A 175597-nucleotide genomic window follows, 5' to 3' on the forward strand; every position below is an offset into this window, starting at 1 on the left:
CTGTTCTAAATCCTTCACCACCCTCCAGATAAGCCTGGACGGCGGTGAGCTTGAATTGATCTGAATACTTGCTCATGTGAACACCCCAAGAAATTGGATTGGTGTCCAACTTCATGGGGGCAGTCCAATGACCGCACCAACTTACAAAATCTGAGCGAGATTATTTCCCCCAGGATTCAATGGGTCTGCCAGATGCCGTTGTTACGCTCGCAATCGGTGCGGGCCTGGCCCAGGCTGGGGGTGTCGTAATAATAGGTGATCACCCGCGCATCCTTGGGCAAAGCCGGCTTGTCGCCACCGATGGATTTGGGATTGGCCAGCGTTTCCTGGGTCAAAGGCGCAATGCAGCTGCCAACGCTGCCATCGGCACAGCGCGCTACCTTGCTCTTTTCGCTATTGAGCATGTCCTTGCTCTCGTTGCTGCACGACCAGTTGATGGCTTCGGCGGGCAGGTTGCTGTAGCTGTAGCAGGTGTGCCGCTCCACCGGCGTTACCGCGTCGCTGGACGAGCGGGTCAGCACGTCGCAGCCTTCGGCCAAGGCCTGGCCACCGGCCAGGCTGGCAACCATCAATATCAAGACATGTACACGCATTTGCCACCTCCAGGGCCAACGGCCCTTGTCAGGTCTGGGCGGGCTTGTCGCCCTGGCGCATGGCCTTGGCGCGCTTTTCCAGGATCAGGTAGGTCACCACTGCCAGCAGCAGCGGTATCAGGTAGTACAGCGTGCGGTAGCCGAGCAGGGCAGCCACCAGCGTGCCTTGGGCCATCTGCCCGTGCAGTAGGGCCAGGAACACCGCCTCAAGCACGCCAAGCCCCGCTGGGATATGCGCAACCACGCCTGCCACGCAGCTGATCAGCAGGATGCCGAGAATCGACGGGTAGAACGCTTCACCCGGCAGCAACCAAAAGATCAGCAGCGCCATCAGCGCCCAGTTGCTGGCGCCCAGCGCCACCTGGCACAGGGCCAGGCGCAGCGACGGGAGCGTCACCTCGTGTTCGCGCCAGCGCCAGGTGCGCTTGCTGGCAAAACCGCAGGCCAGCAGGTAACCCCCTGCTATAGCCAACAGTAGCAGGCCGATCAGGCGCAGGCCTGTAGCGCCCACCGCCCAGTTGCTGGGCAGCTCGACCAGGCCCAGGGCGAATACTGTGCCGGCCAGCAGCATGTAGCCCATCCAGTTGGTCAACAGGCCCAAGGTGAGGATACGTGTAATGGTCGCGGTATCCAGGCCCAGTCGGCCATAAAGCCGGTAGCGCAACGCAACGCCGCCTACCCAGGTAGTGAAGTTGAGGTTGAAGGCGTAGCACACGAAAGCAACTGGCAGCACCTGCCGGGCGGGCAGGTGGTGACCGGTGTAAGCCCGTGCCAGTAGGTCGTAGCTGGCAAATGTCAGGTAGCTGCACAGCGCAAGCGCCAGGCCGATGGCCAGGGTGCCAGGCTTGTAGGCCAGCAATGACTGGCGCACTTCGTTCCAGTCCAGGTTGCGTGCCAAGACGAACAGCAGCACAGGTATGAGAATCAGGAACGCCAGCGTGAACAGGCGTTTGCCCCAGGTTTGCCAGCCTTTGCGCGCCATCACGTATTGCCCTCGTGCAGGTCGCCCTGGGCTTCGACTTCCGGCTGCACCGAGCGCAGGCGCTGGCGGTGCGCGGGGAACCAGCCAGCAATGCGCGGAAAATTCCGGATGACGTGGAAACACACGAAAATCAGCGGTGCCCGCCACCAGTAACCTCGAATCATGCGCTCCAGGGTCACCGGCTTGCATTGCTCGCTGGCCAGGGCCTGCAGGTGCTGGTTCAGTTGCTGGTTGAAGGCGCGGTCACGGATGAACAGGTTGGCCTCCAGGTTGAACGACAGGCTCAGCGGGTCGAGGTTACTGGAGCCCACGGTGGCCCACTCGTCGTCCACCAGTGCAACCTTGCCGTGCAGGGGCCGCTGGCAGTACTCGTGAATCATCACGCCGTCGCGCAGCAGGTAGTTGTACAGCAGCCGTGAAAGTGCGCGGACCCAGCGCATGTCGGGCTGGCCCTGCAAGATCAACCGCACCTCCACGCCACGCCGGGCCGCGTTGCGCAGCTCACGCATCAGCCGGTAGCCCGGGAAGAAGTACGCATTGGCAACCACGATGCGTTGCTTGGCGCCACGAAATGCCTGGAGGTAGTGGTTTTCTATATCGGTACTGCGCAGCCCGTTGTCGCGTTCGACCAGCACGGCGGTGCTGGCCCCGGCAGGTTGGGTAACCGGGCGTACCGCGCTGGGTGGCTGCAGCACCGGCGACATCAGGCGCTTGCTGGCGGCATGCACCTGCGCCACCACCGGGCCGGTGACCTCCACGGCATAGTCCTGCTTGGCCATGGCGCCAAAATCGCCCAGATGGTCGGCGCTGTAGTTGATGCCGCCGATGAAGGCCCGCTCACCATCGACTACCACGATCTTGCGGTGCAGGCGCCGGAACAGGTTGGTGCGCATGCCCACCAGTCGGGGCTGTGGGTCGAATGCGTGGAAGCTCACGCCCGCATCGGTCATGGCCGAAATAAAACCGGCGGGCAGGTCGGCAGTACCGTACCCATCCACCGCCACTTCAACCCGCACACCGCGCCGGGCAGCGTCGATCAGCACCTGTTGCAATTGCTGGCCGACCTTGTCGTCAAAGATGATGAAGGTCTCCAGCAGTATTTCTTCGCGCGCCTGGGCCATGGCCTCGAATACGCGGGGGTAGTATTGCTCACCATTGATCAGCAACTGCACGCTGTTGCCGTCCACCCAAGGTCGATTCACAGGTTGATCTCCGCAGCCAGTGGGGCGTGGTCGGACAGGTGCGACCACGGGTAATTCGACAACACCTTCGCAGTGCTGGGCATGGCGTTGCGCAAATAGATGCGGTCCAGGCGCAGCAGTGGCAGGCGCGCGGGGAAACTGCGCGCCGGGGTGCCGAAGTGCTCGCCGAAAACCTCTATCAGGTGTTCGCACAGCACAGCATCCGCTTTCAGCCGCCAGTCGTTGAAATCGCCGGCGATAATTACCGGTGCTTTCGGCGGCAGGCTGGCCAGCAGGTCGAGCATCAGCTTTACCTGGCGCTGCCGGTGGGCTTCGCGCAGCCCCAGGTGCACGCACACCGCATGCACCTGGTCATGGCCCGGCACGTCCAGCTGGCAGTGCAGCAGGCCGCGCTGCTCATTGCCTTGGACTGACACATCCAGGTTGTTGAAGTGACTGATGGGGAATTTCGACAGCAGCGCGTTGCCGTGGTCGCCATGCGGGTACACCGCATTGCGGCCGTAGGCGAATTGCGGCCACATGCTGTCGGCGAGAAATTCATACTGCGGCGTTTCTGGCCAGGCCGGGTGGCGCAGGGCGTGCTGCTGGTGGCTGCCGTGCACCTCCTGGAGAAACACCAGGTCGGCGCCAGTGGCACGCACGGCCTCGCGCAACTCGGGCAGGATGAAGCGCCGGTTGAAGAAGGTGAAGCCCTTGTGCACGTTCAGTGTCAGCACGTTGAGCCGGCGTACCGCAGTGACCTTGTCGATGATGCATCGTGGGGCGGGCAGGGTCTTGTTCACAAGGCCACCTCCGGCAGTACGCCCGGTTCGGTCATCAGTTCATGGTCCAGCGACAGCTTCTGCAGCAGGCGGCGCGCATCGTAGGGGGCGTGAACTTTCTGGTCGTTGTCGAAATAGCAATAGACATCGCGCGTCGCCCGGCGTGGCGGGGAGCCCTGGACGATCAATTGCGCATCATCGACCTGGCTACCCTGGCTCCAGCGCTGGATGCGCTGCTTCCAGCGCCTGAGTGCGTTTGCGGTATACCCGCTGCTGTAGAGCTCGACATCGCCATGCAGGCGCATGTACACAAAGTCGGCGGTAACGTCTTCTACGTAGGGCCATTTACCTGCGCTGTCGGCAACCACCAAAGCGACCCGATGCTTGCGCAACAGCTTGATGAAGGCCTCACACAGGAAGCTCTCATTACGGATCTCCACAGCATGGCGCAAGCGTGCATTGCCTCGAATGTTCAGGCTGCCGTTGCCTTGCATGCGAGCCGCGCAGTGTTCGGCACATTCACGAGCCGCCTTGTGATTACGCGGCAGCAGTTCGAGAAAACGGGCAAACCGCTCTTCATCGAACTTCATGTTGGGCGGAAACTGCCAAAGGATCGGGCCGAGCTTTTTGCCTAGCAAAAGTGGCCCAGAGGCGAAAAAGTTGGCCACCGGCTCTTCGATCTCCTTCAGCCGCCGTACATGCGTGATATAGCGCGGCCCCTTGACCGCAAACACGAAGTCGTCCGGCGTCTCGTCACGCCAGCCCTGATAACGTTCGGGGGTTTGCAGGCTGTAGAACGAGCCATTTATCTCGATGCTGTTAAGCGCCCGCGAAGCGAATGCCAGTTCGTCATCCTGCCTCAGGCCCTTGGGGTAGAAGTCCTTGCGCCAGGGGCCATAGCGCCACCCGGAGATACCGATGCGGATATCGCTCACGCTGCCGTCCTCATGCCGGTTCTAGTTCGGTCGCTCTAAGGTGCGACTGGAAAAGACCGGTCAGGGTTCATCACGCTTGACCAACGGGTAAGACTCAGGCCGAGTTGAACTTTGCGGCGCCTTGCGTTTCCACCGCATACCCGCTTTGTGGAAGGGTGCGAGCATGAAATCCGACGGTTTTGCCCCCTGGCTGGCCAATCGGGCCGCCCGCCCGCTGAGCGTGGATGACGATGCGCAGCAGACCAAGGAATGACCTGCCACCCCTGGAGGCAAGCATGGCCAGACATATCATCCACTTCACCGGGCCGATCAACTCTTCGACCTGTGGCAACCTGATCAACACCTGTTCGCGGGCGCTGCAACAGGGCGCCGAGATCCTGCAACTGAACATCGCCACCATGGGCGGCGAGTGCAGTTATGGCTTTACCCTGTACAACTTCCTGCGGGCATTGCCGGTCGAGGTGCATACCCACAACCTGGGCACGGTGGAGTCCATGGGTAATATCCTGTTCCTGGCCGGGGAACGGCGCACGGCGTGCAGTTTCAGCAAGTTCCTGTTTCACCCGTTTCACTGGACCCTGCACGGGTCAGTGGACCATTCGCGCATGGCAGAGTATGCGATGAGCCTGGATTATGATTTGCGGTTATATGCGCAGATCGTTGCCGAACGAACCCAGGGGGCGACGGAAGTGCTGGATGTGCCGCGGTACCTGATGGCCTACCCGCGGATTCTGGGGCCACATGAGGCGCTGGATAGCGGGATGATTCATGCCATCGACGAGATGCCGATCGAGGCGCAGTCAGTTCAGTGGAGCGTGCATGCCTAGGGTTTGCCTTTGCCGGCCTCTTCGCAGCTGCGAAAACGCCCGCAAGGGATCACCAGGCTCACCGAACTGACGCGGCGGTGGCCCTGTCGCAGGCCAACAGCGAGCGGATCAGCATTTTGATCTCGCCCTTGAGCCCAGGCGCCTGGTCCAGGTGGGCAAAGCGGCAATCGGCAATTTCATGCCGCGCCTTGGGCTGGGGCGCGTCGGCAAACTCTGCTTCGAACACGTAATGCATACGCTCGGGGGCCTCGTGGCGCATCAACAAGGTTAGCGACTCGGCGCGCAACCCGGTCTCTTCCAGCAACTCACGCTCCGCAGCCTGCACAGGCGTCTCGCCAGGCTCGATCTTGCCACCGGGTAGGGTCCAGGCGCCGTTGGATTTTCTCACCCATAACCATTTATGAGTTTGCTTGCCATGCCGGCAGATGATGGTGGCGCGATCCTTGTTCAGCTTCATTCAGGCTCCTTGACGATGAGCTTATTGCATGAAGATTCGGCCGTTGGCGGCAATAAACGTTGCGTTTAACCCGACGAACGGTCAAGGCACCTTACCTGTCACTACCGCCTTGGGCCCGCCACGCAAACATTTTGCCGGCGTAAGTTTCGTGCCGCTGGTCAGTTGCCGGTAAACGCATTGAGCAGAGCCGGGCAACGGCGGCTCGGAAACTAGGCATGGCACAGATTGATGCCACTAGCCAATCCATCGCAAGGAGAACCCACATGGCGCAGGATCAAGAGCGGACAAGCCAGCGCGGCGGTACCAAGGAAACCAACCCGGGTAACTTCGCCAATGACCGGGAAAGGGCTTCGCGTGCGGGTCACAAGGGGGGCCAGGCGTCTGGCGGCAATTTCGCCAACGACCGACAGCGTGCCTCGGAAGCCGGCCGCAAGGGTGGCCAGAACAGCCACGGCGGGGGCCGCACCCCGTGAGTGAATTCACTCACTGAATGCCCAGTACCCACCAAGTACCCGGCAGCGATTTCGGGTTTGCCGACCCGGAATCGCGCCATGACTTGCCAGGAGAAACGAGCATGCGCGCATTGACCTACCACGGCGCAGGGGATGTCCGCGTCGACAACGTTGCCGAGCCCGACCTGCAGGAAGACGACGACATGGGCATCGTCGAAGAGGTGGGCAGCGCGGTAACCGCTGTGCGCCCGGGTGGCCGGGTGGTGATCCCGTTTGTCATCGCCTGCGGTGACTGCTTTTTCTGCCAGCACGACCTGTTTGCCGCCTGCGAAACGACCAACACGTGGCGCGGCGCGCTGCTGAACAAGAAGGCCATCCCGTCTGGCGCAGCGCTGTTCGGCTACAGCCACCTGTATGGCGGCATACCTGGCGGGCAGGCTGACTATGTGCGGGTGCCCAAGGGCAATGTGGGGCCGTTCAAGGTACCGGGGCACCTGGCCGACGATCAGGTGCTGTTTCTTTCGGACATTCTGCCCACAGCCTGGCAGGCAGTGCTCAATGCCGAGGTTAGCAAAGGCTCGTCACTGGCAATCTATGGCGCAGGCCCGGTCGGGCTGCTGTCTGCCGCCTGCGCACGCATGCTGGGGGTGGAGCAGATCTTCATGGTCGATGAATGCGGCTACCGCCTGGACTATGCCCACCAGCCTATGGGGTGATTCCGGTCAATTTTGCCCATGACGACGACCCGGCCGATACCCACGCTACTAAAATGCCGTAGCACGCTGGAATGGCCGCTTGTGCCAATTGTTCGACAAAATTTTGAATCTTCTGGCCATGGCCCGATCAATCAGGTTGTCATCCATGGAGAAGAGGAGGCCCCCTGCGATGCCTAGCCCACAGCTTTACATCATCGATTACCAACTGCATGGCCAACCGCGCAGTTTCATCATTCGCCTGGAACGCCTGGATAATGCCGAAGCCTGGCATTGGGCAAGTTGCGATGCGGGCATCGGCATCATTCCCAAATTCGGGCGTGAGAAGATCAAGAAGATCAGCCGGCCAATGGCTGAGCGCTACGGGATTACCGGCGTGAGCTGGCGGATTTCGGGGAGCAAGCCGAGCCAGTCGGTGGGAGACCCGGCGGCGATGGTGTAATACCACCTCAGCCGGGCATACAACCATGCTGCAGCGTGCTGACCAGCTGCAGCATGGTGGGTCGATAAACCCTTTGTCAGGCGCCGGACTCGGGGTCACTGGCCGGGACGCCGGGGCGATTGTCCTCGTCGTCGGTCACATTGGGGTCGGCATCCGGGTCATCCGCTTGGTCGTTGCGGCGATCCGGTTCAAGCTCCGGCCAGTCATCCTGCACATTGCCGCCACCCATCCGCAGTAAGTAATCCATCGTGCAATCCTCGTCTCTGATCCTCATGGGTTAAGAGCGACAGATCTATGACAGAAGTCCTTTGAATGCCGGCAGTCGCTGACCAACGGTGGTCTAGCGTTGTGTAACTTTTGCGGGCCTCTTCGCGGGTGAACCCGCTCCCACAGGGACAGCACAACCTTTGAAATGTGTGAGGTTCCTGTAGGAGGGGGTTACCCGCGAGCGGCCCGCAAGGTCAACAGGTCACTCCGGCTGTTTCAACACCAGGGTCAGGATGTCATAGCTGGCCACCAGCTCACCCAGCTGGTTGGTCACCTCCACATCCCACGCCACCACCCCCTGCGGCTGGCCCAGCGGGCTGGTCTTGCCCTGGTCGATCTTGCGCTTGCAGGTCAGGCGCGCCTGGATGGTATCGCCGATGCCCACCGGGTTGATGAAGCGCAGCGTATCCAGGCCATAGTTGGCCAGCACCGGCCCGGCACCGGGCGACACGAACAGCCCGGCTGCAGCCGACAGCACGAAGTAACCGTGGGCGATGCGTTTACCGAACTGCGATTGCTTGGCCGCGATTTCGTCAAAGTGCATGTAGAAATGGTCGCCCGACAGGCAGCCGAAGTTCACCAGGTCGGCTTCGGTCACGGTGCGGCGGTGGGTGAGCAGCGATTCACCGATGCGCAACTGCTCGAAGTAGCGGCGGAACGGGTGCACTTCGCTCTCGATCACTTCGCCACCGCGCACGTATTCGCCGGTAACCGCCGTGAGCATGCTCGGCGAGCCTTGTACGGCAGCGCGTTGCAGGTAATGCTTGACCGCGCGCAAGCCACCCAGCTCTTCACCGCCGCCGGCGCGGCCCGGACCGCCGTGCTTGAGCTGTGGCAGCGGCGAGCCGTGGCCGGTGGATTCCTTGGCGGCTTCACTGTCGAGTACCAGCAGGCGGCCATGCCAGGCCGCCGCCACCGGAATGGCCTTGGCGGCGATGCTGCGGTCGGCGGTGACCAAGGTCGCCACCAGGCTGCCTTTGCCCCGTGCGGCCAGTACCAAGGCTTCGTCGAGGTCGTCGTAGGCCATCAGCGTGCTGACCGGGCCGAACGCTTCGATATCGTGGGCGCCGCCTTCGGCATGCGGGTCGCGGGCCTGCAGCAGGGTCGGGGCAAAGAATGCGCCCTCGGCCACACCATCGCCCCGCGGGGCGAAGCCATCGCTGGCGCCGAACAGCTGATCACAGCTTTGCAGCAGGCTGCGCACCCGCTCGGCCACGTCGTGCTGCTGGTCGTGGGAGGCCAGGGCGCCCATGCGTACGCCTTCCAGCGACGGGTCACCCACTACCACCTTGCTCAAACGCTCGCGCAAGCGCGTGGCAACGGCGTCGATGTGTTTGGCCGGCACGATGGCGCGGCGGATGGCGGTGCACTTCTGCCCGGCTTTGGTGGTCATTTCACGCACCACCTCCTTGATGTACAGGTCGAACTCTTCGCTGTCCGGGGTGACGTCCGGGCCGAGGATGGCGCAGTTCAGCGAGTCGGCTTCGGCGGTGAACGGTACCGAATTACGTATCAGGTTGGGCGTGACGCGCAATTTGGCGGCGGTATCGGCGGAACCGGTGAAGGTCACCACGTCCTGGCCTTGCAGGCGGTCGAGCAAGTCGCCGGTGCTGCCGATCACCAGTTGCAGGCTGCCCTCTGGCAGTAGGCCGGAGGCGTTCATCAGGCGTACGACGGCTTCGGTCAGGTAGCTGGTGGAAGTGGCCGGCTTGACGATGCACGGCATGCCCGCCAGGAAGGTCGGGGCGAACTTCTCCAGCATGCCCCAGATGGGGAAGTTGAAGGCGTTGATGTGCACCGCCACCCCTGCGCGCGGCACCAGGATGTGGCTGCCGGCAAAGTGACCTTGCTTGCCCAGCGCGATGGCCGGGCCCTCGTGCACCAGGTTGCCCGACGGCAGCTCGCGGCTGCCGATGCCGGCGTAGGCGAACAACGTGGCGTTGCCGCCTTCGATGTCGATCCAGCTGTCGGCACGGGTGGCGCCACTGTGGTGCGACAAGGCATACAATTGTTCCTTGCGCTCCGCCAGGTACAGGGCCAGCGCTTTCAGGCGTGCAGCGCGTTGCTGGAAGTCCATGGCCATCAGGCTGGCGAGGCCGCGAGCACGGGCGAAGTCGACGGCTTCGGCGAAGTCCGGGCGCTCTTCGTGGCTGTAGGCCAGTACGTGGCCGTCGAGGGCGCTGCGCAGGGCCTGGGCGCCGTGCTGGCCAAGCCAGCGGCCAGCGATAAAGCTTTGCAGAGTAGGGGCGGCAGACATGCTGTTCTCCATGCTGTTCAAATGTAGGGGGGCGCTGTTACCACAGCGCCAGGGTGTAGCCGATGATCAGGCGGTTTTCGTCCACGGCGTTGGTCAGCCCATTGCCGGAACGGAACGTGACGTTGCGCCAGCGCAGGCTGACGTCCTTCAACGGGCCGCTCTGGATGACGTAGGTGATGTCGGTGTCGCGTTCGCGCTCGCGGCCATTGCTGACAGTGGCGGTTTCGGCGTGACGGCCGTCGGTGTAGCGCGTCATGAAACTCAGGCCGGGGATGCCCATGGCGACAAAGTCGTAGTCATAGCGCACTTGCCAGGAGTCCAGCCCGGCACGGGTGAAGGTGTTGTAGGTCACCAGGTTGACGGTGAACGGGTCGCCGCCGTTGACGAACGGGAAGGCACTGTCGCCCGACATCTGTTGCCAGGTGGCGGTGAACTTGTGCGCCCGCACGCCGAGGGTGAACATGGCGTTGAAGTTGCGGTTATCAATGTTGCCAGCACGCTCGGCGCCGTCGTTGCGGCTGTCGAAGTAGCGCAGGTCGCTGCGCAGGCTCACGCCTTCACTCAAGGGGCGGGTATCGATCAGACCGACGAACTGCTGGCGGTAGATGTCCTCGAGCTTGGCGTAGTAGTAGCTGACGCTGGTTTGCGGGGTGATGGCGTAGCTGCCACCGCCAAAGTCCAGGTGGTCACTGCTGGCAGCGCCATAGCCGATGTCGTCGCGGCCCGAGGAGTCGCGCAGGTTGGCCTTGGTCAGGCGGCCGGCGTTGACGGTAAGGCCATCGAGATCCTGGCTGGTCAGCAGGCCGCCCTGGAAGGTGGACGCCAGCAGGCGGGTGTCGTTGTATACCACCACCGGCAGGATAGGCTGCAGCGTGCCCAGGCGCAGGGTGCTTTTGGACACGCGGATTTTGCCGGTCAGGCCCAGTTCGCTGTAATCATCAACCGGTTCGTGGCTGTTCGGGCCGAAGGGCAGCAGCCCGGTATTGCGGCGGTCGCGGCTGGAGTCGAGCTGGATACCCAACTGGCCCATGGCGTCGACGCCAAAACCGACCGGGCCCTCGGTGAAGCCCGATTCCAGCTTGGCGGTGAAGCCCTGGCCCCATTCCTCTGCCTTGGCCTGCGGGGCGTTGCTCTGGCGAAAGTCGCGGTTGATGTAGTGGTTGCGCAGCTCCAGGCGTGCGTGGCTGTCGCCGATGAAATCGGCCATCGCCGGCACTGGCAACGCAAGTGTGGCCAGGCAGGCAGCTGACATGAAGTGTGTGCGGTTCATTGTTGTTGTTTTACCCGACATGGTTGTTCGTCCTTGAGGTCAGTGCTTGCTGGCGCCGGCAGCGCCGATACCGGTCATGGAGCGGATGAACTGGGCCAGGTAGCGGCCTCGCTCTTCACTGGCACGTTCGGAGCTGTCGGTAACCGAGAACACCCACGCACTGAGGAATGCCAGGCTCATGGAGAACAACGCCGGGTTGCTGTACGGGAACAGCGCTTTCTCGTGATGCAGCACGTTGACCCACACTGCCGGGCCCAGTACCACCAGCAGCACCGCCGACGCCAGGCCGGCCATGCTGCCGCACACCGCGCCGCGGGTGGTCAGGCCTTTCCAGAACATCGAAAGGAGCAGTACCGGGAAGTTGACCGAGGCAGCCACCGCCAGCACCAGGCCGGAGAGGAAGGCGATGTTCTGCGACTCGAACATCAGGCCGAGCATTACCGCCAGCAGGCCGATCAGCAGGGTGGCGATACGCGATACGCGCATTTCCTCCTGCTCGGTGGCCTTGCCTTGGCGGAACACGCAGGCATACAGGTCGTGGGACACCGCCGAAGCGCCGGAGAGCGCCAGGCCGGCGACCACGGCCAGAATGGTGGCGAAGGCCACGGCAGAGATGAAGCCAAGGAACAAGTTGCCACCGACAGCCTGGGCCAGGTGCACGGCGATCATGTTGCCGCCGCCAATGATTGCACCGGTCGCGTCGCGGTAGGACGGCTCGGTGCCGACCATCACGATGGCACCAAAGCCGACAATGATCAGCAGCAGGTAGAAGTAACCGATGAAACCGGTGGCGTAGAACACGCTCTTGCGTGCTTCCTTGGCATCACTGACGGTAAAGAAGCGCATCAGGATATGCGGCAGGCCGGCAGTGCCGAACATCATGCCCAAGCCGAGGGAAATGGCATCCACCGGGTTGGATAGCAGGCCGCCCGGGGCCATGATGGCCTGGCCCTTGGCATGCACGGCCACGGCGCTGGCGAACATGGCCTCGGTGCTGAAACCAAAGTGCTTGAGCACCATGAACGCCATGAAGCTGGTGCCCGACAGCAGCATCACCGCCTTGATGATCTGCACCCACGTGGTGGCGAGCATGCCGCCGAAGGTCACGTAGGCAACCATCAGTACGCCGACCAGCATCACGGCGTACAGGTAGCTGATGCCGAACAGCAGCTCGATCAGCTTGCCGGCACCGACCATCTGCGCCACCAGGTACATCAGTGCCACGACCAGGGTGCCGAACGCCGAAGTCAGGCGCACCGGGGTTTGTGCCAGGCGGTAACTGACTACATCGGCAAAGGTGTACTTGCCCAGGTTGCGCAGGCGTTCGGCGATCAAAAACAGAATGATCGGCCAGCCGGCCAGCACGCCCAGGGCATACAACAGGCCGTCATAGCCGTTCATGAACATCATCGCGGAAATGCCCAGGAAGGAGGCGGCGCTGATCATGTCGCCGGCAATCGCCAGGCCGTTCTGCATGCCGGTCAGGCCCCCACCGGCGGTATAGAAGTCGCTGGCCGAACGGGTGCGCAAGGCCGCCCAGCGGGTGACCAGCAGGGTGAAGCAGACGAACACCATGAACATCGAGATGGCGGTCCAGTTCATTGTGCGCACTCCTGCTTGACCTTTTCGTTGAGCGGGTCGAGCACATTGTTGGCGCGGTGCACGTAGATGCCGGTCAGGGCAAAGGACAGCAACACCATCAGCACGCCCACCAGCATGCCGACGGTAGTCACACCGCCGCTGAGGGACTGGCCAAGCGTGCTGGGAGAGAACGCCACCAACAGGACGAAGCCGTAGTAGATCACCAGCATGGCCAGGGTCAGGCTGCCGTTGAGGCGGCGTTTACGCCGCACCAGGTGTTGGAAATCGGGGTGGTTGGCGATGCTTTCTATGCGTTCGGGTGTCATGGCAAGCGATCTCTTGGTTTTGTAATTGTTTTGTTGAGGTCACGCGGGTGTTGCGGTATTGCAAAGGGCCTCTTCGCGGGCATGCCCGCTCCCACAGGGAGGATGTTGTCCTCAGCCTTTGTGCGGTGCCTGTGGGAGCGGGCGCGCCCGCGAAGCAGGCGGGGCGGTCTTAAAGCTGGTCGAAGTCGAGCACCACCTTGTCGCTCACCGGGTAGGTCTGGCACGACAGCACATACCCGGCTGCCACTTCGTAGTCTTCCAAGGCATGGTTGCTGTCCATTTCCACTTCCCCCTCGATCACCCGGCATTTGCAGGTCGAGCACACGCCGGCCTTGCACGAGTAGGGCAGTTCCGCACCGATGGCATTGCCAGCGTCCAGCACGTTCTGGGTGTTGCGTGGCAAGTCGAAGGTGAGGGCACGGCCGTCGCTGATCACGGTGATGTGGCTGAGCGCGGAATCCACCTGACGCGCGGCCTCACGGGCTTCGCGGCGGGTTTCGCTGCCGGCGGCGGCGAACAGCTCGAAATGAATGCGCTCCTTGCCCAGGCCATTGGCCTGCAGGCTGTCACGCACGGTTTCGGTCATCGCCTGGGGGCCGCAGATGAAGGCGGCGTCCAGGCCTGGCACATCCAGCCAACGGGAGAACAGCTGGCCGCACTTGTCCGCATCGATGCGACCGTTGTACAGGTCGACATCCTGCTGCTCGCGGCTGAACACGAAAATCAGGTTCAGCCGGTCGAGGTAGCGGTTTTTCAGGTCTTCGAGCTTGTCGCGGAACAGCGCGCCAGAGCTGGAGCGGTTGCCGTACAGCAAGGTGAAGCGGCTGTGCGGCTCACTGTCCAGGGTGGTGCCAATAATCGACAGGATTGGGGTAATGCCGCTACCAGCGGCCACGCCCAGGTAATTGCCCTGGCGGGCAGCGTCCAGCGGCACGAAGAAGCTGCCCGCTGGCGGCATCACCTCCAGTTGCTGGCCGGCCTTGAGCACTTCATTGGCAAACGCCGAGAAACGCCCGCCTGGCACGCGCTTGACTGCCACGCGCAGCTCGCCGTCCTGCACGGCGCTGCAGATAGAGTAAGAGCGGCGGACCTCTTCGTTGTCCAGTTGCGTACGCATGACCAGATACTGGCCCTGGGTAAAGCGGAACTGCGCCTGCAGGTGCTCGGGCACGTCGAAGGCAATCGAAACCGCATCACGGGTTTCGTTGCGCACTTGCTTGATGGTCAGGCTGTGAAACTGGCTCATGGCGTTCTCCACGGCTCAAATGCATTTGAAATAGTCGAACGGCTCCAGGCACTCGCGGCAGCGGTACAGCGCCTTGCAAGCGGTAGAACCGAACTGGCTGAGCAATTCGGTATGGGCGCTGCCGCACTGCGGGCAGCACACCTGGGGCGCTTCACCAAGCAGGCTGCGCTTGCTGGCGCTGCCTTGCGGCGGGGCGATGCCGTAGAGGCGCAGGCGCTCGCGGCCCAGCGCGCTGATCCAGTCGGTGCTCCAGGCCGGGGTCAAGCGGCGCTCAAGATCCGGTGCGGGGAAACCCGCCTGCTCCAGCGCCTGGCGGATATCACCCTCGATCACCTCGGTTGCCGGGCAGCCGGAGTAGGTCGGCGTCACCACCAGGTGCAGGTGGCCGGCGCGCCAGTCGAGGTCGCGGACTATTCCCAGGTCGACCACGCTGACAACAGGCACTTCCGGGTCCATGACCTGGGCCAGGACCTCCCAGGCCCGGGCCAGGTCGTCGCCGCGTGGCGGCCGCGCGCCACGGTCGCCGGCGATCAGCTCACCAGGTTGCATCGGGGTAAGCCCTTGGCAGGAACTGCATCTCGGCCAGCAGCAGCCCCAGGTGCTCGGTGTGCAGGCCTTTGCGACTGTCCAGGTAGAAGTGGCTGGCAGCCTTGGGCAGCGGCAGCTCGACCGACGCGAAAGTCTCGCTCACCTGTTTGAGCCACGCAGCACCCACGGTGGCAGGGTCGGCGGCAATATCCGCTTCGGCCAACAGCACCTCGTTGTCGCTAGCGGCCGTCAGTTCGACGGTGAAGCGCCACAGTGCCGCAATGGCGGCGAGCATGCGTTGGCGGCTTTCTTCTGTACCGCCCCCCATGCGCTGCACCCACTCGCTGGAACGGCGCAGGTGGTAGGTGACTTCCTTGAGTGCCTTGGCGGCGATACCGGCGATACGCTCGTCGCGGGACCCGACCAAGCCCTGTAGCACGGCGAAGTGCCAGGCGTCGTAGAGGAACTGCTTGGTCATGGTCACGGCGAAATCACCGTTGGGTTGCTCGACCAGCAGCAGGTTGCGGTAGGCGCGCTCGTCTCGGCGAAAGGCCAGGGCGTCGGCGTCGCGACCGTCGTCAAGCAGTTCGGCTGCGTATTCCAGCCAGTTGCGCGCCTGGCCGACCAGGTCGAGGCCAACGTTCATCAGGGCAAGCTCTTCTTCGATGGCAGGGGCATGGCCGCACCATTCGCAGAGGCGCTGGCCTTGGACCAGGGCACTGTCGCCGAGCAGCAGCAGGTAAGGGATCAGGGCTTCGTTGTGCATGGCCAACCTCACATGTGTCCGACTTCATCGGGCAGCTCGTAGAAGCTGGCATGGCGGTAGACCTTGTCGTCCGAAGGAGCGAACAGCGGGTCTTTCTCGTCGGGGGAGGAGGCGGTGATAAGCGCCGAAGGCACCACCCACAGGCTGACGCCCTCGCTGCGGCGGGTGTACAGCTCGCGGGCATTTTCGATGGCCATGGCGGCGTCGGCGGCGTGCACGCTGCCGACATGCTTGTGGTTAAGGCCGTGCTTGCTGCGCACGAACACTTCGTAGAGGGTCCAGACAGACATTTTTCGATCTCCGCATCAATCGCCGCTCAGGCGGCGTTCTTGTTCTGTTGCTTGCGCGCGTAGGCCACGGCGGCCTCGCGTACCCAGGCGCCGTCCTCGATGGCCTTGCGGCGGGTGGCGACACGTTCCTGGTTGCACGGGCCGTTGCCCTTGATCACCTCGTAAAACTCGTCCCACTGGATTTCGCCGAAGTCGTAGTGACCGCGCTCGGCGTTCCACTTCAGTTCAGGGTCGGGGGCCGTGCAGCCGAGCAGTTCGAGCTGCGGCACGGTCTGGTCGATGAAACGCTGGCGCAGTTCGTCGTTGGTCTGGCGCTTGATCTTCCAGGCCATGGACTGGGCGCTGTTTGGGGAGTGTTCGTCGCTGGGGCCGAACATCATCAGCGATGGCCACCACAGGCGATTGATCGCGTCCTGGACCATGTCGCGCTGGGCCTGGGTGCCGTGACGCATCATGGTCAGGAGAATTTCGTAGCCCTGGCGCTGGTGGAAGCTCTCTTCCTTGCAGATACGGATCATCGCGCGGGAGTAGGGGCCGTACGAGGTGCGCTGCAGGACCACCTGGTTGACGATTGCGGCGCCATCCACCAGCCAGCCCACTGCGCCCATGTCGGCCCAGCTGAGGGTGGGGTAGTTGAAGATGCTCGAGTACTTGGCCTTGCCGCTATGCAGCTTGGCGATTTCTTCGTCGCGGTCGGCGCCCAGGGTTTCCATGGCGCTGTACAGGTACAGGCCGTGGCCGGCTTCATCCTGGATCTTGGCCATCAGTTGCAGCTTGCGCTTGAGGCTAGGGGCACGGGTGACCCAGTTGCCTTCGGGCAGCATGCCGACGATTTCCGAATGGGCGTGCTGGGAAATCTGCCGGATCAAGGTCTGGCGGTAGGCCTCGGGCATCCAGTTCTTGGCTTCGATCTTGATTTCGGCGTCGATCTTTTCCTGGAAGTTGCGTTCCTCGGGGGACATTTCCTCCAGCGACTTGACGCGCTTGACTCCGGTTTCCACTAGCTGTGCGTACATGTGCGGCGACTCCTGCTAAGGCATGAGTCATTTGTAAGCGATACAAAACATAACGTCAAACTGTTTTATGTGTATCAAATAAGATTTGTGTATCGCTTTTCGGCCTCTTCGCGGGTAAACCCGCTCCCACAGGGGTTGTGGGCACCTGTAAGCGCGTATAAAACGCAAAAAAAAGCCCCGGACAATGCCGGGGCCGACAAGGCAGCCGAATGAATCAGCTGGCCAACCGTTTGTCGTACACGTGGCACGCCTTGCCCTCTGAACGCTTGAGCGTGCCGCAAGGCTGCAGGTGCACCTGGGTACTGATGCCGATGTAAGTCTTGATCTGCTTGCTCAGCTCCCCGATGACCAGCTTGCGCTGGCCTTCATCGAGGTGCTGGCACTCTGCACGCAATTCAACATGCACCTCGACACTGTCCAGGTTGCCATTGCGATACAGGTGAATCTCATACATTTCTGAAAGCTGTTTTATTTTTAGCACCTGCTCCTCGATCTGGGTCGGGAACACGTTGACGCCGCGAATGATCAGCATGTCGTCGCTGCGCCCGGTGATCTTGCCGATCCGCCGCATCGGCCTGGCGGTACCGGGCAGCAGGCGGGTGAGGTCGCGGGTGCGGTAGCGCACCATCGGCAGCGCCTCTTTGCTTAGCGAGGTGAACACCAGTTCGCCCAGCTGGCCGTCTGGCAAAACCTGGCCGGTGACTGGGTCGATGATCTCGGGGTAGAAGTGGTCTTCCCAGATGGTCGGGCCGTCCTTGGTCTCGATGCACTCCATTGCCACGCCGGGGCCCATGATTTCCGAGAGCCCGTAGATGTCGAGGGCATCGATACCCAGGCGCTGCTCGATCGAGCGGCGCAGCTCATCGGTCCAGGGCTCGGCACCGAAAATGCCCAGGCGCAGCTTGAGGTCATGCGGGTCGATGCCCTGGCGCTCAATCTCGTCGGCCAGGTTGAGCATGTAGGACGGCGTTACCATGATGATGTCGGGCTGGAAGTCGCGGATCAGTTGGACCTGCTTCTCGGTCTGGCCACCGGACATCGGGATTACCGTGCAGCCCAGGCGCTCGGCGCCGTAATGCGCGCCAAGCCCCCCGGTGAACAGGCCGTAGCCGTAGGAAACATGCACCTTGTCACCTTTGCGCCCGCCAGCAGCGCGGATCGAACGGGCGACCACATTGGCCCAGGTATGAATGTCGTTCTGCGTATAGCCGACCACCGTGGGCTTGCCGGTGGTACCACTGGAAGCATGCAGGCGTACCACTTCCTCCTGAGGGACGGCAAACATGCCGTAGGGGTAGTTGTCGCGCAGGTCGTTCTTGCCGGTGAAGGGGAACTTCGCCAGGTCTTCCAGGCACTTGAGGTCATCGGGGTGGGCGCCGCATTCGGCAAAGCGCTGGCGGTACAACGGCACATTGTCGTAGGCGTGCTTCAGGCTCCAGCGCAGGCGCTCCAGCTGGTGCTGGCGCAGGGCGTCGACGCTGGCGGTTTCCATCGGGTCCAACAGGGCACGGTCGGCATCATGGTACATGTTCATGGCTTCACTCGAATTGTTCTTGTACGCCGCGCAGCGCCGGTTGCGGGCCGCGCGGTGAGTGTCATGAGCGCAGCATATACGGCTGCGTTCGGTTCGGTAACAGGCTGACGGTCTGATCCGCTCAGAGGCGCTCGATGACCATGGCGATACCCTGGCCAACGCCAATGCACATGGTGCACAGGGCATAGCGGCCGGCGGTATCTTCCAGTTCGTGCAGCGCGGTGGTCACCAGGCGTGCACCGCTCATGCCCAGCGGATGGCCGAGGGCGATGGCCCCGCCGTTGCGGTTGACGCGGGGGTCGTCGTCGGCCAGGCCCAGTTCGCGCAACACTGCCAAGCCCTGGGCGGCGAAGGCTTCGTTGAGCTCGATGACGTCCAGGTCGGCCAGCGACAAACCCGTCAGTTCAAGAACCTTGCGGGTTGCCGGCACCGGGCCGATGCCCATCAGCCGCGGCTCGACCCCGGCCACCGCCATGCCGACGATACGGCCGCGGGCTTTCAAACCATGGCGACGGGCAGCAGCGCTGCTGGCCAGCAGCAAGGCGCAGGCGCCGTCGTTGACACCGGAGGCATTGCCGGCGGTGACGCTACCGCCCTCACGGAATGGCGTGCCGAGGCGGGCCAGCTGTTCCAGCGTCGTGTCACCGCGCGGATGTTCATCGTGTTCGACCAGTTTGGGCGGGCCTTTGCGTTGCGGGATCTCGACCGGCACGATTTCTTGCGCCAGGCGGCCCCGGGCCTGGGCAGCGGCCGCCTTGTGCTGGCTGCGCAGCGCGAAGGCATCCTGGTCGGCGCGAGAGATGGCAAACTGTTCCGCGACGTTTTCAGCTGTTTCCGGCATCGAATCGGTGCCGTAGGCAGCCTTCATCAGCGGATTGACAAAGCGCCAACCGATGGTGGTATCGAACAAGTCGGCTGCGCGGCCGAAGGCCTGCTCCGACTTGCCCATGACGAACGGCGCGCGTGACATCGACTCCACGCCGCCGGCCAGCATGAGCCCGGCTTCGCCGCAACGCAGGGCGCGCGCAGCGTTGCCGATGGCGTCCAGGCCGGAACCGCACAGGCGGTTGATCGTGGTCCCCGGGACTTCGAGTGGCAGCCCGGCCAGCAGGCTGGCCATGTGGGCCACGTTGCGGTTGTCTTCGCCAGCCTGGTTGGCACAGCCAAGGATGACGTCATCAACGGTCCGCCAGTCAAGCTCCGGGTGGCGCTGGATCAAAGCCTTGAGCGGGATGGCCGCCAGGTCATCGGCCCGCACGCTACTCAACGCCCCGGCATAGCGGCCAATGGGGGTGCGCACGGCGTCGATGATCAGGGCGTCGGCGAGGGTGTGTTCAGTCATCTTGCGTCTCCTGCGCCAGCACGGTGCCGCGCACTTTGTAGGATTTGCCATGGAACATCGCCACCAGCTCACCGCGCTGGTTGTGGATGCGCACGTCGTACAGGCCGGTGCGGCCTTTGCGGCTGACCTCGCTGGCGTCTGCGGTGAGCACGTCATCGCGCAGCGCCGGGGCCAGGTAGTCGATGCTGCAGCCCAGTGCCACGGTGGCCTGGTCGTAGCTATTACAAGCGAAGGCAAAAGCCGAATCGGCCAGGGCGAACAGGAAACCGCCATGGCAGGTGCCATGACCCTGGATCATGTCGGCGCGTACCGGCATGCGCAGGCTTGCCCGGCCCGGGCCGGCATCCAGCAGGCTGATGCCCAGGCCCTGAGTGGCCGGGTCGCGGGCATACATGGCATCGGCACAGGCTTGTGCCAGTTCGAGTTCAGTCATACAGGGTGCCTCCTTTGGCCTCACAACGACGTAACAGCAGAGAAGGGCGATAGCGGCTCTCGCCGTAGCTGCGCTGCAGGTTGTCGAGCACGCGCAAGGTGTGGGCAATGCCGATGCTCGTAGCCCAGGCCAGCGGGCCACAGGGGTAATTGACACCGGCGCGCATGGCCAGGTCGATGTCAGCGGCGCTGCCGACGCCCTGCAACACGGCATCGGCGGCCTCGTTGGCGAGCATTGCCACGGTGCGCAGCACTACCAGGCCGGGCAGGTCGGCGACCGCAGTCACCTTGAGGCCAGCCCGCTGCAGCAGGGCCACCGCCTGGTCGCGAGCGGTTTCGGTGGTATCGGCCGACCAGCTGATGGCAATACGCGAGGCGGTGCTGTAGTCCAGCGCAAGATCGAGCAGCACCAGGTTGCGCAGGCCATCTTCACGGGCGCGCTGGCTGGCGAGGCGGCCATCGGACAGTGCCAGGGTGGCATCACCGACCTGGATCACGCCGCTGCCGGCGCGCTGAGTGACGGCAATCCCATTACGGCGCAGGCGTTCGGCCAGTGGCTGCAGCACACCCAGATGCCCCTCGATAACACAGGCTTCGGCGCTGGCGGGGCTGTGCAGTTCGGCCGGCGCTGGGCGCTGCGTGCCTTCGGCGTAGCTATAGAAGCCTTGGCCACTCTTGCGGCCGAGGCGGCCGGCATCCACCAGCTCTTTTTGCAGCAGTGAAGGCTGGAAGCGGAAATCCCCATAGAATGCGTCGAACACCGAGCATGTAACGGCGTAGTTGACGTCGTGGCCGATCAGGTCGGTAAGCTCGAACGCCCCCATGCGGAAACCACCCGCATCACGGAGCAGCGCATCGAGGCTGGCGCAATCGGCGGCTCCTTCCTGCAGCATGCGCAAGCTTTCGGCGTAAAAAGGCCGCGCCACACGGTTGACAATAAAGCCCGGTGTCGAACGCGTGCGCACCGGCTGTTTGCCCCAGGCCTGGGCGGTATCGTAGATACACGCGGCCACGGCCGGTTCGGTTGCCAGGCCCGACACCACCTCGACCAGCGCCATCAGCGGTGCCGGGTTGAAGAAGTGCATGCCAACCACTTGCTGCGGGCGTACAAGGCCGGCAGCAAGGCTGGTGATGGACAGCGACGAAGTGTTGCTGGCAATGATGCAATCAGCCGTGCACAGGGCTTCGAGCTGACTGAACAGCGCCTGCTTGACCTGCAGGTTCTCGACGATGGCTTCGATCACCAGGCCGGCATCAGCCAATGCTTCGAGCGTGTCGACCGGGCACAGCCGAAGGCTGATCATTTCGCGCTCTACGGCCTGTAGCTTGCCTTTTTCCACGAGCCGGGCGAGTTGCCGTTCAATACCGGCCACTGCCTGGGCGGCAGCCCCCGGGCGGTTGTCGTAGAGCTTCACCGGGTGACCGGCCTGCGCCGCGACCTGGGCGATGCCGGCCCCCATGGCGCCGGCACCGATCACCGCTACTTGCACGTTGCTTGCGAGTGCGGCCATGTTCAGCGCCCCTTGAAAGCGGGTGTGCGCTTGTTCATGAAGGCGCTCACGCCTTCACGGTAGTCTTCGCTGCGCCCGGCCAGGCGTTGCAGGTCGCGCTCAAGTTCCAGCTGTTCATCGAAGCCGTTGTCGAAACTGGCATTGAGGCTGCGCTTGATCAGGGCCAGTCCGTAGGTGGGCTGGGTGGCGAGCTGGCGGGCGAGGGTGAGGGCTTCGTCACGCAGTGCAGCATCGTCTACCACGCGATGGATCAGCCCCCATTGCTGGGCTTGTTCGGCGCCAAGGCGCTCGCCCAGCATGGCCAGTGCTTTAGCCCGCGCCATGCCGACCAGGCGCGGCAGCAACCAGGTACCTCCAGAGTCCGGCACCAGGCCGATTTTGCAAAATGCCTGAATGAAGCTGGCCGATCGGGCGGCCAGCACCAGGTCGCAGGCCAGCGGGATATTGGCACCGGCGCCGGCGGCCACACCGTTTACCGCACAGATCACCGGCAGCGGCAGGTCGCGCAGGGTGCGCACCAACGGGTTGTAGAACTTGTCGATCGATTCGCCCAGGTCTGGCACCTCGGCGCCTGGGGCGACGTTACGGTCGGACAGGTCCTGGCCGGCGCAAAAGCCGCGGCCCTCAGCCGTCAGCAGCAATACCCGCGCCTCACTGCTCTGGCGAACCTGCTTGAGTGCTTCGCGCACTTCCAGATGCATGGCGGTGTTGAAGCTGTTCAGCTGCTCGGGGCGATTCAAAGAGAGGAGGGCGACGCCGTCCTCGATGGAAAACAGGATGTGCTGGAAAGTCATGACAGACTCGCTCCGTCGGTCGAGGGGTAGGTGATCAGCGGCCTTGGAAGCGGGCCTGGCGCTTTTCCTGGAAGGCGCGAATGCCTTCGTCGCGGTCTGCCGTGCCGGCCAGCAGGGTGAATGCATGGCGTTCGAAGCGCAGGCCACTGGCCAGGTCGGTATCACCGGCCTTGAGCAGCGCCTCTTTTGCCAGGCGCACTGCCAGCGGCGCCTTGGCGGCGATGCTGCGGGCGATCTGCATGGCGCGTTCTACGGTGAATTCGGGCTGGGTTATTTCGCTGACCAGGCCGGCCTGCTGGGCGTGACGGGCAGTGATGACTTCGCCCGTCAGCACCATCTGCATGGCCAGCGGCTTGCCGACGGCACGCAACAGGCGCTGGGTACCGCCGGCACCGGGGATGATGCCTAGGTTGATCTCCGGCTGGCCGAAGCGGGCGTCGGTACCGGCGATGACGATGTCGGCACACATCACCAATTCGCAACCGCCACCCAGGGCGTAGCCGTTGACTGCAGCAATCAGCGGCTTGGCAAAGGCGCCGATGCGTTGCCAGTGGGCTACTCGAGGGTCGTTGAGGATGCCGACCAGGTCGCGCTCGGCCATTTCGCGGATGTCAGCGCCTGCGGCGAATGCCTTGCGGCTGCCGGTGACCACCACAGCGCCGGTCTGGTCATCCTGGGCGGCTGCATCCAGCGCAGTGGCCAGTTCTGCCAGTAACTCGGTGCACAGGGCGTTCAGTGCCTCGGGCCGTTGCAGGGTAATGAGCTGAACGCCGTGTTCCGGCGCCTGCACATCGAGATATCGCGGCATGTCGGGTTCCTCTGGCTGCACGCACGGCACATCGTGGGGCCGGCATTTCTTGGAATTGTTTGCAGGGGCGTGACGCTGGATCACGACCAGGTGAGGTCAGTATATGCATTACGCGATACACAAAATCAATAGTGAAGTGTTTTGACGTATCTCTTATTAGAGACCTGGCGCTACATCCCGAGAACGATTTGTGACGATTAAAGCTGCTTTTGGCCTGATTTTGCTGGCTACCTGTGCGGTTCAGCTTCGAATCTATGCCGAGGGGAATGTGATACACGGGAAGATAGATTGACGGCGCTTATTTTTGTGATACAAGATCGATTGCCATTTCAAATCATTTCCGGAGCTTTCATGCCTTGCTATCGACTGGACGGCCTGACGCCTGTGGTTCACCCGACTGCCTACGTGCACCCAAGTGCAGTACTGATCGGTGACGTCATCGTCGGCCCTCGTTGCTACATAGGCCCCCTGGCATCGCTCAGGGGCGATTTCGGCCGCATTGTGCTGGAGGAGGGCGCCAACCTGCAGGACACCTGCGTGATGCACGGATTTCCGGGTGGCGACACGGTAGTAGAACGCAACGGGCATGTCGGGCATGGCGCGGTGTTGCACGGCTGCAAAGTGGGGGAGGACGCATTGATCGGCATGAACGCAGTGGTGATGGATGGCGCCCATATCGCGCCACGCTGCATCGTCGCGGCGACCGCGTTCGTCAAAGCCGGCTTCGCATGCGAAGCGCAAAGCCTGGTGATGGGGTCGCCGGCCCAGGTCAAACGGCCCTTGAGCGAACAGGAGTTGGCCTGGAAGCAGCGCGGTACCGCGGAGTATCAGCACCTGGCGCAGCGCTGCATGAACAGCATGGTCGAATGCCCGCCATTGGCCGAAGCCGAACCGGGGCGGCCGCGCATGGAAGACACCGGTGTCAGACCCAAAGGCCAGGCAACGGCATGAGCCTGGTAGCGTCACGCAATGGTCAGGCGGCCCGCCGCACAGGTATAGTCGGTGCTTTATCCGCGCACAGTTCGCCCATGAGCAATCTTGCCCCACTGAACAACCTGATCACTCGCTTTCAGGAGCAGACGCCAATCCGCGCCAGCTCCCTGATCATCACCTTGTACGGCGATGCCATCGAACCCCACGGCGGGACCGTCTGGCTGGGTAGCCTGATCAACCTGCTGGAGCCGATGGGTATCAACGAGCGGTTGATCCGCACGTCGATCTTTCGCCTGACCAAGGAAGGCTGGCTGACCGCCGAAAAAGTCGGCCGGCGCAGCTATTACAGCCTCACCGGCACGGGCCGGCGCCGTTTCGAAAAAGCCTTCAAGCGCGTTTACAGTGCGAGCCTGCCAGCCTGGGACGGCGCCTGGACGCTGGTGTTGCTGTCGCAGCTGGAGGCCAGCAAGCGCAAGGCCGTGCGCGAAGAACTGGAGTGGCAGGGCTACGGCGCCATCGCCCCGAACGTACTCGGCTGCCCGCGCGCTGATCGTGCCGACCTGGCGACCACCTTGCGCGAGCTGGACGCCACTGACGAAAGCATCGTCTTCGAAACCCACACCCAGGAAGTACTGGCCTCCAAGGCCATGCGCGCCCAGGTGCGGGAGAGCTGGCGGATCGAGGAACTGGGCGAGCACTACAGCGAATTCATCCGCTTGTTCCGGCCGCTGTGGCAGGCGCTCAAGGAGCAGAAGGAGCTCGATGCCCAGGACTGCTTCCTGGCGCGGACCTTGTTGATCCACGAGTACCGCCGGCTGCTGCTGCGTGACCCGCAGTTGCCGGATGAGCTGCTGCCTGGGGACTGGGAAGGCAGGGCTGCTCGCCAGTTGTGCCGTAACCTCTATCGGCTGGTGTGGGACAAGGCGGAAGCGTGGCTGGGGACCGCGCTGGAGACGGCGGATGGGCCACTGCCGGATGTCAACGAGAGCTTCTACAAGCGGTTTGGTGGTTTGGGCTGAAGCCGGCGATATCAAAACACGTCGGCAAAGCCGCCATTACCCCGGCGAGTAGACAAACCGCTTGGCGAGAAACCCGTACAGCAGATAACCAAAGGCAAGCACCAGCAACCCACCAAACAATGCTTCCATGCCGCACGCATACAAGGCATACAACGAATAGCCCACTGCAATCAGCAGCACGATCAAATTGCGCGAGTACACTGCCGGTGACACTTGCGCCTTGTACATGATCACCAATAGCCCGGTCAGCGCTGTCACATAGGGGATCAGGTTGGTCACAGCAGCAAGGTTCACCAGTTTGCTGAACTGTGCACTGGCATTGGGTGAAATGGTCGACACGGCCATTGCAGTCTGCAACAGGCCGCAGACGATCATGCCAATGACCGGCGCCCCAAACCTGTTGAGCTTGCCAAACAGCTTGAGAAAAAGGTTCTGGTCGGCGGTCATCTTGGCGGTCTGAGCCAGGGTGAACTGCCAGCCTAACAGTGAGCCAATACAGGCCATGACTGCCAAGGCCATGACAATATTACCCACCAGCGGGCTGAACATCTTCGCGTAGACCAAGGCGAACGGCGCTGACGCGCTGGCCAGCTCCGGGTTGGGGATGATGCCCTGGATGACCGTGGTCGAGAGCACGTAGACCACGGCCGCCCCCAGGGTGCCGAACAGGCACGCCAGCGGCACATCGCGCTTGGGGTTCTCGACCGCATCAGACGCCTGGGCTGCCGACTCCATGCCGAGAAAGGCCCACAGGGTCAGCGGTATGGCCTTGCCAATGGCTTCGGAAAGCGGCAACGCGTTGGGGTTCCAGGCAGCCTGGAGCAGGTCGGGGTTGAACCAGAACCAGCCGATGATGCTCAATCCCGCAACGGGAATGATCACACCCCAGACCGTGATCGCGCCGATCTTTCCCGTGATGTGCGCGCCGCCAAAGTTGGCGACGATGGTCAGCCAGATCAGCCCCACGGTGCCGGCGAAGAGCGGCAGGGCACCGGTACCCAGCCAGGGCACGAATGCAGTCATGTAACCCACTGCGGAGATCGCCACCGCCACGTTGGCGATCGCCAGTGAAAGAAAATACAGGTAGGAGCAGAGAAAGAAGCCTGATTTGGCGTGAGCTTCTTCGGTATAGGCCGACAAGCCGCCAGAGCGCGTGCAGAAGATCCCGCACTGGGCAAAACAGTAGGCAATGGCCATCGAACCGATCGCGGTAAAGGCCCATGACAACAGTGACACCGCGCCCAGTTGCGCCATGTTGGTCGGCAGCATGATGATGCCCGACCCCATCATGTTGACCGTCACCAGCGTGGTAAGCCCCATCAGGCTCATCTTCTTGCTTGAATCCGTCATCGCAAACTCCCTTTCAAGGCTTGCTGGCTGCGGGTGTTCTGGCTTGGCAGGGCCGCACACCTCGCGCGCCCTTGGCCAGAAGCATGAACACCAAGGTGGCCGCCGCCTAATAGCCGGCGGCACTGCGCAGAAAGCGCACGCTGTATGCCTGGCGTGTTTCCTTGACCACCAGGCGCAGGTTCTCTGCTGCCAGCGTAGTCGGGTTTCTCGCCTGCCCGCATCGCGCCCACGGGTAACCACCAAGTAACAACCCATACATAAGGTTAACCCTAACGATCTTTATTCGACTTAAGGTTTATCGTTGTGAGTTTTATGTTGATCGTAATAAATCTTAAAGCGTGCTATGGTTTGCCTTATAGCAATTAATATTAATGCTGGTGGTCTTTATGGATGACTTTTTTCCCGTCGCCTGCGCCGATACCCTCAGTAAAATAGGGCTTCTGGTCAAGGCAAAGCGTTTGTCGCTCGGTTTACGCCAAACAGACCTCACGGTAGCAATCGGCGTCTCCGCGCATAACCTTCGCAAGATCGAAGGCGGCTCCGCGCGCGTGGACCTGCGTTCCTTCATGCTGGTGTTATGGCGCCTGGGTATCAGCGACACGGTCTTCGCCTCGCTGGAAGGCATTGAAAAAACCTCCCAGATCACCCGTTTCAGTGAGGACGACGACGCCCACCAGCGCCTCGCATCCCGCCGCGTGCGGCTGGCAAAACCCAAGCCCGAGGAATTTTGATGTCCCGTGCCTACATCTATATGGAGCACCCCGAGACGGCTGAGGTCATCACCCTTGGCCGGCTGACCCTAAAAGGCAAGGTCGGTGAGTTCCTCTATGCGCCTGACCATGTGGCGCGAGGTGGCTGGGTTCCCGACCCGATCAATTACCCCCTGCGTGCCGAGCCCTATACGGGGATCGCCAAGAATCGCGGCATACCCGGCTTCATCAATGACGCCATGCCTGATGGCTGGGGTGAGCGGCTGCTGCATCGGGCGTACGGCCAGGAACTGGGCACCCTCGATTTCTTGCTCAAGTCACCGAACAACGACCGCGTCGGCAACCTGATGGCCGGCGGCGCAACCACCCCCGCACCTGGCCTGGGCGATGGTGCGGTACCCACCTTGAAAGGCCTGGCGAAATTCGTCGCCGCGTGCGAAGCGGTGTACGACGGCCAGCTCGACGCCGAGTCGGTGGCAACCCTCAACGTACGCCAGCAGCGTTCCGCCCTGGGCGGCGCGCGCCCAAAACGTACGCTGCAGGACAACGGTATGCTGATTCTGGCCAAGCCCCGTGATCGCTACGACCACTACGACCTGCCCTCGATCGAATATGCCTGCATGACCTTTGCAGCAGGGCAGGGCTTGAACGTGGCAAAAACCGCGCTGCATGCCGAAAACCCTTCAACCTTGCTGATCGAGCGCTTCGACCGCACGCCGATTGCGCAGGGCGCCCGGCGCATTCCCATGCTCAGCGCATTGACCCTGCTGGACTCGGAATGGAACGGCGCACACCATCGGGATTGGCGCTACGCCGCGGTAGCCGATGAAATGCGCCGGCGGGGTGTGCCCGACGCTGATCTGCAGGAGCTGTTCAAGCGCATGTGCTACAACGCCCTGGTGGGGAACTCTGACGACCATCCACGCAACCATGCGGTGATCTGGGTGGCCGGCGGGTGGCGTCTGTCACCGATGTACGACGTACTGCCGATGCTCGAAGAAGGGCCGGCCCAAACCTTGGCCATGGCTGTTGGCCGTGAAGGCCGCCAGATCAGCCGCGCAAACCTGCTCAGTCACCACGCTCACTTCGCCCTGACGCGGGAGCAGGCCGAGCAGCTACTGGAAGAAGTGGCGGGGTGGGAGCAGGCGTTGAAGGCGCATTACCAGCAGTTGCTTGCGGGGGAAGATTTGCGCATGGCGTGTGAGGCGGCGAGTGCGGTGCGGATGCTCAGCTGAGCGAGCGTCTTTCGCTTTTAAATGACATGTATTCCCATTTATACTTGCATCTCATTTCCTCTCTGTTCAACGCTATCGTGCAGGCAGATCCTCCAAAGCCATCATTGCTCGCCACCCTGATCGGTCATTACGACGACTTGGTCGACCATGTGCGCCGGCGCTTCGGTGAACGGGTCTTCGCGCGTGAAGTCGTTCATGACCTTTGCGTGCAGTTGCTGGAAGATGACGAGCGAGAAGGGGTACGGCAGCCCTTGGCGCTATTACGCAAGATCGCCCATGACAATGCGGTTTCGCATTGTCGTCGCGAGCGCCGGCGGGGCAACGTGATCATTACACTGGCCGAGCTCCCTGAAGTAGCCTGCAGTGCAGCACCACAGGAGCGCCAGGTCGATGCCGCGAAGACACTGGACAAGTTGGTTGCCGCCATTTCCCGATTGCCTCCTCGCTGCCAGGCAGTATTCATCATGCACAAGTTGCACCAGATACCGCAGGCCGAGGTCGCAGAGCGCCTGGGCATTTCCCTGAAAACGGTAGAAAAGCATTTGCGCCTTGGTATGATCGCTTGCCGTGAATATCTGCAAAGCGAGGGGGCACCGTGAGCCGTCTACGCGATAAAGACGATGCCGCAGTCGATGATGCGCTGGCCACGTGTCGCGAGGACTTGAAGCTGCGTTTCCCGCTACCCAGCCCGCCACCTGCCAGAAAGCCTCGCAAAAGCACCAAGGCAGTCTCGTTGCTGGTGTTGGCCCTGGTGGCAGGTGCTGTGTGGCAGAACCCTGCGTACCGCAACGAGCACTATGTCACCCAGGTCGGGCAACGCCAGTCGGTGCAGTTGGCCGATGGCAGCCAGATCAAGCTGGACGGTGGCAGCGAGGTGCGCGTGAGCTGGCATTTGCGTAGTCGGAACATTGAGTTGGTACGGGGCCAGGCACTGTTCGCCGTTTCGCCAATGCTGTATCGGCCGTTTCTGGTCGATGCAGGGACCGCCGCTATACGTGTGGTCGGCACCCGATTCAACGTCAATAGATACTCGGATGATGTCCGGGTGACTGTTGCGCAAGGCCAGGTGGAAGTCAAAGGGCGCGCATTGGACCGTACCTCGCAGCTGCTGGCCGGGCAGCAGTTGCTCGTCCACAACGGCATCCCCGCTGACGTGGTCAAGAGCAGTGTCGAAGACGCGATTGCATGGCAGCAAAGCCGATGGGTGTTCGAAGGCACACCACTGGTTGAGGTCGTTGCCGCACTGCAACGTTACTACGCCCAGCCGGTCGAGCTGGTGGGGCCTGAAGTAGGGCGCTTGCCGGTTTCAGGAGTTTTCAACAGCGACCAAGCCGAAACCTTGCTGGCGCTGCTGCCTGAAATTCTTCCGGTAAAGGTCACCAGGGAAGGCGCAAACCTGCGCATTCACCCCAAAGGGGCAAAAAATAATTCGCCAACGAGGTAGGGTTGCGACCGCTGGGAGGCGGCTATCACTCTGTACCCCATCTCTTGGAGAATAAAAGTGAGTCAGCTCTTCCTGCGTGCACCTTGGCACGTATCGGTCTTGACCAGCACCCTGATGGTCAGCCAATGGTCGCACGCACAAGCGTCGGTGGTGGTTGAATTCAATGTTCCCGCATCAACACTGGAGCGCTCGTTGAATGCCGTGGCTCGCCAGGCGGGCACCCAGGTGCTGTTTTCCAGTGAACTGACTGCGGGTAAGCAGGCGCCGGCGCTGCAAGGGCGTTACACACTGGAGCAGGCGCTGGAGCATGTGCTTGAGCACAGCGGGCTGGTCGGCAAGGCGCGTGACGAGCGTACCTTCATTGTTGTGCCGCCAAGCGATGCCATGATGGGCAGCGGGCTGACCTCAACCAGCAGTACGGTGGAGCTGGCCAACGTGGAGATCACGTCCTCTCGGCTTTCCAGCAACGTGGTAGCGCAGGCTCGCCAGGTAAATGTCATCGAGCGAGAGCAACTGAAGCAACTGCGGCAAGGCTCTGATGGTTTGGCGACGTTACTGGCCAAGAGTATCCCGGGGATGGCCGATTCAAGCCGAACCATCACCGATTATGGGCAAACCCTGCGTGGCCGTACGATGCTGGTCCTGGTCGATGGCGTGCCCCTCAACACCAACCGTGACTCCTCGCGTAACCTGGCCAACATCGACCCGGCATTGATCGAGCGCATCGAGGTGATTCGCGGCAGCAGTGCTATCTACGGGGCCGGTGCAACGGGCGGGATCATCTCTATCACCACGCGGCCAGCCGGCGGTGAAGCAATGGCCGAAACTACGTTGACCGGCGTGTCGCCCTTGAGCCAGATGGACAGCGATGGCCTGGGAGGGCAGTTACAGCACCATGTTGCCGGCTCACAAGGGGCCTTGGATTACGCGCTTGATTTCGGTGCACGCCATATCGGCGCCTCTTACGACGCCAAAGGGCATCGTATTGCGCCCGAGCCGAGCCAAGGCGACCTGTTTGATTCCAACACTTACAACATTGGCGGCAAGTTCGGCTGGCGCATTGATGAGCAGCAGCGCGTTCAGCTTTCGCTGAGCCACTACAACGCCGAGCAGGACAGTGACTATACCGCCGACCCCTCGGTCAGCCGGTTGCCGCCGGGTTCAGCCCCTGCGCAACCGTTGTCCGGGTTGTCACTCGACGAGCAAAACCAGATCAAGAACACATTGGTGAATCTTCAGTATGCCCACACAGAGGTGCTAGGAGGCACACTCGACGCCCAGCTTTACTATCGCGACTATTTCACCCGCTTCACACCATTCGATGCGCGAGGCGTGGCCACACGCGGGCGCAATGTCGATCAAGTCATGCAAAACAGTGAAGTCTTTGGTAGCCGCATCACGCTGCGAACCCCGTTAGGCGGCTCGGATACCGAGTTGTTATGGGGTGGCGACTTCAACCAGGAGCGCAGTGACATGCCCATCGATATCTTCGACCCGCGGGAATTCGATGCGAGCGGTGGGGCGGTGTTCAACAAGATCGGCAAGTTGACGTACATGCCAGACCTGACGTCCCGCAGCGTAGGCGCATTTGCACAGTTGCAGCACCGCTTCACCGAGCAGTGGTCAATGGAGGGCGGCGTGCGTTATGAATATGCCACTGCTAAATACGGGGACTTCGTGCCGCTGTCCGAATCGACTGCAGCGAGCCCAGCCACGGTGGAAGGCGGCAAGGTGCATTACGATGCGCTGCTCTCCAATATCAGCCTGACTTACTCGCCGGTCAGCGGACAGGCGATATATGCCGCCTTCAGCCAAGGCTTCCAACTGCCCGACATTGGCGTGCAACTGCGTAATGCGCGGCGGGGCTTCGAGGTCGGATCTTCCAATCTGGAACCGGTCAAGACCAACAACTACGAACTTGGCTGGCGCGGCGACCTGGGCGAGCAGACCCTGGCATCGCTGGCCATTTTCTATACCACTTCCAAATTGGGGGATGTGCAAAGCTTCAACAATGGCCTGATCCTCACGCGCACCCAGGAACGGATCTACGGTGTTGAGGGCAGTGCCGACTGGCTGACCCGCGACGAGCATTGGGGGGCAGGGGGGAGCTTCACCTGGATGAAAGGGCGCGAGCAACCGGACGGAGGCGATTGGCAAGACATGACGGGCTACCGTATTCCACCGCTGAAGCTGACGGCTTATCTTCAATACAAACCTGACGAAGACTGGACCCACCGCGTGCAGGCGACTTACTTTGGCGCAGAGGACTACCGCCTCAATGGCGTAGAGAGTTTTGGCAGACGCAGGGTGGAGGGTTACACCACGGTGGACGTCATCAGCCAGTACCAACTGAGTGAAGGGGATCAGATCAGCGTAGGCGTACAGAACCTGTTCAATCGGTACTATTATCCGCTCTATAGCCAACTGATGCGGAACAGCAACAACACCAGCCACTTACCAGCGCCCGGTGCCGTAATCACAGCGAGTTATACCCACCGATGGTGATCGTGCAGGCCATGTTCAGCACGGCTTGAATATAACTAAACTAAATAGTCAGAGATAGGATCTATTCCGTGTACTAAGTGCCCAAGCTTAGTAACCATCGGACTTCAGCCGCTACAGATGGTTAGTATATGTACTAACCATCTGTACTGTGCTTGAAGATACGCTCGCTATCACCAGCGGCATGGCAAGACTACCAAACCAAGTCGTGCCTTCAGGATCTGCGTACTCGCCAGGCGCCCCAAGCCAGGCCAACGGCAGCGGCGATCACCGACGCCGACAACACGCCCAGCTTTGCCGCGCCCAGGGTGGCCGGTTCCACGAAGGCCAGGTTGGCAATGAAGATCGACATGGTGAAGCCGATACCGGCCAGTAGGCCGATCAAGGTGATGCTGCTCCAGTTGACCCCGGCCGGCAGCGAGCACCAGCCCAGGTTCACCATCAACCAGCTGACGCCCACGATGCCCAGTGGCTTGCCGAGCACCAGAGCCAGCGCGACAGCGATCATTACCCACTGCTGCGCCTGCGTACCGAGGTCGATCCCCGCCAGGCTGACGCCGGCATTGGCCAGCGCGAACACCGGCATGATCCCGTAGGCGACCCAAGGATGCAGCGCGCCTTGAACGCGGACCACCGGCGGCACCAGCTCGCGCTGGGCCAGCCGCAAGCTCTTGAGGGGGCTGATCAGTTCGCTGGCGTCGCGCTCTGGCGCCTTGGCACGTCCCAACAGTTCCTGGGTGAACCGGGTTACTGCATCGAGTGGGCGCTCACGCATGGGCATGGCGGCTACGGGCGTCATCAGCCCCAGCACCACGCCGGCCAAGGTAGGGTGCGCGCCGGTCATCAGCACGCCGACCCAGGTAACGGCCCCTGGAATGACATAAGCGTAAGCTGACCCCACGCCGATCCGCTGCAGTCCTACCACCATCAGTAGCCCGATGGCGGCAACGCCGAAGCCGCTGTAATCGAGGCCTCCGGAGTAGAAGAACGCAATGATGAGTACGGCGATGATGTCGTCGATGATCGCCAGTGCCAGCAGGAACACCCGTACGTTGGACGGAATGGACTTGCCCAGCAGCGCCAGTACGCCGACTGCGAATGCGATGTCGGTCGCCGTAGGCACCGCCCAGCCCTGTTGCTCATTGGGCGCATGACCGAAGCCCAGGTACACCAGCGCAGGCACTACCACACCACCAATGGCCGCCGCCATCGGCAAGGAAGCTTGGCGCAGACTGGAGAGGGCGCCCTCGTGAATTTCCCGGCGGATCTCCATGCCAACCACCAGGAAGAAAATGGTCATGAGCCCGTCGTTGATCCAGAAGTGCAGCGATTGGGAAAATTGCAGTGAGCCCACGCCGAACATGATGGGGGTGTGCCACAGGGCTTCGTAGCTTGACGCGGCAGATGAATTGGCCCAGATCAGGGCGCAGGTGGCGGCGACCAGCAGCACTACGCCGCTGACGGCTTCGATGTGCAGGAAACGCTCTAAATTGGCGAAGGCGCGCTCGGCAATTTGCTGGGCGCGGGGCACTTGGGTTTTTTGCATGGGCGCAAGAACTCCCGCATGGCGGCCCGACCTGCGTTGTTCTTTTAACCTGCTTTACTGCCCCAAGCAGCTAGCACCCGCGCAGAAGTCTATCGTAATCCTGGCGAGCATTGGGTGGTAAAACCTTGCCAAGTGTTTCAAAAACCGCTGACAACGTATTGATATGTAGAATTTTCTGGAACTGGTGCTACGGATTTACACTCTTCAGAGCTACTGGGCGTAATCCGTTCGCCTTACCGTGTTACCCGTCAGGCGAGGAGAAATGCTGCAATGTCTGCAGAGCCGAAACGCAGTAGTACCTTGAACCCGCCCGTCTTTTATACAAGCGCGATTCTGATATTTTTACTGGTGTTGTATGCCACGGCGTTCGAGGAACACGCCCAGGCACTGTTCGAGAGCGTCCAGCAATGGATCATTACCAATGCCAGCTGGTTTTACATTCTGGCCGTGGCGCTGGTGCTGATCAGCGTGGTGTTTCTGGCCGTCAGCCGTTACGGCGATATCAAGCTGGGCCCGGACCACAGCGAACCGGATTACCCCAACAAGAGCTGGTTCGCCATGTTGTTCTCGGCGGGCATGGGCATTGGCCTGATGTTCTTTGGCGTCGCCGAACCGGTGATGCACTTTACCGCACCCCCGGTGGGTGACCCTGGAACAGTGGCTGCTGCCCGCGAAGCCATGAACATCACGTTTTTTCATTGGGGGCTGCACGCCTGGGCGATCTATGCCATGGTCGCGTTGATTCTGGCGTATTTCAGTTTCCGCAACGGCTTGCCGCTGACGCTGAGATCGGCGCTCTATCCGTTGATAGGTGAGCGGATCTACGGGCCGATCGGGCATGCCGTCGATATCTTCGCCATCCTCGGTACGGTTTTCGGTGTTGCCACTTCCCTGGGCTACGGCGTCCTGCAGATCAACAGTGGTTTCCATCATGTGTTCGGGCTGCCGATCAATACGACGGTGCAGGTGATCCTGATTACCGTGACCTGCGCTCTGGCTACCCTGTCGGTCGCCAGTGGCCTGGATAAGGGCATCCGCATTCTCTCCGAACTCAACCTGGGCCTTGCAGTAGTGCTGATGTTGTTTGTGCTGATCCTGGGCCCCACTGTGTTCCTGCTTCAGGCCTACGTGCAGAATACCGGCGCCTACCTGTCGGACATCGTCTCCAAGACGTTCAACCTCTTCGCCTACGAGCCCACAGACTGGATTGGTGGCTGGACGCTGCTGTATTGGGGGTGGTGGTTATCCTGGTCGCCCTTTGTGGGCTTGTTCATCGCCCGAATCTCTCGTGGGCGCACCATTCGCCAGTTCGTCTGCGGCGTGCTGTTCGTGCCCGCCGGTTTCACCCTGTTGTGGATGACGGTGTTCGGCGACTCAGCCATCCACATGATCCTCAATGAGGGTGTACAGGATCTGGCGACGGTGGTCGGGAAGGACAGCTCGCTCGCGTTGTTTGCCTTCCTCGAACACTTCCCGTGGTCGACTGTCGTGTCGTTGATCGCGGTGTTGATGGTGGTGGTGTTCTTTGTCACTTCGGCTGACTCTGGTGCGTTGGTCGTGGATATGCTGGCGTCTTCGGGCCAAGGTCATTCGCCACTATGGCAGCGGATTTTCTGGTCGGTGAGCATTGGCGCGGTGGCCATCGCGCTGTTGCTGGCAAACGGGCTCAAGGCGTTGCAAACCGCCACGATTGCCAGCGCTCTGCCGTTCGCGATGATTTTGCTGATCGCCATCTGGGGCTTGTTCAAGGCGCTCGGCCTGGATGCGACACGCCGGGGCTTGCGCAATCAGGCACTGCCTGGCCCGCGCCATGATCGCCATTCCCATGGCGGCTGGCAGCGTCGGCTGCGAAACATCGCCATGATGCCGCGCCGGGCGCATGTGTCGCGATTCATTGCCGAAGTGGTCAAGCCGGCCTGTGAGGAAGTGGCTCAGGAGCTGCGCAAGCAAGGTTACGATGTAACCGTGGAAGAACGCGAAGATGGCCGCGTAGCACTGGAGCTGTCTCATGCGGGCGAAGGGCGATTCAAGTATGAAGTGCGCCCACGCGCGTTCAACACCCCCAGCTTCGTCATGCGCGATACCGAAGACGGCAGTGATGCGCGCAAGTACTTCCGTGCCGAGGTATACCTGCGCGAGGGGGGGCAGGATTACGACATCATGGGCTGGAGCCGAAATGACGTGATCGGCGACATCCTGGATCAGTATGAGCGGCATCTGCACTATTTACATGTGGTGAGTTGAACCAGCAGCCGTAGTCGCTTTGGCGACTCGCGGCTTGTTCAGGTAGTCGCCCTGAAATCAGGTCGTCCGCTCAGCGTTCGGCTTGCTGTTGCCCTCCTGCCAGCAAGCTGTCCCGGCTCTGTTGTTCAACCGTGCGCTCAATGTCGCGTGCCAGCGTTTTCACATCGTGCTGGGCGATTTCCTTGGGCATCACGGCGAAGCCGATCGAGTTGTATAGCCTTCCCCAGGCCGCCTGGGCATCTGAATAGGCGGCCTCACGTTGGTAGCGCGACAACAGCATTCGGCCCTCCGCGCGAATCAGCTCCAGTTCACTCCCCAGCGCGGCGTTGCGTGAGGACTGCGCGTAGTTGAGCAGGCTTTGGTCCACGCGCAGGCTTTCGTCGGCAAACGCCACTTCCTGTCGCGCCAGCTGGTAGCGCAGCACACCGACCCGCACTTGTGTCAGGATTGCCATCGACAGTGCGGTGCGACGCATGTCGTCAGTCTTTTCCTGGCTTTGTTGCGCCGCAGAGATGTCCGGGTACTGCAGCAGCCGCAGCAGGTTCATGGAGACATTGATGCCGGTCTGGTTCCAGTCGCTGTTGTACAGGTACTTGTTGGAGTCGTACTCGTACCCGAAGTTGAAACTCACATTTGGCCACAGCTGTGCCTTGGCGATTTTCAGGTCATTCATGCTGACTCGCTTGCGGTACCACTCTTCCATGATTTCCGGGCGGTGCTCCAGCGACAGGCGCTCCAACTGTTCGACGTTGCCGGTCAACAGTGGCAGCGGCTGTTCGCTGTTATCGGCCAGTACCATGCGGGTGTTGGGCGGCAGGGACATCAGCGCGGCCAGCTCGGCACGGGCAAATTCCAGGTCCTGGCGGCGCACGGTGAGCATGTACACCGAATCGAGCAGGGCGCGCTGGTAGGCGAGGATGTCCTGGCGCGGCAGCAGGCCTTTGCCTTCGGCTTCACGGGCTGAGGTCAGGGCGCGGTGGGTGCGCATCAGCAGGCCGTCCACCTCGGGCAGCAGGCGCTGTGCGCCAAGGGCACGCCAGTAGGCATTGCGTACGTCCTGCAGCACGTTCTGCGCGACCTTTTCGCGGCGCTCTTCGGCCATCAGCATCTGGTCATTCTTCTGCTGGGTACGGAAGTAGGCGACACCGAAGTCCAGCAGGCTCCAGGACAGGCCGAGGCTGTACAGGGTGCGATAGCGTTCTTCCGAGGTGGACGGGCGCAAGCTTACCTGGCGGTCTTCGATACCGATCGAGGTGCCGCCGGAGTCGTTATTGCGCCCGGCATAACCGGCAGAGGCCACCAGCCGCGGCAGCATCTCGTGGCTGGACACGTCACGCAGGTCGGAGGCCAGCGCGCTTTCCAGCAGCTTCAGGCGGTAGTCGAGGTTGTACTTGAGGGCTCGCGCCGAGGCTTCATAAAAGGTGATCGGCCCGTTGACCGGCTCCTGCTCCTTGTACATTCGCGCTTGGTCTTCGATTACCCGCTGACGCATTTCGTCTTCGGTGTAAGGCTTGGGCTCGAAGGCCGAACAGGCACTGAGCAGCACACTGACGGCAGTGAAGGTGCTCAGGCTTTTCAATGTCGAAACTGGCATAGGCAGTCCTTGTTCAATCCGTGAATGATCGGCTCATGGGGCGCTGCTGCCGCGGCGCTGGGCGGCTTCACGCAGTTGCGCACGGAAGCCGCGGGCAGGCTGTGGCGGTTTCTCTGGCTGCGCCACCATGTCGGTGTGCGCGGTGGCCCACAGGGAAGGGTCGGGCAGCAGGCCATCTGCGGTCAGGCTGACAACCCCATGGCGGCCGTCGACCCAGTTCTGGTCCTCGGCGCTGGCTTGGCGGCTTTGCGCTACCGCGCCAGCGACGAACTGCCCGTTGACCTGGCCAAGCTGGCTGCCCAGCGACTGGCTTTCGACCTCGGGCGTGGCGAACAGGCGCACATCGCTGCCATCGGTGCCCCAGGCCGACAGCGTCAGGCTCTGGTTGATGCGCTCGACCACCGGTGCGACGAAGATGGCCGGGCTGACGTCTGGCAGTGGCAGGTTACCCAGGGTGTCGCGGCCATCGCGCCCGAGATACGGCCCAGGGGGGATGTACGGGGTGGAAATGTCCAGGGCAATGACCAGCTGGGCCTGGTCGGTGGCCCCGGCCAGGTCGCTGATGGTGTAGGTGAACGTGTCCCTGAGCACCTGGCCAAGGCCCGCCGCCGCCAGCACGTCACGGTTGCTCAGGTCGATGGTATAGGTGTAACTGCCGTCGGCGTTGAGTACCAGGGTGCCGTACTGGCCGGCGATGGGCTGGCCGATCACGCCGGGTGTGCCAGAGCCGGTTTCCTGGCCGGTGCGGATGGCCGTTACGGTCAGGGCGTCACCCCCGTCGACATCAGTGTCGTTGGGCAGCACATTACCGCTTGTGTGCGGTGCCGGGACCTGGTCGCTGGCACTGTTGCTGTCGTCACGGGCCACCGGGTTGTCGTTGGCCCCTTGCACCGTGACGGTGAGGCGGGCGTCGGCGGTGATGCCGTCGGTGTCGCGCATGCGGTAAGTGAACACTTCTCTGAGCGACTCGCCCGCGGTGCGCATGGCCTGCACGGTCGGGTTGCCGTTGTCGACGATGTACTGATAATTGCCGTCGGCAGTGATCAGCAGCGTACCGTACAGGCCCTGCAGTGCCTGGCCGGCCGTGGCCGTCTGGCCATTCTCGGCGGTGTACTGCAGCACAGTTTTCGTTTCGCCGTACTGCACACCATCGACATCGGTGTCGTTGTCCAGCACGTTACCGCGCGGGTCGACGCCGGCCGTGTCATTGTTCACACCGCCGGCCTCCACGGCAGTGGCCGTGTCGTCATTGGCCACGGGGTAGTCGTTACGGCCGTCGACGGTGATGGTCAACAGGCCATTGGTGGTACCGCCCCAGAAGTCGGCCAGCAGGTAGGTGAAGTTGTCGACCAGGGTCTGGCCGCTGCTGCGCAGTTGCTGTACCGCCTGCAGGCTATTGTCCAGCACGTAGCTCCAGCTGCCGTCGCCATTGAGGGTGAGGTCGCCATACTGGCCACGCAGGGTCTGCCCGACCACGGTGGCGTCGGCTGGCAGCGGGCCGTCACCGCTCCAGAAGGCCAATACCTCAAGGGTTTCCGGGAACAGGATGTTGATGGTGTCCGGGTCGCTGTCGTTGTCCATCACGTTGCCGGCGGGGTCGCTGCCCGGGATGTTGTTGTCCACGCCACCGGCTTCGATGGCCAGGCCCTGGTCGGGCACGGCAACCGGCGGCTGGTTTTCGCCGCGAATGAAAATGGTCAGGGTAGCGGTGTCGCTCAAACCGCCGCCATCGGTGACCTGATAGGTATAGCGCTGGATGACGAAGCCCAGCGGGCCCAGCGCGATAATGGTGGGGTCGCTGGAATTGACCACGAACTGGTAACTGCCGTCGGCATTCAGGGTCAGGGTGCCGAAGTTGGTGATCAGGGTCGCGCTGCCGGTGAGCGGGTCGAGGGCAGGGTTGCTGCTCTCTGCGCCCAGGCCCACGGCGGTCACCATTTTGCTGTCGTTGGCGTCGACGTCGGTGTCGTTGTTCAGCACATTGCCGGTAGGGTCGCGCCCACCGTTGCCATCGTCGTCCACGGCCACCGCGTAGGCGAAATCGTCGTTGGCTACCGGGGTGTCGTAACGGCCCTCGAGGGTGATGTTGATCTGCGCCTGCGAGCTGGCGCCGTCGGTGTCGTGCATGCGGTAGCTGAACGTTTCGCGCAGTTGCTCGCCGGCCTTGAGCGCCTGCACGGCGGCCAGGCTGTCGTTGACGGTATACACGTAGTTGCCGTTGGCATCGATGCTCAGGGTGCCATAGGCACCGGCGACCACGGTCGCGCCGGCATTGACCTGGATGAAGGTGCCGCCGGCGGCGAGGGTGCCCAGGTAGACGCCATCGACGGTCTTGCTGTCCCCGGCATCCACATCACTGTCGTTGTCCAGGGCGTTGCCGCTGCCGGGCTGCCCCGGGGTGGCGTTGTCGATGCCCCCGGCCTCGATGGCGATGGCGCTGTCGTCTGTGGCGGTGGGGGTGTCGTTGCGGCCATGGATGACCACGGTTAAGGTGGCGCTGACGACCTTGCCGTTGCCGTCGCTGACGCTGTACTGGAATACCTCGGTGAGCCGGTCGGCATCGGTGCGCAGGGCTTGCACCGCGCTGTTGCTGTTGTCTACCACATAGCTGTAATTGCCCTGGGCATCGAGCACCAGGCTGCCGTAGTTGCCGACCAAGGCTTGGCCAGGGGTGCCATTGATGCCATTGGGGCTGACCACTGCGCTGATGGTCAGGGTATCGCCATCCGGGTCGCTGTAGGCCCCGCGAATGCTGCCGGCAGGGTCGAGCCCCGGTTGAGTGTTGTTCAGCCCGCCGGCTTCGATGGCATCGATGCTGACCGGGTTGACGATGGGTGGGTCATTGACCCCGGTCACCGTGATCACCAGCTGCGCCTGGTCGGTCAGGCCGCCGCTGTCATGGATCTGGTAGGTGAAGATCACGTCCAGGCTTTGCCCGGCTGTCAGTGCCCGGATCGACGGCTCGGCGCTGTTGACCGCGAAGCTGTAGCTGCCGTCTTCGTTGAGGGTCAGCTGGCCGAAGCTGCCGCTGATCAAGCTGCCGTCGGCCAGCCGCGCCACACTGCCAGTAATGGCGGCGGGCGCGCCGTTGCCCACCGGGCTCAGCACACCACCGGCACTTTCCAGGCCGCTGCGCACGCCGTCGACCTTGAGCTGGGTGGCGGTTGGCTGGTCCAGGTTGTCGACGTCAGTGTCGGCGCCCACGCCAGCATTGCCGGTAATAACGTTACCGCTGGCATTGACCTGCGCCGGGCTGCCGTCGCTCGCCCCGGCACTTGCGCTTCCCTGGTCGTCCACGGCTACCGGTGCATCGTTGGCACCCTGAAGGGTGATGGTCAGGATATTGACCGAGCTCAGGCCGCCGGTGTCGGCCATCTGGTAGGTGAACACCTCGCTCAGGCTCTGCCCGGGGGAGAGCGCCTGCACGGCAACATTGTCATTGTCGATGACGTAGCGGTAGCTGCCGTCGGCGTTGATGGTGAGCGTGCCGAAGTTCACTTGCACACTGGTCGCCTGGCCGCTGATGACCGGGATGATCCGCCCGCCGCCCGGGCCGTCGTAGCGCACGGCGGTAACCTGCCTGGTCTCGCCCAGTGCCACCGAGTCTACATCGGTGTCGTTGGTCAGCACATTGCCGATGGCGTCCTGGCCTGCTGTCGTGTTGTTGGTGCCGCCGGCCTCGAGGGCGGTGCCTTCGTCGGCGTTGGCCACGGGGGTATCGTTGGCGCCGTGGATATTCACCTGCAGCACCGAGCTGCTTGCCAGGCCACCGCTGTCGACGATGTCGTAGCCGAAGAAGTCGCTGATGAAGTTGCCGGCGGTGCGCAGCGCCTGCACTTCAAGGTTGGCGTTGTCGACGATGTACTGGAACCCGCCGCCTGCGGTGATCTGCAACGTGCCGTAGCGCCCCTGCAGGGTGGTGACCCCGTTGGGCGCTACCGCAACACCGCCGGGCACGATATTGCTGGCGATGCGGGTGACGGTGAGCACGTCATCGTTGGTCTGGATATCGACGTCGGTGTCGTTGTCCAGCACGTTGCCGGTCGGGTTGACGCCCGGGTCGCCGTTGTTGAAGCCGCCGGCCTCCACGGCAATGGCAATGTCAGGGTGGGCGACCGGCGCGTCGTTGACCGGGTCGATGACGATGTTCATCACGTCGGTGTCGGTCAGTGCATCGGCCGGGTTCTGGCCGGGAATGCCGTCGCCATTGAGCGGAGCGTCGCCGAAGTTGCCCTGGTCATGGGTGACCATGGTCAGGGTTTCGGCATCGCGGAAGGTGTTGAAGTCCTGGTCGCCTTTGTAATACAGCTGGCCCAGCAGCACGTTCAATTCGTTCAGGGTGCCGGTCAGCACCAGGTTGCGGCCAGCATTGGCGGGGGGCGTGGCATTGGCAGCGGGCGGCGTCGCGGTTTGCCAGATGACGCCGTGGACCACGGTCAGGGTGATGGTCATGATGCCATCGGCGTTGCCGGCGTTGACGTCCACGTCGCTGGTGGCCAGGCCGACAATGTGCAGCACGGTGTCTTCCTCGCCGTGCTGGTCTGCCACTGTGTTGATCGGTGCTTCGTTGATGTGCACGTAGCCTGCGTCGGCGGTGCCGGTGCTGCCTTCGCCCAGGGTCAGGCTGATGCTGCCAAGGCCCGCAGTGGCGGCGCCGCTGTCGGTGTCGATACGTACGCGGAAGGTGTTGTTGGCAGTTGCCTGGTGGTCCTGCGCCACGGCGACCAGGTAGCTGCCCGAGGGCAGCAGGGCGAACTCGTAGAGGCCGCCGTTGGCGGTGACGGTGCTGAAGGTGCGGTCGTCGCCGTTGCCAAAGATGCCATCGTCACCGGCCCAGGTGAGGGTAACGCCGATGCCGTCCAGGCCAGGGCCGTCAGGGCTGACACTGTCGTTGGCGCTGCGGGTATCGTCCCACAGCGTGCCCTGGATCACGCCCATGCCGGCGCCGTCGCTGAGGATGTAGTTGTTCAGGCCGCTGGCGCCGTCCTGGCCGGTACGTTCGCCGTCGATGCCGCCGCCGGCATCGGGCACCGAGCCACCCCAGCTATTGGTTTCGAAGTCGGTCGGCAGGCTGGTCCAGGTCAGCACGGCGGAACTGGCGGCATTGTCGGCGATGGTCTGGTTGGGCAGGGTGACGGTGTAGATCACCTGGACCGTGTCGTTCGGCGCAAGCCGGTCGAAGTCCACGGCAATGGCCGCGCCATCGGTGAAGGTCACGCCGACGGGCAGGTTGGCAAGGTCTTGGGCCACGCCGTTGATCAAAATGGTCTGCACCTGATAGTTGCTGCCGTTGGGGAACTGGTCGGCCAGGTGAGTGTTATAGGCCGGCACGCCGCCATCCTGGGTAAAGCTGACCGAAACGGTGGCGTCGGTGGTGCCGGCGACGGTGCCGGGGGCCACGTCGATGACCGACTTGTCCATGCCGGTGAAGCTGGGTTCGACCACGCGTTCGAACAGGGTGTCGCTCTTGCCGCGGTCCACCCCGTCGCCTAGGCCGACGTGCTCGAATACGGTCATGCCCAGTTGAGTAGTGGCCTGGTTGCCGACGACGTTGCGCACGCGCACATTGAATTCGAGGATCACCCCTTCAATGTCGCTGTCGTTGGTCTCGTTGTTGGTCAGGTTGCCCAGGTTGAAGGTAATGGTCTGGCTGCCGTCGGGGTTGGGGTTGATCAACAGCCGGCCATTGTTGCCATCGAAAACGCCGCTGGGCACCGTACCGCCAAGGTCGGTGTGTATCGGCAGGGCCACTTCACTGTTCTGGTTACCGGTCATGTACAGGATGCTGGTGCTGGTGACCAAGTTGGTGGCGTCGGTGGTCAGGCCACCCAACTGGCTCGACACCATGGCAATCAGGATATTGTTGAGGTCGGCAGGGATGAACTCCAGGCCCGGGGCCAGTTCGATACGTATCTGGTAATTGGGGTTCTCGCCCGTGGGCACCAGCACAGCTACCCGGTAGCGGACGATTTCGCCGACCACCACCGTTTCCACCAGGCCGCTGGTGTCGATGGCGCCACTGGTATTGGTGGCCGGGGCGGTATCGCTGACCCCCCCCACACGCGACACCTGGATGCCATTGGTGACCGGAATGAGCAGGGCACTCAGCACCCGGTAATCGTTGAGCTGGCCACCATTGAGCAGGCCATCGTCGCCGCTGCGTTCGCCATTGACGGTGTCGGTGGTGTTGCTGCTGCCGTTCAGGCTGGTCCAGCGCACCTCGACATTGTTGGCAATGGCTGCCTCACCGGCGGCAGTGGCATTGACCACCCCGCTCAGGGTGATGACGATGCTGCCGCCATTGGCGATGTCGATGTTGGCACCGTTGGCAGTCACCAGCTGGCCATTGAGGATGACGAAATCAACGCCGGTATTGTTGTTGGTGGCGCCGCCGTTGTACTGAATGGTGCCGCTGATCGCCAGGCCGTCGATTTCGGTCGGCAGCACGTCGAGGAGGCTGATGTCGAAGGCGTCGGTGCCTGAGTTGTTGGCCACGGTGATGGTGAAAGTGACGGTGTCCCCCTCGTCGAAGCCGCCGAAGGTGGGGGTGGAGGTGATCTGCTGGGTAACGCTCAACGTCGGCTCGACGATGGTCACGGCGGGCTGTTGGGCGCTGTTGAGGCTGCGATCGACCGCAGTAGCACCGTTGGGGGTGTCACCGTCCGGGTCGCTGTAGACCAGTTGCGCGCCATTGTTGAGTGTGGTGCCTTGCTGGTTGCCGGTGACATTGCTGGCCACCAGCACCAGGCGGATGACAAAGCTGTTATTGCCGACAATGTTGTCGGCGGCAGCCCCGGCGCTGTCGAACACCAGCATCAGGTCGGCGCCGTCGCTGCCGTCGAGGGTCACCGGGTTGACGTTGAGCACGCCGTTGAAGTCGGCCGCCAAGGCGCCGCTGCCCGCCGTAGTGGTGATGATCTGGTAGCCAAGGTTGCCGTTGAACCGCGAGTCCAGGCGCAGGCCAGGGGGTATCAGGTCGTTGATGCGCAGGCTGCCCGTCGAGCCCTCGGGCAGGCTGACGACGATGTCATAGGTGATGCTTTCGCCAATCACCAGGTTACTGCCGGTGGTGTGGGTGGCGCTGGAGTCATCCTCGGTGAGGCTGCCGTCCTTGTAGCCCTTGCTGATGGTCGGGGCTGCCACCTGTTGGTTGGCGACTTCGGTGAGGTCTGTCGGCGTGAAGTCCTGGCCGCCGTTGACGCTGGCGTAATAGGTCAGTGCTGCAGTGCTCTGCAGGGTGCTGGACGCCAGGATGGCGTTGTCCACGGTGACGTCGTAGGTGATGACCACCAGGTTGGCGCCCGACAGGTCGCTGGCGCTGCCTGCACGCCCGGCAAGCAAGCTGGCCTGGCCGTTGGCGTCGAGGAAGGTGATCGCGTTGCCGCTGACGCTGTAGTCGGTGCCCAGCACCAGCAAAGTGCCGTCACCGCGGTAGATTTGCAGGTTGGCCGCGCTCAGGCTGCCGCCGACGAATGACAGGCCGGCAGGCAGCGCGATGCTGGTGCTGACATCGTAGGCGCCGCCGCCGCCGGTGTTCTTCAGGGCAGTGGCCAGGCGCAGGGTGTCAGCACCATCGATGCCGCTGACATTGCCGTCCACCGCTGCCAAGCTGGTAACGCTGCCGCTGAACGGTACGCCACTGGAACCTGGCGCAGTCCAGTTGCCGGTCGTACCGGTGACCGTACCATGGGTGCTGGAGACCACGCCGTGCTTGATGTCCAGCACAGGTTCGGCAACCGACTCGATCACAGCCACATCCGACGACGTGAGCACCGTTTTGTCCACCGTGGTGGTCTGGCTCGACTGCGCCAGCACGTCCAGCTCACGCTGGTCGGCATAGGGCTGGTCGCCGACGACCATGGTGAAGCGAACCTGCACCGTGGCGCCGTCCAACCCGCCGGACACATAGTTGCCGAAGTCGAAGATGATCGAGTTGCCGGGGCCTGTCGTGACGCTGTCGGGTACATCGAGCGTGGTATTGCCGATGCCGAACGTCCATTGGCCCACGCCGGTGCCGAAGCTCCAGGCGATGCCACTGGCGTCGAGCAAGGGCAGTGGCAGGTAGGCAGTAAGCTTGAAGTTCTCGTAGTCGGCAACCAGCAGGTCATAGCTGATGGTGAACGTCACCACGTCCCCCGGGCGCAGTTCGCCGTTGGCCGGCGGGTTGCCGCCGTTGACCTGGGTGAGCTCGATATCCACAGCGGAGGTGTCGATGGTGCTCAGGGTGCCTGAGCCGTCGGTCTGCAGGCCGCCGAGGTTGACCGAGTCGCGCAGCACGGTGGCGTCCACCGTGGCATTGTTGCCGATACTGTCGCCTTCGTTGAGCTGGTCATGGGGCGGGTGGTCGCTGGTGTAGCTGGTGTCGATCGTCGCGTCGTAGACGATGCTCAGGCGTGTGGCGCCTTCCTGCACCGTGTCGTCATAGAGGTCACCAAATAGCGCTGCGATGCCCGGACCGGCAACGGCCTGACGGATGGATTCGGCAATGTCGAAGACCAGCGTGGTGCTGCCGTCGGCATTGACCGTCTGGGTATAGACCAGGGCAATGCTCTGGCTGGCGCCATGCTGCTGGATGATCAGGGTGGGCGGGTTGCCCGGGTCGAACGTCTGGCCATCGCTGAGCAGGTCGGTCAGGGTGAACTGGCCTTGCTCCAGGATGTTCTCGCCAAAGGCGAAGAAGTCGGAGATGGCCACGTCCATGGTGTAGCGCAAGGTGTCGCCGGGCGTAAGACCGGCCGTGCCGACATCATTCTGCAGGTTGACCTGCTTGAGCAGGGTGATCGACTTGGCCACAAAGGTCACACCCTGGCCATTGCCGGTTTCACTGAACGGGTAGCCGTCCGGGTCGGCGGGGCGGTCGCGTGGGTCCAGCGGGTTCCAGTTGCCGGTCACGCTCGCGGTGCCGAAGTCGATCTGCACCGGGTTGCCGGTGGCCGGGTCTATCACTGGCCGGCCATTGGCATCGATTTGCGGCACATAGAAACTGACCTGGGTTTCGCTGGCTGCGCTGAGGCTGTCGTAATGGATGTCGTAGCTGGCTACGAACGCATTGGGGTTGGCCAGCGCCAGGGCGATCAGGGCCGGGTTGGTGAGCACGGTGCCGTCGTGCAGGGTGACCGACGTCAGGGTGCCGCCCGGGCCCGGGGTAATGGCACTGACATGCACCTGGTCGGGCACGGTCTGGGTGACGGTGACATTGCTCAGGGTCTGCCCAGGCGCCGGGGTCACGGTAACGGTCTGGGTGCGGGTGAAGTTGGGCCCGGTGACGGTTTCGCCTTCGGGCATGTTCACCGTTTGCGTGACTTTCAGCAGGGTCGGGGTAATGACGAAACTGTGCAGCGCGCTTTCCACCAGGCTCGGGTCCTGGACCGGGTTGTTCAGTGAGTCGTTGCCGTATTCGAAACCGGCTCGGGTATTGATGGTGAGGTTCGGCGCGCCGTCGGAGTAGGGGGTGTCGGCCAGGTTGCTCAACTGCGCGGTAATCTGCACGTCGATGCTGGGCTGGCCGTTGGTGACACTGGCGTAGGGCAACTGCAGCACCACCATCTGGTCCCCGGGCTTCATGCCCACGCTGGCGGCGTTGATCACCACGGCATTGCCGCTGGCGTCCTTGGCCAGCGGGTGCACGGCATTGCCGTTGGCATCGAAGGTGATGACGAAGCTGTTCACCGCCTGGCCCAGGTAGGTGGCGGAAACGAAGGTGGCGCCGTCGTCGCCATCGCGCCCGGTCGCCGGCATGAACACGTCGATGAACGGGGCATAGCCTTCCTGGGAGGAGGGGTTGCTGAAACTCACGGTAAAGGTGAACTGCTCGCCCAACTGCACATCGGCGCCGGCACTCCCCAGGCTGGCCGTAGGGCTGGCATCGGCCAGCAGGCCGTGGAAACTGTCCAGGGTAGTGGCCGCCAGGGCAATGGCCTTGTCGACATCGCCGTTGCTGACCTCCAGGCGCCAGTCGCCGCCCGCCAGCGTGCTGCCGGTGGCATTGCTGGAGGCGCCGACGTCAGCGCCGGTCCAGCGTGCCAGCTCGTCGACCAACGCCTGGCCGGCGCTACCGGTGCCAACGTCGCACCCGTACAACTGGATATCGGCGCCGCTGTTCAGCTCAGCGCGCCAGGCGCTGAGGCGGTCACCCAGTTGCTCGACGGTCTGACGGGTGAACACCTGGTTGCCCAGGGTGAACTGGCCAGAGGTACCGTGCGAAAACACCTGGATGGAATCGACCTTGCCCAGTTGCGCCAGGACGTTGCTGATGGCGGCGATCGCGTCCTGGCCGGGGTCGACTACCAGCGCAGTGGTACCGGCTGGCAGGTTGGCGGCTAACTGGTCGCGGTTTTCCACGCGGGCATCGATCACCACCAGGTTGCGTGCGGCGGGCGCCGGCGCGGCGGTTTGCGCCTCGCTGGCGGTGGGTGCGGGGTGGCTGCTGTCCTTGGCCTCGGCAGGGCTGGCATCGATATGGTGCTGCTGATCGACGGCGGTTGCGGCGGCGCCGTCGAACAGGATGCGTTGTTCAAGTGCCACCGTCTGCGACCGGGGGCGTGAAACAGTGGCAAAGCCGGCTCTGCTCTTGATGTCCATTTCCGTACCCTGCTCAGAAGTTCGACGCCAGATTCGAGGCTTAAGCAATCGTAGTCGGGTTTTCCTGCAACAACAGAGCAGGCGCCGAAAGGCATTGCTCAGAAGCCGCTTTCGCGCAAACCCACCCCCAACAACCACGTACCCAGCTCGCCAAGGACACTGCGTTTTGCCCCTTCGATTTTCAGTTTGCCGCGGGTTTCGCGCACCGTGACCAGCGGTTCATCCAGCGCAACCAGCACCTGGAACAAGGCATTGCTGGGCACCAGAGGCTCGCTGGTGATCGGCACCGGGCCGCCGAAATGCGATGAGAGCATGCGGTGGGCCAACTGCCCGGCACGGGTGCTGCCAATTGCCAGTACCCTGCCGCGCAGCGCGCTGGCCTGGCCGTCGGGGTAGAAGCGGACGCTATCGCCGACGGCCAGGTGGTGCACCTGGTCCTGGGCCACGTAGGCATCGATCTGCCAGTGCCTGGGGTCGATGAGGATGCCCAGTGCTTGCTGGCGGTTGAGCCATTGGCCCGGTTGCACGTCGCGGTCCAGGTCCAGCCAGCTGCCGGCGAACGGTGCCTGCAAGTTGAGCCGGGCAATTTCAGTACGCGCGGCGCGGGCTTCTTCAGTTTGCACATTCAGGCGCTGCTGGGTAGCGGCATCTTCGGTCAGCCCGCCTGGGTCGGCAAGCAGGCCCGAGAGGCGCGCTTCATAGCTGCGGGCGCTGGCCTCGCTGCTGCGCAAGCGTGAATCCAGGTCCGGTTCGTCGAGCACTGCCAGCACCTCGCCGGCCTTGACCTGGCCCGCCTGATGCAGGCTCTGCAGCCGTGCAGGGTAGGGGGTGTAGACGCGCAGCTGGTGTTCGGCTCGCGCGACCCCCACGGCATCGACCTGGCTGCGCCAGGGTAGCGCCAGGCCCAGTACGGCCAGGCCCAGGCACAGGTAGAACAGCCGTTTGCGACGCCCCGGGATGTGTGCCCGCTGTTGCCACCAGTGGCTCAGCTCACGCTTCACCGGCAGCGCGATAAACCACGCCAGTTCGACCATGAACAGCACAATCCCCAACAGTTTGAAGAAGAACAGGTACACCGCCACGGCGATGCCCAGAAACAGCACCAGGCGATACAACCAGGTGGCGAAGGCGAACGCCACCAACAGGCGCCGCTGGCCCGCCGGGAATGGCTCTGGCCACGGCTCGTTCAACCCCAGGATGTTGCGCCGCAGGGCCGTGCGCGCCAGCGCCGAAGCGCGTTCGTGCAGGTTGGGGAAATCGAGCAGGTCGCTGAGGATGAAATAGCCGTCAAAGCGCATGAACGGGCTGGCATTGAGCGCCAACGACAGTACCCAGCTGGTGGTCGCCAGGTAGAGCAGGGCGTTGCGCAGGGCGCCGTCGTCACACAGGGCCCAGCCGAGAGTGGCAAGGCCTGCCAGCGAAAGCTCGGTGACGATCCCCGCTGAAGCGATCGCCAGGCGCTGGCGTGCGCGCTTGAGCTTCCAGCTTTCGCCGGTGTCGGTGTAGAGCATCGGCCACAGCACCAGAAACGCGATGCCCATGTGCCCCACGCGCAGGCCCAGGCGCGTGGCGACCAGCGCGTGGCCGATTTCGTGCAGGGTCTTGGCGACCACCAGCGCCAGGGCAAAACTGAGCAGGCCTTCGGTGGAAAACGACTCCACCACCGCGTGGGTAAAGCTGTCCCACTGCTGCATGACCAGGACGATGCCCAGCAGTGTCAAACCCGCCACCAGCACTCCGGTGAGGGGATGGAACAGCCAGCCCAGGGCCGCAGCCAAGTGCTGCAACGCAAACTGGGGACGCAGCAGCGGGATGCGAAAGAACAGGTAATGGTGCAACCACCAGCGCCAGCTTGACCAGGTACGTGCCTCGCTGGCGCCTTGCAGCCTGGCCAGTTGTTCGGGGCCCGGGCGCAGCAGGTGGTGCTGTTCAAGAAACGCCCGCAGTGCCAGCACTTGCTCGACATCCGGCTTGAGCGCACTGTCGCGGGCCACTTGCTCACTGATCTGGCGTGGCGTCTGGCCCCAGCGCAGCAAGCATTCAAATTCCAGCCAGCCGATGCGGTAGAACCGGTTGACCACCGTGTCGTGGATCATCCACGCTGGCTCCCCTTCGCGGCTGTCGGCGGCTTCGCACAGCCGCAGGTCTTCGCGCAATGGCGGCAGCGGTAATTCGGACAGGTCAAGCATCACCAGCCACTCCAGGCGCGCAGGCTGGCCAGCGGCCGGCGCAGCAGGTAATAGCCCAGCATCACCCGACCACCGTACAACTTGGCGGTGCCGTGCAGGCCCAGGCGGGCATGTTCGGAGTGCTTGTCGATGCTGGCCAGCAGGCGGTAGGCGACCACGCCGTCATCGCTGGGCTTGGCCTGGTAGCTGGTTTCGAGAATTTTCCCCCTGAGCGGGCTGAGCGGGTAGGCGGTGAGGAACAAGGTCACTTCGGCGCCCGGCTCCAAGGCGATGGCATCGGCCACGGCCAGCTGGATCTGCATCGCCGGCTGCGCTGGATCGGCGACGTGCATGATCCGCTCGCCGGTCGACACCGGCTTGCCCAGCCAGTCGTTGGGGTCGCTGAACACCGCTACCCCGGCGCGCGGTGCCAGCACCCGGGTGCGCCGCAGTTGCGCTTGCACTGCAGCAAGCTCGGCGCGGCGCTGTTGTACACGGCCCTGCAGCAATGTCAGTTCGCTCTTGCTTTGCGGATTGTCGAAAGCGCGCTGGCTGGCCGCCTGCAATTCGGCATCGGCCACGGCAACTTCCTTGCCCAGCACCTCGGCGCGGCTGCGCAGGGTGGTTTCATCGAGGGTGAACAGCGGCGTGCCAGCTTCCACTGGCTGGTTGGGGCGCACCAGCACCTGGGCGATAACACCGTCGATCGGTGAGCTGACGATCTGCGCCTGATGCGACACGATCTGCGCCGGCGCCAGGGCCGTTTGCCGCACCGGTACCAGCAACAGCCCGGCAGCCACCAGCAGGCCGATCAGCAACTGACGGCGGCTGGGGCGCCAGCGGCTGATCCGGCGCCGCCGGCTCAGTGCGTGCCAACAGTAGGCCCAGGTGCGGGTCAGCCCATCAAGTTGCTGGTGCAGCAGTGCAGGCGGGGCCTCCTCCAGTAGCAACACCAGTAACCCAAGGCGCTGCCCGGCAGGGCCATGCAACGGTATGCACCACAAGCCCGCGGGCCACCACTCGGCCCAGCCCTCGGCGATGTCGGCGGGCGGGGCGCTGCCGGCCTGCGTCAGCCAGGCGGGCTGCGGGTCTACCAGGCGCTCGTTGAGCCAGCGGCTGGCGCGGCGCAGCCACACCAGGTAGGGCGAGTCCTCGCTGGGCCGTGCCAGGCCCGATACACACAGCAGCTGCAGGCCGTTGTTGCCTTGTTCGAACACCAGCGCCTGGTGGAAGGGCAGCAGCGGATACAGGTCGTTGGCCATGCTGAACGCCAGCGCGTTCAGCGTTTCGGCAGCCATGGCCTTGTCGCGCAGGGCATCCAGCTGCAGCAGCAGCTGCGGATGCGGAAGCGGCCTATTCACGGTCATGGTCGAACCGCGCCGTGCCGCTCATGCCAGCGATCAGTTCCGGGTAGCGCTGGTCGAAGCGTGCTTCCAGCTCCACCGTCTGGGCCACGGCGTCGACCCTGGCGTTGATCACGCTGACCTTGGCCGGGTAGGTCTTGCCGGTTTCATGCACCTTGACCTCCAGTGGCTGGCCGGGGCTGAGGCTTTTCAACTGGCTCGATGGCACGTTCATGCGCACCTTCAGTGCGCCGTCACTGACCAGGTCGAACAGCGGCGTCCCCGCGCTGACCGTCTGGTAGGGTTTGACGTAAACCTTGGCCACATGGCCAGAAAAGGGTGCCACCACTCGGCAATAGCTCATCTGCGCATCGCCCATGGCGCGTGCGCCCTCGGCTTTTTGCACTTCGGTATTGGCCGCCGCCACTTCGATGTCGCCTACGGCGTCCAGTTTGCGAAGCTGCTTTTTAGCCTGCAGGTTCTGCTGGGCCATCGCCAGTTCGGCCACGGCAACCTTGCCCCGCGCCTTGGCTTCGTTGCAGTTGAACAGGGCCAGGCTGGCGCCTTTGTTCACATGTTCGCCGAAACGGGCGGTGAGCTCACCCAAGGTCCCGTTCATCTGGCTGGAAAGCGTCGTTTCCAGATCCGCAGCCAGCAGCACTCGGATCTGTTGCGACTCCGTCGGCGGGGTGTCCGGTACCGCATCCGCAGCAAAGCTCGTCAGCGATAGAAAGAGCGTGAAAACAGCAATCTCGATAACGGGTTTGCGCATTCGGGTTCCCTCGCATGCATCCTTGATACTGGCCATTTCCAGGGTCACTTGCCGGGTTGTTCTACCGGCAGCGGTCCAATGAACATGCGTTTGAGGCGGTCACGCCCGATTACCCGCGCCAGCTCGGCGATGACGCAGTACATGAAGATCAGCGTGATCAGCAAGATCTGAATTGCCCAGAACCTTGGCCAGTTGATAGAAGTCCAGAACAGGGCGTTTGCATCGATAAAACCCGGCGCTTCTTTCCAATACTCGTAAAGCCGCTCCAGGTAATGCACCAGTAAGGCAACGCACGCATACATGAGGGTTTTCCAGGACACATTCCAGATAAGCGGTTTATCGGGAAAGCGGTTGATGAACGGCAGCATGTCCGCAACCAGCACCGACTTGCCCAGAATCATCGATGCGAAAAGGACGGATGCCGATTCCGGCATATCAAGGCCAGACCCCTTGATCATCAATGACCTGATCAGTACGACAATGTGCAGGATGACGAAAAAGAAGATCGTTGGTGGAAGGACTTTCAGGAATTCATGTTTGAGCTTGAGCATCACATTGTTCATTGCAGTACCCTCAGGCCAGAACCCGACACTTACTGTTGATGCAGACAACCGCCCGTCAGAATCGCCATGTCGCGCCGCCGCCCACGATATGCAGCGCGGTGTTGCGATAGGTGCCGGAAAGGCTGTTGCCCGAACGTGATTTGGTCTGCTCCACATCCATGTCGCCCAACCAGACCAAGGTGTAAGCCATGTGCAGGTCAAGGCCTTCTTCGACTTGGTAGTTGAACCCGGTGGCCAACCGCCAGGTTTCGTTCATCGGGTTATCTACCGTGCGGTCTTTGTCATCCACGGCTGAACTGTCGTAGCCCACCCCCATGTTCCAGCGCAACTTGCGGGTGACCTGGTATTGCGCACCCAGCGAAGCATGCCAGGTGTCCTTGTAGCGGCGGTCTACAGTGCGACTGGTGCCGGCGAGGTCGGTATCGACTTCTACGCCGATATCGCCGAATTCGCTCCAGTCCTGCCAGCCCAGGCTGCCCAGCAAGGTCCATTGATCATCCAGCTGGTGTGCGATGCTCAGCAGCACGGTCTGGGGTACCGACATGTCCAGTTCAAGGGTATCGACATCCAGGCGGTTCAGCGCCGCGTTTAGTAACGGGTTGCTGACCTTGCGCACGTCCGGGCTGTCCTTGAACTCGAGATCGATCTTGCTGGTGTAGGCCAGACCGATCCGGGTGCGCGCGTCGAGCTTGTAGAGCAGGCCGACGTTGACCCCGGTGCCCCAATCGGTGTCCTTGTACTCCAGTTGGCCGTCCGGCCGATCGGTTACGCCGAGCAGGTTGTTGTTGATCGCCATCTCGGTGCGGTAGTAGGCATACATGAAGCGCGGGCCAATACCCACCGACAGGTCATCGGTGAACTGATAGGCGATTGTCGGCTGCAGCGATACCCCGATGACGGCAGCCTCCTGGGTGAAGTAGCGCCCGGCCCAGTCATCGTCGTAGTCCAGCGCCAGGCCGAAGTTGCCATACATGCCGAAGCCGAGGGTGGCGCGCTCATCGAGTTGGTGGCTGACAAACAGGCTTGAACCTGGCAGGTACTCCAGGCTATTGCCGCCTTCGTTGCCCGCGAACTGGTTGTTGCTGCCGCGCGAGAAGCGGATGTCACCGAGTATCACCTGGGCATTGGCACTGAGCTGGGTGCCACGCAGCTCGGCGATGCCTGCAGGGTTGCTCATGAGCACACTGGGGTCGCTGGCCAGCGCAGCGGCACCGGCGTTGGCCAGGCCGTTGCCTTCCTGGCCGGCTTCGTAGATGAGGATACCGCCGCCCCAGGCGTTGCTGATGGCCAGGCCCAGGCCACAGGCCAAGGCTGAAAGGGCGCGGGGATGATGTCGACGATGGCTAAGGTTTGGCATGCTGCTGCCTCTGCGAGGGGCGGAACCGAAGCAGGTCCGCTCGCTACGGGGAGCCTTTGGGGCGGTACCTGGACCGACCCGCGGGCGCAGGTCGGTGCACCTATTTTGCCTTCAGGTGTTGAAACGACTTGACCATGTCCATTGCCCAGCCATCGAGCACGGCCTTGGCATCCTTGGCCTGCATTACCTGCGAAGAATTGTCCAGTTCTGCGCCGGCGCCTTTACGCACCACTTCTGCGACTACCTGGTTGCTGTCGCCGTCGAGGAATGCCGCCTCGGTGGCGATACTGGTGTCCTGGTCACGAATGCCTGTAGCGGCGCTGACGCCGGCCGCCACCAGGGCGATCGGGATCACCTCATACGGGCGCAGGCTTTTGGTCTTGGCGCTGACCGCAGTAATTGCCGGGCGCACGATCAGCACGCCTGGGCCCGGCGCATCGGCCAGCGGCAGCGCTTTGGAAAACTGGGTACGCAACGCCTGGTCGTAATACTGGGTAATGCCTTGAAGGGTACTTGCCGGGATCTTCTCGGTTGGCTGCGGCCGCGGGTAGAACTGGCTGGGTTCGATATACACGCTGCGGTAGCGGTTTGCATCAACGTCGGGCTTGATCCAGCTCATCACCGGCGCGCCAGAGGGTGACTTGCCTTCCTTCAGCACGCTGTAGTCCTTGAGAAAGCCGGAGTACTGATCGGACTCGACATACTTGCTGGCACACCCGGCAAGGGCAAGTGACGCCGCGCAAAACGTGGACATTAGCAACTTCGACTTCATGGCATGGCTCCTTGGTTATCAAACTGCCTGTGCTGGGACGGCGGGCGGTGCCAATCCAGCCCGATACAACACTTCGCCTGGACGTTGCGTTCTACTTGCGCAAACACGCGCAGTGAGCACTTTACGAATGCAACGTATTGCGAATGAGGTGTTGTAGACAAATGAGCGTAGATCGTTTTTTTAAAACTACAGCGTTTCGATCAACAGAGTGCCGAATGCAACGCTCGGAAACGTTGTTCCTTGCGGTGATGGTCTACGCTTGCCCGGACGAACGCGTGAGGAGTTGCCACATGGTCGGTCATTCAGAGCAAGCCGCCAGTACAGTTCGGCACGCAATCATTTGCGAATATTGTGACGCCGTTTACCTGCGAACCGACTTGCAGCGTTCGCAGAGCGCCATTTGCACACGGTGCGGTGGCGTGCTGCAGCGGCGCGTGCGCATCACGGTACAGCAGCGCTTGGCCTTGAGCGTAACGGGTGCGGTGCTGCTGGCTTTTGCCAACGTCTACCCGGTGATGTCGATCAGCATGCAAGGGCTGCGCAATGCAGCCACCTTGTGGGACTCGGTGATGATCCTGAGCCACGGCAGCATTACCTTCATCGCCTTGGTGGTTGCCCTGGCGATCATCCTCGCACCGATGCTGCAGGTTGCCCTGCTGATCTGGTTGCTGGCCTTCGCCGCAGGGGGCAAGCGGGCGCCAGGCTTCGCCGTTTGCATGCGCGGGCTCGAAGGCTTGCGGCCGTGGAGCATGCTTGAGGTCTGCCTGCTCGGGGCGCTGGTGGCGGTGATCAAACTGGCCGGGTTGCTCGAGGTTATCCCTGGCATCGGCCTTGTGGCCCTGGCGGCCCTGAGCGTGCTGATCATCCTGATAGCCGGGCGCGACATCCGCGACCTTTGGGAGCAGGTATGAGCACGCCGCCGCAGGCCAGCGAACTGCAGCTGTGCCTGTGTCATGGCTGCGGCCTGGCCGTCGACCTGCGCCAGAACACCCATGCCTGTCCGCGCTGCGGTGCCCCCTTGCATGCGCGCAAGCATGACGCGATCAGCCGCGGCTGGGCCTACTTGTTGGCGGCACTGGTGTTCTACATTCCGGCCAATGCGCTGCCGGTCATGCACACCACGATGCTCGGCCAGGGCATCGACAGCACCATCGTTGGCGGCGTCATCGAGTTCTGGGAGGAGGGGGCGTGGGACATTGCGCTGATCATCTTCATCGCCAGTATCGGCGTTCCGGTGGTCAAGTTCGCTTCGCTGACCCTGTTGCTGTCCAGCGTGCAGCGGCGCAGCCAGCGAGGCTGCCGGCAGCGCTCCAGGTTGTACCGTTTCGTCGAGCTGATCGGTTACTGGTCGATGCTCGATGTCATGGTGGTGGCGCTGGTGGCGGCGCTGGTGCAACTGCGCGAGCTGGGTACCATCGAGCCGCGCGCGGGCATCCTGTTCTTCGGCCTGGTGGTGGTGCTCACCATGCTTTCAGCAATGAGTTTCGACCCGCGTCTGATCTGGGACCACGGCCCCGCCGAGAAGGAGAACTGACCGATGCAGGACTCGCGAGAGCAAGCGGTGCCTGGCCAACCTGAGGTGCGCACCCGGCGCTGGAGCATTTCACTGGTGTGGATCGTGCCGATCCTTGCGCTGCTGGTCGGTGCCTCGCTGGTAGTGCGCAACTGGATGCAGGAAGGGCCGGTGATCAGCATTTCGTTCCGTACCGGCGACGGCCTGGTGGCGCAGAAAACCCCGGTCAAATACCGCAGCGTAGTGATCGGCGGCGTGACCTCGGTGGACCTTGCGCCGGACCGCAACGGCGTCATTGCCAAAGTGCAACTGAACAAGGAGGCACAGTCGTTTGCCAGCGAAGGGTCGCGGTTCTGGGTGGTGCGCCCACGTATCGGCGCAGGCGGTGTAAGCGGTATAGACACCTTGCTGTCGGGCAGCTTCATCGGCGCCGATGCCGGTCAGTCGGGTGGCCCGCAACGCACGTTCACCGGCCTGGAGGCGCCGCCGCCGATCACCTACGGCGAAAAGGGCAAGCGCTTCGTGTTGACCGCTTCCGACCTTGGCTCGCTCGACATAGGTTCGTCCATCTACTACCGCAAGATCCCGGTCGGGCAGGTGGTGTCGTACGCCTTGCGTGAGGATGGCCGTGGGGTTGATGTCGACATTTTCGTCAATGCGCCCTACGACGCCTTCGTGACGCAGAACTCACGCTTCTGGAATGCCAGCGGCATCGATGTGAACGTAGGTGCCGAGGGCGTGAAAATAAACACGGAGTCGCTTTCGGCGCTGCTGGTCGGCGGCCTGGCGTTCGGCGCCCCGGCCTTCGCCGAGCAAGCTGAGCCGGCAGCGGATCAGCAGCGCTTCCGCCTGTTTGCCGACCGCGAAGCCGCACTTGCGCCGCCGAGTGGCCGTTCGCGGCACTTGCGCCTGCGCTTCGACCAGGCACTGCGCGGTTTGTCGGTGGGTGCGCCTGTCGAGTTCATGGGGGTACCGTTCGGCAAGGTTACAGCGGTTCAACTGGATTACGATGAACAGAAGCAGACGTTCCCGGTGATGGTCGATGCGGTGATTTTCCCGCAGCGGCTGGGGCCGGTGCAGGCCAAGATGCTCAAGGCTCGCGACCCCGACAGCGACGACGAAACCGCCACCCGGCAATTGATTGCCAGTTTTGTCGAGCATGGCCTGCGGGCTCAGGCGCGTAGCGGCAACCTGATCACCGGGCAGATGTACGTAGCCCTGGACTTTTACCCCGATGCAGCCAAGGTGGCCTTTGACAATTCACCAGGCCCGCTGCGCATTCCCACCATCCCCGGAAGCCTGGAGCGGGTGCAGGAGCAATTGCAGGGCCTGGTCGACCGGTTGCGCGCCTTGCCGCTCGAACGCATCGCCAGTGGCCTGGACAACAACCTTGGCGAGCTCCAACGTAGCCTCAGGCAATTCAACACCCAGACCCTGCCGGGTGTTACGAAAACCCTCGACGACATCCGTCAAACCCTCAATACCGCCAATTCGGCCATTTCGGAGAACTCCCAGCCGCGCGAGCGCCTGGGCGAAACCCTGGACGAGCTGGACCGTATGTCGCGGTCGGTTCGCGACCTTACCGATTACCTTGGCCGGCACCCTGAATCCCTGATCCGCGGCAAACCCAAAGGTGCGGATGCCGACAATCTGAAGCCCTGACACGGCCTGCTCAAGGAGTAATTTATGCCGAAGCGGTTGATAGCGTGGGGGATCGCCAGCGGCATGCTGCTGGCGGGCTGCAGCGGTGCACCGGTGAGTTATCACACCTTGGTGCCGGTGCCGATGGACCAGGGCGTACGCAGCCAGGTGCGCGTGGAACGGGTGAGCATGCCGCCACAGGTGGACCGCCCGCAGTTGGTGGTGCGCCAGGGCAGCAGCGGGTTGGTCATTCTGGAAACACAGTGGTGGGGCGCCAACCTGGTGGATGAGTTTCGCAGTGCGCTGCAGGACCAACTGGGCGGGAACGTAGGCGGTAGCAGCACCTCGCGCGTGCGTGTGGACGTGCAGCGGTTCGACTCGGTACCCGGCAAATATTCGCTGATCGATGTGCGCTGGCGCCTGCAGCGGGCCGGGGCAGCGCAGGGCCAGACTTGCCGCAGCATCATCCAGACCCCGGCGGACAACACGGTCGAAAGCCTGGTGCAAGCGCATCAGCAGAACCTGCGCAAGCTCGCCGAGCAGATGGCCACGGCCAATCGTACTGGCCAGCAAACGTGCCCTGCTCAGGGGGCGATCACGCCCTAGGCGCGTTCAGGGTGCAGTACCAGGCTGCTGAAACGCTTGGCGGCGCGCAGGCCGCATGATGATCTGAGGGAGCGCATTGCAAATGGGCAATCGGTTTTTCGCGTGGTGTGCGTCACTGCTGCTTGCTCTGATCCTGCTGCCTGTTCAAGCGCAGGCGGCAGACCAGGTAGCCATCATTTCGGCAGAACCGGCGCAGCTAAAAGTAGGTAACCGCGCCATCATCACCTTCCAGGCTACCTTGCTTGGCGAAACGCCGGCTGCACGGGCACAGCGCGCCGAAGTGGTGATCCGCGAGATCCTCGATGGCAGCGCTGATGGCAGGGTGAGTGTCGATGCCATCCAGGACAGCTACCTGGTGCTGCTGGGCGATCGTCGAGCCTTCATCGTCTCCCCCCAGGACCTTGGCGCCACCGACGCCGACGTCAAGCAGGCAGCCGAGGCAGCAGCACAGCGGCTTCGGCAGGTGGTGGAGGAGTCCGGGCAGGCGCGCAGTGTGCGTTTCCTGTTGATAGCCGCGGGTTTGAGTTGCGCCGCCACATTGCTTTACCTGCTGCTGCTCAAGTGCACGGGTTGGCTACACCAGAAGGCCTTGTCATGGTTGCCCAAGCGCATGCGCAAGCACACCAGCGCGCTACGCATCGGGCAAACCCCGCTCATGGATACCAGCAACCTGTACCCGTTGGTGCGTCGCCTGTTGGCGCTGCTGCGCTGGACGTTGGTGGCACTGCTGACCTACGAATGGCTGACGTTCGTACTGCAGCGTTTTCCCTATACCCGGCCGTGGGGCGAGAGCCTGAACAAATACCTCATCTCATTACTGCGCTATGTGCTCGACGGCATGATCGCGGCCATTCCCGGGCTGATGATCGCCGTGCTCATTTTCTTTCTGGCCCGGGGCTTCAGTGCCTTCAGCAAGCGCCTGCTTGAGCGGCTGTCTCGGCCCGGGACCATTTCCTGGCTCAACCAGGAAACGCTGCAGCCCACCACCCGCCTGACCGCGCTGGCGATCTGGCTGTTCGCTCTGGCGATGGCCTACCCCTACCTGCCGGGGGCTGGCACTGAAGCATTCAAGGGGCTGTCGGTGCTCATCGGCCTGATGATTTCGCTCGGTGCATCCAGCGTGGTCGGCCAGGCCGCTGCAGGTCTGATCCTGACCTACACGCGCACCTTGCGGCCCGGTGAGTTCGTGCGCATCGGCGAACACGAAGGCACGGTGACCGAAGTGGGCATGTTCACCACCAGTATCCGCACCGGCCTTGGCGAGGTGCTGACGCTACCCAACTCGATGATCACCGGCTCCGTGACCAAAAACTATTCGCGGGTGGTGCAAGGGCAGGGCTATGTGGTCGATACCACGGTCACCATTGGCTATGACACGCCTTGGCGACAAGTGGAGGCCATGTTGCTGGAGGCGGCCAGACGCACCCCCGGTGTTGTTGAAGCCCCGGCACCGCAGGTATTCCAGACGGCATTGTCAGATTTCTACCCCGAGTACCGCCTGGTCGCCCAGGCCGTACCGAGCGAACCGCGGCCCCGCGCCGAATTACTCACCGTACTGCACGCCAACATTCAGGACGTGTTCAACGAGTACGGGGTGCAGATCATGTCGCCGCATTATCTGGCTGACCCCGAGCAGGAGAAACGGGTGCCACCCGAACGCTGGTACACAGCGCCGGCGTCGAAACAGCACAAGGATGAGCAGCCATGATCGACTTCATTCTCCATGCCCTGCGCGGCAACCCCGAGATCGCCGTGTTCCTGGCCATCGCCCTGGGTGTGCTGCTCGGTCGCCTGCATATCGGCAGTTTTCATCTGGGCTCTGTGGCGGGCGCATTGTTGGTGGGCCTGGTCATCGGCCAGATCGGCCTGGATGTGCCGGTCGAGCTGAAATCAGTGTTCTTCGTGCTGTTCATCTATGCGGTGGGCTTCAAAAGTGGCCCGGAATTCTTTGGCAGCCTGAACCGCGGGACGTTGAAGCTGGTGGTGTTTTCCTTGGTGCTGTGCGCGACAGCGCTGGGCTGCATCCTGCTGATGAACCTGGTGTACGGTTTCGATGCCGGGTTTACTGCAGGGCTTGGGGCGGGGGCGCTGACCGATACCGCCATCATGGGCACTGCCAGCAGCGCTATCGCCCACCTGAACCTGGCAGATGCCGACAAGGCCCAGCTCAACAGCCATATGGCCGTGGCCTACGCCATTACTTACCTGTTTGGTACCGTCGGCCTGATCGTCTTTGTCGGAACCATCGCCCCGTGGCTGCTGCGCATCGATGTGCGCGCCTCGGCGCGCGAGCTGGAGGCCGAACTCGGCATCGACAACCAGGATGAAGTACTGAGCATTCCGTACACCCGCATTGTGGTACGCGCCCACCATCTGCTGTGCGGACAACTGGTTGGCCGCAGTATCGCTGCCATTGAGCGCGACTACCCGGCGTTGAGCGTCGAGCGGGTGGTGCGCGGTGCGCAGGTGCTGGATCGGGACCCTGCGCTGGTGCTGGCGCCAGGCGATATTCTGGGTATCTACGCGCTGCGTGAGTCGGTTGCGGACCTGGCGCAGCTGGTGGGGCCTGAGATCGATGACCCGCGCTCGTTGTCTTTCCCCACGCGCACAGCGGACATCGTGCTCACCAATGCCACATTGCATGGCCACACGCTGCATCAGATCCGCACCCGTCTGGTGGGGGCAGGGCGCATGGGTTGCTTCATCGACGGTATCACCCGGCAAGGCCTGCAGCTGCCGGCCTTGCCCAATACGGTGCTGCGCCGGGGCGACGTGATCACCCTGACCGGGCGCACCGCCAGCGTCGAGGCGCTGGCCGCCGAACTGGGCAGGATCCGCCAGCGTACCTATAAATCGGACATCGCCGTGCACGCGCTGGGCATGGTGCTGGGTGCCTTGCTTGGGATGTTGTCGACCCATATCGGCATGATCCCGATCGAGTTGGGGGTGGGCGGCGGGGTACTGCTGGTGGCATTGCTGATCGGTTGGTACAACTCCCGCCATCCCGAAATCGGCGGCATGCCGCCCGCCGCACAGTGGGCATTTTCCGAGTTCGGCCTGACCGCCTTTGGTGCTGTGGTGGGTTTGCTCGCCGGGCCCGCCGCGATCGAGGCGATGCGTAGCCAAGGGGTGGCCTTGCTGCTCTCGGGCATGCTGGTGACACTTGTGCCGCCGTTGGTGGCGCTGTACGTCGGGCGCTATGTGTTGCGCTTGCACCCGATGATTTTGCTCGGTGCCTTGGCGGGCGCTCAGACCGAAGCGGCGTCGATGAACAAAGTGATTGAAATGTCCGGCAGCAATACCCCTGTCGTCGGCTTTACTGTGTGTTACGCCATTTCCAACGTACTGCTCGCCGTGTGTGGGCCAATCATTGTGTTCTTCGCAACTTGATCAGCAAATGGAGCGGCTTGATGACGTATGGTTGCGCAGGTTTTTTTCCACTCAAGGGTGGTCGGTGCTGGTTGCTGTTGCTAATGCTGTGGAGCGCCTGCAGCGCGTGGGCAGCAGGCGGTGCAGGCGCATTCCCTGCCTTGGCTGTGGACCGGGAAGGCTACGCCAACGCCGAGACCTGCCAGGGCTGCCATGCCGCGCAGGCTGGCCTTTGGCAGCACTCCGACCACGCCTGGGCGCTGCGCGACCCCAGCGCAGAGAACGTGCTGGGCAATTTCAATGATGTGCACTACGACGCCGACGGCGTGCAGGCGCACTTCTACCGAAAAGGCGATGGCTACTACGTCAGGCTGGAGGGCGAAGACGGTAAACCGGCCGAATTCCAGATCCGCTACACCTTTGGTCACGCGCCTTTGCAACAGTACCTGGTGGAGCTTTCCCGTGGGCGCTTGCAGGCGCTGACCATCGCCTGGGACAGCCGCCCGCAGGCGCAGGGTGGCCAGCGCTGGTTCTCACTTTATCCCGGCCAGCGCTTCACCCCGGATGACCCGCTGCACTGGACCGGGCGCTACCAGAACTGGAACGGCATGTGCGCCGATTGCCATTCGACCCGGCTGGCGAAAAACTACGACGACAAAAACGACAGTTTCGCCAGCACCTGGCAGGAGCAGACGGTGGGTTGCCAGGCTTGCCATGGGCCGGGCCAGGCGCATGTCGACTGGGCGCTTAAACAACAGGGCAGTGCGCCGACAGCACGCGGCGGAAATGGCCTTGAGGTGGACTTCAAAGCACTGGACAGCAAAGGCGTGGTCGAGCAATGCGCCTACTGCCACAGCCGCCGCCAGGGCCTGGGCACCGGGCAGATGCCGGGGCACCCGCAACTCGACCAGAGCCTGCCGGCGACGCTGCGCACCGGGCTTTACCACGCAGACGGGCAGATTGACGGCGAAGTCTACGAGTTCGGCTCGTTCGCCCAGAGCAAGATGTATGGCGCCGGGGTTGCCTGTACCGATTGCCACGACCCGCATACCACCAAGGTGCGTATCGAAGGCAACGGCCTGTGTCAGCAATGCCACAACCCGCTGCCCAATACTGCACGCTTTGCCGGCCTGCAGGCCAAGGACTATGACAGCCCGGCGCACCACCATCACCCTGTGGGTTCACCTGGCGCCCAGTGCGTGAACTGCCATATGCCCACCAAGACCTATATGGTGCTCGACCCACGGCGCGACCACAGCATCCGTATCCCGCGCCCGGACATGGCCGCGCAGAGTGCCGGCCCCGATGCCTGCACGGCCTGCCATCAGGATCAAACCCCGGCGTGGGCGGCCAAGGCCATCGACCAGTGGTTCGCCACCCCCACGCGGCCCAACCATTACGGGCAAACCTTCCACGCGGTGCAGCAAGACCCGATCACCGCCCTCAGCCGCCTGGGCTACCTGCTCGCCGACAAGGCCAACCCTGCCATCGTCCGTGCCACTGCCGCCGACCAGCTTGCCGACCTTGGCCCGGCTGCCACCAGCAACCTGCGCTGGGCGTTGCAGGACAAGGAACCGCTGGTGCGAGCCTACGCGGTATCGGGTTTCACCAGTGTCGAACCCAGCCAGCGCATTCAGGCCCTGATGCCATTGCTGGCGGACCCGACCCGCGCCGTGCGCGACGAGACAGTGAGGGCCCTGGCCGACGTTGCACCTGAGCAGGTGCCCGAGCAGCAGCGCGAAACTTACCGCGGCTTGCTGGCCGACTATGAACGGCGCCTGCGTGGCAACGCTGACCTGCCCGGTGGGCGCCTCAACCTGGCAGTTCTGCTTTCGCGCCAGGGTCGTGACGCCGAGGCCATGCACGAGTACCGCCAGGCCCTGCTTATGGACCCCTATTTCGTCCCGGCGCGGGTCAACCTGGTGACCCTGGCCAGTGCCGGACAGCGGCTTGATGAGGCCGAAACACTGCTGCGCGAGGGTGTGGCCTTGCAAAAAATGCCCGCCAGCGACCGCGGCAACCTGGCCTATATGCTGGCGCTGCTGCTGGTAGAGCGCGGTGATGCCGAACAGGCATTGGGCTGGCTGGACCAAGCGGCTGTGGCGCTGCCCGGCAATGCCCGCATCCGCTACAACCAGGGCCTGCTGCTGTCGCGCATGAACCGTCGTGACGATGCACTGCAAGCGCTGCGGCAAGGCCTGGAGCAGTCGCCCGGTGATCCGGACCTGCTGTACTCGCTGATCTACCTGCACGCCCTGGCCGGCGAGCGCCAGCAGGCATTCGGCTACGTCAAACGCATGCGTGAGGCGGCACCGGATGATCCACGCCTGCAGGCAATCGAGCCCTACTGGCGCCAGGGCGAGTAACCAGGCTTGCGCCCCGGCGCCAGGCGACTACAGTTACACGCTCATGGACGTTGGGCGAGGAGGGCATCGTGACTACTTACGAGCATGTCATCGCGTTGCAAACGGCGGTTGGGCAGAAGGTGCTGGGGCAGGCCGAGACCATCCATCATGTCCTGTTGGGACTTCTGGCCAACGGCCATGTCCTGCTCGAAAGCTTGCCGGGGCTGGCTAAGACACGCACCGTCAAAGCCCTCGCCACCCATCTGGATGCGCAAATGCGGCGCATCCAGTTCACCCCCGATCTGCTGCCGTCGGACATCACCGGCGGGGAGATCCTGCAGCAGAGCGAACGCGGCAATGTCATCGAGTTCCAGCCCGGGCCGCTGTTCGGCAATGTGATTCTTGCCGACGAAATCAACCGTGCGCCAGCCAAGGTCCAGGCGGCGCTGCTCGAGGCCATGGAGGAGCGCCAGATCACCGTGGCCGGCAAAAGCTACCCGATGCCGGGCCTGTTCATGGTGCTGGCTACGCAGAACCCCATCGAGCAGGAGGGCACGTACCCGCTGCCCGAGGCGCAGATGGACCGTTTTCTGATGAAGCTGCAGCTGGACTACCCCAGCCCGGACGACGAAACCCAGGTATTGCGCCTGGTGCGCGCCGAAGACCAGGCGGCGCATGGGCAGCAGGCCGCGCCGGAGCAGCTGGCCCAAGAGGTGATCTTCGCCGCTCGCCAGGCGGTCGGCCAAGTGCACGTCAGCGAAGCGATCGACCGCTACCTGATCAGCCTGATCAACGCTACCCGCCATGGCGCCGAGCATGACCCCGACCTGGGCCGCTGGATCAAGATCGGCGCCAGCCCGCGCGGTGGTATCAGCCTGGACCGGGTATCGCGCGCGCATGCCTGGCTCAGCGGCAGCGCTTTCGTCACGCCGGACGATGTGCGGGCAATCATCCATCCGGTATTGCGCCACCGCCTGCAGCTGTCCTACGACGCCATCAGCGACGGCGTAGGGGCTGACCAGGTGATCGACCGGCTGCTGGATAAAGTCGCCATACCTGCCTGAGGGCAAGCTCATGCCAGTGACCACGCCGCCTGCCGATGGCCACGTCTATACCACCGTGGCGCAGTTGATGGCCCTGGAGCCACGTGCCCGGGGGCTGAGCTTCATTGCCCGCCAACCGCTGTCGAGCATCCTTGCCGGCAACCATGCCTCGCGCTTGCGCGGCAGGGGCCTGAGCTTCGACGAGTTGCGCCGCTACCAGCCGGGCGATAACCTGCGGCATCTGGATTGGCGCGCTTCGCTGCGCCACGGCAAGCCATTTGTGCGCAGTTTTACCGAAGAGCGTGACCGGCCGACGCTGGTGGTGGTGGACCAGCGCATGAGCATGTATTTCGGCTCGCAGCGCTACTTCAAGTCTGTCACGGCGGCTCATCTGGCGGCGCAGTGTGCCTGGATCGCCTTCCACGCCGGTGACCGGGTTGGCGGGCTGGTGATGGGCGCTGAGCGGGTCGAGCACATCGCGCCACTGCGCAGCCGCAGCCGGATCCAGCATTTTTTTGCGGCGCTGGTGCGTGCCAACCACGCGCTGTCGGTGGCTGGCGCAGACCAGGAACACGACACGCGGTTGGACCAGGTCTTGCGCACGTGTATTGCCAGTGCAGGGCACGATCACCTGATCTGCCTGATCAGCGACTTTGCCGGTGTCAGCGAGCAGACGCTGGGCCTGCTGCGCCAACTACGCAGCCACAACGACGTGATTGCCCTGCTGGTGTATGACCCGATTGCCCTGCAATTGCCGGAACAGGGCCGGCTGACCATCACCCAAGGCTCGACGCAGGCCGAACTGGAGGTGGGGCGCCGGCAAGTGCACCGGCCTTTGTCCGATTTCCTCTCCGGGCGCCTGCGCGATGTGGCCGAGTTGTTGCGCAGTAGCCAGGTACCGCTGATGTCGATCAGTTGCGGCGAAGACAGCCTGGAGCAACTGCGCCGCGAACTGGGGCGCCTGAGCGAGGTTGGCCGATGAACAGCACCGAGGTTCCGGCCATTGATCAACTACAGGAGCTGGCGCCTGGCGCACCGCCGTTCAGCTATGTACCACAGACCTGGGGTTGGGCGGTCGTGGTGGGGTTGCTGGCACTGGGCGTGCTGGTGTGGGCGGTGCTGCGCTGGCGGCGCTGGCAGCGTGATCGTTACCGGCGCGAGGCGTTGGCCCGGCTCACCTGGCTGGAACAGCAGCATGCCGAGCATCGCGCGGTATTGCGCGAGCTGCCCGAACTGATCAAACGGGTGGCGCTGTCGATGCCCTCGGCCCCTGCCGTTGCTGCCCTCAGCGGGCCGCAGTGGCAGGTGTTTCTGCAACAGCATGCTGTGCAGCCCTTACCGGCACATTTGGCCATGCAGTTGCGAATGCTCGCCTACGGGCCAGACACCCAACTGATGGCGTTGCCGGGTGCCGAGGTGCAGGCGCTACTGGCCACCTGCCGACGCTGGATCAGCGATCATGTGGCAGTTTGACTACCCTTGGGTATTCCTGCTGCTGCCGCTGGCGTGGCTGGGTTACCGGCGCCTGCGGCCGTACCATGAGGCGCGCAGCGCCCTGCGTGTGCCGTTTTATGCGGCGATGAGCCGTGCAGTGGGCCTGCCGACCGGCAGGCGCGAAGGCAGCGGCGCGCGCTGGCAGTTGCTGCTCAACTGCGTGGTCTGGGCCTTGCTGGTCGCAGCGTGCGCGCGGCCGGTACTGGTCGAAAAACCGATAGAGCATCAGCAGCCGACCCGCGACCTGATGCTGGCCATCGATATCTCCCAATCAATGCAAGCCACCGACTACACAGGCCCCGATGGACAGCGCAGCGACCGCCTGACGGCGGTCAAGTCGGTGGTGCGCGACTTCATCGCCCGGCGTAAGGATGACCGCATTGGCCTGATCGTTTTCGGCACTGGTGCCTACCCGCAGGCGCCGCTGACCCTCGACCATGCCAGCCTGCTGATGCTGCTGGATGAAGTGGGTATCGGCATGGCCGGGCCGAACACGGCGCTGGGTGATGCCATGGGCCTGACCATCAAGATGCTGCAGCCGGCCAAGGAACATGACAAGGTCTTGATACTGCTTACCGACGGTAACGACACCGGCAGCGCCATCACCCCCGAGCATGCGGCGCGGCTGGCCCACGAGCATGGCATTGTGGTTCACACCATCGGCATCGGAGACCCGGCGGCCACCGGCGAGCAGAAAGTCGACCTCGACGCGCTGCGGCAGATCGCCCAGATCACCGGCGGCAGGTTCTTCCGTGCCGACGACAGCCAGGCGCTGCAGGCAGTGTATGCCACCCTCGACCAGATCACCCCGCACAAGGTGATCACCCTTAGCCATCAGCCCAAGCGCGACCTGTTCATCTGGCCGTTGGCCGCAGCGCTGTGCCTGCTGTTGGCGGTGCACGGACTGGCGTTGCTGTTGGCGGGCCTGCGGGTGTCGGCGGCGGCAGCATCGGCGAAGGAGGGCTGACTGTGGAAATCGACATCAGCGCCTTCCATTTCCTGCGCCCGCTGTGGCTGCTGCTGATCGTGCCAGGGGTTGCCGCGCCGTGGCTGTGGCTGCGCCGCCACGACCTCAAACGCCAACTCAAGGGCTTCATTGCGCCGCATCTGGTCGAGCACCTGGTGTTGCGCCCCGAGGCCGAACGGCGCTTGCGCCCGGTGCACATGTTGGCGGCCTTGCTGATCATCGGCGCGCTGGCAGCAGCCGGGCCGACCTGGCAGCAGGACACCCCGGCGTTTCTCGACAACCGCGCGCCGCTGATCCTGGCCATCGATTTGTCGGCCTCGATGGACGCTGATGATGTCCCGCCAAGCCGCATCGGCGCAGCACGCCACATGCTGCACGACCTGGTGCAGCGCCGGGCCGGCGCGCGCACCGCGCTGATCGCCTATGGCGGCAGTGCCCACCTGGTGCTGCCAGCCACCGACGACCCGGCGCTGCTGGCTACTTTCATTGACGCGCTGAGCACCGAGCTGCTGCCCCAGCCCGGCAAGGATGCGCTGGGTGTGGTCGACCTTGCTGTCAGTCTGCTCAAAGCCGAGCACAGCCCTGGAACCTTGGTGCTGGTTACCGATGGCGCCGATGCCAGCCAGTTCGACGTGTTGGGCAAACGCCTGCATGGTACTGGATTGCAGGTGTTGGTCCTGGCGGTGGGTAGCCGGAGTGCAGGTGTAATACGTACTGCCGATGGTACGCCAAGGCGTGGCGCAGATGGCAGCCCCGTGCAGGCCACATTCGACGAGCAAGCCCTGAAGGGGCTGGCCGATGCCCTCGATGCGCCCTTGGGTAGCCTGACCCTGGATGACGATGATCTCGACTGGATCGAACTGCACGCGCAGCGGCATTTCCAGGCGGTGAGCGGCGATGGGCAACAGGTGCACTGGAAGGATGCCGGTTACTGGCTGTGCTGGCCTTTACTGCTGGTGGCGCTGCTGTGTGTACGCCGCGGTTGGCGGGTCAACTGGCTGGGCGCCGTAGCCATGGCAACGCTGCTGGGCGGGCTGCCCAGCCCGGCGCATGCCAGCGCCTTGCTCGATGCTTTCTTCACCGCCGACCAACAAGGGCGCTGGGCTTTTGAGCACGGGCATTACGACCAGGCCGCCGAGCGTTTCGACGACCCTTACTGGAAAGGCGTCTCCGCCTATCAGGCGGCAGATTACACTGGCGCCGCCGCGTTGCTGGCACCGCTCGACAGGGCGCCGGCGTATTTCTACCGGGGTAACAGCCTGGTGCGTCTGTTCAAGTTCCCCGAGGCGATCACTGCGTATCGCCAGGCTTTGCGCATCCAGCCGGACTTCTCCGAGGCCAAGGTCAATCTGGCCCTTGCCCAGGCGCTGCTTGCCGATTATCAGGACCAGCAGAAGCAAAGTCCCCCGGAGGAGAAGCCTGACAAGGTTGTCGAGGACCAGACCCCAAGCGCCGGCGGCAAGCAGCAGGAGGTGGCCAAGGCCGCTTCCGACCAACGCTGGCTGGATAACCTGGCAACTTCGCCGGGGCAGTTCCTCAAGCGCAAGTTCCAGATCCAGCAGGCGGCGCGCCAGGCACCGCAGGGGCCGCCACCATGAGCCGCTGTTGCTGCCTGCTGTTGCTGCTGTTACCGGCCTGGCTACTGGCCGCCGAGCCCGAGGTGCGTATCGAGCAGCGCCTGGTACCCGCTGGCGAGGTGCTTGCCGGTGCTACCGTCGAGTTGCAGATCGACCTGCTGGTCGACACCTGGTTCACCGATGCCCCGCAGCTGGCCGCACTGTCGCTGCCGGGCGCAGTGGTCAGCCCGCCCTCTAGCGAGGCTGAGCATTTGAACCGGCAGTTCGATGGCAAACCGTTCTTCGGTTTGCGCTTCCGCTACCGGGTCACCCCGCAAAACCCCGGGCGTTTTCAGATACCGGCGCTTACGTTCACCGTCCACCCCGGGCAGGCCAGCGTGCCGGTAACCCTCAGCAGCCAGCCACTGGCATTCACGGCCAAGGGTGCGCCTGCCCAGTCAGGCGCGCCGGCCGATCAAGTGCTGGTGGCCAATGACGTGACCTTCACCCAGGTGGTTACCCGCTCGCACGATCCGCTGCGCCAGGGCGACACCATTACCCGCAAGCTGCGCGTGGTGGCGCAAGGTACCGAGGCCATGTTGCTGCCGGCCACACCGATGGCTGAGGTCGATGGCCTCAAGCGCTATGTCGCGGCGCCAAACGTCAAGCCGCTGACCGATGGGCGTGGCGGCACCACAGGCGGGGTCCGTGAAGACACCGTAAGCTACGTCGTCAGCACCCCAGGGCACTACCGTCTACCGGCCATCGAACTGCGCTGGCGCGATGCGACCAGCGCTGAATTGCACACGCTCAGCGTGCCCGCTGTGGATATCGAGGCGACCCAGGGTGGCTACCAGGCGCCTTTCTCGATCACCGATGACCTGCGCGAACTCGGCCAGCGCGGCCGGGTAACCATTGCCGGGCACTGGCTGGGCCTTGCTGCGGCGGTGCTGCTGTTGGCAGGCCTGGGCTGGGTACTTCGGGCCAAAGGCACCAGCGCCCTGGGCCACTGGCGCGCCTGGCGTGCGCAGCGTCGGCAGCGTTGGCTGGACTCGGCGGAGTACGCCTGGCGCCAGGCGCGGCAGCAGTGCACCGATCAGCCGCCACGGCTCGATGGCCTTTATTTGTGGGCACGCCGCGCAACCGGCGCGACTACGCTATGCTCTTTGGCGGAGCTTTTTCCACGCGCATCTGATAATCGTTTGCCGGCTTTTTTCAGCGCTCGCTACAGCCGTTCAACCCCAGGCACACCAACGGTTGACCTCGAGCAACTGTTACCCAGGCAAACCCGTAGGCAAATCCAGCAGCATCAGGTCAAAAAGCCCCGGCGGCACGGGTTGAAGCCGTTGAACCCATAAGCCGGTAAATGCAGGCTTGCGCCTCGTGGCAGGGAGGGAACATGCGTCAGTCATATGCCCAACGTCGTTGGCTGCAGACAGTACTTTGTTTGCTATTGGTTGTTCCGCTACTGGTGCAGGCCGGTGCTGATCCGCTGCCTTCCTGGCGCGAAGGGCCATCGCGCCAGGCCATCGAGGCATTCGTCGATGCAGTGACCGAGCAGGGCGGCAAGGACTTTGTGCCAGCCCCAGAACGTATCGCCGTGTTCGACAACGACGGTACCCTGTGGAGCGAGCAACCGCTGTACTTCGAGGTGCTGTTCGCCATGGACGAAGTCAAGCGCCTGGCTCCGCAGCACCCGCAATGGCGCAACGAGCAGCCGTTCAAGGCGGTACTTGAGAACGACCACAAGGCGCTGGCCGCACAAGGCATGGACGGCGTGCTGAAGATCGTCGCCGCCACTCATTCACAGATGAGCACCGAGGCGTTCGTAACACGTGCTGGCAACTGGCTCGCCACTGCCAGGCACCCAACCACCGGCAAGCCCTATACCGAGATGGTTTTCCAACCGATGCTGGAGCTGTTGGGCTACCTGCGCAGCCGAGGTTTCCGCACTTACATTGTCTCTGGCGGTGAAGTGGCATTCATGCGTGCATTCGCCGAAAAGGTCTATGGCATTCCTCCCGAGCAGGTGATCGGCACCACTCTGGCGGCCGAGTTTCGTGATGCTGACGGTCAACTGACCATCCAGCGCCTGCCCAAGCTCGCTCACAACGATGATGGCCCGGGCAAACCGGTGAGTATCGATGCCGTGATTGGCCGCAGGCCAATCCTGGCGTTTGGCAATTCCGACGGCGACCTGCAGATGCTGCAGTGGACCACCGCGGGTGAGGGCCGGCGCTTTGCCGGCCTGGTCCACCACACCGATGCCAGCAGAGAGTGGGCCTACGATAGGCAGAGCAAAATTGGGCACCTGGACAAGGCGCTCGACGCCGCAAAGGCAAAAGGCTGGACGGTCGTCGACATGGCCCAGGAGTGGCGCCGCGTCTACCCGTCCGAGGAAGTTTCACCATCAAGTACCGCAGGCGCACAGCAACCAGCCAGTAGTAGGTAAGTGCACGTAGTCGTGGACGTTCGCAAGTAACGTTAACGGAGAGCGTACTCATGAAGTCCAGAAACGCATGGTTAACGGCCATCGCACTTGCCACCTCGGCGACATTGGGGGCAGGCATAGCTGCGGCCGCGGATAAACCAAATATCCTGGTGATCTTCGGCGATGACGTTGGGCAAACCAACATCAGTGCCTATTCCAAGGGGGTGGTCGGGTATCAGACGCCGAACATCGACCGCATCGCCAAGGAAGGCATGATATTTACCGATTATTACGCCGAAAACAGTTGTACGGCAGGCCGTTCGACGTTCATTACCGGCCAGGTGGCCAAGCGCACCGGGTTGTCCAAGGTCGGCATGCCGGGCGTACCGGTGGGCCTGCAGGCGCGTGATGTGACCATCGCCCAGGCGCTAAAGGCGCATGGCTATGCCACAGGCCAGTTCGGCAAGAACCATCTGGGCGACCGCGATGAGTACCTGCCCACCAACCACGGCTTCGACGAGTTCTTCGGCAACCTCTACCACCTCAATGCCGAGGAAGAGCCAGAGCGGCCCTATTGGCCCAAGGACGACACCGAGTTCACCAAGGCGACCACGCCACGCGGGGTAATCAAGTCCAGCGCCGATGGCAAGATCGAGGACACCGGCGCGCTCAACAGCAAACGCATGGAAACCATCGACGACGAAACCACCCAGGCGGCGATCAACTTCATCGAGAAGCAGGCCAAGGCCGATAAGCCGTTCTTCGTCTGGATGAACACCACGCGCATGCATGCCTTTACCCATGTGCGCGAAGCGATGAAAGGGCAAAGTGGCATGCCCGGCAACGAGTATGCCGACGGCATGCTCGAACATGACGGCGACGTCGGCAAACTGCTGAAGTCCCTCGACGACCTGAAAATCGCTGACAACACCATCGTCGTCTACACCACCGACAACGGCCCCAACCAGTGGTCTTGGCCGGACGCGGCAACCACGCCGTTCCGTAACGAGAAAAACTCCAACTGGGAGGGGGCTTACCGGGTGCCGGCAATGGTGCGCTGGCCTGGCAAGATCAAGGCCGACTCGGTGAGCACGCAGATGTTCTCGGGGCTTGACTGGTTCCCGACCCTGTTGGCAGTTGCCGGTGATACCGACATCAAGGACCGCTTGCTCAAAGGCGCGGATGTCGGCGGCAAGAACTTCAAGGTGCACCTGGATGGCTACAACCAGTTGGACTACCTGACCGGTAAGGCCGACAAGAGCGCCCGCAACGAGTTCTACTACTTCAACGATGACGGTGTACTGGTCGCCATGCGCTACAACGACTGGAAGGTGGTGTATTGCGAGCAACGCGCGCCGGGCGGTTTCCAGGTGTGGAGCGAGCCGTTCACCTGCCTGCGCGCACCCAAGCTGTTCAACCTGCGCATGGACCCTTACGAGCGTGCCGATGTCGTCTCGGACCAATACTACGACTGGCTGGCCAAAAACGATTACCTGTTCTTCCAGGCAACCCAGAAGGCCGCCAAGTTCCTGCAGACCTTCATCGAGTACCCACCTAGCCAACGGCCGGCCAGCTTCAGCATCGACCAGATCCAGGAGGAAGTAGACAAGAAAATCGAAGAGAAGATGAAGTCGCAGTGATGCTTTGAACGGCGCCCGCTTCCCGGCGGGCGCCTCTACCTTCGCGACGGCAGGTGAGCAACCTGCTAAGGCTCCCGCAATGGCTTCATCGGCAAAAGTTTCGACGCTGGCCGCGAGCGCCGTCATCGATGGTGGCACACCCGCGCTGGCGATTCCTGCAAGCCTGTTGTTCCTTTCTGGCGGCGCGGCGCTGGTTTACCAAGTGTTGTGGATCAAGCAGCTGTCGCTGGTGGTGGGCGTGGAAGTGCACGCCGTCACTACCGGGATCAGCGCTTTTTTTGCCGGGTTGGCGCTGGGTGGGCTGGTATTGGGTCGCCTGGCCGACCGCCTGCAGCGGCCGATCAGGCTGTATGCATTACTCGAATTGCTGGTGGCGCTGCTTGGCATCGCCACTACGTTGGCCTTGGCGAGCAGTGCCGGGCTGTTTGCCCGCCTGGAAGATATGGCCGGTGTTCTGGCCTGGTGCCTGCCCTTTGTGTTGGTCGGGCTGCCCGCCATGCTCATGGGCGCGACCCTGCCCGTACTGCTGCGCGCGCTCAACCCCGGCGATGGCCAGTTGGCACATGCCAGCGGGCGCCTGTATGCCGCCAACACGGCGGGGGGCATCTGCGGAACGTTGCTGGCGGCCTTCGTGCTGCTGCCGGGCTTGGGCGTAATGGGCAGCGCGCTGGCTGCCGCGGGGCTCAACCTGATGGCTGCGCTGGGCGCGTGGGGTGTGCGCAGCACCGCTTTGTCAGTACGCACACGACCGGCGCAGGGCGCCATACCTCGCAACCCGCAGGCGCGGTGGGCAGTGGCGTTGTACTGCCTGGCAGGCGGTGTGGCGCTTGGCTACGAAGTGGTCTGGAGCCAGTCGATCGTGCAGTTCATGAGCACTCGCGCCTATGCCTTTGCCTTGGTGCTGGCGACTTACCTGTGTGGGCTGGTGGCAGGCAGTGCGCTGTATGCCCGCCGTGCTGACCGCTTACGTGACCCGTGGGGCATGTTCGGCCTGCTGATCGCCGCGGCCGGCTTGCTCGCGTTGCTGCAGGTCGCCGGCCTCGGGCGCTGGCTGATCAGTGCCCAGGGCGAGGTGGAGTGGCTGGTGCTGCAACTGACCGGCAATGCACTGGCCGGTATGTGCGCACGGTTTGCCGTTGCCGCGGTGTGCGTGGTGCTGCTGCCGACCACGCTGCTGGGGGCGGCGTTTCCGCTGGCCATGCGCTTGGCGGTGGACCCTGCGCACCTGGGGCGTGACGTCGGCAAGGTGATTGCGTTGAATACCCTGGGGGGCATCGTTGGCGTGACATTGACCGGGTTCGTGCTGGTGCCCGGGCTCGGACTGGTGCGCACCCTGGCGGTGCTCGCCGGGATTGCTGCTGCGATCGGGTTGCTGGCGGTCTGGCGCGGCCATGCGGTGCGCCGGCGCACTGCCCTGGCGGTGGTGGCGCTGGCTGTGGTGACCGTGCTGAGCGGTATCTTCACGCCGCCGTCACGGCTGGCCGAATTGCTGCCGGGTGCACGCAATGGCCAGATTACCTACTACCGCGAAGGCAAAGGTGCGACGGTGGCTGTGGTCAATCAGGGCCGCCCTGGCCGCAGCTTCAACCGGCTGTACATCCAGGGCGTTTCCAATACCGGAGACGCCATGCCATCGCTGCGTTACATGCGCTTGCAGGCGCTGCTCCCGCTGCTGATCCATAGCCAGCAACCACGCTCGGCACTGGTGATCGGCTTCGGCACCGGCATTACCGTCGGCGCCATGCTGCGCTACCCGGGGCTGCAGCGGCCGGTGGTGGCAGAGTTGCTGCCCGAGGTGCTGCAGGCGGCGTCGTTGTTCAAAGGCAATTTTTCAGCCCTCGACGACCCTCGCCTGGACGTGCGCCTGCGCGATGGCCGCCGCGAACTGCTGCGCAGCACCGAACGCTACGACCTGGTGACGCTGGAGCCGCCGCCGCCGTCGGCGGCTGGCGTGGTCAACCTGTATTCAAGCGACTTCTACCGCCTGGCCGCAGCCCGACTGGAAGCGGGTGGGCTGGTGGCGCAGTGGTTGCCGCTGCCGACGCAAAACGATGAAGACAGCCAGGCGCTGGTGCGCAGCTTCATCGATGTGTTCCCGCATGCCTCGCTGTGGACCACGGAGTTCCACGAGATGCTGCTGGTCGGCTCGCTGCAGCCGATGCCTTTGAACGCACCGCGTATCGCCGAGCGCTTCGCACAACCCGCTGTGGCATCCGCCTTGGCCGAGGTGGGCATCGATTCGCCGCAAGCGCTACTTGCCACCTACATCACTGATCGCGCAGGGCTCGAACATTACGCCGGGGCCGCAGCGGCGGTTACTGACGACCATCCTCGCATTGAGTATTCCGCCTGGGTACGTTCGCGCGAAATCACCCGTGTGCTGCCAGCGCTGCTTGCGCTGCGTCAGGCACCGCCATTGCTGGGCGCAAGCCAGGGCTTCAGCGCTGCAGTGGCTGACCAGTGGCATACGCTCGAACGGTTCTACGGGTTGAGCCTGCATGCCTACAACGGCAATCGCCAGGCCTGGGCGCGGGAAGCCCAAGCGCTGGCCCGCAGTGATGGCGACAACCCGTATTACCGCTGGTTTCTGGGGGGGCAGGGGCAGTAGGCTTGGCGCAAGACCCCTGACCAAGCTGTCGATGCTCCCTGCCGAACCAGCGATCCTTGATTTGGCTGATCAGCGTGGAAACAAAAACGTCACGGCCATACGAAAGCCCCAGCCTTGGGGGCTATCATCGGGGCTGTCGAGCCAGTACCGTGGCCCAGCCTGAACCGTGATGGGATGACTACCGATTTTCAACAATTGCGTGACAGTCAGGTTGACCGGCACCGACCATTCACGCGATTGCCAGTTGTAGGTCGACTCTGTGTTGATTCCGTACGTGGTGAGCGTGCTGGTGGTATAGGAGAGAAAGGGTTGCAGGAAGGTTTGATTGACCTTTTCCTTTTCATCCGGGGGGCTGCCTTCCAACCCCCAGATATGATTGGCAAGAACTCCTCGCGTCCACCCATTCGACTGCTTCAACGCGACGGCTGTCGGGCCGAGGCCCCATTGCTCGCTTCCCAGCAACTCATCACTGCCTGTGGGGATCAGCAGCGCCGGGCCTACCCCTAGAATCCAGCCGCTGTCTGTGGGATTTTTTGGCGAGAAGAAAAAACTTTGTGTGATATCGCCGACACCCGACTTGTCCGCAGCTCCATTGGGAGCCAGGCCGTGTTGATCAATGAGGGGCAGGATCGTGCGGGAAATCAGATTCCAGTCATCGTTGAGAGTGAATGGCAGCACCGGTTGGATATTGGTGACGCTGTGCATGCCGTCACCGGTCGGACCTATTTTTTGATCCCAGTTGTATTGCACCGGCAAACTGTACATGGCAGCCACCGGGTTAAGCGCTTTCTTGGCCAGCTCCGCTGAATCTTCGGCGTGAGCCACGGGTATGAACCACAAGGTTATGGCCAGCGTCCCGCACATCCCGTTCCACAGCTTGTCAGTTCGCATATTTCGCCCCTCGGAGAGCCCTGATCATTGAGCCACCGGTTTTGGCTCTGGCAGTTTGTACTCGTTGTACTGCCCGATTCTCGCAACTGCCCCGTTGGCTTGGGTGGGCAAGCAGGAAACACTCGATACCGAGATCGGCAAGCTGGAGTTCGACGGCGGATATCCTACCGAGCCGACCATGAAGCACCTGCTCGACGAAATGGACTTTATGCGCTCCACCCAGGCCTACCTGTGGGGCATCCCTGCCGCTGGCATGATCGAATGGCTAAACGCCCAGACCAACACCTTCAAGATTCGCGATGGCCAGTTGGTGTCGTACCTCACGTCACCCAGAAGCAGAAACAAGGCATCCTGACGCCCAACTTCACCCCCCCCTATACCGCGACGTTGGCCGATCTGTCCAAGACCGGGCCGCTGGTGTTGACCCTGCCGAAAGGCCTGATGGCCGGCATGGTGATGGATGTGCATCAGCGCGTGCTGTCCGACCTGGGTGTGGTGGGCACCAACAAGGGCGAAGGTGGCAAGTACCTGATACTGCCGCCAGGGCATGAGAAAATCGCCCCAGCGGGGTACAACGTAGTGTAGTCCGCGAGCAACATCGTGTTCTTCGGGGTACGCCTGCTGGATAAGGACAAGGCCCAGGCCGTGACAAACCTGGTGCCGCAGATGAGCACCTCGTTGTACCAAGATGGCAAGGAAGGTGAGGCCTGGCCGGTTGTGCCAGCAGGCGAGCAAGTCTGGAGCCAGACCCCACGCACCGGCATGGATTACTGGAAAAGTATCAACCAGCTGGTGCAGACCGAAGTAGGCAATGACCGTGACCGCTTGATGATGGAGTACATGCGCTTCCTCGGCATCGAAAAGGGCGAGCCACTCGAGCCCGATGCCCGGCAGAAGGCCATTCTCGAGAAAGGCGCTGTGGTCGGCCAGGCGATGGCCAAGGCCAACAACTACGCCAAGCGCTTCGAGCCGCCGTTCTGGAAGGACACGCACTGGAAGCATGCGATTACCGTCAGTGTGGAAGTATGGAAATCCATACCAATCAAGGGGGAGGGTAGTCGTACATGCCTTTACGGATTATGGATATCCACACAGCTTTAATCTCACAATCTATCCCCCCAACGAGACAGCCGCCAACGCAACGCATGTATACGTCGTGAAGTGGATGGGGGGCGTTTCTTTCGACCTGGAGAAAAGCGCGGTAAAGACGCATCACGCGAACTTGCGCAAACTGGGTATTGATATCGCGCGGCCTTACGATCCATCCTTCAACTTTTCTGTAAAAGTCGGCGGTTCAGCCGATTAGAGAAGGCTAGGGGAGTTGCACCTCCCCTAGACCTAAACCACCCATGATCTATTTCCATTCGACCTGCGAGTCCATCGACCCCGCAGACTTCTCGAGCCTGACGGTTCTGTCAGTGAAATAGGGCGTGTATCTGAATGGTAATATTCATGTTCCTGTATTCAGGTAATGACAGCTTTTTGAGTGTTCGATGCCGACGACGGCCAGCGGCTCGGATAGCGCGTCACGACTTGAGCGCGCCCTGGGAAAAAGCTGATGGTGACCAGGAACGGACACGCGCGCAGCGAGGGGCAGGCAAAGGATGGTTAGCATATGTACTAACCATCTGCACTGGGCACGTTTGCTCACAGTCACTCAAGTCTCTCTATTTCCTTCAGTATTTTCCTGATAGCAACAACGTATCCGTGCTTGTAGATTTCACCTGATTCCCCTTTTACCTGCCCTGCGCCGGTCACCCTCCAGCCTTGCGCATCGAAAAAATCATCAGAGACCGCCGCACTGAGAGCCGCAATCTCCATGCCACTGAGAACACCCTTCAGCGATGGCAGCAACTGAACTGATTCCCGAGCTGAAGATGTCTGCATCACGTTAGGGCGCCGGTCGATAACAACCATCTGCTGGGATTTAAGGATGTTGAGTTCAGCCAGATATCGCCTACGCTCGGCCAGAACTTGCGTAAACACTGCGCGCAGAGCCGGATCGTCGATACGTCGAACTAACTCATTGTCGCTAGGTATACCCGTTAGCTTCGGCTTCCCAGGAAATTTCCTGTCTGTACCCGCGCTTGCAGCCCAAGCCTCGATTAACTGCCTGAAGCGGAATCCTCCGGCGTTGCGGATCGTCGAGACTGAAGGCCCTCCCGCTTTAACAGATAGCCTGGCGATCGTGGCAATTGAGAAATTGCGGCTACCCGTTTTCTCGTGTGACTTGAGTACAGCATGAAGCACCGCCAATGATCTCGCTTGCTGTTTTGTAGCTTGAGTTGAGAGTTCTTCAAATATCAGTTGCGGATCGATCACGGATAGCCTCCCTTAATTTCTTTGGGGTGGTTGTTATCAGGTCGGAAAGTTTCGTTATCGACTGCTTTGTGACGCGCTCCAATGGCTCCATGGCAACCGGTAGGAGCTTCAAGGCTTCTCCGGTCTCAAGCAGGTTAGATACCTCGCGAAACCCTTCCATTTGGTCTCTAGGGGAGACGGCCAAGGCCATTGATCTCATCATCGCATTTCCAGCTATGAGCTGAAGACGGTCATCCATTCCCAGCAAGACTGGTGCATAACCACCTTGCATCAGCAGTCGGTTAAGAGCACGTGAGCGCTTTTCGATGGCAGGTGTGGTTCTCAGGTCATCAGTCAAATCAGCGTAAATTTCAGAGTTGTCGCAAAGCAGGGATAACTGCCACAGTTCGCTACTGGTTTCGATGAAGGAAATTGGTTGGTGGATGTCCTCCAAGGAGCCGACAGCTACTAGTTTGGTGACCGAATCATGTGAGTCACGGCCTTCCTCAATAGCGACAATCCTGCTGATGATTTGGAAGCAAGAAACTAGATCTTTCGCGTACTCATCAGCCTCTTTGGTCTGTTTCTCAAATCGCCTTTCAGCTTGTTGCAGTTCCCGCTGCATGAGGAAAGGACGTTTCTCCTGCTCAGCGAAGTACCTCTCATCGAGCAAGGCATCGCGCTGTTGCTCAATCTCGACAGCGAGCGAAGAAACTAGCGAGGCTCGATAACTCAACATGTTGAGGTGAGCCACAAGGGCAGGCAAATAGCGCGCATCAGTGATGAGCCACCGACAACGGACGCAATTTTCAAGGCCGTGTGCGACGGGACCATAACTGCCGCTTTTACCGCTCTGAGCGATAAACTCTCCGCCGTTCCAGCATCCGCCGATATTACTCATTTCGTTGGACCGAGCGCTGTTCCCGCCAACAAGGCATAAGCCTATGTGCCGCTGCTCCCAGCCAAGGGCGTTTCTGTTTACTAGCGCAACTTCAATAGCGCCAGCATCAAGGAAAGCCGTTTTAGACTGGACCTGACGCATATCTGCATCTTGAAGAAAAACTTTAAGACCTTCATCCTGCAAATTACATATGCGCTCACTTGCATTTTCCATAACCTTGGATACCATTGCTGGGGTCGGCTTGGCATAGTAAAGGGTCATGATGATCCTGGAGTGACCAGCAATCAGCTTGGAGAGCACTTGGATTGGAACAAGACCTTCCATGGAGTAGCACGTCAAAAGCGAAACACGTAGGCTGTGTAGAGGAAAATGAGTCTTGGTTGGAAGTGCATTTAGTTTTGGATCAACAGGGTGCACTAGAATCAATCTTGAGCCATTCGCCAAAGTCTGGCCTCGAGCAGCAATACGATCCTCCAGCTCAGAAAGCAGCCGATACCAAGGATTGGCTAATGAATAACTTGTAATGGGCTTGTCGCGCTCTCCTTGCGCTGCCGTAGGATCCCGAAAGAGGAAGCAAAATGCGCCCATTTGCTTCTTCTGCTCGTCAGTTTTTACACCGCCGGTGTGCTTATCTCTCAAATCCGAACAAGCAGTTGGGCCATCAATAGGATTATATTTCTCTTGCCAGTTTCTCAGTCGTTCCAGCCAATACAGAACATCTTCGTTCTGCCATGGGATCGTGTAACCGCGCTCACGAGACTCCTTGTTTTGGTCCGCCGTTTTGTTAGTGCTGATGTAGAGACCGGTCATTACCTCGCCTATATCCTGGCTGCGGATACGGCAGAAGACTCCTCGATTCCATGGGTTTTTTTCATGTCCCATTGAGAAACTATGGTGCTGATTGAGAATCCAATCACCTCGCTCGTACCTCCAGGTGTCAGCCTCTCCAGAGTCCAAAAAACGCACTTGATAAGTCCGGAGCGGCAAGTGTAGCTTTATGTACAATGCAACGGATCTAACGGGAGACCAAATTTCGTATCTTTCGTTTTTGTAGCGCCAGACACAGTCTCCATCGGTCTGATCGATGACCGACTGATCTACAGGGAACCAGTCTCCGAAATCGGAGCGTAATTGGCCAGATTGGTAGTGAGCCCACTCCCATTCTCGGAATGTCGACCTAGGCTGAGGGCACAAAATTTCGCGCAGTTCCCTTATGTAAGCATACGGCAAGGGGTTATGCACGGTTTCCGTGGTTAGAGTTTTATGCTTACGCTTGGACAACGGATTCTTGACTAAGGCTATAGGGATACCATGATCATTAGGCTCGCTATAGCTATGTATGATGACCCAATCAAGCAGTTCAACGATCCAGTTCTGATTCTTTACAGCGACGACAGTTGTCATGGATGACTCTAGGAGTGGACCCAACTCGGGTAGAAGGCCGTTCTCACCGCTCTGAAAAAATAGGTCTGGGCTGGTTCCGCCTTGCACTATTGGTAGGTAATTAACCAAAAACCAATTCATTGCGTTTATTTTTACGCCGATGGACCCGGTCTGCGCGGCTATCCAGCCGGACAAAAGTTGACGCCAGCTTTCCCATGCTTCGCCCCGTTCAAGCACAACCCAATTGAAGTTACGGTCTGAAGCGCGACCGTCTCTGGACTGTCGAGGTTTTTTATTACACATATTTCCTCCCTCTATATCTTCCTCGGGGTGATTAGAGATGCGCTAAGGACTCTGTTAAAGCTTCATCCAAAATTTTTAGTGAGAGAGACCCTTTATCTTCATCAGCGTACGCGTTAAGCCTCTCCTCAGCGGATTTTAGTCCAGATGAAATTTCAGAAATGCTTGGCGTGGTATAAACTTTCTGCGATTCTAGGGACGTATGATGCATCGCTTTTCGGATGATCTCAGGGGAGATTTTGGCCCTGCTCAAGCGTCGCCCTAAAGCGTGTCGGTGGCCATGAGTAGATCGGCCTTCGGATTTCGAAGGTGTTTCGCCGATTCGCGCTAGGGCCCGCTTGTAGTTTCCGTTCATCGCCTGAAGAGTGTACGGCTGGCCGATGACGGATTTTTCGTAAGAAACGAAAGCATATGGGTGATTCCGCTCTACGCTGGCTAGATAACGGACATGAACTTTCCAAAGCTTCATAAAAAGTATACTGAAACGTGTAGGAAACCAGTACAGCTGAATGTAATTGTCCGCATGATCAACCAACCTGGTCTTCCATCCAACACGTCTGGTGCCCTGTCTAAGGTTTCTAGCCGTCAGTGCATAATTTTCTCTCAAATATGCTCCACGTGTGATTTGGCCTTTGCTCCCCCTCCAGTTGTCAGGCGCCGCCCCTTCTTCTGGGTGGTAGACTCGCACCATGGCCCCGTCCTCGATCATGGGGTGTTCTGTAACATCCATTACCCATAAGTGTAGAGTGTCGCTTTCGCGCAACCCTGCACCGTGCATCATGATCAGTATCAATTGATCCCGCACTGCGCATCTAGGATCAGAGGCCGCACCGACCCCATCCATATACATTTTTTGGAAAAGCGCCTCAGGAAACGCAACCGCATCACTATCGACTTTGCTGAGTGTGCTCCGCCCTCGGACATTGCGTGCTGTCATGATATTGTCTGCGACTGTTTTGCTTTTAATATGCCCTAGAAAGTTATTGATGTTACGTCGGTGCCAGGCCGCGTAGTTTAGGCGTTGGTCGTGTGTGCTCGCCGTTGTCAGCGGATTCATGCTTGATGTGCCGTATCTGTTGGCGAGGTAGTCAGTTAGCCCCTTAAGTACAGAGATGAACCGATTGGATGTGTTGCGACTGGCTGGAATCCACCCTAAACCAGAGTCGTCGAGCCCATTGTCGTCTATAGTTCCTGTATAAAGATGCGTGGCGAAAGCTTGGAAAAGGTCGCGCGGTTCGGAGAAGCAGTGATGATTGGCCTCCATGTACTCTAGTAGCAGTTTTGTCGCCTGTGCAACCAATCGTTGCCAGCTAGCACTGAGGTGCTGATTGGCTAGCAGGTAGTCAATTAATACAGTAACCGGGCCGCTATCGGCTATAAGAACTATTATTTCACTCTGAAACCCGGAGTCGTCGATAATAATGCGGGCAGTGGATTGTACAATGCTCATTATTTTACCTCGAAGCCATCAAGGGGAATCATAAATAACCCAAAGAATATTAAAATTCTCGCACGCAATGATATGAGAGATCTTTTTTATGTGGGGCGCGAATTGCACGACTGGCGATCCATGTCGGGGTTGTACCTAATAGTGAGGCGGGCTATATTCGTGAGCCCTTCGAGGGCGACGCAAGTTATGAGCATCTCATTATTATATTTTCGCGCAAGTATATTGCATCTACCATAAACCCTATGGGCACTCTCTCCAGGGTCGTTCTCGATTTGGAAAGGGGGTAGCTGAAAACTAGCAGCGAGCGCGAATCCTAGCAAGAGCATTTTTTCTCGCCGGGGCTCACCATTATGTACAGTATTACTATACTTAGTTACCGCTTCCATGCTGATCTCTGTGGCGAGGTAAGCGCGATTGCTCACACCCTGAAAACCCGCTCTAACGTGAGGGTTACGGGGTCGGTGACAATAATGATAGCTCCGGAGTTAAATTTTTGGAGTGAGTCGGTGCGCAATGAAAAATTGCGCCTCTCAACGTAGCGGAAGCCTACCTTCTATGGCGTTGAAGGTGGGCTCCCCTCGTTTTTCGCCCCTGCCGCCGCTCTAAGGCGGGGCCGCGTCCGTATGGGGCCGTTTGTCACGCACTGCAGCTATCAGCCCAGGCTGTGTGAAAGCTGCAGCACCGACTAGGCTGGTTGAAGAACAACCTATATTTCGCGGTTCTATTCGGACTCTGGATTGGCCTGCGTAGCCAAGACTTATCAGATTTCACATAGAAACGCGCCACTCTAAGATACGCTTGCATTTTCTTACAGCCCAGACTAATTGCAGTCGTTCGTGACTGACCCATATCGATCCGTAACGCGCTAGCTCACTAGCCGCCATTCGTGGCTGCCATCCATGTCTATCGCCTTGGCCATTGCTTCGCACTCTGCGTTAGTAAGTCGCCGAACGAAGAGTGATCGTTGGTGAAGGGAACCTGATTGTCGGCGTTGCGAATCTCAGTCGGAATGGCCTTGGCTTGGACGGGCTGAAGCCCAACAATTGTTCGAGCAGCTCTCGACCTCAGATTAGACCACGGTCATCACCAACGATTACCTGAAAGCTACCATCGTCGCCTACGAGCGCAATCGGGAGGCGAGGCTTGGCTACTCGCCTACGGCTTGGGGATTGCAGTCTGATGAGCATTATCGAAGGGCAGCAAAGCTGCGTGGCCCACCGGCAAAGCGAATCGCTCAACCCAGTTAAACCGGGAAGATATCTTCTTGATCTGGGGAGGACTGAATGATCTGGGTGACCTGGATTCGGGTGACACGTGGTCAGCTTCAATTGAGGGTGTGTTCCCGCACGTTCGCATGATGTGTGTTGACCTACAGTTGGAAATCAGCAGGTCCAAGCGTAGGAAGAGTGTAGCAAGCAATGCCGCGGTTCAACTGGTGGCGTTTCTGACCTTACCCTAGGGAAACTCTGAAGAAGCCTTCCAAAATCTGATGGAATACGCCGGTCCCGTTGCCCGAGTTTCCCGATGAAGCAGATGACCTTCGCCGACGCCGAGTACGCCGGCAAGCGTAAGCAGACCCGTAGAGAACTGTTCCTGATTGAGATGGATCAGGTGGTGCCGTGGAAAGGATTGATTGCCTTGATCGAGCCGCATTACCCGAAGGGTGACGGTGGCCGTCCGGCCTATCCATTGATGGCGATATCCTCCACGACCTCGACCTCAATGTACGAAAGCAGGAAATTGTCGCGGTCATGGGTCGTAATGGCATGGGCAAAACTACTCTGTTCAAGAGCCTGATGGGCGTGTTGCCGCAGTGGCGCTGCCAAGTGCAGGTCGATGGTGTTGAGGTGTCGGCCATGGAGACGCACTCGCGGGTAGAGCAGGGCATGGCCTACGTACCCCAAGGGCGCATGATTTTTCCATCGATGACTGTCTTGGAAAACATCCAGACCGGGCTTCCAGCGTCTGCCAAGGGCAGGGTGCCAGAAGATCTCTATGCATTGTTCCCGGTTTTATTCGACATGCGTGGTCGACGCGGCGGCAACCTCTCGGGGGGGCAGCAACAGCAGCTGGCAATCGCCCGAGCCTTGGCGACCAACCCAAAAGTACTGCTGTTGGACGAGCCCACCGAAGGCATTCAGCCCTCGATCATCAAGGACATTGCTCGCAGCCTCAAGGAGATCCGCACGCTACGCAACTTGACCATCGTGGTTTCGGAGCAGGTGCTGTCCTTCACCTTAGAAATCGCCGACCGGTTTCTGGTGATTGAAAAGGGCCGGTTTGTGATCGAGGAAACAAGGGCCAATGTCGATGAGGCGACGATCAGTCGTTATCTGTCCGTATAGACCGAGACTTAGTTGACTCAAGCATCAGCCACAGGCGTTCGCAGCGGCGCCTGATGGGGAGCGCTTGCCCGTGATAAGGGCAATGGTCTCCAGATTATCTATAAACCAAGGAGAACACACATGACCGAAGTCCTGATCAAAGTAGACCTCAACCAACCTGCCACCGAAAACGAGCAGGTTCATAACCGCTGGCACCCAGACATCCCGATGGCGTGCTGGGTCAAACCAGGCGACGATTTCATCCTCGAAACCTATGACTGGACTGCCGGCGCGATCCAGAAGAATGTTGACGCCAGCGACGTTCGCGATGTTGATCTTTCGACCGTGCACTACCTGTCAGGTCCAGTAGGTGTCCACGGTGCGGAGTCCGGTGATTTGCTGGTCGTGGAGTTGCTGGACATTGGCGCGCGGGCGGACTCGCAATGGGGGTTCAACGGCTTCTTCTCGAAGCAGAATGGGGGAGGGTTCCTCACCGATCATTTTCCTTCGGCCCAGAAGGCGATCTGGGACTTCAAGGGCATGATGACCAGTTCGCGACACATTCCTGGTGTCGAGTTTGCTGGCTTGATCCATCCCGGGTTGATCGGCTGTCTGCCGGATCACAAGATGCTGGCTGAGTGGAACCGTCGCGAACAGGAGTTGATCGACACTGAGCCAGGTCGTGTGCCACCACTGGCAAACCCACCGTTTGCAAAAACGGCACACATGGGCAAATTCAAGGGTCCTGATCGGGATATGGCGGCTGCAACTGGCGCTCGCACCGTGCCTCCGCGTGAGCATGGAGGTAACTGTGACATCAAGGATCTGTCACGAGGCTCGAAGGTATTCTTCCCGGTCTATGTTGATGGCGCCGGGCTGTCTGTAGGAGATCTTCATTTCAGCCAAGGCGATGGTGAAATTACCTTCTGCGGCGCGATTGAAATGGCCGGCTGGGTGCACATGCGTGTCGAGCTGATCAAGGGTGGCATGGCCAAGTACGGTATCAAGAATCCTGTGTTCAAACCCAGCCCCATCGTACCGAACTACAACAACTACCTGATTTTTGAAGGGATCTCGGTAGACGAGGCCGGGCAGCAACATTACCTGGACGTCAACGTGGCCTACCGTCAGGCGTGTCTGAATGCAATCAACTACATGACCAAGTTCGGGTACTCGCCGGCTCAAGGCTATGCGCTGCTCGGTTCAGCGCCAGATCAAGGGCACATCAGTGGCGTAGTCGACATTCCGAACGCCTGCGCAACATTGTGGCTGCCGACGGAAATCTTCAAGTCCGATATCAACCCAAGCACCGCTGGCCCGACGAAATTCATCGACGGAAGCATCGACCTGCCGATCGCGCCCGATAAATAGACTAAACGAAGCTTATGGCACGCCTGCTTGGTAGAACAATCAGTAGGCGCGCCTCTGGATGAAATTAATGCGAGGAAGCTTCCATGCCCATGTATGAATACGAGTGCCCTTACTGCGGCGACTTTACTGCTTTACGCCCCATGGCTGAGAGTGCCATGCCCTGCGACTGCCCTGACTGCGGCGCCTCTAGCATGCGGGTGATTTTGTCCGCGCCGGGACTGGCTACAATGGCGGGCCACACGCGCAAGGCCATGGCCATTAATGAACGCAGTAGCCATGCGCCGAAAACCGTTGACGAGTATCAAGCAGGTCGGCGTCATCCCAGCAGCTGCGCCTGCTGCGGCCCCAGCAAAAAGGTTGAGCCTAGTAAGACAAATCCCCATGCGCTGAAGGGTAGAGTCGCGGGGCGGCCCTGGATGATCAGTCATTGACTCGTCAGACTGGAATCGGGTTGTAATGTCGAAGATGCAGAGAGCAGGAAAACCAGTTCACAATCTTAAGGTGCGAATGAGCGGAGGCAACATGAAATCACCGAGCATAAAGCTCTGCCGGTGCACTCGAGCCCATGTACCCACGCAACCTTTTCAAGTCCTCTTCGCTCAAACTGCTGAGTTCATGCCCCAGTACTCTGCTCGTCGCGAACGCTTGTAAACCCCTGGAGCATCCTATAGCGTTGTTGGTCACTAGTTTCCCAGAGAACCCGCCATGACCCTTTCTGCTGTTCTCTCCGATGTGCTTTCTGAGCGACTAACCCGCACGGCAGACAATGCCGCGCTTTATGCCGCTCTTACGGGAGCTGATGGGGTGCGTGATATTGGTGAGCAGATGGGGTATAGCGCTGAGACTGGATACCGATTAATCCGTGTTGACCATGATTCGAATTCGATCGGGACCGATGAGTTCGAGATCGCGCTGGTGGACGATGCCCAATCATCAGTCGCGTATTACATCAAAGTCTTGCTCGCTCTCAGCCCGAAACCCACTAACCGACACACAGCGTGCAATCAGGTTTGGCGATCGGCAAGCAATCGTCATTCCTTGGCGCTTCGCGATATCTCACAGAACGTGCTCTTTGGATACATTGCGCAGCTATACGACATCCTCCTCGTGGAAGGAGAAGTGTATGGAGGAGGTAAGTTCTATTGGCACCGCCAGGTTTCTCGTGCGATTGACGGAGGTTTTTACGTGTCTATCTATGACCAAGCTACACAAGCCTTTCGAGCGGTTCTAACGCAGCGCGCGCTGAGTGACATACATGACCAAGCATGGTCGACTGCGGAACCCGAGCCGTTGATTGCGCTCATTTCGACCGTTCCTCCGACCGGTCACTAGGCCACAAAAAGGGTTACGTGAGGGCCTGGTCTGATTGTGCCTCCTAGCTGCCGTAGCAGGCAAAGCCTCAACACTGTAGAGGGCCTAACCGGCGATGACGGCGCGGTGAGGCTTATCGCTACGCTCAAGCAGTTTCAGTGAGGGAGGCGCCCAGAAGAGATATCAATCGATTTGGTTTGAGATCATGCCCGCTGTGTCCTCATTGATTGACTGCTGAAACACCACTAAACATGTACCATAGGGGGCAATTCGCAAGGTGGGAGCCAATGCAAATGCCAAAACAACCAGCGCTTTCAACTGCCAAGACTGCAGTGGGTTTGAAGGTGGCCCTGCGCATTTTGGATGGTTGGCAGGCGACGACTGCTCAAATCTGCTCCATTCTGCGGATCTCTTATGCTACTTATCGGCGCGCAGTGCGGGCGCCGGCATCTCCGCGAAAGCTGGATCAAGATCAGCAACAGCGGGTCAGCCTCGTACTAAATATCCACGCCTCCCTACGAAGCATATTCGAGAACCCTACGAACGTTTACGGTTTTCCAGGATTGCCCAACAATAACGCTTTTTTTGAAAGTCGGTCTCCATTGGAGGTCATGGCGCAGGGCGACATGATTTCACTTTATGAAACATACAAACGAATCCAACAACTGGAATTACGCATCGAAGCTCAGAGCTAATGAGCAGGCGATCTCGCGTAAAGCGTGATCGCGCGGCTCTAATAATGTTATTTAGAGCAAGGAGCAAAAGCCCGGGAATCGGGCCATCCGCAGGCGAGCTTCATTGGCAATGGGTAGTCATTTACGCACCTTGAGGCGTTTAGCAGAAAAAGCTCGCTGTTCATCTAAACTATTATAGTAAATATTTTGCGTAGTGCTTAAGCTGTTATGCCTTAGATCCGCTTGCAAATCTTTCATATCTCTGTATGGCGCATCAAAAGTAGCTGATGTGTGTCGAAGCCAATGGAGAGAGGCTGAACGAAGAGCATCAATTTCATCATCAGTCCACGCTTCGTTCTGCATCCGCTGCAGAGCTCGATCAAACACCTCTTGAATTAGTTTTCGGATATGCCTATCTGACAAGCCGCCGCGACCTTTGAGAGTGCTAATTACCGGCGTCTTTTCCTGAGCAGAGGGTAGGGGAGGCAAGCCTAAATGTTTGCGGTAGCGAATCAAATAATCGCTTATGTAGTCATCTCGGACACTAATTTTTGCAGCTTTATTGCCTTTCCCTACGACGTGAAACCACCAATTACCAGAAGAGTCTCTGCGAAAGTCCCCCATTGTAGGGCGCCAGTTTTCGCGACCCACTAAATCGGACACCCGCAAGTACATTGAAAAGACTGTCGCAACTAAAAAAAGGGTGCGCTCATAATCTGAATTCTCAGCTGCCATCTGCTCGGCACAGTCGATAACAAAGCTCCACTGTAGCTCCGAGAGCGAGCGCGCGCTAGCATCCAGAGTATTACGCTGCTTATAGACTGACTTTTGCTTGATGGCTCGAAATGGATTGGACTCCGTAAACCCTTCGTCCATGGCGTGCTGAAAAAAACTCCCACACACCGCGAAAACCTGCGCTACAGATCCTTGCGCCATTTGGTAGGGACGGTCACGTAGATCTGCAAAATTTTCTGAAGAAATTTTCCGCTCGCGCTTGGGAATGGTGTTACTAAACGGACGCCATCGATCATTTATCACATACTCGTCCGAATCTAGACGTTTCCTCCCTCCGAGCCTTACAAACCTTGATTTCACAACTGGGCCGACCCAAGAAGGAGGGGGGTGTAAGCAAAATTCCATAAATTTCTCAGCGTCCGAGCGCCTGAGGTCTATTATCGGTTTTTGGGCTAAAAGTAGAGACCATAATAAAAGGCGTTCAGCATGAGTGCGAAACGAAATGAAAGTAGCCTCATTGCCAGCGTAAGATTTTAAGAAGCTTCGAACGATGAGGTAGCTGTCAATAGCACCGCGCTCAGGCGCAAATTGTCTCAGATAGTCAAGGACTACGGGCCGTTCAGCACTTACCCCTAAGAAATTGAGCTCAGTGAACCGCGAGAAGGTGTCGAACAAGGGAATAGGAGCCAATCGCATATTTTTCATGATGCCGGTCACAGGAGACCGTTCAGGATGCATCGAAATGTCCCCTTGCGCAATATCCAGGTCTAGCCGTTATCGGATATTACATGGGCGCTTAGTCCCTATCCCGGGTCAATCTTCAAGACTGTCCAGGTCTTGGCGCACCCGGGCGAATAGCTCCTCTATGTCTGATTCTTTACCTGTAAGCAAAAAGGCCTCAGTGAGTAGGCTGAGAGGATGGACGTCCATGCGAACTGCGAGGTCCACCAGTTTCTCAAGGGTAGGGCTTTTAAGGCCTCGCTCGAGGATGCTTACGTAGGTACGGCTACTAACGTCTCCCAGATCTTCTTGGGTGAGCCCGCGACTGGTTCTGATGCTACGCAGCGCTTGGGCGAGGGCTAGCTTGAATTCCATTTGCGTTTCTTATCCACAAAAGGAAGTATGAAGCCTTGCTGAGCCCTATAGGGCTACAATCTATAGTGTTCATTTTTCAAGGAGGCATGATATGGCTGGGCTACGGGTAACCCTAAACACATTCTCCGAGGTTCTGGATGCCGATTCACGCACACCTTTTTTTATCGCGTGCGTGCTGAATCTACACGCACATGATGAGGTGATCGGCGTTCGAATATTAGAAAAAGGGCAGGACGTCCTAGGTTTACTCCATGAGCTAGACGCCCCCTCGGCAACGCTCGCTGTAGTCGGGCTGCAAATCGCGATTCCACCGAGTATGACAAAGACTAACCACTGGGAACTCGAAGCTATACTGGAATTTCAAGCAGCTACGATCGCCCATCAAGATGACGAACTGAGTGGTTACGCATACCGGACTCTTTCCGGACGGTTATTTTCGGATGAGTGCGAGCTGCGCGTCTCGCAACTAGTCAATGCAAGAACCATCTATGCAGCGTCTAATGCAATTGGACCTGACATAGAACTTAGCAAGTTTCAGATGTGGCTCTCAGCTGTTTTAGAAGAACTAGTTAATGAAGCATATGCATTGAAAATTGATCGGAATACCACCAAGTAAAGCTGATTTGGGTGTGTGAGAGATGCCAGGTAGCCCGTATTCGATTGCCGTGGCTTGGGTGACAACGGGTAGCTCTTGAGCCTGCTCAGTATGCTCCCTAGGCGCTGCCCGTCCACCGCACCACGCTCACCTTCGCCGACTTAGTACATTTTTACATGGTACCAATAATAGTCATTTAGCGTAGTTATATTCAGAAGCAACCAAACAGGCAGGTGGCGAGGTGAATAAAAGGGCGCATCAAGCAGCCGTCGCCTGCCTGGCTAGCTCAAGTGCAGGGGCCTGAGTGCCTTGCAACCTGTCACAGTAAAGGCCCACACCTTGTTCGACGGTCAATGTCGCCGCCTCGTAGCCTGCAGCGCGCAAGCGTTCCAGATCGGCACAGGTGTAACACTGGTACTTGCCACGCAAATGCTCAGGGAATTCGCTGTATTCCAGAATGCCTTCCAGCAAGGCGATCTCCAAGGACAATGGGGGTTGATGCTGGTACCCGCGCAGCCGATTGACCACCGCCAGGGCGACGTCATTAAACGACTCGGCGCGCCCGCTACCGACATTGAAGATACCGCTCAACTGTGGGTGATCAAGGAAGAACATGTTGACCTTGACCACATCATCCACCGCAACGAAATCACGCAGATGGCCACCGCTGGGATAGTCCCCATAACTGCCAAACAGGCTGACTTTGCCATGGGACTGATACTGGTTGAAGCAATGCAGGGCCACTGACGCCATCGCACCTTTGTGCTGTTCATGTGGGCCGTAGACGTTGAAATAACGCAACCCGACGACCTGGCTGCGCGCTGTCATCAACTGCCGGCGTACCTGTTGATCGAACAGGAACTTGGAATAGCCATAGACGTTTAGCGGGCGCTCACACTCACGTTGTTCGCGAAAATCCTGCCCGGCGCCGTAGACAGCTGCCGATGATGCATATAAAAGCGGGACCTGTTGCTGCTGAGCAGACGCCAGCAACTCACGGCTGAACCGGTAGTTGTTGTCCATCATGAAACGACCATCAGCCTCGACGGTGCTTGAACACGCGCCTTGGTGCAGCACAGCACGCACCTTGCCAAACTCACCGCGAGCAAAGCGATCGAGAAAATCGTCCTTGTCCAGGTAATCGGCAATTTCACTGTCGGCCAGGTTACGGAATTTGTCGCCATCGGTCAGGTCGTCGACGGCGATGATGTCGGTTTCGTTGCGCTGGTTGAGCGCTTGAACGAGATTGCTGCCGATGAATCCTGCGGCACCGGTTACGATAATGGTCATGCCAGATTCCCCGTGAGGGTGCGGAGCCCGCATTTTAACCAAGGCGACTTGAACCAACCTTAACCTGGATCAACGGAAGGACCGGGTTCGATGAATCAGGGGTTTGTGCAGCTCAACATCTGGGCACTCACGGCGCAGTGACGAAATACAAATGTTCGGATAATGCATATTATGTTAAATGACCTATGGCTCATTGATACGGTTCATTGTTGTCCATTGCTGTGACTGGTCTAAGAAAATGAGATGTAACCGTCGCGAATCACGGACACTCCTACCCCTATAACCCCCGCAACCCAAAGCCCACAAGGCCTCCAGCGTCTTGGGGTTGCTTCCGAACGCCGGAAAACCTCAGAAATGCGGACACATATGCCTCTGAGTGCCTTCCGCAAACCCTTGAATCCATTGGGTCTCGTCAAAAAACGCTCGTTTGAACCGTTGCTCCGGTTTTCTGCGCTATCTGGACACTGGAATAATCTGCGGGATTTGCAAAATCACCCCTGCAAGCCAGTAAATCCAGCGCCTCCAGGTTTTTTTGCACCTAATACGGACACTTTCCTGGGCTCACGCCGAACCCCATAATCAGAACACTTTCCGAATTTACAACGCTCAACGAGCCACAGTTCCCATGTGAAATACAAGCACCCTGTGGCCCGCAAAGAGACGCAACGCCAAGCAGACAAGCGCTCCAAGCCACGGGCTCCGGGCCTCACAACGGTTTCCACGATCTCGATCTTGGAATTGAGCTCTCTGGAAACCGCTTAGCAGTAAAGCTTTCGCACAGCCCATCCACGAACGATTCTCCGAGCCGTTTTCCTGCGAACGCGACGATAATGCGGACACTTTCCAAAGCCCGCCCTGAGCAACCACCAGGCGGGATCCCTGATTTTGCTGCCTTTGGTGTAATTTGCGGTCAATGCGGACACTTTCCGAAATCGACTTGCACGACAATAATGCGGACACTTTCGTATGAATAAGCTTGTAATGTGGACACTTTCGGGGGCGAAATGGACATTGGAGTGACGAAGCTTATTTATACCTATATTGCCACTTCACGCCAGTGACATTCGCATAGTTCCTTAAGTCCTGCACCCGAAGGTGGCCACTGAAGCTAAAACAACAATATTCTTATAAACCGAGATTTATCTGAGTGGCTCGGCACCACAAATGCCTGACGCTGCCAGATGCAAATTGCTCATATATGACGCAGCTGGGTAGATCCATAACTCCGAATATGGCCTAGTGAGTTTCTTGTCATATGTCAAGCAAGCATGATAGTCACTGACGGATGGTGTCGATGGGCTAAAAATTTGCCAAGGTTGCGGCCGGCCAAACTTGGCGCTACTATCCGGGAATTCCCATTAACTATGGCCAGTCGATTGAAGTGAGTGATTGAAGCGGACGGTGCAGGAAGTGAAAACTTCCTAAAACAGCCAGATTAGGAAGTTTCAATTACTGACGCATGCCAGCCCATTACGGTAAGTAAGATGACCTGCACTCCCCGGCCAATTTTTGAATCTCACAGTGATTTCGTGGATCAGGATTTCACTGTAGGCCGGCCATCAATCACGAGCGTCGAGCGATTCTTGGAAGGCTTTGCTCCCGAACTCAAAGCCATCCCAGGGTTCCTGGCTATCAGGGGTTATCTGAGGTGTTATGCCGACAACGCGCTTACATACAGCACGTACCGAGGCCACGTTGAGCGGCTATTTCTCTGGGCGCTGATCGTGCGCCAGAAGCCTGTGCACGAGTTGAAACGGCTTGATGCCGAAGCGTATCTTGAGTTTTGCAAGCACCCACCAGCCACTTGGGTTGGGCCAGTCATTCGTAATCGGTTCATTTTAGAAAATGCTTTAAGTAGTGCTGATCAGCCACCGGATCTGGAATTAGCGGCCAACCCCAAATGGAAGCCTTTCACACTGCGCGCCCCGAAACAAAATCGCAGCCTGGGTGAAAGTGCTGGGGGCAATTCGTCGACCGAATATCACTCATCAACCGGCAGCATGAGCAATGTATTCAAGATTGCAAGCGGCTTTTATGAATATCTAGTGGAAGAAGAAGTCGCTACTTCGAATCCGTTCCGCAAGGTTACTAAAAAGGGGCAGTATAGTTCATCTCAACTAGAATCCAGCACTTCTCGGGCGTTGCCCCCTTTGCAATGGGATTATGTGATTGACACTGCAGAATCCATGGCCGCTGCTGATCCTAGGAAACATGAGCGCACCCTATTCGTGCTCGTTACGATGTTCAGCATGTATTTGCGCATATCGGATATCGTTGGGCGTACCAATTGGCAACCCACCATGGGAGATTTTCGTCTGGATGCTGATGGAAACTGGTGGTTCCATGTTGTGGGTAAGGGCAACAAGTCCGGAAAAATCGCAGTGCGTGATGAGTATGTAACGAAGTATCTCACAAGGTACCGTACCTTCATTGGACTGAGTCCATTGCCTACTTATCAGGAGAAAACTCCGCTTCTGAAAACGCTGAGTGGTCGCGCAGGCCTCTCGGATCGACAGGTGCGCGCCCTCCTCCAAACCGTTTTTGACCAAGCGCTCGTCAGAATGCGTGCAGAAGGACGTGAGCCTTATGAAATGGACAGCCTGCGCGTAGCATCATCGCACTGGCTACGTCATACCTCGGCGACCTTTGATGCGCCGTTCAGAAACGCGAAGGATCTCCAGTACGATCTAAGGCATTCCAACCTGGCGACAACTCAAAACACCTACTACCACTCACATGATCAAGAGCGAGCGCGCTCAGTCAAACACTTAGGAACGCGAGACAGAGGCTAATACTGCGCTGCCCTGCTCTTGCGTCACTATAATGAAAGGGCAAGCTCAATACGCACAGGGCAGCATAGGTATCCCATGGAGACCCTACCTGTGCCAGGCTAAAAACTCAGTCTCGATCAGATAAACTAAGTCAATTGCGACCATGCTCACTACACATCTGCTACGCCGCCTGATTGGACATTGATGGACACACTCGAGCATGACATTGGCGAGTGCTATCTAGCCTCAGACCTCGTCAGGCGATACGATTAGTTGAGTCGGGTTGAACGGAATGTTTTGTTTCGAGACCGCGAAGTTGATCAACTGAGCATCGGAACTGACGCCCCAATACATCTATTATGCTCTGCTAACTGGGATGAGAGATTCTTCGTGGCTTGGTGCTTGATCGGTACGCGCGAGCGAGAGCTTGCCAAGCAACTGATTGCTGGCGGAGCCCACAACTTCTGGCCCGACACGCGTTTCTCCGAAGCCGGTTGGGAAGACCGTGTTCAAGCGTAGCTGGCCAATCTCCCCAAGGGCGAACCTGATCACTTAGAGTTTGAAATCGTGAGATTCGTAGGCCAACCGCCTCGAAATCCCCTCCAGTTCGCACAATAGAATTGAGGCGCAGCGGGCGGCTCTGCTCATCAGTTCCTGATGAGCCTCAAAAGCCCGTGGCACGACGCCTGTGGCCATTTTCCACCCGCGACCACCCTCCATGCTCGACATCCTTAATCAGGTCATCCGGTGGCAGATTCTCGGGGCTACAGATAAAGCTGTATACATATACAGTATTCGGTCGACCACGCCCGCACCAGGTACCCTGCCCTTGCCTTTGCCCTTTTCCGCACAAGCGCCAGCGGTTTGCACAGCTAGGCAAAAACTAAGCTAGAGCTTAGATTCTCACCCCAACCGCTCAGAAGTCTGCAAAAACTAAGGTAAACCTTAGATTTTAATGGCGTCTTCTAGTCACTGTCGCCTCACACAGATAGCTGTAAACCAACTTTTTGCACTGTAAACCACAGCGGTTAACAGTATAAAAAATTGGTTTACAGCCTCTGCTCTACCCTTCGGAGGCAGGGAACAGCGCCCGTAGGCTCAGCAGGAGCAATCCCAGCAGGCTGGAGGCCTTGTCCTTACGGTTTTCGATAGCCTCCTCGAGCAGTGCCCGGGCGTCTTCCTGCGTGAGTTTCAGCGTACCGGTAGCCAGTGCAGCGGCAAACTCCAAGGCGGCATCGCCGTAAGTCCGCTCCCAGCGGGCGAATACCTTGGCGATGAACTCCTCCATCAGCTTGCTCAATTCCGGGCTTGCTGAGTAATCAAGCTCTGAAGGGAGACACGCCCGGAGGAATGACGCCTGCAGGACGTTGTCGTTAAACCGGAGGAAGCACTCCGGTGATAACACCACGGATTCATACCCCGTCGGTTGCAGGCGCAGCTCATGATTTTCGTGCTCCCGAGCGAACTGGAGGACGGCAGCAATCGTAAAGAACACCGTGCTTTGCGGTACGTTTTGGCAGTCCTTGCCCACATTACTTGAGGGGTCGAAGAACAAAAAACCATCGGATAGGGCGAGCGCGTTGCCATTATGTTTTGGCAGGAAGCTGTGCTTGTGCTCCTCAATCAGTTCAGCGGCCTCATCAAGAGCCTGATGACGAACCTCGTCCGAGACTGCAGGCGTGAAGCCGACGTCATCGACCTGCCCGGCAGAGACAACCTTGGTCAGCCGACTCCAGGCGTTTTCTTTTCCGTCATCTCCGATGGGCAGGCACAGCCAGTTAGAGAAGCCATACTCCCGGGGCGTGGGGTTCTTCATCAGGAAAGTTTTGAGAAGCGTCCAGGCTCTCGCGCTCTGTGGAATCCCGATCGGTGCAAGGAACCTGCGCGGCACGGTCGCATCCATGTAGGCCCGCAGATCACGACTGATTTCTCTCAGGATGCCGCCATCGCGCGCAACCACTGTCGCGACCAGCACCCCGGAGACGGTTTTGAACTCAACTTGGTCAAGCTCGCTGTAAGGCACGCATTGGATTGGCTTGGTCGCGCCCCATTTCTCGCAGAGAATCTCATGGGCCACCTCGCCAAGTTTCTTCGACCCGCCATCGTCGGCGTAGACGATCAGGTTTGTCGCCATGGAGACCGACCAGTCAATTTCAGCGGCCAGCCATGCTCTGAAGGCAGCGTCCGCCAGCAACAGATCAGGATTGAGCGTCAACAGCTTGCGAGGCTTGCTCGACTTGTTGAATCCATCAATTCCTCCCATACCGAAGTACTTGTGGAATTTGGCCAGCCGCTTCGGGTCATGCTTCAAGGATATCGTGATCGACTTGGGTGGCTTGGATTTCGCCGAGAAGTTCTCTCCAATGATCTCGATCAGCGTACAGCCTTCCTCAGCCTTGACTGGCAGTGGATAGTCAACGTCGTCCAGGGCGACCAGCACACCTCCGTATCGGCCATCCGCCGTGCGATCGATCAGTGTGGCTACGCACTCCTCTGCGAACCCCTGCTCCCCCATCTGCTTGGTCATACCGCCAGATGTAGAGGCTGATACCACGCAGAAATACTCACCTTCCGGCGGGTAGATGGTCTTGAGCCGTTCGTAGGAGTGGAAGCTCATGACTTCGGCCTTGCTATCCAGGCGAGCGAGCGCATTTTTCACGAATGCATAGATGCCCATGGTGTCGATGTACACCTTGCCAGCCTGGCGCAGCCTGGCACCGTACTTGAGTGCAATTGCATACCCGACCACACACACCTCGGCCTCATCGCTTGCCAGTTCCCTGGTCTGGATGAACACGTTGTTTAGTGTGCCGGAGGGGTGCTTGAAGGAGTGCGCGGATGGCGCTGCATGAATCACGTTGTTCTTTTCGATCAGCGTTCTCAAACCCTCTCTCAAGAGAGCGCTCGGATCATGGCGATACACAAGCTCTTTGCCGCCCAGCACATGGGGGTTGAAGCTTGCGCCATTCCACTCCAGGAACACGTATTCATGGACACATACACGCGAGTTTTTCTCGCCACGCTTCAGGAGGTTGGCCAGGCGGTATTGGTCATCAGCCCAACCGCTCTTGAACACGGATAGCTGATCAGACGTCCCCAGGATGTAGACGCAGTCAGGTAGATGCCGCTGGGCCTTGAGAGCCACCTCGATGTCAGTGAAGACATACTGAACCGAGAGCTCGGAATCGTTGTAGCAGACGACCAACGCTTCATGACTGCCACTGGGGTCGCTGACAGCGGACATCCATTGATAGAAACGCTCCATTACATGCCCCTCAATGGAATCATGATGGTGACAACAGCGCCTGCAACGGGCGCCAAATCGGTGGTGTCCCAATCCCTGAAATCGTCAGGATGACGGTACTGGTCGTTCTCTTCGAATTGGTTGTAGATGCACAGCCGCCCGGAACGGATACGGATCAATCCGCCTACCTTGCGAAGCTCGTTCAGGATGGCAGGCAGGCCGATGCCCGCAGCGTCCAGAGTCTTGCTGGAGTGGCGTGGCTGCAGGCATTTGAGCAGGTAGTCTCGCTCCTCCTGGAGCGACATCTCTTGCACCGCCCTGCCGCTAAACCTGGAGGCGAATCCGGGGCCTGAGTCGAAGAAGCTGATGTGCAATGCGCGCAGGCTGGTCTTGTTGTTGTCGGTGGTGGACGACTCTCGCTGCCAGTAACGGCGCAAGTCCTCACTACCGTCAAAGTCTTCCGCGAAAATCTCGTCCTCAAGTCGCTTCCAGCCGACCATGACGCCTTCTACGTGGGCGAAATACGGGTGGCCCAAATGGTCTGAAGTCGCGTGTTCCTGGGTGTTGGATACAAGCTCAGAACAGAGCAAGCCCAAGCTTTCGAGGAGAGAATCCGGAACACTGGTACGCCCGCTCTGCTTGTTGACGAAGTCAATGAGTCTGCGCATCTCAGTGGTCATTTCAGACGCAGGCTTCACCTTGCCTTCCGCGCTAAAAAGCGGTCGCAGGTGCTGAACCTTCGATCCTGCAACACAGATCAGATCGACGACTCGGCCGTTGACGACGTCCTCGTACCTGCCGGCATCCATGGCCTGCATTCGTTCGACCGACTCCTGAAAGACCTCTCGCCGATTGAATGTCTGCTCGCCGAGCCGGATACCCTTGGAAAGGCGTAAGGCAGCAATACCTGGCGAACAGTTAGCGAGGTTGTGCAGCAACGCTTGAGCATCGGCTTGCGGGTTGAAATCAAGGTAGTCGCTCTGTAACTGCTGCCGGGCAAGGGTAACGATCAGTTGCAGGCGTGCGGCATCATGCATGGCGCCATGCCGCGCACTGAGCATGTCTGCCTGAATGAGAAACCTCTCACCCTGGCTGTCGCAGATCTTGCGAATGGCCGCTTCGATGTCTTTGAGCGTACGCGTCTTGCCAAGGTTGATAGGTTTCAAGCCTGTCTCTCCAATCAAGCGTCCGCTTTGTCCCCAGCGCCAAGAAGCAAGGTTTTGATCCTGGGCTCTGGCTTCCAGTAATTCGGGCCTTTGAGGAACTTCCCGTTCTCGTCGTAGATCGGCTTTCCATCTGCTCCCAGTTTGCTTTCGTTGCTGTCCATGATGACGTCCAGGACGTCCTCCAATGGCAACCCGTATTTCAGGGCCTCAGACCGGCAGTAAACCATCACATCACCCAGCAGGTCGGCTATGGCAACCTTGATATCGATCTCGGCTTCACCTTTCTCGATCTTCTCGACGATTTCATCGATCTCATGGACTTCAGCCATCAGTGTGTTTTTGAACTTCCTGAGCTTGTCCGCAGGATCGGCGAGAAGCGTCGGAGCGCTGTTGATCGGCAGCTTATACATCTGATTCATGGCATGAATGCGGTCTTTGAAAGGCTTACTCATGAATGCTTCCTTCTCGATAAGTCAAAAGTGGTGAGTCCGCTTTGCATGATGCAACACGCAAAAAATCAAAGGAGCGGCTTGAGCGTCGCGATGACGGGACATGAGATTTGGACAGGCGCGTGGATGCCTGGCTGGCATTGAGGCCGCGAGGTCACGCTGGGAATGGGCTGGGAGCGGTTGGGCGTCTGGGCAATCCGTGTGCGATTGAAAACTCATTGTCTCTCACTACTCCATTAGCCCAGGACGCCAGTCAAGAAATCAATGTTCCAGAAGCATACCCCAGATATTTCGTCTAGCGCGCCTACGAGGTTCAAACAGCTTTCACCCCTGCTCCACTGTGCCATGGCCGAGGCATCACCTAGCACGCCTCTACAACGCCTCTAGAGGCAGAGTCCTAGGCGCTGCAGAGCTTCTCCGACATCCACGAGATAACAGCCATACGACTAGGTATCAGCATCACGGCAGGGCCTATGCTCTATGCCACCCTCAGGGAGGCCTTTTGCTATCGATGTTGAATGGAGCCCCGCTTTTGGCATCGCTGGCACGCAGGGTCAGCGAGGACTAGAAGCCGTTCTCGGGCATGGGGATTTCGGCCTAGCTCGAGTGGAGGCATAGACGATCATTCTGTTCTCATCTCCAATCCAAGATGATTGGAGACACCGCCCCTCACTCAAGGGCGATGAACAGATCAATTAATGGTTAAAACGTTACTTGTTGCGTCGAAAATAAATGAGATGAACCAATAAGCGCCCTAACCCAATTGTCACATAATGTTACATCTTTTCTTGGCGCATTAATCGACGAGCATTAATTAAATTGGCGATTTTTACTGGTGTTACATACAGCTCCATTGAAGTCCGAGGTCTCAATATTTATTTAATTAGTCGAACGGTGAAAGCCTTCAGAACTCTGCAGTCGCGCCTGCAGCCCAGCGGCAGCGCGGCCTCCAGAGGGAATCAAGATTAAATTAATATTTCTTGAAATTCACGGGCACCCATAAATATTATTGACTTGGGTGGGCCGATTGACATGCCGGAACTCGGAAGTAAAACTTGCTGAATCTTGAAAGCGAGGACTACTCAGTGACAGATACAATTGACACAGTCACTTCAGAGAACGAAGGGCGATCCGGCAAAGCACTTTGCATGGACTCACAGCCATATCCGATAGCATTTCAGAAAGATGATGCCCACATGCAGGACGAGCAGCCTGTTTGCAACGGCCAGAAAGTCTCCGAGCTGATCCTTCATTGCCATATGCGCCCTAGCCTAACGATTGACAGCATGAAGAGGTGGGGAAAAAAGATCGTCGGTCTCACAAGGGCATCTGGCGGTAACATCAAACTGAATGCTGCACACGATCTGATTGCGAATGCTTTGGGTTATAAGAGCTACCTCAGAGCTAACCAGCTTAGGGGGGAGGACGACGGTGTGCCAAACTTATGGCAGGCCGAGGGCTCTTGCGGGCTGCATTTGCTGACCATCAACGGCGGGTGGCCTTCTGAGAAGCCCTCTGAAGAGTTTAACCAGAGGCGAGCCTTTAACAAAAAGCGTGCGTTTGCGTCAATGCAAGACAAGATAGAGAGACGTCGATTGAAAAATATCGAGCGACATTTGCGGCAATCTGGTGGTTACCCTCGTCCGTAATCGAGATAGATTGGCCTATCGATCGGGTGGTCGACCCAGGCTGAGCGTTGGGGTATACCCTTGAAGACCGCCAAGCCCAGGCCCACAAGAGTATTGCGGGCAAAAGGGCCCGCCTCGAGGTCACTCAGGCGACAATCCCATGCTCTAAGCGCCTGATGAACTCTACCACCGTGTCAGTCTCCAGCCTGGTTGTGACCATGCTGGCGGGAGCTTTGCCATCAAACGCTTTGACTGGGTGAGACATCCAGCGCATTGCCGCATCAAGATCGCCACTATACAAGCTCTTAGCTGCTTCGAGCACATCTAGGTAACGGTCGTGTTGATCAGGGGACAAAGTACTCATGTGAGCGCGCGCTCCGCTTTGGCTATGCCTCACGCCGGGCATGTGGCTGCGTCGAGCTGTGATTATGGTCGATTGCTGGGTGAGCGTCTGCTGCCATTTGCGATTCCCCAGCGCTGGGTTGCTTCTGACCTGCAGCGCTTGGGGTTCCGCGCTTCAATGCCAACTGTTCCCGCATCCAGTGGCCTGCAGTGTCGAAGTCTCGCATCATGCCCGCAAATTCATCGTCAGTGAGAAGTGCGGGCAGTCTGCCTGGCGTCACGGCGACTCCTTGCAAGCGGCTGGTCGATCGGCGTCGAATTGATCCAACGGCGACCATGCATTCAAAAAACCAACTTAACATGGCACTACGGGAAGCTCCAGGGCACCACCCGTGGCGTGAGCCCGCTGGCACGGATCAGGCGGGCTTGAGAAGCCGCAGATGACAGGTAGTCTGCGACTCCTGCGCAGCCCCCCAAAGCACACGACGGTTGCTAGGTCGGGGCTGCCATGATGCTAGGCCTGGTAACGCCAGTAAATCCAGCAGTGGGATGCTGAGGTCAAGGCGCCATCGGTACCGACGGTTGTGCATCCAAAATCGCCCGGAGTGCTGCCCTGGGGCGTCGACGGCACGAGCCTGATACCCACCGCCAGCTGCGCCCTACTCACCCGGCTACCAGTCTCCGCTCGGATCGGAGTCGTCGGCTGCAAACAGGTCTTGGGCGCCAGATGGCCGCGCGGCCGTCCCCGGCTCGTCCTCATCCTCATCGCCCTGGTCAGCGGAGTCGAAGTACTCTTCATCCATGTCATCGAAGTCAAACTCGTCTTCGATGGCATCGTCGGAGTCGAAATCGAAGTCGTTGAGCGCTAATTGCTTAAGCTGGAAGATAGGCGGAAGCTGAGCCGCTTCACTGTAAAAGCCTACGCCAGCCGCCAGCATTGCGGCGAAGCATGGTTCTCCCTGGATGAATTCAAGGTTCGGGTTGGAAAGCCAACGCCGGCGCCCGCCTTCATAAGCCAGCATCCAATTGTTGCCTACAAGCGCCTGCCCCGTTGCCAACGGCTCGAGATCGGCAAGATTGAGCTCGCCGGCCACCAAGCCTGACTGATTCAGATCCAGTGCGATGAGCGAGCAAACGGAGCTCTCCATCTGGAGCACTTGCTGTACCAGTGGAGCCTCTAGGGAGATCCCGAGCTCCTTGCACAGCCATAGCAGCCAGGCCGTCTCACTGTGATGGTTCGCTGCAGAGGCCGACCCGAGGAGGTTCCTGCAGAAATCGCCCAGCGCTTCCCGGTTCAATTCATACTGATGGCGATGGTAGGTCACCAGGATCTGGGTGATCACTTGAAGTGTGTTGGGAAATCCATACCCGCATTTGAGCAGGTAGGCTTCGGCGATGGGCCAGTTGGATTTTTTGATGATCGTGGACGAAAGCTGCTTCAAGCCATACTTGACCAAGCTTTCGTCCTTGAACCGTGCCTCCAGCGAGAACAGCACCTCAAAATAGTGGTGGATGTCGTCTTTTTGCTGACGGCGCTTCGGTGAGACAACCAGCTTTTTGAGGGTGTATTTCCAGGACTCCTGGACGAGCTCGCGGACTTCAACAATCTTCGTTTTGGATGCATTGATCTGCAGTTCAAATGCGCTGACGCACTTGATGATGACAGCCAGCGCGCGTTCAGCCTCTTCCCTGGTGTTGAAAAAGAAGGTGAAGTCATCGACATAGCGGAAGCCTTTAGGCCAGCCACCCAGCGCGTCTCGAATGGAATCGTCAATCGCGACGCCTATCATCTCGGCGATGATGTGCGACGTATCCGGGCCAATCGGCAACCCAATGGTCTGCCCATCCTGCGTACCCATGCAGCGCTGATCCAGGGTGTTGCCGAAGAACTGATCGGATTTGCCCCTGTTGATCTTGGCTAGCGCCTTTGTATGCAAGGCCCACGGAATCGTATGGGTGTAGATGGTGGGAAAATAGCTCGAGATATCGGTGACCAGCGCATACCGTGCGCCCGCCGAGCGGCGCACGCGCTCCTCGTACAGGTCAGTGAATTTCGTCAGCTCAATCGCCCGCAGCGATCCTCCAGTCCCAGGAATGCTTCGAGAGATTTCACTCTTGTCGAAATGCTCTTGGATTTTCGGCCAGTACCGGCAGATGTCCTTGGCCAATCCATAGAAATTGACCGGGTTGGGTATAGAGGTGGTACGTCTGCTGTATGACGACCTCGCCACCGAAAATCGTTCAGATTGGGAAAGTATGCGCCTTCTTCCGTCCAGGGCCTCATCCCAGGAAGCTTGGAGCTCCTCGATTTTTTCCGCCAACTGCGTGGTGCTGAATCCGACTGGAAGCTGGATCGGGAAATACCCTCTTGAAAGCAAGTCCTGTAGCTGCATGGCTCTCCCTGGCAATCAGGTGTTGGTGAGTGAAGGGCCTCAGTTTTGCAGGCTCAGTCTTTCCAGAAGGCATTCAGCCCCCACATGGCAACAGGTTTCAATCACATGGATGCCGGCGGTGGTGATTACCCGGTAGCTATATGCCATGAAAGTTTGGTGAAGGCTACTCGACGACGCCGCTCAGCGAATCTTTCCCCTGCTGCACTCAGCGGCTTGAAAGCCATCTGGGGACACTCCATCAACCACGCCTGCAACGGGAAAGCCTCTGGAATTGATTCCTTGAGTGTTGACCGGCACATTCAATGCCAATGTCAGCACCAGCCCCCGAAGGCCTCGAAGGATTGGCCTATTGCGCCAATTTCACTGGCTAGCCTGCTGACATAGTGAGCGCGCTTGTAGGGATCCATCTTACCCATCTTCCTCAAAAATCACCCAGAGCGGGCGTGCGGAGCACTGACACAACACTTCAGCACGAGTCATTGCGGTTGGCGAGGTCAGCCCAGAGCGTTCCAGCCTCCAATGATGAAATGCTATCCGGCCCATCAAAGGAACACTAGGCCTGATCACCCTAGCGCCACCTCTAGTGAGTTTTTCCATCCTGTTCTCTATCGGCATCAGCAGACGATTGTCTGGTAAAGCGCGAGCACTTTCCCGAAGAACCTCATTGCCTTGCTGTGTGCGAACAGCGGCTTCAAAGCGCAGAGTCAACCGTCCTGGGCCTCGCTCTCTACCCTACTATCCCGCCACCGGAAGCAAAGCCTGTCATCTTCGTCCATCACCCAGAGCCCAGACCAAATGGCTAGCCAGAATTGCGTCCTCACCAAGGCCGGCAGGCCCATTAACAGACCCAGCGCCTGCAATACAGGGCTCATGCTGAATTTCCGTTTTGAGGAGGCGAAGGGTGTGTAAACGCGGTACGTAGGTAGGCCGAACCTGAATCGCCAATAAAGAGCAATCTCGCTCTTGGCAAATTTGATCGCATTACAATTCCAGCGATTTCCCCAGCGGAGTCTCCACTCATCGCTCAAGAGCCAACTCTGGGTCATGCAGGACGTGACGGAATTCTGGGCAGGCAACTCAGCCCCCGTTGATTGCTGGATCACACACTGCCGCAGCTGGATCTCCTCTACCGAGAATGCAATGCCATACTCCTTACCGCCCACGAATGCCTGGACGGGGATATTCGTGAGGTTCCAGACGATAGGGCGAGTGTCCACATCGCATACCGATACTTTCTCCTGATAGCGAATGCCTGCTCCAATCGCCTCGAAATACAAGTCAACTTTCGCAAGGCTCTCTCCGGTTGCGCGCAGCGCCAAACGCGAGATCCTTGGCTCCGGATCTGTAGGCAGTGCAAGGCGTACCGAATACTCCAAGTGCTTACCCAAGGGATCCCACCGCGCTCCTAGCCGGTGGCGAATAGCCCATTTTTCATGTGACGCAGCATAGGTTTTGTACAGCAAGGCTTTGGTGACTCGCTGCCAAATCCAATCGGCAGCCTTGACTACGAGGTTGAATGGAACTGGGATATCCAAGCTTAACTCCTGGTTTCAGTGCAAAGGCTCGATGTCTGAGCAGTCGATCTTCGGGGCGTACTGCTGCAGTCACCGCATAGGCATGACAGCTGATACGATACCCCCAGATTTCCGCGCCTAGATCAGCAATGGTGGGTGTCGGATCAACTAACCGGTGCCCGCTCCAAGCAACAGGCCTAAGTCGATGGCAAAGTGCTGATCGCGTATTTCTCCTGAAGCCTGCTCATTTATACTGGCGATCGCAAAGGCGAACACATGGTGGGTTTAGATGTTTATTGAGTTTGACCTCAACCGCAACGATTTTGATGCCTTGATGCGGCACTGCCAAACGTACAGGCCGGAAACCGGGGATGCCCGTGAAGATCGACGCTTGCTCAATGCGCTTGAAGTGCTGTTGGAAGCCATGAGGGGGTCTGATCAGTCCCCTGAGAGCTGAAAGCCAAGAGCTCTGCCCTCGGAGATCCATGGCGTGCATTTGATGCGCAGACGTCTATGTGGGCGCCAGCTCAGGCTGGGATATCAAGGCGCGGATGGATTATGTACGCTGAGCAGATCGCAGATCTGCCCAGAAAATCGTGTGTCTTCAAAATGAGCCTGCAGGGAGGCAACTTGGCCAAACTCGACTTTATTTTCAGTGTTCATATGTGTGCCCTCAGCGAGTCCATCTCTGTCATGCGAATGCTCGCAGAGCAGGCAGAAAAAAATGTGGCGCTTGCACTCAAGGAAGCCGAAGATTTGATAAAGGAGCATGAGCACGAAGAAGAAGCGTACGATCAGTACGGTGAAAGCTACGTGCGGCAACGGACTTTCTACTCATGTGGCGCTTCTATCGATTATGACCATGATGAAGTGTTATTGACGCACAAGTTTATGATTGCCCAACTCACTCGACGCTCAGCATTTCTTACGATGTTTGGGTTGTTCGAACACCGTATGAGTCAATGCCTGGAGTTTATGCTTGAACTCACTGGGTTTGAGGGAAAGCTCAAGGGTATGGGGCCAATTGAAAAGGCCCACGATATGCTGAAAAAGGTCATTGGTGGCAAAGGCATCACAGACCTGGATCATCTGACTGTTATCAGGAACGTAATGGCTCACAGCGACGGCACCGCTAAGGGCTACAGGGAAATAAGCACGCGTATTGGTAGAAAGAACACTTGGGAAAAAAGGGTCTTGTCAGCCATTCGCAAAACCGAGGGGGTGGGGGTGTCGGTCAACTTTTTTGACGGTGTCCTGATGGACGAACGCTTTTTGGAGTATGCCGCCGACGATTTTCAAAGGTACGTGGGAGAAATGGAGGCGGCAGTGCAGCGATATCATGCAAAATATGGGAGTGAATCAAGTAAAAACCGGCGCAAGGGGTGGTTGAGCAGGATAAAAGAGCATTGGTTTGTCAAAATGTTCGCCTAGTACTTTTCGAACCTGTCGAATGCCCTACAGAATAGATGATGCCATCGATCGGAGGGCGCGCCTCTAACCTCAGTCTGAGGTATTCATGGTCACGCCCCGATCCGACTTACGCTACGAATGATCTAATGCGAAACGCGAGAAGCGCTACTGCTACCACACCTACACATTGAGACCAAAAAGGCTCGAACCAGGCGTAGGTATCCTCGCCAAGCCAAACGCTGAACGCAGGCATGAGTGCGATCCAGGAGAGCCCAAGGCACACTGGCCAGCTGTAGCTGAGGCCCACGCCTAGTAGCCCTCGGCCCAGGCAGTATCCAAAGAGCCAGGCTAGAGCCAGCCTCCCCAAGACAACACCGGTCGTGGCAATATCCAGATGTACCTGGTCGGCCAACGTGACCACGGCACAGAAACACAAAACCACAGCCAAACAGATCAAGATTCCGGCAGGCGAGCTGCTGCTGTAACTTCCACGCATTGTTGTACCTCACTGATGAACGGTGATGTATCAATGCCCTTAAGCTGTTTCGATTTCAACTCAACCTGGAGCACTTTCTCCCAGGTCTCCTGAAACCGCTTGATGCCGGTGCCCTTTCGGGGGATCCACCCTACCCTCTGCCTCTCATGCCCCCTGCTGCCTGGCGCTGGCCGTCTGAAGGCGTGTCATGGATTGTGCACCGATTAGTGATCGCGGCGGTCAGACCTGCCCGCCAACATGCACTCGGTTGTAACGTTGTGCTCGGTTCGGTTGCTCCATGCATCCATCCTCCATTCACCGCCCGCCTGGCTAACCTGTACGGGCTTTATGGCTTGGATCAACCCTGTGCCCGAATCAGGCCAAGAAGCCGACGAGAATTCGACTCCAGAATATGCATGGCGTCTGCAGGAGTGACGTCCCATACCTTTCCCAGCATCTGCGCGGTATGACCTGCACTCCACGGCATGACACTGGCGCCATCTACCTGCGCAAATGGCCCATCGCTTTCAGGGACGACCCGATCGCGTGGGAGTTTCTTGGCCAAGGCCTGCCCCGCTGCCGAGTTGAAGGCTGCTGGGCCAATGCTGAACCAGCAGTCCTGTGCTATTGCCGCCTTGAGCTCCGTCGTGGTTCCAGTGAACCAGTGCAGCACCGCAGTACCGTAGCCCGGATGATCGTGCAATACCGCCAGCACATCCTTAACGGCCTGACGCGAATGGATGCTCAGTACTCGACCGCCGAGGGCTGCGCACTGCGCCACGACGGCAACAAACACGCTGCGCTGCACGTCGTAACTCGCCTGAAAGCGCTTGGAGCCATCCAGGCCGACCTCGCCCACTGCCTTCACGTGTCTGATCTGCTCAAGCAGCATGTCGAGCTCAGCGTGACGGGCGCCAACGATCTCCGGGTGCAGTCCGGGAGTGATCAGCACCTTGTCGCTTCCACCCAGCACTCTGGACGTCGCGCTGAACGCTCGGGGGCTGGTGGTGACAAGCCACGTGAACTCGTTCCTCTCCTGTGCCTGTGCAAAAACGTCACGGGCATTGGGGTAAAGGTCGAGGTGGCAGTGGAAGTCCATCAAAGTACGCCATCTCCAGTTAGCAAGGCTTCAAGTTCATTAATGCCATTCGTGAGCACTGAGCGATACTGTGGGCGCTCATCGACTGGAGCAAACGCGAGCGAGGCGCCCAGGAATCTGTCGATACCCTTAGACCGGGTCGTCAAGACAGCCTGTGCCACAGCCATGGGATCATCAGGGCCGCTGGACTTGTCGCTCCCGACCAGGCTGGAATACACATACTGGGTGGCATCATTCCCTCCCGTCCATGCTGTGAACGCAGCGCGACGAATCATACAAGGTACGCAGCGTCCGCAGTGCGTGCGGTTATAGGTGCGGAAACGCCCACAGCTGGTCGTCTGCCAGGCCAACTGCTGCAGGCGCACCGGATCAAGGCAGTCGTTCATCATTTCGCCCTTGGTCTTGAACCGATAGGGTAATTCCAGCTGCACATGCACTCCAATGCCGTCCAGCACCTGCTGGAGCTTGGCTATGAACAGTGGGTGCGTCGTGCGAGTGCTCAAGCTCGATACGCGCCCGGGGACAAGCGGCGGATTCACGCAGATGAACCCGTTCTCAGGAATGAACAACGTGGGGCGAGGGTCGGCCAGCCGCGAGGTCGCCAGCACTGCGAACGCATAGAACGCCAAGGATCGGGCACGGGTTGAAGGTTCTTTGGGGCCCTTGAAGCTGATGCCGTGACTCCACTGATAATGAGCTCCATCGCCGCCTAGCAGCTGGGCGTAATCTCGCTGGCGCTGCGAGTCCTCATGCGCCAGTTGCGAGACAAACAAGGGACGCCGCCCTTGAGCTACCAGATCGAGACCGCCGATCAGGCTATCAAGGCCTCCCGACAGCAACGACACGCAGTCCTGAGGTTTGGCAACGAACTTTCCTTCAGGTGGCGGCATGCCCGCGCCGGTGAAGATAAGCGTCCAGTAATCCCCGGTCAAAACCTTGAGCAGCTGTTCCAGCTCGGCTCTGTAAGGCTCCCATCGCAGCGGCTCATGCAAGCCGACGCTGAGCTCAATCGTACGCGTCCAACCATCGGCGCTGGTCTTGCGCATCCCACACAGATCAGTTGCGCACACCGCCAGGCAAAACTGAACGAAATCCCAAGTGGCCGGGCTAGGCCGGAAGCCTTTGCGCTTGAGGGATCCATGCCAGCCCTTGGCAATGGTACCAACACCCTCTCGCCGGGCGGACTTGAAGTACGAAAAGACGCGTTCGCCCGGTTGAAGTTCAGCGGGCAGTTGGTCAGCTCTTGCGCAAATTACCTTGATCATTCTGCAAAGACCTCCAGGGCGCCCTGGAGGACTGTTTGCGCCAGGGTTTGGCAATCCAATCGTTGGCCTGCTAGTCCTTCCATGATCCGCTCTACCTCACCGTGTACCCATTCCTGAACATCATTTCGAAGCTCTTGCACTTGAAGGGGCGAATACTTCAGTTTTTCGTAGGTCTGGCCTAGTTGCTCGTCGAGTCGGTTGCACACAGCGTTACCGATTGTGAAACCGATGACCGAGTTGATCTGGTCATCGGTGAGGACGAAAACATCGACGTCTGGATCTTTTTGGTACAGCAAGGCCATCGCGTCCGACCCTGCGTTGCGCAGCGACTCATCATCGATGCTCCCGGTGTCAGGCATGACTTCCTTGATGAGTTCAAGTACCAGGTCTTCTGCCGAAAGATTCTGGCCACGTACTCGCTGCAGCCAGTCGATCGCTTGCTGGGTGCTGCCATCTCGGATGGCTTCGAGGAACTCGCCCAAACGGCCGGCGCCCTGAGCAACTCCGCGCATTGTTCGCGCGGCTCGAGCCGAACCGCCCATCCCCTTATTGATCATGCTACTGGCGGCCCCACGGAGCGCGTCCCTCCCACCACCCGAGAGATACTTACCCAGCTTGGCGCGAGCCGGCATGAACCGGCGATCGGGCGCTACATCACACTCCGGGCCAGCCTCGGCATTATCGTCTTGGCCACCAGGCGTGTCGTCGGTGCCTTCGGTTTCCGTTGTGCCATCTCCGGGCCCTGCCCCCGCGCCCTCCCCTTGATCCAGCCACTCTGGATCGAAGGGTGAGCCTGCTTTACCACCACTGCTCGAAGTTGAGGTACCCATCAGCTTGCATTCCTTAGCGCCCGATCGATTGCGTTCTTCGTATTCCCCGCGACGTCTGAATTCTCCTTCCAGGCCTTGAGAACATCTGTGGCCCAGGACTGGTTGGCGAGAGGGGGAATGATCCCTGGCCCTACCGATTTCGCTGGTGCTTGGGCCAGTAGGACAGCCGCGCGTTTACCCAAGGATGTGTGCACCTTGCAGGGTTCAATTAGCATGACCATCTCGGTCTTATTCTTCCAAGAGCGGGAGGTGACGGTGCCCTGCCAAGCCTTCACCATGGCGAGCTCAGCCTGCGTGGTATCCAAGGCTCGGATGGCCTGGGTCAGTGGATCGTTACCGCTGGAGGCTTTCTTCAGCATGTCCCGAAGCTGTCGCGAAGCAGGCGTCATGTTGTCATCCCCGAAGTCTCGGGTAGCCGAGTCGCGACTCAGGTGAAGCAATGGACGCAAGTCCCTGGATCCCAGCGCAGGGGCTAGCTGCAGCCACTCCCTCACAAAAAACTCATCTGGGAAGTTCTCAGGCAGCCCTGCTCCGCTGGCGGCAAGAGACTCAGCCTCTAGAAGGATGGATACCTCGCCGTCATTGTCCGAAGTCACCAGTGAGGACAGCGTTTTGGCGAGGTCTTCGTTGCAGCGTTCAAGCAGGTGCCATTTGGCCAACGCAGGGACATCTAGCTTGATTCCCTGAGGCGCCGCCAGCGACTGACGCAGGAATACGGTGTTCAGGAACCGCTTCATCAGTCGCGGGTTAGCACTGATGGCGGTGGAGTTGAACATGAGTGGCGCCAGCCCCTCGGCAAGCTGCATAAGCTCCTGAAGTCTGAGATCACCATCGACGAGCTCAAACAGGAATTCGGTGGTGATCGTCTCGCCCTGCCAACTCTGACTCAGCCTTTTGGGGATGAGCAGTTTGGCATCCTCAAACTTGTCTTGCGAGAACGCTCCAGCTCTGGCCTCGCGCTCGAGCAAGAGCAGTACCAGGTAGGCCTTGGCCTCATTCACGCCAAGGCGAGGTACGTGCAGGGGTACCTGAATGAGCTTATCAAAGTAGTTGGTCGCGATGTCGTCGTTGATATCGGTTCCTTCGAAGTGCTTCTTGACCGCCCCACGAATGAAGTCGTTGTCGGCAGCGATCACGAATGCCGTACGCTTGAGGAACAGCAGAAGGCGGATCGACTCCAACGTCGAGATGGCCGTTTCAGGAAGGCACCTGTCGAGGTCATCGACAAATACTACCAAGGTCACCCCGAGCTCACCGAGCAGCTGCTGCAGCGCATCGCGAAACGCCTGGATCTCGTTCGGCAGAGACATGGGATTGGCCGGATTCAAGATGCCAAGCGATTTGAGACCAAAGTAATCTGCAGCCCCTTCGTCATCACTGCCGTCGGCGTCGGCACCTTTTGCCCCTGCCGCCTGGTCGTCTCCAGCATCTCCTGCTGAGGATTTGAACCAGCCCATGGCTTTGACGACTGCCTTACCCACCGAGCCTATGGGCAGCCCGGTCTTGATGGTAAGCGCGGCCTCAGTGCTGACCTGTACAAGCTTCAGCAAATTGATCCTGCGCATCAGGTCGACAGCTTTGTTCCACAGTGTCTGGTCACCTTTGGCGAGATTGAGCACCTCATCGCCAACGATCTGCAGTAAGGCGCTGCGAGCGCTCTCGAAATCTTGATAAAGCCACGGGTTGAATGTGATAACAACGTAACGGGTGTCCTGTGCGCTATCTGCGGAACCCGTTTGGGGGGCGGTAGAAGGTGTCGCGCTAACAGCGGGCAGGTCGTCCAAGCGTGAGGCAATCATCTTCACCAAGGAGGATTTACCCGCGCCCCAGCCACCTGACACGCCGATCGAGATGGGCTCGCCGGCACTTTGTCTCAGAAGACTCGCGCACGCATCTGCGACCACCCCAAAATTTAGGTAATCCGTCGTGGTTTCGTTGTCGTGCCACATGAGCTAAATCCATTTTCTGAGGCGATCGAACCGTCGGCTACGCGGATCCATCGCGATAAGAGGCAAGGCCAGGATTGTAGGCAAGTAGATAGCCATGTGCCATACGCTTGCTACATCCAGTAAGGTCTTGCAATGAAAAAGCGAGGTTGATGGGTACCTTCACTGAACGTCTTTGTGCGCTTGAGGGAGGTGGCTCGAACCGGAGCCCCTGGACTGGCTGAGCCAGGGGTGTTCGAAAAGCATGGCGAGTACAAATGTACTCCGGCGTGCTCTTCGGCAACTGTGAAAAACAGGCGGCCTATCTCCTCTCGTACCTCAAGCGTTCGCCCTGGAAGAATCTTCACGCTGATGAACACGAACCATGCCTCAGCATTGTCGCGCGCGACGAATGAGCTTGCGGCAGGAAACAAAAGCGTCCGCATACCACCGTCCGGAAAATGCCCGCTGTCCAGCGCCGCCTGGTGCAGTACATGCATCAGTTGCTCCGCATCCGAATGCTTCACGCCAGCGGTGTACCCGATTCTTATGTGAGGCAGTTAAGCTCCCTTGTACTTGGTACCCTCTACAGTACAGCTACCAAGCCACTGCTCGAAGCAGAATGAAGCTTTGGCCTGGCTCGCGTACCCCAAGAAGGAGAAACGAAAGTGCCATAGTGGTAACTGATTGTTTCCGTCACTTGAATACCGGCCAATAGCCACCACGTCTAATTGACCGGTAGCGATAAGGATTTCCCAGGATCGCCCGGCCCAGGAATGAAAGACATGGCCAAGGCTAAGACCATCAGCGATATCAACGACAAGTATGACTACACGGATGAGAATCCGGGCGGCAAGCAGGACGCAAAACTGGTGTCGTGTGCCCAGTGCGGGGACTACAACGAGCTCAGCTACATCTACACTCATAAGCTGAAGCCTCTGATCGACAAGAACAAGTTCTCGCACGAAGATGCCATTCAGGCCTTGGACGAGGCCTGCGCGAAACTTAAAAACCCACGCAGCCGTGTGGATTTTTACGAGTTCCTGACCGACAAGCTCGGCCACACCATCGCAGCATAACCCCTGCGTAGGTCTGATTGGACTGGGTGCTTGCTGTCTGAGTCAGCATCCAGTCTTTGTCGCTCGATAGGCTCAGGGGAATCTGTACAGCGATCGCAGCAGTCTTCCTGGTGCCCCACATTCCGGATCGTGGGTTAGTGAGCCACTTGCGCACCGAGCTCATTGATCACCCATCCCTGCGCTTCCAGCGCTGCCCTTCGCTCAGCTCTCGCCTCCCCTTCACCCAGTGCACTGGTTCGGATAGCCAGACACAGCAAGTGCGTAGGCCTGGTCATCCCGACGTACATGAGCATCCTGTTCTTCCGGTAAGTCACCTGATGTTCCTTCTTCACCAGCGGCTTCCCTTCCAGCCAGGGCAACATCATCTCCAGGACATGCTGTCCACTGAACGTTTCCACGATTAGTGTCGCCGAATGAGTCTTACCTTTGACGGCATGCATGGATGACAGTTGGACGTCGACGGGGGCATGTTCACTTTCGTCAGATCGGTATGTGTTGATGGTTTCACGGGGTATCTCGGACTCGTCGGTGTCACGTGGCTCTGTCCACGCCAGGTACGCCTCAACCTCCGCTTCGTTTGAAATCGTCTCGCCAGGATGCAGCTCTGCGATCAGGCGCTTAAGCAGCACGGCATGCCTCTGAACCCAACGCTCCTCTCGCAGCGGATGGGCATGGAACAAATAGAGGTAGATGCCTCGCTGGTAGGCTTCCAGAAGCGTCGTATTCAACGCCAAGCCGCGCTCTATGAAGCGATGAAGCCTTGTCCTGATCTGGACAGGTCTCCTCAAGCCTGCACGCTCAGCCAGATGAAGCAAGCACTTGGCAATCATTTCAACGCTTTCGTGTGCATGACCGCTAACGGCCAGATGCGCTCTCGCCCTGCGAACACCTTCAACGAATGTTTTGGGCGTATACCTCGAGCTGTTGGCATCTGAGCGATAGGCGCTCCAGTAGTGCTCCAGAGCCTTCGGGAATTGCTCCTCCTTGTAGTTCTTCAGCCTGTGAACAGCGCCGATCGCATGCACCCCATCTTTGCGATCCGAGACAGCCAGGCACCGGGAAACCAGCTGCGCAAACGCACCGAGAACACTGCTCGTATCGTCGTCAGGGAAGACAAAGATCGTGTTTGGACAAACATCGCCGGCCCTGCCCCTCCCGATCAATCCCCCTGCAATGGGAGCGACTGCGAAGTTGTTCGCCAAGGAAGCAATGGCCTGGTTGAATCGAAAGCTGGTGGAGATATCGATTGTCTCTCCATGAGGAAAAGCGCCATCAGACTCGCCGTCTCCCTCGAAGATCTGCTGATTGGGATCCCCTACCCTGACCACTACGGTATTCACGGCATCGCGTGGAAACACGTGGTTCAAGAGCTGATTCTGCACGACATCCGTGTCCTGCATCTCGTCGATGAGCACACAGGGAAACCGCGCTTGCAGCGACTGAGCGACATTTGGCTCCTGCTCAATCATGGCCTGGCCGAGCGTGAAGACCTCGTCATAGCAAAAGTAACCTTCCGAAGCGGCAGCCCCCATGGCTCTAGCTAGTTTTCCGTATGAGGGAGCCTCGGGTGAGCAAATGTAATGCACGCCCCCAAGCGGATTCGAAAAATCTGCCGTTTGAAGACGAAGATCAGCAAGCCTTCTTTCCTTTCTGCCAAGGAAGGTCTCCATATTTCTCCGCTCGTGTCCCAGCGCCCTACCCCTGGCACGCCCGGTCGCCTCGTCATCGATCATTACCAGCGGATGGCCATTCGACCGCAACCAGGGAGACGCCAAAAACCGCATGACAAAACCATGGATGGTGTCGATGAAATGGGGGTATCGCAGCAGCCTCTGGCCAACCTCCGTGGCGCCCAGCCGACGCTCGATCTCCTCGCGCGCCGCATTGGTGTGCGAAAGCACACAAATCCCCTGAGTACGGCTGCGCCAGTGACGACCAAGGATGGCGAGCTTGGCAACCACCAGGGTGGTCTTGCCGCTCCCAGGGCATGCCGCCACATCGAGCGTATCGAGACGTTTGAGAAACGCCCTCCGAGGCTCATCCAGATCGCGCAGCGACATCAGCTCGCTGACCCATGCGATGTCTGCATCCGTGACTGGCGAGACAAGATCCTGGAGCCGCATTACGCAGGTTCCTCCACACCGGCTGCTTGTGCATCGGCCGTGGTTGCAGGAGCTGTTGACTCTGGTGTTTGAGCCAGGATAGGGCCACCAGTAGCATATTCGATCGCCTCAACCACATAGGTCGGCAGCGCTGAATGCAAACTCGCCTGATCGAGCTGACCCTCATCAAATGCCAGCTGCAACAGGTCGACCAGGTGCTGTGCGGTGATCGACTTGGAGCCGGAATCCACAAGACGGTAGATCTCGGTAGCTTGCTCCTCATCGCTGGGGTACCGAGTCTTGAGGGCCTCGAGCGCCTTGCTTGCCCTCTCGAGGACTTTCTCCCGAGTCAACTTACGCTCGTTGATCTTCGCGTCATGCAGAGCCAGCATGGCGGCTCGATGTACCCAATCCATGAGTCCCCCGACAGCCAGGTCGTACTCAAGCGTCCAATGATTGGCGACGAAGGTTTTTACGTTCTGGCCATCGCCACGTGTCCGTTTTTGCCGATGAGCCGCTAGCTTGGGTTTTCGCTCCAAATGAGTTGCGCCGAAGTCGCTCAGCATGCGCCACCGGCGAGGCGCCGGCTTAAAATTGGGTGTGCGCTTGTTCGGGTTCAGCCCCATGATGGCTGGCGCGCAATCAGGCATCACGTCCATGTCGGTGATGCAGGCCGTGGGGATCTGTATGATGCCTTCAGACTCGTCAGCGCGCTGCATGATGTGCGCATACCGACGCAAACCGACGCCGCCGACGTTGACGATCGATACACCATGCTCGGTCAGGTCGCGCCCAAGCAGCCGAGCCAGCGCCGGCAGAAGAATTGCCTCGGCATCCCCTTCAACAATGAGCAGTCCCTTGGCAAAGAACAGGCTGGCTTTCGTGACATCCAAGAAACGACTCAAGAACCGATAGTCATCTACCGACAGCTTGGTTCGCCCCTGCGCCATGGAGAACGCGCGCTGACCTTGAATCAGTACGAGGTTTTCCAAGGCGATCTTGGAGCTCAGGTTGGGGCTGTGCGTTGTCAGAATCACCTGAACGGCACGAGTCTGCGCTTGTTCTTGAACGTGTTCCTGAGCTTGGGCTTGAGGCTGTGAGGCTCGCTCCAGGAACTCCATCAGTCTGAGTTGGCGCTGCGGATGAAGGTGCGCCTCGGGCTCTTCGATCAGCAGAAGTGGCAGACCGTCTGGCTCCTTGCCCAGCAGGAGGAGCTCGCAGGCCATGAACAGCAGATTATTGGAGCCCAGGCCGTAAGTGCCCTTGGCAAGCCCCGAGCCCTTATCCAACAACCCCAGCTCAAGGCGCTCAAGAATCTGTTTGAGCTTCGTGGTCTCACTGCCGCTGTCGCCGAAGCCGAGATGGCTATGAAGTGGCTGTCCAGCCAGTGAAAGGGGTTCCAGGTAGCGTTCGTTGATCGTCGCTTGGGCAACCCTGATTGCGCCATGCCCTCTGACGAGTTCACGCATGTAATCGCCCATGCCGGCAATACTCAGGCCGGATGCCTCGGCTGTTGAAGCTGGCGGAGCCGTGTCAACATAGGATTCACCGGTATCGATTCCCGGAAAGCTGGACAGGACTTGGGACAAGCGAGAGTTACGACCCGGCGACATCTCACGCTCAGCATCGCGCAACGGTTTCAAGTAGGCGGTCGCCAGTAACTGGCGCGCTCCAACGTCCAAGGCAGGCCCCTCTCCGCGCGCCCCACAGCGGACTTGGATGTCGACCCAGCGACGTGACGCTGTCGGCAACGCGAGTCGACGTGCTGACCAGTGCACATGAAGCAGGCCCTCGCCATCCGCAAATGTTACGTACTCAGCAAAGGCTCCGAGTTCCAGCGTGGATAACCCGGACAGCGTGCACACCAGAGTGATGTCGGTAGCAGGTTCGCCATGCCCTGTGACATGGAAGTCCTCCAGCTCAAGGCGAAGGAAGTCGGAGTCACGGGTCTGCAGGACATGCCGGATGGCGTCGATCACTGCGGTTTTGCCGGCATCATTCTCCCCTACAAGCGCAGTGACGCCCTCGTTGAAATGAATGACAAAGCCTGGAGTAAGATCGCCAAACTGGCGGAAATTACGGATAGACAGCGCTGAAAGGTACATCCCCACTTCTCCCTAAGCCTGGCTTCTATCGGCCTCTGGGCTTCCAAGCCGAACGCAATGTGACTGGCTATATGCCACAGACTGGGGCAAGGCGCTATCCCGAGCAACTGGTAGCGAGAGCGGGGAACAGTGGCGACTACACCTTAAAGCTGGAGTTCGGATGCTTCAGAGTCAAGCGCCCCCACCACTTGGGTGGGGGGCACGCTATCAGTGCTTGAACAGCCCCAGGATCAAGTTGGCCAAGCCAATCACGATTTTCAGCATATCCAGTAATCGAGTGACCCACCTCCGCTCTGGCTTCTCAGGCTTTGGAGAAGCTTCAGGTTTCTCAGGCATAGGCTCCGAAGGCGATGCAGGTGTCGACTGCCGTTGGTTGTCCGTAAGGCAGAGATCTCTACGGAGCTCGGGCTGGCCAAGTATTTTAAAGGCCTGAAGCAAGATTGCTTCGGAGAGCGGACTTGCACCAGTTGCCCACGCTCATGAGGGCCCTATACGAACGGAGGCGAGCAAGGTCTAGCACCACCTGCCGCCCACGCCTTCTCATCACTACCTTTCGAGCTGCCAGAGTGCTGGAGCCCTGTGGCGCTACGCTTGGCAACTGCACCTCACTGGTAGCATCTGCTTGGCTGTGCACAGAGATTTTCTGCACGCGCAGCGCCTCTTCCGAACTTTGCAGGACACGCCGGACAAGGCTTCGATCTTTAGCAGAGTCACCACCGCTTTCAACCACCAGGCAGGCCGCCGCTAACACCTCGGCTATAAGTTGCTCAGCTTGATCTCTTTTTTATTTGGCATGGAGCCTCTACCTTGATTCGGCGTGCGTTCGCTTCACACAGACAAGCTACAAGCCGTCATGAGCTCTGTGTGGATGGGTGCCACCCAGTCAAATTGCGAAGATGACAGTGGCCAATTTTCAGGCCGGGAGCGAAAAAGGAAGCAGTGGCTTAGCTCGAGCTCTGATGCGACCTCCCAGCAAGATCAACGTGCCGGACAGTGCAAAAGTGAACAGGCTTACCCAGTCATAAACAAGACGGGAAGACCAGGCCTGCTGAACGCCCGGTACTGGCCATCTGCCTGCCGTCGATTCCCCCCGGGAGGCCAATGTCTGTCACAAGCACATCGATGCGGGTATCTGACCGGAGTAACTGGAGGCCGGCATTGGCTGTCAGCCGCCTCAATCACAATGTACCCGCAACTACCTAAAGCCTCGCTCACAAAAATGCGGACGGAGGGCTGGTCATCTACGACCAGTACCGTCTCGCCTGACGAAGCCACTGCCGATTCAGCCAGTGGCTTTAAGCGAGTCACAACGTCAATCTCGGCTTTGTGAGTGGGTAGTTGAAGGTAAACCCGGGGACTAACCCCCTCCTCCGACTTGATCCTGACCTGCCCTCCTGATTGTTTGGCGAAGCCATAGATCATGGACAGGCCAAGTCCGGTGCATGCCCCAACAGGCTTTGTCGTGAAGAACGGTTCAAATGCCCGAGCTAGCGTCTCAGGACTCATGCCGACACCGTCGTCGGAAACACAGATAGTGAAGTACGTCCCGGGTACCAACTCTGAATCCAGCTCTGCTCCCTGCGCGAGTTCTTCGTTGTACGTCTTGATGGAAATGCAACCTCCGCCTTCCAAGGTATCACGAGCATTGATGCATAGGTTCAGGAGTGAATTCTCGACCTGAGCCGGATCGACGAGGCACGTGCTCAATGTCGCATTCAGCTCCACCTTGAGTTGTATTGTTGGCCCTACAGTCCGGCTAATCAGCTCCTCCATATCGCTTTAAAGGAGAGAAGGTGTTTCCCAAGCCAGCCAGAAAATTCTTACAAGAGTTCACGTAACTGGAAGCGCCAATGTACGAAGCCATGTGTGCGCCTTGAATATCTCAATTATCTGTCTCGCAAAGCCTCAAACCTTTGCCTCGATGCGTTTCAATTCGAGTGGATGAGCCTAGTGCTCGAAGCACTTTGCGCAGGTAATTTAGTTGCACCTCAATGCGCTTGGTGCCAGGATCAAACGTGAAGCCCCAAACATTTTGAAAGATATTTTGGCGGCTGACTATGACGTCAGCATTGCTCACCAGCAACATAAGTAGGCGAAAAGAAGTCCCCTTCACCACTACCCGATTGTCATTGCAGATGGCTTGGCGCTGAGGGACATTCAGATTTAGGTCAGCGAAGGTAAGATCATTCATCATGGAAGGCCTGGGTCTCATACCAATCCCCAAAGCACAGGGGAGAATTTGGCCTTTCCTCTGGCTATCCATCGAGTCGCGACCTCTACAGCATGGTCACGCGTCAAAGGGCCCAAAGAAGCGGCCAAACTGAAGATACAATGATCAGTCATGTGCAACCATTGAGAAAAATCGAAGAGACGATTCATTTTTCGCATCGCAGGCCTGCCTCCTGCCCTTCTTACTCGGAGGGGTAAATCTACCTCCAGCCTGGACTGGTACAGCGCCATTTTTGATTATTCCCCATTGAGCTAGAGCCAGAAATTGATTGGCAACTCAGCGCTCACGGCTCTTGAAAAATATCTGCAGAAAATTGGCTGAACACATCACCTAAGATGGATAGAGAAGGCTCTAGGACTTTCGCTATTTTATGAGCCTGCGGTGTTGCGTGGAGTCTCTTACCTCGTCGAAGAAAAAGATCATCAGCAAAAAAAGCTCGCAAATCTCTTAATGTATTACTAATGGCTGGCTGTGAAACACCTAGCATTGCCGCAGCGGCGCTTGCACTCCTTGACCTGTAGACGGCAATGAAGACGACTAATTTGTTTAGATCCAGGCACCGCAATAGTTTCGGATCAAAGGAATTTAACCCAACCAAAAAAATCTCCTGTCGTTACCTTTTTAAAGCCGACACCCAGCTTCAAAAACCATGAACAAGCTGAGCTGATATTTTTAGGCTACAGGCACTACCATCAGACGACAATTTTTTATTGTGGAATAAAATTCCAAAATGCTTGGAATTCAAGGAGGGTTATCTGAAGTGGTAGCACGCGTATCTTTCTCTGATCAGCGCAACGGAGCGCATCATAGAGAGATCATCATGAGTTCACTTTTTTCGCCCTTTACCCTGTCAGGTCTTCCCTTAAAAAATCGCGTCGTGATGGCACCTATGACTCGCGCACGTGCAGAGTCGACGGTGCCAGATGAGCTGACCGTTCTGTACTACCAGCAACGTGCGGGAGCCGGGCTTATCATCACTGAAGGCGTGCCGGTTTCTTGGCAGGGGCGCGGCTACCTATTCAACCCCGGGCTTTACACTGAAGAGCAAGTCGAGGGCTGGAAAAAGGTTAACGACGCCGTTCACGCTGCTGGCGGAGCGATCTTTGCTCAGTTGTGGCATGTGGGACGGGTTTCTCACACGACATTGCAACCAGGCGGTGAAGCGCCCGTATCCGCTAGCGCTAAGATAGCCGCTAACTCAAACACTTATGCTTATGATGAGAATCGTCAGCCTGGCCCAGTGCAAGCCAGCAAGCCACGGGCTCTTTCAGTCCCAGAGATCGCGAATATCAAGACTGACTTCGTCCGAGCTGCTGAACGAGCCGTCCAAGCGGGCTTCGACGGTGTCGAGATCCATGGCGCAAATGGCTACCTCTTTGAGCAGTTCATCAATCCTACCGTCAACGACCGCACAGATGAGTATGGAGGATCAATTGAGAATCGAATCAGGCTCCTTCTCGAGACGATCGATGCGGTCGCAGCGCAGATCGGCCGCGATAAGGTAGGCGTCCGTATCTCACCATTTGGACGGCTGTTCGACATGGCGCCGTTCGTAGATGAAGCCGAAACATGGGTTGCGGTTGCAACGGAACTGCAGAAGCGCAACATTGCTTACGTACATCTTAGCGACCAATTGACAATCGGTGCCGAGCGGATGCCAGAGGGATTCGCCGAGTCGTTCAGGGAGTCGTACCAGGGGACGCTCATAGCTGCCGGGGGCTTTGATCGTGTTTCCGCTGAAGCAGCGCTTGAAGCTGGGGCACTCGATATGATCGCTTTCGGCCGCCCCTTCATTGCGAACCCTGACTTAGTCGAGCGGATGAAGAACGGATGGCCCATCGCGATGCCTGACCGCGAGACCTTCTACGGTAACAGCGGTGCAAAAGGCTATGTCGATTATCCCTTTTACGCTCCGGCACAGTGACGCTCTCCGGCTAGAAAATCCCCTCCACTGACGGCGCGACTAGCCGGGTTGCTGCTGGGCCTGATCTGTCCCATTGGAGGGATAAATAGGCTTAGCCATCCCGGCTGAGCCTCCAGCACAACCTGGTAAGCCACTCCCTAAGCACCGCCTATTCATGTCTGCGGCACAGCTCCCTTCCTCAAACCCTGGTCGACCAGAAGCCACTCAGGCTCAACTTTTTTCTCTATCCCTGGCTGCGCTCTCACCAGCCAGGCTTACGGCTTTGCTAAAAGTGTATTTGCCAGTACACTTCTGCGCCGCGCGGTTTTTTGCACCAATTCCAACAGCCAACTCCTCCGGCTAGACCCTGTCTGCACTGAGGAGGAGGCATACAAAAAAGGTACAACTGATGGATCAAAAGAATGCTTCTTGGCGAACCTGGCCAGCGATATTCGGCTGCTGCCTAACTATTTTCGCGATCGCCTTACTCGTGGGCGGATTCACTCTGGCGAGACTCGGCGGTTCCTGGTACTACCTTCTCGCCGGCGTCGCTTGCCTTGCTGCTGGGGGCTGGTATATCAAAGGGAGTCGCAAAGGATTTTGGGCATATGCAGCCCTATTCGTAGGAACACTGCTCTGGGCATTCTGGGAGGTCGGGCTCCAGTTCTGGGCCCTAATCCCTCGTCTCTCCGGCGTGGTTATCCTTGCTATCCCCGCTTTACTTCTGGCCCCGCACATGAAGGGGGCAGTAACCTCTGCAAGACCCTGGCGACTGAGTGCAGCTCTGATTGCACTGGTAGTGGTTGTATCAGGGATTGGAATGTTCAGAGAGCATGGGGTCATCACTTCTCGCGCCCCAGACGTACAAGCGAGCGCACCTGAAGATTCTCCAATTGGCAATTGGAATGGGTACGGTGGATCTCCTGCCGGCACCCGGTTTGTGCCTGCAGACCAGATCACCAAACGAAATGTCTCAGAGCTGAAAGTCGCGTGGACATTTCGCACTGGAGAATTGCCCGAGCTAGGCTCCGAGAATCAAAACACGCCGATCCAAGTGGGCGATACGATCTATGCCTGCACTCCGTTGAACCAAGTTATCGCGCTGAACGCTGATACCGGCGTAGAGCGTTGGAGGTTCGATCCAAAAGTCGTGCCTAACAGTAAGTGGCACCGCTGCCGCGGGGTTAGTTTTTATGACGAGTCGCCCCGTGCAAACCCGCTCTATCACGTCGTCACCGGTGATGGTGCTCAACCCGTCGACCAAACCTGCTCCAAACGAATTGTCACTAGCACGATCGATGCTCGGTTGATCGCACTGGATGCGGCCAACGGCAAGCCTTGCGAAGACTTTGGCGAGCATGGCGTAGTCGATCTGAAAACAGGCTTAGGCGAGATCAAGACCGCGTATTACGTTCCAACTTCAGCTCCTACGATTGCTGACGGCGTGATCATGGTTGGCGGATGGGTATTCGATAACCAAGAGGTGAGTGAGCCATCAGGAGTGTTCCGTGCTTTTGATGCTAAGACTGGCAAAGTTGCGTGGGCTTGGGATGTAGGTAATCCGAACCTTCAGACGCCTCCACCTGATGACCATATCTACACACGTGGTACACCGAACGTCTGGAGCACACCCGCTTTCGATGAGAAGCTCGGGTTGGTTTATCTGCCTACAGGCAACGCTACCCCTGATTACTTTGGTGGGAAGCGACGGTCGTTTGACGAGGAGAACTCTTCCTCAGTCGTCGCGTTAGAGATCGCCACCGGCAAGGTTAAATGGCGATTCCAAACCGTTCACCACGACCTCTGGGACTATGACGTTCCTGCCCAGCCAGCACTGTACGACATCCCTAATGCTGACGGCACCAAGACTCCTGCGCTGGTGCAGATCACAAAGCGGGGGCAGATTTTCGTACTCGACCGACGCGACGGTACGCCGGTACACCGTGTAGTTGAAAAAACCGTCCCACAAGGGGCCGCTCCAGGTGATTGGTTGTCACCGACTCAGCCTTACTCAGTCGACATGCCTGTAATCGGTACCAAGCACCTGCAGGAGTCGGACATGTGGGGCGCAACGATGTTCGATCAACTGCTTTGCAGGATTGAGTTCAAGTCGTTGCGATACGAGGGGGAGTTCACCCCTCCTCGCCCAGACTCCTCGGCGCTGCAGTTTGCTGGTAACTACGGAGGCATGAACTGGGGAAGCGCTTCGATTAACGAGGATACCGGGACTTTGATCGTCAACGATATTCGCCTGCCCCTCGTGACAACGCTGGTCGCCCCTCGAGCATTGGGCGATTCCCAAGGCGGCACTGATGCACATGGTGGGAAAAATCTTTATGCACCTCAGTCAGGGCTACCGTATGGCGTTGTGACAAGCCCATTTATGTCTCCACTTGGTATTCCATGCATCGCTCCGCCATTCGGCACCCTATCAGCGGTCGACATCAAGTCAGGAAAACTGCAGTGGCAACGCCCTGCCGGATCTGTGAAGGAAACTCACCTGCTTGGAGTGCGTGTCGGTTTGCCGATTCCAATGGGAATGCCGACTTTGGGTGGGCCATTCACTACCAGGTCTGGATTGGTCTTCTACTCGGGCACCCAGGATTATTATCTGCGGGCCTTCGATCAGAGTACCGGAGAGGAGCTCTGGAAATCGGCTCTGCCCGTGGGCTCTCAAGCGACACCGATGAGTTATGTATCGCCTGACACAGGTCGCCAATATGTTGTAGTGACTGCCGGAGGTGCACGACAGTCGCCGGATCGAGGTGACTACATCATTGCTTACGCATTGCCTGGCAAAGGCGACAAGTAGAGCGACGAGGCGACCCAAATGGGTCGCCTTTTCGTCTGGCACCGTCGAACATCAGTCAGGCCGGAAAACCTTCGCGTCTCGCTGCGCCAATTCTAAGAGCGCATCGACAATCATCCTTACCTTCGGCTGAATGTAGCGAGTCCGCGGCCAGATCACATGAATAGGCATTTCCGCTCCCTCGTATTGCTGAAGGACAGGAATCAATAGGCCCTGCTCAACCTGATCTTGTACAAGCCAGGTCGGCAATTGAGCCAACCCGCCCCCTGCTAGTGTCATCTCCAACAGCATCTCGCCATCACCCATCTCATGCTTCACATACACTTCCTGCTCAATGACATGTCCCTTCTCGTCCAGCAGCATCCAGGTTTTTCGAGTGCCGTTCCGCCATCCAACGATACAGTCGTGCGCCAGCAAGTCTTCTCGACGCTGGGGTGTACCGCGTCGCTCGAGATAATCCGGTGTAGCGCAGATCAGCAAGCTTTGGCTGCCAAGCTTCCTGGCTACGATTTCTCCGTCATCCTTGAGCGTTCCGATCCTCACCACCAAGTCGACTCCATCATTGATGATGTCTACGAGGCGCTCGCTAAAGCTCACAGAAAGATCCAGCTTCTGGTACCGAACTGAGAGATCAATCAACGTAGGGAGGATGTGCCGGCGACCGAAGGCAGCCGGGAGGTCAACGCGAAGTCGACCGACAGGTTCCTGCTGTCCAGTGGTGAGAAAGCTTTCTGATTCTGTCAGTTCGTCAATCGCTCGAAGGCAGCTGGCCAGGAACGCCTCGCCTTCACTGGTCAAAATTAAACGTCGGGTTGTGCGATGAAGTAACTTGACACCTAGGCGAGCCTCCAACCGGGTTACGCTCTTCCCCACCGCCGAGCTTGTCACCCCGAGTTCAAGCGCAGCCGCGGTAAAACTGAGGGTATGGGCCGAGGTAACAAACTCCCTGATCCCGTCAAAAGTATTTACCGACATAGTGGAATCCCAAGATCAAATTCGAGGAGTTACTGCAAAAAAGCAAGCGAATTATACACCAATAGCTTTCGGCCTTTTGGCTTTACGGAATAACAGGAATGCGGGGACGACCTTTTCTCCACGAACAGAGCGCCCCCAGTTCATCAGCTGATGACAATGGACAGAATGCTGGCATTGATTTGTAGAACACATCACCAGGCTGCACGAAGCAACGCTTGTTATCGTCGCCTACTCTGCAGACCGGCATGGCTTAAGGTTCCCGGACAGAAGGTAAGCAAGCGATGAGCCGACCACGACCAGCATCAAAGCGGAAGCGCTTACGAACCCGAAGAGATCCACTGCCGCCCCCATCGCGATGATTCCGATCGCACTTCCCAGGTAACCGGCTAGGTAGAAAAGAGACCCGAGCGCCGCGCGGTGTGCGCTCGGGGCGAGGGTTGTGAATACCCCCATAGCACCTACGAAAGTCGCGCCGTAGCCAACGCCTGCAAGTATTGTAAAAAATACGAAGATCAAGGGTTGATGCAAGTAGAGAGCAACAAGACAACCTAGCCAAGCTACACAGAGCAACGCACCGCCACTTCTCATCGCATACGAAGGACTGACGCGCCGGCAGACAAACTGGGTCATCCCAGCGGTCGCCTGAAAAGCGGTAACAAGCAGCCCAGCAGAGGCATGGCTTCCTAATGAGGCACTGCTCATGGTGCTGATTATCATTGAAGGCCCGAGCGCAACAAAGACAGACCCCACTGACCAAGCAACCACAAGGACGAAGGAAATCCGGGTGAAGGCGGGCCAATTGCCCCGCATCTGCTCACTAAAGGCTGTCCTTGGCAAACCACTGTCAGCTGTCTTGCCCAAAGGCTGAACGAGTTTTTCGTTCCACTCCAGACGGCATAAGCCGATTGCAGTCATAAGAGCCAAGCTAGCATTGAAAATGAAAGGGCTAAGCGTTGGGTAGAGCTCCAAACCCAAGGCGATCGAACTAAGCACAGGGCCAAGCGCTGCACCACAAGTGAATGAAACAGTCGCCAGTACCGCTGCATGGCGTTTGCGATCTTGGGCATCAAACCCTACAAGCGCAGCATTTGCACTGCCAGTGAGTGCTCCAGTCCCAACTCCAGCTAGAAATCGTCCCAGAAATAGCCCCGATAGCTGTTCTGAAAAGGCGAATACCAAAGAGCCTGCCGCCACGACGAGCAATGCCGGCACAATCACGAATCGTCGGTCATCCAATCGATCTGACAGCTTGCCTAGAATCCCCAGCGCAAGCAGTACGCCGATCGCATACACAGCAAAAAGCGAGGTCAACGTAGTCGATGAGAAATGAAGATTGGCCTGGTAAAGACCATACAGCGGAGACGGGGCGGTGCTTCCAACGAGGGCGCTGAGTATAGCCATGGAAACGAGCCACCGAGCCTTGGCTAGAGATTGATGCGCAGGCACGAGTAAACCAGTTTTCTACTGAGGGAAAGCCCACTATACCGATGCTTAGCCTGCTAAGCGTTGCCCTGAAGGTTAATTCTTCACTGGTGGTACGACTAGCTCCCTCACCACGCACAAAAAGACATTGGTGATGGCGGCCCCTGTCATAGAGTGACCGTAGGAAAAAAGAAGGCGCCAAATGGCGCCTTAAAATACTCCCACCAAAGGAGATCGGAGTTACTACTGCTGAGCTACGTCTCGGCTCGTTTGAGGGGCAGACCACCCTCCCCCGAGCGCTTTGTAAAGCTGCACTTGAGACGTGATTTGAGCCAGGCGATCGGTCAACAATTGCTGTCGCGCGGACAGCAATTGACGTTGCGCATCCAGCAGGGCCAGGTAGCTATCTACACCTTCGTCATAGCGCTGCTGAGCCATCTGGTTGTATTCCTCAGAGGTTCTTACCAGGTCTCGCTGGCTTGCTATCTGTTCATCCCAGGTACCCAGGGCAGCCAGGCCATCGGCTACTTCTCGGAAGGCGGTTTGGATTACAGATTCGTAGTGCGAAACCTCGATCTCTCTCTGAATTTTCGCGTAGTCCAGGCTTGCTTTGAGACGTCCGCCATTAAAGATGGGCAGATGGATTTGAGGCACGAAGCTCCAACTCTCGGAGCCAGAGTCAAACAAACCGCTCAATCGACTGCTGGCTGTCCCTACTCCTCCGGTCAGCGTAATACTCGGAAAAAAAGCAGCCCGAGCAGCGCCAATATTTGCATTGGCCGCAATCAGTTGATGTTCAGCAGCCCGGATGTCCGGACGCTGCTGCAAGAGCGCCGCGGGCAGCCCTGCGGGTATTTCCGAAAGCACAGCATCATCTAGATCCGAGGCTCTCAGGCTCGCAGGAATGTTCGTCCCGATTAAAAGCCTTAGCGCATTCTCATCCTGAGCAACCTGCCGGGTGAACGCATACACCTGCCCTCGCGCGCTATCGACAAGCGTTCTTGCTTGACGCACATCTAGGTCTGAAGCGGTACCCGCCTCGCTACCGGCTTGAACCAGCTCCAAATTGTGCCGGTAATTTTGGAGTGTCGATTGCGTAACCTCCAGAAGCTGCTGATCGGTACGCCACGTGAAATATGCAACAGCGACATTGGCGACCAATCCCAACTGCACGCTACGCTGAGTGTCCTCGCTTGCGAGGTACGTTTCGAGCGCGCTCCGATCCTGGCTTCGGACTCGGCCCCAAACATCCAGCTCGTAGCTAGTCAGCCCCACTTGAAGGCCATTGTCTCCTGTTGTGGCCTGGTGTCCGCTGCTCGAAAGATCGCCCGGAGTTCGAGACCGTCCAGCCCTTCCGTCAATCCCGACTTCAGGTAGTAAGGCTGCACCCTGAATACGGTACTGAGCACGGTATGCATCCACATTCAACGCGGCTTTTCGCAGGTCACGGTTGTTGACGAGTGCCAGATCCACCACTGTATGCACGGCAGGATCTTTGAAAAAACTCTGCCAATCGATCTGCGCAGTATTTCCCGAAGACCGGGCCGCATATGCAGCTCCTTCTGGAAAGGTGCTCGGTACAGGTGCTTCAGGGCGCTTGTATTCCGATATGAGGCTGCATCCACCTAGCGTCATGGCCAGGAGCAGCAGGAGAGGCTTATGCGTCATGATGCGCTCCCACGTGGATAGCCACACTTGCAGCCCCACGTCGCTTAGATTTGAACAGATTTGTAATGGCGACGTAGAACAGCGGCACGAAGAAAATAGCCAAGAAGGTCGCTGCGAGGGTGCCTCCGACAACCGCTGTGCCGATTGAATGTTGACTACCACTGCCAGGCCCGAAAGCTCGAGCCAAGGGAAGCGTCCCCATCACAAATGCGATGGAGGTCATGACGATCGGACGTAGGCGCAAACGTGCGGCCTCGGTCGCCGCCTCCACTAGAGTTCGGCCTTGGTTTTCGTAGAGGTCTTTGGCGAATTCGACGATCAGAATTGCGTTCTTCGCCGCCAGTCCCATCGTGGTCAACATCCCAACCTGGAAGAAGACGTCGTTGGACAGCCCTCGCCCAAGGGTTGCAGCTACTGCCCCCAGGATACCCAGCGGTACAACAAGCATGATCGAAACAGGTACTGACCAACTCTCGTAAAGCGCTGCAAGACAGAGGAATACCATCATCAGTGAGAGCACGTAGAGCATGGTTGCTTGAGAGCCTGCTGCACGCTCCTCGTACGAGAGGCCAGTCCAGGCCACTCCAAATCCATTAGGTAGCTGATCGGAAATGCGCTCAATAGCTGCCATGGCATCACCAGTGCTATAACCTGGAGCGGGCTGCCCCAGAAGCTCAACAGACGGAATGCCACCGTAACGCTCAAGCTTGGGGGAGCCGTAAACCCACTGACCGGTAGCGAATGCTGAGAACGGAACCATTTGCCCTGCGGCATTGCGTACGTACCACTTGTCAAAGTCTTCCGGGGAGATACGCGAATCCATTTCCCCCTGTACGTAAACCTTCTTCACGCGGCCCTTATCGATAAAGTCGTTGACGTAGGTAGAACCCCAGGCCACCGACATGGTGTCGTCGATCGATTCAATCGTCACCTGCAGCGCACGTGCTTTTTCGTCATCGATCGTGACTTGGTACTGGGCCTCGTCATCGAGGCCGTTGGGCCTCACGATGGCTAATGCGGGTTCCTTTTCCACCAATTTCATCAGCTGGTCACGAGCAGCCATCAATGCAGCATGTCCGTGGGCACCATTGTCCTGGAGGAACAGATCGAAACCTGTTGCGTTACCCATTTCCATGATGGCCGGAGGCACGATCGAAACAACATTGGCATCGCGAATGGTGCCGGCGAAGCGGGTTATACGCTGAGCAATTGCAAACGCCGAGTTTTCACTGGATTTGCGCTCCTCGAAAGGCTTGAGTCGAACCCAGATCACCGCTGAGTTCTGTCCGCGGCCAGCGAAGTTATAGCCACTGATGTTGAATGCCGAGACCACACCTTCTTTCTCATCCTCCAACAAATACTGTCGAACCTTGTTAAGGACAGCCTCAGTGCGCTCAGCACTGCTGTTCGCGGGCGTCTGGATCTGCACCACCAGCAGTCCCTGGTCTTCATCAGGCAGGAAAGCTGATGGCAGATTGCGGAACATCAGGGCAACACCGAGCAGCAGCAAGCCATAGATCACAAAGGTTCGCTTAGGGTTACGCAAGATCTTGGAGACCGACTTCTCGTAGCGATCAGTGTTTCGCTCGAAAACACGGTTGAACCAAGCGAAGAAGCCCTTCGGCTTTTTGACTCCACCCGCATGTGCTTTGAGCATGGACGCGCAAAGCGCCGGCGTGAAGATCAGTGCTACCAGCACAGATAGCCCCATCGCAGTGATGATCGTGACGGAGAATTGCCGGTAAATGATCCCCGCAGATCCTCCGAAGAACGCCATAGGCATGAACACGGCGCTGATAACTAGACCGATACCCACCAATGCACCAGAGATCTGCTGCATCGATTTATAGGTAGCTTCGCGTGGTGTAAGGTGTTCCTCTTCCATCAAGCGCTCAACGTTTTCTACGACCACGATGGCGTCATCGACAAGAAGACCAATCGCGAGAACCATCGCGAACATCGTCATCACGTTGATGGTGAATCCGCAGGCATAAAGCACACCGAACGTACCCAGCAGTACAACCGGTACCGCCAGAGTCGGTATGAGAGTCGCACGGATGTTCTGCAGGAACAGGAGCATCACCAAGAACACCAAGACAATGGCTTCAAACAGCGTATGCACCACCGAATCGATTGAGGCTTTCACTGACGGGCTGGTGTCGTATGGGTAAACCACCTCCACGTTGGGAGGAAGGTTAGCTTTGAGCTGGTCGACCGTGTGTTTAACGCGCTCCACCGTTTCCAGCATGTTTGCACCAGTTGCCAAGCGCAAAGCGATACCTGCTGCAGGTTTTCCGTTGTAGTTGACGTCGTAGGAATAGGTCTCATTGCCAAGCACCACCTCGCCCAGATCCTTCAGGCGAATCTGTGAGCCGTCCGGCTGAACCTTGACCAAGATTTCCTTGAATTCATCAGCTGTTTTTAGGCGAGTCTTGCCAATCACCGTAGCGCTTAATTCAACCCCTTTTCGAGTGGGTAGCCCGCCTATGGAGCCTGAAGAGACCTGTACGTTTTGAGCAGAGATCGCTGCGGTGACATCACTAGGCATCAGCTGGTAGCTGTTGAGCTTGGCCGGGTCGAGCCATATTCGCATCGCGTTCTGGAAGCCGAATACGAAAAAGTCTCCTACGCCCTGGGTGCGGGATAGTGGATCCTGGAAGCTCGATACGATGATATTTCCGAGGTCGCCGTAGCTCAGCTTCCCATCCTTCGAGTAGATGCTCACCAGTAACATGAAGTTAGCCTGGAATTTCACTACTCGAATTCCCTGCCGCTGCACCTCGGCAGGCAGATTAGGAGTTGCAAGCTGAAGCTTGTTTTGAACCTGAACTTGAGCGATGTCAGGGTTTACGCCTTGGTCGAATGTCACGGTGATCTCAACACTGCCGTCGCTGTTAGCGGCGGAGCTGATGTAACGGAGACCGTCCAGGCCGTTCAACTGCTGTTCAATGACCTGTACGACCGTGTCCTGCACTGTCTGAGCAGAAGCGCCGGGATACGTTACGGTAATTTGAACAGCTGGCGCCGCGATGTTTGGGTACTGGTTGACCGGAAGGCTGTGAATGGCCAAGGCCCCACCTAGCATGATCGCGAGTGCTATCACCCAGGCGAAGATCGGGCGGTCAATGAAAAAACGAGACATCATCAACCTCTCAGTTTGCAGACAAAGCAGTGTTCAGTTGCACGTTCGATGCTGGTTCTGCCTCAACCACAGAATCCGGTTGGACGAACTGAAGCCCCTCGGTAATCACTCGCTCGCCCGGTTGTACCCCGCTGTCGACTAGCCACGCGTTGCCAACAGTGCGAACTGTTTCAAGGTCTCGCTGCTCAACATGATTATCTGAGGTGATCACCCAGGCGGTTGCCACTCCTCTGCTATCTCGGACGACTGCCTGTTGAGGAACGAGCAGTGCTTTGTCACGCACGCCTTCCTTGACTTGGGCATGCACGAACATGCCCGGTAGCAGTGCCCGCTCTGGGTTAGGGAAGACTGCGCGCAAAGTCACAGAGCCAGTCCCTTGATCAACACTGACCTCAGAGAACTTCAAGCTGCCGGTTAGTGGGTAGGCGCTGCCATCGTCAAGCGTAAGGGACACCTCCGCCTGGTCAGTGCCGGAGCTTTTCAGGTCACCCGCTTTGAGTGCTCGCTTGAGAGCAAGAATGCGGGTGATTGGCTGAGTCACGTCGACATAGATGGGGTCAAGCTGATTGACTGTGGCCAGCGCGCTGGTTTGGCCCTCAGTCACTAGCGCACCTTCAGTAACAGTGGAGCGTCCGATTCGGCCTGTTACTGGAGACAGCACTTTTGTGTACTGCACGTTGATGTCCGCTACACGCTTATCAGCTTCTGCCTGGCGCCATCCTGCCACCGCATCATCATACTGTTGCTGACTGACCGCTCTAGCTTTGAGTAGGCGCTCGTATCGATCTGCAAGGTTGCGCGCACTGTGCAGATTGGCCTCTGCTCGTGCCTGCTGTGCCAGATAAGTCCGCGGGTCAATTTGATAGAGCTGCTGTCCCTTTTTGACTTCGGAGCCCTCTACAAAGAAGCGTTGCTGAAGGATGCCGTCGACCTGTGGACGAACCTCTGCTACACGGAAAGCAGACGTCCTGCCAGGGAGGTCGGTGCTCAGCGTCAACGACGCTTCATTGATCTCGTAGTAGCCAACCTTAAGGGCCGCTGGCCGAGGGCGTTGCTCCTCTGATGGACTGCAAGCTGCCAGCAATAAAGCCGAAATTGGCAGTACCGCCAGGGTGGCCCATGAAAACGATCTGTTCATAAACTCTCCGCTACATGTGTGCTGACACACACGTGCTCGCGCAAGCCAAGTACAAAAGGCTCGCAACGGTAGGTATGTGGAATAGGACTGGATATTGAGGTTTGAGAATCGAGCTCTCATCGCCGTTGCAGGAATTTTACGGCTCATCCTGAAATTGATTAATTAGGTGTAATTCCATTCATTTAATCTTTGGATTCCATAATCGGAAAATTTCGCGCATCCCCCTGCATTCGGGTCGGACACAGTCAACAGGGGCAGCTCATTGCGATGAGCTACGCGAAGGTGTGTGTAAATTGGCGGATTGCAGAAGGGAGAAACTGCTCGAATAAGCAGGAAGGCGATCAGCAGGAAAGTCGACAGAGCCCTGCACAGAGTCTGAGGGTTCCTAAAGCGCTTTGGGGCGCTTGATACTGTAAATGGCACCGGGTTTGGAGAGTGGGTAACGAGAGACGTAACCGTAACGCAGGCGTGGCTCCTGCTCACTCAAGCGTAGGTTCTGTTATCGGGGGTGGTCTGTAATCGCACCTTTGAAGCACTATCAGCATGCTTTGTAGACCACACCTAACCCTGGAAAGGTTGAATACACAGATTAGTAGAGAGAGGCTGCTGGCTCCGGAATTTCGACCTGGTCAACGGTTGGCAGTGGCTTTGCGACACTGTCTGAGAGGTGCAGGCGTACGTTGCGGATTTGAGCGTCCTTTCCAACGACGCTCACTATGGCATCGTATGCTGAGCTACCCTCGGGAGCAGCAGCAATGGCGCTGATTTGCAGGACTTCGTATCCCAAAGCAGCGCACAGAGCGTCATCTGCGTCGGTGATTCCACCAAGCGCAGCATGTAGGCGGGAAAGCACGCGATTTGCTGCCCAAGAGGTTTCGTAGCTCGCCCTTCTATTCGGAAGAATCGGCGTTTTATCGAGAGCAATGAAGCGCGGTGCCTCCGGCGCGAAATCTATACGGGTTTCATAGCTGATGATGGATCCCTGCATCCGAGCCTCGCCCGGGGCTTGGTAAGCCACAATCATGTCCAGCAAGCCATCGCCGTTAGCGGCCAGGGAAAAATTGGAGTGAATGATGTGATGCGAACTGACCAGATCAGGCACAGAAGCAAACCAGCCCTTCAAGGAGTCATGGTCGTCTGCAAAAATGTGGTTTACCCGATGGCCAGAAAGCTGAACATTTGGGTGAAACATCGTGAGGTGCCGCACCATATCCCCACCCGGGGCCTCCAGATAGGCAAACCAGCGATGAGCTAGAGACAGCGCGATGTGATTTGCTTTGGACATTGGCGCTACGGAGGCCGCTAAATCGAGCTTAGCCATGGTATTTCTCCTCCAAACTTTCAGCTGTCAAAGGCGTCTCGAGCGCTTGCCCCTGATTCGCCATCGATCGGGTGAGACTGTCGATGGCGTAAAGCCGGGCCTCTTCACCTGGCATCATAAGGTTGATCATTACCTCGTCGGTTCCGTACGCCGCAGCAAGCTCACGCAACTGCGACAAGACGTCACCTGCAGTGCCATAGACAAGGCGCCCTTTATTCCGCATTCGAATCGCCAACTCCTCAGAAGACCAGCGATGACCTCGAGTGGTCTCGATTGATGGCACACGATCAAACGGATTAGCGCTCTCCGCGTACGCCAGCCAGAGGTGGAACGCGGACGCATATTCCTCAGCTTGCTCGGTGGTTTTTCCGATAGCAACGAAGACTGCGACCACCATAGATGGCGCGCTGGAAAAAACGGTCTCCTTGAAAGCCTCACGATAAGCCGCAGCTGCTCGAGGCCCATCTCCACGCGGATTGATAAAATGAGCGAAGGTGAAACCTAGTCCTGCATTAGCGGCTACCTCAGCAGTCGAGCCCGATGCGCCCAACACAAAGGGATGAGGCTTTTCCAACGTCATGGGATGCGCACGCATGCCGTTGTAGCGGGAGTTCGCCTTGTGATTACCCGTCACAAAACCAAGGAGATCTTCGACCTTCTGCCCGTAGGGAATCGACCCGCTTTTCTCGTCATTGAGTGCCATGCTCGTACGGCGGTCGGCACCGGGAGCGCGACCGAAGCCAAGATCAATCCGGCCAGGAAACAGTGCTTCGAGCAACTGGTAGTTTTCAGCAATTTTCAGGCTGCTGTAGTTGGGGAGTAAGACCCCACCCGAGCCAACCCGAATTTTGTGGGTGGCCGATGCAATGCGCGACATGAGTATTTCAGGTGAATTGCTCGCCGTCGCAGGAGCACCGTGGTGCTCCGAGACCCAGAAGCGCTGAAAACCATTCCTTTCCGCGCATTGAGCCAAGCGAACGCTGGCAGCCAATGCGTCAGTGGGATGAAGGTGTTCATCGACTGGGGAATAGTCGAGGATACTGAGTTTCAACGGATTGGCCATGCTTCACGCTCCCGTCACCGAGTCTGCAGATTGCTGGGGCTCACTATGCTCTGGCCAAACCACCTCAAGACGAGTGCGGGTGATTCGCCACTCCCCATTGATGCGTTTGTACTCATCGGCATAGAGGCCAAGCAGTAGCAAAGGATTCGGGTCTGGCTTCGATGCGGTTTCAAAGTCGATCAGGTAGCAGCGGCCTTCAGCTGAGTCCGGCCCGGTCAGTTTGATCCAGTGATTGGTGATCGCATGCATGAAGGGATAGCTGCCCTGCCGATCACGGTCGAATAGCTTGAAGGCATCCTTCAAACATGAGCGTATGGCATCGATACCCTCCATCTTTCCCACGGTCACCTCTACAACCGCGTCGTCAGCAAATACTTCGTCAAGCGAATCGATGTTGTTGCTATCAAGATGATGGGCATACAAGGTTCTGAGGTTACGAATTTCTTCTCGATCAACGAGACCTTTGATAAGGCTGTCCATGGGCATTTCCTCTGTAATCAGTAAGCTGTGGAGGTTCGCAGCGAGCTCGCAGCTGCTTGTCGCTTCCCCCTTGAGAGCCTACTTTAATTACGAAAGCAGAAAAGATAATTACCTTTTGATTCCATTCATTTTGGAATTTTAGGATGAAATAGAGGGCAACTCGTGCGCCACACAACCTTCAGCGGGCGCCAGCGAACTGGAGAGTATTCGGGAGGAATAGAATGGAGCAGCCCCGCTATGCGGCGAGGTGTTCTCACAGGAGAGGCCCACCCCAAGACCAGGGGTGGGCTTTGGATTGCTACTGCTTCTTCGGCAGTGCGTATGCAATCAATAAATCGCTTCGATCCATGGAGCTACGAGCCCCGCCAGCACTGACTACAACAAACTGGCGATTGCTCGACGGCGATACAAAAGTCATCGGAGTAGCCTGAGACCCTACAGGCATGCGAGCCTTCCAGAGCTCTTCACCGGTGGATTGATCGTAAGCCCGCAGGTAGTAGTCTTGGGTGCCGGCAAAGAAGACCAGGCCAGACCGCGTCGATACCGTGCCGCCGATAGTCGGCATGCCAATAGGGAACGGTGCTCGGACTTTCACGCCAGCAATAGCCGTGTCCTGAACAGTACCAGCTGGCCGCTGCCAAATGATCTGACGTGTCTTCAGATCAATACCTGTCACAGTACCGTAGGGCGGCGCTTGGCATGGCACATCCATCGGAGAAACGAACGATGAGTTGGTCACGACAAAGGGTGTACCACGCATTGGCGCGAATTCAGAGTGCGGCTTGCCGTTGCCACTGGTTTCGTGGTGTTCACTTGGGATCAGCTGCACGCGGAGCGGGATACGGATGTCATTGACGACCATCGTTCCAGTGTCTTCGTTGATCGATACACTGCCCCAGTTCATGCCCCCGAAATTACCTGGATGCTGCAAGCTGGCAGTGGTGCCAGGTGGAGTGAATGCGCCATCGTAACGCAGGGATTTGAATTGGATGCGGCAAAGCAACTGATCGTAAATCGTAGCGCCCCACATGTCAGATTCTTTCAGTGCTTCCTGACCGATGTAAGGCATGCCCACGGAGAACGGCTGCGTCGGCGCAGTCTTATCGCCAGCCAACTCCTGTTGCGGTACACCACGCTCGACCACATCAGCAATCGGCTTGCCGGTTTCGCGGTTGAGCATGAAGATGTTGCCGGTTTTGGTCGTTTGGATCAGTGCCGGGATTGTTCCACCATTGCCATCTGGTACGTCATAGAGGGCAGGCTGAGCCGGAATATCGTAGTCCCAAATGTCATGATGCACTGTCTGGTAAGCCCAGCGCTCACGCCCAGTTTTGTAATCGAGCGCTACCACTGACGACGCGTAGTGGTTGGCTGCCGCGGAGCGATGGCCACCCCAGAAGTCTGGGGTCGAGTTTCCCAGAGGAACGAATATAAGGCCACGGTTCGCATCGTAAGCGGCTGTAGACCACATGTTGGGTGTGCCGCGGGTGTAGGTCTGGCCTTCCGGTGGATACTTGGTGATCGCTGGATTACCAAGATCCCATGCCCACTCCAATTCTCCGGTCGCAGCGTTGTAAGCTCGAATAACCCCTGACGGCTCATTGACTTCAAGGTTGTCATAGACCCAACCGCCTACGATTAGCAGATTGCCCGCTACCGTGACCGGTGAGGTGCCCATATAGTAGGTCGGCTTGATCTCACCCATGCCTTCCTGAAGGTTGACCTGGCCATTATTGCCGAAGCTCTGGCACTCCTTGCCAGTCTTGGCGTCCAGGGCAATCAGGCGAGAGTCCAGCGTCGAGAGGATCACGCGTTGAGGGCAGTCCTGAACCACGGCAGATGCGTTACGGACATTATCAGAAACCTCCGTGGAGTCGTAGAAACTCACTCCCCGGCAACGATTCCAGACCTTGTTGTTCTGCACTTTGGCATCGAATCGCCAAATCTCCTTGCCGGTGTTGGCATCGATGGCAAACACCTTGTTCAAAGGGGTGCAGATAAACAATGTGTCTCCAACCTGCACCGGCGTGTTCTGGTTTTCAGAGCCTACATCCGCGATTTCGCCCGTGCGGAACGTCCAAGCGACCTCCAAGTCGGTCACATTGCCAGGCGTAATCTGCTCCAGTGGCGCGAAACGCGTTCCTGTTGGGGTGCGGCCATAGTGCTGCCAGTTTCCGTTCACAGCTTTGTCAGGGGCGCCTCCTGCCACAGCTGGCCGAGCTACGCCCTTGATCACACCATGAGGGAAAAACATCGCAACGAAGCCAACGATCAGCAAGGCTGCGGTGATCCCGGAAGCACCAACCCAAGCTTTTCGGTTGGCAAAACCTACCTTGGTAGCCAGCAAACAGACTGGAATCAGCAAAAGCAGGATGCCGGCAAGTCGTGGTACCAAGGGCCAAAATTGAAAACCAACCTCGTAAACTGCCCATAGACTGGTAGTGCCGACCAGAAGCAGATAAGCCACTACACCAAGCTTCTGCCTTTTAAAGAACCCATATGAGGACGCTGCAAGGACTACAGCAGTGAAGAGGTAGAACAGCGAGCCGCCCAGCCAGGCTAGATAAAGCCCACCAGCCATGAGGGGTAAGGTAAGCAACAGCAATAGCCCCCCGAACCAGAGCGGAAGTTTAGACAGGGTTAGGGTATTCACTTCTTCAGTGACGTCTTTCTGAAATTGCATTTTCTGCGCACCTATTGTTTTTTTTCGCGCTTGGAGAGCTTACGCAGCGAAAGGCCCCCGGGCTCATCACGAAGTGATGCTCCAGGAGCCGCGTGCTGTGTCGTCGTATGTAGCCCGGGCAAGCAGGTTCCCGGGCAACAGGTATTAACTCTTGAGCAGAACTGCTACCGACTTGGTCTCGGTGTAATGCTCAAGCCCATGAAGGCCCATTTCTCGCCCAATGCCAGACTCTTTGAAACCACCAAAAGGCAGCGAAGGGTCGATCTGGTTATGGCTGTTCACCCAGATGATGCCCGCACGGATACGAGCAGCCAGCGCATGTGCTTGGCTAACGTTCTGAGTCCAGATACTTGCTGCAAGGCCGTACTCGGTGTTGTTGGCCTCGCGCGCGAGGTCGTCCAAGCTCTGATTCGAGATCTTCATCGCCGAAATCACAGGGCCAAAAATTTCCTCGCGATAGACCGTCATTCCGGGCTGAACATCTGCGAGTAGCGTGGGCTGATAGAAGAAGCCATCCCCGCCAATCTCACTGGCGCCACAGACGACCTTGGCCCCCTCCTTCACTCCCGCACGCACCAGCTCACTCACTCGACTCAGCTGGCGCTGGGAAATCAGTGGCCCCAGTTGCGTGGCACGGTTCAGGCCGTGACCAAGCTTCATCTGCGATACGAATTCAGCGACACCATTGATGACATCGTCATAGACGTCTTCATGAATATAAAGACGCGAGCCTGCAGTACATGCTTGACCGCTGTTCAGCATGACCGCTTGAGCTACGCCTGGAATGGCAGTCGACAAATCAGCATCCGGGAAGACGATCACTGGGCTTTTACCCCCAAGCTCGAGAGTGACACGCTTCAAAGTTTTTGCCGCTGCCGCGGCAATGGCTTTGCCAGTGGCAGTGCTGCCAGTGAATGCGATTTTGTCTACAAGCGGACTGTTGACCAAAGCAGCGCCACAGCGGCCATCCCCCGTGATGACATTCAATGTCCCTGGTGGCAGACCGGCCTCCTCGCAAATTGCAGCAAGGCGCAGTGCAGTAAGTGGAGTGTCTTCAGCCGGCTTAAGCACGATCGAGCAGCCAGCCGCGAGCGCAGGAGCCAGCTTCCAGGCAGCCATCAGCAGTGGGACGTTCCAGGGGATAATCTGGCCGACCACACCAACTGGCTCATGAGTGGTATAGGCATGCCATTCACCTGCAAGTCCGACAGGCACAGAAAGCCCATTCAGCTTGGTGCACCATCCGGAGTAATAGCGGAAATGCTCCGCAGAGTTACGCACGTAGGCGTCTTTCACGATGCCGTATGGCGAACCTTCATCAAGCACTTCAAGCTCAGCCAACTCCTGCGAGTATTTGTCTATCAGGTCTCCAATACGCCACAGCACCTTGCTTCTTTCAGAACCCGACAGCTTACGCCAAGCACCACCATCGAAAGATTTTCGAGCAGCCAGGATTGCCTTCTCGACGTCTTCCTGGTCGGCGTCGGCGACTTCCGCAATGACCTGCCCAGTTGCGGGGTCATACACTTTCCTTCTCTGACCGCTTCGCGCTTCAAGCCACTGACCATCGATGAAAAGACGATGGGAGCTACCCAGGAAACTCGTGGCCTCTGCTGAAATTGCGGGACGAGAGAGGTCGATCAAATGTTGCGCAGGCATAGCGTCTAGCTCCGGCTTTTGAGGCTTTAGAGAAACCTCATGTTGTATTTTGAGTGCCGCTAACGAACCTAAACAATCCTGCGATGCTTGGCCAATGGAAAAACTGCGCCATTCGATGCAAAAATCAAATCGCACAACCTCGTTTGCTCCTGCGTGCGTCAATAGAGTCGAAAAAAAGCAGCGGGTCTTCCGACCGCGCTGCTTTCACTGCTCAATAGTCCTTAGTGGGCCATCACGCTGGTTGGGCTACGGGGTAGTCGATGTAGCCTCTGTCGCCACCACCGTAGAATGTCGAGCGATCAAATGGTGTTAACGCGTAGCCGCTCCGAAAGCGATCCACCAGATCCGGGTTGGAGATAAAGGGCCTTCCAAAAGCAGCCAAATCGATAAGGCCCTCGTCCAACATTGACTGAGCAACCTCCAGCGTCAGAGAGCCTGCGAACATCACAGTACCTTGGTAGGCGTCGCGCAGCTCCCTGACAAACGAGCGATTGAGGAGGTTTCCACAAAGAGAATCCTGATCGCTAAGGTGCAGGTATGCGAGGTTTCGAGAGCTCAAGGCCTTCGCTGCAGCTAACCAGGTTTCTCGCTCATCGGAGAACGCAGGCATCGCTGAAAGGCGACCGAAAGGGGCAATACGTAAACCGATACGATTGCTGCCAATCGCTTGCGACAATAGGTCTACAGTCTCCAGGAGGAATCGAAGCCTGTTTTCAATGCCACCGCCGTACTGATCAGTACGGGTGTTGAGACCACCATTGATGAACTGCTCGAAAATGTATCCGTTGGCTCCGTGAATTTCGACGCCATCAAAACCCGCCTTGATCGCATTTTGAGCAGCCGTTACAAAATCATTGGATACTCGAGCGATTTCTTCGGTGGTCAGCGCGCGTGGCTTGGTGACCTGCACCTGCCCAGGCTCGCCGTCTGGGCCATAGCCATAGCAAGTGGTGTTTTCTGCCAAAGTGTCTACGGAGGACACGGGTGCCTGTCCAGATGGCTGCAACGATGTGTGCGAAATACGACCGACATGCCAAAGCTGAATGAAGATTCGTCCACCCTCTTCATGTACTGCCTCGGTAACCTTGCTCCAACCTTCTACTTGAGCCGGCGAAAAGATCCCTGGTGTAAAAAGGTACCCTTGGCCCTCTTGGCTGATCTGCGATCCTTCAGTGATCAACAAACCTGCACTGGCGCGCTGGCGGTAATATTCGGCAGTGCTGGCGTCAGGGACGGTATCTTTCGCGCGAGAGCGGGTCATTGGCGCCATCACTACGCGAGAACTGAGCGATAATCCTGCAAGGTCAAACGGAGTTAGCAACGTCATTTCTACCTCGACTGTCAATTCTTTGATCAGAAATCACCAAGATTCTTTCTTGAAGGACGCTTCAACCCAACCCGCTGACCAAGGAGACGACTGCTCGATCGTTCCTGTCATTGACTGAAACAACCAATCGCCCCCCACTTTTATCAAGTGATCGGTATAGTTTCCGGCAAGCAAGAATGCCTCACCCTGGGGTGCATTTTCGGTACGCATCGTTAAGAGGCAAACGAGATTGAAGTGAGCAATTGCGCGATCGCCCTGCTCGCTTATTTCTATTCGAGGAGAGAATATATCGTGTTGACTCCAAGATATTTGCCTACTCAGATTACTACAGTGCCCTCTAATTGCGGCTCGCCCCTTCACATCACCACCAACACCTTTGATGATCCACTCGCCATCCTCAGCAAACAAATCCGCAATATGCTGAGGACTGTATCCGTTATCCAAGTGAAAAGCATACTTGAATTTAAGCTCCTTAATTTTTTCTCGATCTTCCAGTCGTTGCAGGCGCTGTTCTAAGGTGAAATTTTGTTGCGACATAGATGGCTTTTCCTTTTTGTTATTGACCCAGCAATGTGCAGTGTGGCGCAGCCAGACGTACCGTCCTGGAGAAGTGGGTGTACTGCCCCCTCTCGCGCACTGAGGCAACCCTAGCCATGGAAGCGATGTTTGACTAATGGGTTTTTTTGCTTTATTGATACGCAAATCGAATCACATAAAAACAATGTCGAAATGCCATGAATCAGCTACCTGCCAATCCAAGCACCAAAACTCATAGCCTTTTCAAGCGCTTAAAGTATCGACATCTCTACATGCTAGTCACGCTGGGGGCCAGTCAGAACCTTCATCGCGCAGCAGAGACCTTGAACATGTCGCAGCCAACGCTCACGCGAATGTTGCAGGAAGTGGAAGATGCCTTCGGATGTGCTCTTTTTGATCGACAACCTCGAGGGGTGGTGCCCACTCCAGTTGGTGAGGAGTTACTCAAATTTGCACACTCCGCCTTGAACAGCCTTGATCGCTGCGTCGAAGATCTTACTGCACGAGCTGAAGGAGGGTTTGGTCATCTAGCTGTCGGGGTCGTTATGGGTGGCGCTCTAGATCGTGTTGTTACGACCATAGCCGCTCTCAAGCAAATTTCTCCTCACTTGGGGGTAAGGATGATGAGCGACACCAGTGACTTGCTTATTGAAATGCTGGAACAAGAACGACTAGATGTCGCGATTGCTCGCTTGAGTGCGCCCAGTGATCGTTCGCGATTTGAGTTTGAGCCATTAGGCAATGATCGCCTGGTAGTCGCTGTTCGTAGCGACCACCCGCTCGCAGGGAAACAACCTACTCACATGGAGGAAATGGTTCGCCAATGGACATGGCTGTTACAACCAGCCGCTAGTCCAGGCCGTAAGGCTTTGGAGCGATGGTGGGCAGATCAGGATTTATTACCTCCAACAAAAACAATTGAATGCTCATCCATCTGGGCGATGTTGCAATTGATTCAATTGACAGACTCGATCATGGTTCTAAGCGAAGCCGTCATCCATGACCATGTGCGTACCGGACTGATCAAGGTGCTACCGGGCCACGTGATAGAGGGTCTCCCCCCGTATGGAGTCATTCTGCGCAAGGGCACGATGCGCAGCAGGGAGCTGCAGAGCTTCTTAGCGCACCTACAAACTACAACCCTGCAGCGCTAGCATTAAACGAAAGCGGCAAGCTCAATGCTTCCCGCTTTCAGCCGCAAACTTGCTAGAAACTCGCACGTATCATCAGCCCCATTACAAAGGCATCATCGACCTTATCCACACCTCCTGGGTGGACTATGTACTGCAGATTTGGCCTCACAGTAAGCCAGTTTGTAACCTTGACGCCGTAGTAAAGCTCACTGCTGTACTCATCTGTTTGCACTGGCATGTAAAGGGGATTATCAAAATCAGAGATTCTATTATAGTTATTGACTTCGCGTTGGTACTTTGTGACATTTGAAGAAAGACTGAGTCCACCAACAGCGAGTCCGATGGAATCTTGTGGTCTTGATGCGAATGGGCCTTTTATGATTACACCAATATTATAGTGATTCGCAACCGCCCCTGTATCTCTATCATTCCAGAACCCCTCTGAAAACACCTCAATGCCGCGCTGAGGATCTTCATCGATCGCCCCGACCGTCTGCCGGATTACATACCACCAGCCTTTTCGACCGCGGTGAGATTCGAAGCGACTATCAGGCTCATATGCATGCTCTCGGCCATCACTGTTGTAACGAAGGTCATCCGCATCTGTGGTGTTGTAGAATGCGCCCAATCTAAATTCTCCAGGGCGTCCAAAAAAAGCTTTCTTTGGTGACCAGATAACCTCAAACGGAATCAGTGCACCTTCAGCACCGCTCATATTCATTTTGAACGCATTATCATTTTCCAGGAGTGTAGGGTTCTGTTCGAACACTCCGATTTGGAAATCCACGTCATCTTGTATCTTGAGCTTCAACGCGGTAGCCCATTGTCCGATTGGGAAATTATACCAATCATCTCCGTGCCAGTTTCCGCCTGAATTTCCACAAAAAATTAGGTTTTGAAAATCGCAATCAAATTGCCCAAACTCTTCAGGGCCGAATCGCCCAACTCGAAAGTAGGAAGATGGCCTCTGAATCTCCAGTTCGTAATACAGCTGCGATAGCCTTGTGACACTGCCGCGACCGTAAACATTTTGCGTCTGAGTCAAAGAACCTGAGCGAGGGTCGGTCAAACGCTCTTTGGCAAGCTCCTGTCCGTTCCGATCAATCAATGTCAGGACTGCCTTACTAGGGCGCGCTCCTAAAATTTTGCCGAGATCAGCTGCAACAGAAAGCATGTATTGGTCAGCATAAGCAACTTTTTTGTTTTTATTGTAACCGCCAGAGGCGTTATAGGCGCTATCGCTCCGATAGTTAATATCAAAATCCAACCCCTTGCTGTGGAGCTCGTCCCTACCCCCCTGCCAATTACCCAGCATCCATGGTGAAGTAGATTGATCAGCGGCGTACGAAGTAAGCGGGTTGGCAGAAAGCAGAATGCATGCAAATGATGCACTCATATAAAATGGCGCAGAACTAGGGTTCATTTTTATTTTTCCTTCCCTGATGACACCCTGGAGGTGTCACTTATTATTTTTAAGATAGGAGATTTTTGGTGGGGTCGTAAAAAACAGCAACCACCAAGCAGGTGGCCGCCGTTTGAGAAAGCTCAGAGTCTTCTGATTAGACCCTCTTGTGCTACAGACGCAACCAGCTTCCCATGTCGATCGAACAGGAGACCTCGCGCTAGACCACGACCTGCGCCACTCCATGGGCTATCTGTTGAGTACAACAACCAGTCGTCAACATAACAATCGGAATGGAACCATATAGCATGATCGAGGCTCGCAACTCGCATGTCATCTTGCATATCTGACACGCCATGAGGTAGCAACGACGTGATCAACAATGCAGTGTCACTGGCATAAGCCAGCAAACTACGATGTACATCCGAATCGCGAGTTTCGATAGATCCACATCGAAACCAGAAACTTTTATTGGGCGCATGCTGGATTGGGTTACTGGGATCAATCGGTTCAACCGGACGTATTTCTATAGCCTCGGCCACCTCATAGCGCGAACGGATTTCGGCAATCAGCTCCCTTTTACCGTCCAAGAGCTCCAACTCGGTCGGCAGGCTCTCAGGTGGAGGAACCACTGGGGCAGCATGCTGGTGTTGCATGCCCTCCTCCACAATATGGAATGAACCATCGCCCACGAATATGACCTTGGAATCCTGCCAGGCAGTCAGTCGTCTGCGGCTGAAGCTCCTCCCATCCTGGATGGTTTCAACTTCATACATCACAGGTGCGTTAGCACGTCCTGGCCTGACGAAGTAGCCGTGGAGTGAATGCAGCTTTTTGTCCGCCAGCACGGTGCGGGTCATGGCCATAGCGGCTTGGCCTAGAACCTGTCCGCCAAATAGCTGAGGCAATCTCAGATCTTGGCTTTCACCCCTAAATACATTTGCCTCCACCTCCTCCAATGCGAAGATGGCGGCCAAGCTCTCTGCAGGTGTACTCATCGACCCTCGCCTCAATAAGGTGTTGCTCAAGCACTGGCGGCAGTGGAAATTGATTAAGCCGCCGCCAATGCACCTGCAACGAAGGTGACATCCCCTCTACTGGCCCTTATAGGCAGGCTCACGCTTCTCAGTGAATGCAGCTATGCCTTCCTTGAAGTCTTCACTCATGAGGATTCTTCGGAAAGCCGTGCGCTCAAGCTCAAGAGCTGCATCCAAGCCACAGTCAGCGCCGCGCCGGATTACCTGAAGCGACGCACGCACTGCCAGTGGGCCGTTTTTAGTAATGCCGTGGGCGATTTCCATCGCTCTGGACAGTAGGTTTTCAGAGGAAGTGAGCTCACTTACCAAACCGTCGGCCAGTGCCCGCTCAGCAGTAATCGGCTCCCCAGTGAGCACCATGTGCGTAGCTAACGCGCTCGGAACCACCCTGGATAGGCGAGTGACTCCGCCGGCACCTGCGATCACCCCCCAACGTGGCTCTGGAAGAGCGAACTTTGCGTAATCCACCGCAATTCGCAGGTCGCATGCCAGAGCAATCTCAAGCCCGCCAGCATAGGCCAGTCCATTGATGGCAGCGATGATCGGCTTAGTGGTCGGAGAACCGCGGTTAATGCCGCAGAAATCGCCATCATCGATTTCCTTGAGCGCCCGCTCCCGCAGGTACGGCAAGAACGTCCCAATGTCCGCTCCCGAACAAAACGCTTTGGATCCCGCGCCCGTCAGTACGACAACGTGGATGTCGTCATCCTGATTGATCCTTGACCAGATTTCGCGGAAGGCAAGGTGTGTGTTCAGGTCGATTGCATTCATGGCCTGGGGGCGGTTGATCGTAACCAGCGCCACTCGGCCTTGTTTTTCAAAATCGATTGCCATAATCAGCCTCAGCCTTGTGGCTCAAAACGTTGACGAAGTTCACGCTTGAGAATCTTGCCGTTATGGTTGAACGGCATGTCTGCGTAAGCGATGAATTCAACCCGCTTAGGAAGCTGATAGCTCGCCAAGTGCTCCCGAGCGTGAGCAACAAGCAGTTCAGCACTGCCAGCCACGCCATCGTGCAGCACAACGATAGCGGTGACTTCCTCACCCCAACGCTCATTGTTCAAACCGATGACAGCTACCTCGCGGACGTGCTCATGCTTGGCCAGCACTGCCTCAACTTCTTGGGAATACACGTTCAGCCCGCCGGTTTTGATCATGTCCTTCAGACGGTCGTAGAAGTACACAAAGCCATTCGAGTCCATATGCGCCAGGTCACCAGTGTGCAGCCAACCGTCCTGATCGATGGCGTCCGCTGTTGCGTCTGGACGATTGTGATAGCCAAGCATCACAGTTGGCCCACGAAGTACGATCTCACCGATTTCACCTGGTGGCGCCACATTGCCCTTGTCGTCGACGATGGCCACCTCAACGTTCTGAAAGGCACGACCGATCGAGCCACGGGCGCGCTCATAGTCCTCTTCCTTCAAGACCGTAGCGATCGGGCCTGCCTCCGTAAGACCGTATTGGTAGTAGATTTTCACGCCTGGGATGCACGCTTTCATTGCGCCGCGATCATTTGCAGTCAGAATCCCACTGCCTACATACCAACGGGTCATGGAGCTCACATCCAATTCTTTCGCGAGAGGATGCAGGACGAACTCACGTGCCAATGATGGAGGCATGAAGGTGTTGGTGACGCGTTCCTTGTTGATGACTTTCAACACGTCTTCGGTGGCATATTTTTCCAGCAAGGTTGCAGTGGCTCCCAGATACAGATGTGGAAGGAGCCAGCAATTGAGCGCTGCTGAGTGGTGCAGAGGAGTCGCAATCAGGGTGTTGTCGCCCTCCTCCATGTCGGTGTCGATAATCTCGTTCAGCGAGTTCCAGAAAAGGTTCGAGTGGCTGAGCAGTACACCTTTCGAACGACCTGTAGTGCCGCCGGTGTATAGGATCACGGCTGGATCATGCTCGCTGAGGGCCTCTGCGGCATGAGGTAGGTTGGTGCTGTTACCTTTGAAGGCACTCAACGACTCGAGTCTCACGATAGGCAGTGCCAATGACTCCAGGAGTGGGCCAAATGCCTCTACGTGCTGTTCAGACACGAACAAGACTTTTGAGCCGCTGTCCTCCAGCATCATCAGAATCTGCTCAGGCGTCTCTCGATAATTCAGCGGCACAGCGACTGCACCGATCTTGACGACACCATAGAACGCTTCAACCCACTGACGGCTTGAGCTTGCGAGAAACGCTACCTTGTCGCCATGAACCACGCCTTGTGCCAGGAGCGAGTGCCCGACCTGGTTAGCGCCCGACTCGAACTCCGAATAGGTAGTCCGACCTGCCTTGTCGATGAGGGCCACCTTCTCTGGAAAGCGCTTGGCGTTATGGGTGATGTGACCACCCAGCAGCATACGGCTAGACATGAAAAATCCTCTTGTAATTGTTTTGAAGCCCCAAGCGCGCAGATGTCCACGCAGCGTCCGAGCTGTCTGGACGCCCAGAATAACTAACCTGTGTTAGTTTGCAAGAGGGAAAATGCAGGGTTTTTAGAACGAAAAGGCCTACGGGAAGGAGCGGCCCGGCGCGAAATTCAGAGCATGAATCGCCTGCAGGCCTTGTAATTCGACCTAAAGGGGCTAAAAATAACGCTCGTTAGTTTCCTATTCCAAAAACAAGACGAGGACTCACCATGCTTGACCTTTCACTACGCCTTGATGATGCAATCGTACTGATCACAGGGGGCGGCCGAGGGAATGGCGCATCCCTCGCCCATGGTTTTGCTACAGCTGGGGCGACCGTCATCGTGACCGACATTGACATGAACACTGCCTCAGGGACAGCTAAAGCCATATGCGACAAAGGTGGTAAGGCTCATGCATTCGCCCTCGATATCTGTGACGAGGCTGCTTGTACCGCCCTCTCGGAACTCGTAAAGCGTGAAATCGGCAGTATCACGGCGTTGATCAACAATGCTGGCCTACTCTTCCGCGCTCCATTCGCCAGCGACAAGAGCCCTGAACAGTGGCGTCGAACCATGGCAGTGAATGTAAACGGCATGTTCAATGTCACCCATGCCTTCCTACCCCATTTAAAAGAAACGAAAGGCTCAGTTCTCAACATCGGCTCCATCCACAGCTTCACATCCGGCCTGGCCTCACTATCCAGCTACGTGACATCCAAAGGCGCAGTCTTGCAATTTACTAAGGCTCTGGCATCTGAACTGGCCGTTGACGGGATCCGTGTAAATGGTCTCGCTCCAGGCTCGTTCCCGACGGCTATGTCGCAAGAGACACGGCAAGATCCTAGCAAGCTTGAGGCATTCCTTAGTCACGTGCCTATGGGGCGTACGGGCGAACCGCACGAGCTGGTAGGGCCGGCAGTGTTCTTGACCTCACACCTGGCAAGCTATATTACTGGCGCGATGGTTCCTGTGGATGGTGGCTATCTGACCCGCTAAGCCGCCCTCCCATTCATATAGAGACATTTACCTGATGCGACCCGTAGGCGCGAAACGAGAAGTCACCGAATTAGCCATTCACACCGCCGGCGTGGAGTTGATTGCCAAGTACGGCTACGAGGCGATGACCCTGAGAACCCTTGCTGAGCAGGTGGGCATCAAAGCTGCCTCCCTCTACAACTACTTCAGCAACAAGCAAGAGTTCTTAGCTACCGTCCTCAAGGCCGTGATGCGTGATCTCCTGATGGAATTCACGGAAAAGGTGGATCTTCAGCCATCCACATACCAGCGTTTTGAGGCCATGGTAGGTGTGCATCTGCATTTCCATACTGAGCGCCGCAAAGAGGTCTTCATCGGCAACATGGAGCTTCGCAGCCTGGATGAGGATAATTACCGCATGGTTACCCGCTTGCGCTCAGAGTACGAGCGTCGGGTTCGTCAAATCATCGAGGATGGTGTGAAGGAAGGAATCTTCGATGTCTCTGACTGCAACCTCACAACCAAAGCACTGATCTCCATGCTGACCGGCATCTGCACCTGGTATCAGCCGGGGGGCAAGCTCGGACTTGAGGAGCTGGAGCGGCAGCACATCGAACTGTCGCTCAGAATGGTAGGATTTAAATCCAGCTGAATCAAAAACCCCACCTCGAAGGTGGGGTTTTTTACATCTTGATTGCGTTACGCCTTTTTGTAGCGCCCCAAGCTACCACCGTGCATGACCTTGCCCGGCAGCTGACGGCCGAAGATATCCTCTGCAAGATTTGCGACTTCGATCAAGGCGTCGAGATTGACGCCAGTTTCGATCCCCATCTCCTCACACATGAACACGAGGTCTTCGGTGCAGATGTTTCCTGCAGCGCCGCGATGGCCTGCGAATGGGCAGCCACCCAGGCCAGCACAGGAGCTATCGTATTTCGCAACACCCAGCTTGAGCGCCGCATAAACATTCGCCAAGCCTGTCCCTCGGGTGTCGTGGAGGTGGAGACCTAACGCGAGGTCAGGCCACCTCTCGCGAACGGCGCCTATTGTCCTTTCCATCATCAATGGATTTGCCCAGCCAACGGTGTCAGCAAGGTACACACCCTTGAGCTGTACATCTGCTTCGGTCGCCAGATCCAGCACCTCGCCTACCATTCGGACAACCTGCGGGATGGGCATATAGCCCTCGTAGTTGCACCCGAAAGCAGTCATGACGTAGCCCCACTCAACCGGAACATCATGCTCTGCGTACGACTTCAGCCAAGCGCGCTGCTCATCGAGCGTCTGCTCGATGTTCTTGTTCGTGTTGTTGACTGAAAAAGCTTCCGACGCAGTTACACGGATAGCCCCGATGATATCCAGCTGAGATTTGTAAGCGCGCTCTAACCCCTGCTGGTTCAGCCAGAGACCTGTGTAGCGTACGCCAGGCTTCTTGTTGATAGCAGCAGCTAGCTCATCAGCATCAGCCATCCCTGGAACGCGTTTCGGATTGACGAACGAAACGCAGTCAATTTGCTTCAGCCCCGTCTCAGCTAGAGCCTCAATCAGCTCAGCCTTTCGATGCAGTGGGATAGGATTGGCTTCGATCTGGAACCCCTCACGTGGCCCCTCTTCGTTGATCCAAATTTTCTTTGGCAGGTCGCTCATTTGTTTACTCCAGATTCTGACCAGCGTGTACGCCTTCCAGGAACTTGTTCGGGCGAAGGAAGAAGGAAAGCACCAGCGCCCCATTCGGCGAACGTGCCAGATGCTGATTGCCACGAGGGCGCCAAACGAAGTCGCCTGCGACGACCTCACCCTCGTCATCTACGATGCTGCCCTCCAGTACGTAGGTTTGCTCCACCTCGACATGCTCATGTAAAGGCAGGCGGGTTCCAGGAGCCCAGCGGAACAGCGCAGTGAGAAGCCCGCTCTCCTTATCCTGCAGGAGAATTTTCATGTCGATGCCGGGTGTGGGCGTGGGCTTCCATGGGAGTGATTCAACGTTGATGTAGCGCGATGCCAACTCAGAGAGGCCTTCGATGCCCGGCACGTTGGGAGTAGTAACAGCCATGACGATCTCCTCTTAAGCTGGTTGTTCTGCTGCGACAGCGAACAGGCTTTCGCTGTGCTCATCGATGAAGCGAGTGTGAACCTTTGCCTCGAGATAGGCAGGCTCAGCCAACACACGGAGCAGGAACTGGCGATTGGTTTTGAGGCCAGAAATTTTGAGTTCTGTGAGTGCTTTTTGGAGGCGCGAAACTGCTTCTGCACGGTTTTTGCCATGCGCGATGATTTTCATGATCATCGGATCGTAGAAAGGCGTGATTCGATCACCAGCTACGAATCCGCCATCAATGCGAACACCCTCTACCTGAGGCACCTCAAGCTCTTCGATCAGGCCTGGAGCAGGCATGAACTTCTTCTCAGGAGACTCCGCGTAGAGACGGGCCTCAATGGCGTGCCCATGGCGCTGGATCGATTGCTGCTTCAGCTCAGCCTCCACGCCCTCCCCCAGTGCATGACGAATTTGAGCCTCAACCAGGTCTACCCCAGTCACAGCCTCCGTGACAGGGTGCTCTACTTGAATACGCGTATTCATCTCAAGGAAGAAATACGATTTCGATTTGTCGTCGTAGAGAAACTCTACGGTACCGGCACCATCGTATCGGCAGAGTTTGGCGAGGTTCACGGCAGCTTCAGCCATGTGCGCTAGAACATCCGACGGCACGTTCGGCGCGGGAGACTCTTCAAGCACCTTTTGGTAGCGGCGCTGGATCGAACAATCGCGCTCAAAGAGGTGCACAGCCTCACCGTTGCCAAAGCCAAATACCTGCACTTCGATGTGGCGAGCACTTTCAATCAGCTTCTCCAGGAAGACGGTACCGTCGCCGAAAGCACGCTCAGCCATACGCTGTGTTGCAGCGACCGCCTCAACCAGGTCAGCAGGTGAATGAACAGGTTTCAGCCCGATACCGCCACCTCCCGCTGACGCTTTAACCAGGAGCGGGTAACCCACCACTCGGGCGGCGTTGATCAGCGCTTCTGGATCTTCGGCAGTAACGTTCTCTGCCGCGGGCTGCACAGGTACGCCCGCCTTGATGGCCAAGTGACGGGAGCGCTGCTTGTCCCCCATTGCCTTGATCACTTCTGCGGTTGGGCCAATGAAGGTAATACCGGCAGCAGCGCAAGCGTCGGAGAAGTCGGTGTTTTCAGACAGGAAGCCATAGCCGGGGTGTACCAGCGTTACACCGTTCTCTTTGGCAACTCGTAACACCTTCTCCGCATCTAGATAGCTTTCCGCCGCTTTGGACGGGCCAATGAGAAACGCCTCATCAGCAGCCTTCACGTGCTGAGATTCGGCATCTGCTTCGGAATACACCGCAACGGTAGGAATTCCGAGAGCTTTGGCGGAGCGAATCACCCGGCATGCGATCTCGCCGCGATTCGCGATCAGTAGTTTTTGTTCTGTCACGATCATCTCCTAAAACTAACAGTTGTAAGTCACTAGCATCGATACGTCCGTCTCTGCTTGCGCGCCGCTATCTATGGGTATCGCGGCGGAAAGCTGAAAAACGACGACCAGGCTTGTGCTGGAAACAAAGCCTAGCTATATTCTCGAAAACTAACAACGGTTAGTAAAACAAAAAAGGAGAATCCCTTGAGCACAACGCAGCTCCTGGTCGAGCGCCAAGGCCCACGCGCCACCATCATCCTGAGCAATCCTGCCAAGCGAAATGCGATTGCTACCGCGACTGCCAGCAATCTGGTCGATACGTTGATACAGCTGGATGGTGAGCAGGACATCCGAGTCATCGTCATCACAGGTGAAGGTGAGTGCTTCTCCTCCGGCGGTGATCTCGACGAATTTCTTTCCACTGTTGACGCAGGCGGTACACAGCTGTGGGAAACAGGTGAACCTTGGCAGCGCCTATTCAGCGTAATCCCGACCCTGAGCAAGCCAGTAATTGCCCGCGTCGTCGGCCCCGCAATGGCTGGCGCATGCGGCTTAGTCGCTGCCTGCGACTTTGCCTATTGCACCGAAGGCGCCAAGTTCGGCTCTCCGGAAGTGAAAATTGGCCTCTTCCCCCTTTTCATTCTCCCAGCGCTTCTGGGTCGCTTGGGAGAGCGCAACGCTCTGGATTTGGCCCTTACCGGCCGAACTATTGATGCTCAGGAGGCCTATCGCATGGGCCTCGTGAATCAGGTTTCCACGGCTGATGAAATCGACGCTCTGGTAGACCAGCTGGTGAAAACCTTCACACAACTGGAGCCTGCCACTGTCCGTCGGGGCAAGCACGCATTCAACAAAATCTCGTCCGTTGGCCTGATTGAAGGCTTGGAGCTGGCCCGCGGCCTGCGCCCTGCGTTCATGTGCTCCGAAGAGCTACGTCGCGGTATCGAGAAATTTTTTGCCAAGAAAGAGGTGAAGGCATGAGCGGTTACGAAAACGTAAAAGAATTGCAGCGCCGCGTCGAAATCGCACGCGCCGGCGGTTCGGACAAAGCAAAAGAAAAGCACCAGGCTCAGGGCAAGATCTTGGTTCGCGATCGTCTCAACATCCTCTTCGACAACGGTGAATACCTTGAGGACGGTCTGCTGGTTGGCGCATCTCGTGGCATGCCTGGAGACGCGGTGGTAACGGCAATTGGCAAGATCAACGGCCAAGAAGTCGCTGTCATCGCAAACGACATGACAGTCAAAGCGGGCACCTGGGGCTACCACACCTTCCGCAAAATCGTCCGTATGCAAGAAATTGCTGTCGATGCCAAGATGCCAATCATCTACCTGGTGGACAGTGCTGGCGCTCGTATCGACAGCCAATTTGACTGCTACCTCGGGCGGATTGCATGGGGCAACATTTTCTACACGCAAGTGCAAATTTCGGGTGTAGTGCCCCAGGTCTGCGTCATGTTCGGCCCATCACCTGCCGGATCTGCCTATGTGCCAGCATTGTGCGACCTGGTCATCATGGTCGACAAACAGGCAACTGCTTACCTGGGCTCTCCGCGCTTGGCTGAAGCAGCAATCGGCGAAAAGGTAACCGAAGAGCAAATGGGCGGTGCTCGCATGCACTGCGCTATGAGCGGGCTCGGCGACTATCTGGCTCAAAATGAAGAAGAAGCGCTCAAGGCAGCTGCTGACTACCTCCGTTTCTTCCCAAGCCACAACAGCCAGCTTCCTCCTCTGCGCGAACCGAAACAGCCTGCGTCCAAACGCTCGATTACCGAAATCGTTCCAGCAGACCAGAACCGTCCGTTTGAGGTAAGGGAACTCATTGAGTCGCTGGTCGATGAAGGCTCGATCTTTGAGATGAAGGCACTCTTTGCCAAAGAGATCTACACCGCGTTCGCTTACCTGGGCGGCCGCCCTGTCGGCATTATCGCGAACAACTCGAAGAACAAAGGCGGTGTTCTGTTCAACGACAGCGCAGACAAAGCTACCCGTTTCATCTGGGCGTGCAACGCCTTCAATATTCCACTGCTTTTCCTGCAGGACATCAGTGGCTACATGATTGGTAGCGCCGTCGAGAAGGCGGGGATCATTCGTCACGGCGCCAAGCTGCTGCATGCGGTCTGTGAAGCGAAGGTGCCGCGGATCTCCGTCATGGTTCGCAAAGGTTACGGCGGTGGCTACCTTGGCATGTCGGGCGGCCCGACCATGCCAGACGCACAGCTCGCCTTACCTGGTGCAATGCCGGCCCTGATGGGCCCAGAAGCTGCCATCAACGCCATCCACTACAACGAGATCCAGGCCCTGGAAGGTGAAGCGCGAGCTGCGTTCATCGATGAAAAGCAGAAGGCCTACGCCAAGGACATCAACGCGTTCGATCCTGCTGATCAATTCTCCTTCGAAGCGGTAATCGATCCGGACGATCTGCGTGACGAGTTGATCAAGCGCTTTGCCTTGTACAGCCGCCGTGAAATTCCTCGTATCGATCGCCGCAACGGCATCTACCCGGTTTAACCCCAGATAATTAGAAAGGATTTAGCTGATGAGCGAAATCAAAGCACCAATGGCCGGAAACATTTGGAAGATCAACGTCCAGGTGGGCCAGGAGGTCAACTTCGGCGATGAAGTCATCATCATGGAATCCATGAAGATGGAGATCCCGGTAGAGGCCGATGACTCGGGCGTCGTTAAAGAGATCAAGGTCGTAGAAAACGATACCGTCGACGACGGGCACGTTCTCATTGTCCTGGGTTAATCCTGAGAGATTTTGTCCATGAAAATTGCATCCTTCATCTATGACGGGCGCAGTTCGTACGGTGTCGTCAGTGGCGACACCGTTTCGGACGCTGGCGCAGTGCTCGGTCAATGCTATTCCGACTTGCGCTCCGTTCTAGAATCGAGTGACGGTTTAGCTGAACTCGCTGCGCTGCGCGACGCGCCGGTTCTGAGCGTAAAACAGGTTCAATGGCTTCCAGTCATTCCAAATCCCGACAAGGTTCTGTGCGTTGGCCTGAACTATCTCAAGCACATTGTCGAGACTGGCCGCGAAGTACCAAAGCACCCCACCCTGTTCACGCGATTCGCGAGCGCCCAGGTTGGTCACGATCAGCCACTCATCCAGCCCAAGGCATCTACCGCTTTCGACTTTGAGGGCGAGTTGGCGATCGTGATCGGCAAAGCGGGTCGGCACATCTCAAAAGAGAACGCTCTGCAGCATGTTGCTGGTTACAGCCTCTTCAACGACGGATCCATTCGTGACTGGCAGCGACACACCCTTCAGTTCACTGCGGGTAAGAATTTTGTCGGGAGCGGTAGCTTTGGCCCTTGGCTCGTCACCAAGGAGGAAATCACCGATATCAACAGCCTCGTCCTGGAAACGCGCTTGAACGGCGAGGTGGTACAGCGTGAAGGTCTTGACGATCTGCTGTTCAAAATTCCTGAGTTGATCGAGTACATCTCAACCTTCACCGAGCTCCTGCCGGGAGATGTGATCGCGACTGGAACCCCAGGTGGTGTGGGTGCATTCCGTACCCCGCCGCTCTGGATGAAACCTGGTGATGTTGTTGAAGTTGAAGTGGAGGGAATCGGAACACTCAAAAATACCGTCAATGCTGAGTAAGACCTAAATGGTGAAAGGCGTCCACGCGCGCCTTTCATTCGAAGTCCGCACAATAACAACACTGGACTCACCATGAAATCGACGATCGACGCCTCCAGCTGGAGCCTTGCTGAAGCAACCGCAATCAATCGTGTGCTTTTTCGAAAAATAGCACTGCGCGTCATCCCTCTGATCTTTGTCGCCTACATCTTCGCCTTCCTTGATCGGGTGAATATCGGCTATGCGAAGCTTCAGATGCTCCCCGACCTAGGCTTGACGGAAAGCCAATACGGCTTTGCGGCCGGCATCTTTTTTATTGGCTACGCCCTGTTTGAGATCCCAAGCAATCTGCTGCTAGACAAGATAGGCGCCCGAAAAACCATGACGAGAATCATGGTGCTCTGGGGGCTTGCATCGGCCGCCACCATGCTTGTCACCACCGCTCAGCAGCTCTATATCTTGCGTTTGCTGCTTGGGATCTTCGAAGCTGGCTTCTTCCCTGGCGTGATTCTCTACCTGAGCTACTGGTTCCCAAGCTATATGCGCGGTCGAGTGACCGGCACCCTTCTGCTTGCCACGCTTGTTGCCCCCATCCTGGGCGGCCCAATTTCAGGCATCATCATGGAGTCAATGAATGGTGTTTCTGGCCTGGCGGGATGGCGGTGGCTCTTCTTGCTGGAAGCTGTACCAATCATCTTCATCGGGATCGCATGCTTCCTTTTGCTTTGCGATAAACCCGAACAGGCGCACTGGCTCAGCACCGAGGAGAAGGCTCTACATCAAGAGCTGATGGCTCATGACAGAGCAACCCTCGACCCAGAAGCAGTCAACCCACACAGTGGCGAGGCGATATTCAGCGCTCTCATCGACCCGAAAGTGTATGTCCTTGCATTCCTCTATTTCAGCTCTGCTCTCGGTACCTACGCGTTCAATTTCTGGCTACCGACTACTATCCAAAAGCTCGGCGTTTCCAGCATCACCCACATTTCGCTCTACGCAATGATCCCGTTTACCTGCGCCGCTCTTGGGATGATTTTGATCGGCCGCAGCTCTGACCTACGGCGCGAGCGACGAATGCATTACTGCATCAGCATCTTGTTCGGGGCAGCAATGCTATCCCTCTCTACCCTTTCTACCTCCCTCCCCCTGTCCCTAGCCCTATTGGGTGGAGCAGCGTTCGGGTTCAGTGGGGCAATCATCGTCTGCTGGGCAATTCCAGCAACATACCTCAAAGGCAAAAGCGCGCCGGCTGGGATTGCCTTGGTCAGCTCGCTAGGCTCGCTCTGTGGTTTTGCAGCGCCCTCGATCATTGGCCTCGCGCGCGAACTGACCGGTAAGGATCACGCTGGCATGTATGCGATCAGCCTGATCATGGTGATCGCAGCCCTCTGCATGCTCACGCTCATGCCTAAGCATGCCCTTGCTGTCGGTAAAGCTGACTGACAGATTTCCACGCCAGCGGCCGGGAAGGCAAATAGCCCCGGCTCCTTTGCAACCAATAAGAAGCCCAGGAGAGTAGGATGTTTTTGAACCTATCCGAAGAAGAGCAACTGTTCTGCGATGCAGTGGAAGGTACCATCAAGCGGGTGGCACCTGTTGAGCATGTACAGAAGCTGGATAATGCCAAGAAATTTGATTTCGACCTGCATAGAGCACTGGCTGAGCTTGGCGTCTGGGGCGTGGGTATCGGCGAAGAATTTGGAGGATCCGGTGGTACGCCTAAGCTTCAAGTTCTGACCTTGGAGGCGCTAGGTCGGAGAGCAACCTCCATGGCAGTCTTTGGCGTCGTCCAGTTCATGGCTACTCGACTCCTCAGCCAATACGGGACGCCGCAGCAGCAAAATCAATATCTGGCGAGACTTTGCGCCGGCGAGATCAAAGCATCGTTCTGCCTGACTGAAGAAAGCGGTGGCACTGACATCCTGCAGGCGATGCGCACCAAGGCGAAGCGGGTCGATGACGGTTGGCGACTAACCGGTGGCAAATACTGGATCAGTGGCGCAATCCACGCTGACCTGCTCATTGTCCTCGCTCGCACCGGCGAGCACCGCTCGCGCGGCGTAACCATGTTCCTCGTCGATAAGTCAGCACCTGGCGTTTCGGCAACAGAGATCAATACCTTCGCTATCAACAGCTACGACACCTGCTCTGTTGCCTTCGACGACGTAAAGCTCTCGGATGACGCAGTGCTGGGCGAAGTAGATCAGGGCTTCATCCAAGTGTTGAGCACGCTCAACTCTGAGCGACTGAACGCCGCTGCGGTCGCTGTTGGCATTGGTCGAGGCGCTCAGCAACTGGCAGTCGAGTACGCCAGAGATCGTAAAGCATTCGGACGACCCATTGGTCAATTCCAGGCGCTGCAGCATCGGCTGGTATACGCCGGCGTCGCACTAGAGCAAGCATGGCTCACGACCCAAATGGCTGCGATTGCGGAGGAGCAAGGTCAACAGAACATCGAGGTTTCCAGCGCCATCGCAAAGCTTGCCGCCAACAAAGCTGCCAACGAAGCGGTGAGGGTTGGCATGGAGTCGATGGGCGGAGCAGGCTTTGACCTGGAATATCCGATGCAACGCTACTACCGAGATATCCGCCTCTACTCTTTTGCACCACTGACCGATGACATGCTTGCAAACCTGCTGGGTGAACGCTGGCTCGAGTTGCCTCGATCATTTTGAGATCAAAACCTAGCTTTTGGTACTAAAGCGTCGTTATTCCAACCTCAATGCCGCAGGCATGCCTGCATGCCTGCATAATATTGCGCACGCGCACACTAATGGATTAGCAAACTCAAACGACAATTCCTGGCCATAAAACCCTCATAAAAATGAGTTACCTCTCCAAACAACAACAATAAGGAAGGTACATAAAATGTCACGCCATTGCACAATGCTAATGGGCGCTCTCTGCATCTCTTCGCTTCAGGCAAATGCAGCGGAATACCCAATCTTTGATGATGCAAAACTCCGGCTTACCAATAAGAATTTTTTCTTCCATCGAGATTTCCGTAACGGCAGTTCAAGCGCCACCGGGACTAACGCCTTCAAGCCCGTTAACGAAAGAAATGGATACGCACAGGAGTGGGCCCAAGGCTTTATTCTGGATTTTCAGTCCGGCTTTACACCCGGAGCAGTCGGTCTTGGGGTAGATGCCAATGCAATCCTAGGCCTCAAGCTTAGCGCAGGAGGCGGTACCGCAGGCTTGCGACTGCTACCCATCGACGGCGATGGCAAGCCTGGCGATGAGTATTCCAGGGTTGGTGCCGCTCTGAAGCTTCGGGCATCAAAGAGTACGCTGAAGTATGGCGAACAGATGCCAATGACACCTGTACTGGCGGTGAATACTGTCCGGCTATTTCCCAGCGCCGCCACGGGGCTTCAGTTGAACGTCAACGAATTTGACAATTTCACCTTGGAGGCAGGCCACTACACGAAACAGACTGGGGTTGACTCCTCCAACAGCGACGATAAATTCACAACCGACTACGCCCTCAAACGTGGAGGTACTGCGATCACTTATGACTCAGCTAGTTTCATTGGTGGCCGCTACCAACAAGGAAATCTATCGCTAGCCCTCTATGCAGGTCAGCTGGAAGATGCCTGGCATCAATACTATGGCAACACTAAATATACTTACGCCATTGACGAAGGCCAAAGAATAGCTTTCGACTTCAACATTTACCGTACGTTGAACTATGGCAAAAGCCTCGCGGGCCCCATAAACAATACCTCCTGGTCATTTTCCACTGCCTACACCACCGGTGGTCACACACTCTCAGTCATTCACCAGAGGATCAACGGTGACGAGCCTTTAGATTGGATCGGCTTTGGCACCATGGGCGGCACCATCACGATAGGCAACGCGGTTCAGTACGCAACGTTCACGGAAGCCAACGAGAGGTCGTGGCAACTGAGGTACGATTACGATTTCGCAGCTTTAGGCATACCAGGGCTTAGCTTCATGACCAGGTATGTCCGGGGGGATGGAATGGATAACTCGCACAGTCATAACCCCTACTACACCGCTCGATACGTGTACGACAGCGACAAGGACAACAAGCATTGGGAGAGAAATTTCGACATCAAGTACGTGATCCAATCCGGGCCGGCGCGCGATATGTCGTTTCGCCTGAGGCAATCAACGCACCGGGCTACCAGCGGCTACAGGTACCTTGACATCGATGAGGTCAGGCTGATTACCGAGTTTCCGATCAACATTTTCTAAGCTCGGGCGCCAGGGGCGCCCAAGCCATTCAGAGGCGAGGTCAACAGTTATACAGTCGATCTGCATCTGCACCTCCAGTGGCGGCGCGCCACCTCAGCAAGGTCTGATATTTTCTCTCTCACGGTGTCATGGCAGACTTACCGCTTCCTAGCCCGGAACATGACCGTGAGTAAAGAATTTACCCCACCAACGCCCAAAGGGCGCGAGCGCCTCGAAAGCTTCCTGACGGTTTCAACAGATCTGTTTTTGGAGTTGGGGTATGACAGCGTCACGCTGGATGATGTGATTGCGAAATCCGGCGGGTCTCGAGCGACGCTATACCGAGCTTTTGGCGGTAAGCAACAGCTATTCGAGGCCGTAGTTCAAGACTTTTGCGCAAAATTTTCGGCCGAGTTATGCCAGATTTCCTACGCCAACCTGGACTTCTCGACAGGGTTCTACAAGCTTGCTAGGGGCTACGTCACTCTGGCGCTGAGCGAGCGCCAGGTGAGCTTTTATAGGATAGTCATGGGGACTGCCGGGCGCTTTCCAAGCGTCGGCGCCCTGTGGTATCACCAAGGGGTAAATGCTGTTTCGCAGGTGTTTTACGACTTCCTGAGATCCCACATCTCGGTAACTGACGCCTCGAATGAAGCCGTAAAAATGCTCGCGGACAATGTCCAAGGATCGCTGGTTTTTTGCTTGTTGAATCAGGCAGCGGTTCTTCAGAAGCCAAGCGATATAGAAGTCTCAGCCACGATTGATGCCGTCGCAGCCCTCGTTTCTCGCGCTTTTGAGGAGCTAACTGAGTGATTACTCACACCATACCCTTGGATGATCGTGAGCATATGTCGACATCGCAATGCGGAGTTAATCTAGATGCTGAAGGAAGAGCAAGTTAGAGAGTTACTGATCGAATGTGAGCGTCTCGTACAGCAACCTCTGGTTCAGATTCGGGGCAATTTGACCAAATCGGAGAATCGCTCGGCCGCAATTTTCGAGCTACTTGCAATTCAAGCATTTGCTACGCTTGGCAAGGTTGAGTACGAGCCAACCCACAACAGCCCTGACATTAGGTTAACCCTACCTGATGGAACCCAAGCCTGGGTTGAGGTCGCATTCCTTTACGATAAATTTTGGAAGCAAGAGCGTCAGTCACGCGAGTTGACATTGGGGATGCGCAAACATGCCCAGACCCGAGACGTGGCCCCTGAAAAGATTTCTCTCAGGTTTACCGGTGTGGCGACAAGTGCGGGCTATGAGCGTCGCCTGCCAGAGCAGCACGAGCTCAAGAAGTTTTTCAAGGGCGATTACATTAATGATCTATTTGAACGAATCCAGAATGCTCCTTTAGCACCCTTTACTGCCGAGCACCCCGATTTCAGTTTTCAAGCCTCCTATGTCCCATCAGCTACGTCCGCAAGCGGTGGCGGCTTGGTACAGGAAGCGCCTAAAGATCCGAGGCAGCACCAGCTGTACAAAATCATAAAGCGCAAAGCCAGCCAACACACTGTTGAGGGCATGCGCATTGTTTGCGTAGGCTCTGATACCAGCAGAGCGCTGGCCCGAAGCTCTGCGCCGGCAGTGGTTACCGCCGATCAGGCCGTACACCTAGCATTCAGCGAGACGACCTCGGTGGGCTGTGTAATTACCGTGGAGATTAAGCACGTCTTCCAAGCCTTCACTCAGGTGAAAAAGCTCGCCCATCCCTGGCTGTACCTTAACTCCAGGGCTAAGGTGCCCATGAGCACGGGTGTCGTAGGAGCTCTGCAGCAGCTTCATTTCAACCGCTGGAAATACTCATTTGAACTCAATCATTACCAGACACCTGACAAGGGTCTCGCACGGAAGCTACTGTGGAGTATCCGCATGACAACTGGAAACAATGGTATGAGCCTGGAAATCCCCTCTGCCTTGCTTGTTGAGGTTTTAGCTGGCCGGGAAAAACTTCTGCAAGGAGAATCTGGCATGGATCCAATGCTCAAAAATTTTCTGTCCGGTGATTATCGCGTCGAGAATTGCTCTCTAATCCCTGCTGATGTTCAGGCAGGCGAAGGCTCAAAGGTAAAGCTGGATTTTGTCCTAGACTTCGATGCTATTTTCGAACGCTCGTCCAAATCAAAGTAAAACACAGGAGCTCTCTCATCTGAGCTCTCTCTAAAGAATCGGCTAGGCTCACGATCGAGAACACGCATACCGAGCGCTACGTAAGGATCAGGTTTTACTTGGGAGCTACCAAGGGATATCAGCAGAACATTGGCCGAGAGTACAAAACACCATCGCCGAGCAAGCTCTGCCCAGGGAGGTGTACCTGAACTGGATTGAAGTTGCCGGCATAACCCGAGGCGGGGTGCTCAGGAAGATTGATCGCTGGGGCAACATCAGTGATCGCCCACTTGCCGCCCACAGCCTGATCCCCCTGCTTCGCGACACCCTGAATCGGTGTGGATTGCCCTCCGAGATGTACAGTGCCCATTCGATCCGGAGAGGGTTTGCCACCTGGGCAGCTAGTTCAGGCTGGGACATCAAGACGCTGATGGAGTACGTCGGCTGGAGCGACATGAAGTCGGCGCTTCGCTATGTAGAGCCTGCTCAACAGTTTGGCGGCCTCATCAGGAGGCAGGAGGACTGAGCAAAGGCAAAATACTTAGGCGCCATTAGATCGGGCTGTGGCTCAGCTGCCGGAGGGTCATGGAGTTCATTTCAATACCCCTATATAGTGGCTCTTTGATATCGTAGCCCTACAAGGATGAAAAATGACAACCCCAACACCCGGCCAGTCTGCTCCTGAAGGCGGGCGATTGCTCGTTCGCCATTTTTTTTGGATTGTTGCAGTCTTTGCCTTAGTTGTTTCAATATGTTCTTTCCTCATCAAGCCTTTGGCAGGTATTGCTGCCTTTTGCACGTTTGTCGGCTTGTTGCTGCCTGCCTGGCAGCTCACTATGAAGTCAAGCGTCTATGCCGGTAAATTCAAGGATCTATCTAAAGCAGATAAGATTAGCCTCTCTTTTGCATTGGTAGGCATGTTTCTAACTGCGCTTGGATATTACGTTGGCTTGAGCGCTCTATTTACTAGCTGCTGAATACAGACATGCCGTTCTGCCGCAGCTCGGCTTGCGGCGGTGGCGGCGATCATCGACCGACTCAATGCTTAAAGTTCGACTGAGTGACTGTTGGTCGCCGTGTTTTACTCGACAGCAATATTTTAGATGATCTAATAGCCTGCCGGGGCAATAAGTTGCCAATTGTGAACGCGATACCGCTCCACGCCCTCGCAATGGCTCGGCTCAGCCACATTGCCTCACATAGGCCCTAGATGAAAGCGAAGTTTGTGCTTATTTTTCACGAGCACTCAAGATAGAGCTTTGAAAGATGACCAAGGGCGAACACTAATAGGCATCGGTTTTAATTCGTATGCGCGCAGCAGGCGCTTAGCAGCCTTGGAGGTTAAGTGCTCCAACTTGTTATCACTTAAGACCTTGCCAGTTGGAGCCACGGAGCGCATCAAAAGCAAGTCAAACGCTTCATGCCTCAGATCGTCACTTGCAAAATCCACCTGCTCAACTGTCAGGTAGGCTTTAGTGATGTACTCCCAAATCTTGATTTCCTTTTCAGGATTTTTGTCACGACTGAATCCGCTTAGTATCTCATGAATCTTATCAGGATAGACTTGCGCAAGCTGCATCTTTAGAATCTCAATTCTATCCGACTGCTCTGCTGTCAAGGTACTCGTCCCCAGCGGAGATTCTCTCAGGCGGAATGGATCGACTTGCCAGACGCTCTCAGCGTCAAAAGAGCTCTCTTGGTACGCCTCGGAACATTCATCCGTGTCATGTTTGCGATCCTTGAGCACGCCCGTTTCATACATCTCAGGAGGCGGAAGCCCCAACTCTACGTTGATCTTTACACAAGTATCATACGCAATTGCTGCAGCTACATGCGGCGCCGTACGGAAGAATTCTCGCCGCCCACTCAAGCGATATGCAGCCATTCGCTTGTGCGTTCTTTTTTCGGCAAGCCTGCAGTCACCCACCGAATAAGCACTAGCAACTTCAAACGGTACTGGAACCCCTGTTGCACCATCATAAATTTCCCGCGCACGTAAGTCGGGCTCTCGCTTGGAGAACCCGATCTTTACTACGTAAGGATCATAAACAGGATTTTGTAATATATAGATAAAACCAGCAGACATCAGAAATCCTTATACATTGTTTCCTTGAGACTAGCCGATAACTCAATCTGCTAGCTACGCTACAAATGACGGCAAGACTAATACTACTGAGGCTTGTCAAGCATATACGCAATTCAACTGGCCGCGAGCGTCACAGAGCGCCATAGCAGCACGGCGCCCTGATAGAGCCAAAACGATATTCACCGGATCGATAAAATCTCTCCAGTATAGCCACTACAAACCTCATGCTTAACATCATATATGAAGCTTGTTTGAAAAGTAGGGCGTAATGAGAATCTTAAAATTACTTCACCTGCACCTTCTTCAGTGTTATACAGGTGGCGACTGTGCCTCAAGCAAGACCTATACAGGTCATACGCGGCTTGCGGCACTGTCACGTCTAAGAAAAATATTCGCAAGTCGTGTATATATGAAACAAACACCTTTTCGTCATCATACCTACTAATGCTTTCTATGTTGTAATCCTCTACACCCTCCCCAATACTAGCTCTAACATCAGTTGCATGCATAAGCAACCCTCCGCCATCAGCAAGACTGAAGTCTAATGATTGCAGGACATTGGCGCCCATAGATTGTAAATAATCTATAGCCTCATCTTCTACATAATTTTCAAATAGCGCAATATCACTTGCATGATCGAATGCATGCTCGACCTTGTCTATGGTTGCTACAAAATCGGCGACAGAGCCATAGGGCACCATTTCGACGAATGAAATCGCCTTGAGATCTTCGAGCAAATCAGGGTGAAATGCGATTATTTTATCTGTATAAAAATCATGTCTATTAGAGTTAATAAACACCACCTCTGCCGGCGCACCCTCAGCTTTGAGATGTTCCATCAAGGACAACCATAAAAGAGTATCCCTATATCCTTTCTCGCCAGCCTTAAAGGGACGCTTGACTTTAAGCGCGCGAGCAAAGATTTCCGCATTGCTTACGGCGGAATACGGAACAATCTTTACATTACTTACCTGGGCCGAAATCCTCTTCAGAAGATCATATTCTTCCACCTCGTGAACAAGGCCGGAAAAGTCCTTTTTCGAGACTCGCTTTAGTGCCTGCTGCGATTTCTCAATGATTTGTAATTCTTCAAGAACTGAGCGATCACGCGCATTCTTTACTTCATCGATTACAACCTGCGGCAGTAGAAGGGTCGCATCAATGTTGTTCACGTATCTAATCAGGTATTTAAAGGCGCCACTCTGAAAGAAATAATCATAGCAGTAAATATTTGAATCCAACACAACATAAACACTCACCACTCTACCTCGCGGGAAATCTCAACAAAGATGACAATCAATTGCTGTCAATATGCAGCCGCATAGCATGACCGAGCTTAACAGCCGAACATGATTCGGCTCTCAAGAATCCAGTGCAATTAATCTTCCCCAAGCTCGATGAATCCATCCGGAATTAACTCATACCCTTGCAAGTTATTATAGATACCGAGTGAGTCATTGACAACGAAACTCTGCCCCATAAAAAAACCAGAGGCAATGGAGTTGCGTACGCATGCCGCAAAAATATTAAGTGCGTGAACCAAATTTCGGTGAAGAATGAATAGATCCGTCCTCCAACTCTGACTTGCCTCATCCATCTCTCTGTATACTGTTGGCGTGCGCTGAATTTTTTTCCAGCTTTTATCTTGACTCCACATGCCATTAATGAGGGATGAGTGCTCTGTGTGCGTGAAATGACTGACTAAAGCGTCTATTCTTGCTGCCAGACCATGAATGGCGTTTTCTAATTCTGGCTTCAATCCAGGCATATTTGTTCTAAACACAACGGCAGTAAATTCACCAAAACTATCCACAAGCTTTGCTGGAATACCCCCGGCTATCAAATTGTCGCTTGTATTTAACCAATACACCAGCTCTAGCTTTTGAACGGCCTGCGTAACCAAATGCTTATAGATAACATTCTCAGCATTGGATTCAATCACCAAAGCTCCCACGACGTTGGCAATCACCTCATTTTGCTGAGAAAAAAGCTTCATCTCCAGCTCGCCTGAGAGTATAACTTCCGCATTCAATAAGCCGTGCTCAACTTTCAAGGCCGAAACCGCGTCATAGATGTGCGGCGACGCACCTTGAAACTTGTCATTAACCACAAAATAAAACTCCTGCACTGGAGAAATGCCATCCCAATACGATTTGAGTGTCTCGAAATCTTTCCGAAGTTTAGCAATTGCGGCCGGGGTGTTGCCTGCGAGATCTTCTGGGGCGTAACATTGATAATATCTTCCGCTGGCAGAAGTCCAGCCGTCATTTCCACGATCACCTATGTTTCCATGTGGCTTTACAGGCTTGAAGCCCGGCTCGCACTGCATCATTATGCGAACAAATAAGTCTTCGTACTTTTGACCATTGGCCTCATGCACTGCGAGCTTGAATTTCGTTCTTAGTACGCCACTATCCACTTCAGCACCTCGCTTATGATTACAGACATACTCAAAATCCTCCCCTGGCTAAACTTAATGCAAACTCAAAAATCTTTGAGCACTGGGTGGATACAGCACAGCCCATATCGACCATCCATCAGGGCTATCAGTTACGAATAGCACATGATCAGCGCAGCTGGGGGCGTAGCACTTCTGAGCTTCATGATTTCCTCGACAACCCAGGCACCAACCGGCCACACCACTTGGAGCACCAGGAGAATCGTGAATGTCAGGAAGGCACGAAGCAGGAATTCATGAGTCATCTTGATACCGGTCACCTTCTCGTTGACCAGTGAGTAGTTATGTAGGACGGCGCGAGCGAGCTGCTTAGCTAAGCCCGCTTTAGGTGAGGTTTCTTTCCAGGTATTGGCTAGCTCACCTGGGCCAAGTTGAGCGAACCCGGCGACTTTGAGCGTTCTGAACGCCCAAGCCCCTGCGCGCAGCAAGAAAGCCACTGCCAATCCAAATAGAATCAGGCCAACGCAGCCTAGCCATTTGCTCGACTTGTCGCTCCAAAGAGTTGGCAATAGTGAGACAAGTACGGGTATGAGCGCCGTGATAGCGGCCAGGTAAATACCAGCTTTCGCATCAGCTCCCTTTCGGCGGTCAACCTCTGCATCAAAAAGACGCCGTGACTCTTCTAACACCACGTCGCTGTCTGTCGACCAATCTCCCTCTCGCACAGACGAAGCAATCCCTTGCTTCCATTCCGCATCCTCAGCCTGCTCAGCAGATGACAATGGTATTAGGGTCGGCCACACCCAATGGAGCCAGCCTTTGAGCTTAAGCAATGACGTTCACCGTCAGCTCGTCCACGATAGCCGCAGCAATAGGATAACCTGTTAGATTCTCTATCCAGGCCCACTGCCCGTTCGGGTTGATTTCCAAGAACCACAGTTTGCCGGATCTATCACACACCAGATCGATAGCGCCGTAACGGAGGCCGAGACGCTGCACGAGCTTCACGCATTGACGTTGAACGCGACGCTGGAGATCAATTTTCTCGTGTCGAAGATCAGGACGACTCCCCTTGCGCCAGTCGGTTTCTGTTTCCTCGTTATCTTGCGACCAGATCGCCGTAGCAAAGACCCGCTCGCCCACGACTGTCACTCGGACGTCGTATTGCTTCAATATCTCAGACTGCACAATGAATGGGGTTAGCCTAATCGCTTCCGCCTGATCATCCTCAATCTCAGCGAGCCGAGAGGTGAAGATCACGCGCTCCGTCTCGCCCGCTAATACAGCTTGCCGAAGAGGCTTACCTATCGCCGTGCCGAGCGCATTGATAGCTTGAGCATATGCAATGTCATTCGTGACAAATGCCTGAGGTACTTCAAAGCCGATCTCCTGTGCGAGGAGGAGCTGCATCGGCTTGTCTTCAGCCAAGAAGATCTTTGTAGGTGAATTCAGCCACCGCCCATCCAAGCGGGAGTAGAGGCTTTTGAGAAAGCTGCTCCACTCCGCCTCGATGTACGCCCTCTCGCCAGGATCCGTTACAGCATCCGGTACAACAGGAGCTCCAGGTCTACGGAAATAGGCTGCAGTTATCTGCGAACCACGGACAACCACCCCTTCCATTGAGATTGACCAAGCGTCTTTGGGAAATCCTGCCATCGAGCACAACGCTTCGGGCAACTGCTCGGTATTCAGTCGAACAAAAGGCTGGCCGCGCCGGCGGAGCTCAGCAACCACGTAATCCATCGTGATATCGCGACGATTTGTCACCAACAACAGCATGAGACGCTTCCAGATCAGTCCGAGTAATAACGGGTGTCCAAGCCGAAGGTAGGATCACCATTGTCGTCACGCTCCACCTCGACGTTGGTCTTTGTGATCAGCTCAAGGATGTGGTTGGCATTGCACCGATCGTCGCGCTCAGTGATCGCATCGGTTTTGGTCACGAGCTGCAGCAGATGATTGCTCGAGTCGAGTCGATGCAGCTGGCCTGAATCATTCGATTGACCTCGATAAGGACTGGGATCGTCATCATCGCTTTCGACCTTCTGGTAGGTCTTGGTCAACAGCTCTATCTGCCAGGATGCCTCGTCATCTTGCTCTGCGTTGACCTTGGTCTTGGTCATCAACTCATTCAACGCCCCGTCAGCGATGACTGGAACTACTCCATCAGGAGCCTCAACGGCCCACATCTGGAGCTCCGGGGAATAGAAGCCCGGGATGCTGTCTTCTCCTGTTCTAGGCGTCGCAAATCTAGATAGAAAGGGCGACGTTTTTTGCAGAGCTCCCAAGCTGGCGTCTCCTGTGCCGGCGAGTCGCGAAAGGCGACAATGCTTGGACAATACCATTTAGCCAGCATTACGGTAAACGACTCCGAGCAGCGTGCGCGAAGCTCAATGAGGTGGTGTCGTTACGCCTACAGACCTAGCCCTCATGGAGAAGGCAGGGTATGTTTTGGGCACCCCCCCTAGGTAATGGGCACGATGAAGACATCGACCAAATACACCCTGCACGCCAGTGAAGGCCATGAACTCGAACTGCCTTACGGTAAATGTTGTGCAAAGACGTTTCACCGAGTTGTGTGTTCAGCTGGTGTCGAGTCCTCTCGTGAAGACCAGCACAATTTCCATGAGTGGTGGGTCGACAATCAGATCGTCCAATGCCAAGGCTGCAAAACGTTTTCGTTTCGCATGGCCTCTGGCGATTCAGAAGACTGCGATTATGATGATGATGGACAGCTGCAGCCGTCTGTCATAGAAAACCTCTACCCGCCGCGGATGGAGGGGGTCGGCAAGCTTGGACTTGACCTCTGGTGGCTTCCCCCTCCTCTCAAAGCTATCTATGACGAATCTCTGAAAGCACTTTCTGGGGGGCTGCCCGTACTAGCCGCGATTGGGATGCGTGCCCTCCTGGAAGGCGTATGCAAGGAGAAGCAAGCCGAGGGGAAAAACCTCTACCTTCAAATTGAAGACTTGGCGTCCCGAGGAATTCTGAACCCTCAGAACGCAAAAATTCTGCACAAGGTGAGAGCGCTGGGAAACGAGGCTGCACACGAGTTGACGGCACAAAAGGCTTCGCAGCTAGGCTTGGCCATGAACATTCTTGAGCATCTCCTCAGAGACGTTTACATCAATCCGCGACTGTACGACCAGGAGTTCCCCACCACTCCTGCTCAGTGATCTCAGCTTCAACGCTGCCAGATTCAGGCCTGGCGAGGCAATCAGGCTACGCCCTCGGTGTCGTCTCCCAGTGCGCTCGGTACGCTTATTTGCCTTCGCATCTGCTACGCATGCCTCGCAGGCAGTATTTTCCGCTCCTCCGCTAGCTCCAGAAGGACGAAAAAGTTTCGCGGGGGTTTCGATATACCAATGATTTAGCGGGTATCCGATAGTGAGCACCGTCCCATCCGGGACACAGCCTGATCGAAAGATCCTACAGGCTGCTTACTATCGAATGGAGCAAGTCATGCCAAGAAGAGCGAAATTGGGTTACCTGGCAGAGTCCAAGCTTGTAGTCCGCCAGGGGCATCAACTGTGGCACTTACACCAAGCCCTCAAGGAGCAACCTGAGCAGGATGTACTGCTCGAGATGGCTCACGGCTACGTGGATGCCGGCCGAGCCGCCAGCCTCTCCGAGGGGCTGGTCGTGGCAGGAGCAGTTATCACGGCCTATCGGAGCACCGAAGCCGGCGACCGTGTACCTCAAAAAGCGCGTGAGCGTTTGAACTGTCAGGCCGGCGTAGAAAGCCTGGCATAACCGCAAGGAGCATTAAATGAAGCGCACGCCACAAAGCATCGAGCGCGCGCTCAACGAGGAGATCCTCCGCGTTGAGCGCGAACGAAGCCATGAAAAACCCAATGAACAAGCGTTGGAGACCGTAGAGCCGCCAGCAGTGAAGCAGGCCATTCGTGACATCCTGTCACTGGAACCTGGCGAGCCAATCCCTGCAACAGATCACGAGATCGAGCTTTTCAGCAAAATCTACTGCCTGATGAGTACCCGTAATCGGAAATGGCTGAGTGAGTCACACATTGCCTTTCCTTTCGCTCAGATATCGGCTTCGAGCATCCCCCGTGAGGCCGCGCTGAAATCACGTTTACGCGGAGATACAATCAGCACCGCCGCCGCTCAGACGATAACTGGTATTGCCCTACGAAACGATTTTCTGAAGCTGTTAGTGATGTGCTTGCCGCAATTGGAGCTTGATACTTACCCTCACCTCCTTTCCCTGTTTGATAATGGGTTCATGGGTACGGTACCCGTGCATGAGGTGGGAGCTTGGTATGTGCTGACCTACTTCCAGCAGAATACTTTCCATGCGGAACGCACTGTTAGGCCTATACCTACCAGAGGCACCACCTTAGCTGACCTTGTAAAGCCGGCTTACATTCTGAGCGTGCATGAGAGAATTTTCTCGCAGCTGCCAGAAGCTATTGCCTCTGCACGGTGGCGTTCTACCATCGACCACACGCCCGCTAGCTCCGATAGCTTGTTCAGCCGCCTATTGATGAGCGTAGCTCTGAACCGACTAATGCTAGAGCAATGGGCCTATGTGCGACGGGTTGAAGCTGCAGCACCGTTGCAGCTTGGGCTCCTTGCCGAGCTTGAAAAGTCGGCCCCCAATGGCTTTGGTCAGATCCTTGCCGATTATCAGAAGGACGGTGTCATTGACTTCTGCGGTCTCACTAAGGTGTTACTCGCTGACGCACTGGCAAAGCGCAAGGACATCTTTACTCCGAACATTGTTTCCAGGATTGATCAGCAAGCCAACGCGATCATTGAAAGCTCATCTCTTGAGGAGTTCTCCGGGGATATGGAAGTCAATCGGGCCTTCATGAGATTCCCTGAGCATGCGAAAGCATTAGCGTGGCTTGCTCTAACCTGGAGCTACCTGAAAAACGGAGCTTTTCCTGAGGATGAGCCCACTACTCACGCGCCAACGACGCGCTTGATTTCCAGGCGATCAGAGATCGTTTCCAATGGTCAACATATGGTCAGTCTCCGCCGCCTCGTATCTACGCTTGTCATGAATCAATCATGGGCTCTTCCCTCGACAGAAAGGACTCGACTGCATATCCAGTATGTGGGTGATGTGAGAGCGCTGCTTCTCTCCTCTCTCCAGGAAGCGTTCAAGCGTGCATCGTTGGCGCAATGGAATAGCGTGCTTTACGCGGAAAACTCCGTCCCTGATGTGGCTCAGGCTTTTCAGCAGATCGGACTGCCTCCACCTCCGGACGCCTCACAAACCGATCCAAGCTGATGCGCGTAAAGCTTCTGCGCTCACTTCGAAGTGTTCTAACAAGTCTGCCCAAGAAATGCAGGCCCGTGACCTAGCCAGGTGTCATTTGAGAGCGTGGTGCTTAGCGCTGGAAGCACCACGCGCTCCAGAAGCATGTCGTCGACCGACCGCAAGTATGGTTTTGATGCCGGTTCACCTTAAATCGAACTCACTCATGGCAATTCGCTAGCAACTCCCGCTGCCAAGATTTAGGATTTGGATAAGACGACAGACATTGTCATCTTGAGCCAAGGAAGCTGCTCACTCGCCGCCTTACGCTCAGGCCACGACCGTTCGAAACAGGGAGAGCTTCAATGAGTTCCAGCGATGCCGAAAAAATTGCCAGCGACGCGTTAGATTCGTTCCAGCAAATTGAACAAATTGCTTCCAAGCAGCTCGCCGCTGGGAGTCGTGAAGCGTCAGAAGCTTTGGCGTTTGTTAACACCTTTACGGGCGCCGCAGCCGTAGGGCAGATCGCATCCATCTCTGATGCCGTTACCCAATCACTCGTGAGCCTGGTTCGTGAACCGGCTGTATCACGAGTAGTGGTGGAAAAGGACAGTGGACAGGTTGAGACCTACTACATCTGTCGCACGACTGGGGGATTTGACCTCAACGACGGAAAGCTGGCGGGCTACCGATCTCCGTTCGGTCGTCTCGCTGCCCATGATGTAGGTGAGGACATTGAGCTAGAGATAAAGGGTAAGAAAGCCAGCTTCCGGATTTTAGAGAAGCTTGATCTGAAACCTCAGAAAAGTTCTGACCTGTGGGATTCCATCGACAACGTCTGGCGCCAGGAGAGCTTAGCCCCACAGACGATTGCTTCCCTCAGAAAGCTCATACAGCCTGATGACAGCAACGCGTTCCTCGCAATGCTGAGCGGCCAGTCCGAAACTGAGAAGATTCGCGAGGGTGTGCGTCATGAGATCCGGCAGGCCATGGCGCTTCGAGATCAAGCGATCCTCGACAAATTTCAGGATGAAATCTTCCGCCTTTCAATAGATCACCAGCTCATCATCCTTGGCCCACCCGGGACGGGGAAGACAACCACCTTAATCAAGCGCCTCGGTCAGAAGCTGGATTGGGAGGCTCTCAGCCTGGACGAGCGCTTACTGTTAGGCTCTCAAACTAAGCGCTCACGCTGGATGATGTTCACGCCGTCAGAACTTCTAAAGCATTACGTCAAGGAGGCCTTCAGTCGTGAGAACGTGCCGGCTTCGGACGAGCACATCAAGACCTGGAGCAAGAGCCGACGTGAGCTGGCACGGTCTACATTTGGCATCCTCAAGACGGGAAACGGTGGCACGTGCATTCTCAAAGATGATCGCCAATTTGCCCCTCTAGAAATCAATGATGATCCACGGCAATGGTTCGCGGACATCAAATCATTTCACCAAAGCCGGCTCCTCTCCTCGCTCCAAGAGGGCGCGAATTTACTCAAAGACTCGGCTCCGGATCTGCAAGACACAGTCGTACACAATCTCCTCACCACCGTTGAAGAGCTGAGACCAGAAGGCCTACTGAGCGCCTACGCAGAATGGAACAATCTGGAAGGTCGTATCGACCCTTTGCTCAAGGCCAGCCGCTCAACCACAGACCAATTGATTCAGAAGCAAGGCAACCTCCTTCACAATCACAACAAAGCTGTCTTCGCAGAAATGGCCACTTTCCTTGAGAGCCTCGGCCAAAACGACGATGAAGACGAGGATGGTGCTGAATTTGATGATGACAGTGCTGAAGACGTTGCACCTACTACATCGCATACCGCCGAGCTTAAGGCGTTTCAGGCCTACCAACGATTCCTGCAGAGCTACGCACGCACTAGATATCGCAACAGCAATCTCGGAAAATCGAGTCGAGCGGCACACATTCGGGACTGGCTCGGCGAGCGAGTTCCTTCAGATGAATGGCTCAAAACACTCGGCCGGGAAATGTGCTTTCAAAACGCACTGCGGCGCTTCAGGAACGCATGGATGAATCGCCCCTGGTTTCCTAGACACTCTCCAAGCTCAGGAAATAGCGTTTCTCATACTCTACTGGAGACAGCTGCATAGCACTGCTGTGTCGACGTTTTGGGTTATAGAACATCTCGATGTAATCG

At 57.9% G+C, this 175597-nt stretch carries 140 protein-coding genes and 4 pseudogenes; 63 read left to right on the forward strand and 81 right to left on the reverse strand.

Features of this window, described 5'->3' with window-relative positions; translation table 11 throughout:
• Nucleotides 1-176: 176 nt before the first annotated feature.
• The 5 genes from JOY50_RS11830 to JOY50_RS11850 are packed head-to-tail and all read right to left on the reverse strand — an operon-like array spanning nucleotide 177 to nucleotide 4473.
• Nucleotides 177-593 carry a hypothetical protein gene (locus JOY50_RS11830; protein WP_132845493.1) on the reverse strand — a complete coding sequence of 139 codons (417 nt, stop codon included), beginning with the start codon at nucleotides 591-593 and terminating at the stop codon, nucleotides 177-179.
• A gap of 28 nt (nucleotides 594-621) precedes the next feature.
• On the reverse strand, nucleotides 622-1575 hold the full coding sequence (locus JOY50_RS11835) for a lysylphosphatidylglycerol synthase domain-containing protein (protein ID WP_019470763.1): 954 nt from the start codon (nucleotides 1573-1575) through the stop codon (nucleotides 622-624).
• The gene (clsB, locus tag JOY50_RS11840) at nucleotides 1575-2777 is read right to left on the reverse strand and encodes a cardiolipin synthase ClsB (protein ID WP_243055206.1); all 1203 of its coding nucleotides are present in this window, start codon (nucleotides 2775-2777) and stop codon (nucleotides 1575-1577) included. Before clsB ends, JOY50_RS11835 begins: the two co-directional genes overlap by 1 nt.
• Nucleotides 2774-3559 carry an endonuclease/exonuclease/phosphatase family protein gene (locus JOY50_RS11845; protein WP_019470765.1) on the reverse strand — a complete coding sequence of 262 codons (786 nt, stop codon included), beginning with the start codon at nucleotides 3557-3559 and terminating at the stop codon, nucleotides 2774-2776. Before JOY50_RS11845 ends, clsB begins: the two co-directional genes overlap by 4 nt.
• Nucleotides 3556-4473, reverse strand: a complete 918-nt coding sequence (locus tag JOY50_RS11850) for a DUF72 domain-containing protein (RefSeq protein WP_243055207.1) — start codon at nucleotides 4471-4473, stop codon at nucleotides 3556-3558. The genes JOY50_RS11845 and JOY50_RS11850 overlap by 4 nt, the downstream gene beginning before the upstream one ends.
• A gap of 275 nt (nucleotides 4474-4748) precedes the next feature.
• Between JOY50_RS11850 and JOY50_RS11855 the strand changes: the two genes are divergently transcribed.
• Nucleotides 4749-5300 (forward strand): ATP-dependent Clp protease proteolytic subunit, encoded by a 552-nt coding sequence (locus tag JOY50_RS11855; protein WP_019470768.1) that lies wholly within the window; start codon nucleotides 4749-4751, stop codon nucleotides 5298-5300.
• A 58-nt stretch (nucleotides 5301-5358) separates the two neighbouring features.
• Here the strand turns inward: JOY50_RS11855 and JOY50_RS11860 are convergent, their stop codons facing one another.
• A complete protein-coding gene (locus tag JOY50_RS11860) occupies nucleotides 5359-5757 on the reverse strand; it encodes an NUDIX hydrolase (RefSeq protein ID WP_019470769.1) in 399 nt (132 codons plus the stop codon).
• Nucleotides 5758-6020: 263 nt separating this feature from the next.
• Between JOY50_RS11860 and JOY50_RS11865 the strand changes: the two genes are divergently transcribed.
• The 3 genes and pseudogenes from JOY50_RS11865 (at nucleotide 6021) to JOY50_RS11875 (ending at nucleotide 7364) form a co-directional block, all read left to right on the forward strand.
• Nucleotides 6021-6230, forward strand: a complete 210-nt coding sequence (locus tag JOY50_RS11865; protein WP_019470770.1) for a general stress protein — start codon at nucleotides 6021-6023, stop codon at nucleotides 6228-6230.
• A gap of 101 nt (nucleotides 6231-6331) precedes the next feature.
• A pseudogene (locus JOY50_RS11870) lies at nucleotides 6332-6984 on the forward strand (alcohol dehydrogenase catalytic domain-containing protein); the annotation flags it as partial.
• Between the two features lie 110 nt (nucleotides 6985-7094).
• Nucleotides 7095-7364: a DUF6555 family protein gene (locus tag JOY50_RS11875; RefSeq protein WP_016487162.1), complete on the forward strand. Its 270-nt coding sequence runs from the start codon at nucleotides 7095-7097 to the stop codon at nucleotides 7362-7364.
• 76 nt (nucleotides 7365-7440) lie between these two features.
• Here JOY50_RS11875 and JOY50_RS11880 read toward each other — a convergent pair whose 3' ends face one another.
• From JOY50_RS11880 to paaF, 16 genes and pseudogenes are all read right to left on the reverse strand, one after another.
• Entirely contained in the window at nucleotides 7441-7611 is a 171-nt protein-coding gene (locus tag JOY50_RS11880; protein ID WP_019470772.1) for a hypothetical protein, read from the reverse strand.
• A gap of 222 nt (nucleotides 7612-7833) precedes the next feature.
• Nucleotides 7834-9888, reverse strand: coding sequence for a phenylacetic acid degradation bifunctional protein PaaZ (paaZ, locus tag JOY50_RS11885; RefSeq protein ID WP_132845504.1), 2055 nt, complete (start codon nucleotides 9886-9888; stop codon nucleotides 7834-7836).
• 37 nt (nucleotides 9889-9925) lie between these two features.
• Nucleotides 9926-11158: an OprD family porin gene (locus JOY50_RS11890; protein ID WP_132845507.1), complete on the reverse strand. Its 1233-nt coding sequence runs from the start codon at nucleotides 11156-11158 to the stop codon at nucleotides 9926-9928.
• Between the two features lie 39 nt (nucleotides 11159-11197).
• Nucleotides 11198-12766: pseudogene (locus JOY50_RS11895) on the reverse strand (cation acetate symporter); the annotation flags it as partial.
• The gene (locus tag JOY50_RS11900) at nucleotides 12757-13065 is read right to left on the reverse strand and encodes a DUF485 domain-containing protein (protein WP_016499671.1); all 309 of its coding nucleotides are present in this window, start codon (nucleotides 13063-13065) and stop codon (nucleotides 12757-12759) included. The gene JOY50_RS11900 and the pseudogene JOY50_RS11895, both read right to left, overlap by 10 nt.
• 169 nt (nucleotides 13066-13234) lie before the next feature.
• On the reverse strand, nucleotides 13235-14311 hold the full coding sequence (gene paaE, locus JOY50_RS11905) for a 1,2-phenylacetyl-CoA epoxidase subunit PaaE (protein WP_049276231.1): 1077 nt from the start codon (nucleotides 14309-14311) through the stop codon (nucleotides 13235-13237).
• A gap of 15 nt (nucleotides 14312-14326) precedes the next feature.
• On the reverse strand, nucleotides 14327-14860 hold the full coding sequence (gene paaD, locus JOY50_RS11910; protein WP_132845513.1) for a 1,2-phenylacetyl-CoA epoxidase subunit PaaD: 534 nt from the start codon (nucleotides 14858-14860) through the stop codon (nucleotides 14327-14329).
• Nucleotides 14847-15605 carry a 1,2-phenylacetyl-CoA epoxidase subunit PaaC gene (gene paaC, locus JOY50_RS11915; protein ID WP_132845516.1) on the reverse strand — a complete coding sequence of 253 codons (759 nt, stop codon included), beginning with the start codon at nucleotides 15603-15605 and terminating at the stop codon, nucleotides 14847-14849. The genes paaD and paaC overlap by 14 nt, the downstream gene beginning before the upstream one ends.
• Nucleotides 15606-15613: 8 nt before the next feature.
• Nucleotides 15614-15895: a 1,2-phenylacetyl-CoA epoxidase subunit PaaB gene (gene paaB, locus JOY50_RS11920; protein WP_004374528.1), complete on the reverse strand. Its 282-nt coding sequence runs from the start codon at nucleotides 15893-15895 to the stop codon at nucleotides 15614-15616.
• A gap of 26 nt (nucleotides 15896-15921) precedes the next feature.
• A complete protein-coding gene (gene paaA, locus JOY50_RS11925; protein ID WP_025754119.1) occupies nucleotides 15922-16911 on the reverse strand; it encodes a 1,2-phenylacetyl-CoA epoxidase subunit PaaA in 990 nt (329 codons plus the stop codon).
• A 214-nt stretch (nucleotides 16912-17125) separates the two neighbouring features.
• Entirely contained in the window at nucleotides 17126-18445 is a 1320-nt protein-coding gene (paaK, locus tag JOY50_RS11930; protein ID WP_132845518.1) for a phenylacetate--CoA ligase PaaK, read from the reverse strand.
• Nucleotides 18446-18566: 121 nt separating this feature from the next.
• Nucleotides 18567-19787: a 3-oxoadipyl-CoA thiolase gene (pcaF, locus tag JOY50_RS11935; protein WP_138736382.1), complete on the reverse strand. Its 1221-nt coding sequence runs from the start codon at nucleotides 19785-19787 to the stop codon at nucleotides 18567-18569.
• On the reverse strand, nucleotides 19780-20220 hold the full coding sequence (gene paaI, locus JOY50_RS11940; RefSeq protein ID WP_019470782.1) for a hydroxyphenylacetyl-CoA thioesterase PaaI: 441 nt from the start codon (nucleotides 20218-20220) through the stop codon (nucleotides 19780-19782). Before paaI ends, pcaF begins: the two co-directional genes overlap by 8 nt.
• Complete coding sequence (paaH, locus tag JOY50_RS11945; RefSeq protein ID WP_132845522.1) at nucleotides 20213-21730, reverse strand: 3-hydroxyacyl-CoA dehydrogenase PaaH; 1518 nt, start codon at nucleotides 21728-21730, stop codon at nucleotides 20213-20215. The genes paaI and paaH overlap by 8 nt, the downstream gene beginning before the upstream one ends.
• A gap of 2 nt (nucleotides 21731-21732) precedes the next feature.
• On the reverse strand, nucleotides 21733-22524 hold the full coding sequence (paaG, locus tag JOY50_RS11950) for a 2-(1,2-epoxy-1,2-dihydrophenyl)acetyl-CoA isomerase PaaG (protein WP_085615751.1): 792 nt from the start codon (nucleotides 22522-22524) through the stop codon (nucleotides 21733-21735).
• Nucleotides 22525-22558: 34 nt separating this feature from the next.
• A complete protein-coding gene (gene paaF / locus JOY50_RS11955) occupies nucleotides 22559-23332 on the reverse strand; it encodes a 2,3-dehydroadipyl-CoA hydratase PaaF (RefSeq protein WP_132845527.1) in 774 nt (257 codons plus the stop codon).
• Between the two features lie 351 nt (nucleotides 23333-23683).
• On the opposite strand from paaF, the gene paaY reads away from it, so the two are divergent.
• Nucleotides 23684-24283 (forward strand): phenylacetic acid degradation protein PaaY, encoded by a 600-nt coding sequence (gene paaY, locus JOY50_RS11960; protein WP_132845529.1) that lies wholly within the window; start codon nucleotides 23684-23686, stop codon nucleotides 24281-24283.
• Between the two features lie 77 nt (nucleotides 24284-24360).
• Nucleotides 24361-25284, forward strand: a complete 924-nt coding sequence (paaX, locus tag JOY50_RS11965) for a phenylacetic acid degradation operon negative regulatory protein PaaX (protein WP_192902505.1) — start codon at nucleotides 24361-24363, stop codon at nucleotides 25282-25284.
• A 36-nt stretch (nucleotides 25285-25320) separates the two neighbouring features.
• Here paaX and potE read toward each other — a convergent pair whose 3' ends face one another.
• Complete coding sequence (gene potE / locus JOY50_RS11970) at nucleotides 25321-26634, reverse strand: putrescine-ornithine antiporter (RefSeq protein WP_132845534.1); 1314 nt, start codon at nucleotides 26632-26634, stop codon at nucleotides 25321-25323.
• A 386-nt stretch (nucleotides 26635-27020) separates the two neighbouring features.
• On the opposite strand from potE, the gene JOY50_RS11975 reads away from it, so the two are divergent.
• The 5 genes from JOY50_RS11975 (at nucleotide 27021) to JOY50_RS11995 (ending at nucleotide 32528) form a co-directional block, all read left to right on the forward strand.
• Complete coding sequence (locus tag JOY50_RS11975; protein ID WP_026034383.1) at nucleotides 27021-27365, forward strand: helix-turn-helix domain-containing protein; 345 nt, start codon at nucleotides 27021-27023, stop codon at nucleotides 27363-27365.
• Nucleotides 27365-28579: a type II toxin-antitoxin system HipA family toxin gene (locus JOY50_RS11980; protein ID WP_132845536.1), complete on the forward strand. Its 1215-nt coding sequence runs from the start codon at nucleotides 27365-27367 to the stop codon at nucleotides 28577-28579. Before JOY50_RS11975 ends, JOY50_RS11980 begins: the two co-directional genes overlap by 1 nt.
• A 77-nt stretch (nucleotides 28580-28656) precedes the next feature.
• The gene (locus JOY50_RS11985) at nucleotides 28657-29178 is read left to right on the forward strand and encodes an RNA polymerase sigma factor (RefSeq protein ID WP_132845814.1); all 522 of its coding nucleotides are present in this window, start codon (nucleotides 28657-28659) and stop codon (nucleotides 29176-29178) included.
• Nucleotides 29175-30023, forward strand: a complete 849-nt coding sequence (locus JOY50_RS11990; protein ID WP_096426069.1) for a FecR family protein — start codon at nucleotides 29175-29177, stop codon at nucleotides 30021-30023. Before JOY50_RS11985 ends, JOY50_RS11990 begins: the two co-directional genes overlap by 4 nt.
• A 114-nt stretch (nucleotides 30024-30137) precedes the next feature.
• Nucleotides 30138-32528 (forward strand): TonB-dependent receptor, encoded by a 2391-nt coding sequence (locus JOY50_RS11995; RefSeq protein ID WP_243055300.1) that lies wholly within the window; start codon nucleotides 30138-30140, stop codon nucleotides 32526-32528.
• 211 nt (nucleotides 32529-32739) lie between these two features.
• Here the strand turns inward: JOY50_RS11995 and nhaA are convergent, their stop codons facing one another.
• Nucleotides 32740-34071: a Na+/H+ antiporter NhaA gene (gene nhaA, locus JOY50_RS12000; protein WP_243055209.1), complete on the reverse strand. Its 1332-nt coding sequence runs from the start codon at nucleotides 34069-34071 to the stop codon at nucleotides 32740-32742.
• A gap of 270 nt (nucleotides 34072-34341) precedes the next feature.
• Between nhaA and JOY50_RS12005 the strand changes: the two genes are divergently transcribed.
• Nucleotides 34342-36315 (forward strand): choline BCCT transporter BetT, encoded by a 1974-nt coding sequence (locus tag JOY50_RS12005; protein WP_243055210.1) that lies wholly within the window; start codon nucleotides 34342-34344, stop codon nucleotides 36313-36315.
• Nucleotides 36316-36385: 70 nt separating this feature from the next.
• Here the strand turns inward: JOY50_RS12005 and JOY50_RS12010 are convergent, their stop codons facing one another.
• From JOY50_RS12010 to JOY50_RS12045, 8 genes are all read right to left on the reverse strand, one after another.
• Complete coding sequence (locus JOY50_RS12010) at nucleotides 36386-37909, reverse strand: TolC family protein (RefSeq protein ID WP_243055211.1); 1524 nt, start codon at nucleotides 37907-37909, stop codon at nucleotides 36386-36388.
• A gap of 33 nt (nucleotides 37910-37942) precedes the next feature.
• Entirely contained in the window at nucleotides 37943-48490 is a 10548-nt protein-coding gene (locus JOY50_RS12015; protein WP_243055212.1) for a VCBS domain-containing protein, read from the reverse strand.
• Nucleotides 48491-48588: 98 nt separating this feature from the next.
• Nucleotides 48589-50679, reverse strand: coding sequence for an HlyD family efflux transporter periplasmic adaptor subunit (locus tag JOY50_RS12020; RefSeq protein ID WP_243055213.1), 2091 nt, complete (start codon nucleotides 50677-50679; stop codon nucleotides 48589-48591).
• Entirely contained in the window at nucleotides 50679-52025 is a 1347-nt protein-coding gene (locus JOY50_RS12025) for an efflux RND transporter periplasmic adaptor subunit (RefSeq protein WP_243055214.1), read from the reverse strand. The genes JOY50_RS12020 and JOY50_RS12025 overlap by 1 nt, the downstream gene beginning before the upstream one ends.
• Nucleotides 52012-52773: an efflux RND transporter periplasmic adaptor subunit gene (locus tag JOY50_RS12030; RefSeq protein WP_243055215.1), complete on the reverse strand. Its 762-nt coding sequence runs from the start codon at nucleotides 52771-52773 to the stop codon at nucleotides 52012-52014. Before JOY50_RS12030 ends, JOY50_RS12025 begins: the two co-directional genes overlap by 14 nt.
• 44 nt (nucleotides 52774-52817) lie before the next feature.
• Nucleotides 52818-53324, reverse strand: coding sequence for a hypothetical protein (locus JOY50_RS12035; RefSeq protein WP_243055216.1), 507 nt, complete (start codon nucleotides 53322-53324; stop codon nucleotides 52818-52820).
• 67 nt (nucleotides 53325-53391) lie between these two features.
• Nucleotides 53392-54693, reverse strand: a complete 1302-nt coding sequence (locus JOY50_RS12040; RefSeq protein ID WP_243055217.1) for an OmpP1/FadL family transporter — start codon at nucleotides 54691-54693, stop codon at nucleotides 53392-53394.
• Nucleotides 54694-54793: 100 nt separating this feature from the next.
• Nucleotides 54794-55465 carry a DUF3313 domain-containing protein gene (locus tag JOY50_RS12045; RefSeq protein ID WP_243055218.1) on the reverse strand — a complete coding sequence of 224 codons (672 nt, stop codon included), beginning with the start codon at nucleotides 55463-55465 and terminating at the stop codon, nucleotides 54794-54796.
• Nucleotides 55466-55755: 290 nt separating this feature from the next.
• Here JOY50_RS12045 and JOY50_RS12050 point away from each other — a divergent pair, with 290 nt between their 5' ends.
• The 16 genes from JOY50_RS12050 (at nucleotide 55756) to JOY50_RS12125 (ending at nucleotide 76678) form a co-directional block, all read left to right on the forward strand.
• The gene (locus JOY50_RS12050; RefSeq protein WP_243055301.1) at nucleotides 55756-56376 is read left to right on the forward strand and encodes a paraquat-inducible protein A; all 621 of its coding nucleotides are present in this window, start codon (nucleotides 55756-55758) and stop codon (nucleotides 56374-56376) included.
• Entirely contained in the window at nucleotides 56373-56999 is a 627-nt protein-coding gene (locus JOY50_RS12055; protein WP_243055219.1) for a paraquat-inducible protein A, read from the forward strand. The genes JOY50_RS12050 and JOY50_RS12055 overlap by 4 nt, the downstream gene beginning before the upstream one ends.
• Before the next feature lie 3 nt (nucleotides 57000-57002).
• Nucleotides 57003-58640, forward strand: coding sequence for an intermembrane transport protein PqiB (locus JOY50_RS12060; RefSeq protein ID WP_243055220.1), 1638 nt, complete (start codon nucleotides 57003-57005; stop codon nucleotides 58638-58640).
• A gap of 24 nt (nucleotides 58641-58664) precedes the next feature.
• Nucleotides 58665-59225, forward strand: coding sequence for a membrane integrity-associated transporter subunit PqiC (locus tag JOY50_RS12065; RefSeq protein ID WP_243055221.1), 561 nt, complete (start codon nucleotides 58665-58667; stop codon nucleotides 59223-59225).
• Nucleotides 59226-59307: 82 nt separating this feature from the next.
• Complete coding sequence (locus JOY50_RS12070) at nucleotides 59308-60933, forward strand: mechanosensitive ion channel family protein (protein ID WP_243055222.1); 1626 nt, start codon at nucleotides 59308-59310, stop codon at nucleotides 60931-60933.
• Nucleotides 60930-62615 carry an aspartate-alanine antiporter gene (gene aspT / locus JOY50_RS12075; RefSeq protein ID WP_243055223.1) on the forward strand — a complete coding sequence of 562 codons (1686 nt, stop codon included), beginning with the start codon at nucleotides 60930-60932 and terminating at the stop codon, nucleotides 62613-62615. Before JOY50_RS12070 ends, aspT begins: the two co-directional genes overlap by 4 nt.
• A 20-nt stretch (nucleotides 62616-62635) precedes the next feature.
• The gene (locus tag JOY50_RS12080) at nucleotides 62636-64960 is read left to right on the forward strand and encodes a tetratricopeptide repeat protein (RefSeq protein ID WP_243055224.1); all 2325 of its coding nucleotides are present in this window, start codon (nucleotides 62636-62638) and stop codon (nucleotides 64958-64960) included.
• Nucleotides 64961-65028: 68 nt separating this feature from the next.
• A complete protein-coding gene (locus JOY50_RS12085) occupies nucleotides 65029-66003 on the forward strand; it encodes a MoxR family ATPase (protein ID WP_243055225.1) in 975 nt (324 codons plus the stop codon).
• Nucleotides 66004-66013: 10 nt separating this feature from the next.
• Nucleotides 66014-66964, forward strand: coding sequence for a DUF58 domain-containing protein (locus tag JOY50_RS12090; RefSeq protein ID WP_243055226.1), 951 nt, complete (start codon nucleotides 66014-66016; stop codon nucleotides 66962-66964).
• A complete protein-coding gene (locus JOY50_RS12095; RefSeq protein ID WP_243055227.1) occupies nucleotides 66961-67455 on the forward strand; it encodes a DUF4381 domain-containing protein in 495 nt (164 codons plus the stop codon). Before JOY50_RS12090 ends, JOY50_RS12095 begins: the two co-directional genes overlap by 4 nt.
• Nucleotides 67442-68443, forward strand: a complete 1002-nt coding sequence (locus tag JOY50_RS12100; protein ID WP_243055228.1) for a VWA domain-containing protein — start codon at nucleotides 67442-67444, stop codon at nucleotides 68441-68443. The genes JOY50_RS12095 and JOY50_RS12100 overlap by 14 nt, the downstream gene beginning before the upstream one ends.
• Before the next feature lie 2 nt (nucleotides 68444-68445).
• Nucleotides 68446-70041, forward strand: coding sequence for a VWA domain-containing protein (locus tag JOY50_RS12105; protein ID WP_243055229.1), 1596 nt, complete (start codon nucleotides 68446-68448; stop codon nucleotides 70039-70041).
• The gene (locus JOY50_RS12110) at nucleotides 70038-71357 is read left to right on the forward strand and encodes a BatD family protein (protein WP_243055230.1); all 1320 of its coding nucleotides are present in this window, start codon (nucleotides 70038-70040) and stop codon (nucleotides 71355-71357) included. The genes JOY50_RS12105 and JOY50_RS12110 overlap by 4 nt, the downstream gene beginning before the upstream one ends.
• Nucleotides 71358-71398: 41 nt before the next feature.
• Complete coding sequence (locus JOY50_RS12115) at nucleotides 71399-72451, forward strand: HAD family phosphatase (RefSeq protein WP_243055231.1); 1053 nt, start codon at nucleotides 71399-71401, stop codon at nucleotides 72449-72451.
• A gap of 50 nt (nucleotides 72452-72501) precedes the next feature.
• Nucleotides 72502-74070 (forward strand): arylsulfatase, encoded by a 1569-nt coding sequence (locus JOY50_RS12120; RefSeq protein WP_243055232.1) that lies wholly within the window; start codon nucleotides 72502-72504, stop codon nucleotides 74068-74070.
• A 79-nt stretch (nucleotides 74071-74149) separates the two neighbouring features.
• Complete coding sequence (locus tag JOY50_RS12125; RefSeq protein ID WP_243055233.1) at nucleotides 74150-76678, forward strand: fused MFS/spermidine synthase; 2529 nt, start codon at nucleotides 74150-74152, stop codon at nucleotides 76676-76678.
• A gap of 69 nt (nucleotides 76679-76747) precedes the next feature.
• Here the strand turns inward: JOY50_RS12125 and JOY50_RS12130 are convergent, their stop codons facing one another.
• A complete protein-coding gene (locus JOY50_RS12130) occupies nucleotides 76748-77542 on the reverse strand; it encodes a transporter (protein WP_243055302.1) in 795 nt (264 codons plus the stop codon).
• A gap of 130 nt (nucleotides 77543-77672) precedes the next feature.
• On the opposite strand from JOY50_RS12130, the gene JOY50_RS12135 reads away from it, so the two are divergent.
• From JOY50_RS12135 to JOY50_RS29265, 4 genes are read left to right on the forward strand one after another with little or no spacing between them, the layout of a single operon-like run.
• Nucleotides 77673-77924 carry a hypothetical protein gene (locus tag JOY50_RS12135; protein ID WP_243055234.1) on the forward strand — a complete coding sequence of 84 codons (252 nt, stop codon included), beginning with the start codon at nucleotides 77673-77675 and terminating at the stop codon, nucleotides 77922-77924.
• A complete protein-coding gene (locus JOY50_RS12140) occupies nucleotides 77831-78154 on the forward strand; it encodes a DUF1254 domain-containing protein (RefSeq protein ID WP_243055235.1) in 324 nt (107 codons plus the stop codon). Before JOY50_RS12135 ends, JOY50_RS12140 begins: the two co-directional genes overlap by 94 nt.
• Before the next feature lie 15 nt (nucleotides 78155-78169).
• On the forward strand, nucleotides 78170-78670 hold the full coding sequence (locus JOY50_RS12145) for a hypothetical protein (protein WP_243055236.1): 501 nt from the start codon (nucleotides 78170-78172) through the stop codon (nucleotides 78668-78670).
• Nucleotides 78570-78875, forward strand: coding sequence for a phage/plasmid replication protein (locus tag JOY50_RS29265; protein WP_405045982.1), 306 nt, complete (start codon nucleotides 78570-78572; stop codon nucleotides 78873-78875). Before JOY50_RS12145 ends, JOY50_RS29265 begins: the two co-directional genes overlap by 101 nt.
• 347 nt (nucleotides 78876-79222) lie before the next feature.
• Here the strand turns inward: JOY50_RS29265 and gmtX are convergent, their stop codons facing one another.
• Genes gmtX through gmtY form a run of 3 tightly spaced genes read right to left on the reverse strand, consistent with a single transcriptional unit; the run spans nucleotide 79223 to nucleotide 83904 of the window.
• A complete protein-coding gene (gmtX, locus tag JOY50_RS12150; protein ID WP_243055237.1) occupies nucleotides 79223-79891 on the reverse strand; it encodes a gamma-mobile-trio protein GmtX in 669 nt (222 codons plus the stop codon).
• On the reverse strand, nucleotides 79866-82457 hold the full coding sequence (locus tag JOY50_RS12155; RefSeq protein WP_243055238.1) for a VPA1269 family protein: 2592 nt from the start codon (nucleotides 82455-82457) through the stop codon (nucleotides 79866-79868). The genes gmtX and JOY50_RS12155 overlap by 26 nt, the downstream gene beginning before the upstream one ends.
• A gap of 31 nt (nucleotides 82458-82488) precedes the next feature.
• The gene (gene gmtY, locus JOY50_RS12160; RefSeq protein WP_243055239.1) at nucleotides 82489-83904 is read right to left on the reverse strand and encodes a gamma-mobile-trio recombinase GmtY; all 1416 of its coding nucleotides are present in this window, start codon (nucleotides 83902-83904) and stop codon (nucleotides 82489-82491) included.
• Nucleotides 83905-85428: 1524 nt separating this feature from the next.
• On the opposite strand from gmtY, the pseudogene JOY50_RS12165 reads away from it, so the two are divergent.
• The 6 genes and pseudogenes from JOY50_RS12165 to JOY50_RS12190 form a co-directional block, all read left to right on the forward strand.
• Nucleotides 85429-85605: pseudogene (locus tag JOY50_RS12165) on the forward strand (IS5/IS1182 family transposase); the annotation flags it as partial.
• The gene (gene urtE, locus JOY50_RS12170) at nucleotides 85593-86249 is read left to right on the forward strand and encodes an urea ABC transporter ATP-binding subunit UrtE (protein WP_243055303.1); all 657 of its coding nucleotides are present in this window, start codon (nucleotides 85593-85595) and stop codon (nucleotides 86247-86249) included. The pseudogene JOY50_RS12165 and the gene urtE, both read left to right, overlap by 13 nt.
• Before the next feature lie 120 nt (nucleotides 86250-86369).
• Entirely contained in the window at nucleotides 86370-87599 is a 1230-nt protein-coding gene (gene fmdA, locus JOY50_RS12175; RefSeq protein ID WP_243055240.1) for a formamidase, read from the forward strand.
• A gap of 83 nt (nucleotides 87600-87682) precedes the next feature.
• A complete protein-coding gene (locus JOY50_RS12180; RefSeq protein ID WP_243055241.1) occupies nucleotides 87683-88030 on the forward strand; it encodes a zinc ribbon domain-containing protein in 348 nt (115 codons plus the stop codon).
• A gap of 274 nt (nucleotides 88031-88304) precedes the next feature.
• Nucleotides 88305-88931 (forward strand): hypothetical protein, encoded by a 627-nt coding sequence (locus JOY50_RS12185; RefSeq protein ID WP_243055242.1) that lies wholly within the window; start codon nucleotides 88305-88307, stop codon nucleotides 88929-88931.
• Between the two features lie 272 nt (nucleotides 88932-89203).
• Nucleotides 89204-89605: an antitoxin Xre-like helix-turn-helix domain-containing protein gene (locus tag JOY50_RS12190; RefSeq protein WP_243055304.1), complete on the forward strand. Its 402-nt coding sequence runs from the start codon at nucleotides 89204-89206 to the stop codon at nucleotides 89603-89605.
• A 117-nt stretch (nucleotides 89606-89722) separates the two neighbouring features.
• On the opposite strand, the gene JOY50_RS12195 is transcribed toward JOY50_RS12190, so the two are convergent.
• Both JOY50_RS12195 and JOY50_RS12200 read right to left on the reverse strand, forming a co-directional pair.
• Nucleotides 89723-91015 carry a site-specific integrase gene (locus JOY50_RS12195; RefSeq protein ID WP_243055305.1) on the reverse strand — a complete coding sequence of 431 codons (1293 nt, stop codon included), beginning with the start codon at nucleotides 91013-91015 and terminating at the stop codon, nucleotides 89723-89725.
• Nucleotides 91016-91132: 117 nt separating this feature from the next.
• Nucleotides 91133-91414: a helix-turn-helix domain-containing protein gene (locus JOY50_RS12200; RefSeq protein WP_243055243.1), complete on the reverse strand. Its 282-nt coding sequence runs from the start codon at nucleotides 91412-91414 to the stop codon at nucleotides 91133-91135.
• Nucleotides 91415-91505: 91 nt separating this feature from the next.
• Here JOY50_RS12200 and JOY50_RS12205 point away from each other — a divergent pair, with 91 nt between their 5' ends.
• Nucleotides 91506-92030 carry a hypothetical protein gene (locus tag JOY50_RS12205; protein ID WP_243055244.1) on the forward strand — a complete coding sequence of 175 codons (525 nt, stop codon included), beginning with the start codon at nucleotides 91506-91508 and terminating at the stop codon, nucleotides 92028-92030.
• 237 nt (nucleotides 92031-92267) lie between these two features.
• On the opposite strand, the gene rfaD is transcribed toward JOY50_RS12205, so the two are convergent.
• Entirely contained in the window at nucleotides 92268-93299 is a 1032-nt protein-coding gene (gene rfaD / locus JOY50_RS12210) for an ADP-glyceromanno-heptose 6-epimerase (protein ID WP_132845538.1), read from the reverse strand.
• A 1484-nt stretch (nucleotides 93300-94783) separates the two neighbouring features.
• On the opposite strand from rfaD, the gene JOY50_RS12215 reads away from it, so the two are divergent.
• Nucleotides 94784-96091 carry a site-specific integrase gene (locus JOY50_RS12215; RefSeq protein WP_243055245.1) on the forward strand — a complete coding sequence of 436 codons (1308 nt, stop codon included), beginning with the start codon at nucleotides 94784-94786 and terminating at the stop codon, nucleotides 96089-96091.
• A gap of 1042 nt (nucleotides 96092-97133) precedes the next feature.
• On the opposite strand, the gene JOY50_RS12220 is transcribed toward JOY50_RS12215, so the two are convergent.
• The 3 genes from JOY50_RS12220 to JOY50_RS12230 are packed head-to-tail and all read right to left on the reverse strand — an operon-like array spanning nucleotide 97134 to nucleotide 100932.
• Complete coding sequence (locus JOY50_RS12220) at nucleotides 97134-99335, reverse strand: hypothetical protein (RefSeq protein ID WP_243055246.1); 2202 nt, start codon at nucleotides 99333-99335, stop codon at nucleotides 97134-97136.
• Entirely contained in the window at nucleotides 99335-100498 is a 1164-nt protein-coding gene (locus tag JOY50_RS12225) for a hypothetical protein (protein WP_310738022.1), read from the reverse strand. The genes JOY50_RS12220 and JOY50_RS12225 overlap by 1 nt, the downstream gene beginning before the upstream one ends.
• Nucleotides 100495-100932 carry a MazG nucleotide pyrophosphohydrolase domain-containing protein gene (locus tag JOY50_RS12230; RefSeq protein WP_243055248.1) on the reverse strand — a complete coding sequence of 146 codons (438 nt, stop codon included), beginning with the start codon at nucleotides 100930-100932 and terminating at the stop codon, nucleotides 100495-100497. The genes JOY50_RS12225 and JOY50_RS12230 overlap by 4 nt, the downstream gene beginning before the upstream one ends.
• Before the next feature lie 1052 nt (nucleotides 100933-101984).
• Between JOY50_RS12230 and JOY50_RS12235 the strand changes: the two genes are divergently transcribed.
• A complete protein-coding gene (locus JOY50_RS12235; RefSeq protein ID WP_243055249.1) occupies nucleotides 101985-102578 on the forward strand; it encodes a hypothetical protein in 594 nt (197 codons plus the stop codon).
• 124 nt (nucleotides 102579-102702) lie between these two features.
• Here the strand turns inward: JOY50_RS12235 and JOY50_RS12240 are convergent, their stop codons facing one another.
• The 3 genes from JOY50_RS12240 to JOY50_RS12250 all read right to left on the reverse strand — a co-directional run bounded on the left by JOY50_RS12240 (nucleotide 102703) and on the right by JOY50_RS12250 (nucleotide 106827).
• Nucleotides 102703-102921 (reverse strand): MbcA/ParS/Xre antitoxin family protein, encoded by a 219-nt coding sequence (locus tag JOY50_RS12240; protein WP_243055250.1) that lies wholly within the window; start codon nucleotides 102919-102921, stop codon nucleotides 102703-102705.
• Between the two features lie 649 nt (nucleotides 102922-103570).
• Nucleotides 103571-105292 (reverse strand): RNA-directed DNA polymerase, encoded by a 1722-nt coding sequence (locus JOY50_RS12245; RefSeq protein WP_243055251.1) that lies wholly within the window; start codon nucleotides 105290-105292, stop codon nucleotides 103571-103573.
• A 704-nt stretch (nucleotides 105293-105996) separates the two neighbouring features.
• On the reverse strand, nucleotides 105997-106827 hold the full coding sequence (locus JOY50_RS12250; RefSeq protein ID WP_176417812.1) for a hypothetical protein: 831 nt from the start codon (nucleotides 106825-106827) through the stop codon (nucleotides 105997-105999).
• Nucleotides 106828-107095: 268 nt separating this feature from the next.
• On the opposite strand from JOY50_RS12250, the gene JOY50_RS12255 reads away from it, so the two are divergent.
• Both JOY50_RS12255 and JOY50_RS12260 read left to right on the forward strand, forming a co-directional pair.
• Nucleotides 107096-107263, forward strand: coding sequence for a hypothetical protein (locus tag JOY50_RS12255; protein ID WP_243055252.1), 168 nt, complete (start codon nucleotides 107096-107098; stop codon nucleotides 107261-107263).
• Between the two features lie 173 nt (nucleotides 107264-107436).
• Nucleotides 107437-108237 carry a hypothetical protein gene (locus JOY50_RS12260; protein ID WP_176417814.1) on the forward strand — a complete coding sequence of 267 codons (801 nt, stop codon included), beginning with the start codon at nucleotides 107437-107439 and terminating at the stop codon, nucleotides 108235-108237.
• A gap of 812 nt (nucleotides 108238-109049) precedes the next feature.
• On the opposite strand, the gene qatD is transcribed toward JOY50_RS12260, so the two are convergent.
• The 5 genes from qatD to JOY50_RS12285 form a co-directional block, all read right to left on the reverse strand.
• Nucleotides 109050-109790, reverse strand: a complete 741-nt coding sequence (gene qatD, locus JOY50_RS12265) for a Qat anti-phage system TatD family nuclease QatD (protein ID WP_243055253.1) — start codon at nucleotides 109788-109790, stop codon at nucleotides 109050-109052.
• Nucleotides 109790-111055, reverse strand: a complete 1266-nt coding sequence (gene qatC, locus JOY50_RS12270; protein WP_243055254.1) for a Qat anti-phage system QueC-like protein QatC — start codon at nucleotides 111053-111055, stop codon at nucleotides 109790-109792. Before qatC ends, qatD begins: the two co-directional genes overlap by 1 nt.
• Complete coding sequence (locus tag JOY50_RS12275; RefSeq protein ID WP_243055255.1) at nucleotides 111052-111885, reverse strand: hypothetical protein; 834 nt, start codon at nucleotides 111883-111885, stop codon at nucleotides 111052-111054. Before JOY50_RS12275 ends, qatC begins: the two co-directional genes overlap by 4 nt.
• Nucleotides 111885-113834 carry a P-loop NTPase fold protein gene (locus JOY50_RS12280; RefSeq protein ID WP_243055256.1) on the reverse strand — a complete coding sequence of 650 codons (1950 nt, stop codon included), beginning with the start codon at nucleotides 113832-113834 and terminating at the stop codon, nucleotides 111885-111887. Before JOY50_RS12280 ends, JOY50_RS12275 begins: the two co-directional genes overlap by 1 nt.
• 110 nt (nucleotides 113835-113944) lie before the next feature.
• The gene (locus JOY50_RS12285; protein WP_259374944.1) at nucleotides 113945-114370 is read right to left on the reverse strand and encodes a 5-carboxymethyl-2-hydroxymuconate Delta-isomerase; all 426 of its coding nucleotides are present in this window, start codon (nucleotides 114368-114370) and stop codon (nucleotides 113945-113947) included.
• A 225-nt stretch (nucleotides 114371-114595) separates the two neighbouring features.
• Between JOY50_RS12285 and JOY50_RS12290 the strand changes: the two genes are divergently transcribed.
• A complete protein-coding gene (locus tag JOY50_RS12290; RefSeq protein WP_243055258.1) occupies nucleotides 114596-114889 on the forward strand; it encodes a hypothetical protein in 294 nt (97 codons plus the stop codon).
• Nucleotides 114890-115023: 134 nt separating this feature from the next.
• Here the strand turns inward: JOY50_RS12290 and JOY50_RS12295 are convergent, their stop codons facing one another.
• The 5 genes and pseudogenes from JOY50_RS12295 to JOY50_RS29270 form a co-directional block, all read right to left on the reverse strand.
• Nucleotides 115024-117012, reverse strand: a complete 1989-nt coding sequence (locus tag JOY50_RS12295; RefSeq protein WP_243055259.1) for a UvrD-helicase domain-containing protein — start codon at nucleotides 117010-117012, stop codon at nucleotides 115024-115026.
• Nucleotides 117012-119096, reverse strand: coding sequence for an ATP-dependent endonuclease (locus JOY50_RS12300; protein WP_243055260.1), 2085 nt, complete (start codon nucleotides 119094-119096; stop codon nucleotides 117012-117014). The genes JOY50_RS12295 and JOY50_RS12300 overlap by 1 nt, the downstream gene beginning before the upstream one ends.
• Before the next feature lie 1014 nt (nucleotides 119097-120110).
• Nucleotides 120111-120875 (reverse strand): annotated as a pseudogene (locus tag JOY50_RS12305) (ATP-binding protein); the annotation flags it as partial.
• Nucleotides 120876-120978: 103 nt separating this feature from the next.
• On the reverse strand, nucleotides 120979-121287 hold the full coding sequence (locus tag JOY50_RS12310; protein ID WP_243055261.1) for a winged helix-turn-helix domain-containing protein: 309 nt from the start codon (nucleotides 121285-121287) through the stop codon (nucleotides 120979-120981).
• A 322-nt stretch (nucleotides 121288-121609) separates the two neighbouring features.
• Complete coding sequence (locus JOY50_RS29270) at nucleotides 121610-121924, reverse strand: LysR family transcriptional regulator (protein WP_405045983.1); 315 nt, start codon at nucleotides 121922-121924, stop codon at nucleotides 121610-121612.
• 222 nt (nucleotides 121925-122146) lie between these two features.
• Here JOY50_RS29270 and JOY50_RS12315 point away from each other — a divergent pair, with 222 nt between their 5' ends.
• Together JOY50_RS12315 and JOY50_RS12320 are read left to right on the forward strand one after the other, a co-directional pair.
• On the forward strand, nucleotides 122147-123250 hold the full coding sequence (locus tag JOY50_RS12315) for an alkene reductase (protein ID WP_243055306.1): 1104 nt from the start codon (nucleotides 122147-122149) through the stop codon (nucleotides 123248-123250).
• A 388-nt stretch (nucleotides 123251-123638) separates the two neighbouring features.
• Nucleotides 123639-126041: a membrane-bound PQQ-dependent dehydrogenase, glucose/quinate/shikimate family gene (locus JOY50_RS12320; protein ID WP_243055262.1), complete on the forward strand. Its 2403-nt coding sequence runs from the start codon at nucleotides 123639-123641 to the stop codon at nucleotides 126039-126041.
• 51 nt (nucleotides 126042-126092) lie between these two features.
• On the opposite strand, the gene JOY50_RS12325 is transcribed toward JOY50_RS12320, so the two are convergent.
• The 12 genes from JOY50_RS12325 to JOY50_RS12380 form a co-directional block, all read right to left on the reverse strand.
• Nucleotides 126093-127013, reverse strand: a complete 921-nt coding sequence (locus JOY50_RS12325; RefSeq protein ID WP_243055263.1) for a LysR family transcriptional regulator — start codon at nucleotides 127011-127013, stop codon at nucleotides 126093-126095.
• Nucleotides 127014-127241: 228 nt separating this feature from the next.
• Nucleotides 127242-128414: an MFS transporter gene (locus tag JOY50_RS12330; protein WP_243055264.1), complete on the reverse strand. Its 1173-nt coding sequence runs from the start codon at nucleotides 128412-128414 to the stop codon at nucleotides 127242-127244.
• Nucleotides 128415-128678: 264 nt separating this feature from the next.
• Entirely contained in the window at nucleotides 128679-130103 is a 1425-nt protein-coding gene (locus JOY50_RS12335; protein WP_243055265.1) for an efflux transporter outer membrane subunit, read from the reverse strand.
• Nucleotides 130093-133245, reverse strand: a complete 3153-nt coding sequence (locus JOY50_RS12340; RefSeq protein WP_243055307.1) for an efflux RND transporter permease subunit — start codon at nucleotides 133243-133245, stop codon at nucleotides 130093-130095. The genes JOY50_RS12335 and JOY50_RS12340 overlap by 11 nt, the downstream gene beginning before the upstream one ends.
• A 10-nt stretch (nucleotides 133246-133255) precedes the next feature.
• Nucleotides 133256-134383, reverse strand: coding sequence for an efflux RND transporter periplasmic adaptor subunit (locus tag JOY50_RS12345; protein ID WP_243055266.1), 1128 nt, complete (start codon nucleotides 134381-134383; stop codon nucleotides 133256-133258).
• A 589-nt stretch (nucleotides 134384-134972) separates the two neighbouring features.
• The gene (locus tag JOY50_RS12350; RefSeq protein ID WP_243055267.1) at nucleotides 134973-135704 is read right to left on the reverse strand and encodes a hypothetical protein; all 732 of its coding nucleotides are present in this window, start codon (nucleotides 135702-135704) and stop codon (nucleotides 134973-134975) included.
• Nucleotides 135697-136767: an LLM class flavin-dependent oxidoreductase gene (locus tag JOY50_RS12355; protein WP_243055268.1), complete on the reverse strand. Its 1071-nt coding sequence runs from the start codon at nucleotides 136765-136767 to the stop codon at nucleotides 135697-135699. Before JOY50_RS12355 ends, JOY50_RS12350 begins: the two co-directional genes overlap by 8 nt.
• Before the next feature lie 3 nt (nucleotides 136768-136770).
• Entirely contained in the window at nucleotides 136771-137247 is a 477-nt protein-coding gene (locus JOY50_RS12360) for a nuclear transport factor 2 family protein (RefSeq protein ID WP_243055269.1), read from the reverse strand.
• Between the two features lie 298 nt (nucleotides 137248-137545).
• Nucleotides 137546-139930 (reverse strand): membrane-bound PQQ-dependent dehydrogenase, glucose/quinate/shikimate family, encoded by a 2385-nt coding sequence (locus JOY50_RS12365; protein ID WP_243055270.1) that lies wholly within the window; start codon nucleotides 139928-139930, stop codon nucleotides 137546-137548.
• 144 nt (nucleotides 139931-140074) lie between these two features.
• Nucleotides 140075-141724 carry an aldehyde dehydrogenase gene (locus JOY50_RS12370; RefSeq protein ID WP_284353520.1) on the reverse strand — a complete coding sequence of 550 codons (1650 nt, stop codon included), beginning with the start codon at nucleotides 141722-141724 and terminating at the stop codon, nucleotides 140075-140077.
• 97 nt (nucleotides 141725-141821) lie between these two features.
• A complete protein-coding gene (locus JOY50_RS12375) occupies nucleotides 141822-142916 on the reverse strand; it encodes an alkene reductase (RefSeq protein WP_243055271.1) in 1095 nt (364 codons plus the stop codon).
• Between the two features lie 33 nt (nucleotides 142917-142949).
• Entirely contained in the window at nucleotides 142950-143453 is a 504-nt protein-coding gene (locus JOY50_RS12380) for a nuclear transport factor 2 family protein (RefSeq protein WP_243055272.1), read from the reverse strand.
• Nucleotides 143454-143650: 197 nt separating this feature from the next.
• Between JOY50_RS12380 and JOY50_RS12385 the strand changes: the two genes are divergently transcribed.
• Nucleotides 143651-144607: a LysR family transcriptional regulator gene (locus JOY50_RS12385; RefSeq protein WP_243055273.1), complete on the forward strand. Its 957-nt coding sequence runs from the start codon at nucleotides 143651-143653 to the stop codon at nucleotides 144605-144607.
• 52 nt (nucleotides 144608-144659) lie between these two features.
• Here the strand turns inward: JOY50_RS12385 and JOY50_RS12390 are convergent, their stop codons facing one another.
• The 4 genes from JOY50_RS12390 to JOY50_RS12405 form a co-directional block, all read right to left on the reverse strand.
• Complete coding sequence (locus JOY50_RS12390) at nucleotides 144660-146009, reverse strand: carbohydrate porin (protein ID WP_243055274.1); 1350 nt, start codon at nucleotides 146007-146009, stop codon at nucleotides 144660-144662.
• A 122-nt stretch (nucleotides 146010-146131) separates the two neighbouring features.
• Complete coding sequence (locus tag JOY50_RS12395) at nucleotides 146132-146986, reverse strand: acyl-CoA thioesterase II (protein ID WP_243055275.1); 855 nt, start codon at nucleotides 146984-146986, stop codon at nucleotides 146132-146134.
• A 96-nt stretch (nucleotides 146987-147082) separates the two neighbouring features.
• Nucleotides 147083-147859 carry an enoyl-CoA hydratase/isomerase family protein gene (locus tag JOY50_RS12400; protein WP_243055276.1) on the reverse strand — a complete coding sequence of 259 codons (777 nt, stop codon included), beginning with the start codon at nucleotides 147857-147859 and terminating at the stop codon, nucleotides 147083-147085.
• Between the two features lie 8 nt (nucleotides 147860-147867).
• The gene (locus JOY50_RS12405; protein ID WP_243055277.1) at nucleotides 147868-149388 is read right to left on the reverse strand and encodes a class I adenylate-forming enzyme family protein; all 1521 of its coding nucleotides are present in this window, start codon (nucleotides 149386-149388) and stop codon (nucleotides 147868-147870) included.
• 266 nt (nucleotides 149389-149654) lie between these two features.
• Here JOY50_RS12405 and JOY50_RS12410 point away from each other — a divergent pair, with 266 nt between their 5' ends.
• On the forward strand, nucleotides 149655-150422 hold the full coding sequence (locus JOY50_RS12410; protein WP_243055278.1) for an SDR family NAD(P)-dependent oxidoreductase: 768 nt from the start codon (nucleotides 149655-149657) through the stop codon (nucleotides 150420-150422).
• A gap of 34 nt (nucleotides 150423-150456) precedes the next feature.
• Nucleotides 150457-151053: a TetR/AcrR family transcriptional regulator gene (locus JOY50_RS12415; RefSeq protein ID WP_243055279.1), complete on the forward strand. Its 597-nt coding sequence runs from the start codon at nucleotides 150457-150459 to the stop codon at nucleotides 151051-151053.
• A 47-nt stretch (nucleotides 151054-151100) separates the two neighbouring features.
• Here the strand turns inward: JOY50_RS12415 and JOY50_RS12420 are convergent, their stop codons facing one another.
• From JOY50_RS12420 to JOY50_RS12430, 3 genes are read right to left on the reverse strand one after another with little or no spacing between them, the layout of a single operon-like run.
• Entirely contained in the window at nucleotides 151101-152048 is a 948-nt protein-coding gene (locus JOY50_RS12420) for a hydroxymethylglutaryl-CoA lyase (protein ID WP_243055280.1), read from the reverse strand.
• A gap of 4 nt (nucleotides 152049-152052) precedes the next feature.
• Complete coding sequence (locus JOY50_RS12425) at nucleotides 152053-152454, reverse strand: cupin domain-containing protein (RefSeq protein ID WP_047602701.1); 402 nt, start codon at nucleotides 152452-152454, stop codon at nucleotides 152053-152055.
• Between the two features lie 12 nt (nucleotides 152455-152466).
• Nucleotides 152467-153855, reverse strand: a complete 1389-nt coding sequence (locus JOY50_RS12430; RefSeq protein WP_243055281.1) for an acetyl/propionyl/methylcrotonyl-CoA carboxylase subunit alpha — start codon at nucleotides 153853-153855, stop codon at nucleotides 152467-152469.
• Between the two features lie 186 nt (nucleotides 153856-154041).
• Between JOY50_RS12430 and JOY50_RS12435 the strand changes: the two genes are divergently transcribed.
• The 11 genes from JOY50_RS12435 to JOY50_RS12485 all read left to right on the forward strand — a co-directional run bounded on the left by JOY50_RS12435 (nucleotide 154042) and on the right by JOY50_RS12485 (nucleotide 164714).
• Nucleotides 154042-154818 (forward strand): enoyl-CoA hydratase/isomerase family protein, encoded by a 777-nt coding sequence (locus JOY50_RS12435; protein WP_243055282.1) that lies wholly within the window; start codon nucleotides 154042-154044, stop codon nucleotides 154816-154818.
• Nucleotides 154815-156347, forward strand: a complete 1533-nt coding sequence (locus JOY50_RS12440; protein WP_243055283.1) for an acyl-CoA carboxylase subunit beta — start codon at nucleotides 154815-154817, stop codon at nucleotides 156345-156347. Before JOY50_RS12435 ends, JOY50_RS12440 begins: the two co-directional genes overlap by 4 nt.
• Before the next feature lie 28 nt (nucleotides 156348-156375).
• Entirely contained in the window at nucleotides 156376-156588 is a 213-nt protein-coding gene (locus JOY50_RS12445; protein ID WP_243055284.1) for a biotin/lipoyl-containing protein, read from the forward strand.
• 18 nt (nucleotides 156589-156606) lie between these two features.
• On the forward strand, nucleotides 156607-157452 hold the full coding sequence (locus tag JOY50_RS12450; RefSeq protein ID WP_243055285.1) for a fumarylacetoacetate hydrolase family protein: 846 nt from the start codon (nucleotides 156607-156609) through the stop codon (nucleotides 157450-157452).
• A gap of 72 nt (nucleotides 157453-157524) precedes the next feature.
• Entirely contained in the window at nucleotides 157525-158874 is a 1350-nt protein-coding gene (locus JOY50_RS12455; protein WP_243055286.1) for an MFS transporter, read from the forward strand.
• A 77-nt stretch (nucleotides 158875-158951) separates the two neighbouring features.
• Nucleotides 158952-160106, forward strand: coding sequence for an acyl-CoA dehydrogenase family protein (locus tag JOY50_RS12460; RefSeq protein WP_243055287.1), 1155 nt, complete (start codon nucleotides 158952-158954; stop codon nucleotides 160104-160106).
• A gap of 193 nt (nucleotides 160107-160299) precedes the next feature.
• Nucleotides 160300-161652, forward strand: coding sequence for an OprD family porin (locus JOY50_RS12465; protein ID WP_243055288.1), 1353 nt, complete (start codon nucleotides 160300-160302; stop codon nucleotides 161650-161652).
• 165 nt (nucleotides 161653-161817) lie between these two features.
• Entirely contained in the window at nucleotides 161818-162444 is a 627-nt protein-coding gene (locus JOY50_RS12470; protein ID WP_243055289.1) for a TetR/AcrR family transcriptional regulator, read from the forward strand.
• A 66-nt stretch (nucleotides 162445-162510) separates the two neighbouring features.
• The gene (locus tag JOY50_RS12475; protein WP_243055290.1) at nucleotides 162511-163758 is read left to right on the forward strand and encodes a hypothetical protein; all 1248 of its coding nucleotides are present in this window, start codon (nucleotides 162511-162513) and stop codon (nucleotides 163756-163758) included.
• 178 nt (nucleotides 163759-163936) lie between these two features.
• The gene (locus tag JOY50_RS12480; RefSeq protein ID WP_243055291.1) at nucleotides 163937-164263 is read left to right on the forward strand and encodes a tyrosine-type recombinase/integrase; all 327 of its coding nucleotides are present in this window, start codon (nucleotides 163937-163939) and stop codon (nucleotides 164261-164263) included.
• A gap of 124 nt (nucleotides 164264-164387) precedes the next feature.
• Nucleotides 164388-164714: a hypothetical protein gene (locus JOY50_RS12485; protein ID WP_243055292.1), complete on the forward strand. Its 327-nt coding sequence runs from the start codon at nucleotides 164388-164390 to the stop codon at nucleotides 164712-164714.
• A gap of 269 nt (nucleotides 164715-164983) precedes the next feature.
• On the opposite strand, the gene JOY50_RS12490 is transcribed toward JOY50_RS12485, so the two are convergent.
• From JOY50_RS12490 to JOY50_RS12515, 6 genes are all read right to left on the reverse strand, one after another.
• Nucleotides 164984-165823, reverse strand: coding sequence for a GIY-YIG nuclease family protein (locus tag JOY50_RS12490; protein WP_243055293.1), 840 nt, complete (start codon nucleotides 165821-165823; stop codon nucleotides 164984-164986).
• Nucleotides 165824-166002: 179 nt separating this feature from the next.
• Nucleotides 166003-167085 carry a PIN domain-containing protein gene (locus JOY50_RS12495; protein WP_310738026.1) on the reverse strand — a complete coding sequence of 361 codons (1083 nt, stop codon included), beginning with the start codon at nucleotides 167083-167085 and terminating at the stop codon, nucleotides 166003-166005.
• Nucleotides 167086-167201: 116 nt separating this feature from the next.
• Nucleotides 167202-168242 carry a hypothetical protein gene (locus tag JOY50_RS12500; RefSeq protein WP_243055294.1) on the reverse strand — a complete coding sequence of 347 codons (1041 nt, stop codon included), beginning with the start codon at nucleotides 168240-168242 and terminating at the stop codon, nucleotides 167202-167204.
• 131 nt (nucleotides 168243-168373) lie between these two features.
• The gene (locus JOY50_RS12505; protein ID WP_243055295.1) at nucleotides 168374-169054 is read right to left on the reverse strand and encodes a hypothetical protein; all 681 of its coding nucleotides are present in this window, start codon (nucleotides 169052-169054) and stop codon (nucleotides 168374-168376) included.
• Nucleotides 169047-170000 carry a hypothetical protein gene (locus tag JOY50_RS12510; protein WP_243055296.1) on the reverse strand — a complete coding sequence of 318 codons (954 nt, stop codon included), beginning with the start codon at nucleotides 169998-170000 and terminating at the stop codon, nucleotides 169047-169049. Before JOY50_RS12510 ends, JOY50_RS12505 begins: the two co-directional genes overlap by 8 nt.
• A gap of 14 nt (nucleotides 170001-170014) precedes the next feature.
• Nucleotides 170015-170344 (reverse strand): hypothetical protein, encoded by a 330-nt coding sequence (locus JOY50_RS12515; protein WP_243055297.1) that lies wholly within the window; start codon nucleotides 170342-170344, stop codon nucleotides 170015-170017.
• Nucleotides 170345-170701: 357 nt separating this feature from the next.
• Between JOY50_RS12515 and JOY50_RS12520 the strand changes: the two genes are divergently transcribed.
• From JOY50_RS12520 to JOY50_RS12530, 3 genes are all read left to right on the forward strand, one after another.
• The gene (locus tag JOY50_RS12520; RefSeq protein ID WP_243055298.1) at nucleotides 170702-171397 is read left to right on the forward strand and encodes a DUF4145 domain-containing protein; all 696 of its coding nucleotides are present in this window, start codon (nucleotides 170702-170704) and stop codon (nucleotides 171395-171397) included.
• A gap of 286 nt (nucleotides 171398-171683) precedes the next feature.
• Nucleotides 171684-171974 carry a hypothetical protein gene (locus tag JOY50_RS12525; RefSeq protein WP_237858425.1) on the forward strand — a complete coding sequence of 97 codons (291 nt, stop codon included), beginning with the start codon at nucleotides 171684-171686 and terminating at the stop codon, nucleotides 171972-171974.
• A 16-nt stretch (nucleotides 171975-171990) separates the two neighbouring features.
• Nucleotides 171991-173478 carry a hypothetical protein gene (locus tag JOY50_RS12530; protein WP_243055299.1) on the forward strand — a complete coding sequence of 496 codons (1488 nt, stop codon included), beginning with the start codon at nucleotides 171991-171993 and terminating at the stop codon, nucleotides 173476-173478.
• A gap of 2010 nt (nucleotides 173479-175488) precedes the next feature.
• Here JOY50_RS12530 and JOY50_RS12535 read toward each other — a convergent pair.
• Nucleotides 175489-175597 (reverse strand): IS3 family transposase (locus tag JOY50_RS12535; RefSeq protein WP_135192744.1); only part of this gene is annotated, 109 nt, incomplete at its 5' end.

It is taken from the genome of Pseudomonas sp. BP01 (genome assembly GCF_022760795.1).
Classification (GTDB): domain Bacteria; phylum Pseudomonadota; class Gammaproteobacteria; order Pseudomonadales; family Pseudomonadaceae; genus Aquipseudomonas; species Aquipseudomonas putida_Q.

Coding starts and splice junctions, on each gene's coding strand:
- JOY50_RS12360 (WP_243055269.1), bottom strand. CDS start 137,247: ATGGACAGCCTTATCAAAGGTCTCGTTGATCGAGAAGAAATTCGTAAC.
- JOY50_RS12185 (WP_243055242.1), top strand. CDS start 88,305: ATGACCCTTTCTGCTGTTCTCTCCGATGTGCTTTCTGAGCGACTAACC.
- JOY50_RS12035 (WP_243055216.1), bottom strand. CDS start 53,324: ATGCTCAAGCTCAAACATGAATTCCTGAAAGTCCTTCCACCAACGATC.
- JOY50_RS12055 (WP_243055219.1), top strand. CDS start 56,373: ATGAGCACGCCGCCGCAGGCCAGCGAACTGCAGCTGTGCCTGTGTCAT.
- paaK (WP_132845518.1), bottom strand. CDS start 18,445: ATGAACATGTACCATGATGCCGACCGTGCCCTGTTGGACCCGATGGAA.
- JOY50_RS12125 (WP_243055233.1), top strand. CDS start 74,150: ATGGCTTCATCGGCAAAAGTTTCGACGCTGGCCGCGAGCGCCGTCATC.
- JOY50_RS12335 (WP_243055265.1), bottom strand. CDS start 130,103: ATGACGCATAAGCCTCTCCTGCTGCTCCTGGCCATGACGCTAGGTGGA.
- JOY50_RS11855 (WP_019470768.1), top strand. CDS start 4,749: ATGGCCAGACATATCATCCACTTCACCGGGCCGATCAACTCTTCGACC.
- JOY50_RS12010 (WP_243055211.1), bottom strand. CDS start 37,909: ATGCCAGTTTCGACATTGAAAAGCCTGAGCACCTTCACTGCCGTCAGT.
- paaE (WP_049276231.1), bottom strand. CDS start 14,311: ATGAGCCAGTTTCACAGCCTGACCATCAAGCAAGTGCGCAACGAAACC.
- JOY50_RS12065 (WP_243055221.1), top strand. CDS start 58,665: ATGCCGAAGCGGTTGATAGCGTGGGGGATCGCCAGCGGCATGCTGCTG.
- JOY50_RS11875 (WP_016487162.1), top strand. CDS start 7,095: ATGCCTAGCCCACAGCTTTACATCATCGATTACCAACTGCATGGCCAA.
- JOY50_RS11880 (WP_019470772.1), bottom strand. CDS start 7,611: ATGGATTACTTACTGCGGATGGGTGGCGGCAATGTGCAGGATGACTGG.
- JOY50_RS12420 (WP_243055280.1), bottom strand. CDS start 152,048: ATGAGCGACCTGCCAAAGAAAATTTGGATCAACGAAGAGGGGCCACGT.
- JOY50_RS11900 (WP_016499671.1), bottom strand. CDS start 13,065: ATGACACCCGAACGCATAGAAAGCATCGCCAACCACCCCGATTTCCAA.
- qatC (WP_243055254.1), bottom strand. CDS start 111,055: ATGATCAAGGTAATTTGCGCAAGAGCTGACCAACTGCCCGCTGAACTT.
- JOY50_RS12400 (WP_243055276.1), bottom strand. CDS start 147,859: ATGGCAATCGATTTTGAAAAACAAGGCCGAGTGGCGCTGGTTACGATC.
- JOY50_RS12345 (WP_243055266.1), bottom strand. CDS start 134,383: ATGAACAGATCGTTTTCATGGGCCACCCTGGCGGTACTGCCAATTTCG.
- potE (WP_132845534.1), bottom strand. CDS start 26,634: ATGACGGATTCAAGCAAGAAGATGAGCCTGATGGGGCTTACCACGCTG.
- JOY50_RS12080 (WP_243055224.1), top strand. CDS start 62,636: ATGACGTATGGTTGCGCAGGTTTTTTTCCACTCAAGGGTGGTCGGTGC.
- JOY50_RS12215 (WP_243055245.1), top strand. CDS start 94,784: ATGACCTGCACTCCCCGGCCAATTTTTGAATCTCACAGTGATTTCGTG.
- JOY50_RS12275 (WP_243055255.1), bottom strand. CDS start 111,885: ATGGGTACCTCAACTTCGAGCAGTGGTGGTAAAGCAGGCTCACCCTTC.
- JOY50_RS12415 (WP_243055279.1), top strand. CDS start 150,457: ATGCGACCCGTAGGCGCGAAACGAGAAGTCACCGAATTAGCCATTCAC.
- JOY50_RS12230 (WP_243055248.1), bottom strand. CDS start 100,932: ATGAGTAAGCCTTTCAAAGACCGCATTCATGCCATGAATCAGATGTAT.
- JOY50_RS12440 (WP_243055283.1), top strand. CDS start 154,815: ATGAGCGGTTACGAAAACGTAAAAGAATTGCAGCGCCGCGTCGAAATC.
- paaH (WP_132845522.1), bottom strand. CDS start 21,730: ATGGCCGCACTCGCAAGCAACGTGCAAGTAGCGGTGATCGGTGCCGGC.
- JOY50_RS12510 (WP_243055296.1), bottom strand. CDS start 170,000: ATGCTGTTGTTGGTGACAAATCGTCGCGATATCACGATGGATTACGTG.
- JOY50_RS12205 (WP_243055244.1), top strand. CDS start 91,506: ATGGCTGGGCTACGGGTAACCCTAAACACATTCTCCGAGGTTCTGGAT.
- JOY50_RS11860 (WP_019470769.1), bottom strand. CDS start 5,757: ATGAAGCTGAACAAGGATCGCGCCACCATCATCTGCCGGCATGGCAAG.
- paaX (WP_192902505.1), top strand. CDS start 24,361: ATGAGCAATCTTGCCCCACTGAACAACCTGATCACTCGCTTTCAGGAG.
- paaY (WP_132845529.1), top strand. CDS start 23,684: ATGCCTTGCTATCGACTGGACGGCCTGACGCCTGTGGTTCACCCGACT.
- JOY50_RS12130 (WP_243055302.1), bottom strand. CDS start 77,542: ATGTGCGGGACGCTGGCCATAACCTTGTGGTTCATACCCGTGGCTCAC.
- JOY50_RS12425 (WP_047602701.1), bottom strand. CDS start 152,454: ATGGCTGTTACTACTCCCAACGTGCCGGGCATCGAAGGCCTCTCTGAG.
- JOY50_RS12350 (WP_243055267.1), bottom strand. CDS start 135,704: ATGGCTAAGCTCGATTTAGCGGCCTCCGTAGCGCCAATGTCCAAAGCA.
- JOY50_RS12115 (WP_243055231.1), top strand. CDS start 71,399: ATGCGTCAGTCATATGCCCAACGTCGTTGGCTGCAGACAGTACTTTGT.
- JOY50_RS12005 (WP_243055210.1), top strand. CDS start 34,342: ATGTCTGCAGAGCCGAAACGCAGTAGTACCTTGAACCCGCCCGTCTTT.
- JOY50_RS12475 (WP_243055290.1), top strand. CDS start 162,511: ATGCTGAAGGAAGAGCAAGTTAGAGAGTTACTGATCGAATGTGAGCGT.
- JOY50_RS12255 (WP_243055252.1), top strand. CDS start 107,096: ATGTTTATTGAGTTTGACCTCAACCGCAACGATTTTGATGCCTTGATG.
- JOY50_RS12315 (WP_243055306.1), top strand. CDS start 122,147: ATGAGTTCACTTTTTTCGCCCTTTACCCTGTCAGGTCTTCCCTTAAAA.
- JOY50_RS12070 (WP_243055222.1), top strand. CDS start 59,308: ATGGGCAATCGGTTTTTCGCGTGGTGTGCGTCACTGCTGCTTGCTCTG.
- JOY50_RS12025 (WP_243055214.1), bottom strand. CDS start 52,025: ATGACCGTGAATAGGCCGCTTCCGCATCCGCAGCTGCTGCTGCAGCTG.
- JOY50_RS12515 (WP_243055297.1), bottom strand. CDS start 170,344: ATGACCAAGACCAAGGTCAACGCAGAGCAAGATGACGAGGCATCCTGG.
- JOY50_RS12325 (WP_243055263.1), bottom strand. CDS start 127,013: ATGTCGGTAAATACTTTTGACGGGATCAGGGAGTTTGTTACCTCGGCC.
- nhaA (WP_243055209.1), bottom strand. CDS start 34,071: ATGCAAAAAACCCAAGTGCCCCGCGCCCAGCAAATTGCCGAGCGCGCC.
- paaA (WP_025754119.1), bottom strand. CDS start 16,911: ATGTACGCACAGCTAGTGGAAACCGGAGTCAAGCGCGTCAAGTCGCTG.
- paaG (WP_085615751.1), bottom strand. CDS start 22,524: ATGACTTTCCAGCACATCCTGTTTTCCATCGAGGACGGCGTCGCCCTC.
- JOY50_RS12465 (WP_243055288.1), top strand. CDS start 160,300: ATGTCACGCCATTGCACAATGCTAATGGGCGCTCTCTGCATCTCTTCG.
- JOY50_RS12330 (WP_243055264.1), bottom strand. CDS start 128,414: ATGGCTATACTCAGCGCCCTCGTTGGAAGCACCGCCCCGTCTCCGCTG.
- rfaD (WP_132845538.1), bottom strand. CDS start 93,299: ATGACCATTATCGTAACCGGTGCCGCAGGATTCATCGGCAGCAATCTC.
- JOY50_RS12460 (WP_243055287.1), top strand. CDS start 158,952: ATGTTTTTGAACCTATCCGAAGAAGAGCAACTGTTCTGCGATGCAGTG.
- aspT (WP_243055223.1), top strand. CDS start 60,930: ATGATCGACTTCATTCTCCATGCCCTGCGCGGCAACCCCGAGATCGCC.
- paaI (WP_019470782.1), bottom strand. CDS start 20,220: ATGACTGAACTCGAACTGGCACAAGCCTGTGCCGATGCCATGTATGCC.
- JOY50_RS12390 (WP_243055274.1), bottom strand. CDS start 146,009: ATGAACCCTAGTTCTGCGCCATTTTATATGAGTGCATCATTTGCATGC.
- gmtY (WP_243055239.1), bottom strand. CDS start 83,904: ATGAGCATTGTACAATCCACTGCCCGCATTATTATCGACGACTCCGGG.
- JOY50_RS12195 (WP_243055305.1), bottom strand. CDS start 91,015: ATGCGATTGGCTCCTATTCCCTTGTTCGACACCTTCTCGCGGTTCACT.
- JOY50_RS12450 (WP_243055285.1), top strand. CDS start 156,607: ATGAAAATTGCATCCTTCATCTATGACGGGCGCAGTTCGTACGGTGTC.
- JOY50_RS12040 (WP_243055217.1), bottom strand. CDS start 54,693: ATGCCAAACCTTAGCCATCGTCGACATCATCCCCGCGCCCTTTCAGCC.
- JOY50_RS12310 (WP_243055261.1), bottom strand. CDS start 121,287: ATGAATGATCTTACCTTCGCTGACCTAAATCTGAATGTCCCTCAGCGC.
- JOY50_RS12290 (WP_243055258.1), top strand. CDS start 114,596: ATGGCCAAGGCTAAGACCATCAGCGATATCAACGACAAGTATGACTAC.
- JOY50_RS12090 (WP_243055226.1), top strand. CDS start 66,014: ATGCCAGTGACCACGCCGCCTGCCGATGGCCACGTCTATACCACCGTG.
- JOY50_RS12410 (WP_243055278.1), top strand. CDS start 149,655: ATGCTTGACCTTTCACTACGCCTTGATGATGCAATCGTACTGATCACA.
- JOY50_RS12380 (WP_243055272.1), bottom strand. CDS start 143,453: ATGTCGCAACAAAATTTCACCTTAGAACAGCGCCTGCAACGACTGGAA.
- JOY50_RS12045 (WP_243055218.1), bottom strand. CDS start 55,465: ATGAAGTCGAAGTTGCTAATGTCCACGTTTTGCGCGGCGTCACTTGCC.
- JOY50_RS12120 (WP_243055232.1), top strand. CDS start 72,502: ATGAAGTCCAGAAACGCATGGTTAACGGCCATCGCACTTGCCACCTCG.
- paaD (WP_132845513.1), bottom strand. CDS start 14,860: ATGCAACCTGGTGAGCTGATCGCCGGCGACCGTGGCGCGCGGCCGCCA.
- JOY50_RS12190 (WP_243055304.1), top strand. CDS start 89,204: ATGCCAAAACAACCAGCGCTTTCAACTGCCAAGACTGCAGTGGGTTTG.
- JOY50_RS11975 (WP_026034383.1), top strand. CDS start 27,021: ATGGATGACTTTTTTCCCGTCGCCTGCGCCGATACCCTCAGTAAAATA.
- JOY50_RS12520 (WP_243055298.1), top strand. CDS start 170,702: ATGAAGACATCGACCAAATACACCCTGCACGCCAGTGAAGGCCATGAA.
- JOY50_RS12140 (WP_243055235.1), top strand. CDS start 77,831: ATGGCTAAACGCCCAGACCAACACCTTCAAGATTCGCGATGGCCAGTT.
- fmdA (WP_243055240.1), top strand. CDS start 86,370: ATGACCGAAGTCCTGATCAAAGTAGACCTCAACCAACCTGCCACCGAA.
- JOY50_RS12485 (WP_243055292.1), top strand. CDS start 164,388: ATGACAACCCCAACACCCGGCCAGTCTGCTCCTGAAGGCGGGCGATTG.
- JOY50_RS11890 (WP_132845507.1), bottom strand. CDS start 11,158: ATGAACCGCACACACTTCATGTCAGCTGCCTGCCTGGCCACACTTGCG.
- JOY50_RS12280 (WP_243055256.1), bottom strand. CDS start 113,834: ATGTGGCACGACAACGAAACCACGACGGATTACCTAAATTTTGGGGTG.
- paaB (WP_004374528.1), bottom strand. CDS start 15,895: ATGTCTGTCTGGACCCTCTACGAAGTGTTCGTGCGCAGCAAGCACGGC.
- JOY50_RS12245 (WP_243055251.1), bottom strand. CDS start 105,292: ATGCAGCTACAGGACTTGCTTTCAAGAGGGTATTTCCCGATCCAGCTT.
- qatD (WP_243055253.1), bottom strand. CDS start 109,790: ATGGACTTCCACTGCCACCTCGACCTTTACCCCAATGCCCGTGACGTT.
- paaZ (WP_132845504.1), bottom strand. CDS start 9,888: ATGTCTGCCGCCCCTACTCTGCAAAGCTTTATCGCTGGCCGCTGGCTT.
- JOY50_RS29265 (WP_405045982.1), top strand. CDS start 78,570: ATGCGATTACCGTCAGTGTGGAAGTATGGAAATCCATACCAATCAAGG.
- JOY50_RS12110 (WP_243055230.1), top strand. CDS start 70,038: ATGAGCCGCTGTTGCTGCCTGCTGTTGCTGCTGTTACCGGCCTGGCTA.
- JOY50_RS12525 (WP_237858425.1), top strand. CDS start 171,684: ATGCCAAGAAGAGCGAAATTGGGTTACCTGGCAGAGTCCAAGCTTGTA.
- pcaF (WP_138736382.1), bottom strand. CDS start 19,787: ATGACTGAACACACCCTCGCCGACGCCCTGATCATCGACGCCGTGCGC.
- paaF (WP_132845527.1), bottom strand. CDS start 23,332: ATGCCGCGATATCTCGATGTGCAGGCGCCGGAACACGGCGTTCAGCTC.
- JOY50_RS12050 (WP_243055301.1), top strand. CDS start 55,756: ATGGTCGGTCATTCAGAGCAAGCCGCCAGTACAGTTCGGCACGCAATC.
- paaC (WP_132845516.1), bottom strand. CDS start 15,605: ATGCACAACGAAGCCCTGATCCCTTACCTGCTGCTGCTCGGCGACAGT.
- JOY50_RS12220 (WP_243055246.1), bottom strand. CDS start 99,335: ATGGAGCGTTTCTATCAATGGATGTCCGCTGTCAGCGACCCCAGTGGC.
- JOY50_RS12405 (WP_243055277.1), bottom strand. CDS start 149,388: ATGTCTAGCCGTATGCTGCTGGGTGGTCACATCACCCATAACGCCAAG.
- JOY50_RS12375 (WP_243055271.1), bottom strand. CDS start 142,916: ATGACGTTGCTAACTCCGTTTGACCTTGCAGGATTATCGCTCAGTTCT.
- JOY50_RS12240 (WP_243055250.1), bottom strand. CDS start 102,921: ATGAGTACTTTGTCCCCTGATCAACACGACCGTTACCTAGATGTGCTC.
- JOY50_RS11980 (WP_132845536.1), top strand. CDS start 27,365: ATGTCCCGTGCCTACATCTATATGGAGCACCCCGAGACGGCTGAGGTC.
- JOY50_RS11995 (WP_243055300.1), top strand. CDS start 30,138: ATGGTCAGCCAATGGTCGCACGCACAAGCGTCGGTGGTGGTTGAATTC.
- JOY50_RS12490 (WP_243055293.1), bottom strand. CDS start 165,823: ATGTCTGCTGGTTTTATCTATATATTACAAAATCCTGTTTATGATCCT.
- JOY50_RS12445 (WP_243055284.1), top strand. CDS start 156,376: ATGAGCGAAATCAAAGCACCAATGGCCGGAAACATTTGGAAGATCAAC.
- JOY50_RS12355 (WP_243055268.1), bottom strand. CDS start 136,767: ATGGCCAATCCGTTGAAACTCAGTATCCTCGACTATTCCCCAGTCGAT.
- JOY50_RS12030 (WP_243055215.1), bottom strand. CDS start 52,773: ATGCGCAAACCCGTTATCGAGATTGCTGTTTTCACGCTCTTTCTATCG.
- JOY50_RS12180 (WP_243055241.1), top strand. CDS start 87,683: ATGCCCATGTATGAATACGAGTGCCCTTACTGCGGCGACTTTACTGCT.
- JOY50_RS12530 (WP_243055299.1), top strand. CDS start 171,991: ATGAAGCGCACGCCACAAAGCATCGAGCGCGCGCTCAACGAGGAGATC.
- JOY50_RS12300 (WP_243055260.1), bottom strand. CDS start 119,096: ATGTACCTTTCAGCGCTGTCTATCCGTAATTTCCGCCAGTTTGGCGAT.
- JOY50_RS12155 (WP_243055238.1), bottom strand. CDS start 82,457: ATGTGTAATAAAAAACCTCGACAGTCCAGAGACGGTCGCGCTTCAGAC.
- JOY50_RS12385 (WP_243055273.1), top strand. CDS start 143,651: ATGAATCAGCTACCTGCCAATCCAAGCACCAAAACTCATAGCCTTTTC.
- JOY50_RS12015 (WP_243055212.1), bottom strand. CDS start 48,490: ATGGACATCAAGAGCAGAGCCGGCTTTGCCACTGTTTCACGCCCCCGG.
- JOY50_RS12060 (WP_243055220.1), top strand. CDS start 57,003: ATGCAGGACTCGCGAGAGCAAGCGGTGCCTGGCCAACCTGAGGTGCGC.
- JOY50_RS12200 (WP_243055243.1), bottom strand. CDS start 91,414: ATGGAATTCAAGCTAGCCCTCGCCCAAGCGCTGCGTAGCATCAGAACC.
- JOY50_RS12100 (WP_243055228.1), top strand. CDS start 67,442: ATGTGGCAGTTTGACTACCCTTGGGTATTCCTGCTGCTGCCGCTGGCG.
- JOY50_RS12295 (WP_243055259.1), bottom strand. CDS start 117,012: ATGCGGCTCCAGGATCTTGTCTCGCCAGTCACGGATGCAGACATCGCA.
- JOY50_RS12095 (WP_243055227.1), top strand. CDS start 66,961: ATGAACAGCACCGAGGTTCCGGCCATTGATCAACTACAGGAGCTGGCG.
- JOY50_RS11835 (WP_019470763.1), bottom strand. CDS start 1,575: ATGGCGCGCAAAGGCTGGCAAACCTGGGGCAAACGCCTGTTCACGCTG.
- JOY50_RS11865 (WP_019470770.1), top strand. CDS start 6,021: ATGGCGCAGGATCAAGAGCGGACAAGCCAGCGCGGCGGTACCAAGGAA.
- JOY50_RS12455 (WP_243055286.1), top strand. CDS start 157,525: ATGAAATCGACGATCGACGCCTCCAGCTGGAGCCTTGCTGAAGCAACC.
- JOY50_RS12365 (WP_243055270.1), bottom strand. CDS start 139,930: ATGCAATTTCAGAAAGACGTCACTGAAGAAGTGAATACCCTAACCCTG.
- JOY50_RS12320 (WP_243055262.1), top strand. CDS start 123,639: ATGGATCAAAAGAATGCTTCTTGGCGAACCTGGCCAGCGATATTCGGC.
- JOY50_RS12340 (WP_243055307.1), bottom strand. CDS start 133,245: ATGTCTCGTTTTTTCATTGACCGCCCGATCTTCGCCTGGGTGATAGCA.
- JOY50_RS11830 (WP_132845493.1), bottom strand. CDS start 593: ATGCGTGTACATGTCTTGATATTGATGGTTGCCAGCCTGGCCGGTGGC.
- JOY50_RS12395 (WP_243055275.1), bottom strand. CDS start 146,986: ATGAGTACACCTGCAGAGAGCTTGGCCGCCATCTTCGCATTGGAGGAG.
- JOY50_RS12020 (WP_243055213.1), bottom strand. CDS start 50,679: ATGCTTGACCTGTCCGAATTACCGCTGCCGCCATTGCGCGAAGACCTG.